At 64.5% G+C, this 230686-nt stretch carries 197 protein-coding genes, 4 pseudogenes and 1 riboswitch (1 of these 202 cut by a window edge); of the genes and pseudogenes, 110 read left to right on the top strand and 91 right to left on the bottom strand.

The window, feature by feature from the left end; translation table 11 throughout:
- The 7 genes in view from AC1DQR_RS06520 to AC1DQR_RS06490 are tightly spaced (at most 59 nt apart) and all read right to left on the bottom strand, a layout consistent with a single transcriptional unit that may run on beyond the window.
- Positions 1–586, bottom strand: partial view of a phosphoribulokinase gene (locus AC1DQR_RS06520; protein ID WP_416048523.1) — the 5' portion only. It extends 293 nt beyond the left edge of the window; 586 of the gene's 879 nt are visible here — the first part of the coding sequence; the start codon lies at positions 584–586; the stop codon falls past the left edge of the window.
- Between the two features lie 11 nt (positions 587–597).
- Positions 598–1683 (bottom strand): class 1 fructose-bisphosphatase, encoded by a 1086-nt coding sequence (locus AC1DQR_RS06515; protein ID WP_416048522.1) that lies wholly within the window; start codon positions 1681–1683, stop codon positions 598–600.
- A 51-nt stretch (positions 1684–1734) separates the two neighbouring features.
- Positions 1735–2451, bottom strand: a complete 717-nt coding sequence (gene rpe, locus AC1DQR_RS06510; protein WP_416048521.1) for a ribulose-phosphate 3-epimerase — start codon at positions 2449–2451, stop codon at positions 1735–1737.
- 1 nt (position 2452) lies between these two features.
- Entirely contained in the window at positions 2453–3217 is a 765-nt protein-coding gene (locus AC1DQR_RS06505) for an HAD-IA family hydrolase (RefSeq protein WP_416048520.1), read from the bottom strand.
- A gap of 3 nt (positions 3218–3220) precedes the next feature.
- Complete coding sequence (cbbX, locus tag AC1DQR_RS06500) at positions 3221–4132, bottom strand: CbbX protein (RefSeq protein WP_416048519.1); 912 nt, start codon at positions 4130–4132, stop codon at positions 3221–3223.
- Between the two features lie 59 nt (positions 4133–4191).
- Positions 4192–4611, bottom strand: coding sequence for a ribulose bisphosphate carboxylase small subunit (locus tag AC1DQR_RS06495; RefSeq protein ID WP_416048518.1), 420 nt, complete (start codon positions 4609–4611; stop codon positions 4192–4194).
- A 58-nt stretch (positions 4612–4669) separates the two neighbouring features.
- A complete protein-coding gene (locus AC1DQR_RS06490; RefSeq protein WP_416048517.1) occupies positions 4670–6136 on the bottom strand; it encodes a form I ribulose bisphosphate carboxylase large subunit in 1467 nt (488 codons plus the stop codon).
- 156 nt (positions 6137–6292) lie between these two features.
- Here AC1DQR_RS06490 and AC1DQR_RS06485 point away from each other — a divergent pair, with 156 nt between their 5' ends.
- Together AC1DQR_RS06485 and AC1DQR_RS06480 are read left to right on the top strand one after the other, a co-directional pair.
- Entirely contained in the window at positions 6293–7243 is a 951-nt protein-coding gene (locus tag AC1DQR_RS06485) for a LysR family transcriptional regulator (RefSeq protein ID WP_477132749.1), read from the top strand.
- Between the two features lie 208 nt (positions 7244–7451).
- Complete coding sequence (locus AC1DQR_RS06480; protein WP_477132748.1) at positions 7452–8027, top strand: MurR/RpiR family transcriptional regulator; 576 nt, start codon at positions 7452–7454, stop codon at positions 8025–8027.
- A gap of 161 nt (positions 8028–8188) precedes the next feature.
- On the opposite strand, the gene AC1DQR_RS06475 is transcribed toward AC1DQR_RS06480, so the two are convergent.
- The 4 genes from AC1DQR_RS06475 to AC1DQR_RS06460 all read right to left on the bottom strand — a co-directional run bounded on the left by AC1DQR_RS06475 (position 8189) and on the right by AC1DQR_RS06460 (position 10638).
- Positions 8189–8854 (bottom strand): phosphoribosyltransferase, encoded by a 666-nt coding sequence (locus AC1DQR_RS06475; protein ID WP_477132747.1) that lies wholly within the window; start codon positions 8852–8854, stop codon positions 8189–8191.
- A gap of 120 nt (positions 8855–8974) precedes the next feature.
- Positions 8975–9478, bottom strand: a complete 504-nt coding sequence (locus AC1DQR_RS06470) for a BCAM0308 family protein (protein WP_416048513.1) — start codon at positions 9476–9478, stop codon at positions 8975–8977.
- Between the two features lie 99 nt (positions 9479–9577).
- The gene (locus AC1DQR_RS06465; protein WP_416048512.1) at positions 9578–9958 is read right to left on the bottom strand and encodes a TraR/DksA family transcriptional regulator; all 381 of its coding nucleotides are present in this window, start codon (positions 9956–9958) and stop codon (positions 9578–9580) included.
- A 188-nt stretch (positions 9959–10146) separates the two neighbouring features.
- Positions 10147–10638 (bottom strand): hypothetical protein, encoded by a 492-nt coding sequence (locus tag AC1DQR_RS06460; RefSeq protein ID WP_477132746.1) that lies wholly within the window; start codon positions 10636–10638, stop codon positions 10147–10149.
- A gap of 235 nt (positions 10639–10873) precedes the next feature.
- On the opposite strand from AC1DQR_RS06460, the gene AC1DQR_RS06455 reads away from it, so the two are divergent.
- From AC1DQR_RS06455 to AC1DQR_RS06435, 5 genes are all read left to right on the top strand, one after another.
- Positions 10874–11881 carry a zinc-dependent alcohol dehydrogenase family protein gene (locus AC1DQR_RS06455; RefSeq protein WP_416050479.1) on the top strand — a complete coding sequence of 336 codons (1008 nt, stop codon included), beginning with the start codon at positions 10874–10876 and terminating at the stop codon, positions 11879–11881.
- A gap of 278 nt (positions 11882–12159) precedes the next feature.
- Positions 12160–13146 (top strand): HlyD family secretion protein, encoded by a 987-nt coding sequence (locus AC1DQR_RS06450; RefSeq protein ID WP_416048510.1) that lies wholly within the window; start codon positions 12160–12162, stop codon positions 13144–13146.
- A gap of 4 nt (positions 13147–13150) precedes the next feature.
- Positions 13151–15934 carry a ribosome-associated ATPase/putative transporter RbbA gene (gene rbbA / locus AC1DQR_RS06445; protein WP_416048509.1) on the top strand — a complete coding sequence of 928 codons (2784 nt, stop codon included), beginning with the start codon at positions 13151–13153 and terminating at the stop codon, positions 15932–15934.
- Positions 15935–15949: 15 nt separating this feature from the next.
- On the top strand, positions 15950–17077 hold the full coding sequence (locus AC1DQR_RS06440; RefSeq protein WP_416048508.1) for an ABC transporter permease: 1128 nt from the start codon (positions 15950–15952) through the stop codon (positions 17075–17077).
- Positions 17078–17083: 6 nt separating this feature from the next.
- Entirely contained in the window at positions 17084–18598 is a 1515-nt protein-coding gene (locus tag AC1DQR_RS06435; protein ID WP_416048507.1) for an efflux transporter outer membrane subunit, read from the top strand.
- 33 nt (positions 18599–18631) lie between these two features.
- On the opposite strand, the gene prpR is transcribed toward AC1DQR_RS06435, so the two are convergent.
- Positions 18632–20578 (bottom strand): propionate catabolism operon regulatory protein PrpR, encoded by a 1947-nt coding sequence (gene prpR / locus AC1DQR_RS06430; protein ID WP_477132745.1) that lies wholly within the window; start codon positions 20576–20578, stop codon positions 18632–18634.
- Positions 20579–20783: 205 nt separating this feature from the next.
- On the opposite strand from prpR, the gene AC1DQR_RS06425 reads away from it, so the two are divergent.
- Entirely contained in the window at positions 20784–21671 is an 888-nt protein-coding gene (locus tag AC1DQR_RS06425) for an isocitrate lyase/PEP mutase family protein (RefSeq protein WP_477132744.1), read from the top strand.
- A 41-nt stretch (positions 21672–21712) separates the two neighbouring features.
- Here the strand turns inward: AC1DQR_RS06425 and AC1DQR_RS06420 are convergent, their stop codons facing one another.
- Positions 21713–23989, bottom strand: a complete 2277-nt coding sequence (locus AC1DQR_RS06420) for an FdhF/YdeP family oxidoreductase (protein WP_416048504.1) — start codon at positions 23987–23989, stop codon at positions 21713–21715.
- A 69-nt stretch (positions 23990–24058) separates the two neighbouring features.
- Entirely contained in the window at positions 24059–26839 is a 2781-nt protein-coding gene (locus AC1DQR_RS06415) for an ATP-dependent Clp protease ATP-binding subunit (RefSeq protein ID WP_477132743.1), read from the bottom strand.
- A gap of 524 nt (positions 26840–27363) precedes the next feature.
- On the opposite strand from AC1DQR_RS06415, the gene AC1DQR_RS06410 reads away from it, so the two are divergent.
- The gene (locus tag AC1DQR_RS06410; RefSeq protein ID WP_416048502.1) at positions 27364–28170 is read left to right on the top strand and encodes a family 1 encapsulin nanocompartment shell protein; all 807 of its coding nucleotides are present in this window, start codon (positions 27364–27366) and stop codon (positions 28168–28170) included.
- An 83-nt stretch (positions 28171–28253) separates the two neighbouring features.
- Here the strand turns inward: AC1DQR_RS06410 and AC1DQR_RS06405 are convergent, their stop codons facing one another.
- Positions 28254–28451, bottom strand: coding sequence for a hypothetical protein (locus tag AC1DQR_RS06405; protein ID WP_174427735.1), 198 nt, complete (start codon positions 28449–28451; stop codon positions 28254–28256).
- Between the two features lie 97 nt (positions 28452–28548).
- Positions 28549–28704: a DUF2474 family protein gene (locus AC1DQR_RS06400; protein ID WP_416048501.1), complete on the bottom strand. Its 156-nt coding sequence runs from the start codon at positions 28702–28704 to the stop codon at positions 28549–28551.
- Positions 28705–28913: 209 nt separating this feature from the next.
- Here AC1DQR_RS06400 and AC1DQR_RS06395 point away from each other — a divergent pair, with 209 nt between their 5' ends.
- Positions 28914–29972: a Dyp-type peroxidase gene (locus AC1DQR_RS06395; protein ID WP_477132742.1), complete on the top strand. Its 1059-nt coding sequence runs from the start codon at positions 28914–28916 to the stop codon at positions 29970–29972.
- Positions 29973–30051: 79 nt separating this feature from the next.
- On the opposite strand, the gene AC1DQR_RS06390 is transcribed toward AC1DQR_RS06395, so the two are convergent.
- The 3 genes from AC1DQR_RS06390 to AC1DQR_RS06380 form a co-directional block, all read right to left on the bottom strand.
- Entirely contained in the window at positions 30052–30972 is a 921-nt protein-coding gene (locus AC1DQR_RS06390; RefSeq protein ID WP_477132741.1) for a bestrophin family protein, read from the bottom strand.
- Between the two features lie 125 nt (positions 30973–31097).
- Positions 31098–32105, bottom strand: a complete 1008-nt coding sequence (gene cydB / locus AC1DQR_RS06385; protein WP_477132740.1) for a cytochrome d ubiquinol oxidase subunit II — start codon at positions 32103–32105, stop codon at positions 31098–31100.
- 4 nt (positions 32106–32109) lie between these two features.
- Positions 32110–33510: a cytochrome ubiquinol oxidase subunit I gene (locus AC1DQR_RS06380; protein WP_416050478.1), complete on the bottom strand. Its 1401-nt coding sequence runs from the start codon at positions 33508–33510 to the stop codon at positions 32110–32112.
- A 478-nt stretch (positions 33511–33988) separates the two neighbouring features.
- Here AC1DQR_RS06380 and fdhD point away from each other — a divergent pair, with 478 nt between their 5' ends.
- The 4 genes from fdhD (at position 33989) to AC1DQR_RS06360 (ending at position 37144) form a co-directional block, all read left to right on the top strand.
- Entirely contained in the window at positions 33989–34858 is an 870-nt protein-coding gene (gene fdhD / locus AC1DQR_RS06375) for a formate dehydrogenase accessory sulfurtransferase FdhD (RefSeq protein WP_416048497.1), read from the top strand.
- Between the two features lie 295 nt (positions 34859–35153).
- Positions 35154–36218, top strand: coding sequence for a GTP 3',8-cyclase MoaA (gene moaA, locus AC1DQR_RS06370; RefSeq protein ID WP_477132775.1), 1065 nt, complete (start codon positions 35154–35156; stop codon positions 36216–36218).
- 46 nt (positions 36219–36264) lie between these two features.
- Positions 36265–36843 carry a molybdenum cofactor biosynthesis protein MoaE gene (locus tag AC1DQR_RS06365; RefSeq protein ID WP_416050476.1) on the top strand — a complete coding sequence of 193 codons (579 nt, stop codon included), beginning with the start codon at positions 36265–36267 and terminating at the stop codon, positions 36841–36843.
- A gap of 43 nt (positions 36844–36886) precedes the next feature.
- Positions 36887–37144, top strand: coding sequence for a MoaD/ThiS family protein (locus AC1DQR_RS06360; protein WP_416048496.1), 258 nt, complete (start codon positions 36887–36889; stop codon positions 37142–37144).
- Between the two features lie 63 nt (positions 37145–37207).
- Here the strand turns inward: AC1DQR_RS06360 and AC1DQR_RS06355 are convergent, their stop codons facing one another.
- The 27 genes and pseudogenes from AC1DQR_RS06355 to tssH all read right to left on the bottom strand — a co-directional run bounded on the left by AC1DQR_RS06355 (position 37208) and on the right by tssH (position 69294).
- The gene (locus AC1DQR_RS06355; RefSeq protein ID WP_416048495.1) at positions 37208–38632 is read right to left on the bottom strand and encodes an aminotransferase-like domain-containing protein; all 1425 of its coding nucleotides are present in this window, start codon (positions 38630–38632) and stop codon (positions 37208–37210) included.
- Between the two features lie 696 nt (positions 38633–39328).
- Positions 39329–40183: a DUF2950 family protein gene (locus AC1DQR_RS06350; RefSeq protein WP_477132739.1), complete on the bottom strand. Its 855-nt coding sequence runs from the start codon at positions 40181–40183 to the stop codon at positions 39329–39331.
- 2 nt (positions 40184–40185) lie between these two features.
- On the bottom strand, positions 40186–41601 hold the full coding sequence (locus AC1DQR_RS06345; protein WP_477132738.1) for a DUF3300 domain-containing protein: 1416 nt from the start codon (positions 41599–41601) through the stop codon (positions 40186–40188).
- A gap of 340 nt (positions 41602–41941) precedes the next feature.
- Positions 41942–42217, bottom strand: a pseudogene (locus tag AC1DQR_RS06340) (acyltransferase family protein); the annotation flags it as partial.
- Positions 42218–42485: 268 nt separating this feature from the next.
- Complete coding sequence (locus AC1DQR_RS06335; RefSeq protein WP_416048493.1) at positions 42486–42809, bottom strand: SMR family transporter; 324 nt, start codon at positions 42807–42809, stop codon at positions 42486–42488.
- A 2-nt stretch (positions 42810–42811) separates the two neighbouring features.
- The gene (locus tag AC1DQR_RS06330; RefSeq protein ID WP_416048492.1) at positions 42812–43162 is read right to left on the bottom strand and encodes an SMR family transporter; all 351 of its coding nucleotides are present in this window, start codon (positions 43160–43162) and stop codon (positions 42812–42814) included.
- Between the two features lie 161 nt (positions 43163–43323).
- Positions 43324–43716, bottom strand: a complete 393-nt coding sequence (locus tag AC1DQR_RS06325) for an RT0821/Lpp0805 family surface protein (protein WP_416048491.1) — start codon at positions 43714–43716, stop codon at positions 43324–43326.
- A 287-nt stretch (positions 43717–44003) separates the two neighbouring features.
- Positions 44004–44150: a hypothetical protein gene (locus tag AC1DQR_RS06320; protein WP_416048490.1), complete on the bottom strand. Its 147-nt coding sequence runs from the start codon at positions 44148–44150 to the stop codon at positions 44004–44006.
- A gap of 382 nt (positions 44151–44532) precedes the next feature.
- Positions 44533–45015, bottom strand: a complete 483-nt coding sequence (locus AC1DQR_RS06315) for a TIR domain-containing protein (RefSeq protein ID WP_416048489.1) — start codon at positions 45013–45015, stop codon at positions 44533–44535.
- A gap of 3 nt (positions 45016–45018) precedes the next feature.
- Positions 45019–46361, bottom strand: a pseudogene (locus AC1DQR_RS06310) (SIR2 family protein).
- Positions 46362–46472: 111 nt separating this feature from the next.
- Positions 46473–48434, bottom strand: a complete 1962-nt coding sequence (locus AC1DQR_RS06305) for a phospholipase effector Tle1 domain-containing protein (RefSeq protein ID WP_477132737.1) — start codon at positions 48432–48434, stop codon at positions 46473–46475.
- Positions 48431–48961, bottom strand: coding sequence for a DUF3304 domain-containing protein (locus AC1DQR_RS06300; protein ID WP_416048486.1), 531 nt, complete (start codon positions 48959–48961; stop codon positions 48431–48433). Before AC1DQR_RS06300 ends, AC1DQR_RS06305 begins: the two co-directional genes overlap by 4 nt.
- A gap of 149 nt (positions 48962–49110) precedes the next feature.
- A complete protein-coding gene (tssM, locus tag AC1DQR_RS06295; protein WP_416048485.1) occupies positions 49111–52965 on the bottom strand; it encodes a type VI secretion system membrane subunit TssM in 3855 nt (1284 codons plus the stop codon).
- A 13-nt stretch (positions 52966–52978) separates the two neighbouring features.
- On the bottom strand, positions 52979–54400 hold the full coding sequence (tssL, locus tag AC1DQR_RS06290) for a type VI secretion system protein TssL, long form (RefSeq protein WP_416048484.1): 1422 nt from the start codon (positions 54398–54400) through the stop codon (positions 52979–52981).
- Positions 54397–55737, bottom strand: coding sequence for a type VI secretion system baseplate subunit TssK (gene tssK / locus AC1DQR_RS06285; RefSeq protein WP_477132736.1), 1341 nt, complete (start codon positions 55735–55737; stop codon positions 54397–54399). Before tssK ends, tssL begins: the two co-directional genes overlap by 4 nt.
- A 4-nt stretch (positions 55738–55741) precedes the next feature.
- Positions 55742–56281, bottom strand: a complete 540-nt coding sequence (gene tssJ / locus AC1DQR_RS06280; protein WP_416048482.1) for a type VI secretion system lipoprotein TssJ — start codon at positions 56279–56281, stop codon at positions 55742–55744.
- A gap of 3 nt (positions 56282–56284) precedes the next feature.
- Positions 56285–56566, bottom strand: a complete 282-nt coding sequence (locus AC1DQR_RS06275; RefSeq protein WP_416050475.1) for a PAAR domain-containing protein — start codon at positions 56564–56566, stop codon at positions 56285–56287.
- Between the two features lie 216 nt (positions 56567–56782).
- Positions 56783–58459, bottom strand: a complete 1677-nt coding sequence (locus AC1DQR_RS06270; RefSeq protein ID WP_416048481.1) for a T6SS phospholipase effector Tle1-like catalytic domain-containing protein — start codon at positions 58457–58459, stop codon at positions 56783–56785.
- Positions 58456–59190, bottom strand: coding sequence for a DUF3304 domain-containing protein (locus tag AC1DQR_RS06265; RefSeq protein ID WP_416048480.1), 735 nt, complete (start codon positions 59188–59190; stop codon positions 58456–58458). The genes AC1DQR_RS06270 and AC1DQR_RS06265 overlap by 4 nt, the downstream gene beginning before the upstream one ends.
- Positions 59187–59642: a DUF3304 domain-containing protein gene (locus AC1DQR_RS06260; RefSeq protein ID WP_477132735.1), complete on the bottom strand. Its 456-nt coding sequence runs from the start codon at positions 59640–59642 to the stop codon at positions 59187–59189. The genes AC1DQR_RS06265 and AC1DQR_RS06260 overlap by 4 nt, the downstream gene beginning before the upstream one ends.
- Positions 59643–59780: 138 nt before the next feature.
- On the bottom strand, positions 59781–60239 hold the full coding sequence (yiaA, locus tag AC1DQR_RS06255) for an inner membrane protein YiaA (protein ID WP_416048478.1): 459 nt from the start codon (positions 60237–60239) through the stop codon (positions 59781–59783).
- 257 nt (positions 60240–60496) lie between these two features.
- Positions 60497–61216 carry a DUF4123 domain-containing protein gene (locus tag AC1DQR_RS06250; RefSeq protein ID WP_477132734.1) on the bottom strand — a complete coding sequence of 240 codons (720 nt, stop codon included), beginning with the start codon at positions 61214–61216 and terminating at the stop codon, positions 60497–60499.
- A gap of 14 nt (positions 61217–61230) precedes the next feature.
- Positions 61231–63714, bottom strand: coding sequence for a type VI secretion system Vgr family protein (locus AC1DQR_RS06245; protein WP_477132733.1), 2484 nt, complete (start codon positions 63712–63714; stop codon positions 61231–61233).
- A 125-nt stretch (positions 63715–63839) separates the two neighbouring features.
- Positions 63840–64325: an Hcp family type VI secretion system effector gene (locus tag AC1DQR_RS06240; RefSeq protein ID WP_416048475.1), complete on the bottom strand. Its 486-nt coding sequence runs from the start codon at positions 64323–64325 to the stop codon at positions 63840–63842.
- Between the two features lie 126 nt (positions 64326–64451).
- Positions 64452–65945, bottom strand: a complete 1494-nt coding sequence (gene tssC, locus AC1DQR_RS06235; protein WP_477132732.1) for a type VI secretion system contractile sheath large subunit — start codon at positions 65943–65945, stop codon at positions 64452–64454.
- A gap of 49 nt (positions 65946–65994) precedes the next feature.
- The gene (gene tssB / locus AC1DQR_RS06230) at positions 65995–66528 is read right to left on the bottom strand and encodes a type VI secretion system contractile sheath small subunit (protein ID WP_416048474.1); all 534 of its coding nucleotides are present in this window, start codon (positions 66526–66528) and stop codon (positions 65995–65997) included.
- 39 nt (positions 66529–66567) lie between these two features.
- Positions 66568–69294 (bottom strand): type VI secretion system ATPase TssH, encoded by a 2727-nt coding sequence (gene tssH, locus AC1DQR_RS06225; RefSeq protein WP_416048473.1) that lies wholly within the window; start codon positions 69292–69294, stop codon positions 66568–66570.
- A gap of 331 nt (positions 69295–69625) precedes the next feature.
- Between tssH and AC1DQR_RS06220 the strand changes: the two genes are divergently transcribed.
- The 6 genes from AC1DQR_RS06220 (at position 69626) to AC1DQR_RS06195 (ending at position 75813) form a co-directional block, all read left to right on the top strand.
- Complete coding sequence (locus AC1DQR_RS06220; protein ID WP_416048472.1) at positions 69626–70252, top strand: TagK domain-containing protein; 627 nt, start codon at positions 69626–69628, stop codon at positions 70250–70252.
- Positions 70239–71057, top strand: a complete 819-nt coding sequence (locus tag AC1DQR_RS06215) for a type VI secretion system accessory protein TagJ (RefSeq protein ID WP_477132731.1) — start codon at positions 70239–70241, stop codon at positions 71055–71057. Before AC1DQR_RS06220 ends, AC1DQR_RS06215 begins: the two co-directional genes overlap by 14 nt.
- Positions 71050–71571, top strand: coding sequence for a type VI secretion system baseplate subunit TssE (gene tssE / locus AC1DQR_RS06210; RefSeq protein WP_416048470.1), 522 nt, complete (start codon positions 71050–71052; stop codon positions 71569–71571). Before AC1DQR_RS06215 ends, tssE begins: the two co-directional genes overlap by 8 nt.
- A 4-nt stretch (positions 71572–71575) precedes the next feature.
- Complete coding sequence (tssF, locus tag AC1DQR_RS06205; RefSeq protein ID WP_416048469.1) at positions 71576–73453, top strand: type VI secretion system baseplate subunit TssF; 1878 nt, start codon at positions 71576–71578, stop codon at positions 73451–73453.
- Positions 73454–73455: 2 nt separating this feature from the next.
- Positions 73456–74493 carry a type VI secretion system baseplate subunit TssG gene (tssG, locus tag AC1DQR_RS06200; RefSeq protein WP_477132730.1) on the top strand — a complete coding sequence of 346 codons (1038 nt, stop codon included), beginning with the start codon at positions 73456–73458 and terminating at the stop codon, positions 74491–74493.
- Between the two features lie 246 nt (positions 74494–74739).
- Positions 74740–75813, top strand: a complete 1074-nt coding sequence (locus AC1DQR_RS06195; RefSeq protein ID WP_416048467.1) for a type VI secretion system protein TssA — start codon at positions 74740–74742, stop codon at positions 75811–75813.
- 64 nt (positions 75814–75877) lie between these two features.
- Here the strand turns inward: AC1DQR_RS06195 and AC1DQR_RS06190 are convergent, their stop codons facing one another.
- Together AC1DQR_RS06190 and AC1DQR_RS06185 are read right to left on the bottom strand one after the other, a co-directional pair.
- Entirely contained in the window at positions 75878–78931 is a 3054-nt protein-coding gene (locus AC1DQR_RS06190) for an ATP-binding protein (protein WP_477132729.1), read from the bottom strand.
- A gap of 80 nt (positions 78932–79011) precedes the next feature.
- Positions 79012–79677, bottom strand: a complete 666-nt coding sequence (locus tag AC1DQR_RS06185; protein WP_416048465.1) for a response regulator — start codon at positions 79675–79677, stop codon at positions 79012–79014.
- A gap of 437 nt (positions 79678–80114) precedes the next feature.
- Between AC1DQR_RS06185 and AC1DQR_RS06180 the strand changes: the two genes are divergently transcribed.
- From AC1DQR_RS06180 to AC1DQR_RS06105, 16 genes are all read left to right on the top strand, one after another.
- Positions 80115–81269, top strand: a complete 1155-nt coding sequence (locus AC1DQR_RS06180; RefSeq protein WP_477132728.1) for an EAL domain-containing response regulator — start codon at positions 80115–80117, stop codon at positions 81267–81269.
- A 738-nt stretch (positions 81270–82007) separates the two neighbouring features.
- Positions 82008–82634 carry a response regulator gene (locus AC1DQR_RS06175; protein WP_416048463.1) on the top strand — a complete coding sequence of 209 codons (627 nt, stop codon included), beginning with the start codon at positions 82008–82010 and terminating at the stop codon, positions 82632–82634.
- Positions 82635–82868: 234 nt separating this feature from the next.
- Positions 82869–83420, top strand: a complete 552-nt coding sequence (locus tag AC1DQR_RS06170) for a fimbrial protein (protein ID WP_416048462.1) — start codon at positions 82869–82871, stop codon at positions 83418–83420.
- Between the two features lie 111 nt (positions 83421–83531).
- On the top strand, positions 83532–84311 hold the full coding sequence (locus tag AC1DQR_RS06165; protein ID WP_477132727.1) for a fimbria/pilus periplasmic chaperone: 780 nt from the start codon (positions 83532–83534) through the stop codon (positions 84309–84311).
- 214 nt (positions 84312–84525) lie between these two features.
- Positions 84526–87162, top strand: coding sequence for a fimbria/pilus outer membrane usher protein (locus AC1DQR_RS06160; protein ID WP_477132726.1), 2637 nt, complete (start codon positions 84526–84528; stop codon positions 87160–87162).
- A 319-nt stretch (positions 87163–87481) separates the two neighbouring features.
- Entirely contained in the window at positions 87482–88585 is a 1104-nt protein-coding gene (locus AC1DQR_RS06155) for a fimbrial protein (RefSeq protein ID WP_477132725.1), read from the top strand.
- A 68-nt stretch (positions 88586–88653) separates the two neighbouring features.
- A complete protein-coding gene (locus AC1DQR_RS06150; protein WP_416048458.1) occupies positions 88654–89700 on the top strand; it encodes a fimbrial protein in 1047 nt (348 codons plus the stop codon).
- Positions 89701–90751: 1051 nt separating this feature from the next.
- Positions 90752–91366, top strand: coding sequence for a fimbrial protein (locus tag AC1DQR_RS06145; RefSeq protein WP_416048457.1), 615 nt, complete (start codon positions 90752–90754; stop codon positions 91364–91366).
- A 125-nt stretch (positions 91367–91491) separates the two neighbouring features.
- Entirely contained in the window at positions 91492–91845 is a 354-nt protein-coding gene (locus AC1DQR_RS06140; RefSeq protein ID WP_477132724.1) for a hypothetical protein, read from the top strand.
- A 287-nt stretch (positions 91846–92132) separates the two neighbouring features.
- The gene (locus tag AC1DQR_RS06135) at positions 92133–93125 is read left to right on the top strand and encodes a fimbrial protein (RefSeq protein WP_477132723.1); all 993 of its coding nucleotides are present in this window, start codon (positions 92133–92135) and stop codon (positions 93123–93125) included.
- A gap of 353 nt (positions 93126–93478) precedes the next feature.
- On the top strand, positions 93479–95164 hold the full coding sequence (locus AC1DQR_RS06130) for a ShlB/FhaC/HecB family hemolysin secretion/activation protein (RefSeq protein WP_477132722.1): 1686 nt from the start codon (positions 93479–93481) through the stop codon (positions 95162–95164).
- A 410-nt stretch (positions 95165–95574) separates the two neighbouring features.
- On the top strand, positions 95575–97548 hold the full coding sequence (locus AC1DQR_RS06125; RefSeq protein WP_477132721.1) for a two-partner secretion domain-containing protein: 1974 nt from the start codon (positions 95575–95577) through the stop codon (positions 97546–97548).
- A 35-nt stretch (positions 97549–97583) separates the two neighbouring features.
- Positions 97584–97865: a hypothetical protein gene (locus tag AC1DQR_RS06120; RefSeq protein WP_477132720.1), complete on the top strand. Its 282-nt coding sequence runs from the start codon at positions 97584–97586 to the stop codon at positions 97863–97865.
- Positions 97866–98294: 429 nt separating this feature from the next.
- Positions 98295–99086, top strand: coding sequence for a hypothetical protein (locus tag AC1DQR_RS06115; protein ID WP_416048451.1), 792 nt, complete (start codon positions 98295–98297; stop codon positions 99084–99086).
- A 390-nt stretch (positions 99087–99476) separates the two neighbouring features.
- Entirely contained in the window at positions 99477–102674 is a 3198-nt protein-coding gene (locus AC1DQR_RS06110) for an autotransporter outer membrane beta-barrel domain-containing protein (RefSeq protein ID WP_477132719.1), read from the top strand.
- A 218-nt stretch (positions 102675–102892) separates the two neighbouring features.
- Positions 102893–104197 carry an amidohydrolase gene (locus tag AC1DQR_RS06105; RefSeq protein ID WP_477132718.1) on the top strand — a complete coding sequence of 435 codons (1305 nt, stop codon included), beginning with the start codon at positions 102893–102895 and terminating at the stop codon, positions 104195–104197.
- Between the two features lie 49 nt (positions 104198–104246).
- Here AC1DQR_RS06105 and AC1DQR_RS06100 read toward each other — a convergent pair whose 3' ends face one another.
- Positions 104247–105215 carry an alpha/beta hydrolase gene (locus AC1DQR_RS06100; RefSeq protein WP_477132717.1) on the bottom strand — a complete coding sequence of 323 codons (969 nt, stop codon included), beginning with the start codon at positions 105213–105215 and terminating at the stop codon, positions 104247–104249.
- A 126-nt stretch (positions 105216–105341) separates the two neighbouring features.
- Here AC1DQR_RS06100 and AC1DQR_RS06095 point away from each other — a divergent pair, with 126 nt between their 5' ends.
- A complete protein-coding gene (locus tag AC1DQR_RS06095) occupies positions 105342–106247 on the top strand; it encodes a LysR family transcriptional regulator (RefSeq protein WP_416048446.1) in 906 nt (301 codons plus the stop codon).
- A gap of 170 nt (positions 106248–106417) precedes the next feature.
- On the opposite strand, the gene AC1DQR_RS06090 is transcribed toward AC1DQR_RS06095, so the two are convergent.
- On the bottom strand, positions 106418–107095 hold the full coding sequence (locus AC1DQR_RS06090; protein WP_477132716.1) for an isochorismatase family protein: 678 nt from the start codon (positions 107093–107095) through the stop codon (positions 106418–106420).
- A 94-nt stretch (positions 107096–107189) separates the two neighbouring features.
- Positions 107190–107315, bottom strand: a pseudogene (locus AC1DQR_RS06085) (pirin-like C-terminal cupin domain-containing protein); the annotation flags it as partial.
- Positions 107316–107553: 238 nt separating this feature from the next.
- Between AC1DQR_RS06085 and AC1DQR_RS06080 the strand changes: the two are divergent.
- From AC1DQR_RS06080 to AC1DQR_RS06065, 4 genes are all read left to right on the top strand, one after another.
- Entirely contained in the window at positions 107554–108045 is a 492-nt protein-coding gene (locus tag AC1DQR_RS06080) for a flavodoxin family protein (RefSeq protein ID WP_416048444.1), read from the top strand.
- Between the two features lie 206 nt (positions 108046–108251).
- Positions 108252–109028, top strand: a complete 777-nt coding sequence (locus tag AC1DQR_RS06075; RefSeq protein ID WP_477132715.1) for a COG4705 family protein — start codon at positions 108252–108254, stop codon at positions 109026–109028.
- Between the two features lie 159 nt (positions 109029–109187).
- Positions 109188–109523 (top strand): ElaB/YgaM/YqjD family protein, encoded by a 336-nt coding sequence (locus AC1DQR_RS06070; protein WP_416048442.1) that lies wholly within the window; start codon positions 109188–109190, stop codon positions 109521–109523.
- 29 nt (positions 109524–109552) lie between these two features.
- The gene (locus tag AC1DQR_RS06065) at positions 109553–111853 is read left to right on the top strand and encodes a heavy metal translocating P-type ATPase (protein ID WP_477132714.1); all 2301 of its coding nucleotides are present in this window, start codon (positions 109553–109555) and stop codon (positions 111851–111853) included.
- A gap of 35 nt (positions 111854–111888) precedes the next feature.
- On the opposite strand, the gene AC1DQR_RS06060 is transcribed toward AC1DQR_RS06065, so the two are convergent.
- Positions 111889–113136 carry an MgtC/SapB family protein gene (locus tag AC1DQR_RS06060; protein ID WP_477132713.1) on the bottom strand — a complete coding sequence of 416 codons (1248 nt, stop codon included), beginning with the start codon at positions 113134–113136 and terminating at the stop codon, positions 111889–111891.
- A 306-nt stretch (positions 113137–113442) separates the two neighbouring features.
- Here AC1DQR_RS06060 and AC1DQR_RS06055 point away from each other — a divergent pair, with 306 nt between their 5' ends.
- Positions 113443–113931, top strand: a complete 489-nt coding sequence (locus AC1DQR_RS06055) for a phasin family protein (protein ID WP_416048439.1) — start codon at positions 113443–113445, stop codon at positions 113929–113931.
- Positions 113932–114032: 101 nt separating this feature from the next.
- Here the strand turns inward: AC1DQR_RS06055 and AC1DQR_RS06050 are convergent, their stop codons facing one another.
- From AC1DQR_RS06050 to AC1DQR_RS06035, 4 genes are all read right to left on the bottom strand, one after another.
- On the bottom strand, positions 114033–115391 hold the full coding sequence (locus AC1DQR_RS06050) for an MBL fold metallo-hydrolase RNA specificity domain-containing protein (protein WP_416048438.1): 1359 nt from the start codon (positions 115389–115391) through the stop codon (positions 114033–114035).
- A gap of 11 nt (positions 115392–115402) precedes the next feature.
- Positions 115403–116239, bottom strand: coding sequence for a universal stress protein (locus AC1DQR_RS06045; RefSeq protein WP_416048437.1), 837 nt, complete (start codon positions 116237–116239; stop codon positions 115403–115405).
- Positions 116240–116377: 138 nt separating this feature from the next.
- Positions 116378–117022: a response regulator gene (locus AC1DQR_RS06040; protein WP_416048436.1), complete on the bottom strand. Its 645-nt coding sequence runs from the start codon at positions 117020–117022 to the stop codon at positions 116378–116380.
- On the bottom strand, positions 117019–118392 hold the full coding sequence (locus AC1DQR_RS06035; protein ID WP_416048435.1) for a PAS domain-containing sensor histidine kinase: 1374 nt from the start codon (positions 118390–118392) through the stop codon (positions 117019–117021). Before AC1DQR_RS06035 ends, AC1DQR_RS06040 begins: the two co-directional genes overlap by 4 nt.
- A gap of 273 nt (positions 118393–118665) precedes the next feature.
- On the opposite strand from AC1DQR_RS06035, the gene AC1DQR_RS06030 reads away from it, so the two are divergent.
- The 3 genes from AC1DQR_RS06030 to AC1DQR_RS06020 all read left to right on the top strand — a co-directional run bounded on the left by AC1DQR_RS06030 (position 118666) and on the right by AC1DQR_RS06020 (position 120573).
- Positions 118666–119097 (top strand): response regulator, encoded by a 432-nt coding sequence (locus tag AC1DQR_RS06030; RefSeq protein WP_477132712.1) that lies wholly within the window; start codon positions 118666–118668, stop codon positions 119095–119097.
- A 114-nt stretch (positions 119098–119211) separates the two neighbouring features.
- Positions 119212–120012, top strand: a complete 801-nt coding sequence (gene fnr, locus AC1DQR_RS06025; protein ID WP_477132711.1) for a fumarate/nitrate reduction transcriptional regulator Fnr — start codon at positions 119212–119214, stop codon at positions 120010–120012.
- Between the two features lie 279 nt (positions 120013–120291).
- Positions 120292–120573 (top strand): DUF1488 family protein, encoded by a 282-nt coding sequence (locus tag AC1DQR_RS06020; protein WP_174425406.1) that lies wholly within the window; start codon positions 120292–120294, stop codon positions 120571–120573.
- On the opposite strand, the gene AC1DQR_RS06015 is transcribed toward AC1DQR_RS06020, so the two are convergent.
- The gene (locus tag AC1DQR_RS06015) at positions 120570–120860 is read right to left on the bottom strand and encodes a hypothetical protein (protein WP_477132710.1); all 291 of its coding nucleotides are present in this window, start codon (positions 120858–120860) and stop codon (positions 120570–120572) included. The two genes, AC1DQR_RS06020 and AC1DQR_RS06015, sit on opposite strands and share 4 nt — an antisense overlap.
- A 204-nt stretch (positions 120861–121064) precedes the next feature.
- On the opposite strand from AC1DQR_RS06015, the gene AC1DQR_RS06010 reads away from it, so the two are divergent.
- Entirely contained in the window at positions 121065–122648 is a 1584-nt protein-coding gene (locus tag AC1DQR_RS06010) for a bifunctional aminoglycoside phosphotransferase/ATP-binding protein (RefSeq protein ID WP_477132709.1), read from the top strand.
- Positions 122649–122673: 25 nt separating this feature from the next.
- Here the strand turns inward: AC1DQR_RS06010 and AC1DQR_RS06005 are convergent, their stop codons facing one another.
- Genes AC1DQR_RS06005 through AC1DQR_RS05995 form a run of 3 tightly spaced genes read right to left on the bottom strand, consistent with a single transcriptional unit; the run spans position 122674 to position 124317 of the window.
- Positions 122674–123204 (bottom strand): flavodoxin family protein, encoded by a 531-nt coding sequence (locus tag AC1DQR_RS06005; RefSeq protein WP_416048430.1) that lies wholly within the window; start codon positions 123202–123204, stop codon positions 122674–122676.
- A gap of 10 nt (positions 123205–123214) precedes the next feature.
- The gene (locus tag AC1DQR_RS06000; protein WP_477132708.1) at positions 123215–123820 is read right to left on the bottom strand and encodes a lipid-binding SYLF domain-containing protein; all 606 of its coding nucleotides are present in this window, start codon (positions 123818–123820) and stop codon (positions 123215–123217) included.
- On the bottom strand, positions 123817–124317 hold the full coding sequence (locus AC1DQR_RS05995; RefSeq protein ID WP_416048428.1) for a universal stress protein: 501 nt from the start codon (positions 124315–124317) through the stop codon (positions 123817–123819). The genes AC1DQR_RS06000 and AC1DQR_RS05995 overlap by 4 nt, the downstream gene beginning before the upstream one ends.
- Before the next feature lie 276 nt (positions 124318–124593).
- Between AC1DQR_RS05995 and AC1DQR_RS05990 the strand changes: the two genes are divergently transcribed.
- The 4 genes from AC1DQR_RS05990 (at position 124594) to AC1DQR_RS05975 (ending at position 128642) form a co-directional block, all read left to right on the top strand.
- A complete protein-coding gene (locus AC1DQR_RS05990; protein WP_477132707.1) occupies positions 124594–125049 on the top strand; it encodes a universal stress protein in 456 nt (151 codons plus the stop codon).
- A 115-nt stretch (positions 125050–125164) separates the two neighbouring features.
- On the top strand, positions 125165–126748 hold the full coding sequence (locus AC1DQR_RS05985; RefSeq protein ID WP_477132706.1) for a L,D-transpeptidase family protein: 1584 nt from the start codon (positions 125165–125167) through the stop codon (positions 126746–126748).
- A gap of 29 nt (positions 126749–126777) precedes the next feature.
- Positions 126778–127338 (top strand): peptidoglycan L,D-endopeptidase MepK, encoded by a 561-nt coding sequence (gene mepK, locus AC1DQR_RS05980; protein ID WP_416048425.1) that lies wholly within the window; start codon positions 126778–126780, stop codon positions 127336–127338.
- A gap of 308 nt (positions 127339–127646) precedes the next feature.
- Positions 127647–128642 carry an AraC family transcriptional regulator gene (locus tag AC1DQR_RS05975; RefSeq protein ID WP_416048424.1) on the top strand — a complete coding sequence of 332 codons (996 nt, stop codon included), beginning with the start codon at positions 127647–127649 and terminating at the stop codon, positions 128640–128642.
- A 33-nt stretch (positions 128643–128675) separates the two neighbouring features.
- Here the strand turns inward: AC1DQR_RS05975 and AC1DQR_RS05970 are convergent, their stop codons facing one another.
- The 5 genes from AC1DQR_RS05970 to AC1DQR_RS05950 form a co-directional block, all read right to left on the bottom strand.
- Positions 128676–129449 carry a DUF4410 domain-containing protein gene (locus AC1DQR_RS05970; protein ID WP_477132705.1) on the bottom strand — a complete coding sequence of 258 codons (774 nt, stop codon included), beginning with the start codon at positions 129447–129449 and terminating at the stop codon, positions 128676–128678.
- A 224-nt stretch (positions 129450–129673) separates the two neighbouring features.
- Positions 129674–131065 carry an ATP-binding protein gene (locus AC1DQR_RS05965; protein ID WP_477132704.1) on the bottom strand — a complete coding sequence of 464 codons (1392 nt, stop codon included), beginning with the start codon at positions 131063–131065 and terminating at the stop codon, positions 129674–129676.
- Positions 131065–131778, bottom strand: a complete 714-nt coding sequence (locus AC1DQR_RS05960; RefSeq protein WP_477132703.1) for a response regulator — start codon at positions 131776–131778, stop codon at positions 131065–131067. Before AC1DQR_RS05960 ends, AC1DQR_RS05965 begins: the two co-directional genes overlap by 1 nt.
- A gap of 46 nt (positions 131779–131824) precedes the next feature.
- Entirely contained in the window at positions 131825–132118 is a 294-nt protein-coding gene (locus AC1DQR_RS05955) for an EF-hand domain-containing protein (protein WP_477132702.1), read from the bottom strand.
- Between the two features lie 130 nt (positions 132119–132248).
- Positions 132249–133205, bottom strand: a complete 957-nt coding sequence (locus AC1DQR_RS05950; protein WP_416048420.1) for a hypothetical protein — start codon at positions 133203–133205, stop codon at positions 132249–132251.
- A 264-nt stretch (positions 133206–133469) separates the two neighbouring features.
- Here AC1DQR_RS05950 and AC1DQR_RS05945 point away from each other — a divergent pair, with 264 nt between their 5' ends.
- Positions 133470–134390, top strand: a complete 921-nt coding sequence (locus AC1DQR_RS05945) for a sterol desaturase family protein (protein ID WP_477132701.1) — start codon at positions 133470–133472, stop codon at positions 134388–134390.
- Here the strand turns inward: AC1DQR_RS05945 and AC1DQR_RS05940 are convergent.
- Positions 134380–135393: a serine hydrolase domain-containing protein gene (locus tag AC1DQR_RS05940; RefSeq protein WP_477132700.1), complete on the bottom strand. Its 1014-nt coding sequence runs from the start codon at positions 135391–135393 to the stop codon at positions 134380–134382. The two genes, AC1DQR_RS05945 and AC1DQR_RS05940, sit on opposite strands and share 11 nt — an antisense overlap.
- 247 nt (positions 135394–135640) lie before the next feature.
- Here AC1DQR_RS05940 and AC1DQR_RS05935 point away from each other — a divergent pair, with 247 nt between their 5' ends.
- The 9 genes from AC1DQR_RS05935 (at position 135641) to AC1DQR_RS05895 (ending at position 143472) form a co-directional block, all read left to right on the top strand.
- Positions 135641–136696, top strand: coding sequence for a LacI family DNA-binding transcriptional regulator (locus tag AC1DQR_RS05935; protein ID WP_477132699.1), 1056 nt, complete (start codon positions 135641–135643; stop codon positions 136694–136696).
- 206 nt (positions 136697–136902) lie between these two features.
- The gene (locus AC1DQR_RS05930; protein ID WP_477132698.1) at positions 136903–137706 is read left to right on the top strand and encodes a transporter substrate-binding domain-containing protein; all 804 of its coding nucleotides are present in this window, start codon (positions 136903–136905) and stop codon (positions 137704–137706) included.
- 55 nt (positions 137707–137761) lie between these two features.
- Positions 137762–138520: an amino acid ABC transporter permease gene (locus tag AC1DQR_RS05925; RefSeq protein WP_416048416.1), complete on the top strand. Its 759-nt coding sequence runs from the start codon at positions 137762–137764 to the stop codon at positions 138518–138520.
- Positions 138517–139167 (top strand): amino acid ABC transporter permease, encoded by a 651-nt coding sequence (locus AC1DQR_RS05920; protein WP_150985829.1) that lies wholly within the window; start codon positions 138517–138519, stop codon positions 139165–139167. The genes AC1DQR_RS05925 and AC1DQR_RS05920 overlap by 4 nt, the downstream gene beginning before the upstream one ends.
- Positions 139154–139888 (top strand): amino acid ABC transporter ATP-binding protein, encoded by a 735-nt coding sequence (locus AC1DQR_RS05915; RefSeq protein ID WP_477132697.1) that lies wholly within the window; start codon positions 139154–139156, stop codon positions 139886–139888. Before AC1DQR_RS05920 ends, AC1DQR_RS05915 begins: the two co-directional genes overlap by 14 nt.
- Positions 139885–140673: a sugar phosphate isomerase/epimerase family protein gene (locus tag AC1DQR_RS05910; protein WP_416048414.1), complete on the top strand. Its 789-nt coding sequence runs from the start codon at positions 139885–139887 to the stop codon at positions 140671–140673. Before AC1DQR_RS05915 ends, AC1DQR_RS05910 begins: the two co-directional genes overlap by 4 nt.
- Positions 140670–141614, top strand: coding sequence for a sugar kinase (locus tag AC1DQR_RS05905; protein WP_477132696.1), 945 nt, complete (start codon positions 140670–140672; stop codon positions 141612–141614). Before AC1DQR_RS05910 ends, AC1DQR_RS05905 begins: the two co-directional genes overlap by 4 nt.
- Positions 141615–141634: 20 nt before the next feature.
- Complete coding sequence (locus AC1DQR_RS05900) at positions 141635–142612, top strand: 2-hydroxyacid dehydrogenase (RefSeq protein WP_477132695.1); 978 nt, start codon at positions 141635–141637, stop codon at positions 142610–142612.
- A 44-nt stretch (positions 142613–142656) separates the two neighbouring features.
- Positions 142657–143472 carry a shikimate dehydrogenase family protein gene (locus AC1DQR_RS05895; RefSeq protein WP_477132694.1) on the top strand — a complete coding sequence of 272 codons (816 nt, stop codon included), beginning with the start codon at positions 142657–142659 and terminating at the stop codon, positions 143470–143472.
- Between the two features lie 44 nt (positions 143473–143516).
- On the opposite strand, the gene AC1DQR_RS05890 is transcribed toward AC1DQR_RS05895, so the two are convergent.
- Together AC1DQR_RS05890 and argH are read right to left on the bottom strand one after the other, a co-directional pair.
- Positions 143517–144479, bottom strand: a complete 963-nt coding sequence (locus AC1DQR_RS05890; RefSeq protein ID WP_477132693.1) for a Bug family tripartite tricarboxylate transporter substrate binding protein — start codon at positions 144477–144479, stop codon at positions 143517–143519.
- 31 nt (positions 144480–144510) lie between these two features.
- A complete protein-coding gene (gene argH, locus AC1DQR_RS05885) occupies positions 144511–146034 on the bottom strand; it encodes an argininosuccinate lyase (RefSeq protein ID WP_416048409.1) in 1524 nt (507 codons plus the stop codon).
- 159 nt (positions 146035–146193) lie between these two features.
- On the opposite strand from argH, the gene AC1DQR_RS05880 reads away from it, so the two are divergent.
- The 8 genes from AC1DQR_RS05880 to AC1DQR_RS05845 all read left to right on the top strand — a co-directional run bounded on the left by AC1DQR_RS05880 (position 146194) and on the right by AC1DQR_RS05845 (position 152020).
- Positions 146194–147087 (top strand): LysR substrate-binding domain-containing protein, encoded by an 894-nt coding sequence (locus AC1DQR_RS05880; protein WP_416048408.1) that lies wholly within the window; start codon positions 146194–146196, stop codon positions 147085–147087.
- 338 nt (positions 147088–147425) lie between these two features.
- Positions 147426–147989 carry a methylated-DNA--[protein]-cysteine S-methyltransferase gene (locus tag AC1DQR_RS05875; RefSeq protein WP_416048407.1) on the top strand — a complete coding sequence of 188 codons (564 nt, stop codon included), beginning with the start codon at positions 147426–147428 and terminating at the stop codon, positions 147987–147989.
- Between the two features lie 26 nt (positions 147990–148015).
- Positions 148016–148708 carry a 2OG-Fe(II) oxygenase gene (locus AC1DQR_RS05870; RefSeq protein ID WP_416048406.1) on the top strand — a complete coding sequence of 231 codons (693 nt, stop codon included), beginning with the start codon at positions 148016–148018 and terminating at the stop codon, positions 148706–148708.
- 2 nt (positions 148709–148710) lie between these two features.
- Positions 148711–149175, top strand: a complete 465-nt coding sequence (locus tag AC1DQR_RS05865) for a methylated-DNA--[protein]-cysteine S-methyltransferase (RefSeq protein ID WP_416048405.1) — start codon at positions 148711–148713, stop codon at positions 149173–149175.
- Positions 149176–149177: 2 nt separating this feature from the next.
- Positions 149178–149822, top strand: coding sequence for a DNA-3-methyladenine glycosylase family protein (locus AC1DQR_RS05860; protein WP_477132692.1), 645 nt, complete (start codon positions 149178–149180; stop codon positions 149820–149822).
- An 86-nt stretch (positions 149823–149908) separates the two neighbouring features.
- A complete protein-coding gene (gene ada, locus AC1DQR_RS05855; protein WP_416048403.1) occupies positions 149909–150973 on the top strand; it encodes a bifunctional DNA-binding transcriptional regulator/O6-methylguanine-DNA methyltransferase Ada in 1065 nt (354 codons plus the stop codon).
- Between the two features lie 12 nt (positions 150974–150985).
- A complete protein-coding gene (locus tag AC1DQR_RS05850; RefSeq protein WP_416048402.1) occupies positions 150986–151693 on the top strand; it encodes a 2OG-Fe(II) oxygenase in 708 nt (235 codons plus the stop codon).
- Positions 151694–151714: 21 nt separating this feature from the next.
- Positions 151715–152020: a metal-binding protein gene (locus AC1DQR_RS05845; protein ID WP_477132691.1), complete on the top strand. Its 306-nt coding sequence runs from the start codon at positions 151715–151717 to the stop codon at positions 152018–152020.
- 407 nt (positions 152021–152427) lie between these two features.
- On the opposite strand, the gene AC1DQR_RS05840 is transcribed toward AC1DQR_RS05845, so the two are convergent.
- The 3 genes from AC1DQR_RS05840 to kbl all read right to left on the bottom strand — a co-directional run bounded on the left by AC1DQR_RS05840 (position 152428) and on the right by kbl (position 156494).
- The gene (locus AC1DQR_RS05840) at positions 152428–153846 is read right to left on the bottom strand and encodes an amino acid permease (protein ID WP_416048400.1); all 1419 of its coding nucleotides are present in this window, start codon (positions 153844–153846) and stop codon (positions 152428–152430) included.
- 474 nt (positions 153847–154320) lie between these two features.
- On the bottom strand, positions 154321–155295 hold the full coding sequence (locus AC1DQR_RS05835) for an NAD-dependent epimerase/dehydratase family protein (RefSeq protein ID WP_477132690.1): 975 nt from the start codon (positions 155293–155295) through the stop codon (positions 154321–154323).
- The gene (gene kbl, locus AC1DQR_RS05830; protein ID WP_477132689.1) at positions 155292–156494 is read right to left on the bottom strand and encodes a glycine C-acetyltransferase; all 1203 of its coding nucleotides are present in this window, start codon (positions 156492–156494) and stop codon (positions 155292–155294) included. The genes AC1DQR_RS05835 and kbl overlap by 4 nt, the downstream gene beginning before the upstream one ends.
- Positions 156495–156582: 88 nt before the next feature.
- Between kbl and AC1DQR_RS05825 the strand changes: the two genes are divergently transcribed.
- On the top strand, positions 156583–157179 hold the full coding sequence (locus AC1DQR_RS05825) for a helix-turn-helix domain-containing protein (RefSeq protein ID WP_477132688.1): 597 nt from the start codon (positions 156583–156585) through the stop codon (positions 157177–157179).
- Positions 157180–157299: 120 nt separating this feature from the next.
- Here the strand turns inward: AC1DQR_RS05825 and AC1DQR_RS05820 are convergent, their stop codons facing one another.
- A complete protein-coding gene (locus tag AC1DQR_RS05820; protein WP_477132687.1) occupies positions 157300–158142 on the bottom strand; it encodes a response regulator transcription factor in 843 nt (280 codons plus the stop codon).
- 1041 nt (positions 158143–159183) lie between these two features.
- On the opposite strand from AC1DQR_RS05820, the gene wecB reads away from it, so the two are divergent.
- From wecB to AC1DQR_RS05760, 12 genes are all read left to right on the top strand, one after another.
- Positions 159184–160332 (top strand): non-hydrolyzing UDP-N-acetylglucosamine 2-epimerase, encoded by a 1149-nt coding sequence (gene wecB / locus AC1DQR_RS05815; protein WP_416048395.1) that lies wholly within the window; start codon positions 159184–159186, stop codon positions 160330–160332.
- Between the two features lie 54 nt (positions 160333–160386).
- Positions 160387–162591 carry a hypothetical protein gene (locus tag AC1DQR_RS05810; protein WP_477132686.1) on the top strand — a complete coding sequence of 735 codons (2205 nt, stop codon included), beginning with the start codon at positions 160387–160389 and terminating at the stop codon, positions 162589–162591.
- Between the two features lie 7 nt (positions 162592–162598).
- Positions 162599–164293: a glycosyl transferase family protein gene (locus AC1DQR_RS05805; protein WP_477132685.1), complete on the top strand. Its 1695-nt coding sequence runs from the start codon at positions 162599–162601 to the stop codon at positions 164291–164293.
- Positions 164290–167010, top strand: a complete 2721-nt coding sequence (locus AC1DQR_RS05800) for an NfrA family protein (RefSeq protein ID WP_477132684.1) — start codon at positions 164290–164292, stop codon at positions 167008–167010. Before AC1DQR_RS05805 ends, AC1DQR_RS05800 begins: the two co-directional genes overlap by 4 nt.
- A 49-nt stretch (positions 167011–167059) precedes the next feature.
- The gene (locus AC1DQR_RS05795; protein ID WP_477132683.1) at positions 167060–168067 is read left to right on the top strand and encodes an alginate O-acetyltransferase AlgX-related protein; all 1008 of its coding nucleotides are present in this window, start codon (positions 167060–167062) and stop codon (positions 168065–168067) included.
- Positions 168068–168071: 4 nt separating this feature from the next.
- Positions 168072–169169 carry an alginate O-acetyltransferase AlgX-related protein gene (locus AC1DQR_RS05790; RefSeq protein WP_416048390.1) on the top strand — a complete coding sequence of 366 codons (1098 nt, stop codon included), beginning with the start codon at positions 168072–168074 and terminating at the stop codon, positions 169167–169169.
- 23 nt (positions 169170–169192) lie between these two features.
- Positions 169193–170779 (top strand): MBOAT family O-acyltransferase, encoded by a 1587-nt coding sequence (locus AC1DQR_RS05785; RefSeq protein ID WP_416048389.1) that lies wholly within the window; start codon positions 169193–169195, stop codon positions 170777–170779.
- A 39-nt stretch (positions 170780–170818) separates the two neighbouring features.
- Complete coding sequence (locus AC1DQR_RS05780) at positions 170819–171076, top strand: acyl carrier protein (protein WP_253932094.1); 258 nt, start codon at positions 170819–170821, stop codon at positions 171074–171076.
- A 32-nt stretch (positions 171077–171108) separates the two neighbouring features.
- Entirely contained in the window at positions 171109–172578 is a 1470-nt protein-coding gene (locus AC1DQR_RS05775; RefSeq protein WP_477132682.1) for an AMP-binding protein, read from the top strand.
- A 2-nt stretch (positions 172579–172580) separates the two neighbouring features.
- Positions 172581–173279, top strand: coding sequence for an alginate O-acetyltransferase AlgF (locus AC1DQR_RS05770; RefSeq protein ID WP_477132681.1), 699 nt, complete (start codon positions 172581–172583; stop codon positions 173277–173279).
- Between the two features lie 7 nt (positions 173280–173286).
- The gene (locus AC1DQR_RS05765; RefSeq protein ID WP_416048386.1) at positions 173287–174417 is read left to right on the top strand and encodes an acyl-CoA dehydrogenase family protein; all 1131 of its coding nucleotides are present in this window, start codon (positions 173287–173289) and stop codon (positions 174415–174417) included.
- Positions 174418–174517: 100 nt separating this feature from the next.
- The gene (locus AC1DQR_RS05760; protein WP_416048385.1) at positions 174518–175444 is read left to right on the top strand and encodes a DUF4434 domain-containing protein; all 927 of its coding nucleotides are present in this window, start codon (positions 174518–174520) and stop codon (positions 175442–175444) included.
- Between the two features lie 138 nt (positions 175445–175582).
- On the opposite strand, the gene AC1DQR_RS05755 is transcribed toward AC1DQR_RS05760, so the two are convergent.
- Positions 175583–176089, bottom strand: a complete 507-nt coding sequence (locus AC1DQR_RS05755; RefSeq protein ID WP_477132680.1) for a GNAT family N-acetyltransferase — start codon at positions 176087–176089, stop codon at positions 175583–175585.
- Positions 176090–176640: 551 nt separating this feature from the next.
- On the bottom strand, positions 176641–177615 hold the full coding sequence (locus tag AC1DQR_RS05750; protein WP_416048383.1) for an alpha/beta fold hydrolase: 975 nt from the start codon (positions 177613–177615) through the stop codon (positions 176641–176643).
- Between the two features lie 82 nt (positions 177616–177697).
- Between AC1DQR_RS05750 and AC1DQR_RS05745 the strand changes: the two genes are divergently transcribed.
- Positions 177698–178135, top strand: coding sequence for an Rrf2 family transcriptional regulator (locus tag AC1DQR_RS05745; protein ID WP_416048382.1), 438 nt, complete (start codon positions 177698–177700; stop codon positions 178133–178135).
- Between the two features lie 415 nt (positions 178136–178550).
- Here the strand turns inward: AC1DQR_RS05745 and AC1DQR_RS05740 are convergent, their stop codons facing one another.
- The 4 genes from AC1DQR_RS05740 to AC1DQR_RS05725 all read right to left on the bottom strand — a co-directional run bounded on the left by AC1DQR_RS05740 (position 178551) and on the right by AC1DQR_RS05725 (position 182636).
- Positions 178551–179552: an NADP-dependent oxidoreductase gene (locus AC1DQR_RS05740; protein ID WP_477132679.1), complete on the bottom strand. Its 1002-nt coding sequence runs from the start codon at positions 179550–179552 to the stop codon at positions 178551–178553.
- A 164-nt stretch (positions 179553–179716) separates the two neighbouring features.
- Positions 179717–180580, bottom strand: coding sequence for an alpha/beta fold hydrolase (locus AC1DQR_RS05735; RefSeq protein ID WP_416048380.1), 864 nt, complete (start codon positions 180578–180580; stop codon positions 179717–179719).
- 101 nt (positions 180581–180681) lie between these two features.
- Entirely contained in the window at positions 180682–181470 is a 789-nt protein-coding gene (locus tag AC1DQR_RS05730) for an SDR family NAD(P)-dependent oxidoreductase (RefSeq protein ID WP_416048379.1), read from the bottom strand.
- A 71-nt stretch (positions 181471–181541) separates the two neighbouring features.
- Positions 181542–182636 (bottom strand): alkene reductase, encoded by a 1095-nt coding sequence (locus tag AC1DQR_RS05725; RefSeq protein WP_477132678.1) that lies wholly within the window; start codon positions 182634–182636, stop codon positions 181542–181544.
- A 151-nt stretch (positions 182637–182787) separates the two neighbouring features.
- Here AC1DQR_RS05725 and AC1DQR_RS05720 point away from each other — a divergent pair, with 151 nt between their 5' ends.
- Entirely contained in the window at positions 182788–183369 is a 582-nt protein-coding gene (locus tag AC1DQR_RS05720) for a TetR/AcrR family transcriptional regulator (RefSeq protein WP_416048377.1), read from the top strand.
- A gap of 251 nt (positions 183370–183620) precedes the next feature.
- Here the strand turns inward: AC1DQR_RS05720 and AC1DQR_RS05715 are convergent, their stop codons facing one another.
- On the bottom strand, positions 183621–184544 hold the full coding sequence (locus AC1DQR_RS05715) for a LysR family transcriptional regulator (RefSeq protein WP_416048376.1): 924 nt from the start codon (positions 184542–184544) through the stop codon (positions 183621–183623).
- 100 nt (positions 184545–184644) lie between these two features.
- On the opposite strand from AC1DQR_RS05715, the gene AC1DQR_RS05710 reads away from it, so the two are divergent.
- Positions 184645–186066 (top strand): aldehyde dehydrogenase family protein, encoded by a 1422-nt coding sequence (locus tag AC1DQR_RS05710; RefSeq protein ID WP_477132677.1) that lies wholly within the window; start codon positions 184645–184647, stop codon positions 186064–186066.
- Positions 186067–186436: 370 nt separating this feature from the next.
- Here AC1DQR_RS05710 and AC1DQR_RS05705 read toward each other — a convergent pair whose 3' ends face one another.
- Complete coding sequence (locus AC1DQR_RS05705) at positions 186437–187324, bottom strand: LysR substrate-binding domain-containing protein (RefSeq protein WP_477132774.1); 888 nt, start codon at positions 187322–187324, stop codon at positions 186437–186439.
- A 195-nt stretch (positions 187325–187519) separates the two neighbouring features.
- Here AC1DQR_RS05705 and AC1DQR_RS05700 point away from each other — a divergent pair, with 195 nt between their 5' ends.
- The 4 genes from AC1DQR_RS05700 (at position 187520) to AC1DQR_RS05685 (ending at position 192335) form a co-directional block, all read left to right on the top strand.
- Complete coding sequence (locus tag AC1DQR_RS05700) at positions 187520–188509, top strand: SLAC1 anion channel family protein (protein WP_477132676.1); 990 nt, start codon at positions 187520–187522, stop codon at positions 188507–188509.
- Positions 188510–188522: 13 nt separating this feature from the next.
- Positions 188523–189104 carry a G/U mismatch-specific DNA glycosylase gene (gene mug, locus AC1DQR_RS05695; RefSeq protein WP_477132675.1) on the top strand — a complete coding sequence of 194 codons (582 nt, stop codon included), beginning with the start codon at positions 188523–188525 and terminating at the stop codon, positions 189102–189104.
- 183 nt (positions 189105–189287) lie between these two features.
- Positions 189288–190844, top strand: a complete 1557-nt coding sequence (locus AC1DQR_RS05690) for an AMP-binding protein (RefSeq protein WP_477132773.1) — start codon at positions 189288–189290, stop codon at positions 190842–190844.
- A 69-nt stretch (positions 190845–190913) separates the two neighbouring features.
- On the top strand, positions 190914–192335 hold the full coding sequence (locus tag AC1DQR_RS05685; RefSeq protein ID WP_477132674.1) for a carotenoid oxygenase family protein: 1422 nt from the start codon (positions 190914–190916) through the stop codon (positions 192333–192335).
- A 66-nt stretch (positions 192336–192401) separates the two neighbouring features.
- Here the strand turns inward: AC1DQR_RS05685 and AC1DQR_RS05680 are convergent, their stop codons facing one another.
- Positions 192402–193100 carry a TetR/AcrR family transcriptional regulator gene (locus AC1DQR_RS05680; RefSeq protein ID WP_477132673.1) on the bottom strand — a complete coding sequence of 233 codons (699 nt, stop codon included), beginning with the start codon at positions 193098–193100 and terminating at the stop codon, positions 192402–192404.
- A gap of 431 nt (positions 193101–193531) precedes the next feature.
- Between AC1DQR_RS05680 and AC1DQR_RS05675 the strand changes: the two genes are divergently transcribed.
- From AC1DQR_RS05675 to AC1DQR_RS05590, 18 genes are all read left to right on the top strand, one after another.
- The gene (locus AC1DQR_RS05675; protein WP_477132672.1) at positions 193532–194803 is read left to right on the top strand and encodes an MFS transporter; all 1272 of its coding nucleotides are present in this window, start codon (positions 193532–193534) and stop codon (positions 194801–194803) included.
- Between the two features lie 53 nt (positions 194804–194856).
- Positions 194857–195705 carry a dihydroorotate dehydrogenase electron transfer subunit gene (locus AC1DQR_RS05670; protein WP_416048370.1) on the top strand — a complete coding sequence of 283 codons (849 nt, stop codon included), beginning with the start codon at positions 194857–194859 and terminating at the stop codon, positions 195703–195705.
- On the top strand, positions 195698–196648 hold the full coding sequence (locus AC1DQR_RS05665) for a dihydroorotate dehydrogenase (protein ID WP_477132671.1): 951 nt from the start codon (positions 195698–195700) through the stop codon (positions 196646–196648). The genes AC1DQR_RS05670 and AC1DQR_RS05665 overlap by 8 nt, the downstream gene beginning before the upstream one ends.
- Positions 196649–196721: 73 nt before the next feature.
- Complete coding sequence (locus tag AC1DQR_RS05660; protein ID WP_416048368.1) at positions 196722–197975, top strand: hydantoinase/carbamoylase family amidase; 1254 nt, start codon at positions 196722–196724, stop codon at positions 197973–197975.
- Positions 197976–198023: 48 nt separating this feature from the next.
- Positions 198024–198737, top strand: coding sequence for an orotate phosphoribosyltransferase (locus tag AC1DQR_RS05655; protein ID WP_416048367.1), 714 nt, complete (start codon positions 198024–198026; stop codon positions 198735–198737).
- A 263-nt stretch (positions 198738–199000) separates the two neighbouring features.
- On the top strand, positions 199001–201034 hold the full coding sequence (locus tag AC1DQR_RS05650; protein WP_477132670.1) for a sigma-54-dependent Fis family transcriptional regulator: 2034 nt from the start codon (positions 199001–199003) through the stop codon (positions 201032–201034).
- A 345-nt stretch (positions 201035–201379) separates the two neighbouring features.
- The gene (locus AC1DQR_RS05645) at positions 201380–202453 is read left to right on the top strand and encodes a 2,3-butanediol dehydrogenase (RefSeq protein WP_416050472.1); all 1074 of its coding nucleotides are present in this window, start codon (positions 201380–201382) and stop codon (positions 202451–202453) included.
- A gap of 184 nt (positions 202454–202637) precedes the next feature.
- Complete coding sequence (locus AC1DQR_RS05640; RefSeq protein WP_416048365.1) at positions 202638–203786, top strand: hypothetical protein; 1149 nt, start codon at positions 202638–202640, stop codon at positions 203784–203786.
- Between the two features lie 307 nt (positions 203787–204093).
- Positions 204094–205122, top strand: coding sequence for a thiamine pyrophosphate-dependent dehydrogenase E1 component subunit alpha (locus tag AC1DQR_RS05635; protein ID WP_416048364.1), 1029 nt, complete (start codon positions 204094–204096; stop codon positions 205120–205122).
- 13 nt (positions 205123–205135) lie between these two features.
- Complete coding sequence (locus tag AC1DQR_RS05630; RefSeq protein ID WP_416048363.1) at positions 205136–206209, top strand: alpha-ketoacid dehydrogenase subunit beta; 1074 nt, start codon at positions 205136–205138, stop codon at positions 206207–206209.
- Positions 206206–206457 (top strand): lipoyl domain-containing protein, encoded by a 252-nt coding sequence (locus AC1DQR_RS05625; protein WP_276264419.1) that lies wholly within the window; start codon positions 206206–206208, stop codon positions 206455–206457. The genes AC1DQR_RS05630 and AC1DQR_RS05625 overlap by 4 nt, the downstream gene beginning before the upstream one ends.
- Complete coding sequence (locus AC1DQR_RS05620) at positions 206454–207194, top strand: dihydrolipoamide acetyltransferase family protein (protein WP_416048362.1); 741 nt, start codon at positions 206454–206456, stop codon at positions 207192–207194. Before AC1DQR_RS05625 ends, AC1DQR_RS05620 begins: the two co-directional genes overlap by 4 nt.
- Positions 207194–207973 carry a lipoyl protein ligase domain-containing protein gene (locus AC1DQR_RS05615; RefSeq protein ID WP_416048361.1) on the top strand — a complete coding sequence of 260 codons (780 nt, stop codon included), beginning with the start codon at positions 207194–207196 and terminating at the stop codon, positions 207971–207973. The genes AC1DQR_RS05620 and AC1DQR_RS05615 overlap by 1 nt, the downstream gene beginning before the upstream one ends.
- A 140-nt stretch (positions 207974–208113) precedes the next feature.
- Positions 208114–208698 carry a gluconate 2-dehydrogenase subunit 3 family protein gene (locus AC1DQR_RS05610; RefSeq protein WP_416048360.1) on the top strand — a complete coding sequence of 195 codons (585 nt, stop codon included), beginning with the start codon at positions 208114–208116 and terminating at the stop codon, positions 208696–208698.
- 79 nt (positions 208699–208777) lie between these two features.
- A complete protein-coding gene (locus tag AC1DQR_RS05605) occupies positions 208778–210352 on the top strand; it encodes a GMC family oxidoreductase (protein WP_477132669.1) in 1575 nt (524 codons plus the stop codon).
- A gap of 125 nt (positions 210353–210477) precedes the next feature.
- Positions 210478–212442 (top strand): sigma-54-dependent Fis family transcriptional regulator, encoded by a 1965-nt coding sequence (locus AC1DQR_RS05600; protein ID WP_416048358.1) that lies wholly within the window; start codon positions 210478–210480, stop codon positions 212440–212442.
- A gap of 267 nt (positions 212443–212709) precedes the next feature.
- The gene (locus tag AC1DQR_RS05595; RefSeq protein WP_477132668.1) at positions 212710–213996 is read left to right on the top strand and encodes an MATE family efflux transporter; all 1287 of its coding nucleotides are present in this window, start codon (positions 212710–212712) and stop codon (positions 213994–213996) included.
- Between the two features lie 155 nt (positions 213997–214151).
- Positions 214152–214997 (top strand): aldo/keto reductase, encoded by an 846-nt coding sequence (locus AC1DQR_RS05590; RefSeq protein ID WP_477132667.1) that lies wholly within the window; start codon positions 214152–214154, stop codon positions 214995–214997.
- Between the two features lie 171 nt (positions 214998–215168).
- Here the strand turns inward: AC1DQR_RS05590 and AC1DQR_RS05585 are convergent, their stop codons facing one another.
- Complete coding sequence (locus AC1DQR_RS05585) at positions 215169–216200, bottom strand: NAD(P)H-quinone oxidoreductase (RefSeq protein ID WP_477132666.1); 1032 nt, start codon at positions 216198–216200, stop codon at positions 215169–215171.
- Between the two features lie 151 nt (positions 216201–216351).
- Here AC1DQR_RS05585 and AC1DQR_RS05580 point away from each other — a divergent pair, with 151 nt between their 5' ends.
- The 3 genes from AC1DQR_RS05580 to AC1DQR_RS05570 all read left to right on the top strand — a co-directional run bounded on the left by AC1DQR_RS05580 (position 216352) and on the right by AC1DQR_RS05570 (position 218604).
- On the top strand, positions 216352–217251 hold the full coding sequence (locus tag AC1DQR_RS05580; RefSeq protein WP_477132665.1) for a LysR family transcriptional regulator: 900 nt from the start codon (positions 216352–216354) through the stop codon (positions 217249–217251).
- A gap of 49 nt (positions 217252–217300) precedes the next feature.
- Entirely contained in the window at positions 217301–217798 is a 498-nt protein-coding gene (locus tag AC1DQR_RS05575) for a VOC family protein (protein WP_477132664.1), read from the top strand.
- Between the two features lie 70 nt (positions 217799–217868).
- Positions 217869–217952: riboswitch (ZMP/ZTP riboswitch) on the top strand.
- A 19-nt stretch (positions 217953–217971) separates the two neighbouring features.
- On the top strand, positions 217972–218604 hold the full coding sequence (locus tag AC1DQR_RS05570) for a LysE family translocator (protein ID WP_183033541.1): 633 nt from the start codon (positions 217972–217974) through the stop codon (positions 218602–218604).
- Between the two features lie 258 nt (positions 218605–218862).
- Here AC1DQR_RS05570 and AC1DQR_RS05565 read toward each other — a convergent pair whose 3' ends face one another.
- From AC1DQR_RS05565 to AC1DQR_RS05540, 6 genes are all read right to left on the bottom strand, one after another.
- Positions 218863–221238 (bottom strand): DNA polymerase II, encoded by a 2376-nt coding sequence (locus tag AC1DQR_RS05565; RefSeq protein WP_477132663.1) that lies wholly within the window; start codon positions 221236–221238, stop codon positions 218863–218865.
- 75 nt (positions 221239–221313) lie between these two features.
- Positions 221314–222888: a methyl-accepting chemotaxis protein gene (locus AC1DQR_RS05560; protein WP_477132662.1), complete on the bottom strand. Its 1575-nt coding sequence runs from the start codon at positions 222886–222888 to the stop codon at positions 221314–221316.
- 356 nt (positions 222889–223244) lie between these two features.
- Positions 223245–224099 carry an SDR family NAD(P)-dependent oxidoreductase gene (locus tag AC1DQR_RS05555; RefSeq protein WP_416048350.1) on the bottom strand — a complete coding sequence of 285 codons (855 nt, stop codon included), beginning with the start codon at positions 224097–224099 and terminating at the stop codon, positions 223245–223247.
- Between the two features lies 1 nt (position 224100).
- Complete coding sequence (locus AC1DQR_RS05550; RefSeq protein WP_477132661.1) at positions 224101–224898, bottom strand: citryl-CoA lyase; 798 nt, start codon at positions 224896–224898, stop codon at positions 224101–224103.
- The gene (locus tag AC1DQR_RS05545; RefSeq protein ID WP_477132660.1) at positions 224895–226457 is read right to left on the bottom strand and encodes a class I adenylate-forming enzyme family protein; all 1563 of its coding nucleotides are present in this window, start codon (positions 226455–226457) and stop codon (positions 224895–224897) included. The genes AC1DQR_RS05550 and AC1DQR_RS05545 overlap by 4 nt, the downstream gene beginning before the upstream one ends.
- Before the next feature lie 22 nt (positions 226458–226479).
- Positions 226480–227475 (bottom strand): tripartite tricarboxylate transporter substrate binding protein, encoded by a 996-nt coding sequence (locus AC1DQR_RS05540; RefSeq protein ID WP_416048347.1) that lies wholly within the window; start codon positions 227473–227475, stop codon positions 226480–226482.
- Between the two features lie 102 nt (positions 227476–227577).
- Between AC1DQR_RS05540 and AC1DQR_RS05535 the strand changes: the two genes are divergently transcribed.
- Positions 227578–228435, top strand: a complete 858-nt coding sequence (locus AC1DQR_RS05535; protein WP_477132659.1) for an IclR family transcriptional regulator — start codon at positions 227578–227580, stop codon at positions 228433–228435.
- A 39-nt stretch (positions 228436–228474) separates the two neighbouring features.
- On the opposite strand, the gene AC1DQR_RS05530 is transcribed toward AC1DQR_RS05535, so the two are convergent.
- The 3 genes and pseudogenes from AC1DQR_RS05530 to AC1DQR_RS05520 all read right to left on the bottom strand — a co-directional run.
- A complete protein-coding gene (locus tag AC1DQR_RS05530; RefSeq protein WP_416048345.1) occupies positions 228475–229521 on the bottom strand; it encodes a branched-chain amino acid ABC transporter permease in 1047 nt (348 codons plus the stop codon).
- A gap of 17 nt (positions 229522–229538) precedes the next feature.
- A complete protein-coding gene (locus tag AC1DQR_RS05525) occupies positions 229539–230423 on the bottom strand; it encodes a branched-chain amino acid ABC transporter permease (RefSeq protein ID WP_416048344.1) in 885 nt (294 codons plus the stop codon).
- Positions 230424–230433: 10 nt separating this feature from the next.
- Positions 230434–230686: pseudogene (locus AC1DQR_RS05520) on the bottom strand (ABC transporter ATP-binding protein); the annotation flags it as partial.

Here is a 230686-nt window from a genome sequence, read left to right as displayed (position 1 = left end):
AGATGTAATTGACGTAGTCCGGCATGCGCCGCAGGATGGTGTCGGTCACCGCCTCGCTCGAGTAGCCACGCTGCTTCTGGTCGCGCCACAGCTTCTGGATCCATTCCAGGTTGATCACTGGCACCACGCCGATCAGCAGGTCGGGATAGCGGGCCACGTTGACCTCATCAGTCACCACACCGCCGTGCAGGCCCTCGTAGAACAGCAGCTCGGCGTCCTCCGGCAGCGGCTCCCAGGCGGTAAAGGTGCCGGGCTCCTGCTGGAAGGCGGCGGCCTCGTCGGCGTTGTGCAGGTAGCGTCGCCGCATGCCGGTGCCGGACTCGGCATAGGTGCGGAACAGGTTTTCCAGCTCGCCAAAGAGATTGGTGCCGGGGCCAAAGTGGCTGAAGTTCATATTGCCGCTCTGCTCCGCCTCGGTCATCCGGACCTTCATCTCGGCGCGGTTGTAGCGGTGGAAACTGTCGCCCTCGATCACCACGGATTTCACGTCTTCGCGGCGGAAGATGTTCTCGAAGGTGCGGGTGACGGAGGTGGTGCCGGCGCCGGAGGAGCCGGTAATGGCGATGATGGGATAGCGTTCGGACATGACCATGCACCTCAGGCGGGGACGCGGAACAGGCTGCGTTCGTTGAACAGGGGATTAGGAAGCTCGGCGCCGGGCGGATCGCTGTGATAGCGCTCGATCCGTTCCACCTCGTTGCGCGAGCCGAAGACCACGCCGATGCGCTGGTGCAGCGCGCCCGGCTGGACCGACATCAACGGCTGCCGGCCGGTGCTGGCGCGCCCGCCGGCCTGCTCCATCAGGAAGGCGATGGGGTTGGCCTCGTACAGCAGGCGCAGGCGACCGGCCTTGGCCGGGTCCTTGCTGTCGCGTGGATACATGAAGACGCCGCCGCGCATCAGGATGCGGTGCGCTTCGGCCACCATCGAGGCAATCCAGCGCATATTGAAATCCTTGCCGCGCGGCCCGGTCTTGCCCGCCACGCACTCGGCAATGTACTGCCGCACCGGCGCCTCCCAGAAGCGGCTGTTGGAGGTGTTGATGGCAAACTCGTGCGTGTCCGGCGGCACCATCAGGTTGGCGTGGGTGAGGAAGAATTCACCGAGGTTGGGATCCAGCGTGAAGCCGTTGACGCCATTGCCCACGGTGAGCACCAGCATGGTGGTGGGACCATAGATGGCGTAGCCGGCCGCGACCTGGGCCGTGCCGGGTTGCAGGAAATGCTGGTCGGCCACCGCATCCACGCCCTGCGGTGCGCGCAGCACGGAGAAAATGCTGCCCACCGAGACGTTGACATCGATATTGGATGAGCCATCGAGCGGATCGAACACCAGCAGGTACTTGCCGCGCGGATATTGCGACGGGATCTGGTAAGGCGCCTCCATTTCCTCCGACGCCATGCCGGCCAGGTAGCCGCCCCACTCGTTGACGCGCAGGAAGGCAGCATTGCTTAGCACATCGAGCTTTTGCTGCGTCTCGCCCTGTACGTTGACGGCGCCGTCGGCGCTGCCATGCAGGCCGCCTAGCGCGCCAAGCGCGACGGCGCGTGCGATTTCCTTGCAGGCCATGGCGACGTTGAGTATCAGGCCGTTGAAGCCGCCGCTGGCCTGCGGATAGCGGCGGCGCTCCTCGATCAGGAATTGCGTCAAGGTCATTCGGTGTGGGTGGTTTTGCTGTGGCATGGCAGGTCTCCTCTTTTTATCTGTCTTTGCTTTGCGTGCCGGAGCGCGGCGCTAGGCCAGCGCCGCCTCTCGCAAACGCCGAAGAACGGCGCGGTAGCCGCCGTCCGGATCCGGCGCGCCGAATACCGCGCTGCCGGCGACGAACGTATCCGCGCCCGCACGAACGATCTCGGCAATGTTGTCGCCCTTCACGCCGCCGTCGATCTCCAGCCAGACGGGCTGGCCGCCGCCCTCAACGTGCCGGTCGATGCGGGCACGCGCCTCGCGCAGCTTGGCGAGCGTGCCTGGAATGAACTTTTGCCCACCGAAGCCCGGATTCACGCTCATCAGCAACACCATGTCGAGCTTGTCCAGCGTGTGGGCCAGGTAGTCCAGCGGCGTGGCCGGATTGAATACCAGGCCGGCCTTGCAGCCGTGCTCGCGAATCAGCCCGATAGTGCGGTCGACATGGCGGCTCGCTTCCGGATGAAAGGTGATGATCGAGGCGCCAGCCTTGGCGAACATCGGGATCAGCGCATCGACCGGCTCCACCATCAGGTGCACGTCGATGGGGATGGAGACATGCGGGCGGATCGCCTCGCACACCAGGGGGCCGATGGTCAGGTTGGGCACGTAGTGGTTGTCCATCACGTCGAAATGCACCAGGTCCGCACCCGCCGCCTCGATCGCGCGCACTTCCTCGCCCAGCCGCGCGAAATCGGCGGACAGGATCGAGGGCGCGAGGCGAATCGTGCGGCTATTGCCGCCTTCATGGTCATGGGTACGCATATCAGGCGGCCTCGAACAAGGTGCCGCGATGCCAGCGGCGCAGCGCGGCCAGATCGGCCCAGCGGTGGTCCGCGCCAGGCAGGTGCTGCGGCATTGGCTCCGCGGGATCGCCAAGATGCGGCAGCACCAGCAGCGCGCCGTCGAAGCGTTCCTGCGCGGTATAGGCGGTTGGCGTGATCACGACGGGAATGCCGGCCGCCTGCGCGGCGCGCAGGCCATTCTCGGAATCCTCCAGCGCCAGGCAATCGGCCGCTTCCAGGCCAAGCCGCGCCAGCACCGCCAGGTAGACATCCGGCGCGGGCTTCTTCACCGCGGTGGTGCCGGCGTCGCAGATGGCGGCAAAGCGCTGGCGCCAGCCCGCGCCCAATGGCGCGCGCAGCAACGCATCGAGGTTGCCCGGCGTGGTGGTGGTGGCGATTGCGATGGGCGTGCTGGATTGGCCGGCTTCCTCGATCAGCCGCAAAATACCGGGGCGCAGCAGCAGCGCGCCGCCGCCAACGCGCTCGGCATAGTGGCGGGACTTGATGGCGTGCACCGCCGCGATGGTTTCAGCCACCTTGCTGCCGCGCGCTTCCTCTGGGTCCACCATGCGCCAGTAGTGCAGCAGTCGCTCTTTGCCGCCGGCCACCTTGAGCAGGCGTGTGTAGAGCGCCGTATCCCAGCACCAGTCGAGACCGACTTCGGCAAACGCCGCATTGAAGGCATGGAGATGGGCGGACTCGGTATCGGCCAGGGTGCCATCGACATCGAAGATCAGGGCTTGCATGGCTCACTCCTTGTCGGGTGCCGGCGCGAACACGCGGCTGGCGAGCAGATCGGGGGCGGTAATGGTGGTCAGCGCCAGGTCATCGGCGACCGCGCCGGGGTCGCGCAGCAGGCGCGAAGCGTGCCGCAGCCGCGCGCGGTCGAGCGCGTTGCGCACGCTGCGGGCATTGGCAAAGTGCGGCTGCGCCATGCGGCGTACCAGGTAGTCGGAAAAGACGCGGCGGCTCTGCTCGTCGAAGCGGTAGTGCATCGCATCCAGCATCAGGTTGGCGATCTGGCCCAGTTCGTCGACCTGGTAGTCGGGAAAATCGATGTGATGGGCAATGCGCGAGGACATGCCCGGATTGGATTCGAAGAACCGGTCCATGCGGTCCTTGTAGCCGGCCAGGATCACCACCAGGTCGTCCCGGTTGTTCTCCATCACCTGCAGCAGGATCTCGATGGCCTCCTGGCCGTAGTCGCGCTCGTTCTCGGGCCGGTAGAGGTAATAAGCCTCGTCGATAAACAGCACGCCACCCATCGCCTTCTTCAGGATTTCCTTGGTCTTGGGCGCGGTATGGCCGATGTACTGGCCGACCAGGTCGTCGCGCGTGACCGCCACCAGGTGCCCCCGGCGCACATAGCCCAGCTGATGAAGTATCTGCGCCATGCGCATGGCCACGGTGGTCTTGCCGGTGCCGGGGTTCCCGGTGAAGCACATGTGCAAGCTGGGCGCGCCGGCGCTGAACCCGCGCGCCGCCCGCAGCTTGTCAACCAGCAGCAGCGCCGCGATATCGCGGATACGCGATTTCACCGGGGCCAGGCCGATCAGTTCGCGGTCGAGCTGGTCCAGCAAGCCGGCGATGCCCGAGCTGGCAAGCACGTCCGCCAGCGTGCCGGGCTGCCGCAGGTGCGAGGGGGATTCTGGCGCGGACATGGCGTCCTCCGTAAAGGTCGGCAAAGGGTCGGCGAAAGGCCGGCAACGTGCCGGCTGGCTTAGTAACGGCTGCCTTCGGGGCGAGCCTGCACGGCGTAGCTCTCGATCGAATAGCGCACCGTGCGGCCTGGCTCTTCCTGACGCACCAGGCGGAAGCCCGGCTCGTCCGCGGGACGGTTGACGATGAAGGACATCACCACCGACTCCACCGTATGGGTCGCGTCGAAGGCCATCACGCGGATATAGTGGTTGGGGAAGGTCTTGCGCGCGTTGTTGACCTCCAGCAGGATGCCGGCGGCATCGCGCAGGTCGAACATCGGCAGGCCGAACATCTCCCAGTAAGTGTTGCGCGGATGCGGGTCGTCGGTGTATTCGATGCCGACTGCCCAGCCCTTGCCCAGGCAGTACTCGACCTGGCTGGTGATCTGTGCGTCGGTGAGCTCGGGCAGGAAGGAGAAAGTGCCTTGTGTAATGCGCATGATGTCCTCGTCTCTGTTCGTTGGTGTCGGATGGCCTCGATCAGGGCGCGCGGCGCGCTCAGGCCACCGATGCGGTGGGCACGAAATCCGAGGTGTCGGTCGGCGTGTAGTTGAAGCTGATGTCGCCCCAGGTATCGAGGGCGGCCCGCAGCGGCGAGCACCACTTGGCGGCGTCGCGCAGGATGTCCGGTCCCTCGTTGGCAATGTCGCGCCCTTCGTTGCGTGCCAGCACCATCGCTTCCAGTGCCACACGGTTAGCCGTCGCCCCGGCCTGGATGCCTTGCGGATGGCCGATGGTGCCGCCGCCGAACTGCAGCACGACGTCGTCGCCGAACAGGTCGAGCAACTGGTGCATCTGGCCGGCGTGGATGCCGCCCGAGGCCACCGGCATCACCTTGCGCAACGAGGCCCAGTCCTGGTCGAAGAACAGCCCGCGCGTCAGGTCTGTCTTCGTATGGGCGTCGCGGCAGACGTTGTAATAGCCCTGTACGGTGAGGGGATCGCCTTCGAGCTTGCCCACCGCAGTGCCCGTATGCATATGATCGACCCCGGCCAGGCGCAGCCATTTGGCGATCACGCGGAAGGACACGCCATGGTTCTTCTGGCGGGTGTAGGTGCCATGGCCGGCACGGTGCAGATGCAGCACCATGTCGTTCTGGCGGCACCAGTTGCTCATCGACTGGATGCAGGTCCAGCCCACGATCAGGTCGATCATGACGATCACCGAGCCGAGCGATTTGGCAAACTCGGCGCGCCGGTACATCTCCTCCATGGTGCCGGCGGTCACGTTGAGGTAGCTGCCCTTGACCTCGCCGGTCGCCGCGGATGCCTTGTTGACCGCATCCATCACGAACAGGAAGCGGTCACGCCAATGCATGAAGGGTTGCGAATTGATGTTTTCGTCGTCCTTCATGAAATCCAGCCCGCCCTTCAGGCCTTCATAGACCACGCGGCCGTAGTTGCGCCCCGACAGGCCCAGCTTGGGCTTGGTGGTGGCGCCCAGCAGCGGGCGGCCGAACTTGTCAAGGCGCTCGCGCTCGACGATGATGCCGGTGGGTGGGCCGGCGAAGGTCTTCACATAGGCCACCGGGAAGCGCATGTCTTCCAGGCGGGCCGCCTTGATCGGCTTGAAGCTGAACACGTTGCCGATGATGGAGGCGGTCAGGTTGGCGATCGAGCCTTCCTCGAACAGCGACAGGTCGTACGCCACGTAGCAGAAAAACTGCTCGGGATTGTTCGGCACCGGATCCACGCGATAGGCCTTGGCCCGGTACATATCGCAGGCGGTCAGGCGATCGGTCCACACCACCGTCCAGGTAGCGGTGGACGATTCGCCGGCTACCGCGGCGGCAGCCTCGACCGGATCCACGCCCGCCTGCGGCGTGATGCGGAACAGTGCGAGCAGATCGGTGTCCTTGGGCTCGTAGCCCTCGTCCCAATAGCCCATCTCCTTGTACTTCATCACGCCGGCGTCGTAGCGCTTGCGTGGCTTGGCGGCGGCTTGGATCGTCTCAGGTGCGTTCATGATGTATTCCTTCCCGTGGGTTGGCGGCTTGGCTGCCTGGCTGCGTTGCTGCGTTGCTGCGTCTTGAGGGAGAAGATATCCAGCTATCCCCATAAGGTAAATTCAGATATTCTTAGTCCGCATATAAGGGATCCCTTAAGGTGGTGCGTTCCAGCCATGTCCTTCCTCCGCTCCCTCACCCTTCGCCAGCTGCAGATCTTCGTCACCGTTGCCCGGCACGCCAGCTTCGTGCGGGCGRCCGAGGAACTGCACCTGACCCAGCCGGCGGTCTCAATGCAGGTGAAGCAGCTCGAGTCCGTGGTCGGGCTGTCGCTGTTCGAGCGCGTCAGCCGCCAGCTCACCCTGACCGAGGCCGGCGACCGCCTCCTGCATCACGCCTCGCGCATCCTGGGCGAGGTGAGAGACGCCGAGGACGGGCTGCAGGCGGTCAAGGGCATCGACCAGGGCTCGATCTCGATCGGGCTGATCAGCACCGCCAAGTATTTCGCGCCAAGGCTGCTCGCTGGCTACTCAGCGCGCTACCCGAACGTGGACGTGCGCTTTGCCGAAGGCAACCGCGAGACGCTGCTGCGCCTGCTGCAGGACAACGAAATCGACCTCGCGCTGATGGGCCGGCCTCCACGCGAGCTGGTTGCCGTCTCGGAACCCATCGCCACGCACCCGCACGTGATCGTGGCCTCGCCGCGGCATCCGCTGCGCGAGGCAGAGGGCTTCGATCTGCAAGAACTGCGCCACGAAACCTTCCTGCTGCGCGAGCCCGGCTCCGGCACCCGCACGGTGGCCGAGGAAATGTTCAAGCACCACCTGTTCGCGCCGGCCAAAGTGGTCACCCTGGGCAGCAACGAAACGATCAAGCAGGCCGTGATGGCCGGCATGGGCATCAGCCTGTTGTCACTGCACACTCTGTCACTGGAATTGCGCACCAACGAGATTGCACTGCTGGATGTGTCCGGCACGCCGATCGAACGCGTCTGGCATATCGCGCACATGGCGAGCAAGCGGCTGATGCCCGCGAGCGAAGGTTGCCGCGCGTTCCTGCTAGAACATACGGCGGCGTACCTGGGGCGGGAATACGCCGGGCTGTTGCCCGGGCGGCGCGCGGGCTAGCGGTGGGCGGGGTGCCCGGGCGCGTGGCGCGTCCGGGGTTGGACGATGCGCGGCAACCTGCTCGGTTCCCGCGTGCTGGCTCGCATGCATGCGCTGTTGCAGCAGGCCGTGGCTATGTCCGCCTTGTGCAACCTGGTGCGCCGCCATACGGGCCAGTGAAGGGCCGCTCTCCGCCACTGGCATCGCGCAGGAGGTCATCGCCGGAAGCATGGAAAGCCTGGAAGCCCTGCGGCGCGGGGTGGCCGACACGCTGTTCGACGAGGCCGTGGAACTCCTGGTGCAAGCCCCCTCGATCTGGCTGGCGGCGTCGCGCCGCGCCTTCCCGGTGGGGACCTACCTCGCTTACGCGCTGCAACACACGGGCAAACCGATCCAGTGGCTAAACGGGCTGGGACAGATGCAGCAGGGGCAACTGCGAGCGCTCAAGCCGGACGATGTGATGATCGCCGTGTCGTTCGAGCCGTATGCCCAGGAGACGCTGCTGGCGGTGCAGGAAGCGGCCGGACGCGGAGCGCGCGTCCTTGTCATTGGCGATAGTCCTCTTAGTCCTTTGGCGGATCATGTGCGGGTTTTGCTGCCGGTGCAGGATGGGGCGACGTTCGGGTTCCGGTCGCTGACTAGTACGCTTTGCCTGGAACAATCGCTGTTCATGGCACTGGCGTATCGGCTGGAGATTGCTTATACGCAGCCGAAGGCGGAAGCGGCGTCAGGGCGCACGGCGCGCTCGGGGGGGATTAGCGTGACGCTCTTGTGCGGCAGTCTTGCATTGAGTGACGGAGCGTGAGCGACGTGTCGCCTATTTGCCGATCGCCAACCCCTTGGCGCTCAACGTATTCGAGACCTATTGCGCGTTGGAGTTTCAGTGTTATCAACGCGGGGAAGAAGGTCTTGACCCCCGGCACCCGTCGGAAAAGACCAGAAACACCACCTCCAGAACGCCCATCTCTACTCCCGTCCCGCCAAACGCCCCTCCCCGTGCTGCCCCGAATCTCCCTCCAGGCAAGCCACCACTTCCTCATCCTCAACCTGCGGAAACTCCCGGTAGTGCTCACCGACAGCGGAAAAATTGGCCGGCGACCGCAGGCAGACCACCTCATCCGCGTAACGCCGCACCTCGGCGAGCGAAGCCGGCGCGGCCACGGGCACAGCACATACCAGCCGGGCAGGATGCTGCTGCCGCACGGCATGCAATGCGGCAATCATGGTGGCGCCCGTGGCAAGCCCATCGTCCACCACGATCACCGTGCGCCCGTTCAGCGCACGCGCGGAGCGCCCCGGCGTGTATTGCTGCCGGCGGCGGCGCAGCAATGCAAGCTGTTCGTCGCGCTCCTGGTTGAGATAGCTGGAGTCGGCGCCAACTCGTGCTGCGTAGGGCGTCACGTAGACCCAGCCGCGTTCATCGACCGCGCCGACCGCCATCTCGCGGTCGAATGGCGCCCCTAGCTTCCTGACCAGGACCACGTCCAGTTCGCCACCGAGCCGGTCGGCGAGTATCTTGCCCATCGGCACGCCGCCCCGTGGAATGGCCAGCACAAGGGGATGGGCGTCGGCGTAGCCGGAGAGCGCTTCGGCTAGCCGCTCGGCGGCCTCGTTCCTGTCCTGGAAAGTCATGACATCACCTCTTGCCGGTGAGGGACCAGCTAGCTGGCTAGCCGGCTAGCGACTTCCATCGACGCCGTAAGGCGAGGTGTCTGCCAGACTGGACGGCCCCCATGCGCGCCATGATGGCCCTCAAGGGCGGTGCCAATGAACATACAGGGTCTCGTCGGCGTCGGGATAGTCGATTTCCAGCTTGCCACGATACGCATGATGCACGGCAGAGCCGATATCGCGTGCCAGGTGAAAGCCCGTGGTCGTGATGGTGATGCGATCCTCCTGAGTCTGCGTCGCCATGATGCGCTCCATCGGATGACTCTCTCTCATCAGGGCTTCCCGGTGCCGCACCAGCCCGAGAATCTCTTCCCGGTGCTCCCGCTGGAACGCCCCATCCAGCGTCAACTGCGCTGCGGGCACATGGTCGGCGATGCGGTGGCAGGCCGGGCACATCAGCGCCTTGGCGCCGGGCGGCACGGCCCGCCATTGCCAACGTCCTTTCAGGAAGACTGCGTGGCAAGCGGGACAGGAAGCGATGGCAGGCGCCTGCTCCGGCTGCTTGTAGGCATCGTGGATGGGATCCTGGGGAAGCCGGTCCCAACGGGCCGGCCTGACCTGGCTCGAACGCTCACGGACTTTCATGTCTGGCTCCTGAAATCGAATCGGGCAGCGCCCACGCGGCCTGCCTGCTGTATCGCGGACTCACCTGGCGAGCCCGCCCACGGGAACGCCAGCCCATGCTCATCGCATACCGCTCGGCGCCCCGAACATGTGCTCGTGCTTGCGCTGGCACGGGGTGCAGCGTTTGGCCGTGGGATAGGCTTGCAGCCGCGGATAAGGAATGGGCTCGCCGCAGTCCACGCACACGCCGTAGCTGAGCTTGGCGATCCGATTACGCGCCACCGCTATGTCGGCCAGTTCCATGCGGTAGTGTCCCGCCACGGCATCGTCCATGCGCTCCTCGGTGCCATGCTCGGCGAGATCCGCGTCGTCGCTCGCTTCGCGCTCGGCGGACACGGTACGGGAAACGGCAGCGGCATCCATCTGGCCACGGATTCTCTGCTCTCTGCTGTCCAGCAAGGCGACGAGGCTGGAGAGCTGCTCTTTCGTTAAATCGGACATCGTTGACTCCCGGGCGCGGCAAAGTGGATTTTCATGCATGATGCGATGACATCGGGCAGGCCGCTTGCGCCAGATCAAGTGATGGGCCGCCGGCACGAAGTGCCTGCGGCGTGGCGCGCTGAACCCTCGTTCCGCTTCAAGCTTCAATATAGGTGGGTGGCTGCCGGTTAGCATGATCCGCGTCAATCTCACTTCCGGCCGTGCGCGGAGCCAGCCGCAGCCATGGCATGGCCCGGCAGGCTCGCATCGGGCCGCGCGCCGGTACCTTGCGCGCAAAGCACCTTGGCCTGCCCGCCGCAGATCAAGGGCATGGCGTCGTGCAAGGCGCGCGTGGCCTCGCGTCCGCCGTTCCAAGCCACCATGACACGTGCGCCGGGGACAGCGAACTGGCCGGCGAATGGAATGACAAGGACCGGCCTGCCACCGTCGAGGATGAGGGTTTCCAGGAACTGGGTCGCGACAAAGCTGTCTGGATCGGCCGGATCATATTGCCCGGCAACGACAAGGTCGGCCTCGCGCACTTCGCGCAGCGCCATCATCAACGGATCGCCATCCACTGCCCGCCACTCGGTTTCGATCCCCAGGTCCTGTGTTGCCGCCAGGAAGCGCCGGTGCACCTCCTCGCGCGCCTCGCTGCGCCGCTGGCGGTCCTCGTTGATATAGGTCGCGGCACTCTCCATCAGGGGCTGGTGTCCAGGTGGACCATGATGCTGGCGTATTCCATAACATTCCTGTGCGGGTTGGGTTTGGGAGCCTGAATCCAGTCTAGGAAGCGTCTGGACGTGGCTATTGACTCAGGTCAAGCCGATACATTCCGCACAGGGGCTGGCGCCTCGCGTACGCCATGGATACGGATCAAGCGGCAACAGTCGGCGTGACCTAGGATAAATGCTGGGCACCGCCGAGGATGTCACCATGCAGGAGACGATGCGCGCCATGATTTTCGACGGCACCGGGCCGGCCTTGCGCCTGGCGCGCGTCCCCATGCCAAACCCCGGCCCAGGCGAAGTGCGTATCGCGGTGAGCACCTGCGGCGTGTGCCGCACCGACCTGCACATTGTCGATGGCGAACTCGCGCACCCGAAAGCGGCGCTCATTCCCGGACACGAAATCGTCGGCAGGGTCGAATCCTGTGGCGCTGGCGTGACAGCCCTTGCTCCGGGCGACCGGGTAGGCGTGCCGTGGCTCGGGCAGACCTGCGGGCACTGTGGCTATTGCGCGGCGCATCGCGAAAACCTGTGCGATACGCCGCAGTTCACCGGCTATACGCGCGACGGCGGCTACGCCGAGTACGTGGTAGCCGACAGCCGCTATTGTTTCCTTATCCCGGATCACTATGACGACGAGCATGCGGCGCCCTTGCTGTGCGCGGGCCTGATTGGCTACCGTACGCTATGCATGGCGGGGGACGCCCGCAAGGTCCGGTCTATCGGCATCTACGGATTTGGCGCCGCGGCCCATCTGGTGACGCAGATCGCCGTCGCCCAGCAGCGCGAGATCTTTGCCTTCACGCGCCCCGGCGACACCGCCGCCTGCCAGCTCGCCCGTGACACCGGGGCGTGCTGGACCGGTCCGAGCGACCAGCCCGCACCGCAGCCGCTCGATGCCGCGCTGATCTTCGCGCCGGTGGGCGCGCTGGTGCCGATGGCGCTGCAAGCCGTTGCCAAGGGCGGTACCGTGGTTTGCGGCGGCATCCACATGAGCGATATTCCGGCCTTTCCCTATCGCCTGCTGTGGGAGGAGCGGTCGATCGTGTCGGTGGCCAACCTCACGCGCGACGACGGGCTGGAACTGATGCGGATCGCCCAGGCCACGCCGCTGCGCACCACCACCACGGTCTATCCGCTGGAGCAGGCCAATGCCGCGCTGGCCGACCTGCGCGCGGGCCGCCTGGCCGGCGCGGCGGTACTGCGCATCGCCTAGCGTGACATCGCTCGGGCAGCCGATACATGGAACGCAGCACCAAACACGGCACCTGCACCTATTAGAACTCCCCCTCCAAAAAGTGCCCCCTTCGGCACCAACTTGCGCTAGATCAAGTCCACGCCCCACCCCGCCGGATAGCATTGGACCCTACGCCGTCGCCCCGCGGATCAAGGTCTGTCTTTGTCGTCTCCCCTCCCCCCTTTGCCCGACACCCTGAACCCCCTGGAGCGCCCGGCGGCATTCCATCATTCAGCGCACAGGTGCACAGGTAGCCGATGAAACTCAAACCAGGCTGGGGTATAGCGGTATTGTTCGTTGCTGGCGCCATTGGAGCCGCCGTGTGGTGGCTTGGCAGCCAGCGCGCCCCGTGGCCGGCTTATGTGGCCCACAGCAACGGGCGCATGGAGATCGGCCGCCTCGACGTGGCGGTGAAGTATCCGGGCCGCGTCATCGATCTGCCAGTTCGCGAGGGCGATGCCCTGGCTGCGGGCGCTGTGGTGGCCCGGCAGGATGACGCCGAATTACTGACTCAACTCAGCCTTGCCACTGCAGCCCGCGAGCGTGCCGTGCAGGCGGCGTCGCGCGCGCAGGCGGAGATCGAGGGGCGCGCGAGCCGCCAGCGGCTGGCGCGGCTGGAGTTGACCGAGGCGGTCAAGCTCTACCAGGACCGTCAGATTTCTTCGGTGGAGCGCGATCGCCGGCAGCTTGGCCTGGATGGCGAGAGCGCGGGCGTGACCGGCGCGCGCGCCGCGCTTGGCGAGGCTAACGCGGCGATCGCGGAGGCCGATGCCCAGATTGCCCGCCTGAAGATCCTGCAGGATGAGGCAACCATCCGTGCCCCGGTGGCCGGGCGTGTGGAGTATCGCGTGATCGAGGTCGGCACGGTGCTGCCGGCGGGAGGGCGCGTGGTGTCGCTGCTGAACCTGGCCGATATGTATTTCACGGTGTTCCTGCCCGCGGGTGCTGCCGGCAAGCTGGCCATCGGCGACGAGGCGCGCATCGTGCTGGACGCCATGAAGGACGAACCGATCCCGGCCCGCGTCAGCTTTGTGGCCAGCGAGGCCCAGTTCACCCCCAAATATGTCGAGACCGACGCCGAGCGGGCCAAGCTGATGTATCGCGTCAAGCTGCAGCTGGCGCCCGAGGTTGCCCAGCGCTACGCGGCCAAACTGAAGGCCGGCATGACGGGCGATGGCTTTGTGCGCCTGGATGCCAGGCAGCCCTGGCCCGCCGCGCTGACGCTGCCCCGGCAGCCGGCCTGACGCCATGCCGAGTCCGCACCCCGACGGTGCCGCGGCCATCCGGATCGATGGCCTGTCGCACCGCTACGGCGCCAGCGTGGCGCTGGACAATGTGTCGCTCACGCTGCCCGGCAATGCCACCATCGGCCTGATCGGCCCCGATGGCGTCGGTAAATCGACGCTGCTCGGCGTGCTTGCCGGCGTCAAGCGTATCCAGCAGGGCCATGCCGCCGTGCTGGGCGCGGACTTGCGTGACCGGCAAGCGCGCGAGGCGCTGTTGCCGCGCGTGGCGTTCATGCCGCAGGGGCTGGGACGCAACCTGTACCCGACGCTGTCGGTCTACGAGAACGTGGACTTTTTTGCCCGGCTGTTCGGCCTGGGCGGCACGGAGCGGCGCCAGCGCATCGAGCGCCTGCTCGCGGCCACCGGCCTGGCGCCTTTCCCGGACCGTCCGGCGGGCAAGCTCTCGGGCGGCATGAAGCAGAAGCTTGGCCTGTGCTGCGCGCTGGTCCACAACCCGGACCTGCTGATTCTCGACGAGCCCACCACGGGGGTGGACCCGCTGTCGCGGCGCCAGTTCTGGACCCTGGTGGAAGACCTGCGCGCCGAGCACAGCAATATGACGGTGATCGTCGCCACCGCGTATATCGAGGAGGCGCAGCGCTTCGAGCATCTGGTGGCCATGGATGCGGGCAAGGTGCTCGTGTGCGACCGTACCGCCGATGTGCTGGCGCGCGCGGGCACCGGCGACCTCGAGCAGGCCTATATCTCGCTGCTGCCGGCGGCCCGGCGCGGCGATGCCACGGGACTGGTGATCCCGCCCCGCCCGCCGGATGGCGACGAACCCGCCATCGAGGCCGAAGGGCTGACGCGGCGCTTCGGTGCCTTTACCGCCGTGGACAATGTGAGCTTTCGCATCGAGCGCAGCGAGATCTTCGGCTTTCTCGGCTCCAATGGCTGCGGCAAGACCACCACCATGAAGATGCTGACCGGGCTGCTGGATGCCACCAGCGGCACCGCGCGCCTGCTCGGCCAGACCATCGACGCCGGCGATATGCGTACCCGCATGCGGGTGGGCTATATGTCGCAGGCGTTCTCGCTGTACGAGGAACTGACGGTACGGCAGAACCTGGACCTGCATGCCAGGCTCTACCGGATGGAGGGCGAGCGCGCGCAAAAGGCGGTCAGGCAGGCCCTGCTCGATTTCGAGCTGGACCAGCATGCCGATGCGCGGCCCGCTGCCCTGTCGCTCGGCATCCGCCAGCGCCTGCAGCTGGCTGCGGCCTGCCTGCACCATCCGGAAGTGCTGATCCTCGACGAGCCCACCTCCGGCGTGGACCCCGGCGCGCGCGACATGTTCTGGCGCCATCTGGTCCAGCTGTCGCGCCAGCAGCGCGTGACGATCTTCGTTTCCACCCACTTCATGAACGAGGCGGCGCGCTGCGACCGCATCTCCTTCATGCACCGCGGCCGCGTGCTGGCGGTGGGCAGCCCGGACGCGCTGCGGGAAAGCTGCGGCGCGCAGACGCTGGAGGATGCGTTCGTCAGCTACCTGGAGCAGGCGGAGACCCCGGAGAACGGCGCAGCCGCCGCGGTCGCCGCCGCTTCGGCTGCGGCGACGGCAGCGCCCGCGCAACCCGCCCCGCCCCCCGCGCCGGTCGGCCGGCCAGCCGCGCCTGCCGGCGGCTCGCGGCTGGCGCGGACCTGGGCATTCGCCAGGCGCGAGGCCATGGAGCTGGCGCGCGACCGGCTCCGRCTGGCATTCGCCATCCTCGGCCCGATCGTGCTGCTGTGCGCCGCGGCGTGGAGCGTGTCCTTCGATGTGGAGAACGTGCGCTTCGCCGTGCTGGACCGCGACCAGAGCCGCGCCAGCCGCGAGCTGGTGGAGCAGTTCTCCGGCTCGCGCTATTTCGTGCAGACCGATGGCGTGCACAGCGAGGCGGACGCGGACCGGCGCCTGCGCGCCGCGGCCGATATGCTGATCGTCGAGCTGCCGCCCGGCTTCGAGCGCGACCTGCTGGCCGGGCGCCAGCCGGAGCTCGCATTCCGCGTCGACGGGTCCAGCCCGTTCCCGGGCGCCACCACGCGCGCCTATGTGACCGGCGTGCTGCTGGCCTACGCCAATGCGCAGATGCGCGCGCAGCCGGAGCGCCCGGCGGCGCTGCCGGTGTCGATCGAGACGCGCTTTATCTACAACCAGGAGTTCCGCAGCATCTACGCGATCACGCCCGGCATCATCATGCTGGCGCTGATCCTGATCCCGACCATGCTGACCGCGCTCGGCGTGGTGCGGGAGAAGGAGATGGGGTCGATCACCAACCTCTATGCCTCACCGGCCAGCGTGGGCGAGTACCTGATCGGCAAGCAACTGCCCTACGTGGGGCTGGCGATGATCAGCTACCTGACCCTGGTGGCGCTGGCCATCGTGCTGCTGCAGGTGCCGCTGAAGGGATCCTTCCTCGCCTTGTCGATCGGCGCCGCGCTGTTCGTGCTGGCGGCCACCGCGCTCGGGCTGCTGATGTCGACCTTCGTGCGTTCGCAGGTGGCGGCCATCTTCGGCACCGCGATCCTGTGCCTGATTCCGTCGGTCAACTTCTCCGGCCTGCTGTATCCGGTGTCGACGCTGACGGGCAGCAGCTACTGGATCGGCCTGGGTTTTCCGTCGTCGTGGTTCCAGCTGGTCAGCCTTGGCAGTTTTACCAAGGGGCTTGGCGTGGGCAGCTTCGGCACCATGTACCTGGCCTTGCTGGGTTTCGCGCTGCTGTACCTGGCGGGCGCGCGTCTGCTTCTGCGCAAGCAGGAAGCATAGCCGGGAGATGCCGCGATGAATCAATGGTGCAAGAACGTGGCTCGGCTGTGCGGCAAGGAGTTGCGCAGCCTGTTCAGCGATGTGACGCTGATGGCACTGATCGTCTTTGCCTTCACGCTGGCCGTGCATTCGGTCGCCAAGGGCATCAAGGCCGAGGTGTCGAACGCATCGGTGGCCATCGTGGATGCCGACCACTCCGAGCTCTCGCGCCGCTTGCGCGATGCGATCCGGCCGCCGTATTTCAAGACGCCGGTGGATGTGGACCGGCACGCCGTCGATGCGGAGCTGGACCGGGGGCGATATATCTTCGCCATCGAGATCCCGCCGCGCTTCGAAGCCGACGTGCTGGCGGGAAGAACGCCGGCGGTGCAGGTGCTGGTCGATGCCACCGCGATGACCCAGGCGGGCCTGGGGGCCAGCTACCTGCAGCAGATCTTCACGCGTGAGGCGCTTGAATTCCTGCACGCGCGGGGCATCGAGGCGCAGCTGCCCGTGCGTGCGCAGAGTACGGTGCTGTTCAATCCCAATACGGAGTCGCACTGGTTCACGTCGACCATGCAGATCGTGGTGAATATCACGGTGCTGGCCATCATCCTGGTAGGCGCGGCGGTGATCCGCGAGCGCGAGCACGGCACCATCGAGCACTTGCTGGTGATGCCGGTGCGCGCCAGCGAGATCGCGGTGGCGAAGATCCTGGCCAATGGCGCGGTGATCTTCCTGGCGTCCCTGCTGTCGCTGTGGCTGGTGGTGCATCTGTGGCTGGATGTGCCACTGACCGGCTCGATGGGGCTCTTTGCGCTGAGCACCGCGCTCTACCTGTTCTCGGTGACGGCGCTCGGCATGTGGCTGGCGACCATCGCGCCGGCGATGCCGCAGTTCGGTTTGCTGGCGGTGCCGACCTATGCCGTTGCCTACCTGCTGTCCGGCGCCGCCACGCCGGTGCAGAGCATGCCGCAGGCCATGCAGCACGCGGTGCAGTTCCTGCCGACCACCCAGTTCGTCACGCTCACGCAGGCCATCCTGTTCCGCGGCGCGGGCGTGGATGTGGTGTGGCCGCAGTTGCTCGGCGTCACAGCCGCGGGCGGGATCTTCCTGGCCCTGGCGCTGACACGGTTCCGCTCCATGCTCGCGCAGCAAGGATAGACCGCCATGCCTGACCACCCTGACCACGCCCGCCTTTCCTCCAGCCCGCCCACCCAACGGATTTCCGCCTTGAGTACCTATCCACGACGCGGCATCCTCGCCGGCCTCATTGCAGGCATCGCAAGCATCGCCGCAGCCGGCCTGGCCGGCTGCGCCACGGTCGACGTCACCGTGCCCGACAGTATCGCGGCGCCAGCCGCGTTCAAGGAAGCCCCCGCCGAGGGCACGCCGGCCGCGGCGCAGGACCTGGCGCAGTGGTGGCAGAACTGGAACGACCCGGAACTGACGCAGCGCGTGACCGAGACGCTGGCGGCCAATCTCGATCTGCGCGTGGCCCAGGCGCGCGTGGCGGAGGCACGCGCGATCGGGCAGGTTGCCGAATCGGCGCTCTACCCGACGCTGTCGGCACAGGCGCGCGCGGCACGCGGCGTGGCCGACTTGCGCAGCCCCCCGGGCCTGCCGGATACCTCGCCCGGCCTGGACGGATATCTTGCCGGACTGACCGTGGCCTGGGAGGTCGACGTCTTCGGCGCCCGCCGCAGCGACGCGCAAGCCGCAGCGGCCGTTGCCCTCAGCGCGCAAGAGCGCCTGCGCGGCACGCGCCTGGTGATCGCCGCCGACGTGGCCGAGAACTACCTGGCGGCGCGCGGCCTGCAGCGCCGCCTGCAGCAACTGGACCGGAGCACGGAAATCGTCGGTCAGTTGCTGAGCTATACCCGCGCGCGCTATGCGGCCGGACAGGCGCTGTCCTACGATGTCGACCGCGTGAGCGAACAGCTTGGCGCATTGCAGGCGCAGCGCCCGGTGCTGACGAGCCAGATCTCGATGCGGGAACGCCGCCTTGCGGTGCTCGCCGGCCAGGTGCCGCAGGCCGCGGCGGCGCTTTCGCCGCCGCCCGCGTTCTTCGTGCCGTCGCCGCCCGCCGGGCAGGTGCCGTCGGACGTAATCGAGCGGCGCCCGGATGTGCGCGCCATGGCCGCGCTGGTACGCGCGCAGGCGGCCAGGCTCGGCAGCGCCAAGGCGGAACAGTTTCCCCGGTTTTACCTGACGTTCCTCGGCCAGGACGGGCGCCTGCACGTGGACGGGCTGCCGGCGCTGAGCGGCACCGGCGGGCTGGTGGGCGTCGGCGTGCAGTTGCCCATCTTCACCGCGGGCCGCATCCAGGCCGGCATCGATGCGGGCGACGCCCGCCTGCAGGCCGCGCAGGCGGAATACAACCAGGCGGTGCTGCGCACGCTGGAGGAAGTGGATAACGCCTACAGCCAGCGCAGCAGCCTGGACCAGCGCGGCGCCCGGCTGGCCGACGTGGTCGCTACCGCGCAGCGCAACAGCCAGAACGCCACGCGTCTCTATGAAGGCGGACAGCGCACGCTGCAGGATGTGCTGGACGCGCGCGTCGGCGCGCTGCAGCGGGAGGACGAACTGATCCAGACGCAAACGGCGCAGGCGCTGGCGGCCGTGCAGCTGTATCGGGCGCTCGGCGGAGAATGGCCGGGTGACCCGCAATCCGCCCGGCATTGAGCATGATGCATGCGCGCCCGGCGCGGAATCCGCCTACGCTCCCGTCTTCAACATCCGCCACAGCGTGGTGCGCCCGATCCCCAGTTGCCTGCTGGCCTCGGCGCGGTTGCCGCCGGCTTGTTCGAGCGCAAGCAGTACGTCGGCGCGGGTCAGCGCAGGCCGCTGCGCATCGCTGCCAAGCGCCGGCGGCTCTGGGCGCATTCGCTCGAATTCGGGAAAGACAGCGCGAATCTCCTGCATGGATCCGGCCTGGGGATCGCCAAGGTAGATCGCCGCGCGGGTCAGCAGATTTTCCAGTTCGCGCACGTTGCCCGGCCATGCGTATCCTTGGAACAGGGGTACCAGCAGTTCCAGCGCACGCGGCATGACTTCGTCCGGCAAGCCATATTGCGCGATGCTCCGCTTGACCAGGTGGCGCGCCAGTTCCGGTATGTCGCTGCGCCGGTCGCGCAACGCCGGCAGCGCGATCTGCAGCAGGTTCAGCCGGAAGTAAAGGTCTGCGCGAAACAGGCCCTTTGCCACCAGGGCGTGCAGGTCCCGGTGCGTCGCCGCGATGACGCGCACATCGATCGGCGTGGCGCGCCCCGAGCCTAGCTTCATGACCTCGCGTTCCTGCAATACGCGCAACAGCCGGCTTTGCAGGGCCGCCGGCATCTCGCCGATCTCATCGAGGAAAATCGTCCCGGTGTGGGCGGTCTCGAACAATCCAGGCCTGCCTCCACGCCGCGCGCCCGTGAACGCGCCGTCTTCATGCCCGAACAGTTCACTCTCTATCAGGCCTTCCGGCAAGGCCGCGCAATTGAAGGCGACGAAGGGGTTGCCGCGGCGGCCGCCCGCGTTGTGAATGCCCTGCGCGACCAGCTCCTTGCCTGTCCCGCTCTCGCCCGTCAGCAGTATGGTCGCGTCATGCGCCGCGCCGGCACGCGCGAGGCGCCGCACCCTGTCCAGCGCGGCTGAGCTGCCGGTCAGGTCGTCCAGGCTGTGCCGTGCGACCAGCTGCGTCGGGCGCTGGGTGGTCCGCAATGACCGGTCGATCCGCTGCGCGGCCTGCGCGTCCTGCACCGTCACCACCGAGCCGGTACGCAGGCCATGCTCGACGATGGGCAGGCAGGTCACGATCAGCGCCCGCCCGCCGATGCGCGCGATCCGTTCTTCTAGCGGGCCTTCGGTGCTGATGGATTCGCGCAGGAAGGGCCCCACCGCAGCCGTCAGCTGACGCGGGATATCCTTGTCGCCAGCCAGCCCGAGCAGGCCGACCATGGCGGGATTGACGGCTTCGAGCTGCCCGGCGTCGTCGAACGCCGCCACGCCATCGCGCAGGTGCGCCACGATGGTGTTCAAGCGCACGCGCTTCGACTCCTTGTGCCGGCTGACCCTTGCCAGCTCGATAGAACGCTCGAAGGCTTCCTCGACCGCCCCAAGGGAGTACAGGAACACGCTTTCAAGGCCCGCCTGCTGTGCGAAGTCGCACGCCATGCCGGGTCCGATGATGACCGTGCAACCCTGCGCGGCAAGCGATGCGACCGCGGTCCGTACCTCGTCGATCGAGCGATAGGCGCGTTGGAGCAGATCCACCTTCAACCAGGCCCGCAGATCGTCAAGCTCATGCGAAACCGTCTCATGCAGGACGAGCCCGACCCGCTCTCCCGGCCAGGCCGAAGCGGCTTGCGCGATCGCGCTGAGCACGTCAAAGCCGTTCACCTTGACCATCACCACGGGCACGCTCAGGTGATCGCGCAGATAGGCGCCGTTCGAGCCCGCCGCAAGCACGACATCCACGGTGCCCGCGTCGACGTATGCCTGCAGCGCGGCGACCGCGGCGCCATACCCTTCTCGTACCGCCAGTATCTTCGCCCGGTCGCTGTAGCGCGGCGCCACGGTTTCGCACAACGCTTGCAGGCGGCTGATGCTGACCAGGGCAATGCCGGGCCGATGCGCGTCGTGCCGCGAAACGGAAGTGAATGGAGAGAGCGTCGGCACGAGAGGTTTCCTCTAGCAGGTGTGAGATGTTCCACGAAACGTTTCGCGAAACGTTTCATAAAAATAAAGGAACATTCTCGCACGAATCACTCGTTGGGGTGCGCGCGTAAGTTATTGATTTATCTGGAGATATGAAAAATCCAGCCGTTGGCATGGATTGTGCTGAAAGGGGATCTCCTTCATTCAGAGTCCAGAGGTAAGTGCCATGTCATCTCATTCAGCCAGCCGCCGCGCGACATTCCGCCGCAAGGTCGACGAGCGCAGGGGCCTGCTGGCGCCCGGCGCGTTCAACGCGCTAAGTGCCCGCATCATCGAGGACGCCGGCTTCGAGGCGCTCTACCTGACGGGCGCAGGCGTGACCAATATGTCGTTCGGGCTGCCCGATCTGGCCTTTATCGGGCTGCAGGATATCGCCGAGCATACGGCCCGCGTGCGCGATGCCGTTGACCTGCCGCTGATCGTGGACGCGGACACGGGCTTCGGCAATGCGCTGAACGTCCGCCACGCGGTGCGCACGCTTGAGCGCGCAGGTGCCGACGCCATCCAGATCGAGGATCAGGTGCTGCCAAAGAAATGCGGCCACTTTGCCGGAAAGGCGGTGATTTCGACCAGCGAGATGATTGGCAAGCTTCACGCGGCCGTCGATGCGCGGGAAGACAGCAACCTGCTGATCGTGGGCCGCACGGACGCCTGCGCCGGGCACGGCATCGAAGCCGCGATCGAGCGCGGGCATCGTTTCGTCGAAGCCGGCGCGGATATTCTCTTTATCGAGGCGACCGAGTCGCTCGCCGATATCCAGCGCCTGCCCGCGCTGTTCGATACGCCCCAACTGATCAATGTCGTGATCGGCGGCAAAACGCCGACCCTGCCGCGCGACGAACTCGGCAAACTGGGCTACGGCATCGTGCTGTACGCGAACGCGGCGCTACAAGGCGCGGTCCACGGCATGCAGCAGGCGCTGACCGTGCTGCGCGACAGCGGGCGGCTGGACGAGGATCCGTCGCTGGTCGCATCGTTCAGCGAACGCCAGCGACTGGTGAACAAGGTGCTGTTCGACCGCCTCGAGCAGCAATACAAGGCGGGCGAGGAATAGCATCGGCGCCAGGCTCTATGCCCGGCGCATCCATAGTCAATTCAATTGCCAGCCGCACGTGTCACGCGAACGGGAATGGATTTGTATGACGGCGTGCCGCTCTCCTTGTCGATGTAATCGAGCGGCACCAGTACGTTCGCCTCCGGATAGTAGGCAGCCACCGATCCCCGCGCGATGCTGTAGGCGATCGCCGTGATGTTCTTGAGCCGCAGCGGCCTGTCCGAGACGATGGTTTCGATGTCGACCAGGTCTCCGTGTTCCAGTCCATGCGACGTCAGGTCGGCCTCGTTCATGAACAGGACGTCGCGGCGCCCGAACACACCGCGATAGCGATCATCCAGGGCGTAGATCGTGGTGTTGTACTGGTCATGGCTGCGGATCGTGATCAGGCGCAGCACGTTCTCACCCCCGAGAACCTCCGCGTCCTCGTGCACGCCGCCGTACACGGAGAACTCGGCCTTTCCCGAGGGCGTAAGCCACTTGCGCTCGGTCGGCGGCAATGGAAGGCGGAATCCGCCCGGCGTGCGGATGCGTTCATTGAAGGCTTCGAACCCCGGGATGGTCCTGTCGATCAGGTCACGGATCTTGTCGTAGTCGGCAATCAGCTCCAGCCACGGCACCTTGCTGTCCGGCAAGGTTGCGTGCGCGATGCCGGCAACGATGGCCGGCTCCGAGCGCAACTGCTCGGATGCGGGAGCAAGCTTGCCGGCCGATGCGTGGACCATGGACATCGAGTCTTCCACCGTGATCGATTGCGGCCCGCTCTGCTGCACATCGAGCTCGGTACGGCCAAGGCACGGGAAGATGTAGGTTTCCTTCGCCACCAGGAGGTGCGTGCGATTGAGCTTGGTGCCGACGTGCACGCTCAGGTCGAGCTTTGCCATCGCCGGAAAGGACTGTTCGGGATCCGGAAGTGCCACGGCGAAATTCCCGCCCAGGCAGATCAGGGCCTTCGAGGCACCATGGATCATCGCTTCCATGGCATTAACGGCGTCGTGGCCGTGTTCGCGGGGAAGCTGGAAACCGAAGACGCCTTCGAGCCGCTTGAGGAAATCCTCCGACGGCTTCTCCGTGATGCCGACCGTGCGGTTTCCCTGGACGTTGGAGTGCCCGCGCAGCGGACATATGCCAGCGCCAGGCTTGCCGAAGTTACCGCGCAACAGCAGCAGGTCGGCGATCAGGCGGACATTAGCCGTGCCCTTGTTATGCTGGGTGACGCCCATGCCGTACGTGACAATCACGGCGTTCGACTTCGCATAGGCGATGGCCACCTGCTCGAGATCGGCTTGCAATAGTCCGCTCGCCTTTTCGATGTCCTCCCATGTCGTGGCCTCCAGATCCGCAGCGAAGGCGTCGAAGCCGGTCGTGTGCGCGGCGATGAATTCACGGTCAAGCACGTTGCCCTGTTCCGCCTCCATCGCCATCAGCGACTTCATGATGCCCTTGAGCGCGGCCGCGTCGCCGCCGGCATTGACCTGGAAGTAGGTCGAGGCAATCCGGGTCGAGCCGTAGGTGGCCATCTCAAGCCAGTTCTGCGGATCGGCAAAGCGCTCCAGGGCGCGTTCGCGCAGCGGATTGAAGACGATGATCGGCACGTTGCGCCGTGATGCCTCGTGCAGCGTGCCCATCATCCGCGGATGATTCGTGCCCGGGTTGTGGCCGATTGCGATGATGAGATCGCACTTGTCGAAGTCGTCAAGCGATACCGTGCCTTTGCCGATACCGATCGATTGCGGCAGCCCGACACTGGTCGGCTCGTGACACATGTTCGAGCAGTCAGGGAAATTGTTCGTGCCGTACTCCCGCACAAAGAGCTGGTACAGGTAGGCGGCCTCGTTCGACGCCCTGCCGGACGTATAGAACTCCACCTGGTCTGGCGGCAAGCTGCGCAGGATCTGCCCGATCCGGCCGAACGCCTCCTCCCACTCGACAGCCCGGAATGTATCCGTGGCGCGGTCGTACACGAGCGGATGCGTCAGCCGGCCCATGTCCTCCAGTTCGAAATCCGACCGCTGCAGCAGCGATGAGACGGTGTTGTCTGCAAAAAACTCCGGGCGCACGCGCTTGGTCGTCGCCTCCCACGTGACGGCCTTCGCGCCGTTCTCGCAGAACTGGAAGTTGGAGCGGTGCTCCTTGTCGGGCCAGGCGCAACCCGGGCAATCGAAGCCGTCGGGCTGATTGGTCCGAAGCAGCGTGATCGGGGCCTTGATGGTTTCCATCTGCAGCCGGATGGCCTGGGCCGTCGCTCGCAGCGCTCCCCAGCCGCCAGCAGGGCCGTCGTATTCCCTGATGCCGGGCACTTCGCGTCGATTGGTCATTTGATGAACTCCATGGATGAAAAATGTGGCGCTATGCAATCGAGCCGGCCTGACGCGTCTCGGTGTCCACTATGCGGCCGACTTCTTCGGCTTTGATCCGGCACGACGCTCCGGATCCGTCTCCTTGGACGTGGTTCCATCGGGGAGCGGGGTGCCCTTTGCCTTGGGCTCGGCCTGGCGCTTGTCGAACCGAATGTCACCGCTGTCCTTGTCGTAGTCGATCGTGGCGCTGTCGCCCGACTTCAGCGCGTCACCGAGAATCTCCTTGGCGAGACGCGTTTCGATGATCTGGCGAATCTGGCGCTTCAGTTCGCGTGCGCCGAACTCGGGCTGGTAGCCGACGTCGACCAGATGGTCGACGAGCGCCTCGCCAAAGCTGAGCGTGATGTCTTGTGCTGCCGCGGTACGCACGATGCGATCGAGCTGGATGTGCACGATCGCGCGGATGTTCTCCTTGGCCAGTGCGTTGAACACGATGATCTCGTCGATCCGGTTCAGGAACTCCGGACGGAAGTGCCCCTTCAGCACGTCCATCAGCGCCTCGCGGACTGCCTTGTCAGGTTTGCGCGCGGCCTCGGGCYGCGCCAGGTTMTCCATGATGATGGCRGMSCCGAGGTTGCTGGTSGCGATCAGGATCGTGTTGCTGAAGTCGACCACACGGCCTTTGCCATCGGTGAGCCGACCGTCGTCGAACACCTGCAGCAGCACGTTGTAGACGTCGGGGTGCGCTTTCTCGATCTCGTCAAGCAGGATCACGCTGTAAGGACGCCGCCGCACGCGCTCGGTCAGCTGGCCGCCCTCTTCGTAGCCCACGTAGCCCGGTGGCGCACCGATCAGGCGCGCCACCGCGTGGCGCTCCATGTACTCGGACATGTCGATGCGGATGATCGCCTGCTCGTCGCCAAACACGGTTTCGGCCAAGGCCTTCGCCAGCTCCGTCTTGCCCACGCCGGTGGGTCCCAGGAACAGCAGGGTCGCGATCGGCCGGTGCGTCTGGCCGAGGCCCGCGCGCGACAGACGTACCGCATCGCTCACCGCGACCACCGCATCCTCCTGGCCAACCACCCGTTCGCGCAGCTTCGCCTCCATGGCCAGGAGCTTCTGCCGCTCGGCCTGCGTGAGCTCGGCAACTGGAATGCCAGTGAGGCGAGACACGACCTCAGCCACTGTCGCCACCGTCACCTCGAGCGTCTCCGAGCCTGTCTTTCGCTGCCACGCCTCCATCGCCTCGTCGAGCTGCTTCTGCTTCTCGCCGATGCGCTCCTCGAAGCGCTTCGCCTCGTCAAAGCGCTTGCGCGACGACGCATAGTCCTGCTCGCGCTTGAGCTGCGCGGCTTCCGCTTCCAGTTCCTGGATCGCGGCCGGACGGGATGTCGCGCCGATCCGCACCCGTGCCGCGGCCTGGTCGATCAGGTCGATCGCCTTGTCGGGCAGGAAGCGCGATGTAATGTAGCGATCTGCGAACTCGGCCGCCGCAACGAAAGCATCGTCGGAGAAGGTCACCTGGTGATGCGCCTCCAGCTTGTCACGCAAGCCGCGCAGGATCACGATGGTCTGCTCGACGCTCGGCTCCGGCACGAGGACCGGCTGAAAGCGCCGCTCGAGTGCCGCGTCCTTCTCGATGTACTTCTGGTATTCATTCAGTGTCGTTGCGCCGATCAGGCTGAGCTCGCCGCGCGCCAGCGCAGGCTTGAGCACATTGGCGATGTCGAGGCCGCCCTCGCCCCCGCCCTGCCCGGCCCCGACGATCGTGTGCAACTCGTCCACGAACAGGATCAACGAGTCCTGCTTCGCGGTGACCTCCTCGATCAGCTTTTGCGCGCGCTCCTCGAATTCGCCACGGTACTTCGCTCCCGCAACCATCGCGTTGATATTCACTTCGACGAGCCGCTTGTCGCGCAGGACCTCCGGCACGTCGCCGTTGACGATCCGCTGCGCGAGTCCTTCCACGATGGCCGTCTTGCCGACCCCCGGCTCGCCGATCAGCACGGGATTGTTCTTCTTGCGCCGGGCAAGCACCTCGATCGTGCTCTCGATTTCCTGCGCGCGGCCAAGCACCGGATCGAGCTTGCCCTGGCGTGCCATGGCGGTGAGATCGCGGCCAAACTTGTCCAGGTTGGGCGTGCCTGTGCCGCCTTCGATGCGGCCATCCTCCGCGCCCTTCCCCACCACCTTCACGACCTTCTGGCGCAAGCCTTCCGGTGTCACGCCATACTTCTTGAGCAGGGCTCCCGCGATGCTCTCGGGTACCGCGGCAAGGCCGATCAGCAGATGCTCGGGCCCGACGTACGAGTGGCCCAGCTCGTGCGACGCCTGGAAGGCAAACTGAAAGGCCTTCTTCAAACGCGGCGAGATCGTCATCCGGTCGAGCGGCGCGTCGGGGGCCGCTTCGCCTGTGCGCGCGTGCTCGTCGATGTAGGTCTTGATGTCCTGCGCCGAGATCTTGAGTTCCTTGAGCAGTGCGCCGGCAATGTCGTTGTCGGCAAGCACGTACAGAAGATGCTCCGTGTCGAGCTCGGCGCGGTGCAACTCGTGCGCCTTTTCTGCCGCGCGCTGCAACAGTTCTAGCGTCTGCTCGCTGAAGGCGTCCGTGGCATCGACCGATTCGCGCGGCACCTCGGCAGAGAACGAGCCCGCATCGTCGGCCTCGCCACCCATGCCCCCAAACAGATGGGACAGCCCGCTTGCTCCGCTCAACAAGGAGTCGAACGGGTTCAGCATGTTCTGGTGCCGCAACATCTGCCGGTAGTGATAGTCACAGATTGAGAGTGTCCTGCGCTTGCCGTTCTCCATCACGGTAACCCGGGCAACCGCGGGGCGTGCATTACAGATATCGCAAAGGTCTGGCATGGCGTGAAAATCCCTGTTGATTGAAGCCTTCAGACTGTTCGAATCGGATGCGGCATGGCAGCCGGGTTGTTCTGGAGATGCGAGGCCGAGAGGCCACTGGAATCATCCAGCTGTTGACTGATTCTTCTGCCCCCGTCTTGGTGTGTTTCCGACTTCGTCGCAGCAAGATCAGCCTGTGGCTAACATAGCTGATCGCCAGGCCGCCGCAAAGATACAGTTGATAACGATCGGTACGCGTCGACTGTGCTGTCCCTCTTTTCCATCTGTTCGGTGAAGGAAAACTGGATGGCATGCGATGCGTGCGGCGGCACGGTTCCTGGTCTCCGGGCGTGGCAGCGAGCACCGTTTAGAGCACAGTGGGATCAGCTCTCACAATACGACGCGGCAGAAGCCTTGCTGTGCTCTTGCCCGGCCCGTGACGTTCATTGAGAATGATCGAGCAACGACGCAACGACGCAACGAAGACGGTATGACGATCCAACGCGTAGCGACTAGTTCAGCGACCAGTCAAAGGAAGCCTTCAAATGAACAATCTCCATCGGCAGTTGGCGCCAATCTCCGAAGGTGCTTGGGAGCAGATTGAACAGGAAGCATCTCGCACCCTCAAACGCTACTTCGCCGCTCGGCGTGTTGTTGATCTGATTGGACCGAAGGGTCTCGAATTCTCCGCGGTTGGCACTGGCCAACTGCGGGAAATCGCACCGCCGGACGATGGCATCGAAGCGGGCCAACGCGATGTGCGGGCGCTGGTGGAACTACGGGTCCCGTTTGCGCTGTCGCGCCTGGAGATGGATGGCGTCGAACGTGGGTCGAACAATCCCGACCTGCAGCCACTGAAGGATGCGGCGCGCAAGCTCGCACAGGCCGAGGATCGCATTGTCTTCGAAGGCTATGCGGCGGCCGGGATTCAGGGAATCTCTCAGGGGGCCGGCCATGCCGCACTGGACCTTCCACCCGATATCGGCGAATATCCAGCCGCGGTGGCGCAGGCGGTAGACCAGCTGCGCCGTGCTGGCGTCGATGGGCCCTACAGGCTACTTCTGGGCGACAAGCCATTCACAGCCGTGAGCGGGGCCACTGACAACGGATATCCTGTTCTACGCGACATTCGCCAGCTTGTGGACGGTGACATCATCTGGGCGCCGGCGATGGACGGCGGCGTGGTGCTCACCGAGCGGGGCGGCGATTTCGAACTGCACATCGGCCAGGACGTATCCATTGGGTACCTTGACCATACCGAAGCCACCGTTCGATTGTATTTTCAGGAAACGCTCACCTTTCTCATGCTGACCGCCGAGGCAGCCGTCGTGCTTGGACGCTCGGGGCGGTAGATGACCTGCCGAGCGGCGCGTATGCCCGTCGACCATCTGATGGCAGTGGCCACCGCCGCCACATGGCGGGACCGGGAGCACACTCACCCGCCCAGTTCTTGAAACGCGTGGCCATTGGCTTGCAGTTCCTTCAGGAGCCCGGGCGGCAGCTCGCTCTGCCAGACATGCCCCTCGAACTGCCACTGACTTGCATCCTGGAGGTCGGGCAGGCCTGCCCCCTTCAGCACGTAGAGTCCCAGCGTCGGCTTCTTGAGATGGATGTAAAAGTCAAATTCCTGCATGTTCGGGCTCCCCACTAAAACGCAAGGGCCTGCCTTGGCCAGGCCGCACGCGTCAACAGACACCTCCGATCGATGAACACAGGGTCCATCCTTGTATTCAATGAGACCTGAATCCAATGGCCCCCATCGCGAGCCGGATGAGTGCCGCGACCAAAGCGACTGAAAGCACGCCGGCGGCCCAGAGCCCAACTAGCCAGAATAACTGGCTCCAGCGGCTGCGCCACCTTGAAGCCCGATTGAGCAAGTTGTTCATCTCTTTGATCCTCCGGAGTGACCAGCGACGCTTGCGTTCGGCGAACTTAACCTTCCCACGCAACAAGCAGGCCATCCACCAAGCATAGGCACCTTTGAATGATAGGATAGACAGCGGTCCGGTTATCGCGAAGTCATCGCGCGGTTATCGCGAACAGTCATTTATCATTCCACCATTCCTGAAACTCGTCCTGGAAGACACTCGTCAACATGGCAAACATCATCCCCGAGCAGCAAGCCGTATGTAGTCCGATCACCCGTAGCGCGATCTTCATCGTCGCGGTCCTGTCCGCGGGCGATGACAGCGCGGATACCGTGCGCGCATTGTGTGCGGATATCGGCGCCCTCGTTCGTGCCGTGGGAAAGCGAGTCCCCGGTGGCAACCTCTCGTGCGTCTGCGGATTTGGTTCGGAGGCCTGGGACAGACTGTTCGGAGACCCCCGTCCCGCTGGCTTGCACCCCTTTCGCGAATTCGGTGCCGGCGACCGGCGCGCCATGGCGACGCCGGGCGACCTGCTCCTGCATATTCGCGCCGACCAGATGGACCTGTGCTTCGAACTCGCAACACAGCTGATGAGCCGGCTTGGCTCGGCCGTGTCGGTGGTTGACGAAGTGCATGGCTTTCGCTACTTCGACATGCGCAGCATGGTCGGCTTTGTCGATGGCACCGAGAACCCGACGGGCGCCGAGTCCGTCCGCTTCACGATCATTGGCGATGAGGACCCCTCGTTCGCCGGGGGCAGCTACGTGATGGTGCAAAAGTACCTGCATGACATGGCTGGCTGGAACAACCTCTCCGTCGAGACGCAAGAGCGAATCATCGGCCGCACGAAGCTGTCGGACATCGAGCTCGATGCAGCGGTCAAGCCGTCGTCGTCGCATAGTTCGCTCACTACGCTTGAGGAAGGCGGGGAGGAGGTGAAGATCCTGCGCGACAACATGCCTTTTGGCCAGCCGGGCAAAGGCGAGTTTGGCACGTTCTTCATCGGGTATGCCCGCTCGCCCAAGCCGCTGGAGCAGATGCTTGAGAACATGTTCGTCGGGCGGCCGCCTGGAAACTATGACAGGCTGCTTGACTTCAGCAGGGCAGTCACCGGCGGCCTGTTCTTCATTCCATCGGCGACGCTGCTGGAAGACCTTGCCGAGCGTCACCCGAATGCCATTCAAACGGATAGCGCAGGTCATGGCTCCCCTTTGTCGCCGGAGGCGCAACGCCAGGACGGTTCCCTGAAGATTGGTTCGCTCAAAGCGGCATCGGAAGCCGATTGACCGGGTTGACCGGGTTGATCTGGCTGACATGCTCGGCATCTGCTGACTCCTGCTGACTCTTGCCAATCGGGAAGATCGGCTACGTGAATTGATAAGGCCGCACCGCTACCGTTTCCGCCGGTATCTCGCGATCGCAAAGCTCGAGAATCGACCGCTCGATATTGCGCGTCATGGCATCGAGCGCCAGCGCGTTCGGTGCTAGTCCGAATGGCTCGGCGACTTCACTTGCGATCGCCTCCAGTGCAATCAGCGTGTAGGAGATGAAGACGCATAGCAATGGCGTGAAGAACTCCGTCGAGTCGACCAGGCCAAACGGAAGCAGTACGCAATAGGCGTAGACCGTGCGATGCAGCAGCACGTTATAGGCAAATGGAATCGGCGTGGAGACGAGCCGCTCGCACCCCCCAAGCGCCTTACCCAGCTCGTTGATCTGGGTGTCGAGTATCCAACGCGTGGTGTCGGCTCCAGCTGCTTGTCCCTGGTAGCGGGCGAGGCTGCGGCGGAGGTCATTCAGCAAGGCCGTCGGCGTGTAGGACTTCCCATGCAACGCCGCCATTTGCTCAGGGCCGAGGAAGCGGCGCAGGTCCTCTGCCGGGTCGGTCGCGCGCAACCGATGCTTAAGCGCGTAGATGAACGCGATCAGCGTATTGGCGAGTCGGGTGCGATCCGCCGCCGCCAGATGTTCTGGCAGATAGCAGAGCATCTGCGAAGTGAGCGAGCGCGRTGCGATCAGCAGGTTGCCCCACAGGTGGCGAGCCTCGTTGAAACGGTCGTAGCTCGCGTTGTTCCGGAACGCGAGAAAGATGGCCAACGCCAGGCCGAACAGCGTGAATGGCGCCGTATTGAGCGGGATCTTCTCGCCAAACACCTTCCCATGGGTAAACACGGCCAGGCTGCTGACAGCCCCCATGAAAACAAGTTGGGGAATGATGGTTTGCAATACCGAACCGTTCCAGACGAACAGCATCAGGAACCAGTTTTGTCTCGGCCTCACAATCATGGCGTCTTCTTCTCCGACATTGCTGCGGGTGGGGGATGCTCCAGGGCTAGCGGGAGCGAACTGCGGTGCGGCCACGCAGTCCGGCAAGGGACCGGAACGCCGGCGCGACCGGTATCTGGCATGCGTCAGTGATAGCCGGCATCGCCCTCGCGCACCTTGCCCCGGAATACCCGGTATTGGAGTGCGTTGTAGACCAGGATGACCGGTAGCACAATGACAGTGCCAACCAGCGCGAAGAGCTGGCTGGACGGGCTGGAAGACGCTTCCCAGATCGTCAGCGACGGCGGAAGAATGTTCGGCCAGATGCTGATGATCAAGCCGCTATAGCCGAGCAAGCACAGCGCAAGCGTCAGGAGAAAGGGGGTCGCTTCGTGGCGCAGCCGGACTGCGCGGAAGATGCCCCATACACAGGCCAGCACCAGGACAGGCACCGGCAGGAACCAGCCAAGGTTGCCGCTGCCGAACCAGCGATGGGCCACCGCGGGCAATCCCAGCAGCGTCCAAAGGCTGACGATCGCGATGGCACCCAGCAGCACGCACACCAGAGGCCGCATCAGCAGCCGCATCTTGCGCTGCAGTTCACCGTCCGTCTTCAGGATCAGCCATCCGCAGCCCAGCGCGGCGTAGGTAAGCAGAACGCCGATGCCGCAGAACACGCTGAATGGCGAGAGCCAGTCGAATGGTCCTCCGGCAAAACGGCCGTCGACAATCCGGATCCCCTGCAGGAGCGAACCCAGCACGATCCCCTGGCAGAAGGACGCCAGCGCGGAGCCGCCAATAAAGGCGAGATCCCACAGATGCTGCGTCCGGTTTGCCTTCGCCCGCAGCTCGAATGCCGCGCCCCGGAAGATCAGGCCGACGACCATCAGGATCAGCGGCAGATAGTTCGCCGGCAGCAGCGTAGCGTAGACGACCGGGAAGGCGCCGTACAGCCCGGCGCCCCCGAGCACCAGGAAGGTCTCGTTCCCATCCCAGACCGGCGCGACGGTATTGAGCATCACTTGCCGGTCTCCCTTGGCTTCGAAGAATGGAAACAGGAGGCCGATGCCAAGATCGAATCCATCCAGCATCACATAGATAAAAACGCCGAGGCCGATGATGGCGGCCCAGATCACGGGCAGATCGATTGACATGGCATCATTCTCCTTCCAGCGCATCCGAGGGTGCGGCCAGTGCGCGACTACGCAATCCCGGGTGCTTGAGCAAGGCGGCGGCATGCGAGTTCAGCACTGGTCCGCGCGTCATCAGCTTCATCATGTAGTAGACGCCCATCCCGAAGACCAGGAAGTACACCATGACGAAAATCAGCAACGAAACCCCGGCAAGCTGGGCGCTGATCGGAGAGACGGAATCTTCCGTGCGCAGCACGCCGTACACGGTCCAGGGTTGTCGGCCGACCTCGGTCGTGATCCAGCCCGCCAGCATTGCGATCAGCCCGGATGGCCCCATGCACAGCACCAGCCACTGATACCAGCGCGTTTCGTAGAGGCGGCCACGCTTTCTCAGCAGCAGGCCGAGCAGCGCKGTCAACAGCATCAGCATGCCGAATCCCGCCATGATCCGGAACGTCCAGAACAGGATCGGCGAGTATGGCCGGTCCTGCCGCGGAAATTCCTTCAGGCCGCGAATCTCGCCATCCCAGCTGTGCGTCAGGATCAGGCTGCCGAGATGAGGGACCTTCAGCGCGTAGTGTGTCTCTTCCGACTCCATGTCGGGAAGCCCGAACAGATTGAGCGCCGTGCCGCCCTGCTCCGTTTCCCAAAGACCTTCGATCGCTGCGATCTTGGCCGGCTGATACTCGCGCGTATTGAGGCCATGCGCGTCACCCACGACGATCTGGACCGGTGTCACCAGGAGCAGGATCCACAGCGCCATCGAGAAGCTGCGCTTGACTGGCACATCGCGCCGCCCCTGCAACAAGTGCCAGGCGCCGCACGCAGCGACCATGAATCCCGCCACGATGAACGCCGCGATCGTCATGTGCGCGAGGCGATAGGGAAAGGACGGGTTGAACACCACCATCAGCCAGTCGACCGGGACAATGCGGCCGTTCTCCATGGCGAATCCTTGCGGGGTGTGCATGAAGCTGTTTGACGCCAGGATCCAGAATGTGGAAATCAGCGTACCCAAGGCAACCATCAGTGTCGCAAAGAAGTGCGCGCGGGCACTCACCCGCTGCCAACCGAACAGCATCACGCCGAGAAAGCCTGCCTCGAGAAAGAAGGCCGTCAGTACCTCATACGTCAGCAGCGGTCCCGTGATGTTGCCCGCCACCTGCGAGAACCCGCTCCAGTTCGTGCCGAACTCGTAGGCCATCACAACGCCGGAAACCACGCCCATGCCGAAGCTGACCGCGAATACCTTCGACCAGAACAGGAACATGTCCTTGTAGCTGCTATCCCCCGTCGCCAGCCAGCGCCATTCCAGCACGGCGAGGAAACTCGCCATGCCGATGCTGATCGCTGGAAAGACGATATGGAATGACACGGTGAAGGCAAACTGCAGCCTGGCAAGATGTAAGGCATCGAAGATTTCCATGATTCTCACTTGCACCTGGAAGGACGGGTCCACGGCATCAGCCAGGACCGCGCGATTCAAATCGAAGATGGCCCATCCGGATCGCGTGAGGTTGGGGGGCACGCCGAACCGGCTAACCGGAGACGCACCGGACCGCGAGGGCATCAAATCTGGATACGACGATAGTGCAGTTTTGAGAGGGCATGCAAACGAATGTCGCTGCACGAGAACTGTGTTCCGTCGATTCGTATTGAGCTGTGCCCGAAAATCGGGTGCGCATCGCGATAGCATGCAAACTGTGTTCTGCCTGACAGAAATCAGGGCGTTCGCATACAGCTTGCGGCAACAGCAGCGGTCATCGGATCTGTGCTCTAGCGATTCGGCCCGGCGGCGCATATAAATCCAACTGTCAGGCTTGATGCGGACTGCCCACGGCATGCGGCATGCCGTACTCACGAATGTTCTGAGCTGCTGAATTCATGCCTTCAAGGGGTTCCCAATGTTGCAATGCCCATCCGTCATTGATCGAACCGGTAGCGTCGAGTGCACGGTGATACGCCACAGACACGGCGAAGAGTTTCCGATCTCGGATCACATTGCGGAAGAACTGCCCGTTGCGCTGGTGTTCAACGGCATCTCGCACGCCGTGATGATGGCCACGCCCATCCATCTGGAAGCGTTCGCGCTGGGCTTCTCGCTCAGCGAAGGGATTGTCGAGCGCGCCTCCGACGTGTTCGATATGGAAGTGCTCTTCCATGCCGGCAGCGCGGAAGTGAGGCTGACAATATCCCAGGAGGCGTTCGCCGCCCTGAAAGGAAGGCGGCGATCTCTCGCCGGGCGTTCGGGATGCGGCGTCTGCGGAATCGAGAGCATCGCGCTGCTGGACCTGGAGCCGGCGCGCATTCTTCACGCGGGCTCGGCGGCTGACATCGGCACCGAGGCCGTCTGGCGCGCCACTCGCGAGTTGCCCGAGCACCAGGTGCTCATGCGCAAGACTGGAGGCGTCCATGCCGCGGCCTGGTGCGCCAGGGACGGTGCCGTGCTCGAGGTCTTCGAGGACGTCGGCCGGCACAACGCCCTCGACAAGCTGATTGGCCAGCTTGCACGAAGCAAGGCAGACACGCGTGCCGGCTTCGTTCTGCTTTCCAGCCGCGCTAGCTACGAGCTTGTGCGCAAGGCCGCGCGCCTCCATATCCCGATGATCGCGACAATTTCGGCCCCGACAACCCTCGCGATCGACATCGCGCGCCAGGCGGGGATACGGCTGCTTTGTTTCTGCCGTGGCGACGGCTTCGTGGAGTACACGCCTGCGGCCTGCGACGCGGCAATCGATGCCGTGCCGGCGAGAAAGCAGCACGGGATACGGTGAAGGGCCATGCACCGATGCGCTTCCCGCAGGGCATTCTCGCGCTTCGCGATGTGTAACTGTACTCTTCGGATTCCCGGCGAACTGTATGCGCGATCCCGCGCAGGACCGGCTTATGCTCAGTCCAGGCCACCTGCATTGGCCGTGCATTAGCAGACCGGCCGCTTTCGCCCTCCGGCCTGAAGCCTTAAGACAGATGCCGGAGACCGGCCCTTTCCACAGTCTCGCCTCGCATGCCACCGAATAGATCGTGAGCGCCATCAAGCAGAACGTTGCCTCCCTCTTTGCCGACACCCGCATATCGGCTGACGTCGATGCCGATGCCGATGCCGATGTCCTTGACAGGCTCGGTCGCCCGCTGCGCGATCTGCGCCTCTCGGTCATCGACCAGTGCAACTTTCGCTGTACGTACTGCATGCCACGGGAGGTCTTCCCTGCCGACTACGCATTCATGCCGTCGGCCGACCGTCTGTCGTTCACGCAGATGGTCAAGATCGCAAGATCATTTACGTCGCTCGGTGTCGAGAAGATCCGCATTACCGGGGGCGAGCCACTGCTGCGGCGCGGCCTGGAAGCACTGGTGGAGCAACTAGCGAAGCTGACGACCTTGTCCGGCAAGCCGTTGGAAATCGCAATAACGACAAACGGCACGCTGCTCGCCGCCAAGGCCCGCGCGCTCAAGGACGCCGGCCTGAGCCGCGTGACTGTCAGTCTCGACGCGGTAGAAGACGCCGTATTTCGTCGCATGAGCGACGCCGACGTGCCGGTATCGCGCATCCTGGACGGCATCGAGGCCGCGTCCGCCGCCGGGCTTGCGCCGGTCAAGGTCAACTCGGTGGTGCAGCGGGGCGTGAACGAAAGCCAGATCCTCCCACTCGTACGCCTGTTCAAAGGCACTGGCGTGGCGGTGCGATTCATCGAATATATGGACGTCGGCGGGGCGGACTTCTGGTCCGATGCCGCGGTACTCACGGCTAGGCAGACCCGGGATAGGGTCGAATCCGTGTTTCCCCTGGCCCCCGTCGAACCGGGGCCGGGAGCGAGCACCGCGGTCCGCTACCGTCACACGGACGGCGGCGGCGAGGTGGGTTTCATCGCAAGCGTATCGCAGCCGTTCTGCGGATCGTGCTCACGTGCGCGCGTTTCGGCTGACGGTCAACTCTATACCTGCCTGTTCGCCAGTCAAGGGACCAGCCTCAAACCATGGCTGTCGGAGAGCGAGTCGGAGGCACAGCTGGCGCAGGCGATCCGTCTCCAGTGGACCGGCCGCGCCGACCGCTATTCCGAGCTGCGCGCAACGGCCCGCAGCAACAGGCAGAGTCAGCGTTACCCGACTGTCCGCATGTCGCTCGTCGGGGGTTGAATCTTCACCAATGGGTACGAAACGAGCCGATACCTGGAGAACAACAATGACATCAACGTTCCATCCAAAGATGACAGCCGGCGATGCACCCGGCACGGGCAGTGAGGCCCGCGCCGAGGACGTCGCGCAGAGCACGGAGAGCGCGGACTTTGCGCAGCGTGCCATCGCGGCCGGCTTCGAGGTGCGCGTGCAGCACCAGCCGATCGACTTCGCAGCGCAGATCGATCCCATCATGCGCAATCCCAATGTGGGTGCGGTTGTGAACTTCCTGGGTGTCGTGCGCCAGTTCGGCGACGTCGACGATGTGGCGGCGCTCCAGATCGAACACTATCCAGGAATGACCGAACGGGCACTATGGAGCATCATCGAGGAGGCGAACGCACGGTGGCGACTGGATGCCGTGAAGATCGTGCATCGGATCGGTCGTATCGCGCTCGGCAATCCGGTGGTCCTTGTCATCGTCGCGTCGCAGCATCGTGAGGCAGCGTTCGATGCATGCGAGTTCCTGATGGATTTCCTCAAGACCTACGCGCCCTTCTGGAAAAAAGAGATCCGACGCGACGGCACATCGGAATGGGTCGGATCCAAGGCAAGAGACGAGCTGGCTGTGAACCGCTGGGGCTGACCCCTTGCCCATCCAGCCAGAAACCCAAGGTAGGACAGCGCACATGAAACTCACCATCAGGTACTTCGCTAGCATTCGTGAACATCTTGGCGTCACGCAAGAGATCGTCGATATCCATGCGCCCGGGATCACCGTAGAGGGCATCAGGGAAACGCTCGCATCGCGAGACGCCCGCTCGGCGCAAGCGCTGCAGACCCACCGGCCGGTACGGGCCGCTGTCAACCTGGAACTGGTTGATGGTGCCTTCGTGGTGCGCGAGGACAGCGAGATCGCGTTCTTTCCGCCTGTCACGGGCGGCTGATCGATGCCTGACGGCAGGGCCCCGGACGGAGGGCCACCCCGGCATCGCCCCACCCGCCTGCCGTCAGCGGGCACACATCGAGACCAGCTTGCCGACCTCGATCACCGCTTCCTCGATCCGGCTCGACCACGGGCTGCTGTAGTTGAGGCGGATAAAGTTCCGGTAGCTGCCGGAGTTCGAGAACATATACCCTGGCCCGATCGTGATGCCGCGGTCTAGCGCTAGCTGATAGAGCTGCATTGCGTCGACCTTCGGGGGTAGCTCGATCCAGAGCACGTAGCCGCCGGCCGGGCTGGACATGCGCGTTCCCTCTGGAAAAAAGCGGGAAACCATGGCGCGCATCAGGTTGGCCTGCTGCGCGTAGGCCTTGCGAATCCTCCGCAGATGATGCTCGTAGCCGTCACGCTCGAGATACTCCGCGATGGCAAGCTGCGGCACCGTCGGGGTTGCCAGGGTGTTCAGGAACTTGAGCTTCTCGACCTGATCGCGGTAGCGGCCCGGCAGCGCCCAGCCGATGCGATAGGCTGCCGTCAGGCTCTTCGAAAACGACGAACAATGCAAAACAATGCCCTTGCGGTCATAGGTCTTCAACGTGCTGGGATGCGTGCCGCCGAAATACAGCTCGTTGTACACGGCATTCTCGATGACCGGAATGTCCGCTCTCGTCAGTAACTCGACGAGTTCCCGCTTGCGTTCATCCGGCATCTGGAAGCCAAGCGGATTCTGGAAGTTGGGCATGACCATGCAGGCTGCAATCGGCTGCGACTTCATAATCCCTGCGAGGGCGGCAATATCGATGCCGTACTCGGGATGCGTCGACACCTCGATCGCCTTCATGCCCATGCGCTCGATCGCGTGCAGCATGGCGTAGAACGTTGGCGATTCGACGGCAATCACGTCCCCTGGCTTTGCCACTGCCTGAAGGCAGATATTGATCGCTTCGGTCGCGCCTACGGTGACGATGATCTCGTTCGGGTCGACCGGCATGCCGTTCTCAAGGTAGCGGCGCGCGATCTGCCGGACCAGGCGCGGATTGCCTGGCGGAAGCGCGTTCGTCACGTTCCAGAGCGTCTTTTCTCGGCCAGCCATATAGGCGTACCGGTTCAGCTTCTCGAACGGGAACATAACGGGATCGGGGTACGGCGAGCCGAGCGGCACGGCATCGCCGGCGCCGATCGAGCGCAACGTCGAAAGCACCAGCCGGCTGACGTCCACCGAGGCAGACATGGCGATCGGCTTCGAAGCTCGCAACTCTTGCATTTGCCGCTCGTCGCTTCCGCGCTGCAGGTCGACGAAGTAGCCGGACTGCGGCCGGCTCACCAGCAGGCCACGGCTTTCCAGCAGCAGGTAAGCATGAAGTACCGTGGTGATACTGATCCGGTGTTGCTGGCTAGCCTGCCGAACGGAAGGCAATCGTTCGCCATGGTGGTAGACGCCCTGCTGGATCAGCCGCTCGATATCGTCGGCAAACTTCTCGTAGAGCTTCATCGGACGCTCCGTCCAACCGGATCACCGCCAGGTGCATCGCGGTGGCAGATGTTCTGATCGTCCGATTGCGACTGCGCTTGTGGCTGCGTTTGTGGCTGCGCTTGTGGCTGCGATTGCGCGGCAGAACCGCATGTATCAACGCCGATGGCACTGTTGCCGGGCAGCGCAATGATGTCGAGTCGTCCGGGGTGCAACCCAGCGGCAAGGTGGGGGTGGGCTTCGCTTGTCTTCCCTGCTTCGTCTCTCACGACGGTAGCTCCGATAAATGCGCGTCACCGAGCCTTGGGGACTGGAACTGGCCACGCGTGATTTTGTTGGAAGGAATAGTAGGGGCGAAGCTGTATTCATAAGAAGCACACATGCGTGCGCCAAAATAGAACACAGTTGCAGTCTAGGCGTGAGATATGGAAAGCTGTACTTCACATCGCGATGCTGTGCGCAGATCGCCACGTGACAAGCTATGCCGAAGGGAAGTTATTGGTTCCGCCAAGACGAAGCGGATCCGGACGCACTGGGACGAAGTGCTGTGCCGCACCGCCGTCGAAGGCAGCATTCCGTATCCTCGGCATCACCGGTTCGCAGCGGCACAGGGTGCAGTCGTCGGTGCCGGCCTTCACGGGGGCAATGGCCCCGTGTGTTTCGGCTTACGCGCTCGCCCAACATTAGCGAGCGGGTCAAGGAGAGCCCGCTTCAGCCCTACTCCACCTTCTCCCAGCCGGCGTCCGGCGCGAACACGCTCATGGACTTGGCCCGCGAGGTTGTGCCGGCGCCAAGATCACGCTGGTACAACGTGCCGCTGCTGTCGAGCGCGAAGGTCTGCGTGCCGGTCTTGCCATACGCCACCGGCCAGGCCAGGAACACGTATTTTGCCTCGCTGCCTTTGCCAGGCATAACGATGCGGTAGTGGTAGCCATGGAACGCTTCGGCGGCGGGCGTATCGGGGCCCATCACCAGCGCATCCGGCCCCAGCGGGCTTTTTTCGGCATCGGAGTCGGCGGGCCAGTACAACCCGTCGGTCTTGCCGGTGCGGCTCACCAGGCGCCTGGCATAGCTGCCGCCGCCAACTTCCTTGGCGTATTGCTGCTGCGCATCGGACAGTTGACGCAGCATGGCAATCGTCTCCAGCTCGTTGCGCCCGATGCGGCGGATACGTAGTTCCTGCTGGCCTGCGTGCAAGTCGAACTTCCAGCCATTGCCGGCCTTGACGATCGGAACCGGGAACGTCCAGCCCGATTCGCCCACGGCAAGCTTTGCCTCTTTATCGCTGATTTGTTCGATGGCGTGTTGCTTCGCCCAAGCGGCAAGGAAGGCATAGACGTCGTCGCGCCGCACGCCGCCCTCCGGCAACAAAGATGGATATTGCGGCCCCAGCACCTGCTTGAGCGCATCGCTATCACTGGTGGCAATGGCATCGGCCAAGGCGTTGGCCGCCGCATCCGGCGTGGGATACGCTTGCTGGGCCAGCACAGGAGCGGCCAGCGCGAGCGTTGCCGCGGCCACCAGGATGCGCAGCCCACGCGCGGTTTGGGCACATAAGATTTTGCGCATCATGCTTATCTCCGACCATGGCCACCAAGTCCACCACCGCCACCGCCGAGTCCACCACCCCCGCCGCCGCCGCGTTGCGGTGCGGCAGCCCTGGGCTGCTGGCTCTGCTGGCGGGCCGGGGCCGCGGCCTGGCGTGCGCTGCCAGTGTCTCGCGGGGTTGCCGCGCGCTGCGATTGCTGCTTTACCTTGTCGCCATTGCCCGCGTCGCGCAGGGCGCTGTCGCGGTTGGCGTCGCGCGCACGGTTGCGCGCATCGGCCTGGTCGGCGCGCTGCCGGTCCGCGCCACTTGGCTTGCGTGCCTCGCCGGCCCCGCCGCCGCCCACGTTGCGGCCTTGATCGGCACCGCCACGCCCGCCCGCGCGATTGCCGTCCGGCGCGCTGCCGCGCGACGCCGCCCGGTTTTCTCCCGCGCCGCCATGGCCAGGGATGGACGCCCCGGTGCGGCCCTGCACCGACTGCGCTGCGCGCTCACGCTGCGCGTCGCGTGAGTTCGGCGCCGCCGGGCGTTGCCCTGCCCCCGCCCCCCCTGCCCCTGCCAGCTGCCGGCTGGACAGGCCCTCCTGGCGCTGCTTGTCATAACGGTTGCTAACGTTCGGGTTGTTGTACGGCACGTTGCCGCGGTGCGCCGGGTTGTGCTGCCAGCTCGTGTTGCTGCTGTTGACGTTGAGCCGGTTGTTGACGTTCACGTTGTTATAGCGATTGACGTTGATGTTGACGTCATGGTGGCCCCAGTTGAAACCGCCCCACATCGAGTTGACCGCGGCAACGCCCAGCCCGAACCCGATTCCGGCGACCACGGCCGTGGCGAAGACCGAGCCCGGTGGCGGCGGGTAATAAGCGGGGGGATAGGCGGGGTATGCCCATGCGCCATAGACCACGGTGGGGTTGTAGGCCGGTACATACACCACCTGCGGGTTGGCTGGCTCGATCTGCACGATCGTGGTGCCGCCGGTGGTCTGCGTCACCACCTTCTGCTGCTCCGTCGTCTTCAGGCTGCCGGCCTTTTGCGCCTGCACGCGCAAGCGCTGCACCGAATCCATCACGTCATTCGGCTGGTCCAGGAACGCGTTGCCAATCGACTGCACCCACTGAGGCTGCCGGCCCATCATGTCCAGCACAGAGGGAAACGCCGCCAGGGATTGCACGCTGGGATCCCAGGGCTCGCCGGCCACGGCTTTGGTGGCCGCATCCCCGGAAAGGCTGGGATTGGACCGGGACCATGCTGCCGCGGCCGCTACGTCCTCTGGATACGTTGCTGCCATGAGGATCTGCGACAGCAAGGCATCCGGGTAAAGTGCAATCGGCGCCGTGAGCTGGTCCAGTTGTCCATGGTCCAGCCTGGCCTGCGCCAGCGACGGGCCGGCCGGCAATAGCATGACCAGCCCCAGCCACCAAGCGGCCAACACTCTTAATCGACGCATTTTTGCCTCTCCACGAAAAGACAGACACCGGCCTCAGCCCGCCCAACGGCACCCCGCGGCTTCTACGGGAACCCAGCCTGCCAGCACGATAAGCTGTCGCCCGCGCGCCTGGCAATTCAGTATCTCTGTGGTCCACCTTAAACAAATTGATGAAACACACAGAACGAATCTAGAACATCTTGCGGAGATTGCCCCACTTTTCCCGCTGCTTTCCCGCCGCCTTCCCGCCGCTTTAGCGCCTGCGCCACGCCCATGGATCGTGCGATCGAGAGAATTCATCTCGTCACAAAGGAAATTGAATGGCATGGCGGTGGCGCAACCGCACTGCAGGTTGACCACGCACGGCGAGCAGCAGGAGTAGGCACGGCACGATGCGCGCCACCCGCAGGCCGTAGAACGCCCGTGCATCGATGTTGCCCAACCTGCCCCAACGGCGCTAGGCATTCAACGTGATCAGGAAGCCCGAGACGACGAAGAACATCGTCACCCCATAGTTGCCATTGCGGGCAACGGCGCGTACAGCTTCCCAGCCAAACACGTTTGCCAGCGTGGTGTCATTCAGGCGGTACGCGATATTGAAGTGATGACAGAGATGAAATGCGATGACTGACACCAAGGTGTCGCGCGGATCGCTGCYGACCCGCGGGCCGGCACGCGGATCAGAGTGCTTGCGAAGCCAGGATGGCGGGCAGCTCTTTCAAGAACGCATCGCGCGCCCATATGCCGGCAGCACCTTTCTCCAGCTTCTCGTCCTGGATCAGGCGAGCAAACACAAGCTTTCTCGTCCCTTTCGTTGCCCACCCGACGAATCAGCCATAGGCATGCGCCGGATCGTACGATCCCTCACTGATCGGCCGGCGTCTGGCTAGTACATTGCGCAGCCGCTATTCGACCAATGAGAGAACGACTACAGCCACGATCACAAAGGCGATCCCTATCCATCCGATCGGCTTCAAGCGGTGCCCGAAAAGTAGCCGGCCGCAAATTGCGGTTCCCAGAATGCCGATGGCGCCCCACATTGCATAGGCGACGGCGATATCCATGCTCTTAATGGCCTGGCCCAGTAAGAGGAAAGCTGCCCAAAGGAGCAGGATTGCACCAACTCCCCACCAAGCCTTTCGAAATCCATCGGATTTCTCCAGCATCATATTTGCCACGATATCAATCGCAGCCGAACCGCCAATGTACAGTATCGGGAGAATTTTCACGATTAGTGTTCCTCTCCGAGTGCCACGCACGCGATACCAATCAGAACCATGCCAAGCCCAAACATTTCCATGCCTGAAATGCCTTCCTGGAACACAAACACGCTCACCAGTGTAAGTGCCGCAAGGCCAACGCCTTCCCAGACAGCATAAGCAATACCTACAGATATCTTCCGAATGGCATGTGAAAGCAGATAATATGAAACCGCCAATGCGACTGCCATCACCAGATAGCCGGTGTATCCACTTCCCCGGGCCGCATTTGCCATAAATGATGTGCCGGTGACCTCCGCCACAATGGCAGCCAAAAGAAGTGCCCAGGCAATTGCTATTTTTTTATTTTTACCCTCGGCCATGGCCGTTTCCTTTATTTTAATATCTTGTGTGGCTACGGATCGGGCGCGAGCCGGGGCATCGCCTCCTGGTGAGAAACCGCCCCCCAAATCGCGAAGGCGGTTGGCCAACGACGCGAAATATGCCAGACCGCGCCACTGCGGATGCCGAGCCAGACAGGTGCTCAACCGTCGCTGAGCTTGCGCGAGCGCCAGCGCCCGTCGCCCTGCTTGCAGAACCAGCCGGTCCAGTTGTCTTCCTGGTCGGCGCGTTTCAACTGAAGCTTCAGTTGGCGACAGGACTGGCCTTTATCGGTCTTGCCGTTCATCGGCGTTATATTTCCCTCGATCGGCTTGCGTTTCCCCGACGCCGGGTAGGTCCATGGCACCACCGCACCGTCGGCGCCATCGTCCAGCGTCTTGCTGACCGTCTTGTATAGTGCGGCCGCTTCCTTTTGGCTCATGCTCCCGATCACGGTGCCATGGATGAACGTGTCGAAATATGCGAGAGCCGGCGCGGCCGGAACAAGCGTGACGGCGCAGAGCAGCGCGCGTCGGAGAAACAGGCGAAGCGACATTAGAGATATCCTTAAGTGGAGCGCTGAAAGAGCGGGGTGCATGACCCGGCGAACGTCTGCCGGCAGGGACCCCAGCTCTTTGCAGAACATGAAAAAGCTGCCTATGGTAACGCAATAGCCATCCATGATACGAGGGCGTGTCGCAAGCGCTAGCCTGCATCCCCACAAGGGGGGATTTTGCCGCGGTTCCCGGCGCGCCGATTTACCGCGGCTACATTCGCACGCAACCGCGTTGACCAATCAACGGGAAACACCCTCGCCCTTGCCGGTGGGCGCACCATCAGCATTCAGAGCCAGCCTCGCACGGTAGAAACGAGCCAGGCAATCCCCGCGACGGCAACCAGAAGGAGATGGAAAAGATTGAACCAATGGGGGGCGGCATCCATGCCGCCAGCCGTCAGGCTCTTGACAAAAGCTCTCAGTAGTTTCTTCATGACACCTCTCATACGGCGGCATCCGGCCGCGCTAAGTGGTAATCGATCGACCAACTTCGCCCCGCGCGCTGGTACTGGCCGGGCTGCCTGAAGACACCACTTCCGGCGGTCAACGGAACTGCGCCCCAAGAGGGTCGGCCCCACAGCGGGTCGCCGGTTCGCAAAGCTGGCTGTGGCCGTGCTGGAAAAGGAACGCCCCCTGCCTCCCGGCGCGTCCCCTGACCATCCCCGCAAGGACTGAAAATATGGGAATCGCGCCTCCATTTGAGGCGACAACAAAGACTGCACGCGCCTGGGGTTCCAGTCGCGTGCAGCGATCGCAGGCTACGTAAGTGCCTCCGTTCTGAAGTGGCGCCTATTCGCCTCTCCCAACGCTATGGCCTCAGGCGCGCAAGGCAATGGCTTCCTCAATCCATGCCTCCAGGTTCTCCTTGATGTCGTTGTATGCGTTGTCAGCCTTAGGGTTCTTGCATGGAATGGTTTTCATTTTCCCGTCAGAATCTTTGAACTGGATTCCTTCGAACGGGCTCGAACCCTTTTTACCCTTGCCCTCGTTCGGGCACTTCAGATTATGAATATGGATACCAAGCAATCCACGCCCATCCTCCCATGCCTTCTTGATCTCATACTTGACCCATGGACGCGATGCCGTATGCTCCCCGATCAGTACGACCACGCACGAGCGGCCATCCATATTCTTGTTTATCCACTTCTTGATTTCCGCATCACCGCCCCTCTTCACCGTTTCCCAATCATTGACCGAGACCGGTTCGTTATCCTCAAGCGAGCCGATATTCCTGATCTGCTGGACCCGCATCACATCGGCGCCGAAATGAAAGCTGTAGAACGTTCTTCTTTTTGGCATGGTTTACCTGTTAAGTTTCTTGATAATATCGGTCATCTTGCTGACCAGCGTGTCGGCGGTAGCTTCCGCTTCCGCCAACTCCTTTACCGCGGGGAAAATCCAATCAACTTCCCCGTAGTAATGCTTTGGGTCGGCTTCAATCATCGCGTACAATTCGCGCGCGACGTACTCGGTGGCGCCAACGGGTATAGGGATCAGCCCTTCCTTGATAGCGATCTCGAATTCCCGCTTCACACCTCCAGCTGAAGCAACCTCCCCTGCCTCGCCCATCTTGTTGCCGAACACGAATATGGCAACTCCGGCCAGTGAAATCATGCGATGGCGATATTCATCCCATAGATCCGCCAGCTTCTTTTCACCGGTTTCGAACTGCGGGAAAGGCCTGATAATCAGCTGATCCTCGGAGTACCGTTCCGGATATTCATAGACGGCTTCCAACGCGCCATTGATCACCGCGCTGCCAACCCCCACCCGAAACCATTGACGACCCGAAATCCCGAAGTAACAAGGCCCTTGCTCAGGCGATGAACAAGTTTCTGGGCCTCGTTACGGTCCCACTTTCCATACACCTCCGCACTGCCGGAGACGAAAATCGTTTTCTTGCGGAACCTGTGCTCTATTTCCCTCAAGATATCGACGATGTCACTATAATCATCAATCAAAAGCACGCTGATCTTATAGCGTTTGAGGTCGGCGATCCGGAGTTCCTGCTTTCTCTGCTTGTAATGAAAGATGTCATCGTCTTCATCTTTCGACTTGGCCTCCCGCTTCATGAAGCAATAATGCTGCCGCTCACCGGGCTGAAGATTCAATCTACTCAGCACATAGTCGAGATTAGGATCGGTGAAACTAAACCCGATAAACAGGAACGTCCTGGAAACCAAGTCACCGCTAAGCGCCGTGATAAATCCAGCATGCGTTTGATGATAAGCCTCATACTGCTCTTTGATGATGACCGCATCCGCAGCGGAGTGAACATCGCCATGCATCTTGTAAACGACGACATCACGCTTTGGCCGCGTATTTGCAAGCTGCTTGGCATCCTTTTTGACATCCGCGATCTTTAATGCATCCTTGAGAGAATCCTCAATCAGCGTGTCGTAATTCGTGGTCCRGTAGATTGGAATAGGCAAACGCGTCAGGATCTTGTGCGTCTCCGACAGCTCGCCCTGATGTGAAAACTCTTCCAGTATTTTCTTTGTAATTCCGGATCGGTTGCCACGATGATTCACGTGATACTGGGCCAGCGATATCAGATCGTGCTCCTTATCCACGCTCAGTCCGAGCTCAGCCGCAATATCACTGAGGAGCGATGGCCAGTCCACATAACCCACGCTCTTCGACATGCCAGCGCCCGCAAAAATCGCGACGTTCTTGTTGGCCAGGTCCGTGACAAATTCCTTGATGAAGGCCTCGATGGCGCGATCAAATTTCATGTTCTTCTCGATTGACATTCTTTACATCTCGCTAAAGATGGCCCGGTCCCGCAGGTAGCCACCGCCCTCCCGCCGCGTGCTGGTCTGGCTCACGATCACCCAGTCGCGCAGGTCTCCGACATCCGCATCGGTCTGCACCGGGTAGACGGCACCAATCTCGGCCTTGCAAATCGCCCCCTGGCCAACCTCCGGCGATGTCATCCGGCGGTCGATCCAGGCTTGGTTTTCCTTGTAGATCTTCAGCTCGAACCCGCCGAGCGGCCGGTTGGCCACATGCTTGCGGCACACATTCTCGATGGCGGTGTTGCGATCGAGCTCGGTCACGGCCCCTGCCATGTAGAAGCCCGCCAGCGAGTCATGCATGTGGTCCTCGAACGACGCATGGGAGCCATCCGGCGGCGGCACAGGATCTTCAAAGTGCGACATCGCGGCGGTCTCGAACGGCGTCAACGCTTTGGCCATATTGGCGGCGAGTACCTGCATCAGGTTGGCCCCGGCACGCTCCTGGGGCGACAGCATGAGCGGGTTGCGATCCCCATAAGGGGAACGATGGGGCGCGGCCCGGTATCGCACCGGCACCAGATCGCCCTTGAGGCGGTCATTTGATTCCTGCAGGTCGGTCTGGTCCTGGGGATTGGACGCGAGGTAGAAAGGACGCTGTTCCAAACGCCGCAGCAGCCACGCACGCCACTGGAAAAAGCGCGCGTAGTGCTGGCCGAGCTGCTCGTTGCAGGGGCCGCCTTCGCAACGGCTCCACCGCATGTACTGGTTCCAGACCTGCACCATGTCGGGGTCCGCCTCCAGGTCGGCTCGCACCTTGTCTTCCATACCCCAAGTCTGGGTAAGCGGCACGCCAGCCAGCAAGGCCGCCTTGTACATATGCAGCAGCGGGATCTGCGACATCAGCGAGGGCAGGCCATCCCGGGCCTTGCCCTGGTCGCCCGCCCCATAGCCGCCCCCCACGTCCGAGTGCATGCCGGGGTACAGCACCTCCTCGACGTTTTGGCCGCCGACGATCCGCGTGACCGGGAAATTCATGCGCTGCTCGTGGGCGGCGATATAGTGAACCGTCTTCTTCACCAGCGCGGGCAGAGGCTTCAGTATCTCCGCGGCCCAGCCGGAGTGGCCGCTGGCCAGCCAGCGCGGCAGCCCGAGGGAGTGGTGCATGGAGTCGCTGGTGCCCACCGTGGCCACCGAGTCGAACAGCCCGAGGAAGCGGATATCCGTGTCAATGCCGGCGAACTTGCCGTCTTGCAGCGCATCCTGGAACCAGTAGCAAAAGGCACGCGCCTGGACCGCGCCGCGCGAGAAGCCGAACACCGACACGGACACGAACGGGATCCGTGGCAGCCGCTTGACATCGAGCCTGGCGCGCAGCTTCTTCGACAGTTCCTGCGTCAGCGGCACGAACCAGTCCTTGCGCTTGCGCGGCGGGACCTCCGGGTCGGGCCGCTGCAGGTGGTCGACGCGGCGCTCGTAGTCCTTGATCTTCGCGGCGATCTTGTCATCGTCCATCATGGACTCGCCGCCAAAGGCCGCCCGGTGCACGGCGTTGTGGATCTGCAGCAGACCCCACAGGATGCGGGCCTGCCCGCCGGCGGCGAATGCCCGCCCGTAGGTGCTTTCGCCCATCTCACCAATTTGCGGGAAGGGCGTGCCCACGCCTGGCAGGTAGACGCGATAAAAGTACTCGCCCTCCCCCGGCTTATTTCTCTCTTCAGCAGGATAGGCATTGTGCAGGCGAACGATATTGCTATGAAAGCGCTTGGCAGGTTCCGGCTTTTTGTAGTCCCGCTCCATATTGTTGTTGGTGCCATCGAAGAACAGCCCCACGTTGACCAGGATCTGGCAAACTGGCTGGCGCGCTAACGTGCAGGCGGGCTTGGTCCCCAACACGCGGAGAACCTCGCGCGGCGTCAGGCTGCAGCATTCGGCCGGATCCGGCGAGAGCGCGCGGTCGGGGGCAGCGATATAGCGCTTCATCGTTGGGGCTCCTTCACTTCGTTTGGGTCAACCGGATAGGGAATGGGGTGATTGAGGCTATGTGAGTCGTAGCGCGCCGACACGACCACGCGGACCACGTCGTTCGGGAAGATGTGGGCATAGATGGTGCCTGCCTTGGTGTAGGGCTCGACCTCGGCCACCTTGGTCTTGATGACATCGGTCCTTCCCTCCGGCGCGTTCCAGCTCACCTTGACCTGCATGCCGGGACGGTAGACCCGCGGCACGCCCACGCAACACGTTCCCGACGTACTGCCGTAGGCATCCATGTTGCCGCCCCATTGCCCATCAATAGAGAACGAATGGATGTACTTGGCGGTGTGATTGACCCCGCCTAGCGAGGCATAGACAAACTTGTCGGAGTGGTCAGTCGAGATGCCGCTGCCGCCGGTACAGCCGGCCAGCAGCCAGGCCAGGAGGGCCGCCACCCGGCCTACGTTGCATCGGGTCATCGCCTGCCGGGTGCGGCCCCACTGGGCCAGATCATTCTGCGGGGTCTTCTGTCGCATCTCTTCTCCTGACGCGGGAGGGCATGTGTTGCCTGAGTGGAATCGTCCGGGGTACGCCGCCGCGCCGCCGCTATCGGGCCCGGCGGCGCACTGCGGCTAACAAAGCCCGCCCGTGCGGGCCGCTTTGCCGCAGACCTGCGGCACCGTGATCAGCCCGACCTCCCGGGGCATTGGAAGCCTTGCAGCAGGCCGGTGGTCCATGGATTGGCGAGACTTCCGGTATTGATGTCGAGCTTGGCCTTGCGGCCATCGAAGTCATACTCCGCCAGGAAGTGGCTGGCGGTGGCAGAGCCAGCAAGCTTGCCCTTGGCGATGACACGCATCAGTGCCCACGGGCCGTTGGCCGTCAAGGTCGAGGTATCCGGGCGAATTCGCGGACTGGCGATGATCTCGGCCGCCTGCCCGCCGCGCGGGCCAGGCCAGGTCACCTTGAGCGGAATCACCGGGCCGTGCACGTAGCGCTGGCTCTGGCCATCGAAATCCATGTTGAGCTCGACGATCTGCGGATCGAGCTCAACCACCTTCAGATCCACCTTCCACGCCATTTTCCTGGCGCCCGGTTCGCGGAAGAACACCTCGCGGATCTCCTTGGCGCGCTGGAACGGGACCAGGCTCGGGCCGGCGACCGGCGGCACGTCCGGCGCGGTCAGCCTGTAGCGCCAAGGCGAGATGGTGGTGTCCACGTGCGGGGCCAGCACCTTCTGGAAGAAGTCATCCAGCACGCCGCCGGTGGCGAAGACGCGGGCGAAGTCCTCCGGGTCGACGTCCTGCGCCGAGGTTAGCGTGAACGGATACTTGCCGTCGATGGCGCCGCGGCAGGTCTCGCCGATGACTGCGTCCATCTGGGCGATCAGGATGTCGCCCACGCCCTTGTTGACGTCCCGGGTGCCCTGCACCACCAGGTCCGCCAGCACCGCCTTGAACGGCGCCGGCAGCTTGGCGGCTTCCATGCGCAGTTGCTCTCCGGCATCGGCCGGGGGTGGCAGGTTGCGGGTATTCAGCGCGTTGTTGGCCACCACCAGGCTGGTGTAATAGGCGTTGACCATCCCGGCGATGGCATCCAGCTGCGGCTTGCCGCCGGCGGCCTGCGCGCCTGGGGCCGTCGCATCCGCCTGGCCGGTGACCACCTCGCGCAGCGCGGCGAAGCGGTTGTCGACCACCTCGCGTTCCTGGCGGGTTTCGGCACGCGCGGTCAGGGCGTTGCTCTTGTCGGGCGTCTTGTCCAGCATGGACAACGCCTTCTCCGCGAGAGACTTGTCCTCGGGGTCCAGCGGGCGGCTGAGCGTGGTTTCCTGCACCGCCACCCGGCCCAGCCGGGCCAGCGGCGAGTCCGGCGCGGCGAAGGTGCGCAGGATTTCCAGGTCGAAGGCCAGGTTGTTGCCGGTGACCGTACGGATATCGCCCAGGAATGCCTCCCAGTGCTGGGCATACTCGTTCAGGTACAGGCGCCGGATCTCGCGCGTCAGCGGATCGTCACCGGTCAGCTTACCCGCGGTGCTCTCAAGCGTTTTTTTTTGAGCGCCGGGCCCCGCCCCCCGCCCCATCACCCACGCATCGATCGCCTGGGCCTTGCCGACGAACTCCGGCAGCCGCGCATTGAACAGGTCGTGGTAGCCGGCGTAGGTGAAGATCCCGGGGATGCCCCGCTCCAGCGGCTCACCGCTCGCGCGGGTAAAGACCGTACCGGCCTGGGGCCCCACCGCGCGCACCAGCGTGAAATCCTGCGGCGCCTCCTCGATCATGGCCGCCTTGGCCCGATCGTACAGGCGTTCAATGGAAGTACTGCCGTCCAGAAAATCTCGCGCCGAGCGGATCAGCACCTCGTTCCTGGCGTAGGGCGACTGCACCGCCCGAGTACCGTCCAGCAGGCTGTCCAGGTGCTCGATCACCGCCACCCGGCCGCCGAAGGCGTCCGCCCCGTTGCCCGTCGCCCAGTCGCTTTGCACCCAGCTGCGCACGTCGGACGCGTTGAACTTGTCCTTGTCGTGGAACATCAGGTAGACCCGCAGCGTATCGTAGACCTGCTTGGTGTCACGCTGGCTGACGGCGGTAGACAGCACGGATTCGATGCGGCGTACCAGGTATGGCACCAGCAGGCTGTCCTCCAGCATGGTATGGGTCCGTGTGGCCGCACCCAGCAGGGGTGGCACACAATAGAGCCCGTAGCGCCAGTCCGTCGATGGATCGGCAAGATTCAGCCCGGTGTACGCGGGCAGGTCGCGGGCGGCGGCCAGCACCCCGGGCATCCCGTCCGGCTCGGCCTTCTTGTAGTACGCGGTCAGCGTGGCGGCCAGCGCCGTGGCCTTCTCCCCCTCCGCGCCCAGGTAACTCGAATTGTGGCCGAAGCTCTTGTACAGGGCGCCGACCAGCCACAGCAAGATCACCAGCGTCAGCGCATGGCCGAGCAGGCCCAGCACGCGGAAGTGAAACTCCCAGCGCAGGTTCGGCTTGACCAGGTACGCCTCGGGCACGAGGATGCGCCTGACTACTTCCTGGAGGAAATAGCTGCGATTGCCGATCGCCTTGTTCTTGTCCACGGTGATGCCATCGCCAATGCCTGGATGGTCACCCAGAACCTGAAACCCGCCCTCCCCTCGTTCCAGCCTGCGATAGACGCCGCTATAGTCACCGACCACCGCGTGCTCCGACTGCGTCGCACTGGTGAAATACACCCCGCGCAGCATATGACGCCGCTCGGTATCATCGAAGCGCGAATCCAGGAAGATCTGCTCCACCATCGCCACAAGCGGCTGCGTCAGGCTCGTGAACTCTGTGCGCAGCATCGACAAGCGTCGGCGCCGGGCCGCGTCGAACTCATCACACATCCGATTGTTGATCGCCTCCTGCAGGTGCCGGGCCAAGCCTTCGATCTCGTCGCGGCAGCGCTCCAGCAGGTCAACCGCAGGTTCGCCGCGCTTGCGGTTCTTGTCCCCGTAGGGGAGCGTGAAGCCCCAGGGCTGTGCGCGCCCCTCACTTGACAGGTCCTGGAAATACTCAGCAAAGCCCGCCAATTGATCGAGCTTGGTAATGAGCACATAAACCGGGAACCGGATGCCAAGATCTCGCCGCAGCTCCATCAGCCGCGCGCGCAGCATGGCTGACTGCGCCACGAGTTCGTCGGGCGAGCGCGTAAGCAGGTCGGTAATGCTGATGGTGAGCAGCACGCCATTGATGGGAGCCCGCGTACGGTACTTGCGCAATAGCCCCAGGAAACCCTGCCACTCGGCCGGATCGGTTGTGGGACTCACCTCATGCGTGGCATACCGGCCAGCCGTGTCAATCAGGACCGCATCGTTGGTGAACCACCAATCGACATGAACGGTAGCCTTGTGCGCACGTGCGGCCGCGCTCATCTGCTCCGCAATGGGAAATTGCAGGCCAGCATTGAGCAACGCCGTCGTCTTTCCCGCGCCCGGTGATCCGACCACCATGTACCACGGCAGTTCGTACAGGAAGCGCTTGCCCTCGAGCAAGCCGCGAAGTCCCCCCACGCCGCGCATCCCCTTCAGTTTCTGCACCGCGCTCTGCATGGCCTGATCGATGATAGCAATATCCTTCTTTGCTACCACCTCCTTGGGCTCTCCGCCAATCCTCAGAACCCGCTGGAGAAACAGGTTGTCAGTGCGGGCACGCCTGATCAGCAGATACAGCGCATAGGCGGCGAACAGGAAGACGATGACCGATATCAGCGCGATGCGCACCGAGGCCGGCGCCAGCGGCTTCCCGGCGCCAACAGCCAGCAGCGGCCCCGCGTGCCAGATCAGCAGGCATAGCGCTGCGGCGCCAACGGCAGAAATCGGCAGGCCAACCAGCCAGAACAGTAGCAGCGTCATCAGCAGCACAATGACCGCGACGCGCATGCCGACACCGGCCAACGGGTGCATGCCGTTGAAGCCGAGGAGCGGACCGATGAACCAGATGGCCGCCGCCACGACCAGGACAGCCAGGAGCGCGAATGCCTGTCGGGAAAATAGCACCGCGCCAATACGTTTCAGAAATTCCATCCCTTGACCCCGGTTACTGCGTCACGACGATCTCAACCCGGCGATTCTTCGCCCGGTCGGCTGGCGTCTTGTTGCCCGTGAGCGGCTCGGTATCGCCCTTGCCGATCGCTTCGAGGCGCCCTTTGGCAACCCCCTTGCTCGCCAGATACTCCGTCACCGTGGCGGCGCGCTCCTCCGACAGCGCCTGGTTCGATGGATACCTGGACGTCCTGATGGGTATGTTGTCGCTATGGCCGATCACTGTCACCTTTCCGGTTACCTTGTTGATCTCCGCGGCCACCTTGTCTAGCAGTGGCAGGATCTTGCTACCGACCTCGGCCCGTCCGCCGCCGAACATGTCATCGCCGCGGAAGGTGACAGCACTGCGCGTCACATCCTCCGTCACGCTGACAACCCCGCGCGCAATTTCCTCCTTGAGCAGTTCAGCCAGGCGCAGTGCCCTCGGCGGCTCCGGCGGCGCCATCTTGCCGATGGCAAGGATCTGCTGTTCGACTTCGTGCGTACGGACCAGCAGTTGGTACTTGAACCAGGCGAACAGCCCAAACAACACCAGCGCCGACACGGAAACCGTCACCCACACGGGCAACGATCGCAGCGGCCTCAGCCGGCCCGCGGGCTCGCCACGCCAGTGCGGGGAAAGTTCCCGCGGTACTTCCCCCCGCTTGCTGGAGACGAGACTGAACAACCGTTTCCGAATGGCATCCAGCTGCTGGGGCCCATCGGTCTGGCTGACGTAACGGCCGATAAACCCCAGCGACAGGACCTGGTAGAACATCTCGATCAGGTCCAGATGCTCATCGGGGCTGGCCAGCAACCGGCCAAGCAGCAGGAAGCACTTGTTTCCGCCTTCGGTATCCTGATGCAAGCTGACGAGCAAGCTGTGTTGCGGCCAGCCGTCTCCCCCCCATGCTTTGCTGTGCGCGGCCTCGTCCAGGGCTGTGCAAAGCAGGTAGTGCGCACCCACGACGTGCTCACGCCGAATGTTGGCGCGCTCGCAAAGTTGCTGAAATCCCTGCAGTTCTTCCACCAGGAGGAAGCGCAGCGCCAGCGCAGCATGCATGTCAGGCGTCGCTTCGCCAGACTTCGCATCGCCAGACTTCGCCTCGTCGGGTTTCGGTTTGTCAGGCGTCGCGTTGCCAGGCTTCGGCGCTTGCGTCACCGGCAGTTTGTCCGGCATGCCGGCCAGCGCCAGCATGAGCGGCTGCGCAGCTTCCAGCAGGGGATTCGGCGCCTTCCCGATGCGCGCGAGTTTCTGCTCAGGGGTCTCTGGCACTCGCCATTCCCACGGCCTGCGTGGCGGGGAGGCCGGGTCGGCCGCGGCAGGCCCGGGGCTGGGCGTGCGCTTTTCCTCGGCCGGCGGTTGCTGGCCGTCCTGTGCAGAAGGCTGGATCTTGCTATCTGGCGCCAGTGATGGCGGATCGATTGGCTTGTTCATCGCACCCCCCAAAGTTCAAGCCGCAGCCCGGGAAAGTGGCCCGCGACGTGCATGGCAAGGCCGCCGAAATGCGCGACCTGCTCCCACAGCGGATGGCTCTGCGCCAACTCGAAATAGACCTGGCCGGCATTGAACGGGATCTGACGCGGTGGCACAGGCAAGCCCTGCAGCGGAATCCCTGGCAGGTGCGAACGGATCAGCTCCGGCACCCGCTCGGCTGGGCCCACCTTGACCTGTGCCGGAAACTGCTGGTTCAGCACATCGGCGGGCATCTGAGCGAAGACGGCAAGGACAAAGGTCGAGAAGCGCTGAATCTCCGCAGGCTCCAGCACCGCAAGCCGGAAGCCGTGCGGCTGGTCGCGCAACGCGATACGCTGCGCCCCACGTTCCAGCACCACGTTGAGCAGATAGCGCAGATCGTCGACCAACGGCTTGATGCAGGTATGCGGCTCGCCGTGCAGGTACGGCTGGTACTTCCGCGGGCGGCGTGTGTCGGTTCGCACAAAGGTCGAGARCTCTCCCGCCAACGCGCAAAGGTGTAGATAGAGCGTTTCCGGTGACGCCGCCTTGGCGTCCAGCAAATGCGTCAGTACCGGCTCATAGCGATTGAGCAGCTGCAGGATGAGGTATTCCGATATTTCCGCGGCATCCCCGCCTCGGGTGCTCCCCGCGGTGAGATTCCCTGCCATCGAATTGGCGCGCAGATGCAGCAAGCCGTGGATTTCCGTCAGCCACGTCATCAGCTGGCCGCTCGCCGGGTACACGTTGACGGGCGGTATCAAGCCCGGGTCCAGCTTGGCACTGCCGTCAGCCCGGATCTCCGTGACCCTCGCCAGCGGCAACCCGATCCACGACTTCGTCAGTTCCTTGCCTGGAAGCAAGCGCAACCGCAGGTCCGAAAGCTGGACCAGCTTGGGGCCCTGCGCAATCGAGTTCGCATCCAGCAGCTCTTCCTCGAATGCGCGGTATCGCGCCAGCGAGTCCACGGCTTCGCCGAAGCTTGTCTCCTCCGCATTCGGTGTGCGAATCGGCACAGCCAGATAGATGACCTCGTTCAGGTGCTCATGCACAAGCGCCAGCGGCGCGGGGAGCATGGTGTGCGCGGGCGCATCAAAGGGCGTGCCATCCTGAAACACACCCGCCGCGCCGGACACCACCAGTTTTCCCAGCGTGAGCGCTTCCGCATCGATCCCATAGTGATGGAAGCCCCAGAAAAACGGGCTCAAGGCAGCAGCGCGCTTGTGAGCGTAGAGCTCAAGATAGCGCTCCTGCTGTTGAAATAGCTGTGGGCGCAGGAAGAGCCCTTCGCTCCAGACGACTTTGTTGTACCAGCTCATGAAATCAGTCAGGTTTAGTAATTGTGATGGTCTGCTGGTCCAATGCGACTTGCAGCTTGATCTTGCGCGCCGGAACGACGGCCCGGTACCAGGCGATCTCCGGTGCCGGCGGCAACTTGAAGATGGAGCGCCAGGTGGCCTGGCCAAGGTCCCGGTAGCCGACCAGAAAACCGATTGCCTTGGTGTGCGGATTCAGCTTGCGCTCGATATCGCGCGATTCTCCCGGGCGGAGAATGAATTCATCCCGCACCAGCAGGTCCTGCGTCAGCAGCGTCTTGTCTGACTTATCCAGGGAGAAATAATCGGCATTCTCGAAGGCGGTCTCGGTCTTGAGTTCATAAACGCGCACCAGCACAGGAGACGCCCGCCCCTTGTCGTCGGGATTGACCGTCGACTTCGCCTCGATGGCGAGATCGAGCTTCATCTGCTCGTTTTGGGCCGGAGCGCTCGCGCACCCCGAAAGCAGCGCGAGTGCAAGCCCACCTGACGCCAATAGCGCGCGCCGGTATCCGCTAAGCAACGGCCGCTCCATGATTTGCGCCATGCCTTACCCTCCGACGACGCCCGGCAGGCTGCCGATCAACTGGCAACCGCATTCCGTGCGATGACTGTCCAGCGCCGCGGGCCATCCGCCGATCAGGAATTTTTCGTCACCTTCCACAATCTTGTTGATTCCGTGCGGCCGACCGTCCGGATACCGCTGCGGGCAATCCACCAGATCCCCCTTGCGGGCGACCGGCCGTCCCCGCAAGAGATGTTTCTCCGAACCGGAGATCACCTTGCCACCGTGTGTCGTCGTGTCTCCGACGGTAATGAGTTTTTTTCCCATCATGCTTTCCAAAGTAAGAGAATTCCAATTCGCCGAAAGGCATCCACAAACACGCAGAGTCCTTGAATGAACGCCCGGCTGTGGATCTGCAGGATGTGCGTCAAGTCGCATCCGGGGATGCCGGGCGGCAGATGCGAGCCCGCCATAGAACAAAGATGTCGCTCGCCGCATCGCACCAAGCGACTTCTACGATCCCAGGCAAACTCCGAAGCACAGTTACCCGTTTTTGTCGAAAACCTTTCGGAATTTCATTAGCCCCATCCGATTCGCTTTGTACTCATTGACCCCCATGCCGATGAAGCCCGCCATCGAGTCATGCACGTAACGATCGAACAAGCGTTCCACCGGGGCCGACAGCTGGCTAAGATCGATGTTGTCGATGATCTTGTAGAGGTGCTGCAGGCGAATGTCGTTCGTCGCCGGTGACCACGGGAGAGCACTGTTTTTGGCCGCCTTGGGATCGTAGGACGGATCTGACGGAAGGACGCGATACAGCAACTCACCCAGTCGCACCAGCACCGTCGTAGAGGTGACATCCAGATATTCCTTGTGTGTGTCGCTTGCAGCCAGATACCAGGGCAAATTGCGATAGCTAGTCCGGTACTTGAAGCGGTAACTGAAATACAGCCCCATGTGCCGGATGTGCATGTCCTCCACCTGGCCGTCGCCGATCGCGCTGGCTTGCACGTAGTTGTTGAAGTCCGCGATCACCCCTTGCGCTGGCGTCAGGTCAGCCTGCGTGTTCTGCGGAAGTTCATCCCACAGCAGGAGCGGCACGCCGGCCCTGCAGGCTTTCTGGTACATGTTCGCACCGGGGATCGTGCTCATGAAGCTGTCCGGCGTGGGCGAAATGCCAAGCGCGCCCGGGGCATACCCACCCCCGACGTCGGAATGGGCACCGGGATACATCACCTCCTCGGCGTTGGCGGGATAAGTCGCGTGTACCCGTACTGAATCCAGCGGGAAACAAGCTCGCACCTCGTGACCCGCGACGTAGTGCACACATCGTTCTATGGCAGGGTGGATTTCCATCGTGTTGTCCGCCCAGTCCTGATGGCCTTCGAAAATGCCATTGCCGGTCAGGTCGGCCAGCCCCACCGATGCCACCGTGTCGAAGATGCCGAGAAAGCGCAGATGGATCGGGATGCCGGCAAACAGCCATCCGCCATCCTGTGGCTCGCACACCTCGAACAGCCAGTTTGCGAAGGTACGTGCTTGCGCCGCGCCACGTGAAAATCCAAACACCGACAGGTTGATTCTCTCGATCTTTGGCTTCTTTCCCCGCAGGGCGGCCTTGAGTTTTTCTTGCCATTGGCGCAGCTCGTTCTGACGCTGCCAGTTCGTGCTGAATTTTCCGGTTAGCTTGTCGATGATGGCTTTGCCTTGGTCATCAGGTATCAGACTTCCCTTGCAAAGGTAGTCGTATGGACTATTGAGGAGTTTGATGAAGCCCCACAGGATGCGTGCCTTACCCCCCGCAGCAGCGGCGCTACCGAGCATGCCGCCGGCGTCGCCGACCTCAGCGAAGGGCGTGCCCACGCCGGGAATGTAGTAGCGATAGAAACCCTCATCCGCATCGTTCTTGTGAGTATGGAAGAGCCTCACCACATTGCTGTGCTTGCGTAGTTCGGGCGGGAAGGACTCCGGCCGCTCGGGCGGCGTGCCGGCCTTCATGGCCTTCACCTGCTCCTCAGCCGGAATGCCTTCATAGTCTTCCAGGCGGTTGTTGCCGGTCCCGTCAAAGAAGATGCCCACATTGACTTGGCCGGTGCAGGCAGGTTTTTTGTCCATGGGCAAGGTGCGGGCCAGCGCCGCTGCCCGCTGCATCGCCTCGCGCGACGAAAGCGCGCGCAGGCCGCCAGTTGGGAAGAGCTCCGGGGATTTCGTGCTCATTTTTCCCTCCCTTCTCGCGGCGACGGATAGGGATAATCGGGATGCCCGGGCCTTATGGTCGTAACCAGTACCTTCACCTCATCGTTGGGGAAGAAGTGCACCGCGAAGCGGCCCATGTTCGCAGGCTTGTAGGGGGGCACCTCCACCACGCGCGTTCGCCAAGAGATCGGGCTGGCGTTACGGTCTTCCGTCCACTTCACAGTGACCGTCATGCCCGGCTGCCATTCCCTCGGCACGGAAATGCAGCAGACGAAGCTGCCGCCGCCCGCATGCGGGAGGATATCGTCGCCCGGGTACCCGTTCACGACGTACATGGCCACATACTGGTTCGTGTGGTTGTATCCCACCAGGTCCATCGCGGTAGCAGGGCTGCTGACAGCACAGGCTGTGCCCAGCATCGCCAAGGACACAGCAAGGCGGCAGAGAACAGACTGCACTCGAGTTCCCATCGACACGCTCCTGTGTTGGGTTGAGCTTGACTTCGGAAGCTTAGGGCGCACCCTGCCCCGCACCACCTTGACCTGTCCGCTGGCGCCAATAGCTTCGTAGTTCTCCTGCCGATGGTCGCCAGCGCCGTCGAAGACGACGCCCACATTTGCCTGTCCGGGACACGCGGCTGCTTTGTCATTGAGCAATGTGCAGGACGGCACCGCGATGCACTGCATCGCCTCGCGTGGCGGCAGCGCGCGCAGGCCGCCAGTTGGGAATATCTCAGGGGATTGCGCGGTCATTTCCGGACACCTTCGCTAGGATAGAAATGGTAGGGATAATCAGGGTGCCCGGGTGCTTTCGTTTTAACCAGCACCGTGACCTCATCGTTGGCAAAGAAGTGCACCGCGAAATGACCCCGATCCTTAGCCGTATAGGGAGGCACCTCCACCACCCGCGTCTTCCACGGGACCGGGTTGGCGTTTCGGTCTTCCGTCCACTTCACCGTGACCGTCATGCCCGGCTGCCATTCCCTAGGTACGGAAATGCAGCAAACGAAGCCGCCGCCGCCCGCATGTGGGTAGATGTTGGCGCCTGGATAGCCATTGACGCTATAGGCTGCGACATACTGATCCGTGTAGTTGTAGCCCACCAAGTCCATGGCGGCAGCCCGATTTGCCATGGAACACGCGGCGCACAGCACGACAGCTAGCTGTGATAGACGAACGGAAATCTGTTTCCATCTAATGTTCATGCGAGCTCCGATCTCGGGCGTAACTGGCAACGTACGTTGCTACGATTCCAGCACCTTCAGGCACCGCATTGGCATGCGTGCGCCAGTAAGGGCCATCCCCGTGTGACGGCTTGGCGACCGTCGAGAACAACTTCGTACCTATCGGTCATTCCCTGGGTTTTCCTCCGGGAGCCGCACCAGATCGCTCTCGATGACGTGCGGCATGGCCGCCTGGATGTCGCGCGTGTTCTTCTGCACGGCAATCGCCCCGAAGAGCGCCAGGGCGAACGACATGCCATAGAAGCCCTTTTCGCTCAACGCCAAATTGGCGTTGAATAGCCCGACACACAGCAAGAGGACAGCCAACAGCACTGACACCCAGCTCAGGCCGTAGTAGATCGCCGTTACGGGAATGCCCTCAAGCTTGTCTCGCACGCTCTTTTGAACCGAGACAGCGGCAAACAATCCATAGACAAGCACCGTAAAGTAGTAGCCGCGCTCATTCAGCTGCATTTCCGCGTTGAACAATCCAACAAGGAATGCGAGAAATCCTGCTAGCAAGGCGGCCCATGAGGACGCAACGAAGGCAAACGAAGGCTGTTGGGTAGTGTTTTTCATTTCACGTGTGTAAATGGGTTGGCGATACCGATGGATGCCGCACAGGCAAGTGCTACAACGTAACGGGGTGCCTTGGCTAGCTTGAACAGCTTCACTGATTGACCGCATTGACACCATTGACCGCCTCGATGGCTGCGGCGAGTTCCCCACGCACCCAGCCCCGCTCCGCGATGAGTCGGAGGAGCTTCGGGTTCGTCAAGCCCTTGTGGTCGGTCCTTGTGTCAAAAATCCCCAGCGCAAGGATGTCCGGGAACGCGTCAATCTCCTGGGCGCGTGCAAACTCGCACACCGCCTTGATCTTCTCGAAGAATCCCGCCTTCGCCGTTGCCGGCAAGATCCCCGGCAACCTGCCGGAACATGGCGTCGATGACCGAATCAGGCTCGCCTCGCTCTAGCAGCTTGTTAAACTCCCGCCGCCCGAGCGCGAGCGGAAAGACAGGCGCGGCAATGGCCTCCACGACGGGGACCTGATCAAGCTGTCCTGCGCGATCGACGTACCACCATTCGCTTAGTTCATGGGTCAACGCCGCCCAGGATTCCTGACGGAGGACTTCCGGAAGCATCGGCAGCACCCGCGTGTCGGCAAAGCGCAGCAACAGCTTCTGCCCATCCTCGGTCGAGACGCGCGCGCACTTCTGCCAATTTGGCTTGAGTTCGGCGGCATTCCTGGATGAGGCCACAATGCTGAACATTGGCCGCCCGGCGCAATGCCGTGCGAGGCCAAGAATCTGCTCCCTCAACACCTCGGCGCGCTCCACGATCAGCGGGATAAGAAGTGGGGAAACCTCGAGCATGGCGTCCAGCTCGTCGCAGGCATACAGCGCTTCTGGCGAGCCGGGGTAATCGCGCCGGCCGCCATCGTGATCGAACGCACCATCCACGACCGCAGTCCAGTTTGCCTTGGGATTTGCCGAAACCAGCTCGATCAGCCTGGTGGAGACCTCGGCGAGGTTCAGTGGATCAACTGCGAAATACATGTATCCATCCCTCCTTAGACCGCGGCGAGCGCACTGCCCGACTTCAGTGCCTTGATGAAGCACTTGATGCAGAACGGCTCCGGTGTAACCGGCATCTGGATCGGCAAGCTCTGCTCTTCCGGCCAGGAGTGGTGCGCGGCGTGCGCGACGTATTTCCCCTCGGTCAGGTGCGTGATGCCGGCGGCCTCGTACTGGGTAAAGCTGCCGCCGCCCCCGATCAGCAACTGCTTCTTTGCAATGACGCGAATGCTGTCTTCAGTGCTGATGATGCTGATGCCAAGCTTCGCAAGCAGTCCCATCGTGTCGTTCTGGGCCTGAATTTCAATCGGGCCACGGCTCGCGAACAGCTTGATGCCGAACTTGTGGGCACAGATGGAGACCAGCTCCCTGACGCTGGCGAGAAAGCTCTTCCCGACATTGAGGGATAAGTGCTCGCCCGTTGTCAGCGATGTGTGGTGCTTGCTGTGCAAATGCGTGCTTTCTTCAGCGGTGGCCGCGATGCCGGCGGCGCTCGACACCACGACATGGGGAGACGTCAGTTCTCCGAGTGCCTCCCCGGATCCCTTGATGGCATCGTTCTGCTGCTCGATCGTCCTGGCGACGTCCTTCTGCTCATCGTGCTGCGCCTGGGAGTTGGCCGAAGCTTCCTCGAGGGCCTGGGCGATCTCCAGCGCGCCTTTGAGGCGGGTTATCGTCTCGCGCATATCCATGGCGTGGCCGCGGGCACTCATGCGTGCTTCGGTGCTGAGCAAGGCGCCCTTGGCCGAACGCAAGGCCATGTGGCCGTCGGTGCGAAGCTCGGCGCCCTCGCCGCGCTTGTCTTTTCTGCCTCCCGCATCGGGAATGCGGGCAATGTGGCCAACATTGAGCTGCGACAGCAAGTGGTCCGACGACAGCTGCGATTGGATTTCGCCCTGCGTGTCGTCCATTACCAGATGGTTGTGCCGGCCGCCGCCGATTTCCTTGGAGCGGAATCCAGATAGCGCATGCTGGCCCGGCAAGTTCCAGGGCGGCATGTTGAGCTGGTTCGGAACCCGCCCCACAATGATCGGCAGATCCGGATCGCCGTGCAGGAAGTCGACAATGACCTCCTGTCCAATACGGGGAATCTGGATGGCGCCGTACTGATCGCCGTGCCATGGCGACGCGACGCGCACCCAGCAGGAGCTGTGCTCGTCGCGTTTGCCGTACATATCCCAATGCAGCTGGATTCTCACGCGACCGTACTGGTCCGTCCACACTTCCTGAGACTCGGGCCCGACAACGGTTGCCGTTTGAGGTCCCGTTGTGCGGGGCCTTGGCTGCGTGCGGTCCGGGCGGAATGTTTCCGTGGTCGGCTGCACCTCGAATTCCACCGCGCAGCGCCAGCGCTGGCCCTGGCCGCTCTCCTCAGCGACTTCCTCGAGCAACAGCTTTGCCGCCTTGACCAGGTATTCGCAGTTTGCGTCCTGCTCGGGATAGCGGGCCAGCGTGAACGTACAGCCCGTAACGACGCCACGCAAGCTGCCCCTTCCATAGGCACGACGGCCGTGCTGCCGCAATTCCTCCATGCGGATGCGGGCGATCATCTCCCCTTCCTGCCACGGGTCGTTGCCGGTGGCGCGCTGTGCATGATTGCCAGGCCATTCGTAGATCTCCTGATCGCGATGGCCTGTCTCGCGAGGCTGGTGGGTCTTTACGGTGAGATCGRCTCGTGGCTTGACGAAGTCATAGTCGTTGGAGCGCCATTTGCCAGACACCAGCTGGTCGACGACGGTGAAATCCGAGATATGCTCTTCATCCACCCGGGCCGCGGCCGGATACCATTTGATCGTGTGATAGGCGCTGCTCGTGAATTTCCTGAACGCCCCATTGCCGTCGGTCAGGATCAGACGGTGATGCCCCTCGCTATGTTCGAAGAACCACGCAATCCCCCACTCCTGCGTGATGCGCTGGAAGAACTGGAAATCGGTCTCGCCATACTGGGTCCGGTACTCGCGTCGAGGATACTGGACCAGGCTGAGCCGCTTTTCGACCGGGAAGTTGTAGTCCGCAAGCAGTTCATCGACCACTTCGATGACGGTTTTCTGCTGGTAGGTCTTGTAGTCCATGGTCAACGTGGCAAGCCAGAGCCATGGCCGCAGCACGAAGCGATAGACAAGGTGGCGGCCCTCCGGCGTCGGGCCGGACACCCGCGTCACCAGGCCGGTGATCTCACGCTTGCCGGCACCCAGCCGCCCCTCCAGACCGGTGCCAGCGCCATCCAGCTCGATCTCGATTGTCAGCTCACGGCCTTCAAGGGCCTGCTTGTCGAGATTGGCGCCCGGCCCAAAGTCGAAGTTCCGATCATCCGCCGTCTTGAGTTCCAGTTCGTATTCAAAAAGGTCGCAAAGCGGATCCCTGCCACTGACGCGCACCACTGTCAGCGCCGGCTGCCCCAGCACCTCGGGAAGGCCAGGTCCTTTGACCGTGACGGTACGATGACTGCCGAATCCGGGGATGCTCCGGGACGAACCCATCTTCATTCTCCTGTTTGGCGCGGACACAACCGCTTTGAATACGAATCGCCTGCGGCAACAATCGCCTGTGGCAAACGAAAATTGCCGTCCATCCGTCAGTGCCATGAGCGGATGGACGGAGTCCGTCAGGCTTCCTTGTTGCCCTTGATGTCATAGCCCGCGGTCACGGCACCGCCGCTGCCGCCCTGGGCGTTCTGCACCACATACTCCTGCTTCACTTTGGAGAACGACAACGACACCTTCTCGCGCATGCGCACTTCGTCGTCCACCGAACCCCTGGGGCTCACCAAGGTGACGATCACATCGGTCATGGTGAGCTTCAGGTACTCAAGCGGATTTCCACCGGCCTTGCGCACCACCAGAACGGCCTCGTTGATGTGCTTGCCCGTCAGGCAGTACTTCATCAGGTTGGGCGAGGCGCGATCGATGAAGTGCTCGAAGGTCATATCTGACACGGTCGCCTTGCCGGCACCGCCGCCGCTGCCTGCGTGCATGGTGGACTGCTGCTCGATGCTCCATTCCCAAGCCAGCACTTCGACTTCGTTCTTGTGCGACGTGTCCTGCGACTCGCCGTCGATGCCATTGATCTTCAGGAAAATGTCCTGTGCCATTGCAAAGCTCCTTCACGTTAAGACAGGTACTTCAGACAAAAACCACAGCTGCTCCCCCGAGCCTGCCTGTCGCAGGCCCGTTCGGTAGAGTCCGTGGGGATTCGGTTTGGATTCGGCCGGTAAGCCTTATGCCGCGTCCTTGACCGATGGCAGGCGGGCCACCAGGCGCAGCGACACCGTCAGGCCTTCGAGCTGGAAGTGCGGACGCAGGAAGAACTTGGCGCTGTAGTAGCCCGGGTTGCCTTCCATTTCCTCGACCACCACCTCAGCGGCTGCCAGCGGACGGCGGGCCTTGGTCTCCTGCGAGGAGTTGGCCGGATCCGCGTCCACGTAGTTCATGATCCATTCGTTGAGCCAGCGCTGCATGTCCTCGCGCTCCTTGAAGGCACCGATCTTGTCGCGCACGATGCACTTCAGGTAATGCGCGAAGCGCGAGCAGGCAAACAGGTACGGCAGGCGAGCCGACAGGTTGGCATTGGCGGTTGCGTCAGCGTCGTAGTATTCGGCCGGCTTCTGCATCGACTGCGCGCCGATGAAGGCGGCATAGTCGGTATTCTTGCGGTGCACCAGGGAGATGAAACCATTCTTCGACAGCTCAGCCTCGCGACGATCCGAGATCGCGATCTCCGTCGGGCACTTCATGTCGAGGCCGCCATCGTCGGTCGGGAAGGTGTGGCACGGCAGGTTCTCCACGACACCGCCGCTTTCCACGCCGCGGATCAGCGTGCACCAGCCATAGAGCTTGAACGAGCGGTTGATGTTGACCGCCATCGCATAGGCCGCGTTGCTCCACACGTACTTGCGGTGATCGGCGCCATCCGTATCTTCCTCGAAATCGAATTCATCGACCGGGTTGGTCTTGATGCCATAGGGCAGGCGCGACAGGATGCGCGGCATGGCCAGGCCCACATAGCGCGCATCTTCCGAGTTGCGCAGGCTGTTCCACGGCGCATACTCCAGGTTCTGGAAGATCTTGGACAGATCTCGCGGGTTGGCCAGTTCCTGCCAGGAATCCATCTGCAGCACGGATGGCGAGGCGCCCGCGATGAACGGCGCATGGGCGGCCGCCGAGATCTTGGCCAAGGACCCCAGCAGTTCCACGTCGGGCGGAGTGTGGTCGAAGTAATAGTCGGCGACCAGGCAGCCGTACGGCTCGCCACCGAGCTGGCCGTATTCCTCTTCATAGACGCGCTTGAAGAATGGGCTCTGATCCCAGCCGATACCCTTGTAGCGGCGCAGGGTGCGGCGCAGCTCTTCCTTCGACACATCCATCACGCGGATGCGCAGCTTGTCGTCGGTCTCGGTGTTTGACACCAGATGGTGCAAGCCGCGCCAGGCGGACTCCAGCTTCTGGAAGCTCTCGTGGTGCAAAATCAGATTGATTTGCTCCGAGAGTTTTTTGTCGATGGCGCCGATGATGGCCTCGATGCTCTTGTAAGCATCGTCGCTCATCGTGAATGCGCTGGCCAGCGCCTGTTCGGCCAGGGTCTTGACGGCCAGGTCGACGGCTTCGCGTGCCTGGTCGGTCTTGGGAGAGAACTCGCGGCTAATCAGTGCCGCAAAATCCGAATGCTCAGCCGTCACGACGGCCGGTTGTTGTTTTTGTTGGGCGGAAGCCATGGAATCCTTGCTTAATGAGGTTGTTCAGGTAGGCAAGCAGCCGATCCAGTCAGGACTGCGGCGTCAGGGTTTCGTCGTCATTCGCCTTCGGCTTGGGTGCCTTGGCGAGCGACTGCAGCAGAGCCGGGTCTTGCAGCAGTTGATTGATCAGCGATTCCGCCCCCGACTTGCCGTCCATGTAGGTCTGCAGGTTGGCGAGCTGCGTGCGGGCTTCCAGCAGTTTCCGGAGCGCGTCGACCTTGCCGGCCACGGCCGCCGGCGAGAAGTCCTCGATGCTCTCGAACGTCATGTCGACCATGAGTTGCCCTTCGCCGGAAAGCGTATTGGGCACGGCAAAGGCCACGCGAGGCTTCATGGCCTTCATCCGCTCATCGAAGTTGTCGATATCGATCTCGAGGAACTTGCGATCGGCCACTGGCGGCAGCGGCTCGGCCGGCTTGCCCGACAGGTCAGCCAACACGCCCATCACGAAGGGCAACTCGATGCGCTTCTCCGAGCCGTAGACTTCGACGTCGTACTCGATCTGCACACGCGGCGCGCGGTTGCGTGCGATGAATTTCTGCGAACTGTTCACAACAGACATGGTTCTCCCCAGCGGGTTACAAGGACGTGCCGCACAGCTCTAGGCCGCATCGGCTTTGGGATACGCCGGCCCAACAGGGTCGTGGCCGGGACGGTATTCGGCGTGATAGGTCAGCTCGGGCGAGCCGCTGCCGGGCGGGCGGATGTCAATGGCGGCCAACGCACGTTTCTCTGACAGCGCCGACAGCCACAGCCGCGCAAGTTGCGGCTGGATGACCTGCTCGATGAAGCTGATCAGTTGCCGGGCGCCGGTCTCGGCAACCGGACATCGTTCGACAATGGCATCGACCACGGCGCTGCCATAGGTGAGCGCAATGCCATGCTGGTTGTGCATGCGCGCCACCACGCGATCCAGATGCACCCGCACAATCCGGCCGAGGTTGCCGGCCGCGAGCGGGAGGTAGGGCACCACCACCAGCCGGCCCAGGAATGCCGCAGGAAATACCTTGCGAAGCTCCGGCATCAGGGCATCCCGCAGGGCGGCCGGCTCTGGCATCAGCGCAGGGTCTTCGCAGAGGTTCGCCAGCAGATCGGAGCCCGCATTGCTGGTCAGCAGCAGGATGGTGTTCTTGAAGTCGATATGGCGCCCTTCGCCGTCTTCCATGTAGCCCTTGTCGAAGACCTGGTAGAAGACTTCGTGCACATCGGCGTGGGCCTTCTCGACCTCGTCGAGCAGCACCACGCTGTGAGGCCGCCGGCGCACCGCTTCGGTCAGTACGCCCCCCTCGCCATAGCCGACGTAGCCCGGCGGCGCGCCCTTGAGGGTTGATACGGTGTGCGCCTCCTGGAACTCGGAGAGGTTGATCGTGATGAGGTTCTGCTCGCCGCCATAAAGGGCGTCTGCCAGCGCCAGCGCGGTCTCTGTCTTGCCAACGCCAGAAGGGCCGACCAGCAGGAACACGCCCACCGGCTTGTTGGGATCGGTGAGTTGCGCACGAGCGGTCTGCACGCGCTCGCCGAGCTGCTCCAGCGCATGGTCCTGGCCAATGACGCGGGCGCCGAGCGTGCATGGCAACTGCATCACGGCAGCAACCTCATCGGAGACCATGCGTCCCACGGGAATGCCCGTCCAATCCGCCACGATCGCGGCTACCACGGCCTCATCCACCTCGGTGTGGACGAGAGGCGGCCCTGCCTGCGCGGCACGCAGGGCCGCCTCTGCCTCCGACAACGGCAGCGCCTCGCCGGGTTGCCCGCCATCTGCGCCCGGCCGGCCTTGCGCGATGGCCTGCAGCCGTGCCTGCCTGCGCGTCACCAGCTCGACGGCCAGGGCCCTCTCCTTTTCCCAGCGCGCCTCAGCCGCCGCCAGATCGGCCTTGACCTGGCTGTGCCGGACTTGCGCGGCAGTCGTCGCGCGCGGGTCCGGCTTGCCGAAGCCGCCGTCCTTGGCAAGCAGCGCGCACTCGGTCTCGGCCGCGGCCAATTGCTGGCGCAGGTTGTCCACGACCGCCGGTGGCGCATGCAGTGACAAGGCAACGCGCGCGCAGGCCGTATCGAGCAAGCTGATTGCCTTGTCGGGCAACTGCCTGGACGGAATGTAGCGGTGCGACAATTTGACAGCGGCACGCACGGCCTCGTCGCGGATCCATACCTGGTGGTGCGCCTCGAACGTGTCGACCAGCCCCCGCACCATCGCGACGGCCTTGGCCTCTTCCGGCTCCATGACCTGCAGAACCTGGAAGCGGCGCGTGAGCGCAGGGTCCTTCTCGATATGGCGCTTGTACTCGCTCCAGGTGGTGGCACCGATCGTGCGCAATGCCCCGCGGGCCAGCGCAGGCTTGAGCAGGTTGGCGGCGTCCCCCGTACCGGCCTGCCCGCCAGCGCCAACCAGCGTGTGGACTTCGTCGACAAACAGAATCACTGGCTTGGCAGACTTGGCCGCTTCCTCAAGCACCCCTTTCAGGCGCGCCTCGAACTCGCCTTTCATGCTGGCACCGGCCAGCAGCGCCCCGACATCGAGATTGAGCAGCCGGATGTCTTTCAGGCTCGGCGGCACCTCGCCAGCGGCGATCGCCTGCGCCAACCCCTCGATGACCGCGGTCTTGCCAACTCCGGCCTCCCCGGTCAGCAACGGATTGTTCTGGCGGCGGCGCAGCAGGATGTCCGTCATGGTCCGAATCTCGTGCTCGCGCCCGATCACGGGGTCAAGCCGCCCAGCACGCGCCTCCTCGGTCAAGTCCCGGCAGTAATGGCCCAATGCGGACCTGCCCGAGCCAGCGGGCGCCATCGCGCCACTGGCCTCGCCCGGCGTGGCGGGGGCCAGCCCGCTGCCGTCGTAGGCAGCTTCGCTGCTCTCCGGCGACTGTGCGACCAGAGCCGGGACCGACTCGACCAGGTCGTCAGCGCGCACGCGTGCGAACTGGCTGGATATCCCCAGTACCGTGCGGCGCAACTCGGGCGTCTTGAGCAGCGCTGTCAGCAAGTAGCCGCCACGCACCCGGTCGTCGGCAAATGCGAGCGTCGCGTACACCCAGGCTCGCTCGACGGCCGCTTCGATCTGGAACGCAAAGTCGCTGATCGACGTGGCGCCGGCCGGCAGCGCCGCCAACGCGCGGGCCAGGTCGGCTTCCAGCGCAGGCAAGTCCGTGCCTGCATGCCGCAAGATCCGTTGAAGGTCGCCATCGGGAGCCTGCAGCAACTGATGCAGCCAGTGCGCGAGTTCCACGTATGGGTTGCCGCGCAGCTTGCAAAAGGCGGTAGCGCTTTCGATGGCTCGGAACAGGGTGGGATTGAGTCGGCCAAACAGCGCCTGACGCGAGATATCCATTTGATGCCTTGTTCTGCTCTCTTCTGCATGGGATGGGCCGGCATGGAGTGGCTACGCACCGCCCGAAGAGAATGTGAATTGAATTCTTTTTTTAGGATATGAGCAAATCTCGTCACTCGTAAACACCTATTTTTCACGAACGATAGGTTCTAGTTCCCCACAATCAGTCAATAGGACAAGTATTAATTTGCATTTCAAAATTCTTAACTCTCATCTGAATTCATTGGGAAAATTCCTAAAAATTGATTTACATTTTATCCAGTGATGATTTGCGACTATCATTCTTATTTTTTCGATGAGGCCCCGGCCCGCACACTACCGAGGAGATGCCATGGACGAGCTGGAGAAGCTCTTGAACCTGTCGCCGTCGAGAGCGTTCCGGTCGGGCATCGGTGACGCCACGGGCGAAACGCGGTCTCCGCAGGCCGCTGAGCAGACACCTTCGACCTCGGCACCAGACCCGTTCGCCATGCTTGGACCCGCCCGCAGCGAGCCCAAGCCCGCGCAGGCAACGGACGCGGAGCGCGATGATGTGCTCGACGCCTTGATTCAAGAAAGTGAGGCAGCCCTGCGCGATCCGAATTATGTGAGTCCGTTCAGCCAGCCCCTCACGGGCAGGTCCGCGCCTGCCATTGCAGCTGAGCCGCAGTTCGATGCCCTGGCCGCCGACTTCGGGGCAGGCTCGTCGCTCCTGCAAGCGCTTGCCGGCCGGCTGCCGATAAACACGCTCATCGGCCCGCTTGGCGACCTGGAGGCACTGGAGCTCCCCGCGGCATCCGCATCGGATGACGTGCTGTGGCTGTTCGCGGGAGATATCGTGCCGACGCGGCGCCGCGACGTCACCGCCGAGTTGACCCGGCGCGAACACCACCTTGTTTCGATGGATAGCGCCTACCGTCCGGCGCTTGCGTCGCCCCACACTTCACCAACCGGAGAGCATGGTCATGACGGACAGTAGCCCGACGCGTGCCATCGGTGCCGTTCTTGGCAAGGCCGGATCCATCGCGGGCGCGCTGGCCGCAACAGAGGCTGATGTGCGCCGGCAGCCCGGCAGCTTCGGCGCGAGGTGGAGCCTTTTCCAATGGCTGTGCGTTGCCGGCGACTGGCAGCGCGCGCTCCGGCAGTTGCAGCTTGCCGCCCAGTTGGCGCCGGACTTCGCACAAACCGCACACGCCTATCGCGAGCTGGTCCGGATGGAAACGTTCCGCAAGGCAGTCTTTGCGGGAGAGTGCGAACCGGCTTACTTGTTGCCGGCGCCCGGGTGGCTCGAGCGGCTACACGCGGCGCTTGCGCTGGCTGAGGCCTGCGATGTTTCCGGCGCGGACCGCAACCGGCATATTGCGTTGTCCGATGCCTCGGACACGCCTGGGTGCCATGACGGTCAAGCTTTCGCGTGGATCACCGATACCGACACGCGCTTAGGGCCCACTTGCGAACTAGTCGTCGCCGGCCGCTATACCTGGCTGCCGTTTGCGCAGATGCGGACGTTGCACATGCGCCCCCCAGCGGGGCTGCTGGACCTGCTATGGCGACCGGCCACCGTGACCCTCGTCGACGGGTTCATGGCGCGCGGCTTCATCCCTGTCCGGTATCCGGGTTCGGAGCTCGGCAGCGACGCCATTCGCATGGCGCGAGAAACCACCTGGAGCGAAACCGGCGAGACCGGAGTGATTGGCCTTGGCCAAAAGACCTGGATGACCGACGCCGGCGACGTCTCCCTCCTGGAGATTGCCATATTGACGCTTGGTGGCATCCATGACTGACCGCCGCGCACCGCGCCGCCCACATGCGCACCTGTTGCCGACTTTGTTTGATCGCCTGCATGACGAAGCGCCGCATCGGCAAGCGGAACGCGCCGACGAATACACCTTCACGCGCGCGCAGATGCGCGAGATCATCCAGCGCGACCTGACCTATCTGCTCAATACAACCAATCGCGAAGATGAGATGGATCGCAATCGCTATCGAGCCGTGGCAAGTTCCACGCTCAACTATGGGGTTCCTGCCGTCGCGGGCACTTACCTGTCCGAGCACAAGTGGAGCGACATCGTCAACATCATCAAGCGCGCCATCCTGGATTTCGAACCACGGCTCATTCCAGGCAGCCTGGCCGTAGCGCCGTTGGAGAAAGAGCATGCGCCACACCGCTACAACGTCCTGCTCTTCGAAATCCACGGGCTGATCCACATGGATCCCTATCCCATGGCGTTCACCGCGCAGAGCTCACTCGATCTGGAAACCAGCCGGATCAGCGTTAAATCCATCCACGCCACCTGACACCATGGATCCGCAACTTCTTGAGTACTACAACCAGGAGCTCGTCTACATGCGCGAGCTGGCTGGTGAATTCGCCAGCCAGCACCCCAAGGTTGCGAAGCGGCTGGGCATGCACGGACACGAGGTAGCCGATCCCTATGTCGAGCGTTTGATCGAAGCCTTCTGCTTCTTGACCGCGCGAACCCAGATCAAACTGGATGCGGAGTTTCCCCGTTTCACGCAACGCCTGCTGGAAGTGGTCTATCCCAACTATGTGGCGCCCACGCCGGCAATCGCGGTCGCCCAGTTCCACCCCAGTGAGAAAGAAGGAGACCTTGCCCGTGGCGTCGTGGTTCCCCGCGGCACAGCCCTCAAGGCAGGCATTCCCGATGGCGAGTCGACGGCATGCGAGTTCCGCACCACGCAGGATGTGCAACTCTGGCCATTCGAGATAGTCGAGGCAAGGCTCACCGGCATCCCACCCGACATCCCGGGCCTGGAGCGCTACGTGCCTGCGCACGTCACCGTGCTGGGGGCCCTGCGCCTGCGGCTGCGCATTAACCGCGACACCACCTTTGCCCAGCTCCCGGCGGTCGACTCGCTAGCCGTCTACCTTCGTGGCGATGAGCACATCGCCAGCCATCTGCTGGAACTCGTGCATAGCGCGGGCATCGTCTCCCTGATCGGTCAACCCGGGGATATGGGCAACAAGCCCTCCGCAGTCAGCAAGGACGCTGTTTCCCTGCTCGGGTTCGCTCCCGGAGAAAGTGCCCTGCCGCTTGCGTGGAACAAGTTCCATGGGCACAACCTCGTGCATGAGTACTTCGCGTGTCCTCAGCGTTTCTACTTCTTCAGGCTCAACGGCCTGGCGCCCGGACTCGCCAGGATCAATGCCTCGGAGGCTGAAATCGTCCTGCTGCTCTCGAAGCCGGGCAATCCGGCTGCCCACGTCGATGCGAGCCAGTTTGCACTGTACTGTGCGCCCGTGGTGAACCTCTTCCCCAAGCGGACCGACCGCATCGAGATCCACCCGGGACGAACCGAGTTTCACATGGTGCCGGACCGCACATCGCCCCTGGACTTCGAAATCTACTCGGTCCAGAAGATCTTCGGTCAGAAGGCGGAACACAGCGAGGCCATCGACTTTCGCCCCCTCTTCGCCACCCTCAACGGCGATGAAGGGAATCACGGCCGCTATTTCTCCATGCGGCGGGAGCGGCGCGTGCTGTCCACCCATGCGCGCAAGTACGGCACCCGCACCGCCTACACCGGTAGCGAAGTGTTCCTTTCACTGGTGGATCAGAACGAAGCTCCCTATCCCGACACCCTGCGGCATCTGTCAGTCGAAGCACTGGTCACTAACCGCGACCTTTCCAGCCTGGTGCCCCGTAATGGCCGCAATGACCTGCGCGCGCCTGATTCCGTGCCCGTCGCCAGCGTCGGCCTCATCCGCCCGCCTTCCGCTCCGCGTGCGCCGTTCGCCGAGGGAGAGACCACCTGGCACCTGATCCGGCAACTCGGGTTCAACTATCTGTCGTTGACCGATCTTGACCATCGCCAAGGCGGCCAGGGCCTGCGAGACATGTTGCGTCTGTTCGTGGCAAGCGAGAACAAAGCACAACAACGTCAGGTTGAAAGCCTGATCGGCTCAAAAGTCAAGCCGGTCACGCGCCGGCTGCCGGACAACGGGCCGATCATCTACGGACGCGGCATTCAATGCCAGTTGACGGTTGACGAAACCGGCTTCTCGGGCATCAGCCCCTACCTGTTCGGTGTTGTCCTGGAGCATTTTCTTGCTCGTCACGTGTCGGTGAATTCGTTCACTGAAACCGAGATGACGTCAATCCAGCGTGGTCTGATCCATCGCTGGCCGGCCCGCATGGGCACCCGTAGCGCGGCATAACCATGTATCGGGGATTCGACGACAACGCGCCGCCGCCAGCCAGCGCACAGGCGCCGGCCGTGCAATATGCCGGCCAAGCGCCGTGGAAGCTGAGCTTCTTTGGACTGCTGAGGCAACTGGCCGCCCACCGCCCGGAATTGCCCCCGGTCGGGCAGGCGCGCCGGCCAAGCGACGAGCATTTCCGGATCGGCCAGCAAGCCTCCCTCACCTTTGCCCCGCGCGAGATCGCCCAACTCCAGCAAACGCGAAGCGGGCTCAAGATTCAGCTGTTCGGCCTTGGGATGCTGGGCCCGAACGGGGCGCTGCCGATCCACTTCACGGAAATCGTTCGCGAGCGCAGCGAGGCAAACCGTGACAGGACCACCGCCGATTTCATTGACCTGTTCCACCATCGCGCACTCACCCAGTTCTACCAGGCATGGGCACGCGGGCAATCGGCTGCGGGCCTGGATCGCCGGGATGGCGAGGTGTTCTCCCGCTATATCGGATGGCTCGCAGGCAGCGAAGCCGACGAAATCACCGGCCCCCTTCCCTCGCATGCCCGTCTGGCGGCCAGCGCTCACCATGTGCGCGAAGCCCGCAACCCGGATGGCATCGCCAGCACACTGGCGCACTTCTTCGGCGTGCCGGTCAGGCTTGAAGAGTTCGTGCTGCACTGGATCGCCATCGACACGGCAGAGCGCTCTCACCTCAGTTGTCCAGGCGCGCCCAGCGTGATGGGACAGGGTGCCATGCTCGGCGAGATGGTGCCCGACCGCCAGCACAAGTTCCGACTGGTGATCGGGCCGCTAAGCCTGCAGCGGTATCTGAATTTCACGCCCAACGGGAGGGATCTGCCGTTGTTGATCGAATGGGTGCGCTCGTTCGTCGGCTACGAGTTCGTCTGGGAGGTCGAACTCCAGGTGATTCCGGACTCCGCGCCGCCGGCTGTTCTTGGCGCGGCGGAGGGCCTGGGCTGGTCCACCTGGCTGGGTGAGCCGGACCGCAGCCGCGCCATCACCGGCATGGTCTTCGAGCCTGAGCAGTATGCAAGGCACTGATCATGTCTTCTGCCAGCAGCATGTCTTCCTCGCGAATCCTGACCTGACACGTGGGCGGGCATTGTCAGACCGGGAGCCGCTGCGGCGAAGCCATGCCATGTGCAGAGCCATCGGAGATCCAAGGACGCCCTCCTGCACTGGCAACCTATTCGTCGGGATGTTCTTCGATGGCACCGACAACAACGAGGATGAAGACTACTGGAAGCACGAAAACGACCCACGCCACCATCCACCCACTGCACTGAGATGACTGCCAAATCCAAGATCACGCCTTCGGCCAACACGTCCATCCCCTTTCCGGAGCTGATGGAAGCCATCACCAAAGAGAAACCTTGCGGGGACGATCTGGAGTACGACCCTGAGTTCGTTTTGCTCCTGGCCAAGGCGGCGCCGAAACCGGACGCCCAATACGGGGACTTCGTCAGTGCGCCGGAGGCGGTTAGCTGGGCGGAGCTGGAGCGCGACTGCCGGCGACTGCTGCTGCGCACGCGCGATATTCGCATCCTGGTGCTGTTGCTGCGCTGCCGGGTCCGGATGGATCACGCGGCAGGCCTGCGCAATGGCCTGGCACTATTGGCGCAACTGTTGACGAAATGGCCTGACGCCATCCATCCACAACGCGTGGTCGACGGTGAGGCCGATCTCGCCTTGCGCGCCAATGCGCTAGCTGCGCTCGCCGATCCGGCGGGGTTAATGCAAGACGTGCGGGATTTGCCGATCATGGCCAACGGCGCGCTGCGGCTACAGATTCGGGACGTGGAGCGTTCGCTCGGCATGCCGCGGCCGGCGGATGCCATGGCACCGGAATCGGTACGCCAGCAGTTGCAGGCTGTGCGCCTGGAGCACAGCCTGACTCTGGCGGCACTGGACGAAGCCGCAGGCATCGCATCGGCCATTGACGACTGGGCCGGCAGCAACCTCCCCGATGTCCGGCCCGATCTGGGGCCGTTGTTGAAACTGCTGGGCATGGTGACCAGCACAGCCCACCCCGCGCCTGCCCGGGCGGTGGCCGAACGCAATGCCATGCCGCCCGCTGAACCGGACCCGGCAAGCGCCGCCGGCTCGTGGAGCCGCATCGCCGCTGCCAATACCGCGCAGGCGACCGCAGCCGCCCCCGGGTCGGCCGAGTTGCCAATGGATCGCGGCGCCGTCCTCTGCGATATTCGTGCGGCGCGACGATGGTTTGAGACGCATGAACCGAGCAGCCCCGTGGCGCTGCTGCTCAAGCAGGCCGAACGCCTGGCAGGCAAGCGCTTCGATGAAGTATTTCAGGCGCTTCCTGCCGATCTGGTGGAGCGCTGGGTGCAGGACGCTCCTTGAGCCAGCGCCTGTACCCGTTCCGCCGCGTGGCCGGACGGCGACGAAACCGCCGCGATGACCGCCTTCAGGCCTTCAACTCCCCCAGCGCATCCTCAATTTCCTGCTGGAACGCTGGCCATAGCCCCTGGAAGCTCTCGAGCCCCTCGCTCCTGACCAACTGCTGCAGGCCGATGCATAGTTCCGCCAGGGTCGCATTTCCCACCAGTGCGAAGCCTCCGCTCAGCGAGTGCAGTGCATTGAGGACTGCGTCGGCGTTGCCCGCCCTCAAGGCATCTGTCATGGCCGCCGTTGTCTCCCGCGTGGCAGCGTGCATTGCCTCGCAGACCTGAGGAGTGATCGGCAATTCGGGCGATTCCGAGCATTCCGGCAATGCCTTGTCACTGGCGGATTCTCCCGGCGCGCTTCGGCCAGCATGCGAGCGCAGAACACGCCCCAGCACCGCGAGCGGCAGGGGCTTGACCAGCAGCGTGGAAATGGACGATTCCAGGCTGCGATGCGCCTGTTCGGGTGTGCTATGCGCGCTCATTGCCACGACAGGCAAACCGGGATATTGCTGCCGGATGGCCGATGCCAGGGCATAGCCATCCATCACCGGCATGCCGATGTCCGTCAACACGACGTCATACTGCCTTTGCGCAAGCGCCTCCAGTGCCTTCGCGCCATCCTCGACAATCGTCGCGTCAAAGCCGAGTTGCTCGAGCTGGTCGGCCAGCATGGCACGGGTTGCGGGGTGGTCTTCCGCGACAAGCACCTGGATGGGCGGCTCGCCGTCACTGGACGCCAGCGCGCTTGCGGCGTCCGATGCCTTGGCTGCCGCTGCTCCGCCGGCCTGCGCTACTTGGGGAGGCTCCTCCGTGCGTTGCAATGGCCACCTGACCGTGAAGGTGCTGCCCTGCCCCGGCGTGGAGTTGACCGAGATATGGCCTTGCGCGGCTTCCACAATGCGCTGGCACAGCGGCAGCCCGAGGCCAGTGCCTCCGTAACGTCGATGGATGGAACTGTCAGCCTGCGTGTAGAGCGCGAACAGGGTTGGCACGACGGACGGATCCATCCCGATGCCGGTATCCGCAATATCGAACTGCACGACAGATCTTTCGTTGTCTTGCAGAAAGGCGGCGCGAACGGCCACATGGCCGGATTCCGTAAACTTGATCGCGTTGCTGACCAGGTTGGCGATCACCTGCCGGATCCGGGTCGGATCGCCAAGGAAGTAACCGGCGACACCGGGCGAGATTTCACAAGTCAGCGCCAGGCCTTTGGCCTCCGCAAGCGGCGCGAACGTGTCGCGCACATTCTGCAGCAGCTGGTCGCAACGGAAAGGAATGGATTCGAACGTCAGCTGCCCCGCTTCCACCTTGGACACGTCCAGCACGTCATTGATGATGCGAAGCAGCGAAGCGGACGACGACTCGACGATCTCCAGCCTTCGCCGCTGACTGGCAGACAATGGCGAGCGCCCCATTAGCTCCAGGCAGCCGATCATCGCATTCAGCGGCGTACGGATCTCGTGGCTCATGGTGGCAAGGAACGTGGACTTGGCCTTGTTGGCCTGGTCCGCCGCCTGGCGCGCCTCCCTGAGCTTCTGCTCCGTCTTCTTCTGCGCGCTGATGTCGAGCAGCGCGCAAAGCAGAGYCGCTTCCCCGCGATACTTGACATGCGTGAAGTTCACCAGCAGATGCGTCAAGGCCTGCGTGCCCGCCCCGATGGTCAGCTCCTGGCCGACCAACGGCCGGTTCCTGTTCGGCCGGTCCGGACGCGCTTCCGACGCGCGGCGATAGAGTTCCCACATGCGCCGGTTCAGCGGCGGCTCGCCAACCTGCTCGGCATACCGGGCCATCACGTTGTTGTCCACGATCACACTGCCATCGGCCTGCGCAAGCAGGCTAAGGCCCACCGGCGCGGTATGGATCAGCGCACGGTTGAGCTTCTGGCTCTCCTTCAGGCGCACTGCGCGTTCATACGACGGTAGAAGGATCTTGCGGCGATAGATGACAATGCGGATCCACAGCAACAACCATCCCACCAGGGCAAGGGCGCTGATCGTCAGCAGCCGATACTTCAGGCCGGCCAGGATCGTGTACGGCGTATAAGCATAAACGAGCGTCCAGTCCGTCCCCGGAAGGCGGTCACTGATTTTGAAGATGCCATCCCTGAAGGTTTGTTGCACGCCCGGCCGCGCCGCAACAGTATGCGTGGCAGCCACATGGTTGATGAAGTCGCTGCGCTCGGCGTCAGGCGTCAACAGCACCTTGCCGTGCCCGTCGAGAATGGCGAACTCGCCCCCCTCCTCCGGATTCTCCAGGCCATTCAGGAACCGGCCCGGACGCCTGTTGGCAACGAGGATGGCCAGCGGCTTGTTATCGTTGTCAAACAAGAACTGTGCGAAGCGGACCACCAGCTCGCCCGAGAGCGGATCAAATTGCGGCGCCAGCCAGATCACGTCCGCCGGCGTGGCTTCGGGATGCGCTAGCGCGGCCTGCGTGAGGCTGACGATGTCCGGCCAGGCCTCCTTGAACAATCCGAGCGCATCGGGCAGGCGGGACAGTGGTGCAGCGTAGCCGCTTCCCGACCGGAGCAGCGTAGCCAGGAAATCCCCTCGCACGGAAAAGAAATAGGTGTTCGCGGAAAGCTCGGGCGTGCGCGTCAGCACGACACTGGATTTGATCTGCTTCTCCACCAATGCCAGAAGCGGCAAGAAGCTCGCAGCGGGCCGGGCATCGCTGACCTCGGTGGCCACGGCATAGACCCGGCGGCCCGAATCCTGAATGATCCGCAACTGGCCATTATTGGAAAGGTACTGTTCACGCAAGGCTATCGACGGCAGCGCCTGGCGGTCCCACACGCCTTCCGCATAGCCCGTGCCCCGCTTCAAGATCGCGCCGGCCCCTGTCATGCTGACCAGGAGCCTGGATTCCTGCGTCAGGAAGCCAGCGCGCGCCGCCGCATTGTAGTCACTGGCCGCCATCCACAAGGCCAACACCGAGCACAGCAGGATGAAAGCCGATAGTGCGGCACCACCGCCGTACAGCAGGGTGAGCTGATACCGCTTCATCAACTCAGGATTGAAATCGCGGCGGCCGAGGGAAATGCGGTGCCTGACAAGGGGCTTCAGTTTCACGGCGAAGTTGACATTATTCTGCTTCTGTTGGATCTATCAGGCGCACAGCCCGGCAGCACGCGACCCAAGGCGCGCCGGCGTCACGCTTCCTCTTGGCCGTCTTCCGGCTCCGGCTGCGTCTCGTTGCCGCTGTAGCGGATCAGATCCGCATCGCGCGTGACCCCGAGCTTTTTCATTGCCGCAACCTTTTGCGCGCTGATGGTCTGCTTGCTACGATGCAGCTGGGCAGCAATCTCGCCCACCTTGTAGCCCGCCCGGAACAATCTCACGATTTCCGCCTCCCGGGCACTCAGCTTGCGCGTGGCGCCAGGGTCCTCCTGGTCTTCGAGCAAGGACGCAACGGTGGGCGACACGTATTGCCCACCGGTATAGGCGGCATGCACAGCGGTGACGATATGCGCCATGGCATCGGACTTGCTCAGTATGCAGGTCACGCCAAGCGTCTGGATGGCGCGCAGCACTGAGGGATCGTCCACCATGGTGATGGTCACGATGTGTACCTCGGGGAAGCGCCGCAAGATCGTCGAGATGAGTGCCTGTCCGTCGCCGTACTTGCCGTCCGGCATGACATAGTCGAGCACCAGCACGTCACACGGCTGCTTGCCGAGCGCATCGACCAGTTCCGTGGAATTCGAGGCTGTGCCGGTTACCTCGATGCCGCCGGCCCCCTGCAGAGAATGTGCAATGCCAAGCAACGTGACTGGGTGATCGTCCGCCACCATGACACGCAAATGAAAGTCATCCATCAAGCCCCACGCTTGTAGAAAGTTGCACAAGACCCCAAGGTGCCAATGGCAAATAGCGCAACGTCACCACGAACAGTGCTTGGTCCACACGGCGCCAGGAGTTTTAGCCTCGGTCGCAATGATACTCTTCGATCACTTTTCCGCCTATAAGTGCGAAGTAGACCATATCAATGGTATACGATCCGTGCCGATGCCCCCCTCTCTTGCCAGCCGCGCATGGCTGGTGCGTCGATTTCTTTCACGCCAAGCCCCAGATTCAGACTCGTCCTATTCAGTAATGCCTGCCATCCTTTTATCCTGTCGGCATGAAAGGATCTCTCAGCACCCTCGCTCCGCATCAAGCCCAACTCCATGGCACGCCACTGCATGGTTGCGGCGCGCGCACCCACGATAAGCCAGCAGGCCCGGGCTGCGCGAGCCGTCATCGCATCCTGGTCGTGGAAGAGAATCCGCTGCACCTCTCCACCACGATGCAGATGTTCGCCTGTCAGGGCGACCATCATGTGGAAGGCTACACCGACGGAGCCAAAGCCTTGCAGCGCCTGGGCGAATGCCCTTTTGACCTGGTTGTCACCGGCCTCAATGTCGCCGGCGTTGACGGCATCCAGATCATCCAGAGCCTGCCTACGTCCGCGATCGCACCGGCGCTGGTCATCACAAGCACCGCGCCGCGGCCGATACTGGTCGGCGCCCGCAAGGTCGCCGAGTCACGGGGCATCGCGGTGATGGCTACGTTGCCGAAGCCGCTCACCAAGCAAGGCGTGCACGCCGCGCTTGGCGCATATGGCGAGAGCGTGAAGCGTGTACGTCCCGCCCGTCCCGGCAACACCCCGGACTTTCACCGCGACGTCCTGATCGCCGCCATGGAAAACGGCGAAATGCAAGCCTGGTTCCAGCCGAAGTACGCGCTGGTCGACGACCTGGGCCATGCAGCGGAGGCGCTGGTACGTTGGGAACACCCGAAATTCGGCTTGCTGCTGCCTGGTGCCTTCCTGCCCGCCATCGAGCGCGAGGGGCTTGAGGACCGCTTGCTGCAGACCATGCTGGCACAGACACTCGCCGYGCAGCAAGATTGGAAGGCCTGCGGCCACGATATTGCCGTCTCCGTGAACCTGACGACCAGGCTGCTGGATGACCCGGATCTTCCCGATCGGTTGCATGCGCAGGTAAAAGCGGCCAACGGCGATCCACTGCGTATCTGTTTCGAGTTGACCGAAGACTCCATGGAGGCGCAGGAAAGCAACTACTACGCGGGGGCATGCCGGTTGCGCATGCACGGCTTTGGCCTGGCCCAGGATGACTTCAGCAGCGGCTTCAGTTCGTTCTACAGACTGGTGGCGACGCCTTTCACGGAGCTGAAGCTGGACCGGTCCATGGTCCAGGACGCCATCATGATCGATGCCTTCCGTGCCGCGCTTTCGAGCGTGGTGCAGCTTGGGCGCAAGATGGGCCTGACCGTTGTGGCAGAAGGCGTGGAGACCGAAGCCCAACTGCGGCTTCTCCAGGAGTTTGGCTGCCACAGAGCGCAAGGCTTCCTGATATCGCCCGCCATCCAGCGCGACGCCATCGTCCGATTCTTCTCCGCAAGCTGATATGGCGCATGGCGCCGCCGCCTACCGTCACTTACGCGGTCACTTACGGTCACTTAGTGTCATTAGGGTCATTAGGGTCACCTACGGTCGCCTGTCGCCGTTTTGACCTTTGAACGCAAGCGGATCGTAGTGATTTGTGGCGATCCGTGGCGTGGCCTCACGCTTGGCGCTGTCGCTCTCTCGCTGTCGCTCTCATTTTTGCTGCCGTTTTCGCGGTGGCCTCTGCCTAAGCGCCCGCGCCCCCTGCCTTTCGTGACCTCCTCCCGGCTCTCATCAGCCACAACAAGGCCTTGCTCATGAACCGTCGTGAACGCTCTTCCGCGGCCGCCCTGCCAGCCATCCTTGCGCCTCGCTCAAGCGCCAGCCCCACGCGCATAGCCAAACGCAAGCCCGGCAAGACGGCCACCTGCGCGCTGTTATGTAGCGCCCGCAACACTGGCTGCCGCCCCGAAATCCGCGCCACAGCGCGCCCTGACATCGCCGGAGATGCCGGGCCGCAGACGAAGATCTGATGGAATTCCCGCCTGTGACCCTGGGGATGGAAAGTGTCAACAAATGTAAAAATTAGGACTTGTCCTATTAAGTCCTGAAAATTTCGTACATGTCCTATGTATCTGGGACGAAGAATCGTAGAAGATACCGATATTGCAACTCCACACGCCACCATCGCTATAGGGGATAACCAGACAATCAGCAAACAAAGGGGCCATGGTTAATATGCGTAGATTAAATATAAACGTGGTGATAGCCGACGACACTCCATTGATACTGGATGGCTTGAAATGCGCACTAAATTCAATTTCGACGATAAACGTCCTGGCGTCATGTGAATCGTCAGCTGAACTCTTCAGCACTTTGTCCGACATCAGCTGTGATGTTGTTGTAACCAACTATTCCATTCGTGGGGGAGAATCTGGCGATGGGCTGTCTTATATATCCCGCCTTCGCCGTCTTCACCCAAACGTAAAAATTGTTGTACTGACCAGATACAAGCAGCCAGCAATCATCAAGTCCGTTTTAGCCCTTGGCGTCTCTGCCATCGTGGGTCGGCATGATGATGCAACTGAGGTAATCACTGCCATTCATGTTAGCGCTTCTGGCGGGGAATATATTTCTCCACGGGTCCGCCTGGCGCTAGCCTGCTTGCAGTCCAGCATCGATCGGTCACAACCGCTCTCGGCCCGCGAAACCGAGGTAATGCGCCTCTATATATCGGGCTTGACCGTCGGTGAAATCGCAGTCCTTCTCAAGAAGGGCAAGCAGACAATCAGCTGCCAAAAGATGAGCGCCATGCGAAAGCTCGGAATAAAGAGCAATGTTGATCTCATCAAGTATGGCAACGACATTAGTCATAGCCAGCATTGATGAACCGCATTCGCAGCGGCACCCCGCCATCTTCTGGCTGGCTTCCCTGATACCGGGTCGCCCACAGTACCGGCTGTGAGCCACTCAGTACCGAGGTAATCACTCATGAACGAGTGTGCAGCCTCGACCCTTGCATGAATGCAAAGCCGTTCGCTCGCGATATTGCTGAGTGGCCACGCATATCAAGCAACCCTTGCAACTTACTTTTAACAACCTCCGAGAGGAAACTGAAAAATGAAAACGAAAATCCTGGCAATCACCCTGGCAACGGCTGGCCTGATGACCGCAGCTGGCTCGGCTCAAGCTGCTGACGGCACGATCAACTTCACCGGCAGCGTGATCGCCTCCACCTGCAAGATCAACGCCGGCACCAACGACCTGGCCGTTGTTCTGCCGCGCGTGGGTACCAACTCGCTGGCCAAGGCGGGCGCCACCGCAGGCCGCACGCCGTTCGTCCTCGCGCTGACGGGCTGCAGCGTCTCCAAGGATGCCCCCACCAAGGTCGCAGTTTCCTTCGAACCCGGCACCAGCGTCAACGCCGACACCGGCCGTCTGAAGCTGCAAGGCGCCGACGCCGCCAGCAACGTGGAAATCGGCATCCTGAACGATCAGTCCGCGCCGATCAAGGTGGGTGCAGCCAGCGCCGACCAGAACTCGCAGATCGTCGCCATCGATGGCACGACCGGTGCCGCAAAGATGAGCTACGCCGCCGAATACACGGCAACTGGCGTGGCAACCGCGGGTACCGCGAACTCGTTCGTGCAATACACCTTGATGTACCCGTAAGCGCGAGGACGAATCTCTGGTCTCCGGGGATTGACGTACGAGCTTGCAAGCCGTCTGGCCGGCCCCGGCCAGCGGCTTGCGACAGGAGGTAACAACGCAAAGGATACTTATATGACACTCAGCATTCCGAAGTCGAAGTTATCAAGGGCGATGGCAATCGTTTCCGCATCGATTGTGTCCGCGTCGATCGYGACATCGGCCGCCGCAGCCGTCGTCGTGTCAGGCACGCGCGTCATCTTTCCCGCGGAAGAACGCGAGGTGACCCTCAAGGTCACCAATGATGGCCGCATCCCCTCCCTGGTCCAGACCTGGATCGATACCGGGAACGAAAACGATTCCCCGGACAAGATCGACGTGCCGTTCACGCTCACGCCGACCATGTTCCGCGTCGAGCCCGGCAAAGGCCAGACCCTGCGCATCATCTATACGAATGAGCCGTTGCCGACCGACAAGGAGTCGCTGTTCTGGCTCAACGTGTTGGACGTCCCCCCGAAGCCAGCCGCCGAAGACGAACGCAACCGTCTCCAGGTTGCCTTTCGCACACGGATCAAACTGATGTACCGGCCGGCCGGACTGCCGGGTAAAGCCGAGGAAGCCCCGGCACTGCTCAAGTGGCACATCGCCAGGGGCCCGGAAGCTAACCAGTATGTCCTGAAAACCGTCAACCCAAGCCCTTATGTCGTCAGCCTCGGCAGTGTCCAGCTGAAGATCGGTGGAAAGACGTTCGATGCAGGCATGGGCTATGTGCGCCCCGGCGCCTCGCAGACGTTTGCGATCAACGGGTTGGAGTCGGCTCCCGCCGCGGATGCGACGGTCGAGTTCAGCAGCATCGACGATTGGGGCGGCAACAAGAATACGCAAATGCCCGTCGCCATCGACCCACGGCACTAGCCTGGCCGGCTAGCACGGTTAGCGCCGTCAGCGCGGTTAGCGCGGTTAGCGCGTCCCGACCAGCTTCACCGCTGGCTCAACAGAAATCTCACACAAGTAAGCGTTGCGCATCCGTGCGCCACGTATCAATGTCGGGCGGCAAGGTCGGACCGTAGAGCCGATGGCGTGGTCCGATCCATGATCGCCTGATGATCTACTTCCGGTAGTGTTTTCCATGCCGCCGATTCAGCGTCCGAATTCCGATATTGGCCACACGCCGCAGTTACGGCCAATATGCGCTTTGCTGCTGACCAGCCTGGCCGGCTGGCAGAGCAATGCGAACGCGGATGGTGGCACACCGGAGCCGTTTCAAATCGCGCAGATCCAGTCCACGCCACTTGAGTTCGAGGGGGGTTTTCTCAACAACAGCGGCGGCACCGTGGATCTGTCGAAGTTCCAGCGCAGCGATATCGTCCCGCCTGGCACGTACAGTGTCGATGTCTACGTCGATCAGAACTGGGTGGGCCGCGCCAGCGTGCCGTTCAAGGCTGTGCCCGGCGCAGCGGATGCCCAGCCCTGCTTCAATGAAGCGCTGCTGAAGCAGGCCGGGGTCAATCTCGGCAAGCTGCCTCACCATGTGAAGGCCTCCTTCGCCGAGCCGGGTGGCTGCGTGCGCCTCGGGCAAGCCATTCCGGACGCCAGCTCCAGTTTCGACTTTGGCGAACAGCGCCTCACTCTCAGCATTCCGCAGATTTCGCTGGTTCGCAACGCCCGCGGATACGTGAGCCCCGACCAGTGGGATGCCGGCGTCCCCGTCGGCATGGTCGGCTACAACGCCAACGTCTACAGCACCAAGAGCCAGGGCGGCCACGCGCAGACTCAGGGGTACCTGGGCTTGAACGTGGGCGCCAACCTCGGGAGCCGGCATTTCCGTCACGACGGGTCGTACAGCCTGGATGACAAAGGACGCCAGAAGTACCAGAACGTTGCCACGTATTTGCAACGGAGCCTGCCGTCGCTGTCGTCGCAGCTCGTCATCGGCGAGTCCTATACCTCCGGCGATCTGTTCGATTCCACCCAGTTCCGCGGGGTGCGCATTTCCACGGACGACCGGATGCTGCCGGATTCGCTGCGCGGCTACGCGCCGGTCGTGCGCGGCGTAGCCAACAGCAACGCGAAAGTCTCGATTTCGCAGAACGGTGTCAAGCTCTACGAAACCACGGTTGCGCCGGGCGCGTTCGAAATCGACGACCTCTACCCTACCGGGTACGGCGGCGACCTGCGGGTTGCCATCACGGAAGCGGACGGTTCCGTGCATTCGTTCACCGTGCCGTACGCGGCCGTGCCGCTGTCGCTGCGTCCTGGCACCAGCCGCTACAGCGTGGTGGCGGGTGCGGTGCGCAATCAGCAGAGCTCGAAGAACCCGCTCTTCACCCAGGGCACCTGGCAGCGCGGCTTCACCAACCTGCTGACCGGCTACGGCGGTATCACCGTGGCCGAAGGCTACGTGTCCGTGATGGCCGGCGGCGTGCTCAATACCTCGTATGGCGCGCTCGGCGGCGACATTACGCAGGCCCGCACCTCGATCCCGGGCGTGAAGCGCTTCGACGGCTCCAGTGTGCGGGTGAGCTATGCGAAGAACGTGGTGGCGACCGGCACCAACGTCTCGATCGCGGCTTACCGCTATTCGACGGCCGGCTACTTCGGGCTCAACGACGCCATGCTCGCCCGCGAGCAGGCTGAGCGCGGCCTGTCCATCGACACGATCTACCGGCAACGCAATCGCGCATCGCTAACGCTCAACCAGCGGCTCGGCGAGCGCGGCGGCAACATCAATGCCACCGCGTCCACGGCGACGTACTGGAACCGCAGCGGCTCGGACGTCAGCTATTCGGTGGGCTACAGCAACGCCTACAAGAATCTTGGCTACAGCGTATCCGCCACCCGCCAGCGCAACTCTGGCGGGCAGATGAGCACGCTGTACTACGTCGGCCTGACGATTCCGCTGGGCGGCAAGACGCCGGTGACGATGACCGGGAACATGCTGCACGATACCGCCGGGCGCACCCAGCTGCAAACGTCGGTCTCCGGCGCGGCCGGGGTGGACAACAACTTCTCCTACGGGCTGAACGCCAATCACGCGAGCGGCAACGGCAACGGCAGTTCGACGACCAATGGCGGCGCCAACGTGATGTATCGCGCCCCGAATGCCGAACTCAGCGCCAGCGTCAGCGGCGGCGCGGATTACCAGCAGGCCTCCGTGTCCGCACGCGGCGCCATGGTGGCGCATCCGGGCGGCATCACGCTGTCGCAGCCGCTTTCCGAAACGTTTGCGATTGTCGAAGCACCGGGAGCGGAAGGCGCGCGGGTGACGAACGCGTCGGGTGTGCGGATCGATAGCCGAGGCTACGCGATCGTGCCGTACCTCACGCCGTTCAATATGAATATGGTCGAGCTGGACCCGAAGGGCTTGTCGACCGATGTGGAACTCAAGGAAACGAGCCAGCGCGTGGCGCCGCTGGCGGGATCCGTCCCGATGCTGAAATTTGCCACCGAGTCCGGGCGCTCCGCGCTGATCCAGCCCCGGCGGCCGAATGGCAAGCCGCTCCCGTTTGGCGCCACCGTGGTCAACGAGAAAGGCAAGGAAGTCGGCTCCGTCGGCCAGATGGGCAAGATCTTCGCGCGCGGCCTGGAGTCGCAGGGCGAACTGACCGTCAGGTGGGGCAAGGACGAATCCTCGGTTTGCCACGTCCCCTACACCCTGCCGGAGCGGAAGAAAAAAGCGGGGCTGCAGCCGCTGCAGCGCATCGACGCAGCCTGCGCGGATGGCGCGACTCGCCCGAACTATGCATCGAATCAGCCGCGTCGTTAAAAACGAGGCTTCGGACTTTCGTGTGGGTACTGCATGCGGGTGCGAACGGCTGGAAGCAGAACCCTGGTTTGCTCCCCTCTCCCATGAAATGGGAGAGGGGTCGGGGGAAAGGGCGGGCGCTCGCTCAAGGCGATGCACCTCGCTCTTGCGCAGTCCCGCCCTCTCCCCACCTCCCGCCATGCGATCGAACTACGGCAGCGCTGGATTTATCCCCGTGATGCATCGACCCACACGAAAGTCGGATGCACCTAAAAAAAGACCGGACGCGCGCGGCGCTTGAGCACCTCAGAATCTGCGAGAGACAACAGGAGCAAGCAAAGTGACAAACAAGGTGAATAACCCGGAAGAACCAAAACGCATCGCTGGATCACATGCGCATGCGCGCGCGATGAGACGGTTGAAATGGCTTCTGCCATTGGTGGCTATTTTGCCGGCGATAGCCAAGGCCGACGACTGTATTCGAAGCACCTTCGACGGGCTTAATATATTTTTACCAGCCAGCCTCAACGAATCGGCGGACAATCTCCTGCCAGGAAATCTCTTTCCATCGACGGCGCCTGCCACAGAAAATCTTGTCACGTACCTCTATAGTTCTCAATGCGCGGAGAAGTATCTCAAGAGCATAACTCTTCAGTCGACAGGGAAAGTGGTTAGCGGGGTGACTTATACGGATGGAGGCCAGACTTACCCCGTCTATGTAACAGAGGTACCTGGAGTCGGCTATTCATTTGCCTGGAGTTTATCAAGAAACGGCCCATGGACCCCGGTTAAGCCCGGGACAACGGAGATATTTTCCGGATCTTCTAATAATCTAACCGTTTTCCAACGGGTTTTCTTGGTTACAGCAGGACGCCTTGCCACGGGCAAGTACACCATTCCACAACAGTCGACATCCTTAATCAAGGCGACCTATGGAAATGGCTCCAGTTCTACCAGTTACGGCGTTTTTAGGAGCCTGGGAACGTTCAACATGACGGCGCGTGGGTGCAAGGTTACATCCGGAGCAACCAATGCCGTCGTGTTGCCGGCCTTGGTAACACATAGCCTGAAGGCGGTCGGCGCGGTGTCGAATGCATCGGCATCCTTCTCCATTGGAGTGAATTGCGACGCCAACGTGGAGCTGTACGCAACACTCACGGACGCCTCGAATCCGGCCAATACCAGCGACACGCTGACGTTATCCGGCGATTCCACCGCGACCGGCGTGGGCATTCAAATGTTCCGGTCTGGCCAAACGACAGCGCTGAGGCTCGGACCGGATTCGTCGGCGAAGGGAAACACCAACCAATGGTATGTCGGTGGCACATCGGCGTCGAGCGGCACCATCAGCGTTCCCCTGGTTGCAAAATATGTGAAGACCGAACCGACCATGAAGCCTGGCACGGTTAGCGCGCTCGGCACGATTACGTTTTCGTATCAGTAGCGCCAACCAGTTTTCGAAAGCAATGCGCGGGCTTTTCGACCGGCGCAGAAAACCCTGAGGAAATCGCAGTGCCACGAAAAACTTTCATTGATCGGAGAAGCCCCGTTTCCCGCCGCAAGGCCATGCTCGGTTTCGCAGCTGCCAGTTTTTTATCTTTTCATCTTTCGGCGGCACAGGCGGCCTGCACGATAACGTCCAGCGGTCAGTTAGTCGACTTTCTGAGGGTCACACTTCCCGCTTGGAACCCTTCCACGTTTGACCCTAACCTTCCCGACGGTACGGTTGTCTTTTCCGGTGATGGGACTGCAACGGGGGACGAGGGGAGGGTCGAATGCGGTGGGGTAACCTTAGGCAACGCCTCGTATGATGGGAAAGGATCCGTGGGGCGCTTTAACACTTATCCCACGTCGGTTTCCGGTATAGGTGTGCGCATCTTGGGCGCCGGGAGCAACCCCAAAGCCCCTTGGCCGCAAACCGTCTATGTGGGGCAGTCTTTCGCCGTTTTCCAAGGAGGCGGGTGGTTCACCGTCGAACTGGTCAAAACAGGTACGATCACGGCGGCGGGGTCACTGACTGGCGAAATCGGCACGACTACGCTGGTCGATCAGCAGAACCAGGTAATCCGGCGTGTCTTCATCAACGGCTCGCTCCCCATCAGGCCGCTGGTGCCGACATGCAAGGTGACCACGCCTTCCGTCGCATTGCCGCTTGGCACGATTCCGACCTACGCGCTCAAGGCCGTTGGCACGACGACAGAGATCCGGCCGTTCGAGATCCGGCTGCAGTGCTCGGGCGGCAACCAGGGCACGGCCACGCGCATGTATATGACGATGACGGACGCCAGCAACTCGTCGAATCGATCCGGCGTGCTGTCCCTGTCGTCGAACTCCAAGGCGAAGGGCGTCGGCATTCAGATTCTGCGCGGCACCAACGATAGCGTGGTCAGCTATGGCCCCGATTCTTCCCAGAGCAACAATCCGAATCAGTGGTTCATCGGCCAGTACGGCAATATCGCCGTAACGATCCCGTTCAAGGCACGGTACATCCAGACTGCAGCGCAGGTGACGCCGGGAGCGGCGAATGGTCTCGCTACGTTCACGATGAGTTACCAGTGATCACGGCAAGCGGCCGTTGACGGCGGCACGGCCAACGGTCTCGCTCTACCACTCTACCGCCCCGTCACCCTATCGCCCTCCCATCCCATCGCCCTACCGCTCGCAATGCCGTAACTGCCACTTGAGAACCCACCGATCGAGGGCGTCTTGCCCGCACGCAGCATCGACCTGCCCTCGATACGCCAACGACGAGTCGTAGCCTCGTCGACGGCACGCGTTTTCGTACTCGTCCTATTCTAAACGGCCTGCAATCTCGATATCCTTGTTGCTTCAGGACGCCTTGTCGCCGGCATTTTCACCATTCTGCTTCAGGCTATGGCCGTCGTGAGACCGCGGGATGCGGACGGCCAACAGCGCAGTGAAGAACCCATCCATCTTTCAGCCCCAGGGACGATCAAGGTGACGACGCGTGGATGCGTGTCGGCCGCGCATCGGCGTCGGGGGGCCTCGAAATCCGCGTCATCAATACATATCGGGAAGCTCGGACGCGCGGGACGCCGTGCAGCGCTTGAGCAACGAAAAATTTATGGCATGAAAGACATGCAGGGGAAACAGAATGCGTTATCCGGATACTGAGATGAGTGCCGCTGGATCGTACACAAAGAGACTGTTCAAATGGCTTCTGCCGCTGGCGCTTATCTTCCCGGCAGCGGTCCACGCGCAGGTGTCAGGATGCACTACGGGTGGTCCTAGTTCTATGACGCTAACGGTACCGAGCAGTCTTAACACTGCGGCAGACGCTTACCGACCAGGAACCATTCTGCCATCTTCGTCGCCCGTTACAGCACAGAGTGCCTATTACGCCTACGATTGGTGTGTTCCACCTAAAACAATTAAAACTGTAACAGTTGAACCGCTCGGAAAATTGGTCAGCGGGGTGAGCTATACGGAGAACGGCCGGACTTACCCCATCTTTGCAACAGGCGTACCGGGAATCGGTTATGTCCTTGGCGCGCGTGCATCCCGCGCCCGCCCCACCCCCCCTGCCTCTTCAGCCTGGGTTCCGGTTGGTCCCGGCTCAACGGTGGCATATGACGGGCCTGGGGATGTCATGGCGATGGAGCATCGGGTAATCCTGGTTATTTCAGGACGTCTTGTCGCTGGCAGTTACACCATTCCGGCTCAGAATATCGCCGTCGTGAGTCCGCGGGATGAAAACGGCAAGCCGCTCACTCAAGATACAATCTATTTTCAAGCCCCCGGGACAATCAAGGTGACGACACGGGGATGCAAGGTAACGTCCGGGGCGAACCAGGCCGTCACGTTGCCCACCCTGGTATCCCATAGCCTGAGGTCGGTCGGCGCGGTGTCGGATGCATCGGCATCCTTCTCCATCTCGGTGAATTGCGACGCCAACGTGGGGCTGTACGCGACACTCACGGACGCCTCGGATCCGACCAATACCAGCGACACGCTGAAGCTATCCGGCGATTCCACCGCAACCGGCGTGGGCATTCAAATGTTCCGCTCTGGCCAAACGACAGCGCTGGGGCTCGGACCGGATTCGTCGGCGAAGGGAAACACCAACCAATGGTATGTCGGTGGCACATCGGCGTCGAGCGGCACCATCAGCATTCCCATGGCGGCAAAGTACGTGAAGACCGAACCGACCATCAAGCCAGGCTCGGTGAGCGCGCGGGGCACGATCACGTTCTCGTATCAGTAGCATCAACCGGCCTCAACCGGCCTCAACCGGCCTCAACCAGCATCAACCGCTTTCGGCTCGGCCTGCCCTGCCGCCCCCCGCTGACAACGAATTGAAGACATAGGGACGCTCCAATGAAGATGAATATGAAGGTGAATTCCCCGAGAAAATGGCAGTTATGGCAGCTTGCCTCGAAGGGCAGCGGATACTGCGCGCTGGCTACCGCATCCCTGGCAAGCCTGCCCCCGCAAAAGCAAGACATGGCCCAGAACATCGCGGCCAGGCTCTTGCCACGCGACCGCTACTCAGACGTCAAGGCGGCGCTATTGGTCCTGGTCACGCTGGAGCTGGGCAACGAGTCGGGCGATAGCGTGCGCGATGAGGGCCGCCCGCAAGCCGCCGGCACCGCCGTGGGGCGAGCGCTGCACTACGTCTACGCGCCCTGGAGCCTGCAATTTGCCTATCGCCAGCTCAATCACACCGGCCCGCTGCCTTGCTGATGTAGTCGCTGCCGGTGCGGAAACGCACGGCGACGTACCCGCGGCCCCAGAGCCTCGAGCTGCCGTGCGTACGACTATGCGCAGACCATGCCGAGTCGTGCGGCTGCGCCGAGCGGGATCTGACACCAACGCGGGGCATCTAGCCCAGGCAAAGACGGGAACATGCACCCGATGATGCATTGCGGTGTTCGGATGGCATTGGGAACTTTGATGGATCCGACACGTATATGGTAAGTGGACTTCTTATGCTCTTTAAAATGACTTCGAGTGCTCTAATTCTGGGCGTCATGTTTCTGTCTGAATCAGCGTTTGCTGCTTGTACGGTAAATTCGCGTTCGACTCCGTATCCGGGGCTTCCGACCACGATCAGCACTATTCGAGATTCGTTAGCCCCAGGGATTCAGTTTCCGTCATCGACTGCCGGAGGCGCATATGTTGCATCAATCGACAGCGCCGGCTGCCAGATCGATGCAATCGTCGTAACGCCGCTCGGGAGAGTGGTTCCGGGTGTGATGTATCAGAGCGAAACCGGCCCCGCTGCTGTATTTGAAACCGGAATTCCCGGCATAGGTTACGCACTGGAAACAGGAAATCTCAACACCTCATTGGTGCCTAGTGGGGCTGAGCCAATTGTGTTTCCGGCCGGGCCATGGGGCTCTGGCGGTTGGGGTTACAACCAGCGGGCGACGCTCGTCGTAACGGGGCCTGTCCCAACGGGAAACTATCGTGTCGCGGCTCAAACCACCTCGACCCTGGCTGCCAGGCTGAATGAAACTGTCGTGTCGAATCGACTGTCGATAGGTATATATGCATTGAGCATCAATGTTACGGCAAAAGCATGCACGATCACGTCCGGCGCGACCAACACGGTGGTCATGCCGCAGTTGGTGACGTATAGCCTGAAAGCGGTAGGAGATGTCTCTGCCGCCAAGTCGGCGCCGTTTTCGTTGGGACTCAAATGCGATGCGGGCGTCAGTGTCTATGCAACCTTGACGGATGCGACCGATCCCGCGAATACCGGCAATATCCTTAGCCTGGCGAAGAATTCGACGGCAACTGGCTTGGGTATTCAAATCATGAAGAAAGGTACGACCATACCGTTGAATTTTGGGCCGGATTCATCGGCCAAGGGCAATAAGAATCAGTGGCTGGTCGGTAAATCGGCGGCATCTGGCAGTGTGATCTCGGTGCCCTTCGAAGCGCGCTATATCAAGACGGAGGAAACGATCAAGCCGGGTGCCATGAGCGCGCTCAGCACGATCACGTTCTCGTATCAGTAGCATCAACCGGCATCAACCGCTTTCGGCTCGATCTGCCCTGCCGCCCCCGCTGCCGCCGCCCTCATCCGGCGATGCGGCAGCACGCATCGCCGCCGCGCCGGGTTTTCTTGAAATTCCGCCGCATTTTCAAACTTGTCCGATTGTCTTCCCTGCCCAAGACACTCAGAATCTTGTTACTTCGCTAACGACAGCAGCGACGCGCGATGCACGACACGCACGCGCGACACAAGACACCAGACGCAACACACAGCGACTGCCACCCTGGCCCATCAAGCGGCTCAGGCATTGGCGGGCTAGCGTTTCCGCAACAAACCTGCGCCTGTGTTCCAGGCAACGCGCGCAGCATGGGCAGCATGAAATCCATCCGTATTATCGGCGGCGCCGTTGCGCTGCTCCTGCTTCGGGCCCCCGCGGCCACCGCACAGTCACTGACACCGCATGCGGCCGCCGAGACCACAGAAACGACACGCCGCCAGGCGCAGCAGGTCGACGAGGCGCTATCGCGCGCCTCGTCCGCGGCGCCGGTGCTGTCGGGCAGCGAAGCGTCCCCGCACGCGACACTCGTCTTTCCCGACGAGTCGCCGTGCTTCCCTATCTCGCGCCTTGAGTGGAAGAACGCCGAGGCGTTCGCATGGCTCACGCGCGCCGTCCAGGTGCAGGACGTGTGCATCGGGTCCGAGGGCATCACCCGCCTGCGCGACCATCTGCGCTACCTGCTCATCGAGCGCGGCTACGTCACCACGCAAGTGCTGATCGGCCAGCAAGACTTGCGCGCCGGCAAGCTGGAGATCGAGCTTGTGCCAGGGCGCATCGGCAGCATCGCCGAGACCGGCGATGCCCCGGGCCGCCGCCAGATGGCGATGCCGATGGCCGAAGGCGACGTGCTCAATCTCCGCGATCTCGACCAGACACTGGAGAACATCCGCACCGTGGCCGGCGACGCCTCGGTACGGATGGTGATGGAGCCGGGCAAGGAGTTTGGCCAGACCGATCTCGCCATTCACCATGCGCCCGAGGTGCGCCGCTGGCGGGCCATCGTCACCGCCGACAACTCCGGCATCGACGCCACCGGCAAGAACCAGCTTGGCGGCGTGCTGGTGGTCGACTCGCCCCTGCGGCTGTACGACCAGCTCATCGCCACCTACAACAACGACGCGCACTTCGGCAACCATACCGTCGGATCGCGCGCGATGGGCCTGCAATGGACGGTGCCGTATGGCTATGGCTCCTTCTGGCTGGGCGCGAACCAGTATGATTTCCTGCAGACGATCGCCACGACCGCCGGCAACCTGCCCTACACGGGCCGCACGCGCACGTTCGAGGTGGGCGCCAGCCACGTGGCTTACCGTACCGGCACCATGAAGGGCACGGTGCGCGCCAAGCTGTCGCGGCGCTCGGACGACGTCCGGCTTGGCGAATGGCCGATCGGCGTGCAGACGCGCGACATCACCAGCTACACACTCAGCTACTCCCACTATCAACGCGCGCGCCGCATGACGTTCACCGGCGGCCTCAGCCTGCGCGGGAGCATTCCCGCGTGGTCGGCCAACAGCGGCTATGTGAGCGGCAGGACGCAATGGAACGGCCGCTACAGCATCCTCAGCGCCAACGCGAGCGTCGACGTGCCCTTCTCTGTCGGCCGGCAACGCCTGGGCTATCGCGCCAGCATGAATGCGCAGGCTGCGCCGAACGCGATTCCCGCGACCGAAATGCTCTCGATCGGCAGCCGGTACAGCGTGCGCGGCTTCGATGGCTCGCGCACCCTGGTGGGACAAAGCGGATGGGTGCTGCGCAATGAAGTCRCGCTGGCGATCGGGAACACCGGACAAGAAGCCTATGCCGCGGCCGATGCGGGCGCCGTGGGGGGCAGCGTGACGCGCGAGCTTGCCGGGCGAACGCTCGTTGGCGCGGCGCTCGGGGTGCGGGGCGCGTACGGCAAGGTTGGCTACGACGTGTCGGTTGGCATGCCGGTGGCCAAGCCGTCCGGGTTCGAGGCCGCGCGGGTAACGGTGGCCGTGCAGCTATCCATGAAGCTTTGACATTGGGTTCGTCCGGGTGCCGGGTTTCGTGTGTTGTTAGTCGTGTGTCGTGTGAGGCGATTCACCGCTGGGCTGAATCCCGCGCCGCCGTAGCTCCCCTCTCCCGCCGTGCGGGAGAGGGGTTGGGGGAGAGGGCGGGCCTGCGCAGAAGCGAGGCATTTCACTTCGAGCGAGCTCCCGCCCTCTCCCCCGGCCCCTCTCCCATTTCATGGGAGAGGGGAGAAAACCTGCTGATTGATCCACAACCTGATTGATCCATAACCTGAAGGAGGAAGCCAACCACAACCATCACTGGATCTCCAACACCCTGACCCGGCATGCCCGCCCCCAATCGGCACGGATCTCCGTATGCCTGCGGCCTGCCGTCTTTCACTTTACTTACCATGGCCCAAATGATGAAAAAGACATCCATGATTGCCCGCCCGCCCAGCTGCAGCACCCTGTTGCGCGCACTGTTGCTGGCCGTCCCGGCGCTTCACGCCTCGATCGCTTCCGCACAGATCAGCGCGGCACCTGGCGGTCCGGCTATCGGCGCGACCGCCAATGGCGTGCCGCTCGTGCAGATCAACACGCCGAACGCCGCCGGCGTATCGCACAACCAGTTCCAGAACTACAACGTGGGCGCCAATGGCCTGGTGCTCAACAACAGCGCCAACGGTGCTGCCACGCAGATCGGCGGCAACGTCGCGGGCAATGCCGCGCTCGCCAATGGCGCTGCCAGCGTCATCCTGAACGAGGTGGTCGGCAGCTCCCGCACCATGCTGAACGGCGCCACGGAAATCGCCGGGCAACGCGCCGCGCTGATCGTCGCCAACCCGAACGGCATCTCCGTCGATGGCGGCAGCGTGCTGAACGCCTCGCGCGTCACGCTGACCACGGGCACCCCGACGCTCACCAGCGGCGGCTCGGTGGCCGGCTTCGTGGTGGAGGGCGGCGACATCGCCATCACCGGCAGGGGGTTCGATGCCAGCACGGTGGACAAGGTGGACCTGCTGTCGCGCTCCATGAAGATCGACGCGGCGGTCCGTGCCAAGGACCTGATCCGCGCCGTGGCGGGCCGCAACGATATCGCCTATGACGGCGAGCGTATCGACGCCATGGAAACCAAGGGAACCGATCACGTGCCCGTGCACGCGATCGACGTGGCCGCGCTCGGCGGCATGTACGCGAACGCCATTTCGCTGCGGAGCACCGAAGGTGGCGCCGGCGTGAACATCGCAGGCAAGGTGCAGGCGCTCACTGGCGACCTGAAGATCGAGAAGACCGGCCTGATCATCACGACGCCGGATCAGACCGGTGAGAAGGTCAGTGGCGAGACGGTCAGCGACGACAAGGCTGGCGGCGAAACGGTCAGCACCGAAGTTGCGCCTGGCTTCGTCGTAGCCGAGAAGGCCACCGAGGACAAGATCAGCGTACGGGCTGGCGCGCAACTGCTGGCGGCGGGCGCCACCGATATCCGTTCGAACAGCGTGGACAATGCCGGCGCCATCAGCGGCAAATCCGGCGTCTCGTTCAAGTCGGCGGTGCTGATCAATGACGGGACCATCGCGTCGGACGGTGACGTCACGCTGAACACGGCCACGCTCCAGAACAGGAAGACCATCAAGGCCGGCGGCGCTCTCACGGCCAATACTTCCACCATGGGCAATGGCGCTGACGGCACGATGGAATCGGAGCAGGACCTTTCGGTCAAGACCGCAACCCTGATCAACGATGGCGTGATCCGTTCCAACGCCGGGAACCTCAACGTAGATGGCACCGCCACCAATAACAAGGGTACGCTCGCTAGCGCGACTGGAACCACCAAGGTGAAGGCGACGACGTTCACGAACGCCGGCAAGATCACCGCGAGCCAGGACCTTTCGGTCAATACAACGACCGCCAGGAACGAAGGCACGCTGTCCAGCGAGCACGGCAACCTCGACTTCTCCAGCCTCACGTTCACCAACCTTGACCGCTTGTCCGCCAAAGAGGGCAAGGTGAAGGTGCAGTCGATGATCTACTCCAACGCTGGGACCATTGAGCAGGCCCAGGTGGTGGCGCAGGTCAAGCCTGTGGAGCCGGCGAAGCCCGTGGAGCAAGCGAAGCCTGTGGAGCAAGCCAAGCCCGTGGAGCAAGCCAAGCCTGTGGAGCAAGCCAAGCCCGTGGAACAAGCCAAGCCCGTGGAGCAAGCCAAGCCCGCGCAGGTCTTGCCGGCACAGGTCTGGCCGGGACAGCAGCAGTGGTCCGCTCAGCAGGTCTGGCCCGCACAGCAGTGGACCGTCCAGCAGGTCTGGCCTGCGCAGCAGTGGTCCGCGCCGGCACAGCAGTGGTCCGCGCCGGTGCCGGTCGCTCGCCCCTGGTGGCAAGCAACGCCCGTCAGCTGGAATACGCGCTGGTATTGAGGTGCTGAAGGCATCCGCCGCATAACGCGACGCGGATGAACCAAGGCAAGGCGGGCGCCGCCCCGGCGCCCGCCTTGCGGGGCAGATCGCATGTCAGCCTTGCTGCCCGTTCATTTGATCGCTGCGGCAACGAACAGGCGCGCTACAAGCGGCCTGCACAGTTTGTCTTCGTCGGATTTCGATCAGGAATTCAGGAATTCAGGAATGGCATGCACGCAGGCATCCGCTGCGTTGTGGCCGAGAGCCGAAGCACGTCAGCATGCTTCGATGCGATCCGCGCAGCCGACGCGTTGCGAACGCCGGATTGGTTGACTTAGCTGACTTGGCTGACCTTCGCGACGCCAGCAAAAAAACCCAGACTGTCACGGGGATAACAGCCTGGGGCGCGATTGCGGGTTGGAGGGGGTCACCCACTCTGCAAAGGTAGATCATCGACACATAGGGGTATGCCGACAAACAAAAGTCTAACGAGGTTTCACGGTGCAGGAAATCGGATAAGTCTGATTTTTATGGCACGCGTAATCGGATAAGTACGAATTGATCAAGCCAGTACAATTGCCTTTCTCCTCAGTCCGGGCGGGCATTGACGCCAAAAACAAGGAAATCGAGAGCCGATCCTGCCGTGTCGCAGAATCGGATTTGTCCGATTTTCATCTCATGTTAGCGATGCTAATATCGATAGGCTGATCAGCTTCGCCCGGATAGGCCGGCAGCGTTGCGTCGCTTTTGCGCTTCGGAGGTAAGCCTTGTCTGATTCCGTTATTCCTTCCCAACTCGATGTGCCGCCACCATGGGGCACGCGCTTCGATATACGCGATACGCTTGCTGCGTACCGTGCCGAGGCCGTCAAAGTGCATCTTGCGGCCACGGCCCCCACCCAGGCGCGGGCGTTGCGCCGCGCGCGGCTGCGCGGGCTGGCTGCCGGCACGGTGGGCTGCGGCATGGCCGCGGCGGCGGCGTGGCTGTTGGCGGCGTCGTTGACGGGCCCCGCGCCTGCGCCCTTGCCTGCACCCTTGCCCGCATTCAAGCCTGTGTCCATGCCCGTGTCCTCGCCTGCGCGATCGCCAGCAGCAGATGCCGGGCTGCAAGCCGCTGTGGCCGAGCAGCCGGAAGCCGTGACCGCTGTGGCTACCGTGGCTGCCGCGGTTGACTCGCCCGCGCCTGCGGGGCCTCTACCCGCCCCTTTGCTGGCTGAAAACGCAACCACCAGCACCGCCAACAGCGCAACCAACGGCACGGTCACCCGCGCCGCCACCAGCCCCATCGCCGCGCCGGTCGAGCACGCCGTAGCCCGCAGCCATTCGTATGCCGAGCCGGTTCCTGCCAGGCAAACAGCCGCGCGCAGCGCCAGGGCGCCGGTAGCCTATGACGCGGGCGCTAGCGCGGACGATAACGCGAGCTATAGCGCGGGCTATAGCGCCGGCTACAGGTTGGCTGTGCCGGCGTACGATGCCAGCTTGCGCCCGAGCGCCGTGGCCTATCTGCCGCCCGACTCGCATATCACGTTGCATGACCACTCCCGGCTGATCGACGAGTAAGGCTGCCGCCCTCCACGCGGGCCGATTTCATCGGCTCGATCCCGGTCGCCGTGGCAGAGAGACTGGCCGCGCGCCAAGCGAAACGCGCGTCGGTCCCGGCCAGCATCCCGACATCGGATTTTCCAAGCGTCCGCTTCGATTTCGCTTTCGATTTCGATTTCGATTAGCTTAAGCAATGCCCCGTGCCTGGAGACCACGCTGTGTCGTTGAGCACCATGCTTTTCGTACTTGTCCGATTCAAATCTGGCGAATGCGTATCTAGAATGGACCGGCCAATCAAACTCTCTCAACGCTCCCCTTCAACGCTTCCATACGCGCGTAGTTATTTTCATTAGCCGATTCAGGTCTGGTGCATTTGGTATTGGGGTGGAGCAAGCCGGACACTCCTCCATGAAACTGCAACCAACTCGAATTTCCGTCGCCATCCTGACAGTGCTGTTCCCGGGCATTCAGCTGGCCACGGCAGCAACGGCTTACCCCAACATCGATCTTTCCACACCCGATGGGGAAACCCGGGTGCTTGTCCCCGGTGACACGGTCACGCATGCTGACGCCGGCACGGCGGTCAATATCAGCGGCGCCAACAACGCCCTCTCGGGCAACGGCGTGAGCATCCAGTCCGGCATCGCAGGCACGAGCGTCAGCACGCAGGGCGTCACCGTCAGCGCCGGCGGCACACTGGCACTGTCCGACAGCAACATCACCGCACAGGGCAGCCTCAATGCCAGCGCCTTGGCCGTGCGCGATGCGGGCAGCAAGGCAACCCTGAACGACACGCGGATCAAGACCGAGGGTCGATACTCCCACGGCGTGCAAGCCATTGACGGCGGGCGCGTTGAGATGACGGGGGGCTCGGTTTCCACCCAGGGTGACGAAGCCCATGGCCTGAACGCAGCGGGCACGGACGCCATGATTACCGCCCGCAAAACGCAAATCACCGTCCTTGGCGAGGGCGCCTCGGCAGTCCACGCGGCGGATGGTGCGAGCGTCGTCCTGGATCAGGCAAAGCTCAATGCCACTGCCACCACGAATCGGGGCGGCAAAGGCATCAGTGTCGACCGCGGTACCGTGACCGCAACCAACACCGACATCGTCTCGGTCCGCGGCACTGGCATTCACGCGTCCGGTGGCAGCGTCTCGTTCTCCAATGGCACCATCGACGCGTATCTCGACGGCGTGTACCTCACCAGGGCCGGCGGAGCGGAATTCACCCCGTCCGAAGCCGTCTTGCGCGATGTGGCGGTGCATGCCGAGACGGGTTCCGGCATTGACGCAAACGCTGATGGCGTCCATGCCAGCCTGGAACGCGTGCAGATCAGCAGCAATGGTTCGAACGTCGCTGGCATCCGGGTTCCGAGCGAGAGCGTTGTGGTGGCCAAGGACGTCTCCATCAAGATGACCGGGGAAAAAGGCGTGGGCGTGGAAAACCGGGCGGGCACAGTCACCATGGACGGCGGCTCGATCACGACGCGTGGCACCAGCGGGCACGGTATCTACGTCTCCGAACTCTATAGCGGCAGCGGCAGCGGCGCGACGACCACCGCGCGCGGCGTCGCTGTCGAGACCTTCGGCAACGCTGCCATCGGTGTGGTCTCGCGCCTGTCCGGGTCCAACGTCGTGCTGGAAGGTGGCTCGGTCACCACCCACGGCCACACTGCCTACGGCATGCTCGCCAACGGCGCGCGCCTGGACGCAACAGGTACCATCGTGCGCACCGCTGGCGACGGCTCCCACGGGCTGATGATGGGCAATCAGGGCGCGCAGGCCAGCCTGGACGGCGTCGACATACGCACCGGCGGCACAGGCGCCAATGGCATCCTGGCCTACTCGTACACGCCCGGCGTCGACAACGCGATATCGATCCGCAACAGCCATATCGAGACCGCAAACGGCAATGGCATCACGGTCGAAGGCAGCGGCCTCGTCGCGAACCTGGCCGACACCACGATCATCGGCAGATCCAGCAGCGGCGATGGCGCTTTGTTGCACGTGGACGAACAGCGCCTCTCCTCGCCAAACGGCAGCACTACGATCGCCGCGCGCGATGTGCAGCTCAACGCGCAGCGCAGCCACCTGGAGGGTGACGTGGTGCTCGACAGCGGGTCGGCCAGCGTGAGCCTGCGCGACCACTCCGTGCTGACCGGCGCCCTGCGCAACAACGCCGGGCGGACGGTGGACACGATGAGCATCGACGACAGCAGCACCTGGCGCGTGCGCGGCAACTCGGCGGTGGCGCGCCTGGACAATGCGGGCACGGTGTCATTTGCCACCCCGGGCAGCGGCTTCAAGGTGCTGGACGTGACCGGCAACCTCAGCGGCGGCGGCCTGTTCGAAATGCGCACCGACCTGGGCGCCGGCCAGGGCGACCTGCTGCGCGTCGCCGGCACCGTCTCGGGCAATCACCGCGTGCTGGTCGCCAACAGCGGCGCCGAGCCGCAGGCCGGTGGCGGCTCCCTGAGGATCATCCAGAGCGAAGGCGGCCCGGGATCGTTCGCGCTCGCCAATCGCGATCAATTGGTGGACGCCGGCACCTATCGCTACGCACTGAAAAGCAGCGACACGGTTGGCGGGCGCGCCACCGACTGGAGCCTCGTCAACACCAGCGAGCTATCGCCGGAAGCGGTGCCGGAGCCAGGGCAGTCCCAGATTGCGCCCCCTGGTCCCGACGACCTGTCCACGGCCGCCAACGCCGCGATCAATACGTCCAGCGCAGGCACCGCGCACGCGATCTGGTATGCCGAAAAAGGCACGCTGGCCAGGCGGATGGGTGAGTTGCGCCAGGACAAGAACGAAGGTGGCGTCTGGGTGCGGGGTTTCGGCGAACGCCAGAAGCTCGACAACCGCGGCGGCCGCTCGTTCGAGCAGACCGTGGGCGGCCTGGAGGTCGGCGTCGACAGGTCCCTGCCGCGCGAAGGCGGGCGTTGGTACGTCGGCGGCATGACCGGGTACAGTTCGACCGACCGCCGTTTTCGTGGCGAAGGCACGGGCGGCGCCGATAGCTACCACGTCGGCGGCTATGCCACCTGGCTGGCCGATACGGGCTGGTACGTCGACGGCGTGTTCAAGGCTAACAAAATCCAGCAGAACTTCGCGGTGGTGGCGACCGACGGCCAATCGGTGAAGGCCGATTCCCACCAGAACGCCATCGGCGTGTCGGTGGAAGCCGGCCGCCAGGTGCCGTTCGGCTTCGGCTGGTTCGTCGAGCCGCAGGTGGCGCTGTCGATGCTCCGCGCCAGCGGCGCCAGCTACCGCGCCAGCAACGGTCTGCAGGTCGATGCCGACAGCGGCAATTCGATGCGCTTGCGCGTTGGTTCCCTGCTCGGCCGCCGCATTGCGTTTGCCAATGGCAACACCGTGCAGCCCTACGTCAAGCTGAGCCTGTCGCAGGAGCTTGACGGCAAGAGCACGGTACGCACTAACGGCGTGGCTACCCGGACCGACCTGTCCGGCGGCCTTGCCGAGCTGGGCGTTGGCGTTGCCGCGTCACTGGGCACGAACCACCGCCTGTACGCCGACTACGAATACGCAAGCGGCTCCAGGCTGGACAAACCGTGGATGGTCAGCATGGGCTACAGGTACAGCTGGTGATCTCGGCCCGAAACAAACCCAAAGCCAAAGCCAAAGCCAAACCCTAGCTCATATCGAGCCATTACGCCGACGGTGGCGGCACCTGGCCGCGCAAGGTTACGTGGACCTGACGCTGACACACGCCGACAAGGAAGAAAGGAAACGCCCAAGTGCAAGAAAAACTGCGAAGAAAAATACGGGAAAAACGCGCGTTGGCTCGCCGTGCGGCGGCCGCCGCCATGCTGCTTGCCGCAGTCAATGCCGGTGCCGAAACGTTGGCACAACCCAGCGAGCTTGACGACGGGCGAACCAGCCAGCTGAGCGGCCTGGTCACAACCATGTATCCCGAACTGGACGCCTTGTACAAGGATCTGCACGCGCACCCCGAGCTTGCATTCGCTGAGACCCGCACCGCATCGCGGCTCGCCGGGGAGATGCGCGGGCTCGGATTCGAGGTGACCGAGAACGTGGGAAAGACTGGCGTGGTGGCCCTGTACCGCAACGGCCCGGGCCCGACCATCATGGTGCGCACCGACATGGATGGCCTCCCCATGGAGGAGAAAACCTCTCTGCCCTATGCCAGCAAGGCAGTCACCACGTGGAACGGGCGCGAGAGCTTCGTTGCGCATAGTTGCGGCCACGACTTGCACATGGCGACCTGGGTAGGCACCGCGCGTGCCCTGGTCGCCATGAAAGGCCAGTGGCGCGGCACGTTGATGTTCGTGGCGCAGCCGGCTGAAGAGATCGGCGCCGGCGCCAGGGCCATGCTGGCCGACGGGCTGTTCAAGCGCTTTCCCAAGCCTGACACGGCGCTTGCCTTGCACACGGATCCCCGGCCTTACGGCACGGTCAGTTACAGCGTGGGCCCGATGACGTCTGCCGCCAGCGCGTTCGAGATCGTCTTCAAAGGCCGTGGCGGACACGGCTCCGCACCCAACAAGGCGCTGGACCCGATCATCATTGCCGCGCGATTCGTCACGGATGTGCAGGCCGTGACGAGCCGGGAAAAGGATCCGATGGCATTCGGCGTGATCACCGTCGGCGCGCTCCAGGCAGGAAGCTCGGGCAACATCATTCCCGACAGCGCGGTCTTGCGCGGCACAATCCGTGCTTACGATTCCGGGGTCCGGGCACTGCTTGTCGACGGGGTGCGGCGCGTTGCGCGGGCATCGGCAAGCGCGGCCGCCGCCCCCGAGCCAGAGATCACGATTACCGACAATGGCCCCGGCGTGGTGAACAGCGAGACGGTGGTTGCACGCGTTGAGGCCGCGTTGCAGGCGGGCCTGGGCAAGGACAAGGTGGCCCGTACGCTGCCGCTCACCACCAGCGAGGATTTCGCGGAATACGGCGGCGAGGGCGTGCCTTCGATGTTCTTCCTTGTGGGTGTGCTTGACCCTGAAGACGTCTCAGCCGCAAACAAGCGCGGCGGCAAGCCCCTGGTGTTCAATCACTCGCCCTACTTCGCCCCGGTGCCCGAGCCGTCGATCAAGACCGGTGTCACCGCCATGAGCCTGGCCGTGCTTAGCCTGCTCGCGGCACCTTGAACGCGCTTCACCGTGCGATGCTCCTGTCGGCCTCCTATCTGCCTGAGGATCATCGCCCTTGCGCCGGCTTGCCCAGGTGCTCGGCGAACCAGCTTGCAGCCGCGCGGCTGGTCTGGTCGAAATGCTCCGTGTAGACCGAATAGTGTCCGCCGCCGAGCAGCAGCAGTTGCTTGGGCTGGTGTGCCTGGTTAAAAGCCTCTTGCTGCAGGTCGGCTGGCGTCAGCCCGTCTTCGGTCGCGACGATCATCAGCAGCGGCGTTGGCGCGATACGCCGGATATAGGCACCCGGCTCATAGGCGCGCGCCAGCTCCAGCGAGCGCAGCGTGACCTCGTTGACCCAGGACGGGCAGCGCTGCGCCTCGCCATGCATGTAGTCATACGAATCGCGGCCGGGATAGGCGACCGGCGCCTCGGGCTCGGCATCGATCATGCGTAACGTCGCCGGCGCCGCACCGGCAAAGCGGGCCTCGCGGTCCGCCTCGAACGCGGCCTGCAGTGTGCGCGCCTTGTCGTAGCGCATGCGCCGCTGTGCGGCGGCAAAGCCGCTGATGGTCGGGACCTGGCTGACCACGCACCTGACCCGTTTGTCGATGGCGGCCACGACCAGGGCATGCCCGCCGCTGTAGCTCGATCCCCAGATGCCAATGCGCTCGCGGTCGACCTCGGGCCGGCCGCGCACGTAGGAGATCGCCGCGCGGAAATCCTCGATCTGCCAGGCGGGATCGATCTCCTGCCGGGGCTGCCCGCCGCTGCGGCCCAGCCGCCGGAAATCGAAGGTCAGGGCCGCGATGCCCTCATTGACAACCGCCGCCGCGTAGTCCTCCAGGTCCCCGCCCGCCACCATCGACCACCCGTGCGCCAGCACCACGGCCGGCACCTGCCCCGTGGCGCCCGCAGGCAGGTAGAACGTACCGCGGATCACGTCGCCATCCAGCGTGAATTCGATCGGTTCTGCCGATCCATTCACGCTCGCCTTGTTTTGCGGAGTCTTGCTCAACGCCCCTTCTTCTTTGCTCATATCGCCAGATAATTCGAGTCGTAACCGCGTCATTCTGCCGATACGCCGTTTTGGGAACAAGTGTTAATATTCCGCCGATCAATCGTTGTTTCCGATTGATTGATCAATGCGTTTCTGGAGGCATGGATGGACCTGAAGCAACTGGAGTGCTTTCTGGCGGTCGCGCGCGAGCTGCACTTCGGCCGGGCCGCCGAGAAGCTCAACGTGAGCCAGTCATCGGTATCCGAGGCGGTCAAGGCGCTGGAACACGCGCTGGGCGGGCTGCTGTTCGATCGCACCAGCCGGCGTGTCGCGCTGACGCCGCTGGGCGAGACACTGCGCAACGGCGCTGCGCCAGCAATCATTCAGCTCAAGGCATCGATCGAGGACTGCAAGCAGCAGGCGGCGGGCAAGCCGCGTTTGTTGAAGATCGGTTTTCTCGGTGGCGGTTTTTATGAGCTGCACCAGCCGTTCGTGACCGAAGCCAAGGCCGCGCACCCCGAGATCGAGCTGGAATTCGTGGAACTGACCTATGTGACGCACTACGCCGCGGTCAGCGACGGCACGGTGGATGCGGCCTTCTGCCGGCTGCCGCTGGGGGCCGACGGCCTGCGCCATGGGCCCGTGATCATGCGGGACCAGCGCATGCTGTGCGTGCCGCAGGACCACCCTCTGGCCGCCACCGGATTGGTGGACCCTGAGCTGCTGGCGCAGGAGCGCCTGGTGCGCATGGTGCCGGGCTCGGTCAACCAGGAATGGCAGGACTATCACTTCCCGCGCCACACACCGCAGGGCAAGCCGATCGGCGAAGGGCCCGTGATACGCACCATCCGTGAAGCCATTGCTGCCGTTGGCACCAGACAGGCCCTGCTTATGCTGACCAAGCGCGCCGCCAGCTACTACGCGACGCCGCAGATCGCGTTCGTCGAGATCGACCTGCCGGCCATGCCATCGGCACTGGTGTGGCGGGCCGACGACCAGAGGCCGATCCTTCAGGAACTCGACGCGCTGTTGCTGCGCATTGGCCGCCGCTACGGCATCGCTCCCGCCTGAGCCTGGGCGCAGACCTTTTAGATCGAGCCTACTATCAAGCGGCGCACCGGGACGCGCGAAGTTGCTCTCAGGGCTGGAATCGGAGGAAGCCATCGAGCCGATGGCCCCTCGCTTGACAGTTGCCGCATGTGAATGCCCGAAGGTATTCCGCATAGCAGCGGCGCGAAGCATCAGCGCGCCGAGTCCAGCATCTCGCTGTCCTTCACCACGTTCTGGGCCTTGGTGTAGCTCTCGATCAGCAACTGGTACGCCGGGAAGATCTTGGTGTAGATGTCGGCCCACTGCATGGCATCATCCCTGTGCCAGGTCTTCTGCAGTTCCGAAGCGACCGCGGCAGTGTCCATCGGTACCACCCCAGCCTGTACAACACGGGCAAGCGTGATCTCTTGAGCCATCTTCGAGTATGTGCCAGACGCATCGACGACGGTGAAAACCCTGTAGCCATCCGCGACAGCGCTAATCGAGGGAAAGGCCATGCACACGCTCGTAATGGTGCCCGCGATGATCAGCGTCCTGCGGCCAGTGGCCTTCACCGCCGCCACGAAATCCGGATTGTCCCAAGCATTGATTTCGCCTTTGCGGGCGACATACCGGGCGTGCGGCGCGTTCTCGTGAATCTCCGGGATCAGCGGACCATTGGGCCCTTGCGGCACGGAGGCCGTGGTGATGACCGGCAGCTTGGAAAGCGTCGCCATCCTTGCCAAGGCTGCGGCACGGGCGCGCAGTTCAGGCATGGGCATATCGCCCACAGTCTGGAACAAGCCGCTCTGATGGTCGATCAGCAGCATGGCCGAATCGCTGGGGTCAATCATCGGGCGCTGGCCATTGAAGTTGGCAGGTGTGCTCATCGTGCGTCTCCTTGGGGGGTGAAGGTGAAGGTGCATCTGCACCGAGTTTTGAATGCTCTGCCGCCCTGTGGCGGCAGAACAGGAACGACTTGACCATCTGACCAAAGCGCCCACTGCTGAAGTCGGCATAGGCCTGGACGATGTCTTCCTGGCTGTTCATCACGAAGGGACCGTAACCCACGATAGGCTCATCAATGGGCTCGCCGCTCAAGAGAATGATTGGATTCCATCGTGTCGTCGCTGCTAGAGCATAGGTGTGAGGCGGCATGGCCGGTAGACTGCCAAAGTGGGCGACAGAGTCCTATTTAGAGAACGATGGGGCCGCTCTTCTCGTGCAAGCGCTGACAGCGCCTCTCTACCCGGTTCACGTCGTGAACCACCGCGGCTTTTCCTCGGCTGGCCGGTGTTTGGGGCGTGATAGAGTGCGCAACGTGCCGGCGGATGGCGAGTAGGAACAAATGAAGACGCTGCTGATCGTCTACCACACGATGACCGGGGGAACAAAGCAGATGGCCGAGGCGGCAGCCGACGCGGCGCGTATGCAACCTGACATCGCGGTCAGGCTGCAGCGAGCGGCCGAGACCGGTCCGGACGATGTGCTGGCGGCCGACGGCTATCTGTTCGCGACGCCGGAGAACCTGGCTGCGATGTCCGGACTGATGAAGGACTTCTTTGATCGCTGCTACTACGCGGCGCTTGATCGTGTGAACGGCCGCCCGTACGCGGCCATGATCTGTGCCGGCAGCGACGGGCAGAACGCGCTGCGTCAGGTCGAACGCATTGCTACCGGCTGGCGGCTCAAGTGTGTGGCGCCGGGCCTGATCGTCTGCACCCATGCACAGACACCCGAACGCATTCTGGCACACAAGGAGATCGGCGCCGAGGACCTGGCGCACTGTGCCGAACTGGGCGCTGGCCTGGCGGCAGGTCTTGCGCTTGGCGTTTTCTGACGTCGAAACCCGTCACGTTCGGGCTAGGCGCGATAAGCCTCCCGCCACCACGCGCCAGCGGCTGATAGTCAACTTTCGTCCTCCGCCCCGCCCGTTGCGCCGCAACACGGCCTTAATGCTGCCTTAATCCCGCGCGAACTAGTATCTGGCAATCCTTGCGGCGCCAGGAGTCCGCCGCGCCAAGCCTAACGTCGAAGGAGTTCAACATGACAGCACGCCCCGGCTACGAGGCCAGCGCCGCGGCKGCCAGCAAAGTGCCGGAAGTCACACTGGCATTCTGGCTGATCAAGATCGCCGCGACCACGCTCGGAGAGACCGGCGGCGATGCGCTGTCGATGACGATGGGACTGGGCTACCTGGTCAGCACGGCGATCTTTGCGGCGGTGTTCCTGGTGGCGGTCTGCGCCCAGGTGCGCGCGAGGCGCTTCCAGCCGCTGCTGTACTGGGCCACCATCGTGGCCACCACCACGGTCGGCACGACCCTGGCGGACTTCGCGGACCGCTCGCTCGGCATCGGCTACGCCGGGGGGTCCACGTTGCTGGCGCTGCTGTTGCTGCTGTCGCTGGCGTTGTGGTATCGCTGGCTTGGCACGGTCTCGGTCGACAGCGTGCATTCGCCGCGCGCCGAGCTGTGCTACTGGGTCACCATCATGTTCTCGCAGACGCTTGGCACAGCGCTGGGAGACTGGACCGCCGACACGGCCGGAATGGGTTACGTCGGCGGCATGGCGATCTTCGGCTCGCTGCTGGCATTGCTAGCCCTGGCCTACTACCGCACGCGGATCTCACGCACGTTGCTGTTCTGGGCGGCCTTCATCCTGACGCGCCCGCTCGGCGCGGTGCTGGGCGACTTCCTCGACAAGCCCTTGCAATCGGGCGGGCTGGCACTGGGCCGCTTCAGTGCTTCGGCAGCGCTGCTGGGCTTCATGGCGCTTTGCCTGCTGCTGATGCCACAGAGGGCCGCGGCCCGGGCCCGGCACTAGCGGCCGGACCCCGCATCCGCTTGCTTGCTGCCGGCTTGACGTCGGCTTGATGTCGGCTTGATGTCGATCAACCGCCGGGCCGGCGCCGAACCTATAGTGGTGTGTGGCTTAGCTTCATCCCGCCGCACCTTCATCGTTTCCACCCGCCAGGAGTGCGCCATGAACGACGTCAGATCCGTATTTTCCGTACACCGCGCCGCGCTACAGCGCGATGTCAACGTCCTGCTGGCCGATGTGCAGGCATTGCTGCGCGACGCCGCCGCCTTGACCGGCGAGCAAGCCGGCCAGGCCCGCGAACAGTTCAACGTGCGGCTGGAGGCGCTGCAGCTGCGCCTGCGCGAGCTGCAGGCGCAAGGCCGCGACCAGGTGCGCGATCTGGCCAATGCGGGAGAAGCGTACGTGCAGGCGCACCCATGGCGTGCGCTGGGCGCGGCCGCGGCGGTTGCCGCCGTGTGCGGGGTGCTTGTCGCCATGTCGGTCTCGCGCCGCGATTGATGGCCGATCGATAGCGGATCGAAGGCAATATGGCGCCTGCGCAGACTCGCTACCACCGCTGGCTCAACCTCGGGCTTCTGGCGACCTGCGCGCTCACGCTGAGCGCGGGATCGCTGCTGTACTGGTTCGAATCGGCGGCGCTCGCGCGCACTGCGTGGTTGATCGGTGTCCTGCCGGTGCTGATTGCCCTGGCCGCCAGCACCGTGCTCGCGGCGTGGCACCGCAAGGCCGGCGTGGATGTCCTGGCTCTGCTGGCCATCGGCTTCGCATGGTGGCTGGGCGAGCACTTTACCGCCGCCGTGATTGCCCTGATGCTGGCCAGCGGACGCGCGCTGGAGAGCTATGCGCAAGCGCGCGCCGCCAGCGAGATGAGCGCGCTGCTGCGCCACGCGCCGCGCGAAGCCAGCCGCTTCGAAGGCGGCGAATGGCGCCCGGTACCGCTGGAGCTTGTGCGCCCCGGCGACCGGCTGCTGATACGCGCGGGCGAAGTGGTGCCCGCCGATGGGACCCTGCTCCAGGCTGCCGAACTGGATGAATCCACCCTGACCGGCGAGGCCATGCCGCAGCGCCGCGCGCCGGGCGAGCCACTGCGCAGCGGCGTGGTCAATGCCGGCGCGCCGTTCGAGATGCTCGCCGGCGCCACGGCGGCACAGAGTACCTATTCGGGCATCGTCCGCCTTGTGATGGAGGCGCAGCAAAGCCGTAGCCCGTCCATGCGCCTGGCCGACCGCTACGCCCTGCTGCTGGTGCCGCTGGCGCTGGCCGTGGCCGGCGCAGCCTGGATCATGACCGGCGATGCGCACCGGGCACTCGCGGTGCTGGTGGTCGCCACCCCCTGCCCGCTGATCCTGGCGGTGCCGGTGGCCATCGTCTGCGGCATGTCGCGCGCTGCCAGCCGGGGCATCCTGGTCAAGAGCGGCGGTGCGCTGGAGCGGCTGGCGCAGTGCCGCGTGCTGTTTTTCGACAAGACCGGAACCCTGACCACGGGCCAGGCCCGCGTCTCGGCCATCGAGGCGGCGCCGGGACACGCGCAGGACGAGGTGCTTCGCCTGGCAGCTTCGCTGGCACAGACCTCGGTGCATGCCAGCTCCCGCGCGCTGGTCGCCACGGCGCGCGAGCGCGGCCTGGCACTGGCGTTGCCGGGCGAGGTCGCCGAGGATCCCGGTGCCGGCCTGCGCGGCACGATCGGCGGGCATGTGGTCACCATCGGCTCCCTGGCGCATGTGGCCAGCGCAACCGCATCAATGCCGTGGAGCACGGCATGGGTGCGGCGCATGGGCCATGAGGGCGCGGCGGCCGTCTTTCTTGGCGTTGATGGCGCCATGCGTGGCGCGCTGCAGCTTGCGGACCAGATCCGGCTTGACACGCCCCGCGCGCTCAGGCTTCTCAGGCAGGCCGGCATCCAGCGCATGGTGATGCTGACCGGCGACCGCGACGACGTGGCGCAGATGACAGGCGCGATGCTGGGCGTGACGCAAGTGCGCGCCCAGCAGACGCCCGCGCAAAAGCTCGCGGCAATCCGCGAGGCGCAGCGCGACGACAAGGTCATCATGGTTGGCGACGGCGTCAACGACGCGCCCGCGCTGGCCGCCGCCGACGTCGGCGTGGCAATGGGCGCGGCAGGCGCTGCCGCGTCGGCGCAGGCGGCGGACGTGGTACTGCTGGTCGACCGCCTGGACCGCCTGGCCGAGGCGATGCAGATCGCCAGGCGCACGCGTCGCATCGCCGTGCAAAGCGTGGTGGCGGGCATGGCGCTGTCGCTGGCGGCCATGATCGCGGCCGCATTCGGCTACCTGCCGCCAGTGGCGGGCGCGCTACTGCAAGAACTGATCGATGTCGTTGTGATTCTCAACGCGCTGCGGGCACGCAATCCGGGGCCCGAATGGCAGCCCGCACAAATCACGGCGGCCGAGGCCACCAGACTGAAGACCGAGCATAGCGAGCTGGGGCAGGTGCTCGACCAGGTGAGATCGATGGCGGATCGCGTAGCCAGCCTCCCCGGCCAAGCCGCCGCAGCCGAACTGGCAGCGCTCAACCAGGCACTGCGCGAGCAATTGCTCGCGCACGAGATCCACGACGACGCCAACCTCTATCCGGAACTCGCGCGGCGCCTTGGCGGCCAGGACCCGCTGGCCGCGCTCAGCGGCGGGCATCGCGAGATCTTCCACCTGGTCGGCATGCTGGAGCGCATCGCCGCGGACCAGCCCGCGGACGGCATCGAGCTGGAAAGCGCACAGGAAGTCCGGCGCCTGCTCTATGAGCTCAATGCGATCCTGCGCCTGCATTTCGCGCAGGAAGACGAGCTGTATCACGCGCTGGGGGACGCCTGACGATCTGCCCGCAGCGCAGCGTGCCCGGGCCGGCATCAGCGCAACGACACCAGCGCGAGCGCCGTGGCCCAGGTCACTGCGGCAGCCAGCACAAGCCCCGCACCGACACGCAACGCAAAGGCGCGCCCGCCCGCGGCAGCCAGCACGATCTTGGTAGCGGTATTGGTGGAAAAGGCCGCCAGCACCGGCCACACCGCCGCCTCTGCCGACAGGCGTCCCGCCGCGACCTGCGCGGCAACCGACACGGTTGCGGCATGCGCATCGGCAAACCCGCCGGCCACGGCCACCATCATCAGCATCCCGGGCCCGGACCATGCTCGCGTGGCGCCATTGGCCAGCAAGAGCAAGGCCATGAGCAGCACGAACCCTGCCGCCACGCGCCAGTCCAGCGAGCGGCCCGCCAGTTGTGCGCCGTCCTGCGCGGCTGGCCTGCGCGTTGCCAGCCAGAGCCAGAAGCCGGCATAGAGGCCCATTGCCGTCAGCCCGGCCGCGAGGGGCCATGCCAATGCCCGGAGCGCTGCCGCGCTGGTCGCGGCCAGCAACAGCAGCATCTGCACGAACGTGGCCACGCTGGAAAGCAGCGCGGCCGCCACGGCCGCATCGCGTATGTCCGGCGCCTTGCGCACCATGGCCGCCATCGAGCCGATGGTCGCCGCGCTGGAGACGAAGCCACCGAACAGGCCGGTCACCGGCAGGCCTACCCGCTCGCCGAACAGCCGCGTGGCAATATGCCCGGCTGCGCCCATCAGCATCACCAGCATCGCCACCAGCCAGAGCGTGCGCGGGTTCCAGGCGTCGAACGGGCCCATGTAGCGGTCGGGCAGCAAAGGCCAGATCACCAGCGCCGCCACCGCCAGCATCAAGGCATCGCTCAGCTCCTGCCGGCTCAGCGCGTTGCGCACCAGGCCGTGCAGGGTTGCCTTGCCGTGCAGCAGAATCGCAAGGACAGTGGCAATGCCGGCGGCAAGCGCGGGATGCGTGACAGCCAGCGCGCCGAGCAAGACCGTGCACAGCAACGCCATCTCCGTGGTCATGCCGGGATCCCTGGCCGCGGTGTGGCGGTAGCCCAGGGCTGCCAGGCCGGCAATCGCCAGCAGGACCGCCGGCAACAACCCGGCGTTGGGCAGGAACGCGCCCAGCGCGCCGCTGACGCTGGCAATGGCAAACGTGCGCAAGCCAGCCGGCGCCTCGGCACCTTCCGCCGCCTGGCTGCGCTCCCGCTCCAGCCCGATCGCAAGGCCGATCCCAAGCGCGACGCTAAATGCCACGACCGTGTGATCCATCCTATCCCCCCGGAAACGGTCAAGCTTACCGGCACCGTTGCATTCAGTCTGGACCATGCGTGCGCAACCGGCTTGATGTGCCGCAAGCTTGATGCGGATCAACAAGCGCCAGCGGCACGCTTCTAAAATCATCTGATGGGCGAAACCGTGATTTGCCGTGGTCGCGCGACTTGCGCGAGACATGCCCGGTAGAACAGGTCCGGTAAAGCAGGCCCGCCCTGACCGTTGACAATAGTTGGCGGCTGAGCAGCAATCCACGCGCGTTACCGCACTATCGCGTTACCGCGCGCCTCCAGGAGACTCACCATGACAGACCAGACCGACGTCCCCCTCGCATGCTTCACCGCCAATTGCGAGGCGGGCCTGCGCGCGCTGACCCTGATGCAGGAGAGCCGGCAGCGCTTTCTTGAACTCCAGCTCGATGCGGTACGCAAGGACATCAAGACCTTGCACGACGCAGGCGCGCAGCTGGCGAATGCCGGCGACTTCGCCACGCTCGCTACCCTGCCGGCCACCTTCCTGCGCAACCAGGCCGAGCATTACGCACAGCGGATGCAAGCCTGGATGAATCTCGCCATTCACAACCAGACCGCCATGGTGGAACAACTGCGGGAAGCCGGAGAAACCTGGCAGCGCTGCCAGGCCGCGGCGCTGCAGCAGGCCGGGAGCACCGCTTCGCTGCCCACGCAAGTGCAGGATATGTTCGAGAAATTCAGCCAGGCGGCGGCCACGCTGAACGGGACCGCCGCCAGCGCCGGCGCCGCTACGCAGAAGCGCGCCATCCATGCCGGCTGAAGTGCCGCTGAGATGCCGCTGAGATGCCGCTGAAGTGCCGCTGCTGAGACGCTGCTGAGACGCCGGCGGGGATGCCGCCGGCCACCGCTTGCCATGCCTGCCTAATCCAGCGCGTACGAACGAAGATACTCCGGCATCGTGACCGCCCAGCGCAGCTCCCGCTCGATCCGCTGGCGCAGGGCGTCGCTCGCGGACGGCTCGCCATGCACCACGAAGGTCTGCCGGGGCGGGCTGCCGAAGCCGCCAAGCCACGTCATCAGTTCATTGGCGTCAGCATGGGCCGAGAGCGAAGTGATCTGCTCCACCGAGGCCTGGATGGCAACCTGCTTGCCATGGATGCGTAGTTCACGCATGCCCGAGGCCAGCGCCGCGCCGCGGGTACCGGCGGCCTGGAAGCCCGAGAGCAATATCGTATTGCGCGCATCCTGGCCATAGGTCTCCAGGTGATGCACCACCCGCCCGCCGGTTGCCATGCCGCTGCCGGCCAGGATGATCTTGGGCGCGCGGTCGCGGTTCAGCCACATGGACTGCTGCATGCTCTGGATCAGGATGGCGATATGGCAGGCCGCCGCGCAGGCCCCGCGGTCGATCCGCAGTTCGTCCGGGTGCAGGGCGAAGATCGTGGTGGCGTCGATCGCCATCGGGCTGTTGAGGTAGACCGGCACCTGGGGAATGCGGTTTTGCTCGCGCAGCTTGTAGAGGCAGTACAGCAGCGCCTGGGTGCGCCCGACGGCAAACGCGGGAATCACCACGCTGCCGCCGCGGCCGATGGTGCGGCTGACGACCTCGCCCAGCGTGTCGAGCGGATCATCCGCGGGATGGGCGCGGTCGCCGTAAGTGGACTCGACCAGCAAGTGATCCGCTTCGCGAAGGACCTCCGGGGCGCGCATCACGATGTCCTGCTGGCGTCCCAGGTCGCCGGAAAACACGATCCGCTTGCCATCCACGTGCAGCGTCACGATGGCCGAGCCGATGATGTGTCCGGCGCGATGAAACTCCGCCTCCACGTCGGGCGTCACCCGCACCCGCGTGTCGTAGTGAAACGGGTCGAGCCGGCGCAAGGCGCGCACGGCGTCCGCGCCGTCGTAGAGCGGCAACGCCGGCTGATGCCGCGAGTAGCCCTTGCGGTTGGCGTAATGCGCGTCCTCCTGCGCCAGGTGGGCGCTGTCGGGCAGCAGCATCTGGCACAGCTGCGCGGTGCCCATGGTGCAGAACACCCGCCCCCGAAAGCCGTTGCGCACCAGCAGCGGCAGGTATCCGCTATGGTCGATATGCGCGTGCGTGAGCACCACCGCGTCCAGCGTGGACGGATCGACCGGCAAGCGGTCCCAGTTGCGCAGGCGCAGCGCCTTGTAGCCCTGGAACAGCCCGCAGTCCACCATCACGCGGCTGCGGCCGGTGTCGAGCACATACTTGGATCCCGTGACCGTGTCGGTCGCGCCGAGAAATTGCAGCTGCATGGCGCGCTCCGTCAATGCGACAACAGCAGTGGCACCGGCGCGTGATGCATCAACGTGCGCGTGGTGCCGCCCATGATCAGTTCGCGCATGCGCGCGTGCCCGTAGCCCCCGGCCACCAGCATGTCGGCCCCCAGCGCGCCAACCGCGTCGAGGAGACTGGCTGCGACGGGCCCCGCCTTCTGCACGTTGCGCACGCCGGCCACGATGCCATGGCGCTGCAGGTAATGCCGCAAGCCGGCCACCGGCTCCGAGTCTGCCCGCGGTTCGCCGCGATCATCCCAGACGCCGATGATGGTGACGCGGCTGGCGCGCAGCAGCAAAGGCATGGCGTCGGCCACGGCCCGGGCCGCTTCGCGCTGCCCGTCCCATGCGATCGCCACGTGCCCGCCATGCAGCCGGCGAAACGCCTGCGGCACCAGCAATACCGGGCGCCCGGCGTTGAGCAGCACGTACTCGGCCGCCCCGGCGCCCAGGGAAGGCACTTCCTGCGTTGCCACCGGCCGTGCCATCACGGCCAGATCGGCTACGCGGGCCTCCCGCGCCAGGACCCAGCCGGTCTCCTCTTCCACCACGCGGTGCGAGAACGGCACGCCCGGCGCATGCGCTGCCATGGTGCCGCTCAGTATCTCGCCCTGCAGCGTGGCCTGCGACAGCAGCCTGCTGCGCGACGCCGCCATATGCCGCGCAACGTCATCGCCCGCGCCCCGGACCGGGTCCAGGCGCAGGCCGGTGGCGCTGACGCCGGTGACATGCGCGCCAAAAGAGGCTGCCAGGTCGGCAGCCATCCTGACGCGAGATGCGCAGTCGGGGTCCGCTCCGAGCGCGACCAGCACGGTCCGGTAGTCCATGATGTGCTCCATGTATTGGCGAGCATGCCTGCTGGCAGACCCGGTCCAGTTCATGGTGGCACAGCGCGCCGGCCGCACTTTGTCCCAGATCAAGCGCAGCAAACGCGAGAAGCGCGGGAAGCGCGGGAAGCGCAGGGACTAGATATCGCCTTCGCCAAACAGGCGATGCTGGATCGCATAGCGCACCAGCGCCGCCTCGCTGGGCAACCGCAGCTTTTCCATCAGCCGCATCTTGTAGGTGCTCACGGTCTTGGCGCTGACGCACAAGGCGGCGGCGATCTCGGTCAGCGGCTCGCCCAGCACCAGGCGGCGGTAGACTTCCATCTCGCGGTCCGACAGGCGCAGGTGGGGATCCTCCCGGTGCTCGTCCTGCAGGCTGTTGGCCAGCTTCTCGCCCATCGCGGCGCTCACGTAGGTGCCGCCCGCGGCGACCTTGCCGATGGCGCTGACCAGCTCCGTGGCCGCGCTTTCCTTGGTCAGGTAGCCCGCCGCCCCGGCCCGGAACGCACGCACTACGTACTGCTCCTCGGCGTGCATGGTCAGCACCAGAATACGCAGTTCGGGCTGCTCTACGCGCAATTGCCTGATCAGCTCCAGCCCGCTGCGCCCGGGCATGGAGAGGTCCAGCAGGATGACCCGGGCCTTGCAGTCGCGCGCCATCTGCAGCACGGCCGCGCCGTCCACCGCCTCACCCACCACCTCGAAGCCGCCCGCGCGGCTCAGGATGTGGCGCAGCCCGTCGCGCATCACGGCGTGGTCGTCGGCAATCATCACGGGAATCACGGGCTTGCCTCCTCGCTCGCGGTTGTGGCCGTGGCTGTGGCCGTGGCCAACGGAAAGCGCACAGTCAGGCAGAAGCCCTCACCAGGCGCTTGCCTTGTCGCTACGGCGCCGCCAAGCAGCCGTGCGCGCTCCCGGATCCCCACCAGCCCCAGCGATACCCGCTCGCCACCGGCAGGCTGCGCAGCGGCATTGCCGCGGCCATTGTCCCGTACGGTCAGCTCAAAATGGTCGTCCTGGCGAACCAGCTCGATATCGACCCGGTCGGCCTGGGCATGCTGCACGACATTGCTGAGCGCCTCCTGCACGATACGGAATACCGCGGTGGCCGCGTGCTCGCCGACGTCTTCCTCCTCGGCAGCATGGATGATGACATTGACGCCATAGCGGGCGGAGAACTCCTTTGCCAGCCATTCGATCGCCGGGATCAGGCCGAGCTCGTCCAGCAAAGCCGGGCGCAGGTCGGCGGCGATGCGCCGCACCGAAGCCACGGTTTCGTCGATGACCAGGTGCATGGCGGCGGCCTGGTCCAGCAAGGCAGGCGCCGTTCCGGCGTCCTTGAGGTCGCTGGCGAGGATAGCCAGGTCCATTTTCAGCGCGCTCAGGCGCTGGCCCAGGTCGTCGTGCAACTCGCGGGCGATACGGCGGCGTTCCTCTTCCCGCGACGCCTGGACCCGGTCGGAGAGCTGCTGGAGCTCCTCGCGCGACTGCCGCAAGGCCGTCTCCACCCTCACCCGCTCCGTGGTGTCCCGCAGGATGACGGTAAACAGCTTGCCGGCGCCGTCCTGCGTCTGGGAGATAGAGGCCTCGATGGGGAACTCCGTGCCGTCCTGGCGCAGCGCATGCAGTACCCGCTGCTGGCCCATCTGCCGGTCCGTGACCCCGGTGACGCCGAACCGGCGAACGTGTGCCTCATGCGCCACACGAAAGCGCACCGGAATCAGGTCCGCCAGAGGGCGGCCGGTCACCTGGGCGGAGGTGTACCCAAAAAGACGCTCCGCCGTGGGATTGAACAACACGATGCACTGCGCCTCGTCTACCGTGATGATCGCTTCCATCGACGAGCGGATGATCCCTGCCAGGCGAGCCTCGCTGTCCTGGATGCGCGCCAGGTTGTCTTCCCCCGCGCGCCGCAGCCGCCGCAGACGCACCAGCAGCAGGGAGAGCATCACGGCCACCGCCAGGCCCCAGGCGCCAAGCATCGGCGCGGCCAGGCCGCCTGGCCGGGGCGCAAGCACGGTAATGAACCACAGTGCCAGCAGCAGGAGCAGCACGAGCACGGCGCCGCCTGCGGCCAGTTCGCCAAGCGTGGCGTGAAGCGATGTCTTCGACGCGGAAGGCAAATTCGGTGAAGGAGGCTCGTTGGTCGCCATGGCTGGTCGCGAAGTGTTCCCGGAGGGTGGCAAGTCCTGCGTGGATCCCGCGAGGATCGCCGGAGGCTCTCCTGTAAAGGTAGCCGATTTGAGCGAAATGCACACGCCCTCTGTGATGTGTTCGCAATATAGCGAGGTGGGCGCAGCAGGTGCCATCGTCTGAATAACCGATGGCCTTTGTCAGGATTGCCTGACAGGGGCCTTCTCTTTTCCGACACCACTCTCAGCCACCGCTTCTTTCTGCCTGCCACGGCGCAAGCCATACTCGATTGCATGGATTCCATGACGCTTCCTGAACGCCTGACCGTCCTGCTGCTCGAGGACTCCGCCCTGATCGGCGCGCGGCAGACCAGGATGCTGAGATCGATCAAGGAAGTGGAACTGCTCGCCCTGGCCCGCGAGCCAGGTGCCGCACTGCTGGCCGCGCAGATCCTGCTGCCCGACATTGTCATCCTCAGCCTGAGCAGGTATGGCCGATCGGGGCTGAGCGCACTGCAGGGCCTGCGAAGAATGCGCCGCCAGGCGATCGTGGTCGTCCTGAGCAACTGCCCGGCGCCGCCAATGCGCTGTGCTTGCCTGCGGGCCGGGGCGTCGTACTTCTTCGACAAGACCATGGAATTCGACGCGTTGCGCAGCACCCTGCTGCGCCTTGCGGCGCAGAAGATAACCGCTCGGGCGGCGGCACCGGAACACACCGCTGCATAGTGCGCGCAGCCCTTTGCCCGGCATCGGCGGCAAACACGCCCGACAGCAGTGGCCATTCCGAGCGGCCAGGGGCAAGAGATAAAAGACCAGAGACCAGAGACAAAGGAATCAGCCATGTCAGCGTACCTGCAACAGCAAGCGAAAGCGCCTGCGGCGATGCCCCAGGCCTTTCACAGCCCCCAATTGCTGGATTTCCTGCCCCTGGAACCCACCCCGCCGGCCACGGTGTCCCACAAGGCAAATTGCTCAAGCTGCGCCATGCGCGCCATCTGCATGGGTGGCAGCCTGAACGATGCGGATCGCTCCAGGCTCGATGCCGTGATCCACAACTGGCGCATGGTCCGGCGCGGCGAAGCGCTCTACCGCGCCGGCGACGCCTTTCAAAGCATCTACGCGCTGCGTTCCGGATCGTTCAAGACGGTGTTGGCGCACCAGAACGGCTGCGAGCAGGTCAGCGGCTTCTTCCTCACCGGCGAGACGCTCGGGCTGGATGGCATCTGCACGGAGCACCATGCCTGCGACGCCATCGCCCTGGAAGACAGCGCGGTGTGCGTCATTCCCTTCCATCTGCTAGAAGCGCTCTGCCGCGAAATGCGCTCGCTGCAGCAGCACGTACACCGCATGCTAAGCAGCGAGATCGTGCGCGAATCGGGCGTGATGCTGCTGCTCGCCAGCTTGTGCGCGGAGCAGCGCGTGGCGGCATTCCTGCTCAATATCTCGGCGCGCCAGCATGCGCGCGGCTACTCCCGGCGCGACCTCGCGCTGCGCATGACACGCGAAGAAATCGGCAGCTACCTGGGCATGAAGCTTGAGACCGTCAGCCGCACCTTGTCGCGCTTCCAGCGCGACGGCCTCATCGAGGTCAAGGGCAAACGCGTGACCCTGCTGGATCTTGACGCGCTGGACCGCATCTAGGCGGGCGCCGTTGCGCAAGCCGCCCCTGCCAGCCTTGCGGAAGCAGTGAGCGCGCGGCCCACCATCTTGCGCGCCTGATTGACGTTGGCTTGACGTTGATCAGGAAACGCGCACGGTTCGGCTTGCAGCTGCAACCGTAGTGCCTAGACTGGCAGAAAGCTGCCGCGGCGTGCCCGCGGCGCTCGCCTTTCCCGTGCTCCGCCTTGCACTTCATTGCGCCTGCCTGTTTGCGCCGTCCTCTTTGCACCTTCCTTGTTTCTCTTCCCGGGGGTCGATGCCATGACCATCAAGATCGTCTTTGCAAAAACCATCCCCTCGTATCGCCCGGCTGATCTCTGTCTCGAGTGCGCTGCCAGCGTCGACGGCATCCCGGCCAGCTACGCGATCACGGCGGAGGCACTGGAAGACCACTTCGGTGCGCGTTCGTACCGGCCGGACGACCTCATCCAAGCCTTCGAAGGGCACCGCGAGGATATCGAATGCGTGGCGCAGCAACTGTTTGAAATGACCGCGGCTCACCACATAGTGCTGCACAGCGGTCATTTCCGTTTCGCGCTCTAGACCTGGCTGTGCGCCGCCTGGCGCGGCGCCTCGATGGCAACGGCACCGGCTGCCAGCAACGGATCGAACGAATCGAACGAATCGAACGGATCGAACGGATCGGACAGGCACATGGCATTCCAGGCATGCATCGAGGCGGCGGGCGCGACCGTGTCGGCCTTGGGCCTGGGCGGCCGCCACCACTCGGGTCCCGGCGCGCAGCCAGCACAAAGCATGGCCGCCAGGCAAGCCGCAAGGCCGCGCCGGCGCACGCAGCCGCCCGTGGCACCTTGGTTGGAAACTGTCATCTTCATCGCCGCCTCCGGTTGCCGGCGCTTGCTGGCACCGGCTTGTCACGCCCGTGGCCTGCCGCGCCGAATCCTCGTTCCGCTTCAATATAGGCGCGTGGTTGCCGCTCGGCTTGATCCGCATCAAGCTAACTTCCGGGCACGCGCATAGCATGGGTACATGACCTGTCCGATCGGGGAGACAGGCACCTGGGAGAGCGCGGCATGGAACCAGCGGCACTCACGCAAGCGTTGATGCGACCCGCGGCTTACCCGCATCCGGTGGGCGAGGTCAGCCTCATCGAGACGCACATCTCGCAAGTCTTCCTTGCCGGGCCCTTTGCCTACAAGGTGCGCAAGCCCGTGCGCCTGGACTTCGTCGACTTCGGCACGCTGGCCGCCCGCGAGGCGGATTGCCAGGCCGAACTCGAACTGAATCGCAGGATGGCGGCGGCGCTCTACCTCGGCGTGGTGCCGATCGTGGCGGGACCCGGCCCCGGGGAGGTCCGGGTAGGCGGTACTGGCCAAGCGCTGGAGTACGCGGTAAAGATGCGCCGCTTCCGCCAGCAAGACCTGTTCTGCGCGATGGCGCAGACGAACCGGCTAACCGGCACCCATGTCGAGACGCTGGCCCGCCGGCTTGCCGCGATCCACCTGGCTGCGCCGGTTGCCAGCGGCGGCACGGGGCATGGCACGCCGGCACGGATCGCGGCGGTGGCGCAACAAGCCATGGCGGGCGTTGCCGCCCTTGCCTCGGGCACCGGCGCGGCGCAACGCATGGCGGCGCTGCTGCGCGAGCGGGCCCTGGCGCTGCAACCGGCATTTGCCAAGCGGCTGGCAAGCGGCCATGTCAGGGAGTGCCACGGCGACCTGCACCTTGGCAATATCGCCTTGATCGACGGCGAGCCCACGCCATTCGATTGCCTGGAGTTCGATGCCGGGCTACGCTGGATCGACACCATCAGCGATACCGCCTTTGTTTTCATGGATCTGCTCCATGCCAGCCGGCAAGACCTGGCCTACCGGCTGATCAATACCTATCTGGAGTGCAGCGGCGACTATGCCGGCCTGGCGATATTGCCGTTCTACACGGCGCTGCGCGCCGTGGTGCGCGCCCGCGTGCTGCTCGAGCGGGCCCGCCAGCGCAGCGCGGCGGGAACCGGCACCGCTGCGGAAATGGCGGCGGCGCAGATGCGCTGCAACGATCTGCTCGCGCTGGCCAGCGCCGCGCTGACGCGCAATCCGGGCGCGATCACCATCATGCATGGCCTCTCGGGCAGCGGCAAAAGCACCGTTGCCCACCAGCTGGCGCTGGCCGCGGCCATGGTGCGCGTGCGCGCCGATGTGGAGCGCAAACGCCTTGCGCTTGCACATGGCAAACAACATGGCAATCAACGTGGCAATCAACTGGGCGATCAACTTGCCGATACACCTGGCAATCCGGCCGCGCACGGCGACCTTTACACGGCGCAACGCACCGCCCGCGTCTACCGGCGGCTGCTGGCAATCTGCCGGCTAGGCAGTGGCGCCGGATTCCCCATGATTGCCGATGCGACCTTCCTCGCGCGCGCCGAGCGGCGGCGTTTCGCGTCGCTGGCCGCGCGCCGGGGCGCTGGCTTTTCCATCGTCGACTGCCATGCGGGCCTGGCCACCCTGCGCGAACGGATCGTCACGCGCGCGCGCCAGGGCGGCGATCCTTCAGAGGCGGATCTTCAGGTGCTGGAGTGGCAGCGGCGCGCGCAGGAGCCATTGGGCAGCGACGAATGGCGCCATGTGGTGCGCATAGGCGAGACCGTCCTGTCCGGCTGATGGCGGTGCGTGGAACCTTGCCCGCTCAGGCTTCCTTGGGCGATAGCCATGCTGGCCGCTGCGCGGCGCCGCTCTGGCCGTTGGCGGCTTCCACCTGCTCGGCAAAAGCGCGCAGGGCCTGCATTGCCGCCCCGCTGGCCACATCGGCCTGGCGCAGCGCCAGTACCGGCGACGGCGGCTCCGTGGCCAGGCGGGCGATCTCCTCTGCCGCCCGGAAAGCGCCTTGCCGGGCCATCACGCAGATCACCGACGTCTTGCAGGCCAGTGGCATGTGGTCGCGCAGGAAGCTGCGCATGGGCGCAGCCAGGTGGCCGACCCAGATGGGCGCGACGATGACGAGCCGCTGGCAATCGTCCAGCGCCGGGCCGGCGTAGCGGTAGCCTACATGCCTCTGCAACAAGATATCCAGCACGCAGCGCGCATCGCCCAGCAAGCCGGCGCGGCTGGCCTGGTCGCCGACTTCCGCCAGCGGCCAGCCGGATTGCGCCGCCAGTTCTTCCGCGGCCTGGCGCGCCGTGCCGGTGCGCGAGTAATAAACGATCAGGATCTTTTCCATCGATGGCTCCTCAGCTCTCGATCCGGGTTATCCGCGTGCCGACCAGCGACAGGCTGATCATGATGCCGCCGTTGGTCAGCACGAAGCCCACAATRTCGCCYCGCACGGTGTTGCTATCYACGCTGGCACCGATGCCCAGGCTCAGGACGGACACCGACCCGTCCACGCCCACGGTCCAGCCCTGGCTGGCACGGAAGCGTTCCAGCGCCTGCCCGGTCAGGAACACCAGCACCATGGCCCTGGATGCCATGCCCGCCTGCGCCCCGAGCGAGGCGCCAATCAGCCGGTAGTAGGCCTTGTCCCCGCCTGCGCCACGCATCATGCCGTCGCCCTGCTCCACGCCCGCCACCGCGCCGCCGGCGAGCACATCGGGAAAGACCAGCACGCCGCTGGCCTTGTCCACCAAGGCCCGCGCGCCGGGGTTGCGCGCAGTCAGGCGCGCCAGCACGGCTTCGCAGCGTGCATCGAGCTCGTCGGCATCCAGCACGCGCTTGTCGGCGGCTGAACCCGCCCACGCGGCCGCGTGCAGGCCTGCTGTGCAGCACAGCACGGCGGCCCCGGCGAGCGCCCGGCATGCCAGGCGCCGCCTGGCGGCAGCCGGCAACATGGAGGTCATGGCCTCACCGGCGCGCCTGATGCCGGCTTTGCGCCGGCGCTCGGCTCAGCCTGTGGCGCGTGCACCAGCAGTACCGGCTGGCGGCATTGCCGGACCAGCGCTTCGGCTACGCTGCCCATCAGCAGGCGCCGCACGCCGCGCCGACCGTGCGTGCCCAGCACCAGCAACTCCGCCCCGGTCTGCTGCGCCACCTGCTCGATCGCGTTCGCCACGTCGCCCAGCGCCAGTGCTTCATCCACCATCAGCGTCTTGCATGCCACCTGCGCAGCCGCCGCCTTGGCCTTGGCTTCGTCCAGCAGGATCTGCCCGCCTTCGAGCAGGCCGGCACGCAGGTCTGTCAGGTCGATGTAGCCGACCTCGTACCTGAGGTAGCTGTTATCGATCACATGCACCACGGTGAGTTCCGAGCGCATCGCGGCGGCCAGGCGCAGAGCCTCCTCCAGCGCCCGATCGGCGGACTCGCTGCCATCCACGGCAACCAGGATCTTGCTATACATCTTGTACCTCCCGCTAAAAAAAGACAGGCGCCGCAGCTTGCAGCCGACGCTTCCAGTTTGTACGCCCGGGCAAGCGTGGTGTTGATGCAGATCATGGCATTCGCTGCTTTCCCGGGCACCGCGCCGTTTGCGCGCGTTGCGTGCATCGTCCAGGTGGCTTGACGTGCATCAATACGCCCCGCGCCCAGCCCTCTAAGCTGCTGATGGAAGCCGCTCCCATGCGCGCTTTCCTATCGACATTGCAACATGGCGACATCCAGCCAGGAGGCACGGACCATGTACCAGAGAATATTGCTCGCGGTGGACGGCAGCCGCTCTTCGGAACTTGCCCTGAGCCAGGCCATCACGGTGGCCAAGGCGACCGGCAGCGAGGTAAAGGTGCTCTTCGTGGCGGACGACAACGATATCTTCTTCACGGCGGGCAGCTACGACCCCCACAAACTGATGGAAGGCATCCTGGCCGCGGGACGCGATGCGCTGGCAGCGGCCGCCACGCGCCTGGCGGATGCCGGCATCCCGCATTCGACGCTGATCCTCGAGAAGCCCGTTTCCCCCGGGCAGATCTCCGCCACGATCGTGGAGCAAGCCGACCACTGGAATGCGGACCTGATCGTGATCGGCACGCATGGCCGCCGCGGCTTCCGGCGCCTGGTCATGGGCAGCGTGTCCGAAGGCGTGGTGCACAAGAGCAACAAGCCGGTGCTGATGGTGCGCAGCGAGATCGAGGAATGAGGGCGCCCCGAGAACGACGCGTTGAACGACACGTTGAACGACGGGCTGAACGACGGGAATCATGCCGGCGGCGGGCGGGTTGATGCGAGGCGCTTCCCGGATCCGACGCAACGGCGTGGCCACGCCTCGGGTTCTCGCCGGCCTGCTGGCTGCATGGGCCTTGAGTTGCCATGGGCTCGCGCTGGCCGCGCTGGCCGCGCCAGCGGCGCTCTGGTTTTCGCAGGGCCATCCCAATGCCCAGGCCTGGCAGGCCGCCGGCATCCTCGACGGCGCCACGGCCGACGGGCTGGAACCCCGCGATTATGATGCCGACGGCCTGCGCCGCGCGCTGGGCCAGGCCGCGGAAGGGCCGCCGCTGGCGCCCGAAGCCGCCGCCTCGCTTGACGAGAGGCTGACAACGGCGATGCAGCGCTATCTCGCCGACCTGCACGGCGGCCGGGTCGATCCCGGCACGATCCACGAGAAATTTGCCCCGGCGCCGGACCGGCAGTTCGATCCGTCGCGCCTCCTGCGCGCAGCCATCGCCGGGCAGGACCTGCCCGAGGCAGTCCGGCAGGCGGCGCCTTCGTTCCCGCTCTACGCAAGCCTGCGCGCGGCGCTTTCACGCTACCGCGCGCTGGCGGGCCACCCGGCCTGGCAGGCACCGCTGCCGCCGCTGCCCGGCAGGAAGCTGGTGCCCGGGCAGGCCTACGCCGGGCTGCCGGTGCTGGCGCAGCGCCTGATCGCGCTAGGCGACCTGCCCGCCGCCACGCCAGTCCCGGAACGCTACCAAGGCGAACTGGTGGAGGGCATCAAGGCGTTCCAGGTCCGCCACGGGCTGGAGGCGGATGGCGCCATCGGCGCGGGCACGTTCGCGCAACTGAACGCGCCGCTCGCCGACCGCGTACGGCAGATCGAACTGACGCTGGAGCGCGTGCGCTGGACGCCCCTGCTGGAGGGCCCGCGCATGATCGTGGTCAACGTGCCGGAGTTCGTGTTGCGCGCCTACGAAATCCACGGCGGGGCCATCCAGGTCAAGGCGGAAATGAAAGTGATCGTGGGCAAGGCGCTCGATACGCGCACGCCGCTGTTCAAGGAGGACATGCGCTTCATCGAGTTCAGCCCTTACTGGAACGTGCCGCCGTCCATCGCGCGCGCGGAAACCGTGCCCCGGCTGCGCCGCGATCCCGGCTACTTCGAGCGGCAAGGCTTCGAGTTCGTCAGTGGCGAGGGCAAGGTGATCACTACCCTGTCGGCCGCCAGCCTGGATGCCGTCCAGCGCGGCCAGTTGCGCATACGGCAACGCCCGGGGCCGATGAATGCGCTTGGCGACATCAAGTTCGTCTTCCCCAACAACGAGAACATCTACCTGCATCACACGCCCACCCCGCAACTGTTCGCGCGGGACCGGCGCGACCTGAGCCATGGCTGCATCCGTGTCGAGGCGCCGGTGACGCTGGCTGGCTTCGTGCTGCAGGACACGCCCGGCTGGACGGAGGCGCGCATCCGCGAGGCCATGGAGAAGGGAGAATCCAGCACGCTGCGGCTGCGCCAGCCCTTGCCGGTGGTGCTTGCCTACGGCACGGCCATCGTCAAGGCTGACGCTCGCGTCTACTTCTTCCCGGATATCTATGGGCTGGACCGCGTGCTCGACGAGGCGCTGCGGCAACGGTCCGCCCGCCTGCGGGCTTCCGCCTTGGCCAGCACGCAGGCAAGATAGGGCAATTGCACCAAAGGGGAGTGCTTTCGATGACCAAACCGCCCAGCGATCCTCGCCGCCTGTTCCTGCGGCACACCGGCGGGCTTGTGCTGGCTGGCGCGCTGCTGCCGTTGCCGGCCCGGGCCGCGCTGGCCAGCTTGCCCGATGCCCGCAGCTTGTCCTTCGAGCACACCCACACCGGCGAGCGCATCGCCTTGGTCTACGCCGTCGGCGATCAGTTCGTGCCCGAGTCGCTGGCCGCGCTCAATCGCTTCCTGCGCGATCACTACTCGGGCCAGGTCGGCGTGATCGATCCGCAACTGTTCGCGCTGCTTTACCGCCTGAGGCAAACGCTGTGCTGCGAGGCCCCCTTCCAGGTCATCTCCGGCTATCGCAGCCCCGCCACCAATGCGCGGCTGCGCAAGACGCGCGGTGGCGGCGTGGCCAGCCATAGCCTGCATATGGACGGCAAGGCCATCGATATCCGCCTGCCCGGCGTTGCGCTGTCCGACCTGCGCGACGCCGCGCTCTCGCTGCGCGCCGGCGGCGTGGGCTTCTATCCGCAGGAGCAGTTCGTGCATGCGGATACGGGCCGGGTGCGGGATTGGTAGGCAAGGCGCCGTTGAAGACCATCGGCAGGCTCCGGCCAAGCTCCCGCATCCGGGTTTTCCCCATCGGCGGCCCCCCTAGCCTGGGCGGCCCGGACAAGTTATGCTCTTGGCCGCATATTAGCCCGCACGGGGTGGGCTAGCGCTCAATCGACAATCCCCCGGCACCGGGCGGGCATATCTGGAAGGAAATCAGCCATGCGCACCCCTGCACGAACAATCTCTTGCCCGCGCGCATGCCGCTAAGCCGGTTGTTGTTGCCTCCAGAGCCGCCCGCGCTAGCGCCCGGCATCGCGCACAGCAGTTTCAGCGTGCAAGGCGACGCCCGCCAGAGCTTGCTGGCCTGGCAGGAGCGGATGAGCCCGGTCTACGATATCCGGCCTGCCACGGCGCAAGGCGAGCAGACCTTCGAAGCCTCGCTGTCTCGCTACTCCATCGACGATCTGAGCTTCTTCGACATCCGCACCAGCCCCAATCTGGCCGAGCGCTCGTTGGGGCGCGTGTCGACAGAGAACATTCGCGACATTACCTTCAGCGTGTTCCTGGAAGGCGCGCCCGCCCAATTCCTGGGCGGCAAGCCAGGGATAAGCGCGCCGCAGTGGCACGGCGTGCCAAGCATCCTCGCGCTGGACATGGACCAGCCGTGCACCATCCGGAGTTTTCATGGCCGCATGCTGCTGTTTTTCGTGCCGCGCGCCTTGGTGGAAATGGCCTTCCCCGATGCCGCCTCGCTGCATGGCCGCCTGGTTGAGGCCACCACACCGCTGATGCGGGTGCTGATCTCGCATCTGGTGGCACTGAATCGACAAATCGTAGGCCTGTGCAAAGAGGAAGCCGACCGGGCATTTCGCACCGCGGTCGAACTGCTGGCCGCTGCGTTCAGCCGGCACGCGGGGCTCTCCGGCAACGCCCGCGCAGCGGTGCGGGCGGCGGTGTACGGACAGGTGCGGCGTTATGTCGAGGCCAATCTGCATGACCCCGACCTGACCCCAGACAGCGTGCTGCAATCGCTGCATCTGTCGCGCGCCAGCGTGTACCGCCTGTTCATGCATGAAGGTGGCCTGGCCGCCTATATCCGCAGCCGCAGGCTGCGGGCGGCGGCCGATGAACTGGTGCGCTTTCCCGACATGGCGGTGCAAGACATTGCCTCAGGGCTCGGTTTCAACAATGCATCGAGCTTTACGCGCGCCTTTCGCCGCGCCTACGACATCGCGCCGCAGGAATTGCACAGCTATGCCCCGCTGCTACAGCGCGAACAGGCAAGGCTACAGCGCCATGCACCCTGGCGCGCGGCGGGATTCAGGTAGGAATCCGTTCAAGGCACTGCCCCTCGCGCCTCGTCACTCCACCGGCGCCGCCGACATCCACCCGTTTGCGGCGTTCGCCGCCACGACCTGCTTCGCGATCGAATCGCCCAGGCGCCGGGCATCCGCGGAGATACTGTCGCGCTTGACCTCGGACACGCCATGCAAGCCCGCGCCGGCGGCTGCGGACATCGCGAGATGGCCGGCGGCGGCACCGACGCCGGCGGTTTCAGCCACGCCCGGCATGTGGCCGCTGTTGGCCTCGGCCGCGAAACGCTGCAGCGGCATGGGCGCGCCGTCCGCCGGCTTGTACAGGATCCGGACCGACGCGCCGACCTCGCTCTTGCCTGCGCCAAGGCCGATCAGCAAGCGGCGCCGACGCTTGCCCTCGTCAATCTTCTGGATGCTTCCCTCGACGATCAGCGCATTGCTGTGCGCGGGCGCGGGGCCGTCCGCGCGTACCGCGCGCAGTCCCTGGGACTGCAGCTGGCGCACGATTTCATCGGACACCTGCTCGCTCGCTTCGCGCGCCGCCTGGCTCTGCTCGCTGGCCGCGGACCCGCCGGCGACCATCGTCTTGAGCTTCTGAGCCATGCCGCTGTCCAGTTTCACCTGATCCGGGCTGGCATCGAAGGCTTGCACATAGATGATGTCCGCCTGCACCTGCACCTGTGCCTGAGGCATGGCGCTGGCCTGAGTCACGCCGGTGACGCCCCAGGCGCAGCCCGCCATCAAGAGCGATCCTGCCGCCAATGCCGTCATCGCCAGACGCGTGGCGTTGTGCTTTAGGAGTGGGTATGAAGTCCGCATGTTGTTCCTGTCATCGGCACCATCGCGCCGCCGATTGCCGCCGATTGCCGAATAATTGCCGAGAAGATGTCGCCGACAATCATTCGATCCACAGGATCAGAAACCATCGGAGATCACGCCTGCTTGCGTGCGGCTCATCTGCTATCGCTGTGAGCCGCAACCCGCAGACGCAAGTATGGGAGGAACCGGCTGCGCGCGCCATGCAGGAAATATGTCGCACGATGTCATGCTTGCGTCGCGCCCGGGCGTATGGAATGCGCGGCTTCGCCTGACGCCGATGGCCGGTGCAGCGGCAACGCCACCACCGCTTCCAGCCCCCCGCCCTCGCGGGCGCGGAACTGCAGGGAGCCGCCGTGCAGGCGCGCAATGCGCTCCACGATCGCCAGGCCCAGGCCGGTGCCGCCCGAATGGCCGCGCGCGTTGCTGCCGCGGCTAAAGGGCGCCTTGAGCTGCTCCAGCTCCTGCGCGCTGATGCCGCTGCCCCGGTCGCACACGGCAGCATAGGCCGTATCGCCCTCGGCCCAGGTGCGCACGAACAAGCCGGTTCGTCCGTAGACGACCGCGTTGTGCATCAGGTTCATCAGCAGCCGCATCAGGCTCACCGGCCGGAACGAAAGCGCCGGCACGCTGCCGAGCGAAAGCTCGAACTCATGCCCAAGCCCGGCATAATCCGCGGCAAGCTGGCTAACGAGCGCATTGAGGTCGCCAGGCTGGGGCACCTCGCGTTCGCCACTGCCCGCGTAGTCCATGAACTGCTGGAGGATCGTGTCGATCTGATCGAGATAGCCCTCCGCCGATGCCACGAACTGATCGGCGGCGCCGCGCGGCATTGCCATGGCCATCGCCAGACGCAGCTTGGTGAGCGGCGTGCGGATATCGTGCGACACGCCGGCCAGCATCAGCGCGCGCGTCGCCTCCGCCTGCTGCAATGCCTGCGTCATCTGGTTGAACGCGCTGCTCACCTGGGCGATTTCCGTCGGCCCGCTGGTGGGCAGAGGCACGGGGGCTTCGCCGGCGCTGACGTGGCGTGCCGCGCGCGCCAGATCCTGTAGCGGACGATTGATGTGCAGCTGGATCAGGTAGCCCGTGAGCGCCGCGAGCAACGCGAAGGCCGCCGACAGCGCCAGCGCGGTGGTGACGCCGCTCGCCTGCGCGTCTTCGGTCATCGGCAAGGCGATCCATTGGGGCACGCCATCCACGTGTACGCGAATCCATAGTTGCTCCCCTTCCCCCTCCCTCTCGCCGTTCCCCGTCTGCCATCGCACCGCCATGTCCGGCGGCAGATAGCGCTGCAATGCCTCCATGAAGACGTCGCGCTGGTAGGTACGAAAGAAGTGGAGCGGACTGGCATGCGGCGCCTCTACGCCTTGCTCCGGCGGCTGCGCCTGCGCCCCGAGCCGTGCCGCCGCCGCGCGGCCCTGCTCGGGCGGCATGGCGGCAAAGACGCGGTCGAGCGTCTTCACGTAGTCGGAAAAGATGATCGCCGCACGCTCGATGTGCGGGCGCTGCACGAAATGCAGCAACACGGTGAGCGCGCTGACCTGGGTCAGCGCCACGAGCGCCACCAGCAGGGCGATGTTGCGCGCGAGCAGCGAGCGGGGCAGCGCGAGCCGCATCACGGCCCGACGCCGGCGACCAGCATGTAGCCGACGCCCCACACGGTCTTGATGAAGCGCGGCTTGGACGGATCGTCTTCGACGATCTGGCGCAACCGCAGGATCTGTACGTCGATGCTGCGGTCAAGGGCGTCATGGTCGCGGCCCCGGGCGCGCGCCAGCAGGTTCTCGCGGCTCACCGGGCGGTTTGGCGATGACCCTAGCGCGTGCAGCAGCAGCATCTGCGCGGAGTGCACTTCGACCAGCTCACCGCCGCGCTCCAGCGTCTGCTTGCCGACATCGAATGCGAAATCGCCGAAGCGCAAGGTCTGCGAGGTCACGGTCGGATCTCCAGCCGCCATCTTCTGCCGGCGCAGCAGCGCGCGGATCCGTGCCACCAGTTCGTCCGGGAGGAATGGCTTGGCGAGATAGTCGTCGGCGCCGGTCTCAAGCCCGACCACCCTGTCGACCGGATCGCCTTTCGCGGTCAGCATCAGGATGGGCAGCGTCTGCCCTTCGGCGCGCAGCCGGCGGCAAATGGCCAGGCCATCTTCCGGTTCCATCATCAGGTCCAGCACGAGCAAGTCGTACGGCTCGCGCTGCAGGTAGCGGTCAAGCCGCTTGCCATCGGCGACCGCGCGCACCTGGAAGCCGTGCCCGGTCAGGAACCGTTGCAGCATGTTGCGCAGCTCGGCCTCATCATCGAGCACGATAATCCTGTTCACCTGCTCCATGGCGCGTCTCCGGCAAGGATCGCGAATCGCCTGAGATCAGCGGTGATCAGCGGGCCATTGCCTTCTGTCTCATGAACCCCTCGATCTGCGCCAACGTGATGTATCCGGCCTGCTGCGTGTCGATCTCGTCGAAGTGGCTGGCGACCATCGGCATGCCCGCCGCCGCTTGTTCCCGGGTCAGCTTGCCGTCACGCGTCGTGTTGGCATTGGCGAAGCGCATCTGCAATTGCTGCATCGCACGTTCCACCCGCGCGCTGCCGCCCGCTGGCGGCGCGACGCTCTGCGCGGATGCGCCTGCAGAAACAATACACAAAATCAAAACCGCGATCATCTGCTTCATGGTGTTCTCCGTGGTGTAGCCGACATTCGATGCCGGTGGGGGGTAATCGATCCGCATCGATCCGCATCGATCCGCATCAATCCGCATCAATCCGCATCGATCCGGAACAATCAGATAGGGCTGATGGCTGTCAGGCCCAGTGCGCAGGCACCCAGACGCGGCCGACCCAATGTCCGGGCACCATGACCGCCGCACGCGGCGCCCGTGCCACGTAGACGGCACGCGGCGCGACATACACAAGCCGCGGCGGCGGGGGCGGCGCAACCACCACCACCTTGGGCGCCGGCGGGGCGACGTAGACCGCCTTCGGGGGCTGCGCGGGCGGCAGGTAGACAGGCGTGGGCTGCACATAGGCCACCGGAGGCGGCGGCACATAAGCCACTGGCGCGGGCGTGACGACCACAGGCGCGGTGCCAACCGCCACGATGGCGCCCACGGTGGTCACCGTGCCGCCGGTCGTGACCGTGCCTGCGGTCGTCACCGTGCCGCCATGCACCACCGTCGTGCCGCCGCCCGTCGTCACGACACCCGGCGCCACGCGCGTCGCGGTGCCCGAGTGGGTGACGGTGCCGCCGTCCGCGCCGGTCACCGTCCCCGCACGGGCGCACGTCGCGCCAGCGCAAGTGGTCGCTGCCGCGTGGCTGACCGTGTTGCCGTTCGAGCCGGTGATCGTGCCCGACGATGAATACTGGCCCGGCGCGTCACGCGTCACGCTGCCCGCCGTGGAGGCAGTCTGGCCGTTTGGCCCGGTGAGGTTGCCCGTGTGCGAGCAGGTGCCGCCGGCGCAACTGGTGTCGCCAGCGTGCTGTACCGAGCGGCCGTTGGGCCCGGTCGCCGTGCCCGAGTTGGAGAACTGCCCCGGCGCGGTACGGGTCACCGTGCCGGTATTCGTCGCGATCCCGCCGTAGGGGCCGGCGACGCCACCGGCGTGCGAACAGCTTGCGCCTGCGCATGAACCGGCATGCGCGCCGTTGTAGACGCCGTGCGGCGTGTAGGCCGTGCCGTGGCCCGACCAGCCAGCGAAGGCCGGGGTGCTGGCGAGGAGGATCAGCGACGCAGCCGCTGTGACAACGTGATGGCGTTTCATGGGATGTCCTTCGGGTTCGGGTTCGGGTCAGGTCACGCACTGCGGCCTGGCAACGGGACGAACTATAGGACGAGGGTGCGAAACATTCGCCATGGAAAACATGTCGCGGTGTTACACCGGCCGGGCAGACGGATCGGCTGACATCGGGCGACATATTTTCCGTCTGGTTCTGCCGGCGGCCGCCCACTACAGTGGCCCAACCCGACGCGACGGCGGTCACTGCCGCAGACGACGCGTCCCACCTCAACCTGTTCCGCGCCCATCATGCACACCACTGGAAACATCGCGCTCTATGTCGCGTTAGCCACGTCGTTCATCGTCGCCGTCTCGCTGATCGAGGCGTTCGTGCTGACCCGAAAACTGCGCAACAGCGCCGCGCCGTTCGACTGGAATGAAACATGGCTGTCTCTGGCCGACCTGGCAGGCGGCAAGCTGTTCGCGCTGCTGCCGCTCTCGCTGGCAACGCCGATCCTTGCCTTCGCCTGGGATCATCGCCTCTTTACCGTCACGATCAACAGCGCGCTGATGGCGCTGCTGCTGTTTGCCGGCCAGGAGTTCTGCTATTACTGGTATCACCGCGCGTCGCATCGCATCCGCTTTTTCTGGGCCACGCATGCGGTCCATCACTCGCCGAACCAGTTGACGCTGTCGTCCGCCTACCGGCTTGGCTGGACCAGCAAGCTGAGCGGCTCGGCGATGTTCTTCGCGCCGCTCGTCTGGCTTGGCGTGCGCCCTGAGGTCGTGCTCGCCACGCTGATGTTCAACCTGCTGTATCAGTTCTGGCTACATAACACGTGGATGCCCAAGCTCGGCTGGCTCGAATACGTGTTCAACACGCCGTCGGCGCATCGCGTGCACCACGCGTCGAATGCCAATTACCTGGATGCCAACTACGGCGGCGTGCTGATCGTGTTCGATCGCCTGTTCGGCACCTACGTCGAGGAACGCGCCGACGAACCGTGCCGTTACGGCCTGGTGACGCCGACGCGCACGCGCAACCCGCTCGTCAATCAGTTCGAGCACTGGGTCAGCCTTGCGCGGGATATCGCGTCGGCGGGCAATGCATGGACCGCCATCCGTTACGTGATGCTGCCGCCCGGCTGGCGCGCGGACGGCACTGGTGAAACCACGGAGAACCTGCGCCAGCGCCACTACGCCGCGCCACGGCCTGCGTCTACTCGCTGACCCCGTGCGCTAGCCAACGAACCGCAGGGTGTTCACCGGGCAGCGCCGCGTGGGCGGCATCCTCCATCAGCCGCAAGCCGGTGTTGCTGTTGGTGAGCAGCACGACGCCCGCGCGCTGCTCGGTGCTGCCCATCACGAATGCCCTCACGCCTTGCATCTTGCCCCACTGGAAAAACGTGCCCCGGCTGGGCTCGACGCCCCACCCCAGCCCCCAGCCGATGTCCGGCTCCGTGGCAGCCGGTGCGCCATCGAGGTAGACGATTTCTCCTTTTGGCACCATGACGCTCGCCGTCAGCCATTGTTGCCAAGTCGATGCACTGAGCCTGTCGCCCCGGAGCACGGCGGCAACAAAGGCGCCGTAGTCGCCGGCCGTGGTTTGCAGCGAATAGGAGGCGCTCGCCGCGGGCGGGCGATGCACGTCGAGCCGCTGCGCCGCTTCATGCGGGTTGGCCGCATTCGCGAGGAACCGATCCTGCCACTCCAGGCTCGATGAGCGCATCCCGAGCGGCTCGAACACCAGGCGCCGCAGGATCGCTTCCAGGGTTTCCCCTGTTTTTGCCTCGACGGCGGACTGCAGAAAAATGAACCCCAGGCTGGAGTAGCTGAACCATGCGCCAGGAGGAAAGTGCAGCCGCAGCGGATTCTTGTCGCGCAGGTTCTGCAGGCCACAGGTATGCGTGAGCACGTGGCGCATGGTGATGCGCGCCGAGGCCGCATCGTCCGGCACGATCGGCTGGGCCGGGCGCGACAGCGGCTCGTCAAGATCCAGCACGCCGGCGTCGACAAGCTGCAGCAAGGCGTACGAGACGATCGGCTTGGTGAGCGATGCCGCGCCGAACACGGTGCTGGCATCCACCGGCTCGGCGGTGTCGTGGTTCCTCACGCCGGCGGCGGCCACCTCGATCGAGTCCTCGCGCACGTGCGCCAGGCAGGCGCCGGTGACGGATTTGTCCTTCAGGAGATGCGCAAGGCGCATGTCCAGCGACGGCGTTCCATAGCCCATGTTGCCTCACTCTGATAGCAAGGCCCACATTATCGCGCAGGTGCGGCCCGGGCCTCTTCCGCACAGCGCATGATCGCCTCGGCCAGCACCTCGCGCGGATACGCGTTCTGCGTGACGAACAGCGCGACGCAAACACGATTGGCATGCCCGTCACGACCCCGCGAATCTGCGCGAAGGCCGGCGTGCTGGCAAGACAGGTACGCACGATGCATAATCCTGAAACTGGTTTCACCGAGACCAACTTCCCATGCCACGCACTGTGACACAAGCCAAGTCCAACCTGAAGCCCGCAGAGAAACTCACCATCCAGGACGTTGCCAACCATGCGGGCGTCTCGAAAGCAACGGTATCGCGCTACCTGAACCGGGGCGGCGAGCAGTTGTCCGCCGACGTGGAGGCACGCGTGGCCGCGGCCGTGCGCGCGCTGGGCTATAGCCCGAGTCCCATGGCGCAGGCGCTCAAGCGCGGCAAGTCGCGCCTGATCGGGCTGGTGGTGGCGGACGTTTCCAACTCGTTCTCGGTGGCCGTGCTGCGTGGTGTGGAGAAGGCCTGCCGCGACGCTGGCTATATGGTGATGCTGTTCAACCTGGGCAATGACGAGCAACTGGAGCGCGAAGCCATTCGCTCACTGTCGGCCTACCGGGTCGAGGGCTTCATCCTGCATACGCTGGGCCACGACGCCGGCGCCCTTGCCGATGCCGCGCAACTGGGCAAGCCGGTCGTGCTGGTCGACCGCAAGGTCGGCGACGCGGAAGTCGACCTGGTGGCCCTGGATAACCTTTCCGCGGTCCACGAGGCTGCCGGCCACCTGCTCGAAGCCGGCTACCGGCGCCTGCTCTTCATCAGCGAGCCGATCAAGGCCATCAGCTCGCGCAACGAGCGGGCCCGGGCCTTCCAGAACTTCATCGCGGAACACGCCGACTCGCTTGGCGGCAGCGTGTTCGAAGCCCGTACCGGTGACGACGCCGCCCTGGACGAAGCGCTGCGCGCCCTGCGCCGCGACGCCGGCAAGGCGCCGGTAGCGGTGCTGGCGGCCAATGCGGTGATCTCGCTGCGCGTGGCCGCCGCCGCTGCCAGGCTGGGGTGGCAGTTGGGCACCGACCTCGGCCTGATCGGGTTCGATGATCCGGAATGGGCTGCCCTGATCGGCCCCGGCCTGAGCACCATTTCCCAGCCGACCGACGATATCGGACGCGCCGCCACCAACTGCCTGATCGAGCGCCTGCAAGGCGCGCAGCTTGCGCCGCGCCAGGTCCTGTTGCCAGGCACCCTGGTCAAGCGTGGGTCGACGCGCCGCGGCTGACAGGAACCCGACAGTGGTTCCTGGCGACGCGACGGCGTAACGAGCGCCACCCTCCCCCTCGCTCCATCCCCTGTTCCACCCGTAAGGGTTTCCACTGCTGGAGTTCTGAAACCGGTTTCCTATAATCCTGAAACCGGTTTCAGAACCGTACTTGCCGATCGCTGCGACGCCAGCGACGCTTTCCACAGAACGTGCAGGAGACATTGATGACTATCCAACGCTTGTTGCGCCAGATTGCGGCGCCCGTGCTCACGCTGCTGGTCCTGGCCAGTGCCTCGGCCGGCGTCCAGGCACAGACCGTCGCCGAGATCGTCAAGAGGGGCAAGGTCACCATCGGCGTGGTGACGGGCGCGCCGCCCTTCGGCACCACGGACGCCACCGGCAAGCCAGCCGGCTACGATGTCGACGTGGCCAACCTGTTGGGCAAGTACCTCGGCGTGCCGGTCGATATCGTGCCGCTCACCTCTCCCAGCCGCATTCCGGCGCTGGAAGCCGGCAAGGTCGATTTCCTGGTCGCCACCCTGGCGCCGACGCCCGAGCGGGCGCGGGCCATCATGTTCAGCTCGCCCTACAGCGCGTTCGAGCTGACCATCTTCGCGCCGGTCGCGGCCAAGTACGCCAAGCTGGCTGAGCTTGGGAAGAAGAAGGTTGGCGTGACGCGCGGCACCACGCAGGACACGGCACTGACCCGCCTGGCGGTGCCCGGCATGAGCATCGTCCGCTTCGAGGACGACGCCACCTGCGCGCAGGCGCTGATCAGCAACCAGGTCGAAGCCATTGCCCTGMCCAGCACCACCGGCAACGAGATCATGAAGGCACGCGGCGCCGGCAAGTTCGATGCCAAGTTCGCGTTCTCCGTGCAACCGAACTCGATGGCCGTGCGCAAGGACGCCTTCGAGCTGCGCCAGTGGCTCAACACCACCATCTCCTACGTCAAGCTCAATGGCGAACTCGACGCCATTGCGCAGAAGTGGACCGGCAAGGCGCTGCCCGCGCTGCAAACGTTCTGACCCCGGCACGTCCGACGTTGCGCGCGGGCGTCAGCCTGCGCGCCAGGAGACCCGCATGAACTATCAATTTGAATGGAGCCCGGTGCTGTCGCAGCTGGACCGCTTTGCGGACGGCGCAGCCATGACGCTGGCGCTCAGCTTTGGCTCGATCCTGCTTGGCACCCTGGTCGGTACCGCCGGCGCCATCGCGGCAGCGTTTGGCGGCCCCTGGCTCCAGCGCGCCGCCAGGGTATACGTCGAGGCGATCCGCAACACGCCCTTCCTGATCCAGCTCTTCATCATCTTCTTCGGCTTGCCTACCATCGGCCTGCAGATCGATGCCATCACCGCCGCGGTGATTGCCATGACGGTCAACCTCGGCGCCTACTCGACCGAGATCATCCGGGCCGGCTTGCAGGCGGTTCACCGTTCGCAGCTCGAAGCCGCCGCCGCGCTGGGCATGACGCGCTGGCAGTTGATCCGCCACGTCGCCCTGGTGCCGGCCTTCGAGAAAGTCTATCCGGCGCTGACCAGCCAGTTCACGCTGATGATGCTGACCTCGAGCGTGGTGTCGGCGATCTCGGTGGAAGAGCTCACGGCGGTCGCCAGCCAGATCGATTCGCAGACCTTCCGCACCTTCGAGAGCTACATCCTTGTCATGTTCATCTACATCGGGCTGGCACTGCTCTTGCGCGCCATGTTTGCCCTGATCGGCAATCTGGTGTTCAGGCGCCGCCGCGTGGTGGCGCGCGCCAGGAAGGCAGCGCGCACTGCCCGCGTTGCGCCCCTGGCGCAGGCGGCGCTGACGCCGGCTGTTGCAGGGAGCGCGAAATGATCACCGAGTTCTCCTGGAATCATCTTGAAATCCTGCTCCTGGCAGCACGCTGGACGCTGTGGGTGACCTTGCTGGCCTTCGTCGGCGGCACGCTGGCCGGCTTCCTGGTGGCGCTGGGGCGGACCTCCAGAAGCGCCCTGCTGCGCCTCGCCAGCACGGTCTATATCCAGATCGTGCAAGGCACGCCGGTGCTGATCGTGCTGTTCCTGAGCTACTACGGTCTCTCCGTGCTCGGGCTCAAGCTGTCGCCGATGGTCGCGGCCATGCTGGCGATGTCGATCTACGCCAGCGCTTACCTTGGCGAGATCTGGCGGGGCTGCATCGAGGCCGTACCGCAAGGGCAGTGGGAGGCCAGCGAGGCGCTCGCCCTCACCCGCTGGCAGCAACTGCGCCATGTCGTGCTGCCGCAGGCCGTGCGGCTGGCCCTGCCGCCCACGGTGGGCTTCTCGGTCCAGCTGGTCAAGAACACCTCGATCACTTCCATCATCGGCGTCATCGAACTCACGCGCGCCGGCCAGCTGATCAACAACGCGACCTTCCAGCCCTTCGCGGTCTTCGTCGTCGTCGCACTTATCTACTTCGCGCTTTGCTTCCCGCTTTCATCGGCAGCCAGGCGCATGGAAAGGAGGCTCCATGCCCATCGTTGAAGCACAAGGCGTGCACAAATCCTATGGCCCCGTCGAAGTCCTGAAGGGCGTATCGTTTGCCATCGAGCCGGGCCAGGTGGTCGCCATCATCGGCCGCAGCGGCTCCGGCAAGAGCACCATGCTGCGCTGCCTGAACGGCCTGGAAACCATCAACGCCGGCAATATCACGGTCGCCGGGCACAAGCTGGATCACGACAGGAAGCGGCTGCTCGACCTGCGCCGCGACGTAGGCATGGTGTTCCAGAGCTACAACCTCTTTCCTCACCTGACGGTGGGCGAGAACATTGCGCTGGCGCCTGCCATCGTCAAGAAGATGGCCACGGGCAAGATCGACGGCATCGTCGACCAGGTGCTGGCCCAGGTCGGCCTGCAGGACAAGAGGGACTGCTACCCCGAGCAGCTYTCSGGCGGMCARCAGCAGCGCGYGGCSATCGCSCGYTCGCTSGCMATGGAACCCAAGGTGATGCTGTTCGACGAAGTGACCTCCGCGCTCGATCCGGAGCTGACGGCGGAGGTGCTGCGCGTCATGGAAAACCTGGCCGCTTCCGGCATGACCATGGTGCTGGTGACGCATGAGATGGAGTTCGCGCGCCGCATGGCCCATACCACCATCTTCATGCACCAGGGCAAGGTGCACGAAGCGGGCCCGTCAAAGGCGCTGTTCGCGCAGCCACGCACACCGGAACTGCAGCAATTCCTCAGCGCGGGAGCCCTGAAATGAACCAGCGGCGACAAGATGGTTCTTTCCAGCCGCCGGTGCTGATCTCGCTCACGGCCTATGGCGCGGACCTGGCCCAACGCGACGGGCAGGCGGCGCTGGCGCGGATTGCCGCGGCGGCCGGGGCCGACGGCGTGGAATACCGCGGCGAACTCCAGCGCGGACACAAGGATGAAGTCAGAGAGCAGCGCGCGGTCGCTGAACAGCATGGGCTAAGCGTGGTCTGGTCTAGCCCCGAAGGCCTCTGGAGCGAAACCGGCAGCCTCGATCTCGCCGCGCTCGATCGCGCCTTCACGACCGCGCTGGCGCTCGGTGCCGGCCGCGTCAAGATGTCGCTGGGTGGCTATCGCCAAGGCACGGCACTTGAAGGATTGCTCCCGTGGCTGCGGCACGGCGGCATCGAGCTCGTCGTGGAAAACGACCAGACCGCCAGCGCCGGCACCGTACCGCCGCTGCGCGACTTCTTCGCGCGTGCCACGGCACTCGGCAAGACGGTGCCGATGACCTTCGATATGGGCAACTGGCACTGGACGGGCGAAGATCCGCTCGACGCCGCGCAGGTCTTCGCCGCCCAGGTGGGCTATGTGCACTGCAAAGGCGTGCTGCGCATGCCCGCCAAGTGGATCGCGGTGCCGCCAGACCAATCGGCCGCGCCATGGCGCAGCGTATTGCGCCGCCTGCCCGCCGGCGTTGCGCGCGCCATTGAGTTTCCGCTGCAAGGGGAAGACCTGGTACAGGTCACGCGCAACCATGTCGAACTACTGCGTTCAGTGGAGATTCCCGCATGAGCCCCGATCTGGATGTGGTGACACTGGGCGAGGCAATGCTGATGCTGGTGGCCGGTGAAGCCGGGCCGCTCGAAGGCGTGCAGACCTTCCACAAGCGCACTGCCGGCGCCGAGACCAATGTGGCCATCGGCCTGTCGCGCCTGGGCCTGAAGGTCGGATGGGCCAGCCGCCTGGGCGAGGATTCGATGGCGCGCTACCTGCTCGGTGAAATGCGGCGCGAAGGTGTGGATTGCAGCCAGGTGGTGTGCGAGCCCGGCGAGCGCACCGGATTTCAGTTCAAGGGACGGGTCGACGACGGCAGCGATCCACCCGTGGAATATCACCGCCGCGGCTCGGCCGCAAGCCGCATGAATCCGGGGCATCTGGACGACGAGTGGCTACGGCGCTCACGGCACCTGCACGTCACCGGCGTGTTTCCCGCACTGGCCGAAGGCACGCAGGCCGCCACGCGCCAGGCCATCGCCACCATGCGGGCTGCCGGCCGCACGATCTCGTTCGATCCCAATCTGCGCCCCGCGTTGTGGGCCACGCCCGAGTTGATGCGCGAGACGTTGAACGATCTGGCCCAACAGTGCGACTGGGTGCTGCCCGGCATCGAGGAAGGCCGCTTCCTGACCGGCCATGCCGAGCCCGAACGCATTGCCGCCTTTTACCGTGGGCGCGGCGCCAGGCTGGTAGTCGTGAAGCTGGGCGCGGAAGGCGCCTACTTCGATGGCGAAGCCGGCACCGGCCATGTCCCGGCGTTCAGCGTCGAGCGTGTCGTCGACACCGTCGGCGCCGGAGACGGCTTTGCCGTGGGCGTCATCAGCGCGCTGCTGGAAGGCCGGCCGGTGGCCGATGCCGTCCGGCGCGGCGCATGGATCGGCGCGCGGGCGGTGCAGGTGCGCGGCGATACCGAAGGCCTGCCGACCCATGCCCTGCTGGCGGCCAGCAACCTGTGAAGTCACAGCAAGGATTTGCGATGCGCAAGAATGTACTGGTGTTCCGTCCCATTCCGCCCGACCTGCTCGTCCGGATCGAATCGGAGCATGACGTGATCGTCGCCGACCCGCGCCAGCCGGCGCAACGGCCGGCCTTTCGCGCCGCGCTGGCAAACGCGCACGGCCTGATCGGCTCCAGCGTCAAGCTAGGCGCGGCCGAACTGGCAGAAGCCGGCCAGCTGGAAGTGATCTCGAGCATTTCGGTGGGGGTCGACAACTATGACCTCGCCTGCCTGCGCCGGCGTGGCATTGCGCTCTGCCATACGCCCGGCGTACTCACCGAAACCACCGCCGATACCGTCTTCGCACTCATCATGGCGGCCAGCCGCCGCCTGGTCGAGCTCGCCGCCCATGTGCGCGAAGGCCGCTGGGCCGCCAATATCGGTGAAAGCCTGTTCGGCTGGGACGTGCACGGCAAGACGCTGGCGATCCTCGGTTTCGGGCGTATCGGGCAGGCGGTGGCGCGCCGCGCGGCGCTTGGCTTCGGCATGGAGGTGCTTTACGTCAACGAGACTGCCGCCGAACCGCCTGATCTCGTGGGGCGCGCCACCCGCACGGAACTCGATGACGCCTTGCGGCGCGCCGATATCGTCGCCGTCACGCTGCCACTGACCGAGAGCACGCGCGGCTTGATGGGGCAGCGCGAGTTCGCACTGATGAAACCGGGCGCCATCTTTGTCAACGGCGCCCGCGGCCAGATCGTGCAGGAAGACGCGCTGCTCGCGGCGCTCGACAGCGGCCACCTGCGCGCGGCCGGGCTCGACGTCTTTGCCACCGAACCGCTGCCGCAGGACTCGCCGCTGCGCTGCCATCCGCGGGTGACGGCCCTGCCCCACATCGGCTCAGCCACGCATGAAACCCGCCGCGCCATGGCGGAACTGGCCACGCGCAATCTGCTGGACGCGCTGGCCGGCCGGCCACCCGCCGCGCGCTTCGACCTGACAGCCATGGCCGCTTAGGCCTGCCGGACCGCCACCCGATTTCCCTGCAAGGACCATCCGCAATGCCCCGTTCCATTCCCACGCTGTGCGGCTCGATCATGGGCGAGCCTTTCACCTTCAATGTGCGCATCCACAATGCTGCCTATCGGGCGCTGGAGATCGACTACACCTTCGTCTGCTTCGGCGTGCAGGACGTGCCCGGCGCCGTGCAATCGATCCGGGCGCTGGGCGTGCGTGGCATGAATGTATCGATGCCGCACAAGCAGGCCGTGATCCCTCACCTCGATCACCTCGACGAGCCCGCGCGCGCCATCGGCGCGGTCAATACGATCAACAATGTCGATGGCGTGCTGACCGGCTACAACACCGATTGCATCGGCGCCGTACGCGCCTTCCAGGAGGTGACCGAGCTGCCGGGCAAGCGCATCGCGCTGCTGGGCGCCGGAGGCGCGGCGCGTGCCATGGCCTATGGATTGCGCGAGGCCGGCGCCGCCGTGACCGTATTCAACCGCACCGCGGCGCGCGGCGAAGAACTGGCCGCCTCGCTTGGCCTGCGCTTTGGCGGCGCGTTGTCCGATTTCCGGGCGGCAGACTTCGACATGCTCGCCAACGCGACGGCCGCCGGCTTTCGCGCACCCGATGTCAACCCCGTGGCCGGGCAGCTCGCCGCCCACCTGATCGTCATGGATGCTGCCTTTATCCCGGTCAGGAGCAAGCTGATCCGCGATGCCGCCGCGCTTGGCTGCCGCACCATCGACGGCACGCGCATGATGCTGCACCAGGCTTGCGCCCAGGTCGAGTTCTACACCGGCTGCGCGCGCGCGCCGCTCGAAGCGATGGAGGCGGCACTGCTGGAGGAGATCGCACGCCTGTCCTAGCCGCCCACCGCCCACAGCTTGCCTCTGACCCTCGCTGTTACCGGCTAGTCAATCTGGACCTTCGCATGCTGAATGACTTCAGTCCAACGCTTGGTGTCTTCGTTGATCAGCTTCTGGAGGTCGGCAGCCGTGCCTGGCAAGGGGCGTGCGCCCTGAGCCGCCAATTGCTGGATCGTGGACTTGTCGTTCGCAATCGAGATCACGGTATCCTGGAGTTTCTTGATCACCTGCGGACTCGTATTAGCCGGAGCCATCAGGGCAGACCACGATTCTGTGTTCGCATCCTTGATACCCAACTCGTCGAACGTCGGAATGTCAGGAATCGCCGGGCTTCGCTCCTTGCTCGCGATGGCTAGCACGCGAACCTTGCCCGGCTTTATGTAGGGTTGCACCGTTGGCAGATTGACAAAGAGCACCTGTACCTGACCCGCCAGGAGATCCGCAGTAGCAGGGCCAGCACCTTTGTAGGGAACATGGGTGAACGTCGTGCCGGTCCTGAGCATGAACAGTTCACCGACCATGTGGTTTGCCGACCCCATCCCGGCCGATCCCATGTTCAGCTTTCCGGGATTTGCCTTGGCATACCGCAGCAATTCGGCCATATTCCTGGCAGGGGTGTTTTCTGACACCACCAGCACATTCGGGACGGTAGCAAATAGCGCGACCGGCTTGAAATCTCTTGACGGCGAGAAAGGCAGGTTCTTGGATAGCAGTGGCTGAATCACTTGATTCGCCGGCGTCGCGTACAAGAGCGTATAGCCATCGGATTTCGCGCGCGCAACGTAGGCGGCTCCGATGTTCCCTCCGGCCCCGGCCCTGTTGTCAACAACAACCGGCTGCCCCAACACTTCTGACATCCGTGTGGCAAGAAGGCGCGCTGTGAGATTGACGGTGCCGCCGGGCGCGAACGGCACTACGAGATTGATTGGCTTGTCCGGGTAGGTTTCAGCGTTTGCTGCCGAAACGACACCCATGGCAAAGGCGAGAACTACGACGAACTTGGACATCGCTCGATTCCTCGGTGAATAGGCGTAGGAACTACGCGCCTTGGTCGGACTCAGGGGAAACGAGCGCGCGGGTACGTCGTTCCAACAACGTTTGTGCTTCGACGAGCCGGTGACCAACCGCATCGATTGCATCTGTCTTCTCTTTGAGTGAGCGCTTTTGCTCGCCAATGCGCTGGAGGACGCCATCCGGAGCCGGCGCGCCATACGACCGGCGCGCGGCAACGTTGCGAACCGGATCCAGGCACTCGCCGATATCGTCTTCCGATAGTGAGGCCCTGCGCCCCACCTGTTCGAGCGCTGCGGCATCGATCATTTCGGCAGTAATCCCCGTGGCAGGGATTCCTTGGTCAAGCGCTTGCCGAACGACAGCGCCGATGATGTGATGCGCGTCCCGGAACGAGAGGTCGGCTTTTCGTACCAGCAGGTCAGCCAGATCCGTGACAGCCGAGAAGTCCTGCGCAGCACGGTCTGCCATGCGCAGCCGATTTGGCTCAACGCGCTCCACAAGCAGTTTCATCAGTTCGAGAGCCTTTACGGCTTCCTCGCAGCTCTCCCAGCACGTCCTCGTGCTTTCCCGGCTACTGTCGCCCGAGTGCGAAAAATGGGTGGACTTGACTGTTGTCAGTGCGGCCGACGTCAGTCCGATCAGATGGGATGTCTTCCCCCGCAGATACTCCAGGACGACCGGATTCTTCTTTTGCGGCATGATGCTGGACGTGCCGGCAATGCTGTCGGGGAACGACAGGAATCCGAACTCCGGCGTCGACCAGATGTAGAAATCCTGCACCATCCGGCTGCAAGTGATCATCATGATCGAGAGCACCGCGCTCAGTTCCAATGCGAAGTCGCGTGATGCAACCCCGTCCAGCGAGTTCGCCATGGGTCGGGAGAAGCCCAGCAGCGAACTGGTCGACGCCCGATCGATGGGGAACGAGGTGCCGGCCAAGGCACAGGCGCCAAGCGGGCAATTGTCTGTCGTTTCCAGGACGTGCATGAGGCGATCAATATCCCGGGACCAGGCATCGACCAGTCCCGACAGATAGTACCCATAGGTGATAGGCTGCGCAGCCTGCATGTGCGTGTATCCAGGCATCACATAGGTGGCGAACCTCTCCGCTTGCGCCGCCGCGGCGCGAGCGACATCGATCAATGCCCGACTGATGCGTAGAATGAAATCGCGGGCGCGAATACGATCGTTGGTGGCGCCCATATCGTTGCGGCTGCGTGCCGTATGCAAGCGACCACCGATGTCCTGACCTACCAGCCTGATCAGATGCGCTTCGTAGTTGAAATATGCATCTTCTCGTGCTGCGTCGAGCTCAACCGCTTCGGGGCCGTCCTCCTGCATCTTTATCAGAGCATTGGCCAGTTGAATCGACGTGTCCCTGTCGAGAATGCCTTGGTCGTTAAGCATCAACAGGTGAGAGAAATTGATTTGAGTCAGAATCGCGAAATTTTTCGCGAAGAACTCCCTGGTCGTGCGGGGCTGGAAAATGTAATCAATAACCTCTTTCGCGGGAGGTTGTTTGAGTCGACGGCTAACTTTCGATTCCATGATGGCAGCACTCTGTTAATAGGATGCGACCAGTTTGGAATGAGGCGGACCATGCGTCAAATCAGCGTTTCACTGCTATTCATACAAAATTGATATGATAGGATCCGGTGCGCACGGCCGGAGCGGGTGGGCCAAAATGTGTGCTTTTGAGGACCTCACATGAACTTCAAGCAAGTCGAGGCGTTCAGGGCCGTGATGAAGACGCGTTCGATGACCACGGCAGCCGGACTCCTCCACACCTCTCAGCCGAATGTCAGTAGATGGATCTCGCTCCTGGAGCAGACGGTTGGGTTCACACTATTCCAACGAATCGGGACGCGGCTGATCCCGACGGCGGAAGCGGAGGCGTTTTATGCCGACGTGGAACGCGCATTTCTCGGCCTGGAGTCTCTGGGGGAAAGCGCGGATTCGATTCGCCGCCGAGGGACCGGCTTGCTCCGCGTGGGCGCGGTAGGCTCGATTGCACACTGCGTGTTGCCGGACGCCCTTCAGATTTTCAGGGGTATGTTTCCAGACATACCGATTGTGGTTAATCTGGGGCGGTCCGATGTCGTCGCAAAATGGACGGCGACTGGTTTTTGTGATGTTGGATTCTGCTCTATTATCACTGATTTGCCGAGCCTGGATTTTGAACTGATCAATACTGCTCGGGGTGTGGTGATTGTCAATAGTTCACATAGGCTGGCCGCGCATGATGTCGTGTATCCAAGCGATTTTGAAAATGAACACTTCATATCGCTGCCCATGGGTAGCCCAAACCGAAACCAGATAGATCGTCATTTTCCCAATGACCTCAGGCATCTCTCTATCGAGACGCCATACGCCTCGACAATTTGCACGATGGTTAGCAAAGGCCTTGGCTCGTCTATCGTAAGCCCGATAGATTCCCGAGCGCTTCGAATGCAAAATGTTGCCGAGATCCCTTTTTCTGAAGTGGTTCCGTTCAATAGCTACGCCGTGACATCGGACCATTTTCCAGTGGGATTCCTGGCTAATCAGCTAACAGACTGTGTGCGCCGTAGCTTCGAGGCCCTAAGACATTCAATAGATTGATTTTGGATCCGTGGTTTTCCAAAAGGCGGGCGCGCTGGCGTGCCGGCTTTCGTGCGATGGCCCCTGAACGGCAGATGATGGCCGCGACCATCATTTGGCTCTCCCGGTCTGGGCCCGATTCGATCTGGCTGCGGCGAGTCCCTAGTACCTGGAAGGCGTCCGAGGCCCTGCACTACATGCAGGACGCAGGATGTCTCACGCTCGGGCTCCAACTCATCGCCAGATACCCCGGCTGGTGAGTCGCGCCGCCAGAGAATTCAACCGCAAAGATCGGAGTTTCTCAGGGGGCGTGAATTTCTACACTTACGACACCCAAAAGCCGACGCGAGCGATGTGCCATGAGAGTTCGTTCTTTTCCCACGTTCAAGTACAACTTCCGTACCCCCGGAACCCGGGTAGAGGGCCCTATTCGATTCGCCGTCGGACAGACGTTGCAGGGTATGGTTCTCGTTGGACAAAGCCAGCGGGGCATCTGCGCCATCCTCCTGGGCAAGGATGCACCAGCCTTGCGTGATCAACTCGCAGAGGCATTCCCGAACATCGAATTGCGAGCCGACGAATCGGCATTTCCACGCGAACTCAATCAGGTCATTGCCTTCATCGAAAGGGGCCACTCCGAAGGCGGCGTGACCAATCTCGACATAGGTGGTACCACGTTCCAGCAAAGAGTCTGGCGGGTGCTGGTCGGCATTCCTTCCGGTCAAACGCGCAGCTATATGGAAGTAGCTCAGGATCTCGGCGGGCCGGCAGCCGTTCGCGCCGTGGCGGGTGCCTGCGCCGCAAACGTGTTGGCCATCGTCATTCCCTGCCATCGTGTGGTGCGCAGCGATGGCTCTGTGTCCGGCTATCGCTGGGGTGTCGAACGCAAGCTTGCCATGTTGGCCGAGGAGCGCGCGCAATGAGGGCCAATGCGGGGCGCGATAGCCCCATGGAGAGATTGACTTGCGACTGGATCGACATGGAGCGTTCGCTTGATGCCCATGGAAATGCCGTCCTGCCTGGCCTGCTGGCTGCGGAGCAATGCGATGAGCTCGCGGCACTGTACTCGAGGGAGGAAGGCTTTCGCGCTCGGATCGTCATGGCTCGCCACGGATTCGGGCGGGGTGAATACAAGTATTTCACATACCCATTGCCACCACTGCTCAATTGGCTGCGGCATGCGCTGTATCCCCAACTCGTGCCGATCGCCAATCGCTGGAACCGGCAGTTGGGAATCGACACGCGATACCCGGATGAGCTGGATGTATTCCTCGACCGATGCCACCAGGCCGGGCAGATGCGGCCGACGCCGCTAATCCTCCAGTATGGCGAAGGTGACTACAACTGCCTGCATCAGGATCTCTACGGCGAGCACGTTTTCCCGTTGCAGGTGGCAATTCTCTTGTCGGAACCTGGCAGGGACTTCGCCGGTGGCGAGTTCGTCATGACGGAGTTCTCGACCAAAGCGCAACGCGCCGATGTCGTCGCACTGCGCCAGGGCGATGCAGTGGTATTCACCGTCAATAAGCGRCCAGCGACGGGGTTGCGCGGCATCAAAAGAGTGGCGATGCGGCATGGCGTCAGCCGCATCCGCAGCGGCAAGCGGCATACGGTGGGGCTTATCTTCCACGATTCGAGGTGAACATGGAGTCGTTTGAACTCTTCGAGACAAGTGGCGAACGCCTGCGCTATGGCAGTGTCGAGCTGGTTGAAGTTCCGGCCCCATCCGAGATCGCCGAAGCCTTGGCCCGCTATTTTTCGGGTGAATTGCGCGCGCCGGATGCCCTGCGGACTGAGACCGCTGGCTCTCAGCTTCAGCGCCGGGTCTGGGCCGCGCTGCGCCGCATTCCGGCCGGCAGGACCACGACCTACGGCAAGCTGGCCAAGGAACTGGGCTTCGACGATCCGCGCGCGGCCGTCGACATCGGTGCAGCCAATGGCGCCAATCCGATCGCCATCATCGTACCGTGTCATCGGGTCATCGCCAGCAATGGCGACCTCAAGGGTGACGCACGGGGGGTGCCCCGTAAACGCTGGCTATTGGAACACGAGAGGGCGATCGCGCCAGAGCGTGCCGAACCACAGACTGCCATGTTGCCGGGGATCTGATCTTGGCCGATACCATTGCAGCCGACTTGTCTCCGCGCGCGTACGAACGGGCCTCTCAGTACTTGTCCGGTCTAGATGCAGACTGGGCGCGCCATATCGCCATCGTTGGCCCATGCCTACATGAGGCCAAACCTGCGCGCGAGCCCTACGAAGCCTTGGTGCGCGCCATCGCCTACCAGCAGTTGCACGCCAAGGCCGGCGATGCGATTCTTGCGCGACTGCTGGCCCTCTATCCGGAAGCCGCCTTCCCATCGCCGGCACAACTCCTGTCAACCGATCCCGAGACACAGCGCGCGTGCGGCTTCTCGGCCGCCAAGCTGGCCACCATACGTGGCATCGCGCAGGCCGCGGTGGACGGATTTGTGCCCAGTCTCGATGAAGCTCGGCGCCTTCCTGACGCCGCGCTGATCGAGCGCTTGGTCTGCCTGCGTGGCGTGGGGCGCTGGACCGTCGAAATGTTCCTGATCTACTCATTGGAGCGCTCAGACATCCTGCCGGTGGACGACTTCGGCGTGCGCGAGGGATACCGGCGCCTGAAGGGCTTGGAGGAGACGCCGACACCTCGGCAGATGCGCGAGATTGGCGGAGCCTGGAGTCCCTGGCGGACTGTCGCGGCCTGGTACCTGTGGCGACTGCCGCCCAAATGATGAAATTCATTCGCAAGAATCGGAGTTCTTGCGAATGAATTCCTGCCTATCCTGTCTCTGTGATTGACAATTCCAGGACTGTCGCCATGAATACGACCAATGTTTACGACTCCGAGGATACCCGTTGGGAGGCTGTGCAGGCGCGGGATGTCGCGGCCGATGGGCACTTCGTCTACGCTGTGCGCACCACGGGCGTGTACTGTCAGCCTAGCTCTACGGCACGATTGCCCAAGCGCGAAAACGTGGAGTTCTTCGACTCGGCAAAAATTGCCGAAGCGGCGGGCTACCGCCCCAGCCGCCGCGCGCGTGGCGACCAGACCAGCGCTGCAGTCGAGCGCGCCGCGCTGGTGGAGCGTGCCTGTCGCCTGATCGAGGCGTCAGAGACACCGCCCCAGCTCGACGACCTGGCGGCCGAAATCGGCATGAGCCCGTTCCACTTCCATCGCCTGTTCAAGGCCGAAACGGGCCTCACCCCCAAGGCCTACAGCTCGGCCGATCGTGCCCGCAAGTTGAGGGAGGAGTTGAGCACACCCAACACTTCGGTCACCAACGCGATTTATGGCGCCGGCTTCAACTCCAATAGCCGGTTCTACGAAGCCTCCGACCATCTGCTGGGCATGCGGGCGCGAGACTACCTGGCAGGCGGCACCGGGGCGGTCATTCGATTCGCGGTGGGGCAGTGCTCGCTAGGTGCCATTCTGGTGGCGCAGAGCCAGCGCGGCATTTGTGCCATTCTGTTGGGTGATGACCCGGATGCGCTGGTGCGTGACCTGCAGGACCAGTTCCGCAAGGCGCAGCTTATCGGCGGCGATGCTGAGTTCGAGCATTTGATCGCCCAGGTGGTGGGATTCATCGAGGCACCGGCTATCGGTCTGCACCTGCCGTTGGACGTACAGGGCACGGCCTTCCAGGAGCGCGTCTGGCGGGTTCTGCGCGAGATTCCGCCGGGCACGACTGTGAGCTACGCGGAGATCGCCGAGCGCATCGGCGCTCCCAAGGCCGTGCGTGCCGTAGCGCAGGCCTGTGCTGCGAACCACATTGCCGTGGCCATTCCATGCCACCGCGTGGTGCGGCGCGATGGCGATATCGCCGGCTACCGCTGGGGCGTGGATCGCAAGCGCGAATTGCTCCAACGCGAGGCTCAAACCTGAAAGGATGCTGCCATGACGCAATTCTCCGATGCGCTCGATCAACTGGATTGGCTTGCCATATACGGCCACCTGGATGCGGACGGCTACGCCGTGATCCCGGGGCTGCTTGCTGCCGATCGGGCGCGCGAGCTGGCGCGGCGGACCGATTTCGACGGAAAGACTCGCAGAATGCCCTTGGTGACCACCGAACTCGGGCAAGGTGATCTGTTCTACTTCGATCAGAACTTACCAGACCCGTGGCAGTCGCTGCACGAAGCGTTTTATCCCAAGCTCGCGGCAATTGCCAACTCGTGGAACGAGCGACTGGACATAAGTTACCGCTATCCAGAGGAATTGTCGGCGTTCCTCCAGCAATGCAGCGCCGCGGGACAGAAGCGCGGCCAGTCTTACTTGAGCCGGCTGAGTGCCGGAGACTACGTCGCGTTGCACCAACGCAGTGATGCAGAGCACGTATTCCCGATGCAAGTCGTTGCCTTGCTTACGACACCGGGCGACGACTTCCTCGGAGGGGAGTTTGTCATGACGGAGCAGCGCCCACGCATGCAATCACGGCCGCTGGTCGTTCCGCTCAAACTTGGCGATGTGGCCATTATCACGACAGCTCAGCGCCCGATCAAAGGCACGCGTGGCGACTATCGGGTCAACCTCAAGCACGCGATCAGTCGCGTCCGGCAGGGTGAACGAATTGGCGTGGAACTCACGTTCCATCATTTTGTGTGAGCCTAAATGGTGGATCGGACCATGACCGAATCGAGAACCTGGACGCTGATCGGACGGGACGGCAAGCCCTATGAGAGTTCGGTGCCGGGCACACTTGGTGGCCATCGAGGCGGGCGGATCTACGGCAGATTTGATTGCCGAGCGGCCCTGCAGTCCATCGCCCGCGGGGGCTATATCAAACAGCGTGTCTTCTTTCGCGACGAGTCGATCGCTATCGCCGCCTGCTTCCGGCCGTGTGCGGTTTGCATGCCTGATCGATACGCTGCCTGGAAGAGGACGCAAGCCACTGGAAGCCGCCCTACTTCACGAAATCGAGTGCAGTCATGACCGCTGAAACGCTATTCAACGCAGCCTTGCAGAAGGCCTCGGAAAAAGAACGCTTGATACCGCAGCCCCTGGCCGACAAGCTTGAGATGGTTGACTGGCTCGCATTGCTGACTGTGTTGGCGCCGCACAGGGCAACCCGGCTGCCTTTGCCGTCGGCGTTAGAAACCAATTGGCATACGTCAGTCCGGCATTCGGGGCAGGAGTTCTCTGCCTGCCCATCCGTCGTGCATGTCTGGCCGGCGCAATCGGCTTCACGGAATTCACGACCTCAGGTGTCCGCGTATAGGTGCGGATCAGTCATTGATCAATCATGGGCCGACCGACCGAGATTGGCTGCAGATTCAACCTGCCGGGGTCCGGCGCGGCGCGCCGCCGCGTGGGAACACCGGCAGCGCGCGGGACCGTGATCAAGCCGACTTTCGGACATGCCCCTCAAGCGGCGCACGCGATTTGGTGAGCCGATAGCCGATGCCGAGCAGCGCGAACCACACAGGTGCCACGTAGAGCGCCACCCGGGTACCCGGATCGAGCGACAGCAGCGCCGCAACCGCGATCATGAAGGCGACCACCAGCCAGTTGGCATAAGGCGCGCCAGGCATGCGAAAGTCCACCGCCTTGACCCGGCCGGCGGCGATTGCCTTGCGATAGCCGAGGTGGGCAATCATGATGATCGACCAGGTCCACAGCGAACCGACCAGCGAAATGCTGGTGACCCAGACGAAGACCTGCTCCGGCACGATGTAGTTGAGCAGCACGCCGATGCCCATCAGCACGGCCGAGAACGTGATGGCGGTGGACGGCACATGCTTGCTGCTGACCCTGCCGAAGGCGCGCGGCGCCTGGCCAAACTGCGCCAGCGTGTACAGCATGCGCCCGGTGCTGAAGATGCCGCTGTTGCAAGATGAGGCTGCCGCCGTGATGACGACCAGATTGACGATCGCGGCCGCCCCCGGAATGCCGATCCTCTCGAACACGTAGACGAAGGGGCTGACGCCGGGCTTCAGCTCATTCCAGGGCACCAGCGCCATCATGACGATCAGCGCGCCAACGTAGAAGATCAGGATGCGCCAGACGACGCCGTTGGTCGCATGCGGCAACACCTTCTCGGGATTCTGCGCCTCCCCCGCGGTGACACCGATCAGTTCCACGCCCTGGTAGGCGAACATGACGATCTGCAAGGTCAGCACCACGCCGAGCGTCCCGAACGGCATGAAGCCGCCATGCGTCCACAGGTTCGAGAAGCTGGCCGTCGGGCCGAGCGGTGTCACACCGAAGAAGATGATCGCCAGCCCGATCACGATCATGGCGATGATGGTCACCACCTTGATCAGCGCGAACCAGAATTCCAGCTCACCGAATACCGCGACCGCGATGCAATTCACCAGGTACAGCACCGCCAGGGTGGCCAGCGCCGGTATCCACTGCGGCACGTCCGGGAACCAGTAGTGCACGTAGACTGCGACCGCGGTGATCTCGGCCATCCCGGTGACCACCCACATGAACCAGTACGACCAGCCGGTGGCGAAGCCGGCAAAGGGGCCGACAAATTCCTCGGCGTAGGTTGCAAAGGATCCGGTCACCGGGCGGTACAGCAGCAGCTCGCCCAGCGCGCGCATGATGAAGAAGATCGCCACGCCGCCGATGGCATAACTCAGCATCAGTCCCGGGCCGGCGATGGCGATCGCGCGCCCCGCTCCCAGAAACAGTCCGACACCGATGGCGCCGCCGATGGCGATCATCTGGATGTGCCGGTCCTTGAGCCCGCGATGGAGATCCTTCTCCTCGTGGGCCCGCTCTTCGTCGAGCCGTTTCCTTACGTCAGTCATATTGATCTCCTCTCAGACCCGCGAACGCTTGTCAGCACCCGCACGGCTCTCCCCCGTGAATTGGTTCCGGCGCGCAATGACCTTCCGGATACGGGTTGCCCGGCTTCGCGCCGGTAGTGCGCCAGCATGAACCCTCCGATGTCGAAGGCGGCCCTCGCGGCCGGAAAGTCGGATTGCTGGATTTGCAGCCGTGATCATGAGTTGTCTCCTCTGGTAATCGTTATTCGGATCGATGCGGCCGGCGCCTCGCGCCTTGTCTATCGCCCGCGCGGCATCGCGCATCGTCCTGATCGCCTTCATTCCCCGACAACGCACCCTAGCGTCCGAAATCGAGGCGATCTTCTATCACTGGGTCTCGACCCTGTCAATACGTTTCCCGCGCTACCGTGCAACGACCTTCGCGCAGCCTGCTGTCATGCCGCGAGGCTGGCCGGCGCCCGGGCTCCTGGCTTTACCTGCTGTGCCAACCCGGTCTCAACTCACGCATTCCAAGGCGCTACCCTGGTTCAGCGTTGCCAGGTTTTTCAGCATATCGGCCACCATCTCCTTGAGGCCGAATTCAGGTCTCCAGTTCCAATCCCGCCTGGCTACCGAGTCGTCGATAGAGTCAGGCCATCCACCGGCAATTTCCTGACGGAAATCAGGCTCGTACCTGACATCGAACCCCGGGCAATGCCGCCGGATCTCGTTCGCAATATCGCCAGGCGTGAAGCTCAAGCCCGCAAGGTTGTAGCTTCCCCGCTCGGAGATGCTGGCGCCAGGCGCCTCCATCAGCTCGATGGTCGCGCGAACGGCGTCCGGCATGTACATCATTGGCAGGGCTTCATCTTTCTCCAGGAAGCAGGCATAGGGTTGCGCCCTGAGCGCCGAATGGAAGATATCGATTGCGTAGTCCGTGGTTCCGCCGCCTGGAGGCGTCTTGTAGGAAATCAATCCTGGATACCGCAGGCTCCGGACATCCACGCCATGGTTCTCAAAGTACCAACGGCACCACCCTTCGCCCGCCAGCTTGGAGATGCCGTAGACGGTCTTGGGCTCCATGATGGTGCTTTGGGGTGTGGCGTCCGGCGGCGTTGTCGGGCCGAATGCCGCAATCGAACTGGGCCAGAATACTTTGTCGAGCTTCTGGTGACGCGCCGCCTCCAGCACGTTCAGCAGGCCGTTCATGTTGAGTTGCCACGCCCATGTGGGCGACTTCTCTCCGGTTGCCGACAATGCGGCTGCCAAGTGATAGATCTGGGTGATCCCATGCCGCTCGATGACATCGCGGAGTTGCGCCCGATCGGTTACGTCGAGCATTGCATGCGTGAGGTGCGGGTGGCGGCCATGCGGCACCATGTCGCTCGTGACGATATTCTGCTTGCCATAGCGATCGGCCAGCGCCGACGCCAACTCTGTTCCCAATTGGCCGTTGGCGCCAATGATCAGAACCCTGGCTGGCTTTGTCATTGAATGATCCCCAGTTCTTTGCCTGCGATCTCGAACGCCTCCAACGCCTGGTCCAGCTCGGCGCTGCCGTGCAAGGCGCTGATCTGCACGCGGATGCGTGCCTGCCCCCTGGGGACCACGGGATAGAAGAAACCGATGACATAGACGCCCAGCTCCAGCAGACGCCGGGACAGCCGCTGCGCCATTTCCGCGTCGTACACCATGACGGGAATGATGGGGTGGTCGCCTAGCTTCACGTCGAAACCCAGCGTGCCGAGCTTGCTGCGGAAGTACCGCGCATTGCGCTCGAGCTTGTCTCGCAACGCGGTATCGGCTTCGAGCAGGTCGAGCACCTTGAGTGTCGCGCCCACGATGCACGGCGCCACCGTGTTCGAGAAAAGATAAGGCCGGGAGCGCTGGCGCAGCAACGCCACGACTTCTTTTCGCCCACTCGTAAAGCCGCCCGAGGCGCCCCCAAGCGCTTTGCCAAGCGTTCCGGTGATGATGTCGACCTTTCCGAAGATCCCACGGTGTTCGTGAGAGCCGCGGCCACGCGGCCCAAGGAAGCCGGTGGCATGGCACTCGTCAATCCCCAGGAGCGCCCCGAACTCGTCGCAGATCTCGCGGATCTCGTCGAGCCGGGCAATCGTGCCATCCATCGAGAATACGCCGTCGGTAAAGACGAGCTTGAAACGTGCGCCTGCGGCATCGGCCGCCTTCAACTGCTCGCGAAGATCCTCCAGGTCATTGTTCTTGTAGCGGAAACGCTTGGCTTTACAGAGCCGGATGCCATCGATGATCGACGCGTGGTTCAGTTCGTCGCTGATGACAGCGTCGTCCGGACCAAGGAGCGTCTCGAACAGGCCCCCGTTTGCATCGAACGCCGAGCCGTAGAGGATCGTGTCCTCGGTGCCGAGAAAGCTCGCGAGACGCGCCTCGAGCGACTTGTGYAGGTCTTGCGTACCACAAATGAACCGAACGGAGCTCAAGCCAAAACCACGTTCGGCGAGCGCGCGATGCGCAGCCTCCACGACCTCCGGATGGGACGAGAGGCCCAGGTAGTTGTTAGCGCACAGGTTGATGACTTCCTTCCCATCGGTAGTCCTGATAAGGCTGCCCTGGGGAGAGGCGATGACACGCTCGGTCTTGAACAGACCGGCTTGTTCAATGGACTCGAGCTCCTGGCGGATGGCTGCGTAGAATGCGTCTGTTGTCGGCACAGCGGTGCTCCTGTAAACTGAGAATGATCGATAAACCGAACGTGTTCTGTATATCGAACGTTCTGTTCACTTTACAGGATCTCATTTCATGGCACAAGTCCCCCCGGCCGAGGCGTTCGCAGAAGGCCCCCCCGTCATTGGAGCCAGGCTGCAATTGCTTCGCCAGGCACGCAAGCTCTCTCTCGACGAGCTTTCCCGGCGTGCTGGCGTATCCAAATCGATGCTTTCGCAGGTTGAGCGGAATCTCGCCAATCCCACGGTAGCGGTCTTGTGGCGATTGGCGAACGCCTTGGGGATTGGCCTGGCCGAGTTCCTTTCCGGTGGGCAGGCCGACAAGCCGACGCCAACCGTGACGGTCATTCCCGCTCACTCGATCCCGGTGATCAGAAGCCCGGATGGCAAATGCGAGTTGAAGATTCTCGGCCCGGTGGACCTTGCAAGCCGGGTGGAATGGTATGAGCTGTCGATCCATCCTGGTGGCGTACTCGCATCCGAGCCGCATGAGAGTGGCTCGAAAGAACATCTGTCCGTAATGAGCGGCTGCGTCACCGTTCAATCCGGCCCCAGTGAGAAGAAAGTCCGGCACGGCGAGTCCGCGCGCTATCCAGCGGATGTTCAGCATGTCATTTCGAATCCTGGAAAAACCATGGCCACGGCATTGCTGGTCGTTGAGTACGCCCAATGACAGCCGTTCATCGGAAGTCGACAGGATCACGCTAGCCACATGGATCAGTGCACCGACCTCGACGAAGAACTGCAGCGGTGAGCGTGATCGCGCCGGGGCTAGCACGGCCGGCACAGCGCACTACGCGCTCAACGGCTGCTCGGAGCCCTGCACCGAATGCCGGAATGCCTTTGGCGTGAGGCCGAACTGCTCGCGAAATGCGGTGGCAAAGTTTGCCGCGCTGGAGAAGCCGACTTGCGCGGCAATGTCGACGATCTTCAACGAGGTCTCCGCCAGCAGGCGCTTCGACAGGAGCAGTCGGCTCTCTCGCAGGTATTCGAATACGGTCTTGCCCAACTGCTCGCGGAAAGCGCGCGATAAGCGTTTTTCATGGGTGCCAAAGCGCCGCGCGAGCTCTGCCAGGTTCGGCGTGGCGGCAAGGCTATCGGTCAGATACTGCGCGACCGCCTGAACCAGCACCTGGTCCCCGCTGAGGGCTGAAGGCGGCAGCACGACCTCGTCCGCAGGGCGCCGCGCCGCCAGCGCAAGGTGAATCCTGATGCGCGCCGACACCTCTACCGGCTCGGACGACCTAAGGATATAGTCCACTCCACCGTTCTGCAGACCGTACAGGCGTTCCTCGATGCTGTTGGCGTCGGTCAGAAAGATAACGGGGATGTCCCTGGTCCGTGGATTCGCCTTGAGCAGGCGGCAGGCGGAGAAGCCGTCGAGGCCAGGCAGCCGCACGTCCAGCAGGATCAGGCTGGGCGAAAGCGCTTGTGCCCGGTGATAGCCCTGCGCGCCATCGAATGCCACGCTGACGCGATACTGCTCACTGCACAGCAGTTCGATCAATGGACGCAGCTCGTCGGGCCGGCTGTTGACGATCAGAAGATGGGCGCGGGCAACACCGGCGCCGGCGGTCTTGCCCTCCGTGCCATTTTCACTATGCGAGACAGATCCACGCGACGTATAAGCGGTCATATTGAGCCATAGGCGGAAATACCAGCCGGGTCATCTCGGCCTCACGTGCGATCACGCGATCCGGCGAGAGAGACGTTCCCACCACTACCTGTCTGCCGCCAGGCAGCGTGACGCCCAGCCGACGGAAAGTACATTGCCTGCGCGGGCACGAGCAGGATGCTGAAAGAATGCGATACGGCGTTCGGGCTGGCATGAACAGCACTGCCGTTCTTGCTCGCTGCGGATTCTCCATGCATTGGAGCGCTCTGCCGTGGACCGATGAGGTCCTGGAAAACGTCACGGACAGCCACGCCGGCGCATCGGGCGTCGCTCGCTGCCCTCGCCACCGTGCTCCTGATGGACACTCTGGATAAGCCAATGGCACGCTTTCTCCCGCGCAAGTCCATCACTGGATCGGGACGAGATGTTATCAGGGATATCAAATAAGACAAGCGGTCAGCCAAACAATATCGATAAATAAATATGCCAATCCTGTCGAGATCCCAAAGTCAAAATCACCTCTTCCAATCCATCAACTAACACTACCTTGCGCTTATGAATTGCTCTTCATAATTCGTAAATTCCAAAAAACACCATTGGGCATGCCCTCCCTCATTTGGGTGAGGTTGACGCATCGACCGCATCTCCGTAAGCGCATCACCTATACGCTTCCCAACTTGCGACCGAGGGGTCTGGAAGCCACTGTGCCGAATCGCTCCGCCATGGGAAATCGACCATCAATCCCCTCGGACCGGGGGATATTTCCGGAAAAACGCTGTCACTCATACCCTGTCGCCGCGAATCCCCCGCCCGTATCCTCCCACAAAAGCACTCCGCTCAAGCAAGGCAAAGTGCCATTTCTCCCTACTTTTTAGATTGTCAAAAAATGTAAGCAATTCGCCGATTCAAAGGTTTTTTCCTATCCAGCAAACACTTGCATTGAATTGGGCTACTAGAATCCGTCCCGAATTGCTTGCACGATGCAATACGTCAACGCTAAATCCAGCTTTTCGTACCGGCCGGCAACCTAATAAAACATATATCTTGAGAGAACCAGCCGGCATGAGAGTGCTTTCGATTGTGGGAACTCGGCCCGAAGCCATTAAGATGGCGCCGCTGGTGCAAGCGCTGAATCGCGAGCCCGGCGTGCACAGCGTGCTGTGCGTCAGCGGCCAGCACCGGCAGATGCTGGATCAGGTGATGTCGCTGTTCGCGCTGCAGGCGGACTATGACCTCGATATCATGGCGCCAAACCAGACGCTGAACGGCCTTTTCGGCCTCCTGGTGGCACGCTTCGATCAGGTGTTCGGCGGCGTCAGGCCCGATCACGTCTTGGTGCACGGCGATACCACCACAGCCGCTGCCGCGGCAGTGGCGGCCTTCCATCGCGGCGTCCCGGTGGCGCATGTGGAGGCAGGGCTGCGCACCGGCAATCTGGCCTCGCCCTTTCCGGAAGAGATGAACCGCCGCGTGGCGGATGCGATCAGCGGCCTGCTGTTTGCACCGACGCCGGCTGCGCGCGACAACCTACTCAAGGAAAACCTGGCCGGCGAGATCTTCGTCACCGGCAACACGGTGATCGACGCACTTGCCCTGACCTGCCAGCGCCTGGACGACGATGCCTGCCTAGCCAACACCATTGCCGCCCGCCATGCATGGTTGAACCCGCGCCGCCGCCTGTTGCTGGTGACAGGCCATCGCCGCGAGAGTTTCGGCGAGGGGTTCGAGCGGATCTGCGAAGCACTAGCCCTGCTGGCGCGCCGTGCCGACGTGCAGATTGTCTATCCGGTTCACCTGAACCCGCGTGTGCGTGAAACCGTCATGCGCAAGCTCGCCGGCATCGGCAACGTGCATCTGATCGAGCCGCTCGAGTATCTCGATTTCGTCTGGCTGATGCGCGAAGCCTACCTGGTGCTGACGGACTCCGGCGGCGTGCAGGAGGAAGCGCCGCACCTGGGCAAGCCCGTGCTGGTGATGCGCGACACCACCGAGCGGCCGGAAGCGGTGGCTGCCGGCACCGTCAAGCTGGTCGGCACCGACACCAACCGCATCGTAGCCGAGGTCAACCGCCTGCTGGACGACACCGCGCTCTACGAGCAATGCCGCCGGCAAGTCAATCCCTATGGCGACGGGCGAGCCTGCCAGCGCATCGTTGCCGCGCTGTGCGGCCGCCCCCTCGAGGACTTCCGGCCCGCTGCGCGGACGGCCTGAGCGGCACCGCCCCTCTCCCAAGAACCTCTTGCTACTTCTCCATCTATCTGCGCCATGGTCCTGCGTCTTTGCCACCTGCCTTACCCTGCCCGCTTCCGGCGCGGCCTGATCTACGCCGCCCTGGCGCTGCCGCTGACGGCGTTTGCCGGGGTGCCCGGAGACGCCATCCGCGCGCTGGAGGCCGACACCTGGTTGAGCCGTACCGTGACGCTCGCCGATCTCGGGTTCACCGCGCCGGTGATCATGAACCATAGCGATTCGCGTCACGAGTTCTATCTGCCGGTACCGCGCAACGTACCGCTAGCGGACGCCTCGATCGCGTTCGACTCGCACTATATAAAGACAGAGGACGGCCGCACCAACCTGCTGCTTTCCATCGACGGCCGCCCCGCCTTCGCGCGCCGCTTTGAAAACGGCGAGGGGGAAGCCGCCCGCGCGCTGGCCGTCGAGCGGCGCGCGCGCGCGAGCGGCTTCGTCCGGCTAGGCGTGATCTGGTCGTCCAATACCGCGCAACGGCTGTGCGAGATCGACCGCCCGCTGGGCAACTCACTGACGATCGCGCCCTCCACCCGCCTGAGCTATCGCTATGACGCCGCGGCCCTGCCCACCCTGGAGGACGCCTGGGTTTCGCTGCCGGCCAACGCCGCCATCCTGTTCGCCGCCAACCGGCTCGACCGCGCCGCCTTCGACGCCGCGTGGCGGATCGGTGTGGCGCTGGAGAACGGCGGCAAGCGCGCCACCATGCGCGCCTTCCCCGCGCCAGGCGATATCATCGACACGCGTGAACTGAACGTACCGGCGGGACTGCGGCAGGTACCGGCTTTCGCGGCGCTGGATGCCAGCGCACAGCACCGCGTCGGCAGCGAGGCGGAACTCGGCGCGCTGCTGGTGCTGGGCGCGCCTGCCGTCACCGCGGACCTGGCGGTGGTGGACACCGCCCTGCAAGCCAGGCTGAAGACCGCGCTGGATGCGCTGGCGGCGCAACTGCAGGACGACGTGGATGCGGCGCGGGCCTTCGCCGCCTGGCGCGCCAGCCGCGCGCCGGTGGCCGGAACACCGCTGTCCGCCAAACAGATCCAGCTGACCATGCTGGGCGGCCACCCTGTCATCGCCATCGCCCCGGATGCAGGTGCCGAAGCCGCCGGCATCCTGAGCGGCTTGTGGCGCCGCACGCTGGACTCGCGCAAGGTCGCGGTACGCGCCGCCATGCAGCCCGACCAGGGCGAGCACTCGGCCACGTCGCTGAGCAGCCTGAGCAACGCTGACAGCGCCCTCGATGTGATCGCGCGCGCCGACTGGACCGCCAGCTTCCCGCTCAGCGCGGCGGCTAGCGACGGCCGCGCGCCCAGCGAGGTGGTGGTCGATGTCGCCGCCGCGCCGGGTGCCTCAGGCAGTCCGCCTGTGGTCTCGGTATTCTGGAACGACGTGCTGCTGGCGGCTCGCCAGATCGAGGCCAACGGCCGCCGCAATCGCTTGCTGGCCCAGGTGCCGGGCTATGCCCTGAACGTGCGCAACGTGCTGCGCGTTTCGTTCCAGCGTCAGCCGGTATCGGTCGACTGCAACGAAACCCCGCAGGGCTACCCGGTCACCGTGCTGCCGAGCAGCCACCTGCGCTCGGGCGCCGCCAGGACGGACGGCTCCTTCGTCAGCCTGCTGCCGCTGATGGCAGGCCGGCCGCAGCTGATCGTGCCGGACAGCTATCTGCTGGACGCCGGCGCCCGGCTGGCCCAGGTGGTGCGTCTGGCAGCCGCCAGCGGCTTGTCGCCCTATGGCGCGGAACTGGTGCTGGCCGGCAAGGACCAGGCCGCCCGGCCCACCCGTCCCTTCCTGGCCATGGACGTCAAGCTGCAAGGCATAGAGCCCAAGGTACGCGTGCCAGCCCAGGGCCACCTCCAGATCAATGGCCGTGAAATACAGTGGCTGGACGTCGCCGGCGTGGCCGGCCTCGGCGCCGCCGAAGTGATCGGCGGCGGTGGCCGCGACGGCATCCTCTGGCAGGCCATGGGCGCGCCTGGAGGCAGCCCGGGACAGCCCTTCGTGTTCAACAGGGGCAACGTCATGGTGGTCGGCGCCGACGGCCCGCGCGCCTGGCTCGACAGCGCCAGCCCGGACAGCGATCCCTCCGAAACGCCCGGGATCCTCCAGAAACTGCGCCGCATGGCCGCCAGCCACCTGCTGATCCTCGGCTTTGGTTCCTGCCTGGCAGCCCTGTTGTTCTTCGCCTATCTCGCCAACCGCGCGCGCCGGACAAAGAAGTAAGCCACCCATGTCGTTCCTGTCCTCCATGTATTGGCCCTACCTCGTCGCCGACTATTACCGCGGCCTCGAGATCGTCACCGCCGTGGTGGCCACGCTGATCCTGCTGTCCAGCATCGACGACCTGTTCATCGATCTCTGGTACTGGCTGCGCGAGGCCTACCGCGGCCTGGTCGTGCGGCGCCGCCACAAGCCGCTCTCCACCGGGCAGCTGCGCGCGTGCGAGGAACAGCCGCTCGCCATCATGGTGCCGGCCTGGCTGGAGTTCGACGTCATCGCGCCGATGCTGGAAAACATGGTTTCCACGCTGGAATACCAGAACTACATGATCTTTGTCGGCACCTACTGCAACGATGCGCGCACCATCGACGAGGTGGAGCGCATGCGCCGCCGCTACCGGCAGCTGGTGCGCGTGGAGGTGCCGCACAACGGCCCCACCTGCAAGGCGGACTGCCTGAACTGGATCGTGCAGGCCATCCTGATGCATGAACGGGACATGCCCGTGCCCTTCGCCGGCATGATCCTGCACGACAGCGAAGACGTGCTCCACCCGCTCGAACTGAAGTACTACAACTACCTGTTGCCGCGCATCGACTTCATCCAGTTGCCGGTCGCCTCGCTCGAACGCAGCTGGTACGAACTGGTGGCCGGCACCTATATGGACGAGTTCGCCGAGTGGCACACCAAGGATATGGTGGTGCGCGAAAGCCTGTCGAAGATGGTGCCCTCGGCCGGCGTCGGCACCTGCTTCTCGCGCCGCGCGCTGGTGGAGCTGTCGGCGCAGACCAACAACCAGCCCTTCAACACCGACAGCCTGACCGAGGACTACGACATCGGGGCGCGCCTGTCGCGGCGCGGCATGAAGCAGATTTTCGGCAAATTCAAGGTGGAGTACGCCACGCGCCGGGTGTCGTGGTTCGGCCTGGGCAAGGAAAAGATCGGAACCATCTCCATGCCGCTGGGCGTGCGCGAGTATTTCCCCGACACCTTCCGCACCGCCTACCGGCAAAAGGCGCGCTGGCTGCTGGGCATCGGCCTGCAAGGCTGGCAGCAAGTCGGCTGGTCCGGCTCTCTGACCACCAAATACCTGTTGTACCGCGACCGCAAGGGCCTCGTGACCTCCTTTATCTCGATCCTGGCCTATCTGCTGCTGGCCAACTTCCTGCTGTTTTACCTCGCCGATGCCATGGGCTGGTGGACCGTCCACTATCCCCCGCTGTTCCGGCCCGGGAGCTGGCTGGGCACGCTGATGTGGCTCAACACCATCGCACTGGCGCTGCGCACGCTGCAACGGATCTACTTCGTTGGCAGCATGTACGGCTGGGAGCATGGCCTGCTGTCGGTGCCGCGCATGATGATCGGCAACTTTATCAACGCCATGGCCGCTGCGCGCGCGTGGCGGCTCTTTCTCGGCCACATGTTCTTTGGCCAGCGGCTGGTGTGGGACAAGACCATGCATGACTTCCCTTCGTCCGATCAATTGACGCAGCAGCGGCGCCGGCTTGGCGAACTGCTGCTGTCGTGGCACGCCATCGACGAGACCAAGCTGGCCCGCGCCCTCGACCTGCAGGCCACCGCGCACCGGCCGCTCGGCAAGATCCTGCTGGAGCAAGGCTGGCTGGACGAGGTCACCCTGCTCGAAGCGATTGCCTTCCAGCAGAACATGGCCCCCTCCACCGCCGCACCGCACGGAGCCGCCGCATGAGGGCGCGCACCCGTTTGATTGTCCTGCTCTCGTCGCTGAGCGGCGCCGCCCTGCTGCCGGCGGCCCCCGCGTTCGCCGAGCCGGCCGCCAGCGACGCGCCGCTCAGGGGCAAAGCCTGGCAACTGGCCGACGAAGGCTACAAAGCCTATGACAAGGGCAGCTACGCAAAGGCCCAGGCCAGGGCACAAGCCGCCATCCGGCTGCGGCCGGACGTGGCGCAGCTGCACCTGCTGCTGATCTACTCGCTGCAAAAGCAGGGCAAGCTGGCGCAAGCCGAACGCGCCGTGGCGGCCGCCAGCGCTGCCGGGGCCGACAGCCCCGCCCTGCGCGAGGCGCACGCCGCGCTGCGCGCCGGCGCCCAGGGCGGCGCGGCCCCGGCCACGCAGGCCTTTCGCACGGGCTTTCCGTTTGCCACGCAAGCCTACGCCGCCTACAACGACGGCGACTACAAAACCGCCGCCGCCGCCGCGCAGAGAGCATTCGCCGCCGACCCGAGCCAAGGCGCGTGGGCGCTGCTGTGGCAGGACGCCCTGGCCGCGCAAGGCGACGACAAGGGTGCCCTGCGGGCCATCGAACGCGCGCTGGCCGCCGGCGCGCCCAACCGGTCCGACCTGATCGCGCGCCGCCAAGGCCTGCTGCGCCAGATGTCGGTACCCTCCGCCCAGCCTGGCTACCAGGCGCTGATCGCCAATCGTGCGGCCGACGCCATCGCACCGGCCCGGCAGGCGGTCGCGCTGGCGCCCGACACGGCCAGCCACCGCCTGCTGCTTGTCACCGCGCTGATGCTGGACGAACAGCTCGCCGAAGCAGAAAGCGCGGCCGGCGAAGCGCTGCGGCAAGACAGCGAAGATACCGTGGCCCTGCTGATGCGAGCCTACCTGCGGCAGCGCCAGGGCAAGACCGCCCAGGCGGAAGCCGACTTCGACAGCGCGCTCGGGCAGGACTGGCTGGACGACGAGCAGCGGCACAATGTGCGCCTGATCGCCGCCGACGCGGCGCTGGCCGCCGGCAACGGCCAGCGCGTGCAGGCGCTGCTGGCCGCGCTGGACGGCAAGGACAAGGCCGTGCGCAGGCGCCTGGACGAAGCCGGCCGCGCGCGGGCGCCCAAGGCCGCGCTGACGCTCGCCAGCTTTCCTCCCCCGGTACAGCACTGCCGCGACACGCCCTATGGCACGGCGTGCGAACTGCTGCCGGCGGACGCCTCCGGCGGCAGCCCTGCCGCGCTGGCCTATGCCGCCTATGGCCGGCACGACTACCAGGAAGCGATCGCGCAAGCGCGCAAGGCCGTCGAGCACGACCCGGGCGAGCAGAGCCAGGCGCTGCTGACCACCGCGCTGGCGGCCGGCAACCGCTTGCAGGCCCGCGAGGCCGCCACGCGGCTGAATACCGCGCTGGAGCGGCAAGCCGGCGATGCCGGCCTGCTGATGCGGCGCGCCTATGTCAATCAGCGGCTGGGCATGCCGGAACAAGCCTTGCGCGACATCCAGGCCGCCCGCGCGACCGGCAAGGTGCCACCGCTCGCCATCCTCGACGAGGGCTATGCGCGCGCCGGCGCGGGCGACAAGCGCGGCGCCACGCAAACGCTGATGCAGGCCATCGACCAGGCCGATGCGGGCGCGCTCGCCCTGGACGAGGAGCAGCGCTACAACACGCGCGGCGCGATCGCGGGATTCTCGCGCGAGTGGGGAGGCTATGTATCCGCGGCTTACCGCGGCGCCCGGCCGGCGGCGGCGGATTTTGGCGGCGCCGCCATTTCCACGCCGGGCGATGCGGCCTTCGGCACCGCGGAGATATTCTGGCGCCCGCCMACCTTCCTCAAYACCTCGAACCGGACCTTCGAACTCTACGGGCGCTTGTCGAGCACGATCTACGACAATGGCGGCAAGACGCACGCGCAACGCCTTTCGGACCCCTGCGGCGGCGCGGCGGCGGCCCACACGGACCTGGGCGAGTCGCGCAGCCGCGGCATCGCCGGCGTGCCCACCACCGTGGGCGCGCTGGGGCTGCGCTTCACGCCGTCGCATGAGGTTGGCCTCACCTTTGGGCTGGAGCGCCAGTTCCTGCTCGGCACCGCCACCCGCAGCGGCATGCTGATCCCGGCCGACGCCAGCCAGCGCTGCGCGCTCAACCGGCAAAACCAGAGCGCCCGTTATGAGGCCGATGCCGGCTCCGGCGGATGGCTCACCTATGTCACCTACGGCATCTACGAAGGCAGCGGGCTGCGGCTGGATGTGCCGAGCTGGTTCACCGTTGAAGGCTATGTGCAGGGTGGCTACAGCTTGCAGGATATCGCCGCGCGCTACTCGCTGCGCGACAACAGCACCGGCGCCGAGACCGCCAGCGGCTCGGGCCGCCTGCGCCGCGACCAGGCCTTCGCCGCCGGTGAGATCCGGGCCGGCCGCAGCTTCCGCCTCGACGCCATCGACGAGCGGCTGATCCTGTTTCCTTACGTGGTGCTGGGCGCCGACTGGCTGTGGCAGAAGAGCCGCGCCTCCGGCACGCTGGGCACGGTGTCGGGCAGCACCAGCCTGCAAGGCAACGGCGCCACCTGGTCGATTGGCGCCGGCCCCGGCTTCAACCTGCGCTACTGGTTCCGGCAAGACCGATACAACGCGCCGCGCTCCTACCTGGACTGGGGCGTGCAATACCGCGCGGGGCTCGCCGGACACGCCAATCGCGCCAAGGGGCTGTTCATGAACCTGACCTTCTCTTACTGAAACGCCGATTGCGGCGCTCCCCGCCATCGCTCCCAAAGAAATGATACCCATGCACCCGTCTTGCGAAACACCGCTGCGCCCACCCCGGCGCGTCCGCACCTGGCTGGGCCGCGGCCTGGCCGGCGCCGCTCTTGCCTGGTCGGCCATGGCCTGCGCCGACAGTTCGTCCATCATCATCGAAGGCAAGGACAACTGGCTGTTCCCGGGCTGGGGCAGCCTGACACACGTCGATACGGCCGGCATCGATGCGTCCGCGGCGCTGGTGACCGAGGCGCGCAGCGCGCTGATGGCGCGCGATATCCGGCTGGTGGTGCTGCTGGTGCCCGACAAGGCGCGTTTCTACCAGGACAAGCTGCCGGACGGCAAATCCATGAGCGCCGACGTCGCCGCGCGCTACCAGACCGTGCTCGGCAGACTGCGCAAGGCGGGCGTGCCCAGCTTCGACGATGAAGCCGTGCTGCTCAAGCTCAGGAACGAAGGGCGCGACGTCTATTACCGCACCGACCAGCACTGGACGCAGGCCGCCGCCGACGCCACCGCCCGGGCCACCGCCGAGATGGTCGCGCAGCAGGTGCCGAAGCTCGCCGGCCAGCCCGGCAGCGGCATGGCGCTGGGCGCCTTGTCCAACGAGCGGCGCTACGGCGATCTGTCTGAACTGTTCCTGACGCCCGAGCGCAAGAAGGCGGTCGGGCGCGAAACGTTCACGATACGCAAGACCGCCGACAACCAGGCCCTGCTGGACGACGCCGCGGCGCCGGTGCATGTGACCGGCCACAGCATGGTCCAGCCCTATTTCGGCTATCCGCAGATGCTCTCGAACACGTTGGACCGCCCGGTCTCGGTCAACTGGAAACCCGGCAACGTGGGGCCGTGGGTCATGCTGCTGGAGTACCTGGAATCCCCCGCCTTCCGCCAGCAACCGCCGCAGGTGCTGGTCTGGCARCTGTTCGARCCSKCCTWCTCGCAGGGGCCGGACGCGCGYGGCCTGTGGGACAACGCCTCGCTGATGAGCGCCGATACCTGGCGCAAGCGGCTCCAGGCCGCCGTGGGGCGCTAAAGGCATGACCATCAAGCACGATACCGAGCCATCCCACCGCCTGGGCGCGGCCGTGTGCGCCACCTTGCTGGCGGCGGGGCTGGCCTGGGGCATTCACTCGCTGTGGCAGGCCCGCCCCCGGCTCGCCGGGCTGACTCAGCCAGCCTGGCTGGACGGCTCGGCGGGCCAGGTGCTCAGGCAAACCCTGAGCTTGCCGGCGCAAGCGCAAGTGGAGACAGGGCTGGCCGCGCTGCGCTACCGGTTGCTGGGCAACCTTGGCGAGCAGGTCGTGCAGGGATGCCCGGGCTGGCTGTTCTATCGCGACGGCCTGCAACCGCCGCCCGGCCACGCGCAAGCCTTTGCCGAGCGCCTGCGGTTGATGCGGCATTGGGTTGGCGAGTTGCGCGCGGCCGGGGTGCGGGTGCTGGTCGTGGCCGTGCCCGACAAATCGCGCATCGAGGCGGCACGCCTGTGCGGCTTGCAGGCATCGCAGGCGATGCGCGAGCGCCTGGACGACTGGCACGCCAGCCTTGCCGCCAGCCAGGTGCCGTATGTGGACCTGCGCGCTGCGCTGGACACCCGCACGCCTGGCTATTTCCGCACCGACGTGCATATGAACAACCACGGCGCCACCACCAGCGCCGAAGCGGTGGCAGCGGCAGCCCTGCACTTCCTGGGGCAGCCAGGCCAGCAACGCTACGCCGTAGGCAACGCCGCCGGCGCCACCGTGCGCGTGGGCGACTTGCTGGTGCTGGCCGGCCTGGGACACGCCCCCGACCGCTGGCGCCCGCTGCCCGACCTGGTGCGGGAGCAAACCATCAAGCCGGAGACCGCGGGCGGCCTGCTCGATGAGGTGGCGCCACCCGAGGTGTTGCTGGCCGGCAGCTCCAACGGCCGGCGCAGCCACTTCGCCGAGCGCCTGGGCATGCGGCTGGGCCGCCAGGTCTGGAACCTGAGCCTGGACGGCGGGCAGTTCTCCGGCGCGCTCCAGGCCGCGCTCCGGCAACGCGCGCAATGGCCTGCCAGCCTGCGGCTGGTGATCTGGGAATTCTCGGAGATGGCGTTGTCCCTGCCGCTGACCGAGGAAGAGAAAACAACCCTGGCCACCCTGCCATCGCGGTAAGGGACAAGCCATAGCCAACCACCATGCTCTTCAACTCCCTGCTCTTCCTGCTGCTGTTCCTGCCCGTCGCGCTGCTGGTGCATTACCTGCTGGGCGCCCGGTCCCTGCGCGCGGCCGCCGCATGGCTGTGCCTGACCTCGTTCGTCTTCTACGGCTGGTGGAACCCGCAGTTCGTGGCGTTGCTGGCCGTGTCGATCGCCTTCAATTACGGGGGGAGCCAGCTGATCCTGTATTTCAAGGGACGCACCGTGCTGCAGACGCTGGCGACGGCGCTCGGCGTGGCGGCGGATCTCGGCCTGCTGCTTCACTACAAGTATTTCACCGCGCTGCTGGGCTTCCTGCATGAGCTTGGCCTGAGCGGCGCCAGCCCGGCGGGGTCCGTGATCCTGCCGCTCGGCATCTCGTTCTTCACCTTCACCCAGATCGGCTACCTGCTGGACTGCCGCGCCGGCATCGTGAGCGAACGCAGCCCGCTGAGCTACGTGCTGTTCGTGACCTTCTTCCCGCACCTGATCGCCGGGCCCATCCTGCACCACAAGGAGATGATGCCGCAGTTCGCGCAACGGGAGAACTACCGTTTCAAGGCAGAGAACCTGTCGGTCGGCGGCATGCTGTTCGTCATCGGGCTGGCCAAGAAGGTGCTGCTGGCCGATGCCATTGCGCCCTATGCCGACGCGGGCTTCGCCGATCCGGCCAGCCTGCGGTTCTGGGCCGCCTGGGGTGCCAGCCTGTCGTATGCGCTGCAGCTTTACTTCGATTTTTCCGGCTACTCGGACATGGCGCTCGGCCTGGCCAAGATGTTCGGCATCCGCTTCCCGCTCAACTTCAACTCGCCCTACAAGGCATCGAGCATCATCGATTTCTGGGCGCGCTGGCACATCACGCTGACGCGCTACCTGACCGCCTACCTGTACTACCCGGTGGCCATGGCGGTATCGCGCAGGCGCACCGCTCGGGGCCTGCCAGTCGGCGCGGCCGGGGTGGCCACCGCCGACGGCTTCGCCGCCATGATCGTGCTGCCGACCGCCTTCACCATGGGCCTGGCCGGCATCTGGCACGGCGCCGGCCTGCAGTACCTGGTATTTGGCCTGCTGCATGCGGGCTACCTGTCGGTCAACCACGCCTGGCGCATCTTCGTGGCCGGCCGCAAGCCCGCCGCCGCGCGGCAGACGCGGGCCGCAACGCGCGTGGCCTGCGTGCTGCTGACCTTTGCCGCCGTGCTGGTGGCGCAGGTGTTCTTCCGCGCCAGCGGCATGCACGACGCCCTGGCCCTGCTGGAAGGCCTGGCCGGCCTGCGCGGCTTCGAAGCCATCGCCGCGCTGCCGTGGCCGGATGCCACGCTCACCCCGGGCGACGCCTGGCGCATGCTGGCCGGGCGCCACCTGCAGCTGCTCTACCTGCTGGCGATGCTGGCCATTGTCTGGCTGGCGCCCAACGCCCACCAGATCCTGGGCCGCTGGTCGCCGGCGCTGGCGCGCGCGCAGCAAAGCAGCTGGTCCGTGCTGCGCTGGCGGCCCACGCCGGGCTGGGCCGCGGTCATGCTGGTCCTGCTCTTCCTGTGCCTGGCCAACCTGCACCAGGAAGCGCGCTTTCTCTATTTCCAATTCTGAATCCAATGCTGAGCGCCGCAGGCGCAGGGAGACTATCCAATGCACACGCAATTCACCGACAACCAGGCGGCAGTCGAAAACAAGCTCGTCAAGATCATCGAAAGCGTGATCCTCACCCGGGTCGATCCTGACACCCTGCTGATCGAGTCCGGCCTGGTCGACTCGCTCAGCGCGGTGGACCTGGCCCTGGCGGTCGAACGCGAGTTCGGCTGCAAGATCCCGCCCACCGAGATCGACGTCCATCTCGAATCAGTGCGCACGCTGGCCGCCTTCATCACCGCCCAGGGCCATGCCTGAGCCCCGTTCGGACGCGCCATCCGGAGTTCCCCATGCGCTTTGACTTTGACAATTTCCGCTTCGCCGATCCCGACTCGGCGGGCGGCGCCCTGGCCGTGGTGGATATGCAGGACGGCCTGAGCTGGAACACGCTGCGCGCCCGTACCGGGGCCTGGGCAGCCGCCGCCCGCGCGGCCGGCGCCCGCCCCGACGTGCCGCTGGTGATCGTCGGCCACAAGGAGGCCGCCTTCCTGGTGGCCATGCTCGGCTGCCTGACGCTTGGCGTGCCCTTCGTGCCGGTGGACCGCATCAACCCGGCCGGGCGCGTGCGCCGCATCATCGAGATCGTCGGGGCGCCGCTGGTGTACGAGGCGGACAACGACGTCTTCCGCCCCGGCACCGCCGCCACGGTCCTGAAGGAGCGCGGCGTGGCCTACATCATATTCACCTCGGGCAGCACCGGCGACCCCAAGGGCGTGCAGATCGGCCGCGAGAGCCTGGGCCTGTTCGCCGGCTGGATCCGCGACTGCCTGCGGCTGGACGCCGCGCCAGTGTTCATGGACCAGATGCTGTTCAGCTTCGACTTCTCGCTGTTCAACGTAGTTGGCGCGCTGGGCCTGGGTGGCACCTGCGTGCTGTGCCCGCGCGAGCTGACCGCCGAGCGCGACGCCTTCGCCGCCTACCTGGCGCGCCACCACGTCACGATGTGGGCGTCGACGCCGTCATTCGTGCGCCAGCAGTTGCTCAACCCCGCCTTCAACGCGGCCACCCTGCCCGAACTTAAGATTTTCCTTTTTGGCGCCGAATCGCTATCGCCGACGCTGGCCGAGGCGCTGTGGGAACGCTTCCCGGCCGCGCGCATCGTCAACTCCTATGGCCCCACGGAGGCAACCTGCTCCACCACCTGGGTCGAAATCGACGCCGCGCTGCGCCAGCAAGCCCCCAATCCGTTCCCGATCGGCCGGGCCAAGCCCTACGCGGCACTGTTCCTCGACCAGGGCGAGCTGTGCATCGCCGGCGACCACGTGATGCGCGGCTACCTGAACCGGCCCGACCTCAACCAGACCCGCCTGTTTCTTCACCAGGGCAAGCGCGCGTACCGCAGCGGCGATCTCGCGCATATCGACGCCGCCGGGCTGGTGCATTTCCGGGGACGCGCCGACGACCAGATCAAGCTGCACGGCTACCGCATCGAACTGGCCGAAGTGGATGCCGCGCTAGCCAGCCTGGCCGGCGTACGCGCGGGCGCGGCGGTCGCATTGCGGCGCGCGGACGGCGCGATCGTCCGCATGATCGGTTTCCTCGAACTGGAAGACAGCCCCGCAAGCCAAGCCGCCGAGCCACCGCCGCCGGCGGCGCTGGCCGACTGGAAACAAGCGCTGGGGCGGAGCCTGCCGCCGTACATGATCCCTTCCGAACTGGTCGCCTGCGCCCGCTTCCCCACCACCAGCACCGACAAGGTCGATCGCAAGCAGCTGGAGCGCCAGTACCTGCAGGCGCGCCTGAGCGGTGCGAAGGAATAGCCATGCCCAAGTTCCACGCCTTGCGAACAACCCTTGCCGCCACGCTGGCCAGCATGGCTGCGGCAACCGTCTGCGCCGCGCCGCCCGCCACCGAAGGCGCGCTGGCCCAGCTCTATGCGGCGCGTCCGCCGCAGGGATCCGCCTACGTCCGGGTGCTCAACCCGGACGCCGCCACGGCTACCGTGGTGGTAGCCCGGGGCCAGGCCCAGGCCATCGGCGGCAATGGCCCCGCCGCCACCACCTATGCCGTGGTCAAGGGCGGCCAGCCCTTCACCGTGCGCGTCGACGGCAAAGAGGCCGCCACTCTGCAGGTGCAGCCAGACACCTTCACCACGCTGCTGCTGGCGCGCACCGGCGGCAAGCTGTCGGTGGTCCCGCTGGACGACGGCAGCGGCGGCCCGGATGCGCTCAAAGCGGAACTGCGCTTCTACAACGCCATCCGCGACTGCGAGGGCGCCCAGTTGGCGCTGGCACCGTCCGGCACATCGATCTTCCAGGCCGTGCGGCCCCACAGCGCCGTCCATCGCGCCATCAACCCGGTCAGCGCAATCGTCAATGCCGCGTGCGGCAGCGCGCGCGCGCCCGAACTGGCACTGCCTGCACTGCAGCCGGGCGACCACTACAGCCTGTTCCTGACCGGCAGCGCGGCCAGGCCCGTACTGCGCGGCCAGGTCAGCCGCACCGACCCTTACAGCAAATAAGCCACCCATGCGCCCAGTCTTCCGAGACGACCACGAACAATTCCGCGAGCAGGTACAGCGCTTTATCGCCCAGGAAATCACCCCGTGCTATGCCGGATGGGAGCGCCAGGGAATCACGCCGAAACACCTGTGGCAACGCGCGGGCAGCGCCGGCCTGCTCAACTGCGCCCTGCCCGAGCCCTTCGGCGCCGGCGGCGACTTCGGCCATGCCACCGTGGTGATCGAGGAACTGGCGCGCGCCAACTACCTCGGCATCGGCTTCTCCATCCACTCGGACATGGTCGCCCCCTATCTGCACCGCTACGGCACCCCAGCCCAGCAGATGCGATGGCTCCCCGCCATGGCGCGCGGCGAGTGCATCGGCGCCATCGCCATGACCGAGCCCGATGCCGGCAGCGACCTCAAGGCGATCCGCACCCGCGCCCGCCCCGACGGCAACGGCGGCTACGTGCTGAGCGGGCAAAAAACGTTTATCACCAACGGCGTCAACGCCGGACTGGTGATCGTGGCCGCTAGCACCAAACCGGAGCTGGGCGCGCGCGGCCTCTCCCTGTTCTGTCTGGACGACGGCATGCCGGGCTTGCGCAAGGGACCGCCCCTGGCCAAAATCGGCCAGCACGCGCAAGACACCTGTGAGTTGTTCTTCGACGATGTACCGGTCGGCGCCGATCGTCTGCTGGGCGCGGAAAACAGCGGCTTTGACCTGCTGGCCCAGCAACTGGCGCCGGAACGCCTGGCTATTGCATTGCGGGCCTGCGCCTCACTGGAAGGCATGCTGGAAGAGGCGATCGCCTACACACGCCAGCGCAAGGCCTTCGGCCGGCGCGTGATCGACTACCAAAACACCCGCTTCAAGCTGGCCGATGGCCGTGCGCAGTTGGCCATGCTGCGCGTGTTCCTAGACCATTGCCTAACGCTGCAGTTGCAGGACCGCCTCGACCCTGTCACCGCCGCCATCGCCAAGCTCAACGCCACCGAACTGCAAGGCCGCATACTCGACGACCTGCTGCAGATGTATGGCGGCTATGGTTATATGGCCGAATACAGCATGGGTCGCGCATGGGTCGACGCCCGTGCCATGCGCATCTACGGCGGCACCAGCGAGATCATGCGCGAGCTAATCGCCCGCGCGATCTGAGCAGCGCAAGCCCCATGACTTTATGAGCCAGCCTATCCTCGACCCTCGCCATCCATTTTCCACCCCAGGGCGCCGCCGCCTGTTGCGCGCGGCAACTGCGTTGCCGCTGCTCCCCCTGCTCCCTCTCACAGCCTGCACCGGCCGGCCGGTGTTTGCTTCGACCTTCTTGCAGGTATGGCGCAGCCACCTCGAACTCGGGCAGGCGGAATGGCACCAGCGCCTGAAGACCGTGCGCGCCCTGGGCTGCGGCGAGATCGTGATCCAGTGGGCCGCGATGGATGGCGAGCAGCCCTGGGAAATCCCCGAGGCGCTGCTGGACTTCCTGTTCGACGATAGCGGCCAGCTCGGCCTGGGCATCCGGCTCGGACTGCCCTACGATGAACGCTGGTGGCAAGCACTGGGCGCGCCCGACGCCGCCACGCTGCCACGCTTTCTCGCCCAGACTCGCGCACGCAGCGTGGCCTATGCCGAGCAGGCCAAATGGCCGAGGCGGAGCAATTTCAGCGGCTGGTACATTCCCTACGAACTGGAGCAGCACAACTGGGGCACGCCGCAGCGGCAAGCCCTGTTGGTGCCCTGGCTCCAATCCATCGCCTCCGCCACATCGGCAGGCCGCACCCCGCAGCCGGCCATTTCCACCTACTACAGCCGCTTGCCCTCTTCCGGCACACTGGAGGAGCTATGGGCCGTCATACTCGACCAGGTGGTGATTCGCCCGATGATCCAGGACGGCGTCGGGGTCAACGGCCTGGACAACTACCAGGCGCTAGCGCCGTTGCTCGCGCTGCTGCGCACCCGCGAGACATCGTTCGACCTCATCGTGGAACTGTTCCAGGAACTGCCTTCCCAGGACGCCACCAGCTTCAAAGCCGTCTCCGCCGGCCTGCTGCGGCTGCAGCGGCAACTAGCCATTGCGCGGCAAGCGGGTGGCCAACAACTGGTTGCCTTCGCTCTCGATCCCTGGGTGATTGGAGAATCTCCGCAAGCAAAGCAACTTCTGGAAGCCTGGCGCGAACTCAGTGAATAGGCACCGATGGTGGAAAAATCCTGTCTGTATTGGCTGAATTCGCGCCCCTTAGGTGCTGGCAATAGGATGGCGAATGCGCTGCATACTTTGAAAGCTCGATGCGTAATGTACGAGCATCCTGATGCTTGTCATCATCCGTCAATCGCAGACGCATGGTAGGCGTGGCGCGGAAGGGGCCAACGCAAGCTTCTTCACCATGGGCATGCAGGCCAGCCGAAGTCCCGAGGGGGATTGGTAGATCGACGGCGTATCACCGATGAAACCACATCGCCGGTAAAAGGCGGCGGCGTTCAGCGTGGCCTCGAGATTGATCTCAGTTAACTCGGCCTGGCGCGCCAGGCATTCGAGATGGGTCACCATCTTCATACCTACGCCGCGTTGCATGAAGTCGGGGTGGACAAAGATTGCCCCCAACTCTCTCTTTTCAAGGTCAAGCATGCCTGTGGCGACGGGATCCCCCTGGATGCAGACCAGATGAAAGTGATTTTCCACCAGGTCTCTATACCACTCCGTGAGCGGTACGGCCGTCCACGCCTGGACCTGCTCCGGGGAATAGGCGGTGCCGCATTGATCTTGTATCGCCAGGCGGCGAATATCGAATGCCGCCTGGGCATCGCTTCGCCTGGCTCGTCGAATCTCCAGCATTTCCATTCTCCGTTCATGGCCATCAGTGACGGAGAACCAAAAAAGCCCCGTCATTGTTGGCGGGGCTTCGAGTCACACGCTGAATCCTGGATGCGTACGACTTCATGGCCCGCCGAAGGCGGTCATGGAGAAGCACATCATGTTCATCTGGCGTATGTGGGGCATCCCCGGATAGTGGCGGACGCCTTGCGGATTGTCAATGTCAAGGTCCGCTCCTGGCCGATCGTGTTGAGAACCCAATCTACCCACTGAGCAGACTGGGCCTGCCGGTTGCCAACCGCTCAGATCGGCCTGTGTTGAACGATTGTCGGTTCGGGGTTCGCCCCCTCCTGAAATCTCGCCGGGAGCCGGGTCTACGGAGTGTCTCAACGCCATCGGCCGCATTCAGCCGTCGGACCGATCCCTTGAACTATACGGTTACGGTCACCCGGGCCGTCTCGACTCTCCCATGTGCAGGAATGGGGCCGAGTTCGACCCGTCTCCGACATTCCTCCTTGAGCGCGGAATGTCCGCTATCCGCAGTTGAACCGTCGGATCACGCCGGGGCAAACTCAAAGATCGCGAAGAAACTCAATCAATGCGGAGTTGACTAAATCCGGTGCCTCTTGTTGTAGCCAGTGCCCTGCTCGCGGAATCACTTGGGAGACGCGTAGGTTTGGCACGAGCTGGGGCATGGCGCCGATGACCTCGTGCATGCCTGGAATTGCCAGACCTGTGTCGCGCTCGCCGACAAGGTAAAGCGCTGGGACCTCGACGCGCAGACCCTCGAAAACGGCTTGCACTTCCCAGTTGCGGTCGAGGTTGCGATAGTAGTTCAATCCGCCGCGAAAGCCAGAAACGCTGAATGCCTGAACAAATTTGTCAAGGTCGGCGGGGGCGAGCCACGCGGGCAACGAGGACGGATCATTCAGAGAGTCAAGGAGCCCGCGACTCCGTAACAGAAGTCCAAAGGGATTAGGTGTATTCGCGTCGCGGACACCTACATCGCCCGATGCAGAGAAATAGATCTTGCGCAGTGTGGCCGCAACGTCATGCTCAAGTTCTGTTTCGGCCAACCCTGGTTGGGAAAAGTAATGTGTGTAGAACCACGCCTGGTCGGTCTGCGGAAAAAGCCGACTCGGCGCCATCGGCGCGCGGCCCATCATTGGCACCCCGAGCGCAGCGACCGCGCGAAAGCGGTCGGGCCGAAGCATCGCAGCCTGCCAGGCAATGGTTGCGCCCCAATCATTTCCCACGACGACAGCGTCGGGTTCTCCGAGCACATCAACAAGCGCGACCAGGTCAGCGACAACGTCTAAGGTTGTGTACTGTCCGATCGCCGCTGGACATTCGCTTGATCCGTAGCCACGCAAATCTGGGGCGACTGCGCGGAAGCCGGCGCGCGCAAGTGCAGCCAGCTGGTGCCGCCAGGCATGCGAGGTCTCGGGAAAGCCGTGACAAAGCAACACTAACGGACCATCGCCCTGTTCAGCGACGTGCAGGCGGATGCCGTTGGTTTCAATATAGGTTTGACGGTATGCACTCATGCTTGCTCGAAGAGACAGTTGTACACAAGAATCTCGACATATCGTAACATCTAAAGTTACTCATTTCCACATTCTCAAAGTTATGCAACGTGATACCCGGCTGGCTCGACTTCTGCACGTACTCATCCACATGCATCTTCGCGGCGGCGCGACCACTTCGGAGACGATCGCGCAGATGCTGCATACAAACCCCGTCGTTGTTCGCCGCACAATGGCTGCGCTACGCGAAGCTGGATATGCAAGGTCGACAGGCGGTCCAGGCGGAGGTTGGGCACTCGCATGTGACCTCGACGCTCTTACGGTGAGAGACGTTTACGTGGCCATCGCGCACACCGCATTGTTCGCGATCGGCCCGGCTGACGACAATCGCAATTGCCCGGTAGAGGCGGCGGTAAATCGGCACATCAATGAGGCCTTGCGTTCAGCAGAAAATGCGTTGCTTCAACTGTTTGGCGAAAAGCGACTCTCACAGATCGCGCACGACGTGACCTCGTCAAAGTCGGGCAAGACGACCACCTAATTCGGGGGCCATGGAATGGGTATTAATGGAGGCAAGTCGCGCGGGCTTGCTTGACAACGACTTCTCGGACGAACGGGTATCAGCTTCCAGCCTGCAAGCAGGCGCTGTCAATGCCCCTTCCTGGCCGGGGAAGCGACCGATTGGCAGGCACGTACAAGGCAAGGGCAACCACGGGAGGAAGTTGCCGGCTGCGCAAGGAGTGAGAGGAGGAATTGCTGTTCCAGTTTTTCCAAGACACAAGCCTTCTACCAGGCCCGCGCAACTGGAGCGGCGCTGCCAGTTACTGCCTGTGATGATCGAGAGGGAGCTAGTCCGCTCTCATGGCGATCTTGAGGGGGCGAAAGCAGGGCTGCGATGGCGGAAGTGTCGAAACGCATAGTGCCAGGCGAAATGTCCAAGCTCGGTCTGCTCGTGTCTATTTCACCTTGACGATGACCTTGCCCTTGGCGCGTCCTAGATCGACGTAAGTCAGAGCATTTGCCGCTGCGTCGAGAGGGAACACGCGATCCACAATGGGGCGGATGGATCCCGACTCGATCAGCGAGGTGATCTCGCGCAGTTGGTTTCCTTCGGCGCGCATGAATACGAACGCGTAGGTGACGCCACGCTGCTTGGCCTTCTTCCTGATGCCGTGGCTCAGCAGGCGCAGCACCAGCTTCAGCGGCCAGGCCAATCCCTGCTCGACCCCGAACTCGGGTGTGGGCGGACCGGAAATGGATATGAGGTGTCCGCCTGGCTTAAGCACCTGCAGCGATTTTTCCAGCTCGTCGCTTCCGAGGCTGTTCAGCACCACATCGTAGTCGCGCAGCTCGGTTGCGAAGTCCTGCTTCTTGTAGTCGATGACGATATCTGCGCCCAGCGCCTTGACCCACTCGACATTGCCCGTGCTCGTGGTCGTGGCAACGAAGGCACCCAAATGCTTGGCCAACTGGATGGCGATGGTGCCCACGCCGCCAGAGCCCGCATGGATCAGCACCTTCTGCCCCTGCTTCAGCTTGGCAACTTCGACTAGCACTTGCCAGGCGGTCAACGCGACCAGGGGGATGGAAGCGGCTTCCTCCATGGACAGGTTCGCAGGCTTGCGTGCCAGCGCTGCCTCTTTGACCGCGATGAATTCGGCAAAGGTGCCGATGCGGTCCTGATCGGGACGGGCATAAACCTCGTCGCCCGGCTTGAAACGGCTCACAAGGGGGCCGACCCGCACGACCGTGCCGGCCACGTCGTTGCCAAGGATTAGGGGCAATCGATAGGGAAGGACCCGCTTGAATTCGCCGCTCCTGATCTTCGAGTCCAGCGCATTGACACCCGCCGCGTGGATCTGGATCAGGACGTCATCGTGACGCAGTTCGGGCTCCGGCATTTCGGCGATCCGGCCGCTCTCTTGCTTGCCGTAACGATTGATGATGAAGGCTTTCATGGGTTTAGGTTCTTTCTTCTGAGCGCTAGTGTTGGCGGAATTGCGATTGCGCTCATTCCGCCCGGACCCGTGCTCTGAATTAGGGTTCGAGTTTCGCGATGGACATGGCAGGACTCTCCTGGACGCGGTCCGGTCTGTTGCAGGGAGATGGAAGTGCCATTGCGTCATTCAGCGAGGAATGCCAAGGCATTCGACACAAAGTCGGTGTGGTACTGGAAAATGCCGCCATGCCCGGCGTCCTCATAGAGGATCAACTGCGCATCTGGAATCCGGCGGGCCATATCGTGGCTGAGTGCGGTGGGCACCATGATGTCGTTGTCACCGTTGGCGATCAGGACCGGCGCACGGACGCGGCTCAGGTCCTGGGGCGCGCGCCGGCCCCATGCCTTGATCGCCCGGAGCTGGCGCAGGAAGGCGCTGGGCGTGGGGCCTTTGACGCGATTGGACTTGCGTTCCTTCAGCCGCTTCAGGAAGGCGCCCGCGGCGCGTCGGCCATTGGCCGTCGAGGTGAAAAACAGGTAGTACTTGGGATCGCGTAGCGTGAGCAGTCCCTTGAGTATCAACGGCCAGGAGACTACTCCCACCTGATCGATACCCCAGCCTCCGGCCGGCCCCGTGCCGGTGAGGATGAGCTTGCGCACCAGGTCGGGCGCTTTCATCACTACGTCCTGTGCCACGAAGCCGCCTAGCGAGAAGCCGAGCAGGTCGACTTGTGCAAAGCCCAGCGCGCGGATCACGGCGATGATGTCAAGCGCCATCTCCTCGACCGTCACGGGTGCTGTACCGCCAGACGCGCCGATTCCCCGATAGTCGATGGCGACGACGCGATGCCGGCCGGAAAGGCCATCGATGATCCTCGGGTCGAAGTTGTCCAGGACCGCACCCCAATGGTTGAGCAGGATCAGAGGTACTCCGCCGCCTGGGCCAATTTCGCGATAGGCGAAGGCAGTTCCAGCGACGTCGATGGAGCGGTTCGGCGCATGGACGTAAGACGCGCCCGATTCGGTACGCACTTCGGAACGGGTCATTGTTAACTCCCTGGGTCCTGTTCGGCGCGGGGATGTAGTGTCGATGTCGCAGGGCATGACGGCTAGTCACGATGCTCAAGTTCCCGCAGAAGCTTCCGGGCTCAGGAAGTCGCCCGATAGCGCTCTGCGGCGAGCGCCTGCCGAATGTCTGAGAGCAGCCCCTGGCGTGCGCCATCCAGCGCGTCCCAGCGTGCAGCTTCGTGCAGCGGCGGGATAGTGATCAACTCGCGCCGGTCGAATCCAACCAGCGCTGCGTCGACCAGCTCGCCCACTTCCATCACCTCGGGCAGCGTGTTGAGGTCAATGCCGGCGCGCGCCCAGATCTCGGTGCGTGTCGCCGCAGGCAGCACCGCCTGCACGTAGACGCCCCTGGGCGAGAGCTCCAGGCTCAGGCCCTGCGACAGGAACAGTACGAAAGCCTTGGTCGCACCGTAGACCGACATGCCGAACTCCGGCGCCAGGCCAACGACCGAGCCGATGTTGACGATCGCGCCTTCGCCGGCTTGCGCCAGGCGCGGGGCGATCGCTGCGGCCAGCCGCGTCAGGGCGGTGGTGTTGAGCGTGATCAGGCGTTCGATGCTGTCGGCGGTCTGCTCGACGAAGCCGCCCGATTGGGCGATGCCGGCATTGTTGATCAGGATGCCGATGCTGGTATCTGCGCGCAAACGCGACTCGACGGTGGCCAAATCGGCCGCCTGAGTCAGGTCGGCCTGGAGTACGTCGACGGCGACATTGGTTTCCTTGCGCAGATGCGCGGCGAGCGCGTCCAGCCGCGACTTGTCGCGCGCGACCAGCACGAGGTGGTGGCCACGCCGCGCGAAGCGCTCGGCGTAGGTGGCGCCGATGCCGCTGGAAGCGCCGGTGATAAGGACGGTGGCATTGCTGGTCATGTGTGTTTTCTCTGGAGATCAGGCGGATTTCCGGGCCGCAATGGCGCGGGATGAGGTCTGTGTTGTGGTACTTACTCGGCGCTGGCTTCGGCCAGCGTGGGGTAGTCGGTGTAGCCWTCGGCGCCRCCGCCRTASAGCGTGGCCGGGTTCAGYGCCGCSAGYGSYGCGCCGCKCTTSAGGCGCTCGACSAGATCKGGRTTGCTGATGAACGGGCGGCCGAAGGCAAACAAGTCCGCTTTGCCCTCGGCGAGCCGGGCGCTCGCCAGTGCCAGGTCATAACCGTTGTTGGCCAGGTAGGTTTGCTTGAAGCGGCTGCGCAGCGCGTCGTAGTCGAAGGGGGCCACGTCGCGCGGGCCGCCGGTGGCGCCCTCGACGACATGCAGGTAGACGATGCCTAGTGCGCTGAGCTGCTCGGCGATGTAGTCGTACTGCGGCTGCGGGTCGCTGCAGGAGATAGCGTTAGCCGGCGAAACCGGCGAGATGCGTACGCCGGTGCGTTCGGCACCGATTTCCCTTGCCACGGCGGCGACGACTTCCAGCAGCAAGCGCGCACGGTTCTCGACGGAGCCACCGTAGGCGTCGGTGCGCTGGTTGGCACCGTCCTTGATGAATTGCTCCAGCAGGTAGCCGTTGGCACCGTGGATCTCCACGCCGTCGAAGCTAGCAGCAATCGCGTTGGCCGCGGCCTGGTGGAAGTCGCTCACGATTCCCGGCAATTCATTGAGTGCCAGCGCGCGCGGTTCGGACACGTCCGCGAAGCCGTTGTTGACGAACGTCTTGGTCACGGCGCGGATGGCCGAGGGCGCGACCGGCGCGACTCCCCCTGGCTGCAGGGCCACATGCGAGACACGGCCGACGTGCCACAACTGCACGAAGATCCGCCCACCCTTGGCGTGTACGGCGTCGGTGACCTTGCGCCAGCCGTCGATCTGCTCTTGCGTGTACAGGCCGGGAGTGTCCTGGTAGCCCTGGGCCTGCGCTGAAACCTGGGTGGCTTCGGTGATCAGCAGGCCCGCAGACGCGCGCTGGGCGTAGTAAGTGGCGGCCAGGTCGCTGGGTACCAGGCCAGCGCCGGCGCGGTTGCGGGTCAGCGGGGCCATGACGACGCGGTTTGCCAGCGTCAGGGAGCCGAGGGAATAGGGTTCTAGAAGTGTCTTATCGGGCATGTTGTGCCTGTTGCGTGGACGTGTGAGATCGGAAGAGTGGATGTGCATTCCTAATGATGATGAACGAAATCATTGGCGTCAAGAATTTTGATTATGATCGACATCAATGTATAGTGAGCACCTGCAGACGTGAACGAAGAGTCCTCCCGGTATGAAAATCACCAAGGCGCAAGCGCAGGCGAATCGCGCACACATCGTCGAAACGGCGTCGACGCTCTTTCGTGAGCGTGGCTACGACGGGATTGGCGTTGCGGATCTGATGGCGGCAGCCGGCTTCACCCACGGCGGGTTCTACAAGCATTTCGGGTCCAAGGCCGATCTGATGGCCGAGGCTGCTGCTTGCGGCTTTACCCAGTCTGCGGAGAAAGCCGAGGGCGCCGACGCTGTCGCGTTTGTGCAGCAATATTTGTCGCGGGAGCACCGCGACAACCCCGGGGATGGATGCACGATGGCGGCGCTTTGCGGAGATGCGGCGCGTCAGCCGGAGCCGATGAGGGCGGCTTTTGCGGCCGGGCTGGAAAGCTTGTTAGCGACTCTGAGCCGCGATGATGGCGCGCTAGACGCTCACGTGCGGCGTGAGACGCGTGCCAGGCGGATTGACACGATTGCGCATGCAATAGGGGCGATCATGTTATCGCGGGCGTGTCCCGACGATTCACTGCTCGCTGATGAAATACTGGAGGTCTGCCGCCTGGCGATCCTGTCGCAGTTATCGCCGCCGGTTGATGCATAGCCGGACGTGCCAACTAAAGATTGCTCGTTTTTCGCGGCTCGATAGTCCTTGCAGTGGAGAGGCGACATCCGGATGCTAGACCGACGACATTTGCGATAGTCGCCTTCTCGTCTGCCGCCTTATACGGCCGGCTGTGCCCGACCCACATTTGCCGTTCGGCGTCTCATCAGGTAAACGGCAGCTTTGGGGGGAGCATCGGTCGTCCGTATCTCGTAACGCGGCACTAGAGGTCCGTGCACCGGGCGCCGCCCCTATGCGGATGTGCGCTGACGGCGCGCCCGCCGCGTGTCGGCATGTTTGCGAATCATGTCGATCAGCGCGCGCAGTCCGGCCGGTACGTGGCGGCGGCCCGGATAGTACAGACAGAGGCCGTCGAGCGGGGGCGTCCAATCGTCCAGCACGCGAACCAGCGTGCCAGCTTCCAGATCCGCGGCGACGTTCCATTCGGTCAGATACGCAAGACCGAGACCGGCACGCGCCGCCGCCAGCATCAGGCCCGGCTCGTCGAGCGTCAGTGCGCCTTTGCCGTCGATACGCAACGTTTCGCCGTGCCGCTCGAACTCCCACTGATATATCGCGCCGCTCGGCATGCGTGAGCGGATGCAGCGGTGTGCGTTCAGATCGGCGGGCGTGCGCGGCGGGTCTTGCTTCGCAAAATAGGCTGGACAGCCGACCACGGCAAAGCGCTGCCTGTCACCGAACGGCACCGCGATCATTCCCTGCGGCACCGTTTCGGTCAGCCGAATGCCAGCATCGAAGCCTTCGACGACTATATCGATCAGGCGCCCTTCGGTGACCAGATCAAGCTTCATCTCCGGATAGCGCTGCAGGAATTCGATGAAGAGCGGCATCACCTGCCTGGCCGCGCCGGTTGACGCATTGATGCGCAGCGTGCCCAACGGCGTGTCGCGGAAGCTGCCGGCCTGTTCGATCGCGACGCGGATCGTCGAAAGTGCGGGCGCGACGCTGTCGACGAACTGCGCGCCGGCTTCCGATAACGACACGCTGCGCGTCGTACGATTGAAGAGCCGTACGCCGATACGCGCTTCGAGCGCCGCCACCGCATGACTGAGCGCAGACGTCGACATGCCCAGATCCGTCGCGGCCGCGCGAAAGCTGCGATGACGCGCAACCGCCAGCACCGCCTCCAGTTCGCCCAAGCCAGATGTCTTCATTGTCCCGATTTTTTCAATAGTACATGCAGTATTGTACGACTAGTAAGCGCAATGCATCGGGTCTATCTTTAGTTGTCTGGAACGTTCCCTTGGAGCAGCCATGCAGATCATCGACAAAATCTATATCGACGGCGCCTTCGTTACACCGCACGGCGACGAATTGTTCAACCTCTTCAATCCGGCGACCGAGCAGGTAATTGGCCGCGTGCGTCTCGCCGATGCGCAAGACGCGCGCGATGCGATCGCCGCCGCAAAGCGCGCGTTTCCCGCGTTTGCCCGCACCAGCAAGCGCGAGCGCATCGACATGCTCAGGCGCATGCACGAAGCCGTTGTCGCCAGGGAGGACGAGCTGTACGAGGCGATCACCGAGGAATACGGAGCCCCCGTATCGCGCGGTCGCTGGATGGCGCAGCATGCCAGCGATGTGCTGCTCGAAGCGGCGAAGGTGCTGCAGGACTACGCGTTCACGCGTCGCGTGGGTATTGCCGAGGTCGTGATGCAGCCACTAGGTGTCGCCGGTCTGATTACACCGTGGAACAGCAACGCGGGATTCATCTGCGGCAAACTCGCCGCCGCGTTGGCTGCGGGTTGCACGGCCGTCATCAAGCCAAGCGAGATGAGCGCGATCCAGACGCGCGTCGTCACCGAAGCGTTGCACGACGCCGGCTTGCCGCCGGGCTTGTTCAATATCGTGACGGGACGCGGCGAAACAGTCGGCGCGCAGATCAGTTCGCATCCGGATGTCGCAAAGCTCTCGTTCACCGGTTCGACCGCGGTCGGCAAGACGATTCTGCGCGCGGGTGCCGAGACGTTGAAGCGCGTGACGCTCGAACTTGGCGGCAAGTCGCCGGTGCTCGTGCTCGACGACGCGAACTTCGACGAGGTGGTGCCGCTCGTGATTCAGGCCGGCTTCATGAATAGCGGCCAGGCTTGCATCGCAGGCACACGTATTCTGGTGCCGCAGCAGCGGCTCGCGGAATTTGAAGCGCGGGTCCAGCAGGAAGTTGCGCGCACGCAGGCAGGCGACCCGCGCGATCCGCGGACGACTGTCGGCCCGATGGTCAGCCAGAAGCAGTGGGAACGCGTGCAGCGCTATATCCGGATCGGCATCGACTCAGGCGCGCGCCTGATCGCGGGAGGCGAAGGCCGGCCAGACGGCATCGACGCAGGATGGTTCGTCCGTCCGACCGTCTTCAGCGATGTGGCCAACGACATGGCGATTGCCCGCGAAGAGATCTTCGGTCCTGTGCTGTCGATTATCACGTACCGCGATACGGAAGATGCGGTGGCTATAGCCAACGACACCAATTACGGCTTGCAAGCGTATGTGTTTTCGGCGGATGACCAGCGTGCGCGCGAGCTCGCACGGCGAATCGAAGCGGGTCGAGTACTGGTCAACACGCTGGCACACGAACCGGCCGCGCCATTCGGGGGCTTCAAGCAATCTGGTATTGGCCGCGAGTACGGCACGTTTGGGCTCGAGGCTTTTCTCGAGCCGAAAGCCGTTCTCACTGTTTCCTGATCGCGCAACCCAAACGCGCGTTGAAGYGACTCGTCGGGCTGCAAGGCGGATTTCCAGCGTTTATGAGTACTGGAAGATGAAGAGCGGTTGGCGCAGGCGCTCGCTGATCTCTTCTGAATGGCAAAGGATGGACAATCAGCGCGAGCGTGGAGGAGAGTTGGTAATGGTACGGCGTGGGAGGGCTTACGGCCGACAATGCAACGCTCGCGGTCGCAGCGCGAAAGTCCGTTGTCTGGTGCGGAGCTGCCGTTCGGATGGCTCTGCGCAACGATGGGCCAACGTCTGAAGATGGCCGGGAAGGGACCTCTGCCGGCTGCTACCCAGTCGTCTCTTCCCGACTTGCGACGCTCCCACCCTCGACCTGCAAGCGTCAGACTTCCACCTCCACCACCCGAGCCTTCAAGCGCGGCGCGGCGAAATCGAGAAAAGCGCGCAACTTCAGCGGCAGGATGCCCTGTCCGGTGTGAACAAGGCTGATGGGCCACGGCGCCGGCTCGAACGGTGCGAGCACGATCCTGAGCGCGCCGGCGCGCAACGCGCTCGCCATCTGATAAGACACCACGCGCGTGATCCCGACGCCGGCCACCGCCGCATCGACCGCGGCTTCGGCAGTGCTGACGGCAAGCCGCGAACGGACGGGCACCGCGATTTCCGACTTGCCCGACATGAAGGTCCAAACCTGCCTGGAAGCCATCCGTTCGAACGTGATGCATGCATGCGCGGTGAGCTCAAGCGGGCTCGTCGGCATGCCGTGCTCGGCGAAGTAGGCCGGGCTTGCGCACACCACCCGGCGCACTGTGCCAATCCGTGCCGCGACGAAACTGCTGTCAGGCAGTTCGGCAACCCGCAATGCGACATCGACGTGCTCTTCAAGAAGCGGCACCACGCGGTCGGTCAGCACCATCCGCACATCGATGTCCGGATAGGTCTTGAGGAAATCCGCGACCACGGGCAAAACGTGCAGGCGTCCGAAGACGAGGGGTGCGGTGATGACGATCTCGCCTTTGGGCGCCGCATACTCCCCCGAGGCCGCACGCTCCGCCTCCCCCACTTCCTCGAGAATGCGCCGGCATGCGGCGACATACGCTTGCCCGGCTTCGGTGAGGGAAAGCTGTCGGGTGGAGCGATGCAGGAGTCGGGTTTTCAGGTGCAACTCGAGGTCTCCGACCTTGCGGCTCACCGTTGCGAGCGGCATCTTGAGTTGGTGCGCCGCAGCAGAAAAACTGCCGGCTTCGACCACAGCCACCAGGATCGACATGGATTCGAAGCGATCGGCCACGTTCTCATTTTTTGGGAGGATGATTCCCAATAATGGCAGATTATCTTGGCAGGTGGAAGAGCATATTATCGGCAGCACCTCCCCGGCAAACGAGGCGGCGAACGATTTGAGGCTTGTCGATTGGCTGCGCTGGGCCGCCACATCTCAGGTCCCAACGAATCTGGAGAATGTGCTGTGTCAACGCTTTCGAGTCCCCATCCGCAGGCCTTGCGGACAACCGCTTCGATCAGAAATTTGCCCGTCAACCTGTTTGCGTCGGTAATGGGCATTGCCGGACTGTCCATTGCATGGCGCCAGGCCAGCCACGAGTTCGGGGTCAGTCCGCTGATCTCCGATGCAGCCGGCGTCCTCGCCCTGGTGGTGTTCGTCGTGCTGGGCGTGGGCTATCTCGTCAAGGCAGTCAAACATCCTGAGGCGGTCGTCGCCGAGTACCGGCATCCCGTCGCCGGCAATTTCTTCGGCACGATCACGATCGCCATCCTGCTGCTTTCCTCGGTCGTTGCGCAACTGAGCCAGACGCTCTCCGAAGTCATGTGGACGGTGGGTGCCGTTTTCACGCTTGCGCTCTGCTTCGCGATTGCGGGCCGGCTGCTGCGGGGAAAGATCGACGCTGCGCACGCGGTTCCCGCCTGGTTCATCCCGGGTGTGGCCACGTTGGATATCGCCGTTGCCGGCGGGACCATGCCAATGCCGTGGGCGCATGAAGTCAACTTGTTCGCGCTGGCCGTGGGAACGATGATTGCCCTCTTGTTCTTTACGATGATCATGTCGCGAATGATCCACCACGAGCCGCTGCCCGCCAGCATGGTCCCTTCCCTGCTGATCCTGATGGCGCCGTTCGAAGTGGGCTTTCTTGCCTACACGAACTTTACGCAGCGGGTCGACACCTTCTCCGGGTTGCTGTTCTACTTCGGTCTCTTTGTATTCCTCACACTGGCACCCAAGGTGTTTCGCAGGGGAATGCCGTTCGCTTCGGGTTGGTGGGCAATCAGCTTTCCAATGGCAGCGCTAGCGATTGCGTCGCTGAAATACGCGATGTTCGTCCAGGCCTGGCCCGTGAAGGCGATTGCCATCATCCTGCTCGCCATGCTGACCCTCGCGATTGGGGTTCTCTTTGTCAAAACGCTGCACATTCTCCTTAACGGCAAGCTGCTCGGCGGTTGAAACGGCGAACGACATGACCGAAGTTCAGGACCCGCGCGTATTCTCCGACCCCACAGGCGGCGCACCATCGCCGCCGCTACSGGACGTGATATCGGAAGGCTTGGCAGTCGTTTTTTGTGGAATCAATCCCGGCATGAGAGCGGCGGCAAGCGGCCACCACTTTGAAGGCAAGGGCAACCGCTTCTGGCGAGTCTTGCATCTGGCCGGTTTCACGCCAGTGATGATGCGCCCGGAAAACGACCGGGACCTGCTCGTCCATCGGTGCGGATTGACAACAGCCGTTGCCCGGCCTACCGCGCGGGCCGATCAGCTTTCACCGCATGAATTCCATGCATCGACTTCGGCATTGCTGAGGAAAATCGAACTACATCGCCCCACCTGTATCGCCTTCCTGGGGAAGGCCGCATACGCAGCCATTTCAGGTCAGCGGCAGGTCTTATGGGGACGCCAGAACGCGATGTTGGGTGGGTCGACTGTGTGGATCCTTCCAAATCCGAGCGGGTTGAACCGCTCGTTCAGCCTCGATGACCTCGTTGGGGCTTATAGCGCGTTGTACCTTGCGTATGCCTCGCCGAAAGCCTGGTTTGCGCAATAGACCGCAAAACACAGGACATCGGAAAACCTCGGGGTCGCGGTGGCCGTCTCGCCCCCTTGCTCCCCACCACGCGGCCCCCGCGTGCCGCCAACTGCCGTCCACCTCCACTCGCGTAAAACCTCCTTGCCACGTCATGATCCGCCTGCTAGAGTCCACAACTGATCACTGCATAGTTAAAGAAGAATCGATCGTGCCGCCTGGCAGGCGCGACGACCACCGACAGGAGACACGATGGTTCCGGCACTATGGTTTGACGGGCGAGCGTACTCGGCCGACTGGATGAAGGGGGAGATCCGGCGCATTCTCGCTGGCCTGCACGATCTGCAATGCAAGGAGGGCGACACCATCGCCGCCATGCTGCGCAACAGCCCGGAGTATGTGGCGCTTGTGCTGGCCTGCCGCCAGGCGGGGCTGTACCTGGCATCGATCAACTGGCACTTCAAGGCGCTCGAAGCCAACCATATCCTGACCGACAGCGGCGCCCGCGCGCTGGTTGTCGATGCGGACCTGCTCGACCAGGTGCGCGAAGGCATTCCCGCGGGCGTCGGCGTTATCCTGGTCTCGCGCGGCGCAGCGCGGCCATCCAGCCCGCAGGCGCATCACTGGGCGGATTTCGGGGCGGGCCTGCCAGCCATGCCGGCGCGCACCGGCACCTCGCACGGGGCCATCGCCTATACCTCCGGCACCACCGGCAAGCCCAAAGGCGTGCGCCGCATTCCCGGCGCGCCCGAAGAGCGTGCCGCCATGGAGCAGCGGCTGCAGCGGGTCACCGACATCGTCTACGGCACCGGAGCGGACGTAACGGCCTACCTAAGCGCGCCGATCTACCACAGCGCGGCCATGGCCTACCTCTCGCACTTCTGCAACCTGGGCGCCACGCTGGTGCTGGAGCCGCGCTTCGATGCGCAGCGCACGCTTGCGCTGCTGGCGCGCCACAAGGTCACGCATGCCTATCTGGTGCCGACCATGTACCAGCGCCTGCTGGCCTTGCCGCCTGAAGCGCGCACGGGGCATGACCTGTCCGCGCTGCGCCAGGTGGCCTCGACCGGCTCGCCCTGCCCCGTTCCCCTCAAGCAGGCCATGATCGCGTGGTTCGGGCCCATCATCACGGAGGCCTACGGATCGAGCGAGGCGGGCTACACCACGTTTGCCGACTCGGCGAACTGGCTGCGCCATCCGGGCTCGGCAGGCAGCCCGCTCCCCGATGCCGAAATCCGCATCCTGGACGAGGACGGCAACGCGCTGCCGGCGCGGGAAATCGGCCTGATCTATGTGCGCCAGCGCGCCCTGCCCGACTTCACCTACATCAACCGGCCCGAAGCGCGCGCGGCCGTGGAGCGCGACGGGCTGATCACGCTGGGCGACATGGGCTACCTGGATGAAGACGGGTTCCTGCACATCTGCGACCGCAAGGCCGATATGGTCATTTCGGGCGGTGTGAATATCTATCCGGCGGAGATCGAGTCGGTGCTGCAGACCATGCCGGGCATTGCGGACTGCGCGGTCTTCGGCATTCCCGATGCGGAGTTCGGCGAAGGCCTGGCCGCCGCGGTCCAGCCAAGCCCCGGGCACAGCCTCGACGGCGCGCAGGTGCAAGCGTTCCTGCGCGAGCGCATTGCCAACTACAAAGTGCCGCGCATCGTCGAGATCCACGCGATGCTGCCGCGGGAAGACACCGGCAAGATCTTCAAGCGCCGGCTGCGCGAGCCGCACTGGCAGGACCAGGCGCGCGCCATCTGAATCCAGCGGTGCCCAAGCGCATCAAACCCATCAAAAGCAGGTAAATAAAACAGATCGGAGACAGCACCCATGGCCATCGCCTTCCCCACCAACGAGCCCTATTTGTCCGGCTACTTCGCGCCGCTGCACGCCGAGTGCGACGCGCCCAACCTGCCGGTCACCGGCGAGGTGCCCGCCGGGCTGCGCGGCACCTATTACCGCAACGGGCCGAATCCGCAGTTCGCGCCGCGCGGCAAATATCATTGGTTCTCTGGCGATGGCATGCTGCACGCGTTTCATATCGAGAAGGGCCGCGTGTCCTACCGCAACCGCTGGATCCGCACGCCGAAATGGGTCATGGAAAACGAGAACGGCGAAGGCTTGTCAGGCTCGCTGGCAAGCCGGCACCTGACGGACCCCAGGCTGCTTGAACTGAACTCCACCGTGGCCAATACCAACGTGGTCTGGCATGGCGGGCGTCTGCTGGCGCTGGAAGAAGCGCATATGCCATTCGAAGTGGACCCGGTATCGCTGGCGCCGCGCGGCTACCAGACCTTCGATGAGAAATTTTCCGGGCCCATGACCGCGCACCCCAAGATCGATCCGGTCAACGGCGAAATGGTCTTCTTCGGCTATGGGGCCCGCGGCCCGTTCACGCCGGACCTGATGCTGCATGTGGCAGACAGCCAGGGCAAGCTGCTGCGCTCCGTGCATATCGTCGCGCCGTTCCCGAGCATGGTCCATGACTTCGTGGTGACGCGCACCCACATCCTGTTTCCCATCTTCCCGCTGACGGGGTCGATGGAGCGCGCCACCAACGGCCAGCCGGCCTATGCGTGGGAGCCGGACAAAGGCACGCACATCGGCATCCTGCCGCGCGACGGCACCGCGGCGGACGTGCGCTGGTTCACCGGCGATCCGTGCTACGTCTTCCATCCGATGAACGCCTTCGACGCGCCGCCCGGCAGCATCGTCTGCGACATGATGAAGTACGACGTGCCGCCGCTGTTCCCCGGCCCGGACGGACGCCCGCTCTCCAACGGCGCACCCGTGGCCAGCCTGGTGCGCTGGACCTTCGACCTGACGGGGAAATCCGGCGCGTATCGCGAGCAGCCGCTATGCGATACGCCGGGCGAGTTTCCGCGCCTGGACGAGCGCTTTGCCATGCTGCCCTACCGGCACGGCTATTACTGCAGCGGCGATATCTCCGCCTCCACCAAGGGCGACAGCCTGCGCAGCGGCCTGGCGCATATCGACCTGGCCACCGGGCAGGTCGCGCAGTACCAGCCGCCGGCCGGCGACAAATGCGGCGAACCCGTGTTTGTCCCGCGCCATGCCGATGCCGACGAGGGCGACGGCTGGCTACTGTCCGTGATCTGGCGCGCCGCGGAGAACCGCAGCGATATGGCCATCTTCAATGCGCAGGCGCTGGCGCAGGGGCCGGTGGCGCTGGTGCACCTGTCGCATCGCGTGCCCGCCGGCTTCCATGGCAACTGGCGTCCCGCCGACTGAGGCGGATGCATGCCGCCATGCACGCAGCGCAAGGTGCTGGTGGACTGACCGGGCCAGGCCCCCGGCCTAGCGCGGCGTTGCCGACCCCCGCAACGCCGCCAGGCAGAACTGCACGACAACATCGGCCATCTGCTCGGCCGTGGGCTTGTGCGTGGAAGCCACAGGCAGGCGGCGGCGGTCGATGGTCAGCGTGGCCAGGCCATGCGTGGCGGCCCACACGGAGAAGGCCAGTTGCTCCTCGCTGAGCTCGCCGACGCCTGGCGCCTGCAGTACGGGCCCGATGGCACTGCGCAGCACCTGGAACGAGGCAGCGCCCGCCTCCGCCAGCTCCGGATACTGCTCCCGGTCCGCGATCTCCGGCCCGAACATCAGGTGAAAGCGCGCGGGATGCGCCTGGGCGAACGCCACGTAGGCGAGCATGATCGCCCGCAGCCGGCCTGCCGCATCGGCAGGGTCGATATTCTCTACGCTCTGGCGGCGATACGCCACCAGGTCGCGAAACGCCTGGGCCGCAATGGCGGCCAGCAGCCCGTTCCTGTCCTTGAAGTGATAGGCCGGCGCGCCCGGCGAAACCCCAGCCAGCTTGGCTGCCGTGCGCATGCTCATGCCCGCGATCCCCTCGGTATCGAGCAGATGGGTGCCCCACGCGATCAGCGAAGCGCGCAGGTCGCCATGGTGCCATTGCCCTTCCGGCTTGGTGGTTCCACCTTGGGACTGGCCCTGCTTTACCGGGGCGTCGCCGCGTGCTGTTGCTGGTTTTTTCATGGGAGCGGAGTTTATCAAATGCCTGCACCGCGGCATGAATGCCCACGGTTTTCTCAATAATTAGACAATTGTGCCGTCACGGCTGCTGCGGACCAGCGCGAGGTGCCCACGGGCCACAGTCCTGGGTGCTGCCAGGCGCCTAAAAATCCCTTGCAAACGCGATTTTTCACGCGTAATCTAAAAAACGAGACAGGCACCGAGTGGCAAAGGCTATTTGCAGCGTAGTGCCTGCAGCCCGATCCATCCGGTTATTTTTTTCTCCATGCAGTCTACAAATTGAGACACGTTTCGGATTACCAGTGGTGTCCCGTAACCCGGGCCAGCCGGCAGCACCGCTAACCCGCGCAACAATTGAACCAAAGGGCGCTACTCGTCGACGACTCAACCCGCCGGCCGGCGCACATGCTCAACAAAGGCTCAGAGGAACGCCCATGGAAGCCAACGCTCACGCATCGGTCCCCACGTCCGATGCCCCGCCCCTACGACCCGACCAGGCCTCGCCCTACGCCTGGAAGGCGCTGGCCGGCTCGGCCATCGGTTACGCGATGGATGGGTTCGATCTGCTCATCCTCGGTTTCATGCTGCCTGCCATCAGCGTGGCGTTGAGCCTGAGCACCGGACAGTCCGGCGCCCTGGTGACGTGGACGCTGATCGGCGCAGTTGCCGGCGGCATCCTCTTCGGCGCGCTGAGCGACCGTTACGGGCGGGTGCGCGTGCTCACCTGGACCATCGTGCTGTTTGCGGTCTTCACCGGCCTGTGTGCGTTCGCACAGGGCTTCTGGGATTTGCTGGCCTACCGCACCATCGCCGGCATCGGCCTGGGCGGCGAGTTCGGCATCGGCATGGCGCTGGCCGCGGAAGCCTGGCCCGCCAGCAAGCGCGCGCGGGTGTCGTCGTACGTGGCGCTGGGCTGGCAGAGCGGCGTGCTGCTGGCGTCCTTGCTGACGCCGCTGCTGCTGCCGCATATCGGCTGGCGCGGTATGTTCCTGCTGGGCGTGGTGCCGGCGCTGGTGGCCTGGTTCGTGCGCAACCGGCTGCATGAGCCGGAAGTGTTCGTGCGCCATGCCAAGGCCCACGGCAAGGCCCAGCACAAGAACAAGCCGAGCGCGTTCAAGCTGCTGGTGGCCGATGGCCGCACCACGCGGACCAGCCTCGGCATCGTGATCCTGTGCTCGGTCCAGAACTTTGGCTACTACGGCATCATGATCTGGCTGCCGACCTATTTGTCCAAAGCCCTGGGCTTCTCACTGACCAAGTCCGCCATGTGGACCTCGGTCACCATCGTGGGGATGATGGTCGGCGTCTACGTGTTTGGCCAACTGGCCGACCGCATCGGGCGCAAGCCCAGCTTCCTGATCTTCCAGGCTGGCGCGGTGGCGATGGTGATCGCGTATGCGCAGATGTCGGACCCCGTCACCATGCTCTGGGCCGGCGCGGTCATGGGCCTGTTCGTCAACGGCATGATCGGCGGCTACGGCGCGCTGATCTCGGAAGCCTATCCCACCGCGGCGCGCGCCACCGCGCAAAACGTCCTGTTCAACATCGGGCGTGGCGTGGGCGGCTTCGGGCCCATTGTGGTCGGGGCCCTTGCCGCAGCCTATTCCTTCCAGGTGGCCATTGCCCTCTTGGCCAGCATCTACGTGCTGGACATGATCGCCACGATCTTCCTCATCCCCGAGCTCAAGGGCGTCGAGCTGGAATAGGCGGCTCGCATTGCATCGCCCCGTACCGCATTAGTCAGGACTCAGGAGTCATCATGCCTGCAACCTTGTGCAGCCCGGACAGCACCGCCACGGTAGCGTCTTATCGCTGCCGCGTGGTCGAACATTCGTGGGTCAACCAGCGCTACAAGCACATCCGCCTCGAAGCGGATGCGCCCATTGCCAGGATCACGAAGCCCGGGCAGTTCTACCAGCTGCGCTGCCCTACCACCGACACGGAACAGCCGTTCTTGCTGCGCCCCATGAGCGTCTATGGCGCGGGGCCGGAAGCGGGCCGCATCGAGTTCCTCTACAACGTGACCGGCGTGGGCACGCGCGCCATGGCCAGCCTGCCGGTGGATGGCCACATGGAGATCGTCGGCCCGCTCGGCAACACCTTCACCTTCAGGCCGGATTTCAGGCGGATCCTGGTGGTGGCGCGCGGCGTGGGCCTGGCCACCATGGCGCCGCTGATCCAGCAGGCAGCCGAAGCTGGCACCGCCATTACCGCGGTGATGTCGGCCCGCACCCGCGACGACCTGATGGAGCACGCATTCCTGCGCGGCGCCAACGCCCAAGTGCATAGCGTGTTCGATGCCGATGGCTCCTCGTCGGTGCAGGCCATGGAAGTACGCATGCGCGGCCTGATCGGGCAGCAGCGCCCGGATGCGGTCTACACGTGCGGCTCGCACCGCCTGCTGATGCTGCTGCAGCGCGTGCTGGCCGACCATCCCGAGGTGGTGGGCGAAGTCGCCATGGAGCAGCGCATGGCCTGCGGCATGGGCGTGTGCCTGTCCTGCGTGCGGCTGTTCGATTGCGATGGCGACAAGCAATTCCTGCGGGTCTGCCGGGAAGGCCCGGTGTTCTCCATTCGTGAAGTGGTCGGGGAGGTGGAGTTTGGCTGATCTCACCGTTCGGGTTGGCGACTTGACGCTGCGCAACCCGGTCATGCCCGCCTCCGGCTGCTTCGCCATCGAGTACCGCGAAGCGCTGGACCTCAACCAGCTTGGCGCGCTGGTGATCAAGAGCGTCTCCCCCAGCTCCCGGCCCGGCAACCCCACGCCACGGGTAGCCGAGGCCGATGGCGGCATGCTGAACGCCATCGGCATCCCGAGCAAGGGGCTCGACTATTACCGCGAATGCGTGCTGCCGCCCTACACCCGCTACAACACGCCGGTGGTGGTGTCGATCTCCGCCGATACCGCGCAGGCGTTCGCCCTGGCGTGCGAGCAGATGTCCTTGCCCGAGGTTGCCGCCATCGAGGCTAATATCTCGTGCCCCAACCTGGAAGCCGACGGCATGGCCTTCGCCATGCTGCCCGAGACCACCTACAAGGCGGTCTGCGCCATCCGCCGACGCACGCGCCACCCCGTCTGGGTCAAGCTCACGCCCAACGCCAGCCACATCGCGGCCGTGGCCCGGGCGGCGGAAGACGCCGGCGCCGACGCCATCGTCATGGGCAACACGGTGCTGGGCATGGCCATCGACGTGCGTACCCGCAAGCCCAAGCTGGGCAATGTCATGGGCGGCCTGTCCGGCCCGGCCATCAAGCCGATTGCCCTGCGGCTGGTGCACCAGTGCCATCGCGCCGTGCGCATCCCCATCATCGGCTGCGGCGGCATCCAGAACGCCGAGGATGCCGTCGAGTTCATGCTCGCCGGCGCCGCCGCCGTCCAGGTCGGCACGGCGTCCTTCCGGGACCCCGGCGTCATGCAAAAGATCATCGACGGGCTGCGGGACTATTGCCAGGAAACCGGCACCGAGGCGCTGCGCGACCTGGTGGGCCAGGTCCGGCTCGACCCGCACTTATGCGACCGCTGGCTGCGCTTCGCGCAGCAATCCGGCTGAGCGCCATCCGCAAAAGACCGCTCGCGCCGGCGCATGCCGCTGGCGCGTCACTGCAACGATCAACAAACGTGTCATGGAAATTCTGGAACTCAAGCCGGTCGCCGAACAGCTCTTCAAGGACATACGCGAGCTGTCGTCCGATGGCGTTGGCGTGACCCGCGACAGCTACGGCGCGGGCGAGACCGCGGCGGCGGCCTACCTGCGGGACTTCGCGCTGCGCCACGGCCTGCAAGCGCAGGCCGACCGCGCCGCCAATCTCGTCTTCCGCCTGCCGCAAGCCGACGCGGGCGCGCCCGCTACGTGGGTCGGCTCCCACCTGGACTCCGTCCCGCAAGGCGGCAACTTCGACGGGCTGGCAGGAATCGTCGCTGGCCTGCTCTGCCAGCTCCGGCAAAAGCGGTCCGGCCGGCACTCGCGCGTGCCGCTGCAGGTGGTGGGCTTCCGGGGCGAGGAAAGTGCCTGGTTCGGCAAGGCGTACATGGGCTCGGGCGCGCTGCTGGGCAAGCTCAGCGCCGACGACCTGGCGCTGGCGCACCGGCATTCCGGCGAGTCGCTGGCGGCCTGCATGACAGCCGCCGGCGCCGATGTCGAGGCGATCCGCGCGCAGGCGCCGCTGCTCGACAAAGCCAAGGTCCATGCCTACCTGGAACTGCATATCGAGCAAGGCCCCGTGATGGTCGCGCGCGGCTTGCCGGTGGCGGTGGTGCCCGGCATCCGCGGCAATGTGCGGCACAACCGGATCCAGTGCATCGGCGAGGCCGGCCACTCCGGCGCGGTGCCACGGTGGCTGCGCAAGGACGCCATGTTTGCCGTGGCCGACCTGATCACGCGGCTGGACGAGCACTGGCGCGTGCTGCTGGAGCGCGGCATCGACCTGGTCGTCACCACCGGCGTGGTCAGCACCAGCCCGGAAGAGCATTCGATCTCCCGCATCCCCGGCATGGTGAACTTCAGCTTCGAGGCGCGCAGCAAGAGCGTGGAAACGCTGGAAGGCTTCTATCAACTGCTGCGCACGGAATGCAAGGCCATCTCGCGCGACCGCGGCGTGCGGTTCGAGTTCGACCGCCGCATCGAATCGGCCCCGGCCACCATGGACGGCAGGGTCTGCGAACTGCTCACGCAGGCATGCCGGCAACGCGACCTCCCGGTTGAGCCGGTGCCGAGCGGCGCCGGGCACGATGCATCGCTGTTCGCCAACGCCGGCATCCCCACCGGCATGCTCTTCGTGCGCAACGAGAACGGCTCGCACAACCCGCACGAGGCCATGGACATCGATGATTTCCTGCTTGGCGCGCAGGTGCTGGACGACACCATCGCGAGCCTCTGAGCCGCGGCCGAGCACAAACACTGAAGCACTGAAGCATTGGAGCCCTGCATGTCTCAACTACGCCCTCAACCCGACCTGTCATTGTCGGTAGGCCAGGCCCTGCTGGATGCCGGCTGCGTGAAATTCCGCACGGACGAGCCGTTCCGGCTGCCCTCCGGCTGGGCCAGCCCGGTCTATATCGACTGCCGCCGGCTGATCTCGTTTCCGGCGCTGCGCAAGGCGCTGATCCAGCGCGGCTTGACGCTGCTGCGGGCACGCAACCGGATCGACGGCATCGATGCCGTGGTCGGCGCCGAATCGAGCGGCATCGCATTTGGCGCCTGGATGGCCGAAGCCCTGGCGCTCCCGCTGCTCTATGTGCGCAAGGAAGCCAAGGGGCTGGGGCCCGCCTCGCAGATCGAGGGGGCCATCAACGCCGGCGACCGCGTGCTGCTGGTGGACGACATGATGGCCGCCGCGCGCTCCAAGCGGATCTTCTGCGAGGCGCTGGCAGCCGCCGGCGTCGTGGTGACGGACATCTTCGTGGTGTTCGACTACGGCACGTTCCCCACCGAGCGCATCCTCGCCCCCTGGCAGGCCAAGATCCATTCCCTCGCGAACTGGCAGGACATCCTGCAAGCCGCGCGTGACAGCGGCAACGTGGACAGCCGCGGCATTGACGAACTGCAGCGCTTTCTGGCCGACCCGGCCCGATGGTCGCGGGACCACGGCGGCATCGGGGCCGGCGAGACGGCAACGACCACATTGCCGCGCAAGGCGTAACGCGCACGCAGGATCTGGTTGCCGGATTCGCCGGCGCCAAGGAAGGCGCTGGGAGAGATTCGGTTCCCGCCTTGCACAAGGTACGAATCGCGTCTGGCGCGCCTCCCATGCTGCACTGCAATGTGAGCGCCAGTTCGGGATGTGCTAAAAAGACGCGGCACGCAGACCGGTGCCGCGTGATAGTGGCATACAACGCAGCCGTGTCGACCTATCGAACGCTGACGCACCTTGCAATGGGAGTGACGCATGTTGAGGAAGCTGGCATGACGCAATCATATGCACTGCAACACGCGCGACGCGTTTCATCCGTGGTCGACAATGCGTCATTCCATGAAGCGGCGGTGCAAGCGCGCCTGTTTCGCTCCTGGACCCGCTCGCTCAATACCTTTCAGCTGGATCCGGGAAATACGTCCGGCCCGCGCGTCATCAGTGCGACGGAGCTGAAAGACAGACGCAATCGCGCCGAGGCCCTGCTGCGCTTCTCGAGCCCGGTGGTGGAACGCTTGCACGGCGTCGTCGGCAAGGCAGGCTATTGCGTGCTGGTGGCCGACGCCGACGGCGCCCTGATCGATTTTCGTGGGCAGGAAGACCGCCGCAAGGAATACCGGCAGCACGGCCTGTATCACGGCCGCTATTTCACGGAGGACGCCGAGGGAACCAGCGGTGTGGCCTGCGTGCTGGCCGACAAGGAACCCATCACCGTCCACACCGAGGATCACTTCAGGGCAGCGTTCACCTGCCTGACCTGTACCGCCGCGCCCATCATCTCGCCAGCCGGCGAACTCACCGGCGTGCTGGACGTATCGGCCGTGCGAAACAGTGAAAACCGGGACTCGCAGGAACTGATCTACGCCTGGGTGTGCCAGGCGGCGGAGATGATCGAGAACGCCTACCTGCTCCACGATACCGGCCACCTGTGGACCCTGTACCTGCACCGCAGCCAGGATTACCTGAGCCTGCACCCCGAACTGCTGATTGCGTTCGACGATGCCGGAAACATCGCATCGATGAACCGGCAGACAAGGAGCATGCTCAGCACGCTATACACCGCGATTCCGGCAAACGTCCAGCATCTGTTCGATCTCAATGCCGGACAGGTCATCGACCTGAACAGCGGCCTGGAGATGTTCCCGTTGCGCCTGACCCGTGGCGGGGACCGCTTTTTCGCGAGACTTCGCCCGCCGCGCCAGGCCTTGCGCACGATATCGCTGTCGCCGGGACACCCGGCCACCGGCCACGCCGAGCCCGCGGCCCGTGCCATCGCCAGCGATCGCCTGGTCACCGGCGACCCGCAGGTCTCGTCGCATCTCGCCCGCGCGCTCCAGATCATCGACCGGCGTATTCCCGTGCTGCTGCAAGGCGAGACGGGCACAGGCAAGGAGGCATTCGCGCTCGCCGTGCATCGCGGTTCGCTGCGCGCGTCGCAGCCGTTTGTCGCCGTCAACTGCGCGGCCATCCCGGATACGCTGATTGAAAGCGAGCTGTTCGGCTACGCGGAAGGCGCATTCACCGGCGCAAAGCGCAAGGGTCTCAAGGGAAAGATACTCCAGGCGCACGCAGGCACCTTGTTCCTGGACGAGATCGGCGACATGGCTTTGCCGCTGCAGACCAGGCTGCTCCGCGTGCTGGCTGAGAACGAGCTGGTGCCGCTGGGCTCCGAGCAATCGGTGCGGGTCGATATCAACCTGATCTGCGCCACCCACAGGGACCTTGCGCGCATGGTCTCCGAAGGCACCTTCCGGGAAGACCTCTACTATCGCCTGACTGGCGCCGTGTTCCGGCTGCCTCCCCTGCGCGATCGCACTGACCTAGGCGAGCTCGTCGACTTCTTCCTGGCGGATGAAGCCCAGGCGCACGGCACCCGGTCCGCGCTGTCCGACGAGGCAATGGCTTGCATCCGCCGCTATCGCTGGCCCGGCAACGTACGGCAACTGCGCATGGCATTACGGTACGCATGCGCGCTGGCCACGGCCCAAGGCGTCATTGTTGCCGAAGATCTTCCCGACTATCTGCGCTGCCCGGCCGATGCCGCGCCAGCGGCGCCGCAGCCCGCGAGCCCGCCAGTGACCGCGCAGGCATCCGACAGTGCCGGCCTGCGCCCCGGCGAGCTTCTCGAACGGGAGCACATCGCGCAGATGCTCGCCTGCCACCACTGGCGCGTCAAGGAAACCGCCAAGGCACTGGGCATGAGCCGCGCGACCATCTACCGCAAGATGGCCAGATACGGCATTGTCTACCCGGGTTCGGCGTCCTTGCCGGGATCGCCGCCCTTGTCTCAGGCGGACGGGGCGGACTGAGGCACGGTGTCTCACCGGATCGAGCCGGGCCGTCTCACGCGGGCCGCGCCGTAGCTTGCCGGTCCATCGCCGGCGTCGTGCCGTATCGCAGCAATAACCCCTCGCGGCCCACGCTTCACCCCGCCTGCGCCTGAGCCCTCCCCCACGCTGCGCCGCAGCGCACGCTGTGCCTTCGCCTTCCGCCTTAGTCCGCCGTCCTCTCTGGCATGGTTCATGCGATTTCCTTCCTGCACGAAGGCCACGCCACACACTGACCCGCGGCACCCGCATGGTCCTTCGTCGATTCCCCACAACTACGATGGAGACACAACCGTGAGCAACGAAGGTTCGGTGCATCAGCCCAGCATGAAGGCCGCCGTATGGCGGGGTCGCCACGATGTCCGCGTCGAGGAGGTACGCGTCCCGGACAAGCCCGCCGAAGGATGGGTAAAGATCCGCGTGCATTGGTGCGGCATCTGCGGGTCGGACCTGCATGAATATGTCGCGGGCCCGGTCTTTATCCCGGTGGACCATCCCCACCCGCTCACCGGACTGAAGGGGCAGTGCATTCTGGGCCACGAGTTCAGTGGCGAGATCGCGGAACTGGGCGCGGGCGTGACCGGTTTCAAGGTCGGCGAACGCGTCACCGCGGATGCCTGCCAGCATTGCGGTAAATGCTATTACTGCACCCATGGCCTGTACAACATCTGCGAGAGTCTTGCGTTCACCGGCCTGATGAACAACGGCGCATTCGCGGAGTACGTCAACGTGCCGGCGGAGCTGCTCTACAAGCTGCCGGAGAACTTCCCCACCGAGGCGGGGGCACTGATCGAACCGCTGGCTGTCGGGCTGCATGCCGTGAAGAAAGCTGGCAACATCGTCGGCCAGACGGTTGTGGTGGTCGGCGCCGGCACCATCGGCCTGTGCACGATCATGTGCGCGAAGGCGGCCGGCGCAGGCCGCATCATCGCGCTCGAAATGTCGTCGGCGCGCAAGAAAAAGGCGCTGGAGGTTGGCGCCAACGTCGTCATCGATCCCAAGGAATGCGACGCGATCGCGGAGGTCAAGGCGCTGACCGGCGGCTATGGCGCGGACGTGTCCTTCGAGTGCATCGGCAACAAGGCCACGGCGAAGCTTGCCATCGACGTGATCCGCAAGGCCGGGAAATGCGTGATGGTGGGCATCTTCGAAGAGCCCAGCGCATTCAATTTCTTCGAGATCGTATCGACGGAGAAGGAAATCATCGGATCGCTCGCCTATAACGGCGAATTCGCCGACGTGATCCGCTTTATCGCCGATGGCCGCATCGACGTGCAGCCGCTCATCACCGGGCGGATCTCCCTCGCCGACATTGTGTCGCACGGCTTCGAAGAACTCGTCAACAACAAGGATGGCAACGTCAAGATCATCGTCCAGCCGGTTGCCAGCCTGGCGGCCTGACCGCTGGACAGCTTGACGGCTTAACGGCTTGACCGCTTGACGGCCGCTCATTCCAACGCGCCGCGTTGACCAACGCGGCCACCCTCCCATCCCACCGGCATGCGGGCCTAGCGCGATGCAGCGTCGCGCAGCGGCCAGCGCGCGCCTCGCGTGCCGGGCCTTCATCGTACTGGAGATGCCGGTCATGGAACCCCTCAGCCCCCAACTCGAAGCTCAAGACTCACCAGCGCTCGCGCCTGCCGGATTAGCGTTGCGGCCATTGGCATTCTCCGTGGCCGTCTTCCTGATCGTGCACGGCATCAGCCTTGGCGTATGGCGCCTGTTCGCCGACCCTGCCCAGGCCGTCTGGAAATACGCCCCCCAGCCATTTGGCATGTACCTCTTCTGGGGCATCCTGGTGCTGGTCTTCATCGGCTTCAACTTCGGCATGGCGGGATTCTCAGCGCTGAAGCAGCCCGTGCGTGGCTGCGCCGCCACGGTCGTGACGCTGGCGCTCTCCTTCGCCGTGCCCGCCGCGCTGGTCCATGGCTACGGCGCACTGGATCCGGCATTCAGCGCCATCAACGGCGCCGGCTACGGCGCGGCCGGCCTGATCGTGCTGATCGGCTTCTACGGCTTCGGCATACTGGCGACGGGCATGGCCGGATGGCCATGGTCCGACAGCGGCCTGAGCCCCGCGGCTAGCGGCCTTGCTCAAATCGCCGCCGGCTGTTGCCTCACGGGCCTGGGCTATTTCCTGCTGATCTATCCCAGCGTGTCGGCCGCCACCGCGCCGCATGCGATCCTGCTGCCGTTGCCGGTGGCGATCGGCTGGTTCTATTCCGTCATCGTGGCGTGGCTGACGACATTCCTGATCTTCGACAACTGGCCGTGGAACAGGCTGGCCCGGAAAAGCCATATGGCGCTCGCCGCGCTGGCCGGCAACTTCCTGCTGGGCACCGCGCTCTATGCCGTGCATCTGGCCTTGCTCAGATGGATCCTCATCCCGCCCGGCGCTGTTGAAAAAATCGGCGCGATGCTTCCAAGCTGGCCCGCGCAGCTAGGCGTATGGATTGCCTTCTGGCTGATCTTCTGGGCCAACGTTGCCGGCAACTGGCCGACCCGGTTCGGTGCCGGCACGAACCGGGCCATACGCGCGGCATCCTGCTGGGGCCTTGGACTGATCTCCTTTTTTGCCTATACGCGATGGTTTGCCGGCGCCGTGCTGCATGAAGCGGAGATCGTCCCCGGCTTTGGCGGCGATCCGCTTACCTGGGTCGACCTGCTCAACTACGTCATGCTGGTCTACGCCGTCTATTTCGAGTTCTACGGTCTTTCGAAGAAGAACGGCTGATCTGCCTGCCGCAAGGCTTGGTCGGCACTCCGGCCCCTCGCGCGCCTTGCCTGCGGAAAAGCCGCCTCCGACGGCGACAGATGTCCCGCCCGATGCGACATCTGTCTCGCCGCAAGGCGCGACAGATGCCTGTTGCAGGCCCGGCGCCAGGCCGGCCCTCGCCACGCGTATCCGGCCTGCGGCAAGGCCTGGCGGGAAGCCCCGGGCCAGGCGCGAGGCTTCCCGCCCGCGCTGGCACCACTCTTGCAATTCAGGCTGGTCCGGCACCGCAGCCGGCCGCTGAAACGAAAGCAAGAGGAGACCCCGAATGGAACCCACCCCAAGCCATCTTCTGTGGATGTACGAGAAGATGATCGAGATCCGGCAATACGAAGAGACCATGGCCAAGGTCTACCTCGAAGGCAAGCTGCCGCCGAAGATCCAGAAAGGCCTGGCCTTCGACATCGGCGCCGGCCCCGTGCCCGGCGAGATGCATCTCGCGGCCGGGCAGGAGCCGGTGGCCGTGGGCGTATGCGCGCACTTGCGGCCGGAGGATACCGTGGTCGGCGCGCACCGCTCGCACCACTTCGCCATCGCCAAGGGCGTGCCGCTCGATGCCATGACCGCCGAGATGTTCGGCAAGGCCACCGGGCTCGGGCGCGGCAAGGGCGGCCATATGCACCTGTTCCATCCCGAAACCAAGTTCTCCTGCAGCGGTATCGTCGGCGCGAGTTCGCCGCAGGCCTGCGGCGCCGCGCTGGCGGCGCGCAAGCTGGGCAAGGACTGGGTGGCCGTATCCTTCTTCGGCGAAGGCGCGGCCAACCAGGGCTCGTTCCATGAATCGCTCAACCTGGCGGCGCTGTGGAAGCTGCCGGTGGTGTTCGTCTGCGAGGACAACAAGTACGGCATCTCGGTGGAGAAGTCCGCCTCCACCTCGGTGCCTTCCAATGACGTGCGCGCCGCCGGCTATGGCATGCCGGGCGTGCTGGTGGATCACAACGACGCCGTCGCGGTGTACCGCGCCGCCGGCGAGGCCGTGGCACGGGCGCGGCGCGGCGAAGGCCCCACGCTGATCGAAGTCAAGACCGATCGCTATCTCGGCCACTTCCAGGGCGACCCGGAAACCTACCGCCCGCGCGACGAAGCCAAGACCCTGCGCAGCGCCGATCCGATCCACGCCCTGGGCGCCACGCTGCGCGCCGGCGGCCTGCTCGACGACGGCGCCGAAGCCGCCTTGCGCCAGACCATCTCGGCGCGCATCGAGGCCGCCTACGCCTTCGGCCGCAACAGCCCCTACCCCGCGCCCGCAGACGCGCTGCAACACGTCTTCGTCCAGCAAGACCTCGCACCAGCATAAACAGGAGACCCGCATGCAAACCGCACAAAGCGCGCCCCAGGGCGCGCGCACGCTCACCATGGCGCAGGCCATCGCCGAAGCCATCGGCCAGGAAATGGAGCGCGACTCGCGCGTCTTCGTGATGGGCGAGGATATCGGCAAGTACGGCGGCATCTTCAGCGCCACCACCGGCTTGCTGGACCGCTTCGGGCCCGATCGCATCATGGATACGCCGATCTCGGAAACCGCCTTCATGGGCGCGGCCATCGGCGCCGCCGCGCAAGGGCTGCGCCCGATCGCGGAACTGATGTTCGTGGATTTCTTCGGGGTGTGCTTCGACCAGATCTACAACCACCTCGCCAAGAACACCTATATGTCCGGCGGGCGCGTGGGCCTGCCGGCGGTGGTGATGACCGGCATCGGCGGCGGCTACAACGATGCCGCCCAGCATTCGCAATGCCTGTACGCCAGCTTTGCCCACATGCCGGGCATGAAGGTGGTGGTGCCGTCCAACGCCTACGACGCCAAGGGCCTGATGATCCAGGCCATCCGCGACGACAACCCGGTGGTGTTCTGCTACCACAAGGGCATCATGGGCTTGTCCTGGATGTCCTACTTCGAGGGCAGCACCAATGCCGTCCCCGAGGAGGCTTACGCCATTCCCTTCGGCCAGGCGCGGGTGGCGCGCAGCGGCCGCGACGCGACCATCGTCACGCTCTCGCAGATGGTGCAGAAATCGCTGCTGGCGGCCGAGCAGCTGGCGGCCGAAGGCATCGACGTGGAAGTGATCGACCTGCGCACCATCGTCCCGCTCGACCGCGAGACGGTACTGCGCTCGGTCGCCAAGACCGGCCGCCTGCTGGTGGCGGACGAGGATTACCTGAGCTTCGGCCTGTCCGGCGAGATCGCCGCGATCGTGGCGGAGAACCTCGATAGCGTGGCGCTGCGCGCGCCGGTGCGGCGCCTGGCCGTGCCCGACGTGCCCATCCCCTTCTCGCGCCCGCTCGAGCAATACGTGATTCCGCAGGTCGACACCATTGCCGCACAGGTGCGCGCCCTGGTGCAGGACCGTCCTCTTTCCTATCAACTGAAGCGAGAAGCAGCATGACCGACGTAACGATGGCCGACACCGTCTGGCAGGACGTGGAAGACGGCACCGAAGCCCTGTTGCAGGAGTGGCTGGTCAAGCCCGGCGACGCGGTCAGCGCGGGCCAGCCGCTGGGCGTGGCCGAACTGGTCAAGACCACGCATGAGATCGTTGCGCCCGCCGACGGCATCGTCGCCGCACTAGCAGTGGCGGCGCAGGACACGTTCGGGCGCGGCGCCGTGCTGGCCCGGCTGGAGCCGAGATCATGAGTCACAGCCTTGCTTCCGTCCTGAGCGGCCCGCCGGCTACGGCGGCAGCAGCCGGCGCCGCCGAGCGCGTCACGGTGCCGCTGACGGGCATGCGTGGCGCCATCGCGCGCAATATGAGCGTGGGCTGGGCCGTGCCGCGCGTGGCGCACTCGGTCGAGGTGGACGTGACCCTGCTGGAACTGGCGCGCCACACCATGCAGCAGAACCTGGGGCCCGAATGCAAGATCACGCTCACAGCCTTCGTGCTGCGTGCCGTGGCGCTAACCCTGCGGCAGCACCCGCGCCTGAACGCGCGCGTGCTGGAGAAGGAGATCGAGCTGATGCCGAACATCAACCTCGGCCTCGCGGTCAGCCTTGACGAGGGCCTGATGGTGCCGGTGCTGCGCGACGTGGACACCAGGTCGGTGGCGCAGATCGCTGCCGAGAGCCGCACCCTGGCCGCCGGCGCGCGCGCCGGCACGCTGCCGGCCGGCGCCTACCAGCGCGGCACCTTCACCGTGACCAACCTGGGTTCGACCGGCATCGACAGCTTCACGCCCATCCTCAATGTGCCGCAGGCCGCCATCCTCGGCGTGACGCGGGTGGCCAAGCGGGCCGTGGTCAAGGACGACTGGATCGCGGTGGCGCCAATGATGGGCCTGCACCTGGTCTTCGACCACCGCGCGGTGGACGGCTATCCGGCAGCGCGCTTCCTGACCGACCTCAAGACGCGGCTGGAAACCGTGGAAGGCCTGTGATGCTCGCCCCCGCCTTCCTCGCCAGCGGCGCGAGCTGTGCCGAAGAGCAAGCCTGGAACCGGGCCCGCCTGGCGGAGCCGGTGCTGCGCCCGGCCGTGCGCCTGTGGACCTACGCCGCGCCGGGCATCGTGCTGGGCTGCGCGCAGGCATCCCTGCGCGAGCGCCTGGCAGGCTGCACCACCCCGTTTGCGCAGCGGGATTCGGGCGGCGGCGCCGTGCTGACCGGGCCGTGGATGCTGTCGGCCTCGATCGTGCTGCCGGCCGGCCACGCCCTGGTCGGCACCGGTACGGTGTCGAGCTACCGCTGGCTGGGCGTGCTGCACGCCGGGCTGCTGCGGGACCTCGGCATCGCGGCCTATGCGGTGCCGCCGGAGGAAGCGCGGCTGGCCCCGCCGGCGGATGCGCTGAAGTGGGCCTGCTTCGGCGGGCTCTCGCCCTGGGAAGTCGTGGTGGGCCAGCGCAAGATCGTCGGCCTGGCACAGGTGCGACGGCGTACCGGCGTGCTGCTGACCTCGGGCACGCTGATCGCGCCGCCCGAATGGCCGCTGCTGTGCGGCGCGCTCGGCGGCGATCCTGCCGATGCCGGCCGCCTGCGCGCCTGCACCACGTCCTGTGCAGAGCAACTGGGCGCGCCGCTCATGGCCACGGTACTGGCCGAACGGCTGCATCACATGCTGATCGACGTGCTTGGCGAGCACGCCGAACCCGGCCAACCCCACCCCAGGACGCGCCCGGCACCGGCCTGCGGCGCGCTGCGCGCCGTGCCTAGCCCGTGCTGAACGATGCCGTCCCGACAAGCCGCGACAAAGCGGCGGGCGGCGGCGGCGACAGGCGGCCGGCGACAAGCAATGCCATGCACCGAGCCGGGGGGCGGACAACGCCCACACCGCGCTCCCACAAAAAACTGGAGACAAAACCAATGAAATCCGCACAGCCTGCCGGCCCTGGCGCCGGCACCACCATGCGTATCCTGCGCAAGCAGCCCACCGTTTCACGCCGGGGCTTCCTGCGCGGCGGCGGCCTTGCCGCCATCGGCGTGGCAGTGGTACCGGCGGCGCTGGCCCAGCCGCCGCGCGAAGCCATGACGGCGTCATTTCGCGCGCTCGGCCCGGCCACCGCGCGCACGCTGGTGGCCATGTCGCGCGATATTTTCCCCCACGACAAGCTGTCCGACCGCTACTACGTCGACGCCATCGCCCCGCTGGAGAAGTCCGCCGCTGGCAACAAGGCCACGCGCACCCTGTTGCAGCAGGGCGTTGCCGCGCTGGATGCCTCGGCGCGCGAGCGCTTCGGCCACCCTTATGGCGAAATCGCCAAGGAGACCGATCGCGTGGCGCTGCTCCAGGCCATCGAGGCCACGCCCTTCTTCGAGAAAGTGCGCGGCGAACTGGTCACGGGCCTCTACAACAACAAGGCTGTCTGGCCCCTCCTGGGCTACGAGGGTTCGTCCTGGGAGAAAGGCGGCTACCTGCACCGCGGCTTCGACGATATCGACTGGCTCTGAGCCRCCGGCACCGGCATTCCCCCGACAAGAGGCCGCCCGGGCTACGGCAATCCCCCCGGAGCGGCGCATGGAGACAAGCATGGCAACGAAATTCGACCTCAAAGACGACAGCGTGGTCGTCATCATCGGTTCCGGCGCGGGCGGCGGCACGCTCGCCAACGAACTGGCCCAGCGCGGCGTACGCAGCGTGATCCTCGAAGCCGGCAAGCACTTTACGCAAGCCGATTTCGAGAATGACGAGTGGGAAATGTTCAACAAGATCTCGTGGCTGGACAAGCGCATCTCGGCCGGCGGCTGGCATCACACCAAGACCTACCCCAACCTGCCGGCCTGGATCGTCAAGGGCGTGGGCGGCTCCACGGTGCACTGGTCCGGCGTGGCGCTACGCTTCATGCCGCACGACTTCCACAACCGCAGCACCTATGGCGCCGTGAAGGACGCCAACCTGATCGACTGGCCCATCACCTACGACGAGCTCGCGCCGTTCTATGACCTCGCCGAAAAGAAGATGGGCGTGACCACCACCGCCGCCTCCGGCCTGCCGGCCCTGCCCGAGAACAACCACTACAAGGTGCTGGCGGCGGGCGCGCGCAAGATCGGCTACAAGGAAATCGTGCGGCCCATGGCGGTCAACTCGCAGCCCTACGATGAGCGCCCGGGTTGCATGCAGATCGGCTTCTGCATGCAAGGATGCAAGATCGGCGCCAAATGGTCCACGCTCTACACCGAGGTGCCGCGCGCCCTGGCCACTGGCAAAGCAGAATTGCGGCCACAATCCATGGTGCTGCAGATCGAGCACGACGCCGCCGGCAAGGTCACCGGCGTGCTCTACGTGGACGAACGCGGCCGGCGCCAGTTCCAGCGCGCGCGCATCGTCTGCGTGGCCGGCAACTCGATCGAATCGCCGCGCCTGCTGCTGAATTCGGCCAGCAGCAAGTTCCCACAGGGTCTCGCTAATTCCTCCGGCCAGGTTGGCCGCAACTACCTCAACCACACCACCGCGGCGGCCGTGGCCATCCACCGCAAGCCGGTCTATATGTACCGCGGCACCGCGCTGGCGGCGGTGGTCTCCGACGAAGCCCGGCTCAACACCCAACGCGGCTTCTTCGGCGGCTATCACCTGGAAGGGCTGGCGCTTGGCCTGCCCTTCACCGCCGCCTTCATGAAGCCGGGCGGCTGGGGCCGCGACGTCTCCTCGGCGCTGGAAATGTACGACCACATGAGCTGCGTCTGGGTCTGCGGCGAAGATCTGGCGCAGGAACGCAACAGCATTACCCTGCATGCCACGGAGAAGGACCAGTACGGCCTGCCGGTGCCGATCGTGAGCAAGACCGACCACGCCAACGACGCCGCCATCCGCGCCCACGGGCTGGCGCAGTTCCGCAAGATGTCGGAAGCGGTCGGCACCACGCGCGTGATCGACATGCCGCCCTATCCCGCCAGCCACAACATGGGCACCAACCGCATGAGCGCCAGGGCCAGCGACGGCGTGGTCAACCGCTGGGGCCAGAGCCACGATATCCCCAACCTGTTCGTCTCCGACGGCAGCCAGTTCGCCTCCAGCTCGGCGTCCAACCCCACCCTGACCATCGTGGCGCTGGCGATCCGCCAGGCCGGGTACATTGCCGGCGCGCTGCAACGGCGCGAACTCTGAGCCGGCCGGATGGCCGCCCGCCGCATTGCGGGGGGCGGCCAAATCGATTAGCGTAGAGCCAGCGCTGCGCCGGGGATCCGATCGCCCCGGCCAGCCCACCACATGAACCGGCCAAGGAGACAACCGTGCTGCAACAAGCACACCGGGCACATATCGAGCGCCTGCTCGCCTTTTCGCGGCAGCCCGGCGCGGCCGACGGCACCATCGAGCGCTCCTGGCTGCGCTGCTTCAACGACTATGGCCTCGATCCGAGCCGGTCGGTGCCCGCCTATATCGTGGAAGCGCAGCGCCTGCGCGAACACAAGGACCAGATCGAGGACTTTCTCGGCGTGGCGCGTACCGGCATGGAGCAGCTCTACAAGCGTGTGTCCGCCCTGGACTGCGTGCTGCTGCTCACCGACGCCCATGGCGTGACCGTGGACTTCATCGGCAACGACCACTGGGAGCAGGAGCTCAAGCACGCCGGGCTCTACCTCGGCGCGGACTGGAGCGAGCCCCGTGCCGGCACCTGCGCGGTCGGCACCTGCATCGTCGAGCAGGCGCCGGTGACCTGCCACCAGACCGACCACTTCGACGTGTCCCACATCTCGCTCACGTGCAACAGCGCACCGCTGTTCGATCCCACCGGTGGCTTCCTGGGCGTGCTCGACGTCTCCGCGCTAAGCGCCCCGGCACCGCGCGAGGGACAGCACCTGGCGCTGCAGATGACCACCATGTACGCGCAGATGATCGAGGATGCCAATTTCCTGCGCTACTTCCGCGACCAATGGATCCTGCGGCTGGGCTCGACCTGGTCGCTGGTGGACGTGGACAGCGAGATCATGGTCGCCTTCGATGCTGACGGCGTCATCCGGGGCATCAACAGCGGCGGCCGGCGCAGGCTGCGGCTGGCCGACGCCGCCGAAGGGCACTGCGGGGGCAAGCCCCAGGATGTGCGCGGCCACCTGCTGACTGAAGTCTTCCGCGAGGACATGAGCGAGCTCTGGCGCATCGCGCGCGCCGGCATGTCGTCCGAACGCACCGCCGTGCGCACCCATGACCACGGCCTGTACTACGCCACCGCGATCGCCCCGCGCGGCGCACCGGGCCGGCCCTGCTCGCCCGGCGCCCAGCCCGCGCTGCCGAGCGCGCAAGCCAGCGCCGCGCTGGACGCACTCGGCGCGGGCGACCCGCAGATGCAGCGCCTGATCCTGCAGGCCAAGCGCCTTGCCAACAAGCCGCTCAATATCCTGGTGCATGGCGAGACCGGCACCGGCAAGGAAGTCCTGGCCAAGGCGCTGCACGCCGCCAGCGAGCGCCGCGGCAAAGCCTTCATCGCGGTCAACTGCGCGGCCATTCCCGAATCGCTGATCGAGAGCGAACTGTTCGGCTACTCGCCGGGCACCTTCACCGGTGCGCGCAGCAAAGGCATGCGTGGCCTGATCGCGCAGTCGGACGGCGGCACCCTCTTCCTCGACGAGATCGGCGACATGCCGCTGCACCTGCAAAGCCGGCTGCTGCGCGTGCTGTCCGAGCGCGAGGTGATGCCGCTGGGCGCGGAGAAACCCGTCCCGGTGGACCTGCGCGTCATCGCCGCCTCGCACCGCGACCTGCGCCAGTTGATCGCCGAGCAGTGCTTCCGCGAAGACCTCTACTACCGCCTGTGTGGAGCCACCTTGCACCTGCCGGCGCTGCGCGAGCGGCGCGACAAGGACTACCTGATCGCGCGCATCGCCGAGGAAGAGGGCCGGCAGCTGGATATGCAGGCCGTGCTGGCGCCCGCCGCGCTGGCCCTGCTGCGGGCCTATTCCTGGCAGGGCAATGTCCGGCAGCTGCGCAATGTGCTGCGCTTTGCGCTGGCCATGAGCGACCACGGATTGATCGACACTGAGGCGCTGCCGCCGGAGATCCTCGAGAGCACGCAGGAAAGCCGGCCGGATGCGCGCCCGGAGGCGGCGCCGCTGCCCGGCAACGAACGCGAGGCCTTGCTGGCTGCCCTTCGGCGTAACAAGTGGCGTATTACGCAGGTTGCCGTTGACCTGGGTATCGCGCGCGCCACGGTCTACCGTCAAATGGAGCGCTACGGCATTGTCGCACCCAACCAGCAATAAGGCTTCGGCCGTAGAAGCACCGTGAACGCCTGATCCCCGGCAAGTACGGCGTAGGTGAGCGGCATCGTTCCTGTTCACCGGCGAGGCAGCAAGGCAGTGGATCGACCATAATGTCGGTCGACCCCAAACACCCAGCCCTTGCTGCACAACGTGCCAGACGCCGATAGTCCCCTCTCAGCCGCTTCATCCGCTTCAGCCGCGTCACCTGCCAACGGCAGGGCTTCCAGCGCACCGCCGGCCCTCCCCGCTTCGCACTGGCACCTCCGCGTGCTGGCGCTGGCGTTCCCGATCATCCTGGCCAACCTGACCCAGCCGATCCTGGGTGTGGTCGATACCGCCGTTGCCGGCCACCTGCCGGACCCGGCCTACCTGGGCGGCGTAGCCGCCGGGGGCCTGTTCTTCAGCTTTGTGTTCTGGGGCTTCGGGTTCCTGCGCATGGGTACCACCGGGCTCGTCGCGCAAGCGTACGGCGCCCAGGACGGTGCGGCATTGCGCGCCACGCTGGCACGCGCCCTGATGCTGGCCACCGTCATCGGGCTCGGCGTGCTGGCCGTGCAGATGCCCTTGATCCACGGCGCGCTGGGCCTGATCGGCGGCAGCGACACACTCCAGCATCACGCGCGGGTCTACAGCCATGCGCGGATCTGGGCGGCGCCTTTTGCCTTGTGCAATTACGTGGTGCTCGGCTACCTGCTGGGCTGCCAGCGCGTGCGGCTGGGCCTGCTCATCCAGCTCTTCATCAATGCGGTGAACATTGCCGCGGTGCTGCTCTACGTTTATGTGTTCGACTGGGGCATCGCGGGGATCGGCGCCGCCACCGCCACCGCCGATGCGTGCGGCTTCGTGCTGGGCGCCGCGCTGGTCTGGCGGCTGCGCCCGCACGGCTTGCCGCCCCTGCGCTGGGCGGTGGTCGCCGACGCGCACGAACTGAAGCGGCTGGTCGCCCTCAACCGCGACATCTTCATCCGCACGCTCTGCCTGGTGGCCAGCTTCGGCTGGTTCGCCCATGCGGGCGCCCGGCAAGGCGACGTGATCCTGGCGGCCAACGCCCTGCTGCTCAACTTCCAGACCTTCATGGCGTACGCGCTCGATGGCTTCGCGCATGCGGCCGAGGCACTGGTGGGCGCCGCCATCGGCACCCGGGACCGGCACGCCTTCCGCCGCGCGGTCCGGGTCACGATGATCTGGGGCGCGGTGGGCGCGCTGTGCTTCTCCCTGGTGTATGCCAGCGCCGGAGAGTGGATCATCGCCTGCCTGACCGACCAGCGGACAGTCCACGCCGCGGCGGTGCGCTACCTGCCGTGGGCGGTTGCCCTGCCGCTGGTTTCCGTGTGGGGCTTCTTGCTTGATGGCGTGTTTATCGGCGCCACCAGCACGCGCGACCTGATGCACTCGATGGCCTTGTCGTTCGCGGCGTTCATGGTGGCGGCGCTTGCGCTGGCCGGCCCGTTCGGCAACGATGGCTTATGGGCGGCGCTGCTGCTGTTCATGGCCGCGCGTGGCGTCACGCTGGCGCGGGTGTTCCCGCGCATCGAGGCCAGCCGCCTGGCGTGATGTCGAACGTCACCGGACTTCGGTGCCTGGCATCCCGCCTCGGGGTGGCTGCCGGCAGTTTGATCCGTTCAGCGCTGAAGACCGCGCAGCGCGAAAGCGCAACCGGCCGCAGACCAATCACTTCGATTGACGACGCGGACTAGATGGAGGTGGCATTGGAACAGAACGGTGCAGGGCTCGCCGGAACGATTGCCCTGGGCGACATGACTGTCAATCGATTGGGCTTCGGCGCAATGCGTCTATGTGGCGATTCGGCTTGGGGAAGACCAAGGGATCGGGATCACGTCAATCGCGTTCTGCATCGGGCCATCGAGCTTGGTGTGAATTTCATTGACACCGCGGATAGTTACGGCCCGCAGGCAAATGAGTCTTTGATCTCGCAGGCCTTGTATCCCTATCCTTCGGACCTGGTCATTGCCACGAAAGGCGGCTTGGTGCGGCCAGATCGCCGTTCCTGGGTTCGGGATGGCCGCCCCGACCATTTGCGGGCCGCGGTCGAAGGCAGCTTGCAGCGCTTGCGGCTGGAGCGCGTCGATTTGTATCAACTCCATGCGCCTGATCCGAACGTGCCATTTGCCGAGTCGGTCGGAGCCCTGGCTGAGTTGCAGCGCGTAGGAAAGATCCGCCATATCGGCATCTCGAACGTAACGGTCGCGCAGCTCGATCTGGCGCGCAGCATCACGCCCATCGTGTCGGTGCAGAACGCCTACAACCTGCGAGATCAAAGCAGCGAGGACGTGCTCGCCGCGTGCGAGCGTCTTGGCATTGCCTTTCTGCCCTGGAATCCGCTGGGTGGCAAACGCGGCCTGCGGGCGCTCAAGGTGAAGCAGGTCGCCACGCGTCACGGCCTCACGCATGCAGCCCTGTCTATTGCATGGCTGCTCGCGAAGTCGCCTGTCATGCTGCCCATCCCCGGCACTCGATCCATCGATCACCTCGAGGAAAACGTGCGCGCCGCAGCCCTCACGCTGGCGCCAGGAGACTTCGACGATTTGCGATGAACAGGCGCTAGCGCTTGCAAGTGGCGCGATCCACCTCCGTGCGTTCTCGAACCGGCTTTGGCCGATCGCCGAGCAGATCGTGCGACGTCCGTGACCTTTAAAATAACGCTTTTTCCTCACGTCCATCACGAGTCCGGCAAGACGCTTGCCGCTTTCGCGGCAAGCCAGGCTTCAGCCAATGAGATCGGCACCTGTCGTAAGGACGATCTTTCCAAAGTGTGTGCCGGAATCGATCAGTTCGTGAGCGCCGCGAGCGTCGGCAAGCGCAAAGGTCTTGTAGACAACCGGCTTGATCTCGCCGCTCCCGATGTGCGGCCAGACCTGCCGCTCGAGTTCATTGATGATGGCCGCCTTGTCCGCGGATGTGCGCGATCGCAATGTCGAGCCCATATGCGTCAGACGTTTCGTCAGCATCGGCACGATGTTGAGATCCTTCGCCGGCCCCTTGATCACGCCCACCTGGAGGATCCGTCCGTCCATGGCCGCGGCGTCATAGTTTCTAGCCACGTAGTCGCCGGCAATGATGTCGAGGATCACGTCGACACCTCTTCCATCGGTAAACCGCTTCGCCTCGGCGACGAAATCGTCCTCGCGGTAATCTATCGCGAGGTCCGCGCCTAGCGCCAGGCTGGCCTCCCGGTGCGCTTGCGAGCCAACCGTCGTGATGATTTTCGCAGCACCGAATGCCTTCGCCAGCATGGTCGCCGTGGTACCGATACCTGACGCGCCGCCATGGATCAACACCGATTCGCCGGCAACCAGCTTGCCGCGCTGGAACAGGTTCAGCCATACCGTCATCAACGTTTCGGGCATGGCCCCCGCTTCCACCAACGTCAGGCCTTTGGGGATATGCATCGTGTTGCATGCATGCGCGACTGCATATTCTGCGTAGCCACCACCGGGAATCAATGCACACACCAGCTCGCCGATCCGGAATTGGGACACGTCGGAGCCCACGGCAACTACTTGACCTGCCACTTCCAGCCCTGGAATGTCCGAAGCGCCGGGGGGCGGATCATACAGCCCTTTTCGCTGGAAGACGTCTGGACCGTTCACGGCAGCTGCGTGGATGCGGATCAGAACCTGATCGGTGGCCGGGATCGGCACCGCGCGCATCGTCGGCACCAGGACCTCAGGACCGCCTGGCTGTTTGATCTCAATGGCCGTCATGGACGACGGCACGCGATAAGCGGAAGCAGACATGGATATCACTCTTTCTATAGATGAGGCTCGATGGATCCGGGCGGATCATTGAACGAGGAACTCTTGCGTTCAGTCTAGGCCTCGACGCTGATGAATATGTGCAGCATTATTCAATCTGACAGATGCAAATTTGCATCAGGAGGGCGGCACGATGGACTGGGATGACGCGCGAGTGTTTCTCGCGGTGGAGCGCGAAAAAACGCTCCGTGGCGCGGCCAGGACGCTCAACCTTGATCAGGCGACGGTCGGCAGACGGATTGCGGCACTAGAGCACGCCCTACGTGCAACGCTCTTCCTGCGCACCTCTGACGGTTACGCATTGACCGCCGCAGGCGAGGCCGCGCTGAGATCGGCGGAGAAAATGGAACACGCCGCACACGAACTCGTCAGACGAACTCAAGGCACGGATACACGGCTTGCGGGGGACGTAAGAGTCACCAGCACCGACTTGATTGCGCTCGAATTCCTGCTTCCTGCCATAGAACGCCTGCATGCTGCACATCCCGAAGTGCGCGTCCTGCTGGACACGTCGACGCGCATGCTAAATCTGGCAAAGCGTGAAGCGGATATCGCGGTCCGGTCAGTCAGGCCGGAAAATCCCGATCTTGTCGCGCGGCGCCTGGCTCGCTGGCCCATGGCGCTCTTTGCATCGAATGCATATCTCGCGCAGCACGGCAAACCCGCCGCTGGCTCCGCCTTCGCGGGCCACGATCTTGTCGTCTATCAGGCAAACTGGACCGGGAATCGATCGCCGACGCTTGCTGGCGAACCGATACACGCGGGGYGCATCGTATCGACCTTCAATTCCAGCCTCGTGCTGCGTACCGCGGTAAAGGCCGGCCTCGGCATCGGTGAACTTCCTATCCATCTGGCTGAACACGACGGCCTCGTGCAGATATGGCCGGAACCCGCCCGTGGGGCGGTCTACGAAATCTGGCTCGTCACGCATCAAGACCTTCGGCATACCGCGCGCATCACAGCAATGATTGACGGCATCGTCGCCGCGTTCGAATATCACACAGCCCACACAAATCAGTCACGCACGACGTAGCTGCGGCTGCTGCGTGGATGCAGGTGGCCAACTTGTCAGGAGATGCGAAATGACCAGCAAGAACACGATCTGTCTGTGGTACGAAGGTGGCGCCGTTGACGCCGCAAACTTCTATGCGCAGACGTTCCCCGACAGCGCTGTCGGCGCCGTCCACCGCGCACCGGGCGACTATCCTGGCGGCAAACAGGGCGATGTCCTGACGGTTGAGTTCACCGTCGTCGGCATCCCCTGCCTTGGGCTGAACGGCGGCCCGTATTTCAAGCACAACGAGGCATTCTCTTTTCAAATCGCGACGGACGACCAGGCCGAAACCGACCGCTTGTGGAACGCAATCATCGGCAAYGGCGGCCAGGAAAGCGCATGCGGCTGGTGCAAGGACCGCTGGGGCTTGTCATGGCAGATCACCCCGCGCGCCCTCACCGCGGCAATATCCGACCCCGATCCTGCTGTGGCCAGGCGCGCGTTTGACGCGATGATGACCATGAAAAAGATCGACATCGCCGCGATAGAAGCAGCACGGCTGGGCCAAAACCTATCCGCAAGTTGAAGGAGCGTGTCCCCGGCGTTGCCAATGATTCTTCCCGTAGCCTAAAGCATTTTCTCCTGTGCTATGATTTCTGCACTCATGTGACTGGCGCATACAGATAGGGCACTATCGGGGAGCGTGAGGTTGCTAGCCGCCGCGCGCCTGGGCATACCTACTATCCTTGGAGATGGGTTATGCCTGATTTTGCACAGTTGCTCATGTTTGCTCTTGTGGCGTTGGGAATGGTTTTAACGCCGGGGCCGAACATGATTTATCTAATTTCCCGCTCAATTTGCCAAGGTAGACGCGCGGGCCTCATTTCATTGGGCGGCGTTGCTCTGGGCTTTGTGTTCTACATGCTCTGTGCGGCATTCGGAATTACGGCTTTCGTATTTGCGGTACCTTACGCATACGACACGCTTCGCCTTGGCGGCGCTTTGTACCTTCTATATCTTGCCTGGCAAGCAGTCAAACCGGGCGGACGGTCCGCGTTTGCCGTTCGCGACCTGCCTGTCGATACCCCAAGAAAGCTCTTCAGCATGGGGTTTATCACCAACCTGGCGAATCCAAAAATCGCCGTCATGTATCTGTCTCTGCTTCCCCAATTTATTACGGAAGGACATGGCAGTGTTCTTACCCAATCGCTGGCGCTCGGCAGCGTTCAGATTTCGATCAGCCTCGCTGTGAATGCACTAATCATCGTGACGGCCGGATCGATATCTACCTTCCTGTCAGGACGCCCGCAGTGGCTATTGGTGCAGCGCTGGCTGATGGGAAGCGTTCTGACAGGCCTGGCGGTGCGGATGGCATACGAATCCAAGAAATAGCAACACCCTGCCAATACGCCGGCGCAACAGCCGGCGGCCGGCAGCCAACGTCCGTGGCTTACGTCAAAACAGGACGCGCAAAGGGTAAGGTTGTCATCAAGATCCGATAGAAGGCGCATGCCCGATCGTTTCCTCGCAGGGATAGCGGCGCCTGCTCAGTCGTCTATGCCGCCTATGTCGTCGACGCCAATTCTTGCACCCGTTGAAGCTCGAGGACCTTGACTCGGTGCTGGATAAACCCCGACGCCTGAGGCCCCGTCAAAACAACGCCTTCTGACCCGTCACCAGCGTCTCGAACGCATCGCCCAGGAAGGGCAGGATGGCGTCGGCCACCGGCTGCAGCTGGCGCGTGAGATAGTGGTCGTAGTCGATGGGCGAGCGCCGGGTTTCCAGCGGCTCGGGGCCGGCCACCGTCATCACATAGCTGATCCAGCCGCCGTTCTGGTATTGCAGCGGACGGCCTTCCTTGCGGTTGAACTCGTCCGCGATGCGTGCCGCGCGCACGTGCGGCGGCACGTTGCGCTGATAGTCTTCGAGCGTGCGGCGCAAGCGCTTGCGGTAGACCAGTTGCGCGTCGAACTCGCCGCTCATGGTGCGGCGGACGTAGTCCTGCACGTATTCCCGGTACGGCTGCTTCTTGAACACGCGTTGATAAAGCGCTTGCTGGAACTGCTGGGCCAGCGGCGTCCAGTCGGTGCGTACCGTTTCCAGGCCCTTGTAGACCATCTCCTCACTGCCGTCCGCCTTGGCGACCAGCCCTGCGTAGCGCTTCTTGCTGCCCTGCTCGGCGCCGCGCACGGTGGGCATCAGGAAGCGGCGGTAGTGGGTCTCGTACTGCAACTCCAGCGCGCTCTCCAGGCCGTACTGTTGTTGCAGATGCTGCTGCCACCACTGGTTCACCTGCTGGACAAGCATGCGGCCAATCCTGTCGGCGTCTTCCTCGGCATGCGGCTGCTTCAGCCAGACAAAGGTCGAATCGGTATCGCCATAGATCACCTGGTAGCCCTGCGCCTCGATCAGCTCGCGCGTGCGGTGCATGATCTCGTGCCCGCGCATGGTGATCGACGACGCCAGGCGTGGGTCGAAAAAGCGGCAGACGCCGGACCCTAGCACCCCGTAGAACGCATTCATGATGATCTTCAGGGCCTGCGACAAGGGCTTGTTGCCTTCGCGCTTGGCCGCTTCCCGGCCTTGCCAGATCTGCTTGACGATGGCCGGCAGGCAATGCCGGGTGCGCGAGAAGCGCGCGCCGCGAAATCCCGGCACCGAGCTTTCGTCGGACGGATCCTGCAGCCCCTCCACCAGCCCGAGCGGATCGATCAGGAAGGTGCGGATGATGGACGGGTACAGGCTCTTGTAGTCCAGCACCAGCACCGAATCGTACAGCCCGGGCTGCGAATCCATGACAAAGCCGCCGGGGCTGGCACCCTCCGGCACCTCGCCCAGGTTCGGGGCGACATAGCCCTGGCGATGCATCAGCGGCATGTACAGGTGCGTGAAGGCGGCCACGCTGCCGCCGCTGCGGTCCGCGGGCAAGCCGGTGACGGCGGCCCGCTCCAGCAAGAAGGTCAGCAACTCGGTCTTGGCAAAGATCCGGGTCACCAGCTCGCAGTCCTTGAGGTTGTAGCGGGCCAGCGCGGGCTTGTCTTCGGCAAAGCGGCGGTCGATTTCCGCCATCCGCTGATACGGGTTGTCGATGGACTTGCCCTCGCCTAGCAGCGTCTGCGCCACGTTCTCCAGGCTGAAGGACGGGAAGTTCCAGGTAGCGGACCGCAGCGCTTCGATACCATCGATGATCAGGCGGCCGGCGGCGGAGGCAAAGAAATGGTTCTCCTTGAAGCCGTGCTCGCGCCACTCCAGCACATTGCCGCCCCGGCCAAACAGCAGCGGGACCTGATAGCGATCCGCATGCTTCTGCAGCACGCGCAGGTCGAACTGCACCACGTTCCAGCCGATGATGGCATCGGGATCATGCTGGGCTAGCCATTGGTTCAGCTTTTGCAGCATCAGCGGATGGCTGGCGCAGTACTCCAGGTCAAAGTCGACCGCGCTGTCGTCGCCGTTGGGCGGGCCGAGCATATACACCTGGCGCTGGCCGCAGCCTTCCAGCGCGATCGAGTACAGGTCGCCGTGGGCAGTGGTCTCGATGTCCAGCGACACCAGCTTCAGCGTTGGCCGATAGGCTGGCCCTGGCTTCATCTGGCTGTTGAGCAGGGTGCCCCCGCCGTGGGCCGCGTTGGCCTCGCCGGCAAACCAGACGGGCGCGGTGATGAAGCGCTCCATCAGGTAGCGCTCCGGGGGGCGGATGTCGGCCTCGTAGACGCTGACGCCGGCTTCCTTCAGCAGTTTTTCCAGCTTGGTGAGCTGGCGGTAGTGCTGGCAGTACAGGCCCAGCACCGGGCGGCGATGGAAATCCGCGAGCGGGAGTTCGCGCAACGCCACATTGCGCTCGCTGCGCAAGATCGCCTCGGCGGTCTCGCGCTGCTCAGCCGGGATAAATGCCACCGAGGGCTGATGCGCCAGGCGGATATGCCGGGGGCCACTGTCAGTCGCCAGCCAGAACTCGACTTCTGTCCCGGCGGCCGTATCCCGCCAGTGCCGAGTCAGAAGAAAACCCTGTTGTCGTTGTGCCACCTGCCGCCTTTGAAAACCCACCCTGGCCGGCTATTTTACTGGTCCTTGGCCAGCCAGGCCCCGCTCAGGCCCCATTCAAGCCCCGGTCAGGCCGGATGGCGCACCATGCCCTCCACGCTCCGGATGGAGCTTGAACACGGCCACCGCCTGCACCAGTTGCCGTGCCCGCGCATGCAGGCTTTCCGCCGCCGCCGAGCTTTCCTCCACCAGCGCGGCGTTCTGCTGGGTGGCCTGGTCCATCTGGCTCATGGCGGTTTCGATCTGCGCCACGCCCGCGCTCTGCTCCGTGCTGGCTGCGCTGATCTCGCCCATGATGTCGGTCACGCGCTTGATCGCCGCGACAATCTCCGTCATGGTGGCGCCGGCATGATCCACCATGGCCGTGCCCTGCTCCACGCGCTCCACGCTGGCGGTGATCAGCGTCTTGATCTCCTTGGCCGCCTCGGCGCTGCGCTGCGCGAGGTTTCGCACCTCACCCGCCACCACGGCAAAGCCACGCCCCTGCTCACCGGCGCGCGCGGCCTCCACGGCGGCGTTCAGCGCCAGGATGTTGGTCTGGAACGCGATGCTGTCGATCACGCCGATGATGTCGGCGATCTTGCGCGAGCTGTCGTTGATGTCCTTCATGGTGCCCACCACCTGCCCGACCACGTCGCCGCCTTTACGCGCCACCGTGGTGGCGCCAATGGCGAACTGATTGGCCTGCAGCGCGTTGTCGGCGTTCTGCCTGACCGTGGAGCTGAGCTCCTCCATCGAGGCCGCGGTCTGCTCAAGCGCGCTGGCCTGCTCCTCGGTACGGCCGGACAGGTCGCGGTTGCCATCGGCAATCTGCTGGCTTGCGCTGGCAACGCCCTCGGCGTTCTCGCGCACGTTGGCGATCACGCGCACCAGGTTAGCCTGCATGTCCTTCAGCGCGCGCATCAGCCTGGCGGTTTCATTGTTGCCGCTGGCATCGAACTGCAGACTCAGGTCGCCCGCGGCCACGGCCGCCGATACCCGCACGGCCTGATTGATTGGCCGGGTGATGGCGCGGATGATCCATGTGGCCATGCAAACGGCGACCAGCAGCGCGACGGCACCCGAAGCCCAGATCGTGGCCTTCATGCGCTCGACGGCGTCGATGGCCTCGCTGGTGGACGTTTCCATGCGTTTGTCCTGATGCTGGATCAGGCCTTCCACGGCGGCGAAATAGGCCAGTTGGGCCGGACGCAACTCGCCCAGCAGCATGTTCCTGGCCTCGTCGGCATTGCCTGCCGCCACCAGCCCAAAGAACTTGTCCTGCAGGGCACCGTACGCACCGCGCGCCTCTTTCACCTTGGCCAGCTCGGCCCGACCCTTGTCAGAGCTGATCTTGGTCTCTAGCCGGGCCCATTGGGCGGCAATGGTCTTTTGCGTGGCGGCTGTCTCTCCACGTTCCTTCTCGATATCCGCCGCCACCGTCATGATCACCATATTGCGCAGCGAGCGCGCGACCTGGTTCAGGTTTCCCTTGATCTCATTAAGTTCGGCGATTTTCCTGTAGTGATCGCTCAAGACGATGTGCAATGCATCTTCTACCATATGAATCTTGATGATCGATGTGCCGCCCATGAAGGCGATCAACAGAACCAGAATGCCGAATCCGGCAGTAAGGCGGGTCGATATTTTCATGTCACTGAAACGCATGTTTGTCCGTCGTCCTGGAAAAAGAAAGGAGGAATGCAAGAGGTCATCGGCCAGAGCCATCCCGGATAGGCAAGCGAGAGACCGGCAGGCGGGTGCGTGGCAATACCGCCTGCGCGGATGCCTGATCTTCGCTTGTCGTGGCAACCGATCGAGCGTCGGCTTCGGGAGGAAGACATCGGCTCGTGCCGGCAAGGGATGCCGGCATTCTCCATGCCGATGAATACATATCGGCAAGGTTGAGTGGCTCTTTAGACCCTCGCGCAATGGCGTTGCGCGAATAATGGCTAGCCGGCCATCCTTTCTTTTAAGCAACTACTGCACATGGGGCGACGGATTGCGTGTCACACGAATTTCCCGGTGATGCCGCCATCCACCACGAGCTCCGTGCCGGTGACATAGGCCGCCGCATCGGAGGCGAGGAAGGCGCAGGCGTGGGCCACGTCCCATGCGCTGCCCATGCAGCCCATCGGCACTTGCGCGGCGCGCGCACGGCGCGCCTCGTCCAGGCTGGTGCCGGAGAACATCTTCGCCACCGTGGTAGCGATGCGCGGCGTGTCGATCAGCCCCGGCACCACGGTGTTGGCACGCACGCCATGTGGCGCATATTGTTGCGCCAGCATGCGCGTGAACTGGGTCACGGCGGCCTTGGTCACGCTGTAGGCCAGATGCGGATAGCCCACGTAGCGCATGCCGGCCACCGACGAGATGGCGATGATGGCGCCGCGCCCGCGCGCCACCATGTCGGGCAGCACCTGCTGGCTGGCCAGCAGCAGGCTGCGCACGTTGACGGCGTGGATGCGGTCCAGGTCGTCCGCGGTGGTTTCCAGCGGGCCACCGGTCTTGCCAATGCCCACGTTGTGATGCAGCACGTCCACCATGCCGAAGCGCTCGCGCGCCGCGGCAAAGAGCCGCACCACTTCGGCCTCCACGGACACATCGCCCGTGAAGGTCTCGGCGATGCCGCCTTCGGCCCGGATCAGCGCCGTGGTTTCCTCGGCCGAGGCCGCGTCGCGGTCCACCACGCAGACCTGCGCGCCCAGGCGCGCGTAGGTCACGCTGGCAGCGCGGCCGATGCTCCAGCCCGGCCCCGCGGAGCCCGCGCCGGCGACAAAAACCGTGCGCCCCGAAAGATCGAGCGGCAACGCGGGCGGGCGTGCCGCCGCCGCGCTGTCGCCTGCGTTCGATAGATTCGTCATGTCACGCGCCCTCCCCCGGCTGGTGCCCGCCTTCGCCCACGTAAGGAATCGCGTGCTCGATGGTGTCCCAGATAAAGCGGCCCGAGGGGCTTTGCTGCTCCTCCACGATATGCGCCACCAGCCCGGCCGCGCGCGAGATCACGGCAAAGCCGCGCATCACGGCCGTGGGTACGCCCAGCTCACCCAGCAAGGCGGCCACGGCGCCGGTGGCGTTGATGGTGATGGGCCGGCCGGCCACGACATCCACCGCGCTGGACAGGCGCTCCAGCGCGCGGATCTTGTCCCCGGCCAGGTCGGGCTCGGCGCGGCCCATTTCCAGCAGCTTGTAGGCGCGCGGGTCCACCGGCTTGTGCAGGTGGTGGCCAAAGCCGGGCACATGGCTCTTGATGGACTTGTAGTGGCGCGCGATCTCCATGGCCTCGGCATCGGGATCGGCGGCCGCGCCGATGCGGTCGAGCAGCTGCGCGCAGTTCTCCATGGTGCCCACGAAGGAGCTGCCCACGGCCAGCAGGCCGGCGGATACGGCGCCCTGCAGGTTCTCGGGCGCGCTCATGTAGATCAGCCGCGTGGCGATGGCGCTGGGCGTGAGGCCGTGCTCCATCAGCACGATCAGCACCACGTCGGTGATGCGCAGGTCCACCGGGCGCGGCGCGCGGCCCAGGATCTGCATGAGCATGACCTCGGTGAAGGTCTTCTTGCCCATCAGGTCCTCGACCAGGTCCGCGTCGCGGTAATGCAGGCTGGTGAGGGTGTGGGTGCAAAGGCGGGTGACGGGCTTGGAGGAAGCGGAGGAAGTCATGATGGGTTCGCTGTGGATTCGTTGGCAGGGGTCGGGGCCGATGGGACCGAAGGGGCTTCGGGGGCGATGGCGCGTTCGCGCACGGCGGTCTTGAGCACCTTGCCCACCGCGGAGCGCGGCAGGCTGGCATGGAAGTGGACACGCTTGGGCGTTTGCACGGGGCCCAGGCGCTCGCGCACAAAGGCAATCAGCTCGCCTTCGGTCGCATGCTGGCCGGGGCGCAGTTGCACGGCGGCCTGCACCGCCTCGCCCCATTTTTCGTCGGGCACGCCGAACACCGTGCATTCGTGCACCGCCGGGTGCTGGCCCAGCGCGTTCTCCACATCCACCGGATAGACGTTGAAGCCGCCGGTGATGACCATGTCCTTGAGCCGGTCCTTGAGGTACAGGTAGCCGCGTTCATCGATCAGGCCGCGGTCGCCCGTGTGCAGCCAGCCGTCCACCAGCGTCTCGGCGGATTTCTCCGGCAGGCGCCAGTAGCCGCTCATCACCAGGTCGCCGCGCGCCACCACCTCGCCGACCTCGCCCGGGGGCAGCAGGCGGCCGTCCGGGGCCATGATGGCCACGTCGCTGAACCAGGTGGGCAGGCCCACGGCGGCCCAGTTGCGCTCGTCCTCGAGATCCGCGGGACGCATCACGGTCAGGCTCTGCGGCGCCTCGGTCTGCCCGTAGGTGGTGCCCAGCACGGGGCCGAAAAAAGCGCGCACCTCGCGGATCTTCTCGGGCGGCATCGGCGCGCCGCCGTAGATCAGGCGGCGCAGGCAGGGGAAGTCCGCGCGCGAGGCGCCGGGCAGCGCCATCAGCATGTAGACCAGCGTTGGCGGCATGAAGCACACTGTGCCGCCGCGCTCGCGAAACGCCGTGCGCACCGCCTCGGCGCCGGCCTCGGCCAGCACCACGTGGCAGCCGCCCTGCGCCAGGATGGGCAACAGGTAGGTCGATGTGCCATGCGTGATCGGCGCGGCCACGATGTAGCGCTCGTGCTCATCAAAGCCCCAGGCCTGGATCTGGTTGGAGACGTTGGTCATCCAGGCGCGGTACGGCTGCATCACGCCCTTGGGCAAGCCGGTGGTGCCGCCGGTGAACTTGATCGCCTGCGTGGCATCCTCCGGCAGCGCAAAAGCCGGGCGCAATGCGCCGGCATGCTGCGCGATCAACGCGGCCACCGAGCTCTCCCCGGGCGGCGGCAAGCCACTATAGATGCGCGCGCCGGCCGCGCCCTCCAGCAGGCCGGCGCAGGCCGTATCGAGCACCAGGATGGAGGGCTCGGTGGCGTCGATGATGCGGCGGATCTCCGGCCGGGTGCTCTTGGGGTTCAGCGGCACCCAGACCTTGCCGCAGGCCAGCACCGCCAAGAGCGCGACGATGTGCTCGGCGCTGTTCTTCGCGCAAATGCCCACGCGGCTCTGCAGGGTGTTGTCGAGCGCATTGAGCGCCGTGGCCAGGGCGGCCACCTGGGCGGCCAGCGCGTCGTAGCGGATCGCGCCTTCGGGGGCGTCGATCGCAATGTTGCCGGGCCAGCGCGCCGCGGCGCGCCAGAAGAAATCGATCGGGTACATGGTAGGCAACGCTCCTTGTTTCTTATTCGGCCTTGGCGCCGGACTGTTTCACCACGTCGTGCCAGCGCTTGGTTTCCGCCGCGATCAGGCGGCGCAATGGCTCTGGCGAGCCGGGCTCGGGGGTGGCCGCCAGATCCTGCAAGCGCTGGCGCACGTCGGGCGCGGCCAGCACCTTGTTGAGGGCCGAGTTCAGGCGCTCGATCACCGGCCGCGGCGTGCCGGCGGGCGCGGCCAGGCTGAACCACGATTGCACGTCAAAGCCGGGAAAGCCCGACTCGGCAACGGTCGGCACCTCGGGCAGCAGCGGCGAGCGCTGGGCGCTGGTGATGGCAATGGCGCGCAGCCGCCCCGCCTTCACGTGCGGCAGCGCCGAAGGCGTGTTGTCGAACATCGATTGGACCTGCCCGCCCAGCAGGTCGGTCACCGCAGGCGCGCTGCCCCGATACGGGATGTGCAGCATGTTCAGCCGGGCCTGCATCTTGAACATCTCGCCCGACAGGTGGATGGACGAGCCGCTGCCCGACGAGGCAAAGGTGATGCCGTCCTGCGACGCCTTGGCAAAGCGGATGTAGTCGGCCAGGGTTTTCACCGGCAGCTTGGGGTTCACCACCAGGATGTTGGGAATCCTGGCGATCAGCCCGATGGGCTCGAAGTCCTTTTGCGGGTCGTAGCCAAGCTTGTCGTACAGCGACGCGTTGATGGTGTTGGCGATGGTGTAGACGTAGAGCGTGTAGCCATCGGGCACGGACTTGGCCACCACTTCGGCGCCCACGTTACTGTTGGCGCCCGCACGGTTGTCCACCACCATCGGCTGGCCCAGCTGCTCGCCCAGCTTGAGCGCGATGATGCGCGCGATCACGTCCGTGGCGCCGCCGGCGGCGTAGCCGACCACGAGCTTGATGGGCTTGGTGGGCCAGGCGGCAGGCTGGGCATGAAGCGGCAGCGCGAGGCCGCCCGCCAGGCCAAGGGCCGCCGCGAACGCCAGCAGGCGCCGGCGCGGTGCATGATGCAAGGTCATGGTTTGTCTCCTGTTTTGGCAGTGCAATGCCGTCGCTGGCCCCCTTCTGGCCGCGCTGCGGCATACTGCGGGTGGTTTCCATCGACCGAGAAATTCTTCCTCATGCCTGCCCGCTCCGCCAATCAAAACGTCCGCCTGCCGGACGTTTCCGCCAAAGGCAAGGCAACCCTCAGCCCCCTTGCCGACGCTGCCGATGCTGCGCAGCCCACCGAAGACGGCGGCAGCCGCACGCTGCGGCGCGGCTTGCAATTGCTGGATGCGGTGCTGGCCAGCGGCCGCGAAGGCCTGCGCGTGGTCGACCTGTGCCGCATCGCGGCGCTGGAGCGCGCCACGGTCTACCGGCTGCTGGCTACCTTGATGGAAAGCGGCTATGTGGCGCAGCGCGGGCGCTTTCGCTACGTGGCGGGGCCGCGCCTGTCGGCGCTTGCGCAGCCGCACGCCACCGATGGCCTGGCGGCGCGGCTACAGCCAGTGCTGGCGCGCGTGAGTGCCGCTTGCGGGGATGCCGCGTTCGCCGTCGTGCGCGAAGGCGCGATCTCGCACTGCATCGCGCGCCATGTCGGGACGCATCCGGTGCAGATCCTCGTGATCCAGGTCGGTACGCGCCAGCCGCTGGGCGTCGGCGCCGCCGGGCTGGCCCTGCTGGCGGCGCTGCCGCAAGATGACGTGGCGCAATGCATCGCCGCCAATGCCGCGGCGCTGGGCCACTATGGCGGCATGACACCCGAGCGCATGACCATCCTGGTGCGCGCCACGCGCGAGCGCGGCTGGTCCGTGATCGGCAATCACGCCACCAGCGGCGTGCTGGCCGTGGGCATGGCGGTGCACAGCACGGACAGCGAACCGGTGGCGGGCATCAGCGTGGCCTCCACGCTGGCCCGCATGCCACGCGAGCGGCAGCAACTGATTGCGCGGGCCATGCGGGAATCGCTGGCGGCGTTGCTGCCCAAGGGACTCTGAAGGGCTGTGAGGAGCTGTAAGCGAGGGGGTGGCGCGTTGCTAGTCGGGCTTCAGGCTAGGGGCTGGGCGGGGCACGGGCAGCCTTCGGCTGAACGCCTGGCTACCCATCAGCAGTTCAAGCTGCCCTACAAGGCCCCGGCGGAACAGCAGGACACAGGCGATAAAGATGACGCCCGTCACCATGGTTACCGACTCGCCCAGTGGGTCGAACCACGCAATGCCCGTGACGGACGCCAGGAAATTGCCGACTGCGCCCAGCCTGGTCTCCAGCGCCACCACCACGAAGGCGCCGGCCAGCGGGCCGGATAGCGTGCCCAACCCACCCACCAGCGTCATCAGGATCACCGCGCCGGACATCGACCAGTGCACGTCGGTGAGCGTGGCAAAGCCCAGCACCAGCGCCTTGATCGACCCGGCCAGCCCCGACAGCGCGGCGGACAGCACGAACGCCATGAGTTTGTAGCGGTCGGTGTCGTAGCCTAGCGAGATGGTGCGCGGCTCGTTCTCCTTGATTGCCTTCAAGATCTGGCCAAACGGGGAATGCACCGTGCGCACGATCAGCGCGAACGCGGCCACGATGACCACCAGCGCCACGTAGTACAGTGTCAGGTCGTCGGCCAGCGGCAGCATGCCGAACAGCTTGCCGCGCGGAATCGCCTGCAGGCCATCCTCGCCGCCCGTGGCAGGCGCCTGCAGGCAGACAAAAAACAGCATCTGCGCCAGCGCCAGCGTGATCATCGAGAAATAGATGCCCTGGCGCCGGATCGCCAGCGATCCCACCACATAGCCGGTCAGGCCGCCGGCCAGCGTCCCCAGCACCATGCCCGCTTCCGGCGTGACGCCCCACACTTTCATGGCATGGCCCGCTGCATAGCCAGCGCCGCCGAAGAAGGCCGCATGACCGAACGACAGCAGCCCGGTATAGCCGACCAGCAGGTTGAAGGCGCACGCAAACAGCGCAAAGCACAGCACCTTGAGCACGAACACCGGATACGCCCCGGCCATCGGGGCCAGCACCAGCGCTGCCAGCAGCAATCCGTACCACGCATTCCTGGCTGACCGGCCCATCGTTCCCATCGTTCCCATCACTCCCATCGTTCCCATCATTGACTCCTTCCAAACAGCCCCGACGGGCGCAACATCAACACGATTGCCATGATGAGGAACACCACCGTGGCCGAGGCCTCTGGGTAGAACATCTTGGTCAGGCCCTCGATCACGCCCAGGCCGAGGCCGGTCAGGATCGCGCCCATGATCGATCCCATCCCGCCGATCACCACCACCGCGAACACGATGATGATCAGGTTCTGCCCCATCAGCGGCGAGACCTGGATCACCGGCGCCGCCAGCACGCCGGCAAACGCCGCCAGCGCCACGCCAAAGCCATACGTCAGCGTCACCATCAGCGGCACGTTGACGCCGAATGCCTCGACCATCTTGGGGTTCTCAGTGCCGGCGCGCAGGTAGGCGCCCAGCTTGGTCTTCTCGATCAGGTACCAGGTCGAGAAGCACACCGTCAGCGACGCCACCACCACCCAGGCGCGGTAGTTCGGCAACAGCATGAAGCCCAGGTTGGTAGCGCCGCCCAGCGCCTCGGGCGCCGGGTACGGCAGCCCCGACACGCCGTACACCGAGCGCAAGATGCCCTCGATCACCAGCGTGATGCCCAGCGTCAGCAGCAGGCCGTAGATAGGGTCGAGCTTGTAGATCCAGCGCAACAGGGTGCGCTCGATCACGATGCCGATCAGGGCCACCGCCAGCGGCGACAGCACCAGCATCGCCCAGTAGCCGAGCCCGAGATAGCTCATGCCTATCCAGGCCAGCACCGCGCCAAGCATGAACAGCGCCCCGTGGGCGAAGTTGATGACGTTGAGCAGCCCGAAGATGACCGCAAGGCCAAGGCTCAGCATCGCGTAGAAAGCACCGTTGACCAGCCCCAGCAGCAGTTGGGACAGCAAGGCGGAAAGGGGAAAATTCAGTATCGTCATAGAGCGGTCCTCATACCCCCAGCAACGCGTTCAGCACCGGCATCCTGGCCTGCAACTCCGCAGCCGCGAAGCGCTCGACGATCGTGCCGTGTTCCATCACATAAAAGCGGTCGGCCAGCGGCGCGGCAAAGCGGAAGTTCTGCTCCACCATCACCACCGTGTAGCCCTTTTTCTTGAGCATCAGGATCATGCGCGCCAGCGCTTGCACGATCACGGGCGCAAGGCCCTCCGAGATCTCGTCGAGCAGCAGCAGGTTGCAGGTT

The sequence above is a fragment of the Cupriavidus sp. 05L411 genome (assembly GCF_056398045.1).
The sequence above is the reverse complement of the archived record's forward strand: the minus strand, read 5'-3'. Positions and strand labels throughout refer to the sequence as shown.

Excerpts from the sequence above, each read along its gene's own strand:
- AC1DQR_RS06515 (WP_416048522.1), bottom strand. The coding sequence starts at position 1,683 with ATGCCACAGCAAAACCACCCACACCGAATGACCTTGACGCAATTCCTG.
- rpe (WP_416048521.1), bottom strand. The coding sequence starts at position 2,451 with ATGCGTACCCATGACCATGAAGGCGGCAATAGCCGCACGATTCGCCTC.
- AC1DQR_RS06505 (WP_416048520.1), bottom strand. The coding sequence starts at position 3,217 with ATGCAAGCCCTGATCTTCGATGTCGATGGCACCCTGGCCGATACCGAG.
- cbbX (WP_416048519.1), bottom strand. The coding sequence starts at position 4,132 with ATGTCCGCGCCAGAATCCCCCTCGCACCTGCGGCAGCCCGGCACGCTG.
- AC1DQR_RS06495 (WP_416048518.1), bottom strand. The coding sequence starts at position 4,611 with ATGCGCATTACACAAGGCACTTTCTCCTTCCTGCCCGAGCTCACCGAC.
- AC1DQR_RS06490 (WP_416048517.1), bottom strand. The coding sequence starts at position 6,136 with ATGAACGCACCTGAGACGATCCAAGCCGCCGCCAAGCCACGCAAGCGC.
- AC1DQR_RS06480 (WP_477132748.1), top strand. The coding sequence starts at position 7,452 with ATGGAAAGCCTGGAAGCCCTGCGGCGCGGGGTGGCCGACACGCTGTTC.
- AC1DQR_RS06475 (WP_477132747.1), bottom strand. The coding sequence starts at position 8,854 with ATGACTTTCCAGGACAGGAACGAGGCCGCCGAGCGGCTAGCCGAAGCG.
- AC1DQR_RS06470 (WP_416048513.1), bottom strand. The coding sequence starts at position 9,478 with ATGAAAGTCCGTGAGCGTTCGAGCCAGGTCAGGCCGGCCCGTTGGGAC.
- AC1DQR_RS06465 (WP_416048512.1), bottom strand. The coding sequence starts at position 9,958 with ATGTCCGATTTAACGAAAGAGCAGCTCTCCAGCCTCGTCGCCTTGCTG.
- AC1DQR_RS06460 (WP_477132746.1), bottom strand. The coding sequence starts at position 10,638 with ATGGAGAGTGCCGCGACCTATATCAACGAGGACCGCCAGCGGCGCAGC.
- AC1DQR_RS06455 (WP_416050479.1), top strand. The coding sequence starts at position 10,874 with ATGCAGGAGACGATGCGCGCCATGATTTTCGACGGCACCGGGCCGGCC.
- AC1DQR_RS06450 (WP_416048510.1), top strand. The coding sequence starts at position 12,160 with ATGAAACTCAAACCAGGCTGGGGTATAGCGGTATTGTTCGTTGCTGGC.
- AC1DQR_RS06440 (WP_416048508.1), top strand. The coding sequence starts at position 15,950 with ATGAATCAATGGTGCAAGAACGTGGCTCGGCTGTGCGGCAAGGAGTTG.
- AC1DQR_RS06435 (WP_416048507.1), top strand. The coding sequence starts at position 17,084 with ATGCCTGACCACCCTGACCACGCCCGCCTTTCCTCCAGCCCGCCCACC.
- AC1DQR_RS06425 (WP_477132744.1), top strand. The coding sequence starts at position 20,784 with ATGTCATCTCATTCAGCCAGCCGCCGCGCGACATTCCGCCGCAAGGTC.
- AC1DQR_RS06420 (WP_416048504.1), bottom strand. The coding sequence starts at position 23,989 with ATGACCAATCGACGCGAAGTGCCCGGCATCAGGGAATACGACGGCCCT.
- AC1DQR_RS06410 (WP_416048502.1), top strand. The coding sequence starts at position 27,364 with ATGAACAATCTCCATCGGCAGTTGGCGCCAATCTCCGAAGGTGCTTGG.
- AC1DQR_RS06405 (WP_174427735.1), bottom strand. The coding sequence starts at position 28,451 with ATGCAGGAATTTGACTTTTACATCCATCTCAAGAAGCCGACGCTGGGA.
- AC1DQR_RS06400 (WP_416048501.1), bottom strand. The coding sequence starts at position 28,704 with ATGAACAACTTGCTCAATCGGGCTTCAAGGTGGCGCAGCCGCTGGAGC.
- AC1DQR_RS06395 (WP_477132742.1), top strand. The coding sequence starts at position 28,914 with ATGGCAAACATCATCCCCGAGCAGCAAGCCGTATGTAGTCCGATCACC.
- cydB (WP_477132740.1), bottom strand. The coding sequence starts at position 32,105 with ATGTCAATCGATCTGCCCGTGATCTGGGCCGCCATCATCGGCCTCGGC.
- fdhD (WP_416048497.1), top strand. The coding sequence starts at position 33,989 with ATGTTGCAATGCCCATCCGTCATTGATCGAACCGGTAGCGTCGAGTGC.
- AC1DQR_RS06365 (WP_416050476.1), top strand. The coding sequence starts at position 36,265 with ATGACATCAACGTTCCATCCAAAGATGACAGCCGGCGATGCACCCGGC.
- AC1DQR_RS06360 (WP_416048496.1), top strand. The coding sequence starts at position 36,887 with ATGAAACTCACCATCAGGTACTTCGCTAGCATTCGTGAACATCTTGGC.
- AC1DQR_RS06355 (WP_416048495.1), bottom strand. The coding sequence starts at position 38,632 with ATGAAGCTCTACGAGAAGTTTGCCGACGATATCGAGCGGCTGATCCAG.
- AC1DQR_RS06350 (WP_477132739.1), bottom strand. The coding sequence starts at position 40,183 with ATGATGCGCAAAATCTTATGTGCCCAAACCGCGCGTGGGCTGCGCATC.
- AC1DQR_RS06345 (WP_477132738.1), bottom strand. The coding sequence starts at position 41,601 with ATGCGTCGATTAAGAGTGTTGGCCGCTTGGTGGCTGGGGCTGGTCATG.
- AC1DQR_RS06330 (WP_416048492.1), bottom strand. The coding sequence starts at position 43,162 with ATGGCCGAGGGTAAAAATAAAAAAATAGCAATTGCCTGGGCACTTCTT.
- AC1DQR_RS06325 (WP_416048491.1), bottom strand. The coding sequence starts at position 43,716 with ATGTCGCTTCGCCTGTTTCTCCGACGCGCGCTGCTCTGCGCCGTCACG.
- AC1DQR_RS06320 (WP_416048490.1), bottom strand. The coding sequence starts at position 44,150 with ATGAAGAAACTACTGAGAGCTTTTGTCAAGAGCCTGACGGCTGGCGGC.
- AC1DQR_RS06315 (WP_416048489.1), bottom strand. The coding sequence starts at position 45,015 with ATGCCAAAAAGAAGAACGTTCTACAGCTTTCATTTCGGCGCCGATGTG.
- AC1DQR_RS06305 (WP_477132737.1), bottom strand. The coding sequence starts at position 48,434 with ATGAAGCGCTATATCGCTGCCCCCGACCGCGCGCTCTCGCCGGATCCG.
- AC1DQR_RS06300 (WP_416048486.1), bottom strand. The coding sequence starts at position 48,961 with ATGCGACAGAAGACCCCGCAGAATGATCTGGCCCAGTGGGGCCGCACC.
- tssM (WP_416048485.1), bottom strand. The coding sequence starts at position 52,965 with ATGGAATTTCTGAAACGTATTGGCGCGGTGCTATTTTCCCGACAGGCA.
- tssL (WP_416048484.1), bottom strand. The coding sequence starts at position 54,400 with ATGAACAAGCCAATCGATCCGCCATCACTGGCGCCAGATAGCAAGATC.
- tssJ (WP_416048482.1), bottom strand. The coding sequence starts at position 56,281 with ATGGCGCAAATCATGGAGCGGCCGTTGCTTAGCGGATACCGGCGCGCG.
- AC1DQR_RS06275 (WP_416050475.1), bottom strand. The coding sequence starts at position 56,566 with ATGGGAAAAAAACTCATTACCGTCGGAGACACGACGACACACGGTGGC.
- AC1DQR_RS06270 (WP_416048481.1), bottom strand. The coding sequence starts at position 58,459 with ATGAGCACGAAATCCCCGGAGCTCTTCCCAACTGGCGGCCTGCGCGCG.
- AC1DQR_RS06265 (WP_416048480.1), bottom strand. The coding sequence starts at position 59,190 with ATGACCGCGCAATCCCCTGAGATATTCCCAACTGGCGGCCTGCGCGCG.
- AC1DQR_RS06260 (WP_477132735.1), bottom strand. The coding sequence starts at position 59,642 with ATGAACATTAGATGGAAACAGATTTCCGTTCGTCTATCACAGCTAGCT.
- yiaA (WP_416048478.1), bottom strand. The coding sequence starts at position 60,239 with ATGAAAAACACTACCCAACAGCCTTCGTTTGCCTTCGTTGCGTCCTCA.
- AC1DQR_RS06250 (WP_477132734.1), bottom strand. The coding sequence starts at position 61,216 with ATGTATTTCGCAGTTGATCCACTGAACCTCGCCGAGGTCTCCACCAGG.
- AC1DQR_RS06240 (WP_416048475.1), bottom strand. The coding sequence starts at position 64,325 with ATGGCACAGGACATTTTCCTGAAGATCAATGGCATCGACGGCGAGTCG.
- tssC (WP_477132732.1), bottom strand. The coding sequence starts at position 65,945 with ATGGCTTCCGCCCAACAAAAACAACAACCGGCCGTCGTGACGGCTGAG.
- tssB (WP_416048474.1), bottom strand. The coding sequence starts at position 66,528 with ATGTCTGTTGTGAACAGTTCGCAGAAATTCATCGCACGCAACCGCGCG.
- tssH (WP_416048473.1), bottom strand. The coding sequence starts at position 69,294 with ATGGATATCTCGCGTCAGGCGCTGTTTGGCCGACTCAATCCCACCCTG.
- AC1DQR_RS06220 (WP_416048472.1), top strand. The coding sequence starts at position 69,626 with ATGGACGAGCTGGAGAAGCTCTTGAACCTGTCGCCGTCGAGAGCGTTC.
- AC1DQR_RS06215 (WP_477132731.1), top strand. The coding sequence starts at position 70,239 with ATGACGGACAGTAGCCCGACGCGTGCCATCGGTGCCGTTCTTGGCAAG.
- tssE (WP_416048470.1), top strand. The coding sequence starts at position 71,050 with ATGACTGACCGCCGCGCACCGCGCCGCCCACATGCGCACCTGTTGCCG.
- tssF (WP_416048469.1), top strand. The coding sequence starts at position 71,576 with ATGGATCCGCAACTTCTTGAGTACTACAACCAGGAGCTCGTCTACATG.
- tssG (WP_477132730.1), top strand. The coding sequence starts at position 73,456 with ATGTATCGGGGATTCGACGACAACGCGCCGCCGCCAGCCAGCGCACAG.
- AC1DQR_RS06195 (WP_416048467.1), top strand. The coding sequence starts at position 74,740 with ATGACTGCCAAATCCAAGATCACGCCTTCGGCCAACACGTCCATCCCC.
- AC1DQR_RS06185 (WP_416048465.1), bottom strand. The coding sequence starts at position 79,677 with ATGGATGACTTTCATTTGCGTGTCATGGTGGCGGACGATCACCCAGTC.
- AC1DQR_RS06170 (WP_416048462.1), top strand. The coding sequence starts at position 82,869 with ATGAAAACGAAAATCCTGGCAATCACCCTGGCAACGGCTGGCCTGATG.
- AC1DQR_RS06160 (WP_477132726.1), top strand. The coding sequence starts at position 84,526 with ATGCCGCCGATTCAGCGTCCGAATTCCGATATTGGCCACACGCCGCAG.
- AC1DQR_RS06145 (WP_416048457.1), top strand. The coding sequence starts at position 90,752 with ATGGCGATGGAGCATCGGGTAATCCTGGTTATTTCAGGACGTCTTGTC.
- AC1DQR_RS06140 (WP_477132724.1), top strand. The coding sequence starts at position 91,492 with ATGAAGGTGAATTCCCCGAGAAAATGGCAGTTATGGCAGCTTGCCTCG.
- AC1DQR_RS06135 (WP_477132723.1), top strand. The coding sequence starts at position 92,133 with ATGTTTCTGTCTGAATCAGCGTTTGCTGCTTGTACGGTAAATTCGCGT.
- AC1DQR_RS06125 (WP_477132721.1), top strand. The coding sequence starts at position 95,575 with ATGATTGCCCGCCCGCCCAGCTGCAGCACCCTGTTGCGCGCACTGTTG.
- AC1DQR_RS06120 (WP_477132720.1), top strand. The coding sequence starts at position 97,584 with ATGAACCAAGGCAAGGCGGGCGCCGCCCCGGCGCCCGCCTTGCGGGGC.
- AC1DQR_RS06110 (WP_477132719.1), top strand. The coding sequence starts at position 99,477 with ATGAAACTGCAACCAACTCGAATTTCCGTCGCCATCCTGACAGTGCTG.
- AC1DQR_RS06105 (WP_477132718.1), top strand. The coding sequence starts at position 102,893 with ATGCTGCTTGCCGCAGTCAATGCCGGTGCCGAAACGTTGGCACAACCC.
- AC1DQR_RS06100 (WP_477132717.1), bottom strand. The coding sequence starts at position 105,215 with ATGAGCAAAGAAGAAGGGGCGTTGAGCAAGACTCCGCAAAACAAGGCG.
- AC1DQR_RS06095 (WP_416048446.1), top strand. The coding sequence starts at position 105,342 with ATGGACCTGAAGCAACTGGAGTGCTTTCTGGCGGTCGCGCGCGAGCTG.
- AC1DQR_RS06090 (WP_477132716.1), bottom strand. The coding sequence starts at position 107,095 with ATGAGCACACCTGCCAACTTCAATGGCCAGCGCCCGATGATTGACCCC.
- AC1DQR_RS06080 (WP_416048444.1), top strand. The coding sequence starts at position 107,554 with ATGAAGACGCTGCTGATCGTCTACCACACGATGACCGGGGGAACAAAG.
- AC1DQR_RS06070 (WP_416048442.1), top strand. The coding sequence starts at position 109,188 with ATGAACGACGTCAGATCCGTATTTTCCGTACACCGCGCCGCGCTACAG.
- AC1DQR_RS06065 (WP_477132714.1), top strand. The coding sequence starts at position 109,553 with ATGGCGCCTGCGCAGACTCGCTACCACCGCTGGCTCAACCTCGGGCTT.
- AC1DQR_RS06060 (WP_477132713.1), bottom strand. The coding sequence starts at position 113,136 with ATGGATCACACGGTCGTGGCATTTAGCGTCGCGCTTGGGATCGGCCTT.
- AC1DQR_RS06055 (WP_416048439.1), top strand. The coding sequence starts at position 113,443 with ATGACAGACCAGACCGACGTCCCCCTCGCATGCTTCACCGCCAATTGC.
- AC1DQR_RS06050 (WP_416048438.1), bottom strand. The coding sequence starts at position 115,391 with ATGCAGCTGCAATTTCTCGGCGCGACCGACACGGTCACGGGATCCAAG.
- AC1DQR_RS06045 (WP_416048437.1), bottom strand. The coding sequence starts at position 116,239 with ATGGACTACCGGACCGTGCTGGTCGCGCTCGGAGCGGACCCCGACTGC.
- AC1DQR_RS06035 (WP_416048435.1), bottom strand. The coding sequence starts at position 118,392 with ATGGCGACCAACGAGCCTCCTTCACCGAATTTGCCTTCCGCGTCGAAG.
- AC1DQR_RS06030 (WP_477132712.1), top strand. The coding sequence starts at position 118,666 with ATGGATTCCATGACGCTTCCTGAACGCCTGACCGTCCTGCTGCTCGAG.
- fnr (WP_477132711.1), top strand. The coding sequence starts at position 119,212 with ATGTCAGCGTACCTGCAACAGCAAGCGAAAGCGCCTGCGGCGATGCCC.
- AC1DQR_RS06020 (WP_174425406.1), top strand. The coding sequence starts at position 120,292 with ATGACCATCAAGATCGTCTTTGCAAAAACCATCCCCTCGTATCGCCCG.
- AC1DQR_RS06015 (WP_477132710.1), bottom strand. The coding sequence starts at position 120,860 with ATGACAGTTTCCAACCAAGGTGCCACGGGCGGCTGCGTGCGCCGGCGC.
- AC1DQR_RS06010 (WP_477132709.1), top strand. The coding sequence starts at position 121,065 with ATGGAACCAGCGGCACTCACGCAAGCGTTGATGCGACCCGCGGCTTAC.
- AC1DQR_RS06005 (WP_416048430.1), bottom strand. The coding sequence starts at position 123,204 with ATGGAAAAGATCCTGATCGTTTATTACTCGCGCACCGGCACGGCGCGC.
- AC1DQR_RS05995 (WP_416048428.1), bottom strand. The coding sequence starts at position 124,317 with ATGTATAGCAAGATCCTGGTTGCCGTGGATGGCAGCGAGTCCGCCGAT.
- AC1DQR_RS05990 (WP_477132707.1), top strand. The coding sequence starts at position 124,594 with ATGTACCAGAGAATATTGCTCGCGGTGGACGGCAGCCGCTCTTCGGAA.
- mepK (WP_416048425.1), top strand. The coding sequence starts at position 126,778 with ATGACCAAACCGCCCAGCGATCCTCGCCGCCTGTTCCTGCGGCACACC.
- AC1DQR_RS05970 (WP_477132705.1), bottom strand. The coding sequence starts at position 129,449 with ATGCGGACTTCATACCCACTCCTAAAGCACAACGCCACGCGTCTGGCG.
- AC1DQR_RS05965 (WP_477132704.1), bottom strand. The coding sequence starts at position 131,065 with ATGCGGCTCGCGCTGCCCCGCTCGCTGCTCGCGCGCAACATCGCCCTG.
- AC1DQR_RS05960 (WP_477132703.1), bottom strand. The coding sequence starts at position 131,778 with ATGGAGCAGGTGAACAGGATTATCGTGCTCGATGATGAGGCCGAGCTG.
- AC1DQR_RS05955 (WP_477132702.1), bottom strand. The coding sequence starts at position 132,118 with ATGAAGCAGATGATCGCGGTTTTGATTTTGTGTATTGTTTCTGCAGGC.
- AC1DQR_RS05950 (WP_416048420.1), bottom strand. The coding sequence starts at position 133,205 with ATGAAACGCCATCACGTTGTCACAGCGGCTGCGTCGCTGATCCTCCTC.
- AC1DQR_RS05945 (WP_477132701.1), top strand. The coding sequence starts at position 133,470 with ATGCACACCACTGGAAACATCGCGCTCTATGTCGCGTTAGCCACGTCG.
- AC1DQR_RS05940 (WP_477132700.1), bottom strand. The coding sequence starts at position 135,393 with ATGGGCTATGGAACGCCGTCGCTGGACATGCGCCTTGCGCATCTCCTG.
- AC1DQR_RS05935 (WP_477132699.1), top strand. The coding sequence starts at position 135,641 with ATGCCACGCACTGTGACACAAGCCAAGTCCAACCTGAAGCCCGCAGAG.
- AC1DQR_RS05925 (WP_416048416.1), top strand. The coding sequence starts at position 137,762 with ATGAACTATCAATTTGAATGGAGCCCGGTGCTGTCGCAGCTGGACCGC.
- AC1DQR_RS05920 (WP_150985829.1), top strand. The coding sequence starts at position 138,517 with ATGATCACCGAGTTCTCCTGGAATCATCTTGAAATCCTGCTCCTGGCA.
- AC1DQR_RS05910 (WP_416048414.1), top strand. The coding sequence starts at position 139,885 with ATGAACCAGCGGCGACAAGATGGTTCTTTCCAGCCGCCGGTGCTGATC.
- AC1DQR_RS05905 (WP_477132696.1), top strand. The coding sequence starts at position 140,670 with ATGAGCCCCGATCTGGATGTGGTGACACTGGGCGAGGCAATGCTGATG.
- AC1DQR_RS05900 (WP_477132695.1), top strand. The coding sequence starts at position 141,635 with ATGCGCAAGAATGTACTGGTGTTCCGTCCCATTCCGCCCGACCTGCTC.
- AC1DQR_RS05895 (WP_477132694.1), top strand. The coding sequence starts at position 142,657 with ATGCCCCGTTCCATTCCCACGCTGTGCGGCTCGATCATGGGCGAGCCT.
- AC1DQR_RS05890 (WP_477132693.1), bottom strand. The coding sequence starts at position 144,479 with ATGTCCAAGTTCGTCGTAGTTCTCGCCTTTGCCATGGGTGTCGTTTCG.
- argH (WP_416048409.1), bottom strand. The coding sequence starts at position 146,034 with ATGGAATCGAAAGTTAGCCGTCGACTCAAACAACCTCCCGCGAAAGAG.
- AC1DQR_RS05880 (WP_416048408.1), top strand. The coding sequence starts at position 146,194 with ATGAACTTCAAGCAAGTCGAGGCGTTCAGGGCCGTGATGAAGACGCGT.
- AC1DQR_RS05875 (WP_416048407.1), top strand. The coding sequence starts at position 147,426 with ATGAGAGTTCGTTCTTTTCCCACGTTCAAGTACAACTTCCGTACCCCC.
- AC1DQR_RS05865 (WP_416048405.1), top strand. The coding sequence starts at position 148,711 with ATGGAGTCGTTTGAACTCTTCGAGACAAGTGGCGAACGCCTGCGCTAT.
- ada (WP_416048403.1), top strand. The coding sequence starts at position 149,909 with ATGAATACGACCAATGTTTACGACTCCGAGGATACCCGTTGGGAGGCT.
- AC1DQR_RS05850 (WP_416048402.1), top strand. The coding sequence starts at position 150,986 with ATGACGCAATTCTCCGATGCGCTCGATCAACTGGATTGGCTTGCCATA.
- AC1DQR_RS05845 (WP_477132691.1), top strand. The coding sequence starts at position 151,715 with ATGACCGAATCGAGAACCTGGACGCTGATCGGACGGGACGGCAAGCCC.
- AC1DQR_RS05840 (WP_416048400.1), bottom strand. The coding sequence starts at position 153,846 with ATGACTGACGTAAGGAAACGGCTCGACGAAGAGCGGGCCCACGAGGAG.
- AC1DQR_RS05835 (WP_477132690.1), bottom strand. The coding sequence starts at position 155,295 with ATGACAAAGCCAGCCAGGGTTCTGATCATTGGCGCCAACGGCCAATTG.
- AC1DQR_RS05825 (WP_477132688.1), top strand. The coding sequence starts at position 156,583 with ATGGCACAAGTCCCCCCGGCCGAGGCGTTCGCAGAAGGCCCCCCCGTC.
- AC1DQR_RS05820 (WP_477132687.1), bottom strand. The coding sequence starts at position 158,142 with ATGACCGCTTATACGTCGCGTGGATCTGTCTCGCATAGTGAAAATGGC.
- wecB (WP_416048395.1), top strand. The coding sequence starts at position 159,184 with ATGAGAGTGCTTTCGATTGTGGGAACTCGGCCCGAAGCCATTAAGATG.
- AC1DQR_RS05810 (WP_477132686.1), top strand. The coding sequence starts at position 160,387 with ATGGTCCTGCGTCTTTGCCACCTGCCTTACCCTGCCCGCTTCCGGCGC.
- AC1DQR_RS05805 (WP_477132685.1), top strand. The coding sequence starts at position 162,599 with ATGTCGTTCCTGTCCTCCATGTATTGGCCCTACCTCGTCGCCGACTAT.
- AC1DQR_RS05790 (WP_416048390.1), top strand. The coding sequence starts at position 168,072 with ATGACCATCAAGCACGATACCGAGCCATCCCACCGCCTGGGCGCGGCC.
- AC1DQR_RS05785 (WP_416048389.1), top strand. The coding sequence starts at position 169,193 with ATGCTCTTCAACTCCCTGCTCTTCCTGCTGCTGTTCCTGCCCGTCGCG.
- AC1DQR_RS05780 (WP_253932094.1), top strand. The coding sequence starts at position 170,819 with ATGCACACGCAATTCACCGACAACCAGGCGGCAGTCGAAAACAAGCTC.
- AC1DQR_RS05775 (WP_477132682.1), top strand. The coding sequence starts at position 171,109 with ATGCGCTTTGACTTTGACAATTTCCGCTTCGCCGATCCCGACTCGGCG.
- AC1DQR_RS05770 (WP_477132681.1), top strand. The coding sequence starts at position 172,581 with ATGCCCAAGTTCCACGCCTTGCGAACAACCCTTGCCGCCACGCTGGCC.
- AC1DQR_RS05765 (WP_416048386.1), top strand. The coding sequence starts at position 173,287 with ATGCGCCCAGTCTTCCGAGACGACCACGAACAATTCCGCGAGCAGGTA.
- AC1DQR_RS05755 (WP_477132680.1), bottom strand. The coding sequence starts at position 176,089 with ATGCTGGAGATTCGACGAGCCAGGCGAAGCGATGCCCAGGCGGCATTC.
- AC1DQR_RS05750 (WP_416048383.1), bottom strand. The coding sequence starts at position 177,615 with ATGAGTGCATACCGTCAAACCTATATTGAAACCAACGGCATCCGCCTG.
- AC1DQR_RS05745 (WP_416048382.1), top strand. The coding sequence starts at position 177,698 with ATGCAACGTGATACCCGGCTGGCTCGACTTCTGCACGTACTCATCCAC.
- AC1DQR_RS05740 (WP_477132679.1), bottom strand. The coding sequence starts at position 179,552 with ATGAAAGCCTTCATCATCAATCGTTACGGCAAGCAAGAGAGCGGCCGG.
- AC1DQR_RS05735 (WP_416048380.1), bottom strand. The coding sequence starts at position 180,580 with ATGACCCGTTCCGAAGTGCGTACCGAATCGGGCGCGTCTTACGTCCAT.
- AC1DQR_RS05730 (WP_416048379.1), bottom strand. The coding sequence starts at position 181,470 with ATGACCAGCAATGCCACCGTCCTTATCACCGGCGCTTCCAGCGGCATC.
- AC1DQR_RS05720 (WP_416048377.1), top strand. The coding sequence starts at position 182,788 with ATGAAAATCACCAAGGCGCAAGCGCAGGCGAATCGCGCACACATCGTC.
- AC1DQR_RS05715 (WP_416048376.1), bottom strand. The coding sequence starts at position 184,544 with ATGAAGACATCTGGCTTGGGCGAACTGGAGGCGGTGCTGGCGGTTGCG.
- AC1DQR_RS05710 (WP_477132677.1), top strand. The coding sequence starts at position 184,645 with ATGCAGATCATCGACAAAATCTATATCGACGGCGCCTTCGTTACACCG.
- AC1DQR_RS05705 (WP_477132774.1), bottom strand. The coding sequence starts at position 187,324 with ATGTCGATCCTGGTGGCTGTGGTCGAAGCCGGCAGTTTTTCTGCTGCG.
- AC1DQR_RS05685 (WP_477132674.1), top strand. The coding sequence starts at position 190,914 with ATGGCCATCGCCTTCCCCACCAACGAGCCCTATTTGTCCGGCTACTTC.
- AC1DQR_RS05680 (WP_477132673.1), bottom strand. The coding sequence starts at position 193,100 with ATGAAAAAACCAGCAACAGCACGCGGCGACGCCCCGGTAAAGCAGGGC.
- AC1DQR_RS05675 (WP_477132672.1), top strand. The coding sequence starts at position 193,532 with ATGGAAGCCAACGCTCACGCATCGGTCCCCACGTCCGATGCCCCGCCC.
- AC1DQR_RS05670 (WP_416048370.1), top strand. The coding sequence starts at position 194,857 with ATGCCTGCAACCTTGTGCAGCCCGGACAGCACCGCCACGGTAGCGTCT.
- AC1DQR_RS05660 (WP_416048368.1), top strand. The coding sequence starts at position 196,722 with ATGGAAATTCTGGAACTCAAGCCGGTCGCCGAACAGCTCTTCAAGGAC.
- AC1DQR_RS05655 (WP_416048367.1), top strand. The coding sequence starts at position 198,024 with ATGTCTCAACTACGCCCTCAACCCGACCTGTCATTGTCGGTAGGCCAG.
- AC1DQR_RS05650 (WP_477132670.1), top strand. The coding sequence starts at position 199,001 with ATGACGCAATCATATGCACTGCAACACGCGCGACGCGTTTCATCCGTG.
- AC1DQR_RS05645 (WP_416050472.1), top strand. The coding sequence starts at position 201,380 with ATGAAGGCCGCCGTATGGCGGGGTCGCCACGATGTCCGCGTCGAGGAG.
- AC1DQR_RS05640 (WP_416048365.1), top strand. The coding sequence starts at position 202,638 with ATGGAACCCCTCAGCCCCCAACTCGAAGCTCAAGACTCACCAGCGCTC.
- AC1DQR_RS05635 (WP_416048364.1), top strand. The coding sequence starts at position 204,094 with ATGGAACCCACCCCAAGCCATCTTCTGTGGATGTACGAGAAGATGATC.
- AC1DQR_RS05630 (WP_416048363.1), top strand. The coding sequence starts at position 205,136 with ATGCAAACCGCACAAAGCGCGCCCCAGGGCGCGCGCACGCTCACCATG.
- AC1DQR_RS05625 (WP_276264419.1), top strand. The coding sequence starts at position 206,206 with ATGACCGACGTAACGATGGCCGACACCGTCTGGCAGGACGTGGAAGAC.
- AC1DQR_RS05620 (WP_416048362.1), top strand. The coding sequence starts at position 206,454 with ATGAGTCACAGCCTTGCTTCCGTCCTGAGCGGCCCGCCGGCTACGGCG.
- AC1DQR_RS05615 (WP_416048361.1), top strand. The coding sequence starts at position 207,194 with ATGCTCGCCCCCGCCTTCCTCGCCAGCGGCGCGAGCTGTGCCGAAGAG.
- AC1DQR_RS05610 (WP_416048360.1), top strand. The coding sequence starts at position 208,114 with ATGAAATCCGCACAGCCTGCCGGCCCTGGCGCCGGCACCACCATGCGT.
- AC1DQR_RS05605 (WP_477132669.1), top strand. The coding sequence starts at position 208,778 with ATGGCAACGAAATTCGACCTCAAAGACGACAGCGTGGTCGTCATCATC.
- AC1DQR_RS05585 (WP_477132666.1), bottom strand. The coding sequence starts at position 216,200 with ATGTCTGCTTCCGCTTATCGCGTGCCGTCGTCCATGACGGCCATTGAG.
- AC1DQR_RS05570 (WP_183033541.1), top strand. The coding sequence starts at position 217,972 with ATGCCTGATTTTGCACAGTTGCTCATGTTTGCTCTTGTGGCGTTGGGA.
- AC1DQR_RS05560 (WP_477132662.1), bottom strand. The coding sequence starts at position 222,888 with ATGAAAATATCGACCCGCCTTACTGCCGGATTCGGCATTCTGGTTCTG.
- AC1DQR_RS05555 (WP_416048350.1), bottom strand. The coding sequence starts at position 224,099 with ATGACGAATCTATCGAACGCAGGCGACAGCGCGGCGGCGGCACGCCCG.
- AC1DQR_RS05550 (WP_477132661.1), bottom strand. The coding sequence starts at position 224,898 with ATGACTTCCTCCGCTTCCTCCAAGCCCGTCACCCGCCTTTGCACCCAC.
- AC1DQR_RS05545 (WP_477132660.1), bottom strand. The coding sequence starts at position 226,457 with ATGTACCCGATCGATTTCTTCTGGCGCGCCGCGGCGCGCTGGCCCGGC.
- AC1DQR_RS05540 (WP_416048347.1), bottom strand. The coding sequence starts at position 227,475 with ATGACCTTGCATCATGCACCGCGCCGGCGCCTGCTGGCGTTCGCGGCG.
- AC1DQR_RS05535 (WP_477132659.1), top strand. The coding sequence starts at position 227,578 with ATGCCTGCCCGCTCCGCCAATCAAAACGTCCGCCTGCCGGACGTTTCC.
- AC1DQR_RS05530 (WP_416048345.1), bottom strand. The coding sequence starts at position 229,521 with ATGGGAACGATGGGAACGATGGGCCGGTCAGCCAGGAATGCGTGGTAC.
- AC1DQR_RS05525 (WP_416048344.1), bottom strand. The coding sequence starts at position 230,423 with ATGACGATACTGAATTTTCCCCTTTCCGCCTTGCTGTCCCAACTGCTG.